The organism is Streptomyces sp. NPDC002776 (assembly GCF_053592195.1).
Genome location: NZ_JBSFVG010000014.1, coordinates 1 through 206,292, shown reverse-complemented (window position 1 = coordinate 206,292; position 206,292 = coordinate 1). Strand labels below are relative to the sequence as shown.

The following is a 206,292-nucleotide window of genomic DNA, read 5'->3' as shown; positions in this document are numbered from 1 at the left end:
CCCCGCCCGGGCCACCGCCCTTCACCGCCCCGACGCCGGACACCCCCCCCAACCCCCCCCCCGGCGGGCGCCGGGCGCTTTTTTTCACGTGAAACAGCCCGACCTCGGCCGAGGGACCGAGGCCCTTCCGGGGCCGCCGGATCAGTCGGCACACTGATCCCATGACAGCACTGAGCAAGGGCGCCAACCTTCCCGTAGACGCAACGGCCGTGCGCGTGGAGCTGACCTGGTCCGACGGGCCGGGCACCCCCGACGTGGACGCTTCGGCGCTGCTGCTCACCGCGGCGGGACGCGTGCGCGACGACGCCGACTTCATCTTCTACAACCAGCCCCACCACGCCTCGAAGGCCGTGAGCCACCTGGGCAAGCAGCAGCGGGCGGGCACCACCACCGACACCGTCGCGGTGGAGTTCGGTGCGCTGGAGCCCGCCATCGAGAAGATCGTGCTGTGCGCCTCGGCGGACGGCGGCACGTTCGGTCAGGTGCCGGGACTGACGATGCGACTGGTCGACGAGCGGAGCGGCGCCGAGATCGCGCACTTCGTGATGGAGGCCGGGACGGAGACGGCCTTCATCGGCGGTGAGTTGTACCTCCGCCAGGGGAAGTGGAAGTTCCGGGCCGTGGGGCAGGGGTACGCCTCCGGGCTGGCCGGGCTGGCGACGGACTTCGGCATCACGGTCGACGAGGAGGAGACCGCCGTACCGACGACCCCGCCGGCCGTATCCACACCGCCGGCCGTACCGGCACCGCCCATGACGACCGCCCCCGCCGCACCCCCTGCCGCCCCCGCCGCACCCGTAGCCCCTCCGGCCTCCCCCAACCTCACCAAGGGCGAAGAGCGCCTGCCCGTGGACATGCGCAAGCGGCTGGACCTGCGTAAGCAGCAGGTCGCGGTCAGTCTCAGCAAGCACGGCGCGACCGGCATCACCGCTCGCGTGATCCTGGTGCTGGACGCCTCCGGGTCCATGTCGTTCCTGTACTCCCGGGGAGTCGTCGCGGACGTCGTGGAGCGGATGGCGGCCGTGGCCGCGCAGCTGGACGACGACGGCGAGATGCAGGCGTGGACCTTCGCCTCGAACCCGGCACGGCTGCCCGACTTCCGGCTCGGGGAGCTGCCCGAGTGGACGCGGCTGCACGTCAGGTGCGGGGAGATGAGCCTCTTCGGCTCCAAGAAGCGGAAGAAGGGCCTGGAGGACAGCCAGGTCGACATGCGGACGGTCGGCATCCAGAACGAGGAACAGAAGGTGATCGCGGAAGTCCGCGCCTATGTCCGCCAGAACCCGGCCCAGGCCCCCACCCTGGTGCTGTTCTTCTCCGACGGAGGCGTCTACCGCAACGCCCAGATCGAGAAGGAGCTGCGGGAAGCGGTCGAGGAGCCGATCTTCTGGCAGTTCGTGGGCCTCGGCAAGTCCGACTACGGGGTCCTGGAGCGCTTCGACACCCTGCCCGGCCGGCGCGTCGACAACGTCGGCTTCTTCTCCGTGGACGACATCAGCACCGTCCCCGACCAGGATCTGTACGACCGGCTGCTGTCCGAGTTCCCGCAGTGGACGGTGGCTGCCCGCGGCGCGGGCATCCTCTGATTACGGCCCGCCCCGGCCCCCGGACATCCGGCTTGCGCTCCCCGCGACGGGGGCGCAAGCCGAGGGGCCGGAGTCACTCCGGCTGATGCTCCGGACCCCCGAAATCCGGGCTTGTGTAGTCCGGGCTGCTGAAGCTCGGGCGGGGGCCTGACGCAGTGCCCTCGCCGGGGCTGGAGAAGCCCGGACGGTCGTAGCCGAGGTTCGGCATGCGGCTGATCGGTGCCGTGGGCGCCGTGCGGTGCAGGGCGGCGGCGGTGCCGGGGTCGGCCAGCGCGTCCCGCAGGAACGGCAGGATGCCGCGCTCCAGCAGGGCTTCACGCCAGGCTTCCCTGGCCCGGGCCACCTCGCTGCCCAGCTCTCCGTGCGGGCCGGTGTCGAGTGCCGGCCTGTTGCGCAGAGCGGTGAGCAGCAGCCCGACGGCGGCGACGAGGATCGCGGCCGCCGTCACGGCGCCGAACACCCATCCGGTGGTGAGCATCGTCTGGGCGAACGCCGGCTCGGGTTCGAGCATCCGCAGGATGTACCCGACGAGCAGGAAGAGCGCCGCGGCTATTCCGGCGAGGACGGGGGTGAGGACGGCCGCGACGGCGACGATGCCCGCGCCGGCGGTCTCGGCGGCGGCCTCTCCCATGGTGGTGGCGAGCCCCATCGCGCTCGGACCCGACTCGGTGGAGCCGGATTCGCGAACGGACGGCGGGGTGGACGGCGCCGGCTGGCGCAGTTCCTCGCGCACCTTCACGTAATGCTGGTACTCGGTCGCCGCGGCCGCCGTGATGATCGCGGAGGCGTTGAGCGCCATGGTGCGCAGCTGTTCGGAGTTGAGCCGCTGTCCGACAGCGGCCAGTTCCGGGCGGGTGGTGGCGGAGCGCAGCGCCTCGTCGAGGATCCGCTCGTACTCCTGGCGGTCCTCACTGTGCAGGTGCTGCGGAACGCTGTTCATGTGCATCCCCCGATGCTCCGTAGGGCTTGGGGCTCGCATGGCGACGAGCCGTCGGGCAGAAACGGAGGGGAGCCTGCTACGGATAAGCCGATGGTAGAGCCGTGACGGCACACGGTGACAGGGGGTTTCCAGAAATTGGCCCCTGGCCTGCGTGGTTCCGGGTCCTTCCGGCCCGGGGTGACACCTGCCCCCGGAACCGTCAGATATCCAGGGGAAGTTGCTGGACCAGCAGCTTTCCGGCCATGGTCACTCCGCCGTCCATCGCGATGGCCAGACCGTCGGCGTAGAGGTGCGGCCCCTCGACCAGCGGGCCGCCGCCGTCCTCGCTGTCCTCGGAGCCGACTTCGCCCAGCAGATAGGGAATCGGGCTGTGGCCGTGAACGATGCGGGTGCCGCCGTACGTATCGAGCAGGGAGCGTACGGCGGCAGAGCCGCCCTCGTCGCGGAAGGAGAAGCGCTTGGTGAACTTGCGGAACAGGTCCCAGCACTCGTCCGCGTCGTTGCGGGTCAGCGTCTCGCGGACGGTGTCGTTGACCTCTTCGATGGAGTGGCCGTAGTCCAGGTAGGCGGTGGTGTCGGAGTGGACGAGCAGATGGCCGTCGACCTCCTCCATGGCGTCCAGCCGGGCCATCCACTGCAGATGGTGGTCCTGGAGGCGGTCCATGTCGGTCTTCTGGCCGCCGTTGAGCAGCCAGGCCGCCTGGAAGGTGGCGGTGCCCGCGCCGGAGTTGACGGGGGTGTCGGAGAACCGCTTGGCGCCGATCAGCAGCAGTTCGTGGTTGCCCATCAGGGCCTTGCAGTAGCCGCCGGCCGCGGCGGCCTCGGCGGACAGCCGCATGACGAGGTCGATGACGCCGATGCCGTCCGGGCCGCGGTCGGTGAAGTCACCGAGGAACCACAGCCGGGCGGTGCCCGCGCACCAGTTGCCCGCGGCGTCGATCAGCCCCTTCTCCTGGAGCGCGGCCACCAGTTCGTCGAGGTAACCGTGCACGTCGCCCACGACGAACAGCGGACCGGGGCCGCCCGACTGCTGCGGAACCATCGCGGCCACCGGTTCGACGGTCACCTGAAGCGTGTCACCGCGGTTGATGACGGGCAGGTCGCGCTGGGTCGGGGTGTACCCCTCGGGGTACGTCTCCGCCGCGGCGGGAGCGACATCGCCCGGATGCGTCTGCTGCACGTACGGACCGGTCTCGTGGATGTACGCGGGCACTCGGAAGTCGCGCAACGTCGCCGTCCGCTCCACCTCGGGTCCCTGACCGGCCCCCTGAGTCATCAGACCCCTCCACCATCGCGCCGCATCTGCACCGCATCGGACTGCCTGGTCGCAGCGGCCCGCGGTGTCGTGGGCCCATCATAGGAATGCCGATCGCGCCATGTGATGACCCAGGGGTGGTGAATCAGAGCAGGGCTCCGGTTCACCGCGGCTTTCGCCCCGATTGGGCAGGGCTTCTGCCGTCTGCCCTCCGCTCGGTTGCTACTGCTCCTCGGGCGACCGGGGCGGGCTGACGGTCGTGCGCGGCGGACGTCGCTGGGAAGAGGTACGGACGATCAGCTCGGTCGGTATCACCTGCTCGACCGGTTGGTCCGATTCGACCCCCTCGATCGCGTCGATGAGCAACTGCACCACGGCCGTGCCGATCCGGCGCGGCTTCAGCGAGAGCGTGGTGATGGGGGGCTCGGTGTTGGCGTACACCGTGGACTCGCTGCAGCAGACCAGAAGCAGGTCGTCCGGTACGCGCAGTCCGTAGCGGCGGGCGGCGGCGAGCAGATCGGTGCCGTTCGGGTCGAACAGGCCGTAGACGGCGTCGGGGCGGTCGGGGCGGGCCAGCAGCCGGTCGGCGGCCACGGCGCCCGCGCACGGGTCGTGGGCGGGGTAAGCCTCGTACACCGGGTCCTGGCCGACCCGTTCGCACCAGCGGAGGTAGGCGGTGGTGGACAGATGGGTGTACGTGTCCGTCGTCGTCCCGGTCAGCAGGCCGATGCGGCGGGCGCCGGCGTCGGCCAGATGGTCCAGGATGCCGAGGACGGCGGCCTCGTGGTCGTTGTCGACCCACGCGGTGACCGGCAGCGAGCCGACCGGGCGGCCGTCGGAGACGACCGGTAAACCCTGCCGGACCAGCTCACTGACCACCGGGTCCTGGTCGGAGGGGTCGATGACGACCGTGCCGTCCAGGGCCACGTTGGACCACACGTCGTGGCGTGAGGTGGCGGGGAGGATGACCAGGGCGTAGCCGCGGGCGAGCGCGGCGGAGGTGGCGGCCCGCGCCATCTCGGCGAAGTAGGCGAACTCGGTGAAGGTGAAAGGTTCATCCCCGTACGTCGTCACGGTCAGGCCGATGAGCCCCGACTTACCGGTACGGAGGGTTCGGGCCGCGGCCGACGGGCGGTAGCCCAGCCGGTCGGCGACCTCACGGACGTGGCGTCGGGTGGCGTCGGGGAGCCGGCCCTTGCCGTTGAGGGCGTCGGAGACGGTCGTGATGGAGACTCCGGCGGCGGCGGCGACGTCTCTGATGCCTGCCCGGCCCGGCCGGTTGCCCCGGCGGGCGGTGTCCGCGCGGCTCACCTGGTGCTTCCCTGCTGCTGTCATGGCGAGCCGATAGTAGGGCTCATGCGGTGGGGTAGTGCGGACGCATATGCAGCGGTTGACAGGCACGTTTCTGCATGGTCATTCGGCGTCAAGACCATTGGATTAAAAGGGAGTTGAGCGCTCCCATGGCAATACGTGACTTGTCGGCGTGCGCACACCTGCCAACTTCCCGATGTTTCGAAGAGGTCTCAACTCACCTTCACGAGGGATGCGCGCTACGGCGCGAGCCACCGGCGCATAGATATATGTGTGACGCGCCCCCCAATTCGTACGGCTTCGCGTGGGATGCCCCTGATGCCGGTGTGACGGAGGAGGTCTGTTCTCACCTGTACGCAGCCGAGCCGAATCCTCATAAGGTGAGAAGCATTGGAAGCCGGTGGTGACGATGGGCCGCCGGTGGTCGCGAGGAGGACTGCGGTGAGCGAGACGAGCCCCAAGCTGCGTGCGGAGCTGGAGGGTATCCCCACCTACAAGCCGGGCAGGCCCGCGGCGTCCGGTGGTCCGGTGGCCTACAAGCTGTCCTCCAACGAGAACCCCTATCCGCCGCTGCCCGGGGTGATGGAGAGCGTGACGGCCGCGGCGGCCGCCTTCAACCGCTACCCGGACATGGCGTGCACGGGCCTGATGAACGAGCTCTCCGAGCGCTTCGGCGTCCCGCTCTCCCACCTGTCCACCGGCACGGGCTCGGTCGGGGTCGCCCAGCAGCTGATCCAGGCCACATCAGGCCCCGGCGACGAGGTCATCTACGCCTGGCGGTCCTTCGAGGCGTACCCGATCATCACGCAGGTCAGCGGGGCGACCTCGGTACGGGTGCCGCTGACGCCCGGCGATGTGCACGACCTGGACGCGATGGCCGAGGCCATCACCGAGCGGACCCGGCTGATCTTCGTCTGCAACCCCAACAACCCCACCGGCACGGTCGTGAAGCGGCCCGAGCTGGAGCGGTTCCTGGACCGGGTGCCCGGTGATGTGCTGGTGGTGCTGGACGAGGCCTACCGGGAGTTCATCCGCGACCCCGAGGTGCCGGACGGCGTGGAGATCTACCGGGACCGGCCGAACGTCTGTGTCCTGCGCACGTTCTCCAAGGCGTACGGCCTCGCGGGGCTGCGGGTCGGCTTCGCCATCGCCCATGAGCCGGTGGCGGCGGCGCTGCGCAAGACCGCGGTGCCCTTCGGGGTGAGCCAGCTCGCGCAGGACGCCGCGGTGGCCTCGCTGCGGGCCGAGGACGAACTGCTCGGCCGGGTCGGCTCGCTGGTCTGTGAGCGGACCCGGGTGGTCGACGCGCTGCGCTCCCAGGGCTGGACGGTGCCCGAGACCCAGGCCAACTTCGTGTGGCTGCGGCTGGGGGAGCGCACGGTCGACTTCGCGGCGGCGTGCGAGCAGCACGGCGTGGTGATCCGGCCGTTCCCCGGCGAGGGTGTGCGGGTGACGATCGGGGAGACCGAGGCGAACGACATCTTCCTGAAGGCGGCGGAGGGGTTCCGTAAGGAGCTCTAGGCGTCCGCCGGTTCAGCCGGCTCCACGCGCACGGGGTCTCCGTTGCGCACCGTCGAGAGCAGGCGGGGGTCGCCGTCGAGGCGGCCGAGGACATTGCACGGACTCGCGAGGCGGCACTCGTCGCCTCGCGAGATCGGTGTGGGGCCGTAGGGGAGGGCGAGTGCGTCCCCGTCGGTCCAGAAGGCCACCGTGCCGGGCTCGACGACCTGCCGGGCGCCGGTTTCACGTGAAACCGAGACGCCGGTGTCGAAGTAGACCTCCTCGCCCCAGGTGTGGGCGGTGGAGACGAGCGGCAGGGCCTTGGCGAGCGCCTGGGTGGTAGGGGTGTCGTCGAGGGTCGCGGTGAGGTGTCCCGCGGGCCAGGAGATCCGTATCTGCATGGGGAGCAATTCAACAAGATGTTGAATTCGCTGCCAAGACCCTGACGCGGAGGCGCTAAGGGGACCCCCCTTCCCGTGGCGAAAATCAGTGCGTCATAATTGCTTGTGAATGTGAACGCGTTCACAAGCGTGTCCGGGTTGATCCCGTGATGAGCGGGACAAGAGGGGCAAACCTGCCGCTGGGCCTCGGCGACGTAAGGAGACTGACGACGTGGACCTCGCTTTGGCGCCGGAGACTCTGGCGCGATGGCAGTTCGGCATCACCACCGTCTACCACTTCCTGTTCGTCCCTCTGACGATCTCGCTGGCCGCCCTGACGGCCGGGCTGCAGACCGCCTGGGTGCGTACGGAGAAGGAGAAGTACCTCAGGGCCACCAAGTTCTGGGGGAAGCTCTTCCTGATCAACATCGCCATGGGCGTGGTCACCGGCATCGTGCAGGAGTTCCAGTTCGGCATGAACTGGTCCGACTACTCGCGCTTCGTCGGCGATGTCTTCGGCGCCCCGCTCGCCTTCGAGGCGCTGATCGCGTTCTTCTTCGAGTCCACCTTCATCGGCCTGTGGATCTTCGGCTGGGACAAGCTGCCGAAGAGGATCCACCTGGCCTGCATATGGATGGTCTCCCTCGGCACGCTGCTGTCGGCGTACTTCATCCTCGCGGCGAACTCGTGGATGCAGCATCCGGTCGGCTACCGGATCAACGAGGAGAAGGGCCGCGCCGAGCTGACCGACTTCTGGCTGGTCCTCACCCAGAACACCACGCTCAACCAGGTCTTCCACAGCTTCTCGGCTGCCTTCCTCACGGGCGGCGCCTTCATGGTGGGCATCGCCGCCTTCCACCTGCTGCGCAAGAAGCACATCCCGGTGATGCGGACCTCGCTCCGCCTCGGCCTCGTCACCCTGGCGGTCGGCGGCCTGTTCACCGCGATCAGCGGCGACACCCTCGGCAAGGTCATGTACGAGCAGCAGCCGATGAAGATGGCCGCCGCCGAGGCCCTGTGGGACGGCGAGGAGCCGGCACCCTTCTCCGTCTTCGCCTACGGAGACGTCGACGAGGGGCACAACAAGGTGGCCCTGGAGATCCCCGGGCTGCTGTCCTTCCTCGCTCACAGCGACTTCGAGTCGTACGTCCCCGGCATCAACGACACCAACAAGGCCCTCCAGGAGAAGTTCGGGCCCGGCGACTACAAGCCCATCGTGCCCGTCGCCTACTGGGGCTTCCGCTGGATGATCGGCTTCGGCATGGCGTCCTTCTCGCTCGGCCTGCTGGGCCTGTGGCTGACCCGGAAGAGGTTCATGCTGCCGGCCGCCTGGCGGACCGGGGAGGACGAGGTACCGCATCTGGTACTGCTGAAGAAGCCGCTCGGCTCCAAGCTCACCCGGCTGTACTGGCTGCTGGCCCTGTGGACCATGGGCTTCCCGCTGATCGCCAACTCCTGGGGCTGGATCTTCACCGAGATGGGCCGCCAGCCGTGGGTCGTCTACGGCGTGATGCAGACCCGGGACGCGGTCTCCCCCGGTGTCTCGCAGGCCGAGGTCATCACCTCGATGATCGTCTTTACGACGCTCTACGCCGTCCTCGCCGTGATCGAGGTCAGGCTGCTCGCCAAGTACGTCAAGGCCGGGCCGCCCGAGCTCACCGAGGCCGACCTCAACCCGCCCACGAAGATCGGCGGCGACATCCGTGACGCCGACAAGCCGATGGCCTTCTCCTACTAGGCCGAGGGAGCTGCACAGTCATGGAACTGCACGACGTCTGGTTCGTCCTGATCGCCGTCCTGTGGACCGGCTACTTCTTCCTGGAGGGATTCGACTTCGGGGTCGGCATCCTCACCAAGCTGCTGGCCCGCGGCCGGCCCGAGAAGCGGGTCCTGATCAACACCATCGGCCCCGTCTGGGACGGCAACGAGGTGTGGCTGCTCACCGCCGGCGGCGCGACCTTCGCCGCCTTCCCCGAGTGGTACGCCACCCTGTTCTCCGGGTTCTACCTGCCCCTCCTGCTCATCCTGGTCTGCCTGATCATCCGGGGCGTCGCCTTCGAGTACCGCGTCAAGCGGCCCGAGGAGAACTGGCAGCGCAACTGGGAGACCGCGATCTTCTGGACCTCGCTGCTCCCGGCGTTCCTGTGGGGCGTGGCCTTCGGCAACATCGTGCGGGGCGTGAAGATCGACCGGGACTTCGAGTACGTCGGCACCCTCGGGGACCTGTTCAACGCGTACTCCCTCCTCGGCGGTGCGGTGACGCTGACGCTGTTCACCTTCCACGGCACGGTGTTCGTGGCGCTCAAGACGGTCGGGGACATCCGGGAGCGGGCGCGGAAGCTGGCCCTTCAAGTCGGTCTCGCGACAGCCGTACTCGCGCTGATCTTCCTGCTGTGGACGCAGGTCGAGAGCGGCGACGGCAAGAGCCTGGTCGCTATGGCCGTGGCGGTGGCCGCGCTGCTGGTGGCGCTGGCGGCCAATCAGGCCGGGCGTGAGGGCTGGGCGTTCGCGCTGTCCGGGGTCACCATCGTGGCCGCCGTGGCGATGCTCTTCCTGTCGCTCTTCCCGAACGTCATGCCGTCCTCGCTGAACGAGGAGTGGAGCCTGACGGTCACCAACGCCTCGTCCAGCCCGTACACCTTGAAGATCATGACCTGGTGCGCGGCGATCGCCACGCCGATCGTGCTGCTCTACCAGAGCTGGACCTACTGGGTGTTCCGCAAGCGGATCGGTACGCAGCACATCGCCGCCGACGTCACTCACTGAGGTGTGTTTCACGTGAAACCAATCGATCCGCGTCTGCTGCGCTACGCCCGGGCCACCCGGCTGTTCCTGGTGGCCGTGGTCGGCCTGGGCGTGGTCGGGGCGCTGCTGGTCATCGCGCAGGCGATGCTCATCGCCGAAGTGGTGGTCGGGGCCTTCCAGCACGGCCTGCCGGTGAGCGGACTCACCACTCCCCTGCTGCTGCTCGGGGCCGTCGCCCTCGGCCGCGCGCTCGTGGCCTGGCTCACCGAACTCGCCGCGCACCGGGCCAGCGCCGCGGTGAAGTCGGAGCTGCGGGGGCGGCTGCTGGAGCGTGCCGCCGCGCTGGGCCCGGGGTGGCTCGGCGGGCAGCGGACCGGATCGCTGGTCGCCCTCGCGACCCGGGGCGTCGACGCGCTCGACGACTACTTCTCGCGCTATCTGCCGCAGCTGGGGCTCGCGGTGGTGGTGCCGGTGGCGGTGCTCGCGCGGATCGTCACCGAGGACTGGGTCTCGGCGGCCATCATCATCGGCACCCTTCCGCTGATCCCGGTCTTCATGATGCTGATCGGCTGGGCCACCCAGTCCCGGATGGACCGCCAGTGGCGGCTGCTGTCCCGGCTGTCGGGGCACTTCCTGGACGTCGTCGCGGGGCTGCCGACGCTGAAGGTGTTCGGCCGGGCCAAGGCGCAGGCCGAGTCGATCCGGCGGATCACCGGCGAGTACCGGCAGGCGACCATGCGGACGCTGCGGATCGCCTTCCTGTCCTCCTTCGCGCTGGAACTGCTGGCGACGATCTCCGTGGCGCTGGTCGCCGTGACGATCGGCATGCGGCTCGTCCACGGGGAGATGGACCTGTACGTCGGCCTGGTCATCCTCGTGCTCGCGCCCGAGGCGTATCTGCCGCTGCGCCAGGTGGGCGCGCAGTACCACGCGGCGGCCGAGGGGCTCGCGGCGGCCGAGGAGATCTTCGCCGTACTGGAGACGCCGGTGCCGGCCTCGGGGAGCGCCGAGGTGCCCTCGGGCGCCGTCGCCTTCGAGGGCGTGACCGTCCGCTACCCCGGCCGGTCCGGGGACGCCGTGTCGGACGTGTCCTTCGTCGTCGAGCCCGGGGAGACCGTGGCCCTCGTCGGGCCGAGCGGTGCGGGCAAGTCGACGCTGCTGAACGTGCTGCTGGGGTTCGTGCGGCCCGCCGAGGGGCGGGTCCGGATCGGCGGCGCCGACCTCGCCGGACTGGACCTGGAGCGGTGGCGGTCGAGGATCACGTGGGTGCCGCAGCGGCCGCACCTGTTCGCGGGGACCATCGCCGAGAACGTCCGCCTGGCCCGCCCCGACGCCGACGACACCGCCGTGGCGCGGGCGCTGGAGGAGGCGGGGGCGCGGGAGTTCGTGGCCGCGCTGCCCCAGGGCGCCGACACCGTGCTCGGGGAGGACGGCGCCGGGCTGTCCGCCGGGCAGCGGCAACGGCTGGCGCTGGCCCGGGCGTTCCTCGCGGACCGGCCGGTGCTGCTGCTCGACGAGCCGACGGCCGCGCTGGACGGCGAGACCGAGGCGGAGATCGTGACCGCGGTACGCCGGCTGGCCGTGGGGCGGACGGTCCTGCTGGTCGTGCACCGTCCCGCGCTGCTGGGGACGGCGGACCGGGTGATCCGTCTGCCGGAGCCGACGGCACCTGCGTCGGCGTCGGTGTCGGCGTCCGGCTCCCTGGCCCCCGGCCGGGCGGTCGCGGCTGTCCCCGAGGCAACCGGTCAGGGGACCGTAGCTGTCTCCGAGGCTCCCGTGGCATCCGCGTCGGCGGCGGTGGCCGACTCCCCGGCTCCGGGCGGGGCGGTCGCGGACGTCTCCCCGGCGTCCGGCTCCCACGCTCGCGGAGAAGTGGCGGCCGAGGCTTCCGTGGGCGGCGGCGAGGAAGCCGTGGCGGTAGGCGGTGGTGTGCTCGCTCGTGTCCGGGCGATGTCCGGGGCCCGTCGGGGGCGGCTCGGTCTTGCCTTGTTGTTCGCGAGTCTGGCCCTCGGCAGTGCCGTCGGGTTGATGGCCACCTCCGGCTGGCTGATCTCCCGGGCCTCCCAACAGCCGCCCGTGCTCTACCTGATGGTGGCCGTGACGGCGACCCGCGCCTTCGGTATCGGGCGGGCCGTCTTCCGGTACGCCGAGCGGCTGGTGTCGCACGACGCCGTCCTGCGCATGCTCGCCGACACCCGGGTCGCCGTGTACCGGCGCCTGGAGCGGCTCGCGCCCGCGGGGCTGCGCACGGCCCGGCGCGGCGACCTGCTGTCGCGGCTGGTCGCCGACGTGGACGCGCTCCAGGACTACTGGCTGCGCTGGCTGCTGCCCGCCGGTGCCGCGACCGCCGTCTCGGCGCTGTCCGTCGGCTTCACGGCCTGGCTGCTCCCGGAGGCCGGCGCGGTACTCGCCGTCGGCCTGCTGGCGGCCGGCGCCGGCGTCCCCCTGCTGACCGGCGCCGTCGCCCGGCGCGCCGAGCACCGGCTGGCCCCCGCCCGAGGCGTACTGGCGACCCGGGTGACCGATCTGCTCACCGGAACCGCCGAGCTGACCGTCGCCGGCGCCCTGCCCGCCCGTACCGCCGAGGCACGCCGGGCCGACCGGACGCTCACCCGGATCGCCTCGCGCGCCGCCACCGCCACCGCCCTCGGCGACGGACTCACCGCGCTGCTCTCCGGCCTGACGGTCGCCGCCACCGCCCTCGTAGGCGCCCAGGGTGTCGCCGACGGACGGCTGAGCGGGATCGCGATGGCCGCAGTGGTGCTCACCCCGCTGGCCGCCTTCGAGGCCGTCCTCGGACTCCCGCTCGCCGTGCAGTACCGGCAGCGGGTGCGCAGGAGCGCCGAGCGGGTCTTCGAGGTGCTGGACGCCCCCGAGCCCGTACGGGAGCCTGAGCGGCCCCGGCAGGCGCCCGCCTCGCCGTTCCCGGTCGTGCTCACGGACCTGACCGCCCGGCACGCGGGGCAGGACCGGGACGCGCTCGCCGGTCTCGACCTGACCCTGGAGAAGGGCCGCCGGATCGCCGTGGTGGGGGCGTCCGGCTCCGGCAAGACGACGCTGGCCCAGGTGCTGCTGCGCTTCCTGGACGCACGGGCGGGCGGGTACACGCTGGGCGGCGTCGACGCCCACGCCCTCGACGGCGACGACGTACGGCGGCTCGTGGGGCTGTGCGCGCAGGACGCGCACCTCTTCGACAGCTCGGTGCGCGAGAACCTGCTCCTCGCCCGAAAGGACGCCGACGAGGAGGCGCTGCGCGACGCCCTGCGGCGGGCCCGGCTGCTGGAGTGGGCCGACCAACTGCCCGACGGGCTGGACACCTTGGTCGGCGAGCACGGGGCCCGGCTCTCCGGCGGGCAGCGGCAGCGGCTGGCGCTGGCGCGCGCCCTGCTCGCCGACTTCCCCGTGCTCGTGCTCGACGAGCCCGCCGAACATCTCGACCTGCCCACCGCCGACGCGCTCACCGCCGATCTGCTGGCGGCCACCGAGGGCCGTACGACCCTGCTCATCACCCACCGGCTGGCCGGGCTCGAAGCCGTGGACGAGGTCGTCGTGCTCGATCGGGGACGGGTGGTCCAGCGCGGCCCCTACGCGCGGCTCGCCGCGATCGAGGGGCCGTTGCGGGCGATGGTGGAACGGGAGGAGGAGGCGGACCTGTTGGTGTCGGTGGGGTAGCGGCGCTGCTCTCAGCCCCTTGCCTGGCCGTCCCATTGGTCCGTCCGGGCCAACCGTTCCCCCAGCCGTACGACGTGAACAGGACCGCGCGCACCCGTCGGGGCCAGGATCGCTGACATGCGCTCATCTCGCCGTCATCCCTTGCTCGTTCCGGCGCTGCTGTGCGCGTTGGCCGTGCTCGCGGCCCGTCCCACCGACGCCGCCGGCCCGGAGGCCGACTCCGATTCCGGGCTCAGTGCCCAGGTGGCGCGGCTGTACGAGGACGCGGCCCTTGCGACGCAGCAGTACGAGGCGGGGCGCCGGGAGGCGGAGGAGCAGCGGGCGAGGGCGCGGAAGCTGGAGGTGCTGCTCGACCGGCAGCGGCAGGAGATCGGCGGCCTGCACGAGGACCTGGGCCGGATCGCGCGCGCCCAGTACCGCGACGGCGGCGGCATGCCCGCCACCGCGCAGATCATCCTGGCCGACAGCCCCGATGAGCTGATGCGCGGTCAGCATGTCCTCTCGCGGTCGAACCTGGCCGTCAACAACGCCATCGACAAGAGCCGCAGGGCCGAGGCACGGCTCGCCGCGGACGAGGAGAAGGCCCGGGCGGCCTGGCGGGAACTGGACGAGCGCAACGCCGAACTCGCGGCGATGAAGACGGACATCGAGCGGAAGCTGGAGGAGGCCCGCCGGCAGCTGCAGGGCCGTGCGGACGCCTCGGTGGCGGCCGGGGCGTGCCGGGGCGCAGTCCGGCTGGACCAGCCGGAGACGCACTTCACCCAGTCCTGGGTGGCGCCCCTGGAGACGTACGCGCTGTCCGCGTCCTACGGCAGCGGCGGGAAGCGCTGGGCGCGGCGGCACACCGGTCAGGACTTCGCGGTGCCGATCGGCACTCCGGTGCGGGCGGTGGGTGCGGGGCGGGTGGTGCGGGTGTCGTGCGGAGGGCCGTACGGCGTCGAGGTCGTGCTGGAGCATGCCGGGGGTTACTACACGCAGTACGCCCATCTCGCGGCCGTGGCCGTGGACCAGGGGGAGCGGGTGGGCGTCGGGCAGTGGATCGGGCAGTCCGGCACCAGTGGCAACTCCACGGGGCCGCATCTGCACTTCGAGGTGCGGGTCACCCCGGAGACGGGGTCGGCGGTCGACCCGGTGGCCTGGCTGGCCGCGCGGGACGTGGGCATCGGATAGCCGTCGGAGCCGTCGGAGCCGTCAGAGCCCGTGCTCGGAGAGCAGCCGCTCGATCACGACCGCCACCCCGTCGTCGTTGTTGGCGACGGTACGGCCGGAGGCGGCGGCGACCACGTCCGGGTGGGCGTTGCCCATCGCGTAGGAGCGGCCGGCCCAGGTGAGCATCTCGACGTCGTTCGGCATGTCGCCGAAGGCGACGACCTCCTCGTGCGAGATCCCGCGCTCGGCGCAGCACAGGGCGAGGGTGCTGGCCTTGGAGACGTCGGGGCCGCTGATCTCCAGCAGGGCGCTCGGGCTGGAACGGGTGACATTGGCGCGGTCGCCGATGGCCAGGCGGGCCAGGGTGAGGAAGGCGTCCGGGTCGATGTCCGCGTGGTAGGCGAGGATCTTGAGCACCGGCTCGTCGGCGCTCGGGGCGTCCTCGGAGAGCAGCCGCTCGGCGGGCGCCAGGGTGTCCGGGATCTCCATGTGCAGCTTCGGATACTCCGGCTCCTGGTGGAAGCCGTACGTCTGCTCGACCGCGTAGACGGTGCCGGGCGCCGCGTCCCGCAGGTGCCGTACGGCGTCCAGGGCGTTCTCGCGGGCCAGCCCGCGCACCTTCACGAACCGGTGGGCGCCGGGGCCGCCGTGCAGGTCGACCACCGCGGCGCCGTTGCCGCAGATCGCCAGGCCGTGGCCGTGGACGTGGTCGCTGACGACGTCCATCCAACGGGCCGGCCGGCCGGTCACGAAGAAGACCTCGATACCCGCCTCCTCGGCGGCGGCGAGGGCCGCGACCGTACGCGGGGAGACCGACTTGTCGTCCCGCAGCAGAGTGCCGTCGAGATCGGTGGCGATCAGCCGGGGCGGGAGGGCGGCGGCCGGGGTCTCGTGCTGTCGAGTCGCTGAGGTCACCGGCCCATTGTCCCGCATATGCCCGCACGCCCGTGCGGCAGTGTGCGCATCTGAGTAGGAACGGTGCGCCGGGGCTGCCGCCCAGCCGAGCCGGACCACCCCGCCGAGCCATCCACCCGAGCGGGACCGTCCCCCGACCTGGGCCGTCCCCCCGGCGCCGGACCGTCCATCCGAGCCGGGCTCCCCAGCCGTACCGGACTGCCTCGCCGGGCCATCCCGCCGGGCCGGGCCATTCCGGTCCTGTGCGGGAGTGTGCGCATCTGCATGGAACGGTGCGAGCCGGCTCCCTGGCCGGACCGGGCCGTCCCCACCGAGCTGGGCCGTCTCGCCGAGCTGGGCCGCCCCTTGCGCCGCGCCCTCAGACCGCCCCCACCCTCACCCTCTCACCCCGCCCCCCCTCACCCCACCTGGGCCGGTGCCTCCATCGCGATCTGTTCGAAGGTCTTCTCGTCCGCGGCGAAGTCCGAGTCCGGGATCGGCCAGTGGATCACCAGCTCGGTGAAGCCCAGCGCGCGGTGGCGGCCCGCGAAGTCGACGAACGCGTCGAGGGAGTCGAGCGGACGGGCGCGGTCCGGGGTGAACCCGGTGAGCAGGACCTTGTCCATGGCGTTCACGTCCCGCCCGATCGCCGCGCAGGCGTCGGCAAGCCGGTCCAGCTGTCCACGCAGGGCCTGGACCGACTGCTCGGGCGTGCCGTTCTCGTACAGCTTCGGGTCCCCCGTGGTGACCCAGGCCTGCCCGTGGCGGGCGGCGAGCCGCAGTCCGCGCGGGCCGGTCGCGGCGACCGCGAAGGGCAGCCGGGGCCGCTGGACACACCCGGGGATGTTGCGGGCCTCGTGCGCGGAGTAGTAGTCGCCCTCGTAGGAGACGGCGTCCTCGGTCAGCAGCCGGTCCAGGAGCGGCACGAACTCGGCGAACCGGTCGGCCCGCTCGCGCGGTGTCCACGGCTCCTGTCCCAGGGCAGTGGCGTCGAACCCGGTGCCGCCCGCGCCGACGCCGAGAGTGACACGGCCGCCGGAGATGTCGTCGAGCGAGATCAGCTCCTTGGCGAGGGTCACCGGATGCCGGAAATTGGGGGAGGTGACCAGGGTGCCGAGGCGAAGCCGGTCGGTCACGGCCGCGGCGGCGGTCAGCGTCGGTACGGCACCGAACCACGGGCCGTCCCGGAAGCTGCGCCAGGACAGGTGGTCGTAGGTGTAGGCGGTGTGGAAACCGAGCTGTTCCGCCCGCTGCCAAGCCGCCCGGCTCCCCTCGTGCCACCGGCGGTACGGGAGGATCACGGTGCTCAGACGCAGACTCATGAATCGAGCGTATGCGGCGTCACCGTTTCACGTGAAACGGTCACTTTGTGCCGCGGTGCGACTCCGGAAAGCGCAGGTAGCGAGGCGGGACCTCCTTGGTCAGCCAGACGCCGTTCGCGCTGACGTGGAAGACGTGGCCGTCCCGGTGCATGGCGCCCGCGTCGACGGAGAGCACGACCGGGCGGCCCCGGCGGGCGCCCACCCGGGTCGCCGTCTCGCGGTCGGTGGAGAGATGGACATCGTGGCGGTTCATGGGGCGGAGCCCTTCCGCGCGGATCGTCTCCAGGGCGCCCGCCACGGTGCCGTGGTACAGGTACGGCGGTGGGGTCGCCGGGGGGAGGCCCAGCTCGACCTCGACGCTGTGCCCCTGGCTGGCCCGGATGCGGGTGCCGTCGATGGCGAAGCGGCGTTTGTCGTTCGTGGCGACCACGTGGTCCAGCTCTTCCCGGGTGAACCGGAAGCCGTGTGCCGCCGCCGCGGCGATGAGGGTGTCGATCTCCACCCAGCCCCCCTCGTCCAGGGTGAGGCCGATGCGCTCGGGCTGATGGCGGAGGTGCCGGGAGAGGTACTTGGACACCCTCACCGTGCGGCGGTCGTCGATGGGTCTTTCTTCCATCTCCTCAGGGTGACGGGAGAGACCTGGATCACGCGAATGATTTCGCCCCCGATGTTTGATCCACAGGCAAGTGTGGTTATCCACAGGGGAATTGACGGTTCTGTGGACAACGGGCCGTCATATCAAGGGGTTTCGTCAAGGTCGGGCATCCGAGGGGCACTTGTTCAACCTCCTTGTCACACAGGCGGATTGATCCGGGCGATCCGCCGCAGCACCCCCGGCGCGAACCGCGACAGCAGATGTGCCCCACGCGCCTCCGGAGTCACCGCCACGAGCGGCGAGTTGGTGACCACTCCGCGCAGAATCGCCTCGGCGACCTTCTCCGGTGGGTAGTTGCGCATGCCGTACAGGCGGGCCGACCTCTTCTGGCGGCGCGACTCCTCCTCCGCGTCAACTCCCGCGAAACGGGCGGTCGCTGTGATGTTGGTGTTCACGAAGCCGGGGCAGATCGCCGTCACGCCGATGCCGACGTCGGCCAGTTCGGCTCGCAGGCATTCGCTCAGCATCAGCACGGCCGCTTTGGTGGTGCTGTAGGCGGGCAGGGCCCGGGACGGCTGAAACGCCGCCGCCGAGGCGGTGTTGACGATGTGGCCGCCCTGGCCGCGCTCCGCCATCTGCTTGCCGAACAGACGGCACCCGTGGATCACGCCCCACAAGTTGACGTCCAGCACCTTGCGCCAGTCCTCCGACGTGGTGTCGAGGAAGGAGCCCGACAGTCCGATCCCGGCGTTGTTCACCAGGACGTCCACCACTCCGTACTCGGTGGCGACCTTCTCCGCCAGTTTCTCCATGGCCTGTTCGTCCGAGACGTCCACCGTCTCCGCCCAGGCGTCCGGGGCGCCGACCAGGCGGGACATCTCCGCCGTACGGGCCGCCGCGTCCCCGTCCCGGTCCACGGCGACCACGCGCGCGCCCGCCTCGGCGAAGGCGTACGCCGTCGCCCGGCCGATGCCGCTGCCCGCACCGGTGATCAGGACCAACTGGCCCCCAAAGCGGTCGGCGTGGCGTCCGGTCGCCCTGGTTTCCGGCCGGCCGCCCTCCACGGACCGCGCGAACTCGGTGATCCAGGAAGCCAGTTGATCGGGGCGTGTGCGCGGGACCCAGTGCTTCGCCGGCAACGACCTGCGCGTCAACCGCGGCGCCCACAGCTCCAGTTCGTCGTAGAGCTTCTCCGACAGGAACGCGTCCTCCAGCGGCGTGATCAGCTGCACCGGCACATGCGCGTAGGCGTCCGCGCGCGGGCGGCGCAGCCGCGGCCGTACGTTGTCCCGGTACAGCCAGGCCCCGAGCGCCGCGTCCGAAGGGAGCGACGACGTGGGGTAGTTGCCGGTCGGCACCTTCTCCAGCCGCCGCAGGATCCGCGGCCAGGTCCTGCCCAGCGGACCGCGCCAGGCCAGTTCCGGCAGGACCGGGGTGTGCAGCAGGTAGACGTACCAGGACTTGGCGCCCTGGCCGAGGAGTTGGCCGACCCGGCGCGGGGTCGGGCGCTTCATCCGCTTCTGGATCCAGTGCCCGAAGTGGTCCAGGGACGGGCCGGACATCGAGGTGAAGGAGGCGATCCTGCCCTCCGTGCGCTGGACCGTCACGAATTCCCAGGACTGCACCGAGCCCCAGTCGTGGCCCACCAGATGCACCGGACGGTCCGGGCTGACGGCGTCCACGACCGCCAGGAAGTCGTCCGTCAGCTTCTCCAGCGTGAACCCGCCCCGCAGCGGCTGCGGAGCCGTGGAACGCCCATGGCCCCGGACGTCGTACAGCACCACATGGAAGTCGTCGGCGAGCCGTGCGGCCACCTCCGACCAGACCTCCTTGCTGTCCGGATAGCCGTGCAGCAGCAGCACGGTCGGCTGGGCGGGGTCACCCAGCTCCGCCACGCACAGCTCCACCCCGCCGGTCCGCACCCAGCGCTCACGCGCGCCCTGAAGACTCACTTCTCCTCCGCCCAGCGCCGCACATGCGGCAGATCGTCGTCCAGCCAGAAGGCGCTCTCCTCGGGATCCCGGGAGTCCGTGACGACCAGGATCTCCTCGAACTTCGCGCCCGTGCCCCGGAATCCGAGGTGGGGTTCGACCGCCCACAGGCCCGGCCGCGGCGGATGGTCCGAGAACCGGTACGGCGACCACAGCGGGGACCAGCCCTCGCGGTGGCCGTGCACCGCGTCGGCGGCCAGGCCCTTGAGGGACTGGGTGCCGAACCCGAAGAGCCGCGGCGACCAGCGCCGCTCGCGCACCCGGTCCACCTTGTGCGCGATCACGCCGAAGGGGTAGGCGCGATGTCGGTTGGCATGGCCCTGGCGGACCATGAGCCGGTCCACGTCCTCGTAGATCTCCCGCAGCGACCGGCGCTCGCGCACCTCGCGCAGGATCAGCTCGCGGTGCGCCCGCAGGTCGTCCATCAGCTTGTCCTGGACGCGGTTCATCCCGAGCGAGCCCGAGTAGCCGATGTCGGCGGTGAACCCCCGTACACCGGCGCCATGTCCAGGATGAACGGCATCCCCGGCTCCAGCCGGCGGCCGGTCGGGAAGAACTGCAGCGGGACGCGGAAGCCGACGAACGCCGTGCGGTCACCGAACCAGGCGAAGGGGAGGTGGAACCAGTCGCGCACCCCCCGCTCGCGCAGCCACTCGCGCTGCATCCGCGCCGCGTCACGCTCGGTCACACCGGGCTGCAGCCGGGCCGCCACCGCCTCGGCGCATTCGTAGGCGAGGCGCTGCACTCTGCGGAAACCTTGCAGCTCCGCCGAGCGTTCACTGGTCACTACCGTAGCCATGGCACCCCGTCCCACCGGTTGCGGTACGCGCTCGTAACTTGTCACCGGAAATCTGACACCTGTTAGACCCACCGTCAATAGGGCGGCCTTCTCGACCCTCAGGGTGACCCTTAAGGACCCGTACGACTCCAGAGGGACCCCAAGACGGCTCTACGGTCTGACGACCGACGTGTTCCGGCTCACTACCGTCATTGTCGTGACTGTGATCGCGACCGAAAGCCTGAGCAAGCGGTTCCCCCGGGTGACCGCGCTTGACCGGCTCTCCGTGGACGTCGGGCCCGGTGTGACCGGACTCGTCGGAGCCAATGGAGCCGGCAAGTCCACACTGATCAAGATCCTGCTGGGTCTGTCCCCCGCCACGGAGGGCCGCGCCGAGGTGCTGGGCCTCGACGTCGCCACCAAGGGCGCCGCCATCCGTGAGCGGGTCGGATACATGCCCGAGCACGACTGTCTGCCGCCCGACGTCTCGGCCACCGAGTTCGTCGTCCACATGGCGCGCATGTCGGGGCTGCCGCCGACCGCCGCGCGTGAGCGCACCGCGGACACGCTGCGCCATGTCGGCCTGTACGAGGAGCGCTACCGCCCCATCGGCGGCTACTCCACCGGCATGAAGCAGCGCGTGAAGCTGGCGCAGGCCCTGGTCCACGACCCGGACCTGGTCTTCCTCGACGAGCCGACCAACGGCCTCGACCCGGTCGGCCGCGACGAGATGCTCGGCCTGATCCGCCGTATCCACACCGACTTCGGCATCTCGGTGCTGGTCACCTCCCATCTGCTGGGCGAGCTGGAGCGGACCTGCGACCACGTCGTCGTGGTCGACGGCGGCAAGCTGCTGCGCTCCAGCTCCACCACTGACTTCACGCAGACCACGACCACCCTGGCGATCGAGGTCACCGACACCGACGAACACCCCGACGGCACCCGCGCGGTGCGCGAGGCGCTCCACGCGCGCGGGGTGAGCACCGACGACGGCAGCGGCCTGCCGGGCGCCGGGCACATCCTGCTGCTGACCGCGCAGGGCGACGAGACGTACGACCTGGTCCGGGACGTGATCGCGGACCTCGGCCTCGGACTGGTGCGCATGGAGCAGCGCCGGCACCACATCGCGGAGGTCTTCACCGACAGCGACGAGCAGCGGAAGGAGGCGGCCGTCCATGGCTCTTGACCAGCCCGTTGCGGGTGACCAGACCCGCATCCACGACATCGGCTACCGCAACTACGACGGCCCCCGCCTCGGCCGCGCCTACGCCACCCGTTCCCTCTACTCGCAGTCTCTGCGCGGCGCCTACGGCCTCGGCCGCTCGGTGAAGTCCAAGGTGCTGCCGATGCTGCTGTTCGTGGTGATGTGCGTGCCCGCGGCCATCATGGTCGCCGTCGCCGTCGCCACCAAGGCCAACGACCTGCCGGTCGACTACACCCGCTACGCGATCGTCATGCAGGCGGTCATCAGCCTCTACGTCGCCTCGCAGGCACCCCAGTCCGTCTCCCGCGACCTGCGCTTCAAGACCGTGCCGCTGTACTTCTCGCGGCCGATCGAGACCGCGGACTACGTGCGCGCGAAGTACGCGGCGCTGGCCTCGGCGCTGTTCGTCCTCACCGCCGCCCCGCTGCTCGTGCTCTATGTGGGCGCGCTGCTGGCCAAGCTCGACTTCGCCGACCAGACCAAGGGATTCGCACAGGGACTCGTTTCCGTGGCACTGCTCTCGCTGCTCTTCGCCGGCCTCGGCCTGGTCATCGCCGCGGTCACCCCGCGCCGCGGCTTCGGCATCGCCGCCGTGATCGCCGTACTGACCATCTCCTACGGCGCGGTCTCCACCCTGCAGGCCATCGCCGAGGAGCAGAACAGCGGCGACTCCATCGCCTGGATCGGCCTCTTCTCGCCGACCACGCTCATCGACGGAGTGCAGACCGCCTTCCTCGGCGCGACCTCGGCGTTCCCCGGAGGTGTCGGCCCGACGAACGGCGAGGGCGTGGTCTACGTCCTCGTCACCCTCGGCCTGATCGCCGCCTGCTACGGCCTCCTGCTGCGCCGCTACCGAAAGGTCGGACTGTGACCACGCTCTCCATCGACCATGTCTCCCGCTGGTTCGGCAACGTGGTCGCCGTCAACGACGTCACCATGACCATCGGCCCCGGCGTCACCGGCCTGCTCGGCCCCAACGGCGCCGGAAAGTCCACCCTCATCAACATGATGGGCGGCTTCCTGGCCCCCTCCACCGGCACGGTCACCCTCGACGGCCAACAGGTCTGGCGCAACGAGGCCATCTACAAGCACATCGGCATCGTCCCCGAGCGCGAGGCGATGTACGACTTCCTCACCGGCCGCGAATTCGTCGTCGCCAACGCCGAGTTGCACGGCCTGGGCGCCAAGGCGGCCCAACGGGCCCTGGCCACGGTCGAGATGGAGTACGCCCAGGACCGCAAGATCCAGACGTACTCCAAGGGCATGCGCCAGCGCGTGAAGATGGCGAGCGCGCTGGTCCACGACCCCTCGCTGCTGCTGCTGGACGAACCCTTCAACGGCATGGACCCGCGCCAGCGCATGCAGTTGATGGACCTGCTGCGGAAGATGGGCGACGAGGGCCGCACGGTGCTCTTCTCGTCCCACATCCTCGAAGAGGTCGAGCAGCTCGCCTGGCACATCGAGGTCGTCGTCGCGGGCCGGCACGCGGCCAGCGGTGACTTCCGCAAGATCCGCCGCCTGATGACCGACCGGCCGCACCGCTATCTGGTGCGCTCCAGCGACGACCGCGCCCTCGCGGCCGCGCTGATCGCCGACCCGTCGACGTCCGGCATCGAAGTCGACCTGGCGGAAGGCGCCTTGCGGATCCAGGCCGTCGACTTCGGCCGCTTCACGGCCCTGCTGCCGAGGGTCGCCCGCGACCACGGCATCCGGCTGCACACGGTCTCGCCGTCGGACGAGTCCCTCGAGTCCGTCTTCTCGTATCTCGTCGCGGCGTAGGAGGCCCACCATGTACGACCCCACAGTCGCCCGGCTCACCTACCGGGCCCTGCTCGGCCGTCGCCGGGCCCTCATCCTCGGCGCCCTGCCGCTGCTGCTGATCGTGATCTCGGTGATCGTCCGCGCCCTCGCCGGTGCCGACGACCAGACCGCCTCCGACCTGCTCGGCGGGCTCGCGCTCGCCACCATGGTGCCGATCATCGGCGTCATCGCGGGCACCGGAGCGATCGGTCCGGAGATCGACGACGGCTCGGTGGTGTACCTGCTCTCCAAGCCGATCAAGCGCCCGACGATCATCTTCACCAAGCTGATCGTGGCCGTCGCCGTGACCATGGTGTTCTCCGCGGTCCCGACGCTGATCTCCGGCTTCATCCTCAACGGCAACGGCCAGCAGATCGCCGTCGCCTACACGGTGGCCGCCCTGGTCGCCTCCATCGCGTACGCCGCGCTCTTCCTGCTGCTCGGCACGGTCTCCCGGCACGCGGTGGTCTTCGGGCTGGTCTACGCCCTGGTCTGGGAGGCCCTGTTCGGCTCCTTGGTGGCGGGCGCGCGCACCCTGAGCGTCCAGCAGTGGTCGCTCGCGGTGGCCCACGAGGTGACCGGCGGGGACCTCGTCACCTCGGACGTGGGCATCACGACGGCGACGGTCCTGCTGGTCGCGGTGACCGTCCTCGCCACCTGGTACGCGGGCCAGAAGCTCAGGTCGCTGACGCTGGCGGGCGAGGAGTAGCCGGGCCGCGCTTTATTCGGTGGCGGCCGACCGGGGGCGGCGGGCAGGATGGTCGATGTCCGGGACGCCGCTTCGGTCGGCGCCACCAGCTGGGGAGGAGCGCGGCGATGTCGATGCACGACAGTCCGTCGAGTTCCCCACAGGGCAGCCCGCGGCGGGCTCCGGAGTAGTTACCCCTCCGTCGAGCGCGCACCGCACCGGGGAGCTGCCCGGGCGGCCGCTTCGAGCACGCGAGCACTCCGCTCGCGTGAGGCCGCCCTCCCGGAGGATTGGCCGAGTGGCAAGGCACCGGCTCGCTGAGCCGTGGTCGGGGGAAACCCCGCGCACGTTCGATCCGTGCATCCTCCGCGAGACGTTGTCACTGGGACTGAGCCGCATGGGGAAGCGGGGCGCGAGGTCGTCAGCAACTGCCGACCGTCTGTGGCTGGTCGCGCAGTTCCCCGCGCCCCTTGGGCAGGCACACTCAGCCGAGCAGACGCTCCAGGACGACCGCGATGCCGTCCTCGTCGTTCGACGACGTCACCTCGTCGGCCACCGCCTTCAGCTCCGCGTGGGCGTTGGCCATGGCCACACCGTGGGCCGCCCAGCCGAACATCGGCACGTCGTTGGGCATGTCACCGAAGGCGATCGTGTCGGCGGCCTTCAGGCCCAGCCGGCGCGCCGCCAGCGACAGTCCCGTCGCCTTGGACAGCCCCAGCGGCAGCAGCTCCACGATGCCCGCGCCCGCCATCGCCACCGTCACGAAGCCGCCCGCGGAGCGCCTCGCGGCGTCCGCCAGCTCGTCGTCCGACAGCTCCGGATGCTGTATGTAGATCTTGTTCAGCGGCGCGGACCACAGGTCCGACGCGTCGGTGAACGGCGTCGACGGCAGCGCGCCCGTGACCGCGTACCCCGGCCCGACCAGCACCTCCCCGTCGAGACCGTCCCGGCTCGCGGCCAGGAACAGCGGGCCGACCTCCGCCTCGATCTTCGCCAGCGCCACCCCGGCCAGCTGCCGGTCGAGCGTCACCGACGTCAGCAGCCGGTGCTCACCGGCGTGGTACACCTGCGCGCCCTGCCCGCACACCGCGAGCCCCTGGTATCCCAGGTCGTCGAGGATGTGCCGGGTCCAGGGCACCGCCCGTCCGGTGACGACGATGTGCGCGGCGCCCGCCGCGGTGGCCGCGGCGAGCGCGTCACGGGTGCGCCCCGAGACCGAGTCGTCGGAGCGCAGCAGCGTGCCGTCGAGGTCGGTCGCGACGAGCCTGTACGGGAAGCTCACTTGGCGACCGGCTCCAGCAGCTCCCGGCCGCCCAGGTACGGACGCAGCACCTCGGGCACCCGCACCGAACCGTCGGCCAGCTGGTGGTTCTCCAGGATCGCCACGATCGTCCGCGGCACCGCGCACAGCGTGCCATTGAGCGTCGCCAGCGGCTGCACCTTCTTGCCGTCACGCATCCGGACGGACAGCCGGCGGGCCTGGAAGCCGTCGCAGTTGGAGGCCGAGGTCAGCTCGCGGTACTTGCCCTGGGTCGGGATCCACGCCTCGCAGTCGTACTTGCGGGACGCCGACGAGCCCAGGTCGCCCGAGGCGACGTCGATGACCTGGAAGGGCAGCTCCAGGGCGGTGAGCCACTGCTTCTCCCAGTCGAGGAGCCGCTTGTGCTCGTTCTCCGCCTCCTCGGGGGCGACATAGGAGAACATCTCGACCTTGTCGAACTGGTGCACGCGGAAGATGCCGCGGGTGTCCTTGCCGTAGGTGCCGGCCTCGCGGCGGAAGCACGGCGAGAAGCCCGCGTACCGCAGCGGCAGCTGGTCGGCGTCGATGATCTCGTCCATGTGGTACGCGGCGAGCGGGACCTCGGAGGTGCCGACCAGGTAGTAGTCGTCCTTCTCCAGGTGGTACACGTTCTCCGCGGCCTGGCCGAGGAAGCCGGTGCCCTCCATGGCGCGCGGGCGGACCAGCGCGGGGGTGAGCATCGGGATGAAGCCGGCCTCGGTGGCCTGGGCGATGGCGGCGTTGACCAGCGCCAGCTCCAGCAGGGCGCCGACGCCGGTGAGGTAGTAGAAGCGCGAGCCGGAGACCTTGGCGCCGCGCTCGACGTCGATGGCGCCCAGCGCCTCGCCGAGCTCCAGGTGGTCCTTGGGCTCGAAGCCCTCGGCGCCGAAGTCGCGGATGGTGCCGTGCGTCTCCAGGACGACGAAGTCCTCCTCGCCGCCGACCGGGACGTCGGGGTGGACGAGGTTGCCGAGCCGGAGCGCGAGGCGCTTGGTCTCGTCGTCGGCCTCGTTCTGCGCGGCCTCGGCCGCCTTGACGTCCGCCTTGAGCTGCTCCGCCTTCCGCAGGAGCTCGGCGCGCTCCTCGGGAGTGGCCTTGGGGATCAGCTTGCCGAGCGACTTCTGCTCGGAGCGCAGCTCGTCGAAGCGGACGCCGGACGACCTGCGCCGCTCGTCGGCAGACAGGAGAGCGTCGACGAGCGCGACGTCCTCTCCACGGGCGCGCTGGGACGCGCGCACACGGTCGGGGTCCTCACGGAGCAGGCGAAGGTCAATCACGCGGTCAAGGCTACCGGGGCCGAGTCCCCCCTCACGACTCGCTTTTCCGGGGCGCCCCGAACTAAGGCCTACATTCCGTTATGGGCGAATTGCTCCGCGTGTCAATAAACGGTGTCCCCCTCCCCGGGAGGGGGCATGCGGCGGGCGCACGGTTGACCGGATTTCCTTGTGGGGAACGGGACTTGGGTCCGCGTCATCCACAGGCGTCCACACCCTCCGAAAAGTTATCCACAGGCTGTGTGGAAGATCTGTGGATTGCGGAACTGATCACTCCGAATACCGCGGTCACCCGGGGTGATTCCCGGGGTAAACCTCCTTTACGCCCACGTTCGAGTGGGAATGCGTCGCCCCGAAGGATGGCGCGCAGGAAACAAGTGGACGAAGGGTGAACCGCCCACCGGTGGACGGAACGAGGTGCTGTAGGGCGATTTGTCGACCAACTCACGCCGTGGTGTCGACTTGTCCCCAGGTCGAGAGGCCGACCTGTGGATAACTTCTGTGGATAACCACAATCAGCAGGTATGACCGGGGGGCTGCTCAGAACCGCCCGTCCTGGCACCGCGCCACCCACTCCGACGCCGCCACGAACTCCTCGTCCGACGTCCCCTGCCGCGGCGCGCTCACGTCCGCCACGTCCACGCCCGCGCGCGGGTACGACCCGAGGTACCGCACCTCCAGGCAGATCCGCTTCAGCCCCATCAGGGCCTCCGCCACCCGCCGGTCGGCGATATGGCCCTCGGCGTCGATGCAGAAGCAGTAGTTGCCGATACCCGCGCCGGTGGGCCGGGACTGCAGCAGCATCAGGTTGATGCCCCGGGTCGCGAACTCGCCCAACAGATCGCGCAGCCCGCCGGGGTGGTCGTCGCGCTGCCACAGCACGACGGAGGTCTTGTCCGCGCCGGTCGGGGCCGCGGGCCGGGCCGGGCGGCCCACCAGCACGAACCGGGTCTGGGCGTTCTCCGCGTCGTGGATCCCGCTCTCCAGGGCCTCCAGGCCGTACAGGGCGGCGGCGAACTCGCCCGCGAAGGCCGCGTCGTACTGACCCTCCTGGACCAGCCGGGCGGCGTCCGCGTTGGAGGCGGCCGACTCCCAGTGCGCGTCCGGGAGGTTCTTCCGCAGCCAGTTGCGCACCTGCGGCTGGGCGGCCGGGTGCGCGGAGACCGTCTTGATGTCGGACAGCGTCGTGCCCGGCCGGACCAGCAGCGCGAAGGTGATCGACAGCAGCACCTCGCGGTAGATCATCAGCGGAGCGCCCGCGACCAGTTCGTCGAGCGTGGTGGTGATCCCGCCCTCGACGGAGTTCTCGATCGGCACGAAGGCGGCCTCGGCCTCACCGGCACGCACCGCGTCCAGCGCGGACTGCACGGACACGTACGGGACGAGCTCCCGGGTGGCCGTCTCGGGAAGCGTGCGCAGGGCGGCTTCGGTGAAGGTGCCCTCGGGACCCAGATACGCATAGCTCGCTGGCATGACCTCACCCTAATGGCCCCGGCGAAGCCCCGGGGCACACGTCTCACGACCGGGTGAACCCGCCGGGGATCACCCTTCCAGCAGCGCCTGACCGACGTACTCTCCCTCGGCCGCCCCGCCCGGCACCGCGTACAGACCGCTCGCCTCGTGGCGGATGAAGGGCGACAGGGCGTCGCCCCGGTCGAGCTTGCGCTGCACGGTGACGAAGCCGCGCAGCGGGTCGGCCTGCCAGCAGATGAACAGCAGTCCCGCGTCCGCGGTGCCGTCCGCGTCGATGCCGTCGTGGTAGGAGAACGGCCGCCGCAGCATCGCCGCCCCGCCGTTCTGGTCGGGTCGGCTGATCCGGGCGTGGGCGTTGACCGGGACGGCCAAATTGCCCTGCGCGTCCGTCTTCTCCAGGTCCATCTCGGTGGTCTCGGCGCTTCCCGGCGGCGCGGACAGCGGTGACCCGTCCGCCTTGCGGCGCCCGATGACGTCCTCCTGCTCCCGGCCGGACAGTCGCTCCCAGTCGTCCAGCAGCATGCGGATCCGGCGTACGACGGCGTAGGAGCCGTTCGCCATCCAGGCGGGTTCGCCCGAGGCCGGCACGAAGATCCGCTTCTCGAAGTCGGCCTCCGCGGGCTTGGGATTGCGCGTGCCGTCGACCTGGCCCATCAGATTGCGGGCCGTCATGGGGTGGGCGGTGGCGCCCGGGGAGCGGTTGAAGCCGTTCATCTGCCAGCGCACCCGGGCCGCGCTCCCGGCGTCCTGCTGGATCGCGCGCAGGGCGTGGAAGGCGACCAGCGCGTCATGGGCGCCGATCTGCACCCACAGGTCGCCGTTGCTGCGGGCCTTGTCCAGCTGGTCGGAGGAGAAGTCGGGCAGCGGGTCCAGCGCGACCGGGCGCTGCTTCTCCAGGCCGGTACGGGCGAAGAAGCTGTGCCCGAAGCCGAAGGTGACCGTCAGCGCGCAGGGCCCCGCGTCCCGGGCCACATCGGTGTCGCCGGATCCCGTGGCCTCGCCCGCCATCAGCCGCCGTGCCGTCTGCGACCAGCGGCGCAGCAGCGCGGCGGCCTCCTTGCGGCCCGCGCCCGCCGCCAGGTCGAAGGCGAGCAGATGGCCCCGGGCCTGGAGGCCCTGGAGGATGCCGGGCTGATGTTTCCCGTGAAACATCACCTCGTCCGTGCCCAGCGAGGTGAGCGGAGTCGCCTGCGTGGGCGCGGCGGCGTAGCCCACGGCTCCGCCCGCCGCGCCGAGCACGAGACCGGTGGCGCCGGCGGTGCCCAGCAGCTGCCGGCGCGAGAGCCCCGGGGCCGTCTGCGCGGCGGGCGCCGGCCGGTCGGCGGCAGGCGCGAGGGTCTCCGGGATGGACTGGTCAGCCATGGTGTTCAGCCGATCTGCGCGTTCTTGGAGACGGTCGTCTGGTCGATGTCGGAGGTCCGCACGGTCACGGCGATCTTCCAGTCGCCGGCCATGGGGAGCTGCACTCCGCTCGCCGACCAGTGTCCGGTGGTGATGTGGTCGGGGACGACAGGCAGCGGCCCGATGTCCTGGGACGCGAGGGTGAAGGCGACCTTCACCTCGGGCACGTCGAAGGCCCGCCCGTTGGGCCGGGTGGCGTAGACGTGCATCTCGTTGGCGCCCACGCGCGCGGGGTCCAGTTCGATGCGGACGACACCCTTGCCGTCCGCGCCCCCGGTGTCGAAGGCCATGTCCAGGGTCAGCGCCCCGGAGGCGTCGGCGGCGGACGAGGAGGCGGCGGTGGCCCGGGCGGCGTCCTGTTCCGTACGGCCCGGTTCGGTCGACGTCAGCGCGGTGGTGACCGCCAGCAGCACGAGGGCGATCCCGGCTTCGGCGAGCACCGAGCGGCGCAACCCGAAGCGGTTCGGGTCGGCGTCCCGCAGCCGCTTCTGCCGGGCCGTGTCCATGGCGGCCCGCTGCCGGGCGAGCTGAGCGGCCCGCTGCGGATCGGCACCGGCGGCCGCCGCCTTGACGGCCGCCTTCTCCTTGCGCGGGGCGGCCTCGGCGCTCACCGTCTCCGCCAGCCGCGCCGTCCAGCGCCGCGAGATCCAGGCGACCCCGACAAGCAGCGCCACCAGCCCGAGCTTGACGAGCAGCAGCTGTCCGTAGCGGGTCTCGGTGAACGCCGACCAGGAGCCGAGCTGACGCCAGGACTGGTAGACGCCGGTGAGCACGAGCGCGATCACACTGCCGAACGCGAGCGCCGAGAACCGTCGTACGGCCGTGCCGTCCACCGGGGTCTCCGGCGACCGGTACAGGGCGACGAGCAGGGCGGTGAGGCCGCCGAGCCAGGCGGCGGCGGCGAGCAGGTGGACCACGTCGACCGGCATCGCGATGCCCGGCTGGAGGCCGGTGGAGGCGTGCTCGGACATCGCCCAGCTCGCCGCGAGCCCAGCCGCCACGACGGTCCCGCCGATCGCGAGCCCGAAGGTGAGGTCCCGCTTCTCCTGGTCCTCCCGCTTGTCATAAGCCCCGAAGAGCACCGCGATGAACAGGGCCGCCGCCGCGAGCAGCAGCAGCCGGGAGACCAGGGCCGCGCCCGTCTTGGTCTGCAGGACGTCGCCGAGGAGCTCCAGATCGACGATGTCGCCGACCTTGCCGGAGCCGGTGTAGGAGCCGCGCATGAGCAGCAGCGCCAGGGTGGCCGCGGTGAGCGTGACCCAGCCGGAGACGACGAGCCGCTGCACGGCCCGCACCCCCGACCCGCGCTGCCAGCAGGCGAGCACGAAGGCGCCGCCGCCGACCATGACGACGAAGCCCGCGTAGGACAGGTAGCGCCCGAGGCCGTACAGCACACCGACGGCCCCGCCGCCCGCGGTCTCGCCGGAGACGGACACGGAGGTCGCCGAGGGCGCCCCGACGGAGAAGGTGAAGGCGCCCGCGACCGGGTGGCTGTCGGCCGAGACGACCTGGTAGGAGACGGTGTAGGTGCCGTCCGCCAGGTCACCCGCGAGGCCCATGGCGTACGTCGTGCCGCTGGCGCTTGCCGGTTTGCCGGTGTCGACGCGCTCGCCGTCGGGGGCGAGGACGCGCACCGAGTCGTCGGAGAGCGCGACCTCCTCGGAGAAGGTCAGCGAGATCCGGTCCGGGGCCTGTTCGACCACCGCCCCCTGCTGGGGATCGCTGCCGGTCAGCGCGGCGTGCGCGGAAACCGGTCCGGCACCGGCGAGGAGCAGTCCGGCGGCGGCCAGGAGCAGCAGCACCAGGGTCCGGACGCGTGGGGCGATGGTCGGGGTCAAGGGGTCCCTCCCTCAGTGTCCGGTCGCGGGGGTGTAGGTGGCCGGCTTCACCGGCATCTCGACCGTGACGGGGTCGGTCTCGGCGAAGTGCAGCACCACGGACACCGTGTCGCCCTGGCGCGGCTTGCGCTTCAGCTTCTCGAACATCAGGTGGTTCGCGCCGCTCTTGAACACGACCTCGCCGTCGGCGGGCACGGCGAGGTTCCTGACCTCCCGCATCGCGGAGTCGACGGTCTCGTGGACGGTGACGGTTCCCGCGATGTCGCTGGTGACGGAGGTCAGTTCGTCCTGGGTGCCGCCGTCGTTGCGGATCGTCAGGAAGCCCGCCGCCATGGAGTCGGAGACCGGCTGCGGCATGTAGGCGCCGCTGATCGAGAGTTCGGGCCCGGATTCCCCGCCGGAGGAACCGCAGCCTGCCAGCACCAGGCCCAGGCTCACGGCGAGGACGGCGGCCGGGGCCACGGGACGCCTCACGGCTTCTCCCCCTTGATGAGCTCGGGGAGGTCCGCGGTGTAGTCGTCGACGGTGGCGTCCTCGCCGTAGAGCACATAGCCGCCGTCGGTCTTCGGGGAGAAGGCGATGACCTGGGTGCCGTGCGAGGAGACCGTCTTGCCCTTCTCCTTGTGCGGCGGCTCGATGCTGATGCCGAGGGTGCGGGCGCCGGCCTGGATGGTGGCGAAGTCGCCGGTCAGGCCGACCACCTGCGGGTCGATGCCCTTGAGCCACTCGCCGAGCGCGGACGCGGTGTCGCGCTCCGGGTCGGTGGTGACGAACACGACGCGCAGCTCGTCCTGCTGGGCCTTGGGCAGCTGCTTCTTGGCGACGGCGATGTTGTTCATCGTCAGCGGGCAGACGTCGGGGCAGTTGGTGTAGCCGAAGTAGATCAGCGTCGGCTTGCCCGCGGTCTCCTCGCGGAAGTCGTACGTCTTGCCGTGGGTGTCGGTGAGGACCAGATCCGGCTTCTCGAACGGCTTGTCGAGGACGGTGGCGGCCTTGGCGGAGCCGGCCTCCTCGGAGACCACGGTGACGGGGGCGGCGTCGTCGTCACCGCCGCCGCAGGCGGAGAGGGTCAGGGTGGCGGCGGCGAGCAGTGCGGCCGCCGCGAACTTCTTGGTGCGCATGGCGAAATGTCCCGGAGATGAAGGGCTCGGGCGCGCGCCGGCCCACGAGGGCACCGGCGCGCTCCGAGAGGACTGACTCAGGCGTTGGTACGCCGACGGCCGGCGAGGACGCCGTAGGCCACGCCGATGGCGCCGACGACGATGCCCACGACGCCGAGGACCCGGGCGGTGGTGTCGCTGCTGTCGGAGCCGGCCTCGTCGGCGGTGGTGGTCGCGGCGGCCTGCGAGGCGTCGTCGGACGGCTCCTCGCTCGCCTCCTCGTCCGCCTCCGAGCCGTGCCCGTGGCCGTCCTCGGCCTCGGACAGGGTGAGCACGGGAGCGGGCTTCTCCGGCTCCTCCTGGCCCTCCTGCTGGACCTCGATCCAGCGCGCGACCTCGTCGTCGGAGTACGTCTGGACGGCCTTGAAGACCAGCTCGTCGGCGTCCTCGGGCAGTACGCCCATGGAGACCGGGAACTTCTGGAAGAAGCCGGGCTGGACGCCCTTGCCGGTCGCGGTCCAGGTGATCTTGCTGATGGCCTGGTCGATCTTCCGGCCGTGCAGTTCGAGCGGCTTGTCCAGCTCGGCCTTGGTGACCTTCGCGGTCCAGCCGGGGACCGGCTCCGGCATCGCGGAGGCGAGCGGGGTGTCCATCGGGAAGCTGACCTCCAGCTTCACGGTGGACGCGGTGTCGCTCTCGTTCGGGACCCGGAAGTCGACGACGGCGTAACCGCCCTTGGCGGCCTCGCCCTCGGGCTGCACGGTCACATGCGCGAAGGCGGGGGCGGACAGGGCGAGCACGGCGGTGCCGGCGAGGACGCCGACGGCGGCGAGGCGGGAAGAGGCCTGCATTCGGGAGCACTCCACAGTGAGTGAGATTCGGTTGTTTCCGGTGGTGAAGAGGGGCGCACGCGTCACGAGGCGGCATGCGCGGGCCGCACGACGGCGGCCCCGACCGGAATCCGAGGCGGATCTCCCAGCGGAGGGCGCGTCGCGTCAGGCGGCGAGCACGAGAGCGCGGGCGGCGGCGGGCGGCCCGCGCCGGATCACGGTGTGCTGGAGCGCGGTGGTGCGCGGCGGGGGCGGCGCGAACTCCATGGCGCGCGGCGGGCGCGCGTCCGCGCCGGGCGGGACCGGCAGCCCGGCACGCAGGGCGCGGACCAGGGCGAGGGCCACGCGCAGAGCCCGTACGGCCGCCCCCTCGGCGAAGGAGTGGGCGGAGAGGTCGACCAGGCGCCGCAGGGCCAGGTCGCCGTGGCGCAGCAGCCAGCCGGCCGCGACGGCCGCCAGCAGATGGGCCAGCAGCATCGGCAGGGACGGCAGCAGCGACGCGGAGTCGGTGACGGTCCCCGTGCCGTGGTCCGGGTGGGCGGAGGCCGGCCGGAGCCGGGCCTCGGTGAGGAGCCGGTGGGCCTGGGCGGGGGTGATGGCCGCGGCCGGGGTCCCGCAGACCAGCCGCGCGGCCTGGGCGACGAGCGAGGCGTCCGAGGCGGTGGCGGTCGTGGTGGCGGTGGTCCCGTGCTGGGCGAGTCCGAACAGCGAGTGCAGCGCGGTCTGCCCGAGCGCCAGCAGCGCCGCGATGCCCGGCAGCGAGCGCTCGCGTCCGGCGAGCGGCACGGCGACCGCGAGGACCGACAGGAGGCCCACGCCCATGGCCCACAGGGGGATCGAGGCGTGGGAGCCGAGTGCGTGTCCGCCCGCGGCCAGCACGACACAGACCGCGGCGAACACCGCGGCCCGCAGGATCCGGACGTCACGTCCGGGGCGCGCCGTGCGCTGGTGGGGGGCACTCATGGCGGCCCAATCATCGCACTGGTCCTACTGCCTCCATACGGCAGGTCCGCAAGATGACGTTCGGGCCGGAAGGTCCCCGTCCGGCCCGAACCGCCCCCACATACACCGTCGGCGGCTTCAGACGCATCGCCCATATGGGCGGTATCACGTCAACGATGTGCTTACGGGCCGTCGTGCGCGGCAATAGGTAACGGTATGTCGAGCCGCGGCCGGGAGGCTGGGAGCATGAGCATCTGGTGGTCACTCCATTTGCGGCGGGAAGCTGCGAGCGTGCCGCTCGCCCGGCGGCTGCTGCTCGGCACCATGGAGAGCGCGGGCGTGGACCCGGACGTGTCGTACGACCTCTCCATCGCGCTCAGCGAGGCCTGCGCGAACGCCGTGGAGCACGGCGGGGACACCGCCCTCGACGGCGGCTCGGAGGCCTACCGCGTCACCGCCTATCTCGACGGCGAGACCTGCCGCATCGAGGTCGCCGACTCCGGCCCCGGCTTCGGCGCTACGGGCCGGGGCGCGCGTCCGGCCGTTCTGTCGGCCCTGGAGTCCACGGAGGCCCTCGAGTCCGCGGAGGCCATGGAGTCCGAGAACGGCCGGGGGCTGTATCTGATCCAGGAGCTCGCGGACCATGTCCACATCGGCAACAAGCCGGGGCAGAGCGGTGCCGTGGTGAGCTTCGACAAGATCCTCAAGTGGCGGAAGGGCGTCGCGCCCCTGCTGGCGGTGTAGCCACGGCTCCTTCAGCACTCCCGGCCCCTCGGGCACCTCCGGCGGCCGGTACCGCTGCCTTCGTACGGGAGGCCGCCGCCCGCCGCGCGGCCGGCCCCATCGCCCAGGACGCCGCCAGCGTCACCCCGCCCAGCAGCAGCCACCCGGGCGGACCCCACCGCACCAGCAGGGCGGTCAGCACCAGGGGGCCGGCGGTACGCGCCACCGCGACCCCCGTACCGAAGAACCCCTGGTACTCCCCGACCCGGTCCGCCGGCGCGAGATCGAAGGACAGCTGCCACGACCCCGCGGACTGCCCCATCTCCGCGACGACTTGCAGGGCCGCCCCCACCACCAGCGCCCCCACCGCCACCCACACCGGCGCCCCCGCCGACAGCGCGAACACCGCGCACGCCGCGAGCATCACCCACCCCGACCGCCGTACCGCCCGTACGGCCGACCCGATCCCGCTCACCCCGCGCGCCATCCGCACCTGGAAGGCCATGACCGCCCCGGTGTTGAGCACGAACAGCGCGGACACCAGCCAGGCCGGTGCCTCGGTGCGCTCCGCGATCCACAGCGGCAGCCCGAGGCTGAACAGCGGCATCCGCAGCAGCAGCACGGTGTTGAGTGCCGTGACCACCACATACGGCCGGTCCCGCAGCACCGCGAGCCCCGGCCCCCGCGCCGGGGCGACCGGCGCCACCGAGGGCAGCCGCAGCAACACCGCGGCGCACACCGCGAAGGCCACCGCGTCCAGCGCGAACACCCCGAGATAGGCCTCCCGCGTCCCCAGGTGCAGCGCCAGCCCGCCCAGCCCCGCGCCCGCGGCCAGCCCCGCGTTGAGCGTCGACTGGAGATGCGCCAGCAGCCCCGTCCGCTCCCCGGCGGACACCAGCCCCGCCAGCAGCGCCTGCCGCGCCGCCGCCAGCCCGGACTGGGCGGTGGCGTAGCCGACGGCGGCGGCCACAAAGGGCCAGAACCCCCGTACGGCCAGGAAGGACGCCACCGCCACCCCGGTCGCCGACGCCAGCAGCACCGCCGTCCCGCGCGCCCCCCGCCGGTCCGCGAGCCGCCCGAGCGGCACCCCCGCCAGCGACCCGACCGCCCAGGCGAGGGTCAGCCCGAGCCCCACGCGCGCGGGGTCGAGCCCCACGACGTGGGTGAAGTGGAGCGCGGAGGTGACGTAGAAGGCGCCGTCCCCGACCGAGTTGGCCAACTGGGCCAGAGCCAGGACGCGTTGCGGACCCGCGGGCGGGACGAGCGAGTGCGGCATGCCTGCGACACTAGGCCCGGACCGGACCCCTCGGCAGCACCATTAAAGGTCTGCAATCCCGGCCCAATTCACTCCGCGACCCCGGCCCCCTTCACTCCGCGTCGAGCACCTTCCCCAGCGCCTCCAAGGCGTCCGGATAGGCCCGCTCCCGAGGCGTCCCGTACCCCACGACCAGCCCCTGCGGCCGCCCCTCGCGCCCCGCGTCCTCCCGCGCGTGCGCGTGCCAGTGCTCCCCGAGCGAGCCCACCGCGAGCCCCTGAGCCTCGGCCCGGGCCAGCGCCTCGGCCTCGTCGGCGACCTGGACCAGCGCATGCAGTCCGGCGGCGATCCCGCGCACCCCGCGCCGGGACCCGAGCCGGTCCACCAACTGGTCCCGCCGTCTGCGGTACCGCAGCCGGCACGCGCGCACATGACGGTCGTAGGCATGACTGCCGATCAGCTCGGCGAGCGCCAACTGGCCGAGCGTCTCGGTGTGATGGTCGCTGTGCAGCTTGGCGTCGGCGACGTCGTCGACGAGATGGGGCGGCAGCACCATCCAGCCGAGCCGCAGCGCCGGCCCGAGGGTCTTGGAGGCGGTCCCCAGATACACGACGTGCCCCGGCGCCATCCCCTGCAACGCCCCGACGGGCTGCCGGTCGTAACGGAACTCCCCGTCGTAGTCGTCCTCGACGATCAGGCCGTCCCGCGCGCGTGCCCAGTCGGTGAGCGCCCGCCGCCGCTCGGGATGGAGGGTGACCCCGGTCGGATACTGATGCGCCGGCGTCACGACGACCGCCGCGGGCTCCCCGAGACCGTCCACCCGGGCGCCCCGTTCATCGACCCGCACCGGCACCACGGCGCCGCCGTTGCGCCGTACGACATCCCGGTGGAAGGGCAGCCCCGGGTCCTCCATGGCGATCTCGCCGCCGTCCAGCACGCGGGTGAGGAGGGCGAGGCCCTGGACGTACCCCGAGGTGATGACGATCCGCTCCGGCGGGGCGATCACCCCCCGGGCCCGCCCGAGGTACCCGGAGAGCGCGTTGCGCAGCTCGATCCGGCCCCGGGGATCGCCGTAGTCGTAGGCCAGGGAGGGCGCGGTGGCGATGGCCCGCCGCAGCGCCCGCAGCCAGGCCGCGGCCGGGAACGCCCCTACATCGGGGCTCCCGGGCCGCAGGTCGAACGACGGCTCACGCGCGCGTGCGGCGGCCACGGCGGGCTCGGCGGCCTCCGCGGGCAGGGAGGCGACCTGCGTCCCCGACCCCTGCCGTGCGGTGAAGTACCCCTCGGCGACGAGCTGGTCGTAGGCCCCCTTGACGGTGTTCCGGGAAACCCCCAGCTCCTCGGCGAGCTTCCGGGTGGCGGGCAACCGCGTACCCGGAGCGAGCCGCCCCTCCCGCACGGCATCCCGAAGAGCACGCTCAAGCCCGGCCCGCCGTCCGTCAGCGGCGGCGAGATCCAGATGCAGGTCCACACAAACCCCCCTAGGGGCGCGGGGAACCGCGCGAACAACCCCCACACGCCCGCAGCCCACGACGATGGCCGGACACCCCACGGGTATCCGGCCATCAACCCGATGTCAGTTCCCTACTTCACCAGCTCGGCCATCCACGCCTCGACCTCGTCCGAGCGCCGAGGAAGCGCGGCCGACATGTTCCGGTTCCCGTCCTCGGTCACCAGGATGTCGTCCTCGATCCGCACCCCGATGCCGCGGTACTCCTCCGGCACGGTCAGGTCGTCGGCCTGGAAGTACAGCCCCGGCTCGACCGTCAGACACATCCCCGGCTCGAGCACACCGTCCACATACGTCTCCTGCCGCGCGGCAGCGCAGTCGTGGACGTCGAGACCGAGCATGTGCCCCGTGCCGTGCAGCGTCCACCGCCGCTGCAGCCCCAGCTCCAGCACCCGCTCCACGGGCCCCTCGACCAGGCCCCACTCCACCAGCTTCGCGGCGAGCACCCGCTGCGCGGCGTCATGGAAGTCCCGGTACTTCGCACCGGGCCGCACGGCGGCGATCCCGGCCTCCTGGGCCTCGTACACGGCGTCGTAGATCTTCTTCTGGATCTCGGTGTACCGGCCGTTGACCGGCAGCGTCCGGGTGACGTCGGCGGTGTAGTACGTGTGCGTCTCCACGCCCGCGTCGAGCAGCAGCAGGTCCCCGGAGCGCACGGGCCCGTCGTTGCGCACCCAGTGCAGCGTGCAGGCGTGCGGGCCGGCCGCGCAGATGGAGCCGTAGCCGACGTCATTGCCCTCGACCCGGGCCCGCAGGAAGAAGGTGCCCTCGATGTAGCGCTCGGAGGTGGCCTCGGCCTTGTCGAGGACCTTCACCACGTCCTCGAAGCCGCGCACCGTGGAGTCGACGGCCTTCTGCAGCTCGCCGATCTCGAACGCGTCCTTGACCAGCCGCGCCTCGGAGAGGAAGACCCGCAGCTCCTCGTCCCGCTCGGCGGTGACCTTGTCGGTCAGCGCGGCCTCGATCCCGGCGTCGTGACCGCGCACGACCCGCACCGGACCGGTGGCCTCGCGCAGCGCCCCGGTCAGCTCGCGCACGTCGGAGGCGGGGATGCCGTACAGCTTTTCGGCCTCGGTGAGGGAGTGCCGGCGGCCGACCCACAGCTCGCCCTGGCCGGAGAGCCAGAACTCGCCGTTCTCCCGGTCGGAGCGGGGCAGCAGGTAGATGGTGGCCCGGTGACCGTCGGCGACGGGCTCCATGACCAGGACGCCGTCCTCGGTCTGGTTGCCGGTGAGATAGGCGTACTCGACCGACGCCCGGAAGGGGTACTCGGTGTCGTTCGAGCGGGTCTTCAGATTGCCCGCGGGGATCACCAGACGCTCGCCCGGGAAGCGCGCCGACAGCGCGGCGCGGCGGGCGGCGGTCTCGGCGGCCTGGGGGATCGGCTCCAGGTCGCGCAGCTCCGTGTCGGCCCAGCCGGACTTCATGTTCTCGGCCAGCTCGTCGGACACGCCCGGGTACAGGCCGTTCTTGCGCTGCTTGATCGGCTCTTCAGACTCTTCCGGGCCCGCTGCGGTAGCAGCAATGGGCTCGGTCGGGGTGAGCTCCTCCGACACGGTCATCCTCCTTGATACGGCACTGGACCCCCTCCATCGTACGGTCGTACGGAAGGGGGCCCAGGGCCGAAGGACCTGTTACCGCCGTCATGCGAAGCGCGCGGCGAGCAGGACGATGTCCTCCGCGCTGTCCGCCGCGTCGAGACCATCGGGCAGCACGGTCCGCAGGACGTGGTCGACGATCGCGTCCGGGTCGTTCCGCAGCGCCCGGGGGACGCTCGCCGCCGCCGTGTGCAGCCGCGCGAAGGCCCGGTCCGTGGCGTCGCCGGTACGGTGCAGCAGCCCGTCGGTGTACAGCAGAACCGTCTCCCCGGCCTCCGCCAGGAACTCCACGCTGGGCGCCTCCCAGCAGGCCAGCATGCCGAGCGGGGCGGAGACGGTGGTCTCCACGAACTCGGTGCGGCGCTCGCCGATCAGCAGCGGCGGGCAGTGCCCGGCCCCGGCGAGAGTGATCTTGCGCAGGGCGGGCTCGCAGTAGGCGAACAGGGCGGTCGCCGAGCGGGCGGGCTCGGTCAGCCGCAGCAGCAGCTCCAGATCGGACAGGACCGCCACCGGGTCCTCGCCCTCCATCACGGCGTACGCCCGCAGGGACGCCCGCAGCCGGCCCATCGCGGCCACCGCGCTCGGCCCCGACCCGGTGACCGAGCCGACCGCCAGGCCGAGGGCCGCGTCCGGCAGGGGCAGCGCGTCGTACCAGTCGCCGCCGCCGAGCGGCCCGGTGCGGTGCCGGACGGCGAGCTGCACGCCGGGCACCCGGGGCAGCCGCGAGGGCAGCAGCTCCTCGGACATGGTCGCCATGCACGCGCGCGTGCGCTCGACCTCCAGCAGCCGGGCGAGATGCTCGGCGGCGTACCGCGTGTACAGCCCGATCAGGTGCCGTTGGCGCTCGGACGGCTCGGCGGGCTCGTCGTACAGCCACACCGCGGCGCCGAGCGGGCCGGCGGCGTCGGTGCGCAGGGGGAGTGCGTAGCTCGCGGCGTAGCCGAGGCGCGCGGCCACCTCGCGGTGGCGCGGATCGAGCCCGTCCTCGGCGAACAGATCGGGCTGCGCGATCTCACCGTCCCCGCCGGGCAGCCCGTTGAGGATCTTCCCGTACGGCATCGAGCCGCGCGGCACGGTCTCGATGTGGCCGAGGTCCGCGCGGGCCAGCCCCAGGCCGACGGTGCTGTCCGGGCCCCGCCCGTCGGCCGGTTCCAGCACGACGAGTCCGCGCCGGGCGCCGACGAGGGCGGACCCGGCGCGCAGCAGCTCCTGGAGGGCGTCGGACAAGGACCCCGTACGGGTCAGGCGTTCGGTGAGTTCGTGCAGCGTGGTGAGGTCGGAGACCCAGCCGGCGAGCCGGTCCTGGAGCAGCAGTCCGGGGGCGCCCGGTGGAGTGGGCGGTGGGACGGAGGTGGCTGCCGGGGTCTCAGAGGCCGCGGGCGCGGGCGCGACAGTGTGTGCGGGCGAGGGAACCGTGGAATCGATTCCGGCCACTTTCGGAGGGTGCGGGGCGTTCATGGCGTCCGGCTTTCCGACCGGTGCGTATTGCTCAAAAGCATCGCAAACCCCCATGTCATTCTGCGCCGCTAGCAGTGTCTCCACATGTACACGCACTCGTGAGGGGATGTCCAGCATTGTCCTGCCGGGATTCGTGGTGTCCGCGGGTAACCGGTCCACTTTTCCCCGACCCCTTGCAGAAAGGCAAAGTTGGCTTAAAACTGCCTCAGGGAACGCCTTATTGCGGTCGACTGGGCGTGTTCCACGGAGCGTCACAGCGGTCGTGATGGGTACGTACTCGGAGAAGGCCAGGGGTGGTTGACAGTCACCCGGAACCTGGCGGCGGACCCGGGCGTCTTAGCCACCGACGACCGTGCCCCATCCTCCCGTGGCGGAGGCGAAGAGAAATACGCGCAACGGCAAAACGCCAGACTTCGCCACCCCACGCCAGGCCCGTGCTTTTGATCCACGCAGTATGGGTGAGGCTGCCGCGGACGCAGCCGCCGCTCGGCCCATAGGGGTTCCCTCTGCTCGAAGCAGGGGTGTGATGCGCCAACAGGTACGCACAGTGAAGTGATCGACACATGGTGTGATGTGGACCACGGTGTTGCCAGCGGTGCAACGGAAAGGAACGAGCGCTCATGCGAGAGTTCCTCGGAAGGCGACGCAGGCTCCTGTCCCAGCGCAACGGCGGGAGGCCTGAGTTGCTCAGTGCGGCCCTGACCTTCGCGACTCAATGGCAGTGGCCCGTACTCCCGGGTGTGACGGCGGATCCGCAGGGGCGGTCCCGGTGCGGGTGCCCCGACGCGGACTGCACGGTGCCCGGTGCGCATCCCTTCGACCCCGGCCTCCTCGCGGCCACCACCGACGAGCGCATGGTGCGCTGGTGGTGGAGCAACCGACCGGCGGCACCGATCGTGCTGGCCAGCGGCGGCAAGGCGCCCTGCGCCGTCAGCCTGCCGGCCCTGCCGGCCGCCCAGGCCCTCACGGCGCTCGACCGCACGGGGATGCGGCTCGGCCCCGTGATCGCCTCGCCCACCCGCTGGGCGCTGCTCGTCAAGCCGTACTCCCTGGAGCGGTTGGGCGAACTGCTGTACGCCAAGGACTACGTTCCGGGCTCCCTGCGGTTCCACGGCACGGGCGGCTATCTCGCCCTGCCCCCCTCCGAGACCGGCGAGGGCGCCGTCCGCTGGGAGCGCGCGCCGGGGCCCGGCCCGGCGGCCCCGTGGCTGCCGGACGTGGAGGCCGTGGTGGACGCCGTGGTGGAGGCCCTCACTCGTACGGGTGTGAGCGCACCCGAGTTGTAGGGGTGTCGGGCGCGCACCGGACGGGGCGCCCGCCTTCCCTCGTTATCTTCCGTCCATGAACCTTCGTCTGCTCGCCCTGGCCGGCGTCGCGGTGTGCGCGGTGGCGCTGCCGCTCGCCGTGGCGTCCGCGGGGCAGGTGGGCGAAGAGGCCGCTTCCCCACGGCCGTCCGCTTCGCCACGGCCGTCCGTTTCCGCACGGCCGTCCGCTTCCCCCGACGCGAAAGCGCCCTCCCCGTCGCCCCCGGGCCTCGGCCTGGCCACCGCCGCGCGCTGCGGACCCGAACTCACCTCGCCCGACGGCATCGAGGCGCAGACCTGTGTGCTCACCCAGGGCGAGCGGACATGGGCGCGCACCTACTACCGCAACACCACCGGCGGAGCGCTGGATGCGGTGCTGAGCCTGATGGGGCCGGGCGGGCGCACGGTGCAGATCCGGTGCGCGGTGGGCGCCGAGGACGAGCCCGGCAGCTGCGAGACACCCCGTGCGGCCACCCGGGGCGCGCCGGCCGACCACACGGCGGTCGCGGAGTTCGCGGCCCGGGCCGGCGAGGGCCCGCTGCTGCTGCGGTCCGGGAGCAACTCGGCCGCGCCTACGGGCAGTTGACGCGCGGCGGCACTCTGTAGAGGACCGCGCGCATGGAAAGACCCGGTTGCTGGCGACGGGGGATGCACCAGCAACCGGGCTACTGGAACGGTAACAAGAGATCGGCGGTTCGCAAATTCGATCCGGGCTTTCCGGTCACCGATTTCCCTGCGGGGAGCGGGAGTTGTGATCGGAGTCACCTGTCCGGGCGCCCCCCGCGGCTGACCGGTCGGTCAGCCGCCGAGGATCTTCGCGCGGTGCGTCAGCTGAGCGTGACCTGGCGGTTGGTCAGGCCGCCCCGGGCGCGGCGCTCGTCCGCGGTGAGCGGGGCGTCGGTGGCCAGTGCGGCGGTGAGACGTTCGGCGAACTCGGCGGCCGGCTTCTCCGCGTCCTCGGCGCCGAACCCGCTCGGCAGGTCCCAGACCGGCACGGTGAGGCCGTGAGCGCGGAAGGAACCCACGAGACGGGTGCCCTCGCCCAGGTTCGACCGGCCCGCCGCGTGCAGTCGCGCCAGCGCGTCCAGAAGCTGCTCCTCGGGGTACGGCATGACCCAGCGCAGGTGGTTCTTCTCCGGCGTCTCGCACCAGTACGCGGCGTCCACGCCGGTCAGCCGCACGGTCGGGATGGCGGCGGCGTTGGCCCGCTCCAGGGAGGCGGTCACCTCCGGGGTGGAGTTCTCCGCGTCCGGGACCCAGAACTCGAAGCCCGTGTGCACAACTGGCTCGAACGCGCCTTCCGGGTCGAGCAGGTCCTGCAGCCGCGGACCGTCGGCCGGGGCGCGCCGTGCCTGCACCGGGGTGCCGGGCTTGGCCTCCAGGGCGCGCCGGAGGGTGTCGGCGAGATCGCGGCTGAGGTCGCCGGACGCCGTGTCGTTCTGCAGGCCCAGCAGCACCGAGCCGTCGTCGCGGCGCAGCGCGGGCCAGGCCATCGGCAGCACGGTCGCCAGCGTGACGGCCGGGACGCCCTCGGGCAGCCCGTCCTTGAGGGGCAGCGGGACCGTGGCGGCGGGCACCAGCTCGCGCAGGGCCACCCAGTCGCACTCGCCGGGCAGCCCCTCGAAGGGGCGGTGCACCAGCTCGGTCACGGCTTCGGCGGCGGCCTTGCCGTGACAGGCCTTGTAGCGGCGGCCACTGCCGCAGGGGCAGGGCTCGCGGGCTCCGACGACCGGGATCTCCCCGTCCTTGAGCTGCGGGCGCGCGGCCTTCGTCTGGGGTCGCTTCTTGGCCATGAGGGTGTCTCCCGGAAACGGCTCGTCTGGTACGGCGGGAGCCTAGCTGTTCACGCCATGGCCGAGGCGACCCTGTGGACAACGCGTCCCTGCGCGCTTCCCGGGCCGCTCGGTGACCGGAGGGTCAGTCCAGGTCCTCGAGCGCGTCCGCGAAGTCGAGTTCGGGCATCGCGGCGACCGACGGGGCAGCCACGCGCGTAGCGAAGTCGTGGCGACGGTGTCCGGCGTTCCGGTCATGCACGTCGTCATGGACGACCACCCAGACGGTGACCTCGCCCCGCGCGTCGTCCCGTACGCCCCAGTCGTCGGCCAGCGCGGTGATGATGTTCAGCCCGCGGCCGCCGTGCGCGGTGACCGAGGGCGTGGCCGGAGCCGGGCGGGTGGGCCCACCGCCGTCCGTGACCTCCACCGTGAGCCGCCCGGCCGGGTCCACCCGCCATGCGGCCCGGACGTCGCCGTCCCCGGCCAGGGCGTCGCCCAGTGGTCGGCCGTGTTTGCACGCGTTGCTCAAGAGTTCGGAAAGAATCAGTACGGCATCGTCGATGACCGCTTCCGCCACACCGCCCATGCGCAGCTGATCGCGCATCCGGTGTCGCGTTTTCCCCACGCCCGCAGGGCCATGGGGTACGGCCATGCTCGACGACGTGGGCACCTCCTGTGCCACCACCAACGCCACCCCCGAGACCTCCTTCGCCCCACGCCACGGTGTGGATGCCCCATTGGCCTGTACCGGAAACCGGCCAACGCAGGTCCGGTGACGCATTCGAAACGATCGAATACGGACCGAACGCGCCGGAGCACTCCCTGTAACTGCCTGGCTGGAAATCGACGGTGTGGCCGAGAGTGGAGGATGGGGCCGGTGGGACCACCGGGTCAAGAGGTCGTACCGGGGCGGATGGTTCGGCGCAGCTCAGCGGCCCAGCTGATGCCGCACCGCGCGCGGGCGGTTGGTGATGATGGCGTCGACGCCGAGCTCCGCGCAGAGGGCGACGTCCTCGGGCTCGTTCACGGTCCAGACGTGCACCTGGTGGCCGGCGCGCTTCAGACGCTCGATGTACGCGGGGTGATGGCGCACGATCCGGATCGACGGGCCCGCGATCCGGACCCCCGCCGGCAGCCGTCCGTCGCGCAGCCGGGGCGAGACGAACTGCATCAGATAGACCGTCGGCAGGGTCGGCGAGGAGGCACGCACGCGGTGCAGCGAGCGCGCGGAGAAGCTCATCACCCGGACCGTGGAGGCGTCAGCGACGGCCGGGGAGTCCAGGCCGAACCGCTTCAGCAGGTGCAGCAGCCGCTCCTCGACCTGGCCCGCCCAGCGGGTGGGGTGCTTGGTCTCGATGGCCAGCTCCACCGGGCGCCCGGCGTCGGCGACCAGCTCCAGCAGGCGTTCCAGGGTGAGGACCGAGGTGTCCTGCGGGTCCTCCGGGCGGACCTCCCAGTCCGGGTCCTCGTCCCGGTTCCGCCAGGGGTCGCCCCTCTTCCAGGAACCGAAGTCCAGCGCGGCGAGGTCGGCGAGCTCCAGTGCGGAGACCGCGCCGCGGCCGTTGGAGGTGCGGTTGACGCGGCGGTCGTGGACGCAGACGAGGTGGCCGTCCGCGGTGAGGCGGACATCGCACTCCAGGGCGTCGGCCCCGTCCTCGATCGCCTTGCGGTACGCGGCCAGGGTGTGTTCGGGCGCGTCCTCGGAGGCTCCGCGGTGGGCGACGACTTGGGGCGTGGGCCGGCGTGCGTGGGTCACCGCGTCATGGTGCCACCGAGAGGGGGTAGACGTGTCGACGGAGGGACTGGAATGTGTCCTTTTCGTCGTACATGACCTATATAAAGAATGGCCGCGGACCCACAGGCACCGCTTATGGTGCTCTGACGCCCCGTGGGAAAAGCTGACGGCATACAAAAAGACCAGCACAGCTGAAGCGCACCGGGCCGTCGACACACGTGAACGGGCGTGACCGAGTGCGACCGACAACGACAGCCGTGGATCGAGGAGAAAAGCTGTGAGCACCGAGAACGAGGGCGCCGCGGTACCCCCGGCCCCGTCCGCACCCCCCGTGCCGGTGGACGCTCCCGCTGCTCCGGAGCCGCAGGGCCACCCGGCTCCCGGTACCGGCGCCCCGACCACCCCGCTCCCGCCGGTGCCGCACGGCGCGCCGCCCGCGGGCGCCGCGGGACCGGCACCGGGCACCCCGGCGGCGCCGCAGGGCCCGTCGGCACCGGACGCGTCCTGGCCGCCCCCCGCCCCGGCGGCCCCCGCGTATGCCCACGCCCACCCCGACGCCACCTCCGGCGGTGCCGGGGGATCGGGCACGGTCTGGGGCGCGGCGTACCAGCAGCCGGCGCCCGCGCCGAAGTCCGGCCGACGCGGCGGCCTGCTCGCCGCGGTCCTGATCGCGTCGCTGGTCGCCGGCGGCCTCGGCGGCGGACTCGGCTACACCCTGGCCAAGGACGACGCGACCTCCTCGACCACCGTCGCCGCCTCCGACACCGGCGGCGACGTCAAGCGCGACGCGGGCACCATCGCGGGCGTGGCCCAGAAGGCGCTGCCCAGCACCGTCACCATCGAGGCGGCGAGCAGCAGCGGCGAGGGCGGCACCGGCACCGGGTTCGTCTTCGACACCGAGGGCCACATCGTCACCAACAACCATGTGGTGGCCGACGCCGTCGACGGCGGCAAGCTGACGGCGACCTTCCCGAACGGCAAGAAGTACGACGCGGAGGTCGTGGGCAACGCCCAGGGCTACGACGTGGCGGTCATCAAGCTCAAGAACGCCCCCTCGGGTCTCAAGCCGCTCACCCTCGGCAACTCCGACAAGGTGGCGGTGGGCGACTCGACGATCGCGATCGGCGCGCCCTTCGGCCTGTCGAACACGGTGACCACGGGCATCATCAGCGCCAAGAACCGCCCGGTGGCCTCCAGCGACGGCACCGGCAGCAACGCCTCGTACATGAGCGCGCTGCAGACCGACGCGTCGATCAACCCGGGCAACTCGGGCGGCCCGCTGCTGGACGCCCAGGGCAATGTGATCGGCATCAACTCGGCGATCCAGTCCGCGGGCAACGGCCTGGGCGGCAGCAGCCAGTCCGGCTCCATCGGCCTGGGCTTCGCCATCCCGATCAACCAGGCGAAGGTCGTAGCCCAGCAGCTGATCAAGACCGGCAAGCCGGTGTACGCCAAGATCGGCGCCTCCGTCTCGCTGGAGGAGGGCACGGGCGGCGCGAAGATCACCGAGCAGGGTGCGAGCGGCTCGGAGGCGGTGGAGCCGGGCGGTCCCGCGGCCGACGCGGGTCTCAAGCCGGGGGACGTCATCACCAAGCTCGACGACCGCGTGATCGACTCCGGCCCCACCCTGATCGGCGAGATCTGGACCCACCAGCCCGGCGACAAGGTCCAGCTCACCTACGAACGGGACGGCAAGACCCGCACGGTCGAACTGACCCTGGGCTCCCGGGTCGGCGACAGCTGACACCCCCGCCGCCGGGCCCACCCGTTACTCTTGTCCCGCGCCGGATCAACACCGGCGCGGGGAGGCGTGCCCGAGCGGCCTAAGGGAACGGTCTTGAAAACCGTCGTGGCAGCGATGTCACCGTGGGTTCAAATCCCACCGCCTCCGCAGCAGGTCAGAGGCTTGCAGGTCAGAAGGGGTGCCACTCTCCAGAGCGGCACCCCTTCTGCATGACCTTGTCTCACCCTGACCCGCCGGTATCCCACCTCTGACCAGCGCGTGCGGCCAACCTGCGGCCAGGAATCAGGACCCCTCGGCCCCGTCCTCGTGCTCCGCCAACCCCCGATCGATCAGGGCGTTCATTTTGGCTTCCTCCCCGTCCAGCACCTTGGCGTAGTAGCGCTGGAGTACGGCGACGCTCTGTCCTGCACGTCGGGCGGTCTCAGCCAGGCTCACCCCGGAGCGCAGCCAGAACGACACACACGCGTGTCGCAGGTCGTACGGGATGGCAGCCAGCGGAGAGGCCACCTGCGCGGCCGTGAGCGCCTTTCTGCGAGCTTCCTTCCATACCGCGCCGTACTCCTGCGACCGGACCGGTCCGCCGCGTACGGCGCTGAACAGTCGCCCCTCGGGCGTGGTGCCGAACGCGTCCAGGTGCGCACGCAGGATGGCGACCAACACTGGCGGGATGGGCACCGGCCGGACCGCCCGGCGGGCCCGGTGCTTCAACTGGCGTTCCTCGTAGGGCTTGCCGTCGTCCGTCCATGCGGAACCCACCTGCGGGCGGGCGCCGGCGAGCAGGAGTCGCCCCCATCCCTCGGTGGGGAGGTCGCACTGGTCGGCGCTGAGCATTGACACTTCCTCGGGCCGCATGGCGGCGTAGTAGATGCATGCGAAGAACGCGACCAGGTGGGCACCGCGGGGACCCTGAGCGCGGACCGCATCGAGCAGGGCCCGTGCCTGAGCCGGCGTGGCGACGCTGCGCACGTCCAGTTCCTCGACCGCCTTGGGCGTCTCCCAGTGCACGCGGTGCAGGGGGTTGCCGGGCAGCAGCTCGTGTTCCACGGCCAGGCGTAGGCAGTTACTCAGCACCGCGCGGCGGCGCCGAAACGTGTTCGCAGCGGCTGGCTTGCCGTCCTGTCGCTTGGCCAGATGGTCCAACACCCCACGCATGCGCTTGGCGTTGTCCAGGTCGACCACTGCCGGCGTGTTGCGTTCGACCCACGTCAGTGCCTTCGCTTCGGCTTCCGGGGGTTCCTGGCCGTGCCGTCCGGCGTTGAAAGCCCACTGGTAGAGCGCGCGGCGCAACACGTCATCCGCCGGGCGTCCCTTGCCCGCCGGGCACAGAGCCATCGTGGCGATGGTCAGGCTCTCGGCGATGCTTGCCCGGTGCTTCGCCGCTGCCGTCGGCCACTTTCGTGCGGCGTGCGCACGAGCGTGGATGTACCAGCTCGTACGGTTCCGCTCCCGTACCTCCGAGACGGGGAGACCCGTCTCCGTGTCGAACGGCTCGCCCTTGCGGGTAGCGGTCAGCAACTCGGCGCGGCGGGCGTCGGCGAGAGTCTTGGTGGGGAACTTCTCCTGATGTTCGTCACCAGCCACTTGCCAGCGGAGCTGGAACGGAGCGACCTTGCTTGGGCGCTTGCGGATACTCCAAATACGCACGTCGTAGCTGTGCATTTGGCTCCCTCATGGGGACGGGACCCCGCCATGGCGAGGTCCCGTCGGTGTGGTCAAGGATCAGGCTGCAACTTCGTGTTTGGCCCACCACGCGTCCAAGTCGCTGCGGCGGCAGCGGAGCTGGCCGTTGGGGAGCTTGATGAGCTTGGGTGCCTTACCGCGGGCGCGTAGGCGGTAGAAGGCGGCGCGGCTCATCTCGATCTCTTCGAGGACTTCGGGGAGCTTGAGCTTTTCGTCGCGGGCCAACGTGCGACTCCTTGTCTCTTCTCTCTTCTGGGGGATCCGCCACGTCCGCCACGCCGCCACATCGCAGGTCAGAGCCTTGATCGTGTGGCGGATAGCGGTTTTGTGGCGGATAGGTGCCGCCACACCCCACGGGGGCTGGGGCGGCACCTGGGCGCTTGCTCGGTCAGTGGGTGAGGGTGGGCTGTGTGGCGGCTTCCGCAGACATGTGGCGGATCGGTGTGGCGGTATCCGCCACGGATTCACCCCTGTTGACCTGCGGTGTGGCGGACGTGGCGGACGTGGCGGATTCCTCGGGGGTGGGAGGGCAGTACCGCGTCCAGGCGTCCGTGAGGTCTTCCGCGTAGTAGCCCTTGGGGAAGCCCGAGGGGGTGCGGATGCCGCGCGGTTTGATCGGCTTGTTGGCCGGGGTGACGTACTGGCCGAGCAGCCGGGCGAGGGTGCGGGAGTTGATCGGCTTGTCGTCCAGGTCGCCCCAGGGGGCGTCGTCCATGCGCAGCAGGCATTCGATGATGGCGGCTGTTGGCATCCGGTCGGCGCCGCAGAACACCTTGTCGCGCAGGTCGGTCAGCAGCCGCACTCCGAGGGACGCTTCGTCGTTGTCGTGGGCGGCGTGGACCAGTTCCAGGCAGGCGGCACGGGCGCGTGCGGGCCAGTCGCCGCCGGCCGCGTCCGCGACGGCGAGCAGGGGTTCCCATACGTCCGCGGGCCGGTCGGTGACCCCTTCGGGCATCTCGGGCCAGGCTCCCGCAACCTGTTCGCGAACGCTGTCGGCCCATTTGGCGAGCCGGTCCCGCACGGCGTGGCCCTGCTTTTCGTGGATGCGCTGCCGGTAGGGCTCGGCCTTCTCGTTGGGGGCCCGCTTGCGCATGCGGATGATGACGGAGCGGGTCAGGACGGTGTCCGGTAGCGAGCCGAGTCCGGCCATGGCCACGGCGCAGTAGGAGTTGAAGAGCTGTGCGTTCTGGTTGGAGCCCTCTCCGACGCACCGCAGGGCGCCTGTGGTCCGCCGGTAGCCGGCGTTCAGGAAGCCGCGCAGTGCCTCGTCGGCGCCTGCCTTGGGTCCGAAGATGGTGTCTACCTCATCGAACAGCACCGTGGGTAGGCCGGCCGCGGAGTCGACCAGCCGGTACAGGGCGTTGGCGGACGCCGACACGGTGGCGACCGGGCGGGGCGTGAGCAGTTCCACGATCTCCAGCGCGCGGGACTTCCCCGATCCCGGCTCCGGGGACAGGAACGCGATCCGCGGGGTGGTCTCGAAGCAGTCGATGAGGTGGGCGTGCGCGTCCCACAGGGCGACGGCGGTGTAGGCGTGTTCGGTGGGGAAGACGTTGAAGCGGCGGTGGAAGGCTTCCACCTCGTTGAGCAGTGCGGCGCCGTCGATTTGGGCGGTCATGCGGCGGCCCTCCCTTCGGTGGGTGCGGCGGGCGCCCCGGTGCAGGCGGATCGGTGGGCGTCGTACTCGGAGACCAGCACGGCCACGTTCTCGGGGCCGGTGGCGGTGCCGGTTTGCCCGCAGACGCAGGCGTAGGCGGCGGTGGGTAGGGCGCCGGATCGGGTGGACCAACGGGCGCCGTCGTAGTGGTGCCGGTAGGTGGGCGGAGCGAAGATCCGGATTCCGGGGGCGTCCGGTGTGGGGTCGGCGCCCGGCCGGACCTGGGGGCGGTTCGAGCGAAGGACAGTGACGACGCCCTGACGGGCGGCGCCTTTCGGCTCGCCCACGCCCGTCGTGTCCACAGGCTGTGGAGCGGCGTGCGGCCGGCCGGCAGTGCGGCTGGGGCAATCCAGGTGGGGGGAGCTGGGGCCGTTCATGAGGCTGCCTGCCGTGGTGTGGCGTGGGTGATGACCCAGTCCATGGCGCTGCGGATGGTCGTGCGGCACTCGGCCGGCGGCAGTCCCGTGGACTCCCCCGCCCCCTGGATTGCCTGCTCTGCCACGTCCCGGGGGAGGTCGCCCCATGCGACGAACCGGGCGATCTTGCAGGCGCTCTTGTGCAGGGTGTTGTTGCGCCCGCCGTCGGTAGTGGCGGCAATGACCGCGCACTCCCGTTCCAGCGCCGTGCGGGCGGCCCGGGTGCCGTCCCACAGCGGCGCCAGATCCACAACGGCGGGCCGATGCGGCTCGGTGAGCTGTTCGGCCAGCCACCCGGGAAGCGGTGCCACGGGGGCGTCATCGGTCACTTCGTAGGCGCCGTCGGGGGTGGTGCTGCCGGGGGCGACGACGTAGCCGCCCCATGCGCGGGTGTCGATGTGCGGCCCGAGACGGTTCGCGCTGCACTTCAGTCGCATCCCGGTGGGTGCGGTGAAGTACAGGTGCTCCCCGCCGCGGGCGGTCCGTACCCGGTAGGTCGTGGGGATGGCCTGGGCGGCGCGCTCGCAGAGCGCTTGCAACGAAGTGGCGCCGTCAGGCGCTCCTTCTGGTTCTTCGGGCTTGCACACGTCCAGATCGACCACCAGCAGCCCGGCTGGACCGGTCGCGATCCCCACGTTGTACGGGCGCGTAGCCCAGGTGGCGTGGATCAAGTCAGGGTTGGTGGTGGCGCGCTGTTCGGGCTTGCGGTGGCCGACCGCGCACCGCCCCGTGCCCGGGCAGTCGCGTTCAGGGTGCCCGGCGGGCCGCTTCCCGCGCGGGTGCAGCGGGATGACCGGCCAGCCTCGTTCTGCCGAGGACAGCGCGGAGGCGAGCAGGGGCAGACAGGCCAGATCGGCGGTCAGAATGCCACTCACGCCGCCACCCCCAGCGCCGGGGTGAGCATGGCCAGGGCGGCCCGGCCGATGAACTCGGCGTAGGCCGGGGGGATGCACTCACGGATGCCGTCCCGGTTCATCCACGGCACCCCCAGCACCTCACGAGCGAGAGGGACTCCGGAGAAGTTGCCGACGAACTGCCCGTAGTGGCCCGGCGGGACCGGGCGGCCCATCTTGGCCTGCGGGATCAGGTGCGGCGGGTGGTCGGGTTGAGCGAGGGTGAAGCCGCCGCCGGTCTCGAAGTACCGGTGCCGGTAGTTGGCCAGCCGGAACATCTGCCCGCACAGCATCACCGGAGCACGCAGCTTGGGCACCGCACCCCGCACGTTCTCCATCACCCACGGTCGCCCTGTCGCTTCAAGAGCCGTGCGGGTGGGGGCGATCAAGTCGGGGTGGTCGTTGGACTGGATGCGCTGGCACTCGCTGTCGTGCTGGCACGGCGGGGAGGCGTGGATGAAGTCGAACGCGGCGCCGTGTTCGAGGACGAACGCGATCGCGTCCGCCTGCACGAACCGGAATGGGTAGCGCGGTTGCGGGCTGAGGTCGACGCCGGTCACGTCGAACTCGGCGTCGGCGTAGCCCTTGGCGGCGCCGCCCTGGCAGCAGAACAGGTCCAGTAAGCGCGGGCGTCGGCCGCGCACTCGCCGGTAGGCGGTGGGTTGCGTCATGCTGGGAGACCTCCAACGGGTCTGTAGTGGGCTGGTTGGCCGGGGCGACCGCGCATCTTTGGCGAGAGGGGCGGTCGCCCCGGGCGTATCTAGGTGGTCTTGCCGCGGGCGAGCTTGAGAGTGATACCGCCGATGCCGATGGGTCCGGCGGCGCCCGCGATGACGGTGGCGGTGTGGGCCGCGGCGTCGAGCAGGAGGCAGAGGCAGGCGACCAGTCCCCAGCCGCCGGCCACGACCGCCCCGGTGATCGCGAACGGGATCAGGATGCGGCGCCAGGGGATGCCGGCCGGGCAAGGGTCGTTGAGGACGATGACGACGGGCTGTCCGGTGGCCTGTGCGCGCTGCCAGTCGGCGGCGGGTATGTGCGGGGCGATGTTCCCCGGCGGGGTGCGGTGGTCCATTTCGGGGCTCCTCGGGTGAGCCGCGGGCCCGCACCACGGAGGTGGTGCGGGCCCGCTCGGATGGGTGGCTGTGCTTGTCGCGTGGCTTGTCGTCTTCCTTGTCGTGCGGCTTGTCGCTTGTCTTGTCTTGTCGCTTGTCGCCTTGCAGGTCATAAGCCGTTTCCGCGCCCCCAGGGGGACTGAGCGGCGTGTGTTCTGGCGGGGGCGACAAGCGACAAGTGATCAACCTTCGGGGGGCTGTTCGGGGGCGTGCTGGCGGTGGACGTAGCGGGCCTTGGTGCCCTCTCCGACGCGGACGGCGGTGCCGTCCTTGACCCAGTCCCGCAGCCAGCCCACGACCGTCTGCCGGGACGTGCCGTGCTCGTTGGCGAGCGCGCGGGCGATCGCGGACGCCCCGGTGCCCTCCTGGCCGGCGGCGAGCAGCAGCGCCAGCGCGGCCTGCTGTGCGGGGCTGTCCTGCTCGCCCCGCAGCACCGACAGGTTCAGCCCACCCGCGGCCGGCGGCCCCTCGTTCCCCGCGGGGGTCTGCGGTTCGGGGGCAGTGCCGAACTGAGCGTCGATCTGCTCCCGAAACGCCCGCAGCATCGCCTCTTCGGGCGTCACCTGCTCCGCCTCACTCTCACGTAGCGCGGTCAGGTTCAGCCCGCCCGCCCCGGCGTCGGAGTCGTCGCTCAGTTCGGCGTCGGTGAGGGTGAGGTCGCGCATCCATGCGGTGCGTTCGGCATCCCAGCGGCGGGCATAGGCCGGGCCGGCGGCTTTGGCGGACACGTCGTCCAGGCGGGGGTGCCGGTCGGAGGTGGCGACGGTGATGTCGCGGATCTGGTTGGGCAGGATCCGCCAGGACTTGAACAGCGCGGCCGGCGACTCGGGGGTGCCCATGAACCCGGCGCCCTTGTAGGGGGCCTGGTCGACGCGCAGTCCGCGCCGGCCGGGGAACATCTTGCCCAGGTCCATGCCCTCGGTCTCACCGCCGGTCAGGGCAACGCGGACCTTGCCTTCCCGGCGGATCATCAGATTGCCCAGCACGCTGCCGGTGGCACCGAGCGCGGTGAGCACAGTGCGGATGCCCATGGCGCGCAGCATCCGGATGACTTCCAGGATCTTCTTTGCGAGCTGCTTCATCTGCCGGTCGGTGCTGACCAGGATTTCCGCGCCCTCGTCGATGACCAGCAGGATCTGCGGGATCTTGGAGCTGATGGGGAGCAGGTCCGTGTTCGCCTTGGCCAGCAGGTCCTGATACGCCTTCTTGCGGTGCAGGCCGATGGCCAGCGCGGCATCGAGCATCAGCGTCGCCTCCTCGTAGGAGGAGGCGAGCCAGTCCACACCGGGCCGCACCGGTTTGCCGTTCTCGGTGGTCAGCTCGCCGTTGAGGGCGGGCAGGACCCAGGGCAGGCCCGCGCTGCCGGCGTTGAGGTCGATCACCCAGGTGAGCACGTCCTGCGCGCGGGCGAACCCGGCGAGGATCGTGTGCACCATGTTCGTCTTGCCCGACCCCGTGGGGCCGACGACCAGGGCGCACTGCTCGCGCAGGTAGGCGGAGACGATCTCGCCGTTGGTGCGCACGCCCCACGGCAGGCCGGACAGGACCGACAAGGGCCCGTAGTCCTCGGGGTAGGGGCAGTCCTCTTTGAGGACGTTGACCGTGGTCACGTCCATGATCGTGCGGCCTTGGTGGATCCCGGGCCCAGCGCTGGCGGTGCAGCCGTGCGGCAGCCGCGCGTCCGCCGACAGAGCTACCGAGTACTGCGCGATCCGGTCGTAGGTGATACCGCCCTGCGGTTCCAGGTCCAAGGAGTAGCCCGCGCCCGTCGGCCACATCTCCACACCGACCACGCGCACGCTGATCGAGCAAATCCGCTGGATCCGCTCCACCCACTCCGCGGCGATCGCCCGCCGCTCCGCGGACAGCTCCCGCGCGATCTCGCGCTGTTCAGCGGCGATGGCTTCCTCTTCGCGGGCTTCCTCGAACAGGGCGGCGGAGCGGGCGGCGGCGCCGATACCGACGCCCATCGTGGCCAGGGAGCCGAGGGCGGCCCAGGTGAGGGGGCCATTCGTCATGGCCCAGGTGGTCCAGCCGGCGCCGACCAGCCAGGAGGCTGCGCGGGTGGCGAGGGTGCGGCCGGCGTTCCGTACGCGCAGGCCGACGACGGTGTGACCAAGGGCGCCCGCGGCGCCGACCGCGAGGGCCCATCCGGGCGGCATGGATGTGGCGGCTCCGGTGGTGGCGACGGCGAAGGCTCCGGTGGTGGCGGACAGGGCGCCGGTCACAGGTCCGTGACCGGCGCTCCAGTCCAGCACCGGGCCACTGCTCGCCTGCTTTTTGGTGGCGGTGGCGGTGCTGCTCATGTCAGACGTTCCAGCCCTTCTCAGCCTCGGTGCCGTTGCGGGGGTCCTCGTGCCGGGCGATGTCCTGCTCGTGCGCCTGCCGGAACAGCGGGCCCATGTCCTCCGCGACCGCGACCGCACTCATCAGGGCGCCGAAGATGTCGTTGAAGCCGTCCGCCACCTCCTTCTCCAGCGGAAACTCCGAGTCGGAGCGCTCCGCGAGGATCTTCATCACGTTCGCCACGGATGTGAGGGCGGCGGGCAGACCCTCGACCATGGCCAGGATCTCCATGGCGTTCTCAGGCTCGTAGGAGTTGGCGGCCTGCTCCATCTCCTCAGCGGCCTCTTCAAATCGGAAACCGGACACGTGCTCTCCCTCGGTCGACGGGGTGTTCGTGCTGGTGGGGACGGTGGACTCGGGGCGCTCGACGCCATCCGCGATGCCGTCGGCGCCGTCCTCGGTGGCTTCCGCGTCGGCGGCGGCTTCCTGCTCGGCCTGCTCCTGGCGGATCGCCGCGTCGCGGTGGGCCCGCTGCTCGGTGGCGGTGCGGACGATGCGCCAGAACAGGCGCCGACCGGGGTACATCAGCCACGGGATATCGAACTTCCGCCCGATCGGCGTGGTGACCATGCCGAGCAACCCGAGGGGCAGGGCGAGCAGGGCGGCGAGCAGGCGCCGGCCGTGGAATCGGGCCGCGGACCTGCGCAACGCCTGCCGAGCAGCCCGACGGGCCGGAGCCTTCCGGACCGCGGCGCGCTTGGCGGCGACGGTGCCGGCGGTTGCGGCGTCGCGCCGGGCACGGTGCTTGGCGACTGCCGCATCCCGCGCGGCGCGTGCCTTACGGGCGACACCACCGAGCATCCGGCCACCCAGGCCGCCGCGGTGGGTGGACCCGGCGCCGCCGTTGGTGCGGGCCTTGGTGTTGCGGCGGGCGTCCGCGACCGCGCGGCGTGCGGCGGTGGTCTGTGCCCGCTGTCCGGCCCGTGAGCCGGCCGCGGCCTGCTGCGCGGTCCGGCGCAGGGCTTTGACCTGCCCCACCTTGCCCGCAGCCTTCCCGGCGGCGCCGGCCGCGTGCCTGGTTGTGCCCTTGCCGGTGTTGCTGCGGGCCTTGCTGGCCTTGCTCGCCCCGGTGCTGCCGTGGCCGGCGGTCGTACCGGACGGGCGGCGGTGCTGGCCGGGCCCGCTGACCGGCTTGCCGCCGGAGCGGCCGGCGCGGGAGCCGGCCGAACGGCTGCTCCCGGCTCGGCTGCTGCCGACCGTTCCTGCTCCGGTGCGGCGCAGGCCAGCGCTGCGGGCGGCGGACCGACCGGCCGCGCGGGCGGCGGTACGGCGGGCTTCCTTGCGGGGGTTGGTCTTGCGGCTGCGGGTGCCGGCCACGGTGCCGAGGACGACAGCGCCGGTCGCGGCAACCATGGCGGCGACCGGACCGCCGGCCAGGGCGGCGGTGGCGACCATGCCCACGGTGCTGTTCGCCCCGGCGAGAGCGAGCGGGACGACCGGCCAACCGCCGGGCGTGTGCTCGGGCCCCGCGTCCGCGGCGGCCTGCTCGGTCGGCGTGGGTGCAGGTGTGGGCGGGGGCGGTGCGGGAGCCGGGATGGCTACCGGCTCAGTGCTGAGTTCCGTCATGCTGTGAGCACTCCTTCAGGGGAGTAGGGCCCGGCCGGTGCTGTAGGAGGCGTATGGCCGGGCCTGCCAACAGGGCTTATGCGGCGCGCCGTTCCTCGGGGAAGGCACACGGGGTGCACATGCCGAGCGAGGACGGGATCACGTATCCGGCATCCCGCCGGCACTGCGGGCAGATCCGCCGGGCGGCGTTGGCCTTGGCCAGGGCCGCCCGCTTCGCAGGAGTCATCGGCCGAACGGGCTTGGCCTGCTCGATGAGGTAGAGGTAGGCGACCAGCGGTTCACGACGGCGGCGCGGGCGCTCGACCTGTGCAGCAACGTCCTGCCCGCCGGGCCGCAGCCCGAGCGCGCGCAGCTGGCGGCGCGTGGCCAAACCGTCAGGGGCGAGCCGCCACCGATAGGTGGGGATCGTGGCCATCAGTTGCTCGCAATGGCCAGCTCGGCGCCGCCGGCGCCGGGGTCGCGGTGTTCGGCGTAGCGGGCGGACACCCACCCCACCGACCAGCCGCACAGCTCCGCGGCAGAGCGCACGGAGAGTTCCGCGTCGAACGCGGCGGCCACGATCTGCCGGGCGTCGTCCTCGGGGAGCTTGCCGTTGGCCGGCCCGCGCGCCAGCAGGGCGGCGCGTTCACGCTCGGCCCGCTCCTCGTGCTCTTGGCGTTCACGGCGTTCACGCGCTTGCTGCTCGGCGCGCTCGCGGGCACGGCGCTCAGCGGCTTCCCGCTCGGCCCGTTCACGCTCCTGTTCACGCTGTTCACGCTCGCGTTCACGGCGTTCACGCTCGGCCCGCGCAGCAGCCTCCGCACGCTCCCGGGTCTCCCGCTCCTCGCGGTGCTGCCGCTCTTCCCGCTCGGCCTGCTCGCGGGCGAGCGCGGCCTCATGTTCACGCTGTTCACGGGCAAGCATGGCGGCGTGCTCGCGCTCCTCACGGGCCTCTTCGCGGGCCTGTGCGGCACGCTCACGGGCCGCCTGCTCCTGCCGCTCCCGCTCTGCCTGCTGCCCGGCTTCCAGCGCGGCCACCGCACGGGCGATGGCCCGCCGGTAGGCGAGGCTGGTCTCTGCGGTGACGATGAGCAGCAGCGGCGCGACCGCATGGACAGCCACGCCGACCAGGTCTTTGTTCAGTGCGGAATCGGCGGTGTTGAGGGCGAGTGTCATCAGTCCGGTCATCCACCGCAGCACCACAGGCCAGCGTCCGCCGTACCCACCGAGGCGGGCGAGCACGTCATCGAGCTTGACCACGATGACGACGGCGGCGTCCACCACAAGCGGCAGGATCGGCGCCGTCCAGTCCCACGCCTCGGCCGTGTGCGCGGCCATGAGTGGCGTCACGGTGAGGATGGAGTAGAGCATCGCCCCGCACACGATCAGCCATGTTCCGGCCGATAGGGCGCGCTCGGCTGAACGGATCTGAACGGCGTTCATCCGCCCACCCCCGCCCGTGAACGGACCCGGATCGCGGCGATCAGCACGACCGGAGAGGCGGGATCGTCGGGGGTCACGCTGTCCTCGATCCACGTCCACTCAGCGCCCGCTGCCGGCTCGAACCCGAGCACGCTCAGCGCGTCCCCGCGGTCCGTGAACGTCGGTACCGTGTCGCCGCTGAACGCGCACTCGGGCCACGGCTCGGTGGTGTTCAGCAGAGCGACGTACAGCCGCCAGCGGCCATCACGGACGGACATCTGCGCGGTGAACTCCCGCGCGCCTTCCTGCCCGCTCACGCCGCACCGCCCCGGCGTACCTCCACCGCCTGGTGCGCCAGCGCGGCGAGCAGCCGACGACGGGCCCGGCGGATACGCCGGGAGTCCAGCTCCGTCGGGGTCCGGTCCATGGTGGCAATCTGCGCGTCCAGCAACTCGACGCCGGCCAGGATGGCCGGCATCTCCTGCTCGATGGCCTCCAACTCCGCGTCCGTCGGCTCCATAAAGTCGGCAAACGCGGTAACAGCGTCCTGAACAGTCACGATGTGGTTCATGGGTCGTGGTCTCCCTAGCAGGTGAAACGGCCCGAACAGCACCCCCGGAGTTGCCTCTCCGGGGGTGCGCGCCGTTGAAGTCGGGATTCCGGCTCCCCTCAGCGCTGCTCGTACGAGACGAGCAGCGGAGGCAACCGGCCGCAGCAGTGCTGCGGAAAGGTCGAATCGCGCTGTACCTCACGCAGAGATCCCGTGTGGCCGCCTACTTGGCCGAGGAGAGGCGGCGTGATCCTCATTCAGTTGTCAATGAACGACCAGTTCAGAGCCTTACGGCGCCTTTCAGCACGCCGCAGCTACCCTGCCCGGCATAAAGACTGACTCAACGGTGTTGGTGGTGTTGTACCAACAACCAATGCCCTGAGCTTGCCCCGAGACCTTGGGATCGTCAAGGCAAAGGGCGTATGTTGTTGGCACAAGTCAGCCAACTAGCGGGGAGGCACCGTGCGGGAGCAGCGCCCGAGGTACCACCGAATTGCGGATGACCTGCGAGGACAGATCGAGCGGGGGGAACTTGAGCCCGGCGCGCAGCTCCCGACGGAGTTTGAGCTGGTGGAGCGGTACGAGGCGAGCCGGAACACTGTCCGGCTGGCCCTTCGTCGCCTGACCGAAGAAGGGCTCATCATCGCTGGTCAGGGGCGCGGTAGCTTCGTTCGTCGCAGCTTGACGCCGGCGGTGTGGGACTGGTCGGTGTTGGAGTCGCGGGCCCGACACAAGTCGGACGAACGAGGTGACCAGTGGGCCAGCATTGTGGCCGAAAGTGGTCGACAGCCCCGCCAGGCGGTGCGTGTCTCGATCCGGCGCCCGCCGCCCGAGGTCGCGGAACGTCTCCAGCTCGATGCGGAGACCGCGTTGACAGTCGTGCGGGAACGAGTGCGCATAGTCGACCAGGACCCTTACGCCTTGGCCGACTCCTACTTTCCCGAGGAACTGGTGAGGGATACCCCGCTCATGCTGCCGGAAGACGTGTCAGCGCCCGGCGGCATCTTGGCCAGCGTTGGCCTCGTGCAGGCGCGCTACCGCGACGAGATCACCGTGCGGATGCCTACGCGTGCGGAGATCGAGAAGCTGTCTCTTCCCTCTGCGACTCCCGTGGCCGTTCACATGCGTACGGGCTACGACGAAAACGACCGGCCCCTACGAGTAATGATCACGATCCTTCCGGGAGACCGTCATGTCATCAGGTACGACGTTTCAGCGGAGTGAGCACGTCCCTCAGGAGCAAGCCACAGTGAAGGCCCTGCGAAGTATCGACTCGACCCTTCCGCGCAACCGGCGCCCTGCGCAGGTCTGGTACACGTCCTACGGCTCCAACATGCATCTGGACCGGCTAGCCGCCTATATCAAAGGTGGCCGGCCGCCAGGAGCGGCCCGGGAGTACCCGGGGTGCCGCAACCGGGCCATGCCGGCTCGGTCCATCCCTGTGGAACTGACCGGCGCTATGTACTTCGCGACCGAATCGCCCGTGTGGGGAGGGGGGAGGGCCTTCTACGATCCGCACGCGACCGGGCGGGTGCTGGCTAGGGCACACCTGGTTACGGCGCAACAGTTCGCGGACATCGCGGCTCAGGAGATGTATCGGACGCCGGGCGCAGACCTTGACCTGGTCGACACTCTGACTCATGGGCGGGACGTGCTGGGCGAGGGCCGATACGAAACGCTCGTGTGCGCCGGGCAGGTTGATGACATGCCGGTACTGACCTTCACGGCTCCGTGGGGCATGGATGACGTGCAGTGGGTGCCCCCGTCACCCGCCTACGTGCGCTTCCTGGCGTCAGGTCTGCTGTCCGCCGGGGCGTGGGATATGGAAGCGATTGCCTCGTACGTGGCGGCGTGCCCCGGCGCGCACGGCCACTGGTCAGAGCAGGGGATCGCTGATCTTCTAAGCGAGAGTCTGTGAGGGGTCCTGGTGATGAGCGCTTGGCCATCCTCCGGCCAAGATGGGCTGGGTCGCACCGCTCGGGACCCCGTAGACGCAGGTCAACGCCCAAGTCACCGCGCGAATCCGACTGGTCTTGAAAACCGTCGTGGCAGCGATGTCACCGTGGGTTCAAATCCCACCGCCTCCGCGCAGGTCAGAAGCATTGCAGGTCAGAAGGGGTGCCACTCTCCGGAGCGGCACCCCTTCCGCGTTCACCCTGTCTCACTCTTTCTCGCCGGTATCCCAGCTTTGACCAGTGCGTATGGGCCATCTGTGGGCCAGGATCAGGGCTGGTCTCCTTCGTCGAGTGCGCGGGCGATCAGGCTGTTGGAGTGCTGCTGGCCGCCCTTGAGGATCTTCGCGTAGAAGCGGTACAGCACAGCGATGCTGTGCCCGGCGCGGGCGGCGACCTCTGCGGGATCCACACCCGATTTGATCCAGAGCGATACGCCCGCGTGCCTCAGGGAGTACGGCACGCCCGCAAGACCGGACTTCACCTCGCTGGGCGTGAGCACCGCTTTCCGGGCTCTCTCCCAGAGATCGCAGTATTCGGTGGACGCCACGCGTCCCCCACGTGCCGCTCGGAACAGCCGGCCGTCATCGGCCGTGCCGTACCGAGTGATGTGCTCTCGGAGCAGGTGCACGAGAACCGGCGGGATAGGAACGGTGCGTGTTGCCCCGCTCCTGCGCCGCTTGAGACCGCGTTTCTCGTAAGACGTGCCCTCGTCGGTCCAACCACCGCCCACCTCGGGACGGCTCTCCCCGAGAAGCAGTTCCCCCCACTCCTTCACGGACTCCGGAGAATTGGGTGGCAAGGTGCAGTCCGATTCCTTGAGCGCGACGATCTCACCAGGGCGCATGGCCGCGTAGTAGAGGCATCCGAAGAACGCGTGCAGGTGTTGGCCGCGGGGTCCGGAATCGCGGACTGCCCCGAGCAACGCGCGGGCCACGTCCGGGCCTGGAACGTACCGGAAGTCAATCTCGTCGTCGCTCTCGGCCGGCGACCAGTCCACACGGGGCAGCGGGTTCGCGGTGAGGAGTCCTTTCTCCTCGACCGTGTAGCGCAGCACGTTGCTCAGCACCATGCGCTTGCGCCGGGCGGTGTTCTCGGCAGCCTTGCTTCCGTCCATCCGGAGCGACAGGGCCTCCAAGGCTGGACGCAGAAGCGCAGGATCCTCCAGGTCCCTGACCTTGATGGAATGGGCAGCGATCCACTCCAGAGCGGTTCGGATGTCGGCGGGCGGCTCCTCGACGACGTGACGCGACACCCAGGTCCCTTCGGCATCACGAACGGCTCGGAACGCCCATTGGTACAGAGCGGTGCGCAGTACTGCGGCATGAGGCGCGCCACGTTTGCTGGTGACGAGCACAGGAGTCACCACAGCGAGCGATTCAGCGATGCTCGCCCGGTGCTTGGCTGCGGCTCGCGGCCACTTCATCAGTACGTATCCAGTGACGTGCTCGTACCAGGACGGAGAGGTACGAGCCCGCAGCTCACTCGCGGGCAACCCCGTTTCTTCGTCGAACTGCTGGTGGTCCCGCAGAGCGGTCATCAACTCGGACCGACGCCCCTCAGCCTGCGGCTTGAGCTTGAAACTGCGGGAATGAGGGCGCTCACCGACCCGCCAACGCAGCTCCCAGGGTTTCGGCCGGCCGGTGCGCTTGCGGATGGACCAGATATCGACGTCGTACGTGAGCATCTCTCTCCAGACAGAACGAGGGGCCCGCGCTCAGCGCGGGCCCCGGTGAAGGGAACGGATTTACGCGGCGCGTTCCTCGCAGGACGCCCACCAGGCGTCAAGGTCGGCGCGGCTGACACGGAGCTGACCGTTGGGGAGTTTCTGGAGGCGCGGTGCTTGACCACGGGCGCGCATGCGGTAGAAGGCGGCGCGGCTCATTTCGATCTCTTCGAGGACTTCGGGGAGCTTGAGCATTTTGGGGCGAGCCATCGTTGCGACTCCTCGTCTCGGGCCTTCTGGGGGATCCGCAACATCCGCCACGCCGCAACATTGCTGGTCAGCGGCTTGAATCTGTGGCGGATGCCGTTTCTGTTGCGGATAGGTCCCGCCACGCGGCGGCGCGGCGGGACCGTGGGATGTGGGCTGTTCAGCCGGCGATGCGGAGTTGGCGTGTGTCGGTTTCCGCGAGCATGTGGCGGTTCTCAGAAGGGGTATCCGCCACAGATTCACCCCCGTTGACCTGCGGTGTTGCGGACGTTGCGGATGTTGCGGAATCTCCGGGGAGAGGGGGGCAGTAGCGGTTCCACGCGTCGCTGAGATCCTCCGCGTAGTAGCCCTTCGGGGTGCCGCTGCCCACCCGGATACCGCGGGGCTTGATGGGGGTGTCGTCCGGGCGCACGTACTGGCTCAGGAGCTTGGACAGGCCGCGCGCGGTGAGCGGCTTGAGGCTCTGGCCGTCGTTGCTCAGGTCGCCCCACGGCGCGTCATCGAGCCCCAAAAGGACTTCGAGGATCGCGGCGGTGGGCATGCGGTCGGCACCGCAGAACACCTTGTCGCGCAGGTCGGTCAGCAGGCGCACTCCCAGGGATGCCTCATCGCCCTGCGACGCGGCCTTGATGAGTGCGACACAGGCGGCACGGGCCCTCTCGGGCCAGTGCCCGCCGGCCGCGTCCGCAACCGCCAGCAGCGGCTCCCACACGTCGGCCGGCCGGTCCGTGACGCCCTCGGGCATCTCCGGCCACGCGTCTGCGATCTGGTCATGGATGGTGGCGGTCCACTCCGCGAGCCGGTCCCGCAGGACGTGCCCTTGCTTCTCGTGGACGCGGCGCCGATACGGCTCGCACTTCTCGTTGGGTGCCTTTTTCCGCATGCGGATGATGACTGACCTGGTCAGGATCGTGTCGGGCAGCGAGCCGAGTCCTGCCATAGCGACGGCACAGAAGGAGGGGAAGAAGGCTGCCTTCTGGTCGGATCCGTCGCCGGTACAGCGCAGGGACTTGGCGCCGCGCCGGTAGCCGGAGTTGAGGAACCCGCGAACCTCTTCGTTCCCGCCTGCCTTGGGGCCGAACACGGTGTCGATCTCGTCGAACAGGAGCGTCGGTGTCCCCGCGTCGGCCGCGACCAGCCGGAACAAGGCGTTGGCGGAGGCGTTGACGGTGGTCGCAGCGCGCGGTGTGAGGGTTTCGATGATCTCCAGTGCCCGCGACTTTCCCGATCCCGGTTCGGGGCTGAGGAAAGCGATGCGGGCGGTGCCGTCGAGCGCTTCGATCAGGTGCGCGTGTGCATCCCACAGCGCTACGGCGACGTAGGCATGTTCGGTGGGGAAGACGTTGAAGCGGCGATGGAAGGCTTCCACCTCGTCCAGCAGCGCGGCCCCGTCGATGATCTTCGTCATGCGGCAGCCCTCCTTTCAGGCAGAGATGCGGGTGTCCCGGTGCAGGCGGATGTGTGGTCGGCGTACTCGGCCACGAGCGCGGTCACCTTCGGTGCACCGGTGGCGGTGCTGGTCTGTCCGCAGGTGCAGGCGTAGGCGGCGTTGGGGGTGTCGCCGGGGCGCTTGGACCAGCGGGCTCCGTCCCAGTGGTCCCGGTAGACCGGTGGGGCGTAGATGCGGATTCCGGGCTGATCGGGGGTGGGGTCGGGGGTGCTGTGATGGGCTTGGTCGCTGCGGAACTTCTGAGAGCGAAGGGAAGAAGGGACGCCCTTGCGGGCGGCGACCTTCGGTTCGCCCACGACCGCCTGGAGTCCGGCCAGTCGGGCGGGGCGCGGGCCGGTGGCGGATTGGGGTTGGCCTTCCAGGTGGGGGGAGTTGGGGGCGCTCATGCGGCTTCCCGCGGGCGGGCGGTGCGGATGGAGCCGTCCAGGGCGCTGCGGATCGTGGCGCGGCACTCGGCAGCGGCGAGACCGGTCGACTCCCCCGCCACCTGGAAGGCCTCCTCGACCACGTGCCGCGGAAGGTCGCCCCACGCGACGAACCGCCCCACCTTGAAGGCGCTGCGGTTGAGCACCGTGTTCCGCGTGCCATCCGCAGCAGCAGCCACCGCGGCGCACTCGGCTTCCAGCGCCGCCTGCGCCGCGAGACTGCCCGCCACGACAGGAAGCCTCAGCGGCCCCGGCGCAGCGGCGGGAGCGGTTGCCAGAGCGTCGCGCAGCCAGTCCGGCAGTGGGGCAGGCTCGCGGTGCTCCAGGACCGTGTACGTGCCGTCTGCCGTGGTGCTGCCGGGGGCGACGACGTATCCGCCCCACCCTCGGGTGTCGATCTTCTTCGCGAGCCGTCCGGCGGTGGAGTTCAGCCTAATTCCGCGGGGTTGGGTGAAGTACAGGTGCTCTCCACCGCGTGCGGTCCGCACCCGGTAGGTGTCGGGTACGGGCTGCCCGGCGCGCTCGCAGAGCGCTTGCAAGGAAGTGGCGCCGTCAGGCGTTCCTTTCGGGTCTTTGGGCTTGAGGGTGTCCAGGTCGATGACCAGCAGCCCGGACGGGCCGGTGGCAATCCCGACGTTGTACGGCGCCTTTGCCCATGCGGCGGTGAGCAGTTCCGTGTCGGTGGTGGCTCGCTGCTCGGGTGTCTTGTGGCCGTCCGTGCACCGCCCGGTGGCGGGGCAGTGCTGCTCTGCGTGGCCGGCCGGGCGCTTGCCGCCGGGGCGGAGCGGGATGACGTGCCAGCCGCGCTGTGCGCTCTGTGTGGCCGAGGCGAGCAGAGCGAGGCGCGTGAGGTCCGTGCTGTGGGTGCTGGTCATGCTGCCACCCCCAGGACCGGGGCGAGGGAGATCAGGGCGGCCCGCCCGATGTGTTCGGCGTAGGCGGGTGGGATGCACTCGCGGATGCCGTCGCGGTTCATCCACGGCACCCCGAGCACGCGGCGGGCGAGAGGAACGCCCGAGAAGTTGCCGACGAACTGCCCGTAGTGACCCGGCGGGACGGGGCGGCCCAGCTTCGCCTGAGGCACGGTGTGCGGGGCGTGTTCGGGCTGTTCGAGGGTGAAGCCTCCCCCGGTCTCGAAGAACCGGTGCCGGTAGTTGTCCAGCCCGAACATCGTGGCGCACAGCATCACCGGGGCGTTCAGCTTGCGCACGGCTCCCCGGACGTTCTCCATCACCCACGGGCGTCCGGTTGCTTCCAGCGCGGCGCGAGTCGGGGCGATCAGGTCGGGATGAGGGTTGCCCTGGATGCGCTGGCACTCACTGTCGTGCTGGCACGGCGGCGAGGCGTGGATGAAGTCGAACTCCGGCCCGTGAGCCAGGACGAACGCGATTGCGTCGGCCTGGATGAACCGGAGCGGGTAGCGGGGCTGGGGGTCCTTATCGACGCCGGTCACGTCGAACCCGGCGTCGGCGTAGCCCTTGCCGGCGCCGCCCTGGCAGCAGTACAGATCCAGCAGGCGAGGCCGTAAGCCGTGGGGTCGCCGGATGTGGGTGGGTTCGGTCATGCTGGAGGTCTCCAGTTCCTTGACGGGTTCTGGCTGGACAAGGGCGGCCCCGCGGCTTTGGCGAGACGATGGGGGCCGCCCTTGGCGCAGCTAGGTGTTCTTGCCGCGGGCGAGTTTGAGGGTGAGGCCGCCGACTCCGATGGGTCCGGCGGCGCCCGCGATGACGGTGGCGGTGTGTGCGGCAACGTCCATCAGCCAGCACAGAGCGGCGACCACGCCCCACGCTCCGAGTGCGGCGGCCCCGGCGATCGCGAACGGGATCAGCACGCGCTGCCAGGGGAAGGCGGGCGGGGTGTCGTTGACGACGAACACGACCGGCTGGCCGGTCGCCTGAGCGCGGTTCCAGGTGTCGGCGGGGATGTGCGGGGCTATCTGCCCGGGCGGGGTGTGCTGGCGCATTTTCAGACTCCCTTTAGGGTGCGCCGCGGGCCCGTGCCAACAGGTGGCGCGGGCCCGGGCGGTGGGTGGTGTGCTTGTCGTGTGGCTTGTCGTCTCACTTGTCGTGCCGCTTGTCGTCTGCCTTGTCTTGTCGCTTGTCTTGTCGCTTGTCGCCTCCCAGCTCACAAGCCGTTTCCGAGCCCCACGGGCCCCTCAGACGACATGTGATGGAGCAGGGACGACAGGCGACAAGCGATCAGCCCTCGGGCGCGTGGGAGCGGTGGACGTAGCGGGCTTTGGTGCCCTCACCGACGCGCACGGCGGTGCCGTCCTGCACCCACGTTTTCAGCCAGCCGACGACTGTCTGACGGGTCGTGCCGAACGCGTCCGCGAGCGCGCGGGCGATCGCGGACGCTCCGGTGCCCTCGGGCCCGGCGGCGATCAGTGCCGCGAGCGCGGCCTGTTGCGCGGGACTGTCCTGCTCATCCCGCAGCGCGGACAGGTTCAGCCCCGTCGGCCGCTCGAACGCGTCACCCTGATCGGTGGTGTGAGGTTCGGGTGCGGTGCCGAACTGCGCGTCGATCTCCTCCCGGAAGCGCCGCGCGAGCGCGTCCTCCGGGGACTCCTGCTGCTCGCTCAGCGCGGACAGACGCAGACCCCCTGGCGCCCCGGCCGAGGCGTCGGCGGCGTTGTCCGTCGCGCCGTGCTCGCGCATCCATGCGGTGCGCTCAGCATCCCAGCGCCGCGCGTAGGCGGGCCCGGCAGCCTTGGCGGACACCGCATCGAGCGTGGGGTGCCGGTCGGAAGTTGCGGCGGTGATCTCCCGGATCTGGTTCGGGAGGATCCGCCACGCCTTGAACAGCGCCGCCGGCGACTCAGGGGTGCCCATGAATCCCGCACCCTTGTGGGGGGCTTGGTCGACGCGCAGGCCGCGGCTGCCGGGGAACATCTTGGAGAGGTCCATGCCCTCGGTCTCACCGCCGGTGAGGGCGACGCGCACCTTGGCCTCGCGGCGGATCATCAGGTTGTTCAGCACGGCGCCGGTGGCCCCGAGGGCGGTGATGACGGTGCGCACGCCCATGGCACGGGCGATCCGGATCACTTCGAGGATCTTGTCCCCGAGCTTGCGGATCTGCCGGTCGGTGCTGGCCAGGATCTCCGCGCCCTCATCAATGACGAGCATGATCTGAGGAATCTTCACGCTGACCGGCAGCAGATCGGTGTTGGCCTTGGACAGCAGGTCCTGGTAGCCCATCTTGCGCTGCTTGGCCACGCGCACCGCAGCGTCGAGCATGGTCAGGGCTTCCTCGTACGTCCCGGCGAGCCAGTCAACGCCGGGCCGGACAGGCTTCCCGTCCTCCCGCGTGATGTCCCCGTTGAGTGCGGGCAGCACCCACGGGAGGCCGGCGGATCCGGCGTTCAGGTCGATCACCCACGTGAGCATGTCCTCAGCGCGGGCGAACCCAGCGAGGATCAGGTGGATCAGGTTCGTCTTGCCCGAACCGGTCGGGCCAACGATCAGGGCACACTGTTCGCGCAGGTATGCGAGAACCTCTTCCGCGTTGGTGCGGTAGCCCCAGGGGATGCCGGTGTGCACCGAGAGCGGCCCGTAGTCGCCGGGGTAGGTGCGCTCCTGTTCCAGTACGTTCACCGTGGTGACGTCGATGATGACGCGGCCCTGGTGGATGCCAGGTCCGGCGGTTGCGGTGCAGCCGTGCGGCAGCCGGGCATCGGCGGACAGGCGCGGGGAGTCGGCTGCGATTTTGTTCCAGGTGGCGCCGCCGGGCGGGAGTTCAGCGTCGATGGAGAACCCGGCACCGGTTTCCCACATCTCGACGCCGACGACGCGCACGGTGATCGAGCAGACCCGCTGGATGCGGTCGACCCATTCCGCGGCGATCGCACGCCGTTCCGCGGACAACTCCGCTGCGATGGCGCGCTGTTCAGCGGCGTTGGCTTCGTCCTCGCGGGCCTCTTCATACAGCGCGGTGGAGCGTGCGGCGGCGCCGATGCCGACGCCGATGGTGGCGAGGGAGCCGAGGGCAGTCCAGGTGAGCGGGCCGTGGGTCATGGCCCACGTGGTCCACCCGGCGCCGACCAGCCAGGATGCGGCTTTGGTGGCGAGGGTGCGGCCGGCGTTGCGGACGCGGATCCCGGCGACGGTGTGGCCGAGTGCGCCGGCGGCGCCGACTGCGAGGGCCCATCCGGGCGGCATGGAGGTGGCGGCGCCGGTGGTGGCGAGGGCGAAGGCTCCGGTGGTGGCGGACAGGGCGCCGGTCACGGGTCCGTGACCGGCGCTCCAGTCCAGCACCGGGCCACTGCTCGCCTGCTGCTTCTTGGTGGCGGTGGCGGTGCTGCTCATGTCAGACGTTCCAGCCCTTCTCAGCCTCGGTGCCGTTGCGGGGGTCCTCGTGGCGGGCGATGTCCTGCTCGTGTGCCTGGCGGAACAGCGGGCCCATGTCCTCCGCGACAGCGACCGCGCTCATCAGGGCGCCGAAGATGTCGTTGAAGCCGTCGGCCACTTCCTTCTCCAGCGGGAACTCCGAGTCGGAGCGCTCCGCGAGGATCTTCATGACGTTGGCGACCGCGGTGAGCGCGGCGGGGAGCCCTTCGACCATGGCGAGGATCTCCATGGCGTTCTCGGGCTCGTACTGGTTGGCGGCCTGCTCCATCTCCGCAGCGGCCTCTTCGAACCGGAAACCGGACACGTGCTCTCCTTCACTCACAGGGGTATTGGTGCTGGTGGGAACCGTGGCCGCGGGGCGTTCAACGCCGTCCGCGATACCGTCCGTGCCGTCCTTGGCAGCCGCCGCATCCGCGGCGGCCTCCTGCTCGCGCTGCTCCTGCCGCGTGGCCTCATCGCGGGCCGCGCGCTGCTCGCCGGCGCTCTGCACCATGCGGCGGTACAGGCGCCGGCCGGGGTGGATCAGGGAGGGGATGCCGAGCTTGCGGCCGAGCCACGTCGACAGGCAGCCGAGCAGGCCGACCGGCAGGGCGAGCAGCGCGGCGAGCAGTCGCCGGCCGTGAAAACGGGCCGCGGAACGGCGCAGCGCGCTACGGGCCGCCTTGCGGGCGGGGGCCTTGCGGACCTGCGCCCGCTGCTTGGCCACCGTGCCGCCGGTCTTCGCGTCGCGCTTGTTGCGCTGCTTGGCGATCGCCGCATCCCGGGCGGCCCGCGCCTTACGGACGGCACCGCCCAGCAGGCGGCCCCCGCCGGTACCACGCTTTCCTGGCCCGGTCTTGCCTGCGGTCGCCTTGGCGTTGCGGCGGGCATCAGCAACCGCGCGCCGGGCGTTCGTCAGCTGCGCCCGCTGCCCGCTACGCGAGCCGGCCGCATCCTTCCGCGCGGCCCGCAGAGCCTTGACCTGCCCGACCTTGCTTGCCGCGCTCTTGGCCGCGCCATGCTTGGACAAGCCGCTGCCGGTCTTGCTCACGGACTTTCCGCCGGTCCCTGTACTGCCGTGGCGGGCCGCGGTAGTGCGGCGGTGCTGGCCAGGCACCTTGCCCGACCCGCTGCTACCGGATCGGCCGCCACGTGATCCGCCGGAACGGCTCCCCGAGCCGGCGCGGGTGGCACCGCCCGAACTGCGGAGCCTGGAGGACTGGGCGGCCGTGCGGCCGGCGGTGCGGGCCGCGGCCCGGCGAGCCTCACGGCGCGGGTTGGGCTTACGGGAGCGGGTGGCAGCCATGGTGCCGAGGACGACCATGCCGGTCGCGGCCACAGCCGCGGCGATCGGCCCGCCGGCCAGGGACGCGGCGGCGAGGGCGCCGACCGTTCCGTTCGCACCTGACAGGGCGAGCGGAACAACCGGCCAACCGCCGGGTGTGTGGTCCACCTCCGCCGTGTCCTTGGCCGTTGTGGGCGGGGTGTCAGGGGGCGGGGGCGGTGTGGCCGGGGGAGCCGGTGCTACTACCGGCTCAGTGCTGAGGTCCGTCATGCTGTGAGCACTCCTTTGGGGAGTAGGGCCCGGCCGGGGCCGTAGGAAGTTGCCGGCCGGGCCTGTCAACGGTGGTCAAGCAGCGCGCTGTTCGTCGTCGGGGTAGGCGCAGGGCACGCACATGCCGAGCGAGGAAGGGATGACGTATCCGGCATCCCTGCTGCACTGCGGGCAGGTGCGGCGCGCGGTGTTGGCTTTGGCCAGAGCCGCCCATTTCGCCGGCGTCATGGGCCGGACGGGCTTGGCCTTGTCGATCTCGTACAGGTAGGCGACCAGTGGTCCGCGCCGGTATCGCGGGCGTTCGATCTGCGCGACGACGTCCTGTCCGCCGGGCCGTAAGCCGCGCGCCCGAAGCTGCCGCACCGTCGCCAGACCCTCCGGGGCCAGTCGCCACGGGTAGGTAGGAAGGCTTGCCACGGCGTCAGGCGGTGGTCATGACGCGCGGCTGCGCGGCGATCTGCGCGGCGCGCGCGGCACGGAAGTCGCGCAGCCAGTTCCGCGCGTTTCCCGGGTCCACACCGAACCGCTCCGCCAGATCCCCCGCAGTCGGCTCCACCGGCTCAGGGCCGCTCAGGGCGCGCAGGTAGTACGTCCAACCGTCCTGCTTGGCCGGCGACTTCCACACCGTCTCCCCGCCATTCGTGCCACCGTCCGGGGCCTGCGGGTGCAGGGTGCCAAGATCGGCGCGCAGCCGCTCATACAGCGTGCGGGCCTCTGTGATCTGCCCGTTGAGCTGCTGCAGCTCGCGGGCGTGGGACTGGTAGGCGGCCTGTGCCTGCTCCGCCTTGGCCGTGAGGGCATCGAGCGTCTGCCGCTTGCCTTCCGCCTGCTGCTGCGCTGCCTGGATGACCTCTTGTGCGCGCTGGCGGGCGTGCTGTTCGTCTTGCCGCGCGGTCTCCGCGCGCTGCCGCGCATCGGCTTCCTGCTGCCGCGCGGCTTCCACGCGCCCTACCGCATCACTGCCCTGCGCGAGCAGGCCAGCCTGCTCGTGCCGGACCCTTTCCAGCTCGCTGCGCGCGGCGGCCAGTTCGTCTGCCGCGCGCTGCCGCGCGGCCTCTGTCTCCTGCCGCGCGGCTTCCGCGCGCCGCAACGACTCCTGCGCCTGCTCCGTCAGGCTGGAGACTTCCTGACGTTCAACAGCAGGGGTGATCGCGAGATCCTCGATCAGAGCCAGGACCGCTTCGGGCCTGCGGAAGTCGAGAGCAGCGAACGCATCCGCGCCCGTGAGCGTGGCCAGCCTGCGGGCCAGCGCAAGCGCCTGACCGGCGTCGACAGCAACGTCGGCACGGTCCAACGCCTTCTGTGCCTTGCGCCGCCGGCGAGCAACCTTGCGGGTCTTCCCTGCCTCAAGGGCCAGGCGCAGCCGGTAGACACGCAGCGCAGCCCGCTGCACCAGTGCCGCCCGGGCGATCGCGGACGATGACGTGCGGGCGTCCAGACCGAGCAGGGCGAAGAGTTCAGCCCAGGCGTGCTGCCACAGCAGCGCTACCAAACGGGCCGGACCCGGACGTGCGTCGTCGTCCTGGCCGGGCTTGACGTGGTGCAGCTTGCTGCGGAGTTGCAGTTCGATCAGCCACGCGGCCAGTGCCGGCACTGCGGCCAGCACGGGGCGGGCCCACCAGTTCGGGGCGTGCACCGCGTTCATCGCTGCGGAGAAGGCCACCAGCAGCCATGCGGTGCGGTGCATCAGCCGCAGCTCCCGCGTCCACCCCTGCTCGGGGTCCGCGGCGCGGTACATCATGACCAGCAGCGTCATCTCCGCGGCATCGAATACCGAGATGAACGCCACCGCCAGCGCTGTGGGCAGCGCGCTGGTCTGTGTGGCAAAGCCCCACAGGCCATGCACACTGACCGCCACACCACCGAGCGCGACCACGGCTTGCGGGCCGATCCCGGACAGCCACGAAGAGTTCCGCAGCTGGCCCACGCCCCACACGACCAGGGCGAGCACGGCGACTGAGCCGGCCAGCCACGGCCACGGTCCGGACGGAATCTCAGGGAGCCAGGACAGCATCGGCTGCCACCTCCCCGGCCGGCGTCGTGGTGTCGTAGACGGCATAGACGCGGAACTGAACCCCGTAGGCGGTGACCTCGAATCGCAGCGTCACCCGCTCATCTCGGATCCGGATGGTGACCTGATCAGCAGGCACATTGAGAGCCTCGCGCCATGCCTCGACCTTGTTCGGGCTGTCGAGCTGAACGCCCACCTCGTCGGGCAGCACGTCAGAGAACGAGAAGTAGGCGCCCGGCAGGTTCGGGTGGCTGACCGCCAGTCCGGCCAGCGCGACCAGCACGGTTGCCTGCTCAGCCAAGGACGTTGCGGTAGGTGTTCCGTAGTCGGTTCGCATCAGGCGACCTCACCCGCGGTGACGCGGTTGGCCAGCGTCGCCCGCTCCGCGAGCACCTTGTTCGTCGCCCGGCGCAGCCGCCGCTCCCCGAGCGCGGACGCCGGCCGGTCCAGCAGCATGAGCTGCACGTCCAGCAACTCCAGCTCCGCGTCGATCAGCGGCGCCTCACGCTCGATCGCGTCCAGCTCCGCGTCCGTCGGCTCCATCCACGAGGCGAACGCGGTAACAGCGTCCTGAACAGTAACGATGTGTTCCATTGGGTCGTGACTCCCTAATCGTAGGAACGGCCCGTAACGCAGCCCCGGGTCTAGCCACCCGGGGCTGCTCGCCGTTGAAGTCGGTGCATCCGGCTCCCCTCAGCGCTGCTCGTACGAGACGAGCAGCGGAGGCAACCGGCCGCCGCGGGGCGCGCGGCGGAAGGGCTGGCTTGTGGCACATGCCACGGAAGGTTCTGCGGATGTCAGATCACGCAGTGCCGGTATCTGCACTGAAAGCAGATCCGGGCAGGTCACCCGGCCCGGCATGGGCGGTCGGGATGGTGACCCGCCCCCATTGACCGCACGTGTTCATGCGGCTGGGGCGGCACTCTGTTGAGTTCTCCACAGCGCGTCCTCCGGGCCGTGCATCCGGACGCTGTTCATGCAGGCCAAGCGACCTCCGATCAAATGACCTAGGTCGATTGGCGTTGGTGGAAAAGCTACCTAGGTCGATTAGGGTCGTCAAGGGCATCGAGCACCCAAGTTCAAAACGACCTAGGTCAAGTACGCTTTCGGGGTGGATTCACAGCCGAAGAGAAAGCCCAACGCTCGCGAGATCGCAGCCAGAATCAGAGACGAGATCGCCAACGGGACGTTCGGTCCCGGAGATCGACTTCCCGGCGCTCGGGCCTACGCCAAGAAGCTCGGTGTAGCCCTGATGACCGTGCAGAACGCCTACACACAACTCCAAGAAGAGGGGTTGGTCGAAGGTCGTACGGGGAGCGGCACCTACGTCCGTGACCCGGCGCCTGGTGAGCAAGGACCCCGCCAGGCTGCCCAGCGGTTGACCGAGCTGCAAGCTGAGGTCGCACGTGTGTCGACCGAACTCGCCGGCCTCGCCGAGCGCGTCAAGCAGCTTGAAGCGGCCGTGGGCCCCGCCAAGGGGGAGCCCGGCGCCTAGCGTCTCTCGCGGTGCGTTCGCCATCATGCTCTTAGCGTGTCCCGGTGAGCGCTCCGTGAGTACGTACTCCCGCCGCCCCCGCACCGAACTAATCCGAACTTTGGCCGCTTAACGGGGTGTTGGCGGCTAGTCAGGGGCTGCAAGACTGGCCGCATGGCTGAACTGAACGGACATCCCGTCACCCTCGACGAACTCCAGAGCCTCGCCCTCACGAACTACGGTCACTTCACGTCCATGCGCATGGAGGACGGGACCATCCGCGGCCTCTCGCTGCACTTGGACCGGTTGGAGCGGGACTGCCGATTCGTCTTCGGTGTCGAGTTGGACCGCGAGAAGACGCTGAGCTACATCCGCAAAGCGGCTGAAGGGCTCACCGGCGTGGCGGGTCTCCGCGTCACCATCTTCGATCCTGCGATCGACATGGGGCGCCCGAGCGATGCGAAGGACCCCCACGTCCTGGTGAATCTGCGGCCGGCCGGTGCCATGCCCCCGCCCCCGCTTACCGCCAAGTCCTTCAACTTCACTCGGGACAGCGCGGCAGTGAAGCACATCGGCCTGTACTCGCAGCTCCGTGTTCGACGTGACGCCCAGCTCGCAGGCTTCGACGACGCGGTGTTCGTCGAGCCGGACGGTCGCATCTCCGAAGGCGGCACGTGGAACCTCGGGTTTGTTGACCAGAGCGGAACGGTCGTTTGGCCGGATGCCCCCGTGCTCCCCGGTACGACGATGCTCCTGCTCCAGAGCCTGCACGCCCCCAAGCAGGTCACGGCCCCGGTCACTCTTGCCGACGTCCCGAACATGGCTGCCGCGTTCGCCACGAACACCACGGTCGGCGTGCGCTCCGTAAGCGCGCTCGACGACGTGAAGTTCCCGCAGAACCACCCTGTGCTGGATGCACTGCGCGACGGGTACGCCGGGATTCCCGGCGACCGACTGTAGGCGTACCACCGCCCCTGCCAGGGGCGGTGCTTCACGACAGAGGTAGCCCATGCCACTCGTAACGAAATGGACCGGCCGCGAAGTCAAGGCACTACGTGAAGCCGTACGCATGAGCCTGATGGAGTTCTCTGAGAAGCTCGGGGTGTCCGATCGCATCGTCTCCCGCTGGGAGGCAGACGGTGAACGGGCCACAATTCGCATGGTGAACCAGGCAGCCTTAGACACGTTGCTTGCCAAGGCGGATAAGGATGCCCAAGGTCGCTTCGTCGGCATCTTGTCGGTGGACGACATCCCTGCCCACGCCATCATCGAGCCTGACGCCGACCACACGAGCAGCGGCGACTACGTGAAGCATCCTGGAGACGGGAAGCTTATGGCCTACGTCCCAGAGGGAATCTTCCTGTCCGGGGCGGTTGACGACCCGGTGTGGGTGGACGCATTCCACATAGACACGTTCCCGACCACCAATGCTGACTACGCGCGATTTTGTGCGGCGACTCGGCACCGTGCGCCTGAGCACTGGGAGAACGGTCGATGTCCCCGGGATCTGTACGATCATCCTGTCGTACACGTGACTTGGCGCGACGCGCACGCGTATGCGAAGTGGGCGGGGAAGTCACTGCCGACGGCCGAACAGTGGGAGAAGGCGGCGCGCGGCACCGCTGGGCGCACTTTCCCGTGGGGGGATCAGAAGACCGCCGCCAAGTGCAACGTCAGGGAGACGGGTGTGGAGCGCACGACTTCGGTTTCTCGCTACCACAGCGGTGTCTCGCCTTACGGCGTCTACGACATGGTGGGCAACGTGTGGGAGTGGCTCGCAACGCCGACCACGCCAGGCCGCTACGAACTTCGTGGCAGCGCCTTTACGAGCCCCTTGTTCCGGGGAGTGCCTGCCGTTCCCAATGACGCCAACGACACGATGCACGACGACGACACCGGGTTCCGGTGTGTGGCGACACCCGAACAGATGGTCTCCCACAAAAGTGATCGCTAGAACGTCTCGCGCGCTGTCTTTCTTGATGCGCGCATGCCGGGCACGGCGGTAGCGACACTGCCGCCGCCGTGCCCACGGCAACTACACGCCCGCAGTTGTCGCTACTTAACAACTTTCAGGTGTCCTGTTACTGCCGGGCTCTTTTGTCCTCCACCAGGGACGGCTGCCATGGCCAGTCCGAAGACCAGCGCATCGAGGTCTTGTTCACTTTCCCTTAGATGATCAGCAATCACCCGGGACGTCCAACCATCTTCCCTAGCTAGCTTGAACAAGTCGGTCAAGAACCTTGAGGGCTCGGCTTGAATTCCATCTGGTTCATCGGTTCGGTAACCGCGTTCGGACAGCTCGATCAGCCACTGCCTTCTGTTCCACTCCGAAATAAACTCAAGCCTGTACAAACGTTCAACCATGGCAAGGGCTGAAACTTTCCAGTATTTCTTTAGCTGGAATACGTCATCTAGGCGGAGCTTTCCTACTACTTGAGCGTATAGGCCGTCGGCTGGCACTAGAAAACTTGCGGCGAAATCATGAGCCTCCTGTTCAATTTGTTTTGAGAGGTTCATGCTCGTGGCTTCATGCAGCACCAAGTGACCTAGTTCGTGCGCTAGGTCAAATCTCGTCCGCTCGGCCGTCTTGCTTGTGTTCAGGAATACGAAAGGTCGACCCTCATATCTGAAGGAGAAGGCGTCAATTTCGCGATCGGCAGCCGGGAGTGAGAAGACGCGAACCCCCCTTCGTTCAAGGAGGGCCAACATGCTCTTGATGGGCTTTTGGTGCAACCCCCAGGTCGACCGGAGTTGTTCAGCAACTACCGCTGGGGGAACGTCTGACGGATCGGCGACATCGGGTAGGTCGGCGATTGGCGTGCCGTAGTGCTTGTCGATCCATCCGCTCAGCTCAATTGCCATGGAGCTGACCGCAAGCACTCTTCTCAACTGTCGAGCTGTCATCGACGAGAGGGCGCGAAAGGTGACCCACTCCTCATTTACCTGGGGTGGGTCATCGGAAGTGAAGAAGGATTGCGGAAGGGACAGGGCTTCTGCGATTTGTTCCACTGGAGGTGAATCCACCTGCCCGGATTCCCAGGCCGTGACAGTACGCCGTGAGACATTACACAGCTCGGCGAGCCCTTGTTTTGTGAGTCCCCTCCGCTCTCTCGCTGATGTCAGCCTTGCAGGATTAAATGACGGTCCTTCATCATGAAGTAGCCCGGAATACCATTGATTCTCCGTCATCGTCGTCATCCTCGTCTGACTCTATGGGTGCTACCGCTCCCGATGAAGGGATCGGTGGGATGAGGATGCGCTCCACCCACTCACCAACCAGACCGTCGCCGAGGTCCCGTGCGAGCGAGATCTCCAAACGAATCTCGTCTTCGTCGGCGTGGACGACGAGGAACCACGTTGAGCAGTCTTCGTCAGGAGTTAGGTCGGAGCTTTGTGGCTGTGCAGAGCGGGTGCCCTCGATCTCTCCCCAGAGAGTCGGTTGAACGAATTCTGCGTTCCTTTCTACCCGCTCCCTGGTCTTGGGTCCTCGCTTCCGGGTCAGCTTTGGGTGGCGCTTACCTCGCGTACCAGTGTATTTGTCGCCCGCTACGACGGCAAAGGCCAGGCGCTTCTCCTCGGAGTAGACGGTTTCGTAGTTTCCCGTCCGGCCTATGTTCCACCCCTGCTGCAACTTCTTCAGTTGACGACGGAGCCCTGCGAGTGTTTCCGCCCACATGACCACGCCTGCGTATGTCCGCGGATACCAGGGCTGATCTACCCGCTTCCGGGCATCGTCGCCATACGTGACACTTTTCCGAAAATGTTCGGCGGAGAGTCCCCACTCCCGAAGGCGAGCGTCTGCCTCGGTCGGAGGAGTGATCTTGGTGGACCTGTCAGGCGGTTGCGCAGGGTTTTTCAGCATCGAGCCTCCGTGATCGACTTCCTCAAATCCTACCTCAGATGAGGTCTGAAAAGAGGAAGTTGCAGCCCCGTGGCGTCGATCACGGCAGGGCTGGACATCCGGCGGGGGTAGGGGTCGTTGTGGGCCATGTATGGGCCAGGGGAGCGGAGTGGGATGCAAGTTTGGCTATCGGCGCAGGTCAACGCCCGCATAGTTGCGCTACGGGAGCGCTCTTGAAAACCGTCGTGGCAGCGATGTCACCGTGGGTTCAAATCCCACCGCCTCCGCAGGTGATACCGCTGAGAGGGGCCGTCGAGACATCGGCGGCCCCTCTCGCGTGCGCACCGGCTCACGGCCGGTGTTCCGTCAGCCGGGCCGCCGAGGCGATCGTCGCGCGGGCCTCTCGTTCCGTCAGGCCCGTGTCCAGGGCCGCCTCGATCAGGGGGGCGACCAGGGCGGGGCCGATGCCGTCCTCGTAGGCGCGGCAGGCTGCCCAGAAGAGGCGGGTGTTGCGCTGCCCCTCGTGTGCGGCCAGGACGAACTGGACCAGGCCCCGGCCGTGGTCGCCCGCCGACACCGGCACCGGGCTCTGCGGTGCGCGGGGCGGTGGGAGCAGCAGGCGCAGCAGAGAGGGCGGGCAGGCCGCGGGGGCCAGGTGGGCGGTGCCCGGCGCCGTGCCGTAGACGCCGTGTTCCGTGCGGGAGCCGGGGCCGACGAGGTAGCCGCCGGCGCCGCGGATGTCGATGCCGGGGGCCAGGCGGCCGGCGGAGTTGGGGACGACGACGTCCGCGGGGCCGCTGAGCCAGAGGTGGCGCCCGCCGCTCGGGGTCAGGACGACCACGGTGTCGGGGATGGTGAACAGGTGGCGCAGGGCCAGTTCGCGCAGGGCGGCGGAGGAGTCCGTGCCCGACTTGGTGTCGAGGTCGATGCCGATCAGGTGGTGCGGCGGCAGGCCGCACGCGATGCCGTAGCCGGTCGCCCAGGGCGCGGCGGCGAACAGGTCGCGGATCCGTGCGGCGTCCGTCGAGGCGTCGTAGACACCGTGGCCGTAGCGGCCGCATTCGCCGTGGCACGGCGCGGCCAGGGGGTCGTCGCGGTGGGGGGAGCGCAGGGCCGGGAGTTTCGTCCGGGACAGGGGGATGACGGCCAGTCCGCGCTCCGCGGCTGACAGGGCGTGTGCGAGGGCCAGCGTCGTGGCCTGCCGGTCGGTGGTGGCCATGGATCCATGTTCGTACGCACGTTCGAAAAAGGGAAGAGGGTCCCGGCTCGACGCGCCCGGGAGACCGGATGTCGTCGGCAATGTGCCGGAACGCTTCCCCTCTTGCGGCACTTGGTTCGAGCTGCCCCCACTGCCCTGATCCGGGCCTTACGGGTAGGCAAGGGGGTTTATCGACTTGTCATCACGCTTGAGGGCGAATCGCGCCGTAAGGGGTGGTTCGCCGGGGATTCGGTGGGCAACTCTGGATTCGCGACGTCGATCACCACGCCAAGCCGGTCGGCCAACTGCCTTGGCGGCAGCCGTACTTCACGTTCTGGAGGAACAACATGGCAAGCATCCGTACCGCCCGCGTCATCGCCGCCGTCTCCGCCCTGCCGCTCGCCGCCGCCCTCTTCGCCGGTGCCGCGTCGGCGGACAACGGCGCCATCGCGGACGACGGATCGAGCGCGGCCGTCACGAACGCCTGGCAGGGCATCCTCGGCAGTGGTGTGGGCGGCGAGAACAACGGCAACTCCTCCACGACCCAGCAGCAGGCGATCGGCTCCGGCGCCTCGAACCAGAGCAACACCGCCCAGGTCGACGGTTCCGCGTTCACGGCCGTCAACCAGGGAAACAGCAACGTGGCCGTCAACTTCACCCCGCTGTGGTGGTGAGCTGAGGATCCGCGCTCACGGCGCCGGTCCAAGTCTCCCGAGTGGTGTGCTCCATGGGGTGTGACACGTCTGCGCGGCGGTGCTACGGCATCGCCGCGCAGGCGTTTGTGCCTGTCCCCTGTGGTCTTGACTGACTGTCAGATCCGACGGACAGTCAGAAATCGCGAGAGGGGAGGGAGTCGTGCGTATCGAAGAAGACCTGACCGAGCGGCTCAAGGCCTTCGAGGGGCGGCCCGCCGCCACCCGGGCCACCGGCAAGGACCCCGTCAACCTGCCCATGATCCGCCACTGGTGCGAGGCCCTGGGCGACACGAACCCGGCGTACACCGGCCCCGCCGCCATCGCCCCGCCCACCATGCTCCAGGCCTGGACGATGGGCGGCCTCCCCGGCCATACGGGCCGTTCGGCGGCGTACGACGACCTGCTCGGTCTGCTCGACGCGGCGGGCTGCACCTCGGTCGTCGCCACCGACTGCCAGCAGGAGTACCTGCGCCCCCTGCGCCCCGGCGACGAGATCACCTTCGACACCGTCATCGAGGCCGTCTCGGACCGCAAGACCACCAAGCTCGGCACCGGCCACTTCGTCACCACCCGCACCGACGTCCGGGTCGGCCCCGACCTGGTCGGCACCCACCGCTTCCGCATCCTCAAGTACGCCCCCGCGGCACGGCAGGCCGCCAGACCCCCGCGCCCCCGCCCGGTCGTCAACCGCGACAACGCAGGCTTCTGGGAGGGCGTACGGCAGCACCGCCTCCTCCTCCAGCGCTGCACCGCCTGCGGCACCCCGCGCCACCCCTGGCTGCCCGGCTGCAACGCCTGCGGCGGCCTCGGCTGGGACATCGTGGAGGCGAGCGGCGAGGGGACGGTGTACTCGTACGTCGTCATGCACCACCCGCCCTTCCCGGCCTTCGACCCGCCGTACGCCGTCGCCCTGATCGAGCTGCCGGAGGGCGTGCGGATGCTCGGGAACGTGGCCGGGGTGCCGTACGACAAGGTGCGGATCGGGCTGCCGGTGCGGGTCGAGTTCCAGGCGTACGACGATGAACTGACCCTCCCGGTGTGGCGGGTGGCCGCATGAGGACCGGTGAGGAGCTGCCGCCGCTGACCGTCCCCGTCACCCGCACCCTGATCGTCGCCGGAGCCATCGCCTCGCGCGACTACCAGGACGTCCACCACGACCCGGAACTCGCCCGGCAGAAGGGCTCCCCGGACATCTTCATGAACATCCTCACCACCAACGGCCTGGTCGGCCGCTACCTCACCGACCACTTCGGTCCCGCGGCCGTCCTGCGCAAGCTCTCCATCCGGCTCGGCGTCCCCAACCACCCTGGTGACACCATGGTGTTGACCGGCAGTATCGAGGAGGTCGACGGCGACACGGCGACCGTGCGCGTCGTCGGGACGAACAGCCTCGGCGCCCATGTGACCGGCACGGCCACCGTCACGCTCACGGGTGCGCCGTGAGCGCGGCGATCGCCGGGATCGGGGCGACGGAGTTCTCCAAGGACTCCGGGCGCAGTGAGCTGCGGCTGACCGTGGAGGCGGTGCGGGCGGCGCTGGACGACGCGGGGCTGACCCCCGGCGACGTGGACGGGCTGGTCACCTTCACCATGGACACCAGCCCGGAGATCACCGTGGCCCAGGCGGCGGGCATGGGCGAGCTGTCCTTCTTCTCCCGCGTCCACTACGGCGGCGGCGCGGCCTGCGCGACCGTCCAGCAGGCCGCGCTCGCGGTGACGGCCGGGGTGGCCGAGGTGGTCGTCTGCTACCGCGCCTTCAACGAGCGCTCGGGCCGCCGCTTCGGCTCCGGGGTGCAGCGGCGCGAGCCGTCGGCGGAGGGCGCCGCGCTGGGCTGGGCGCTGCCGTTCGGCCTGCTCACCCCGGCGTCCTGGGTGGCGATGGCGGCCCAGCGCTATCTGCACACCTACGGCCTGACCCCCGAGGCCGCCTTCGGCCCCGTCGCCGTCCTGGCCCGCCGGTACGCGGCGACCAACCCGGCCGCCTGGTTCCACGGCCGCCCCATCACCCTCGCCGACCACGCGTCCTCCCGCTGGATCGCCGAACCGCTGCGCCTGCTGGACTGCTGCCAGGAGACGGACGGCGGTCAGGCGATCGTCGTCACCTCGCGGGAACGCGCCCGCGACCTCCCCCACCCGCCGGCGGTGGTCGCCGCGGCCGCGCAGGGCGCCGCCCGGGGCCAGGAGCAGATGACCGGCTTCCACACCGGCGACCTCACCGGCCTGGCCGAGTCGGGGGTCGTGGCCCGGCAGCTGTGGCGCAGGACGGGACTGGCCCCCGCCGACATCGACGTGGGGATCCTCTACGACCACTTCACCCCGTTCGTGCTCATGCAGCTGGAGGAGTACGGCTTCTGCGGCCGCGGCGAGGCGGCGCACTTCGTGGCGGAGGAAAGGCTGCCGCTCAACACCCACGGCGGTCAGCTCGGCGAGGGGTACCTCCATGGGATGAACGGCATCGCGGAGGGCGTACGCCAGATCCGGGGTACTTCGGTGAACCAGGTCCCCGGGGCGGCCCGGGTGCTGGTGACGGCGGGGACGGGGGTGCCGACGTCGGGCCTGGTGCTGACGGCGGACGGATGACGGACGGCGGCGGGAGGACGGTCCCACGAAAGGTCCCCTGGGGGTCATCCCGTAGTAGCCCTCGCCTTCTCGTCCACCCTCAGGAGGTGGAGCTGACCCCACCCCTACAACCTGAGGCGGACTCTGCTTCGGGACCTCCGGCCGATGAGCGGACCTGGTGCCCGCTCCTAGCGTGGAGCCATGACCACTCCCGTCTGCACACGCGCTTCGGACGCCGCCGCACCCAGAGCGCAGAGCCTTCCGTACCCGTCGTTCTCGTCGTACGTGCGGGCCCGCCAGCCGGTGCTGCTGCGGACCGCCAGGTCGCTGACCGCGAACCCGTGCGACGCGGAGGATCTGCTGCAGACCGCGCTCACCAAGACGTACGTCGCCTGGGAGCGCATCGAGGACCATCGCGCGCTCGACGGCTATGTGCGCCGCGCGCTGGTGAACACCCGCACCTCGCAGTGGCGCAAGAGAAAGGTGGACGAGTTCGCGACCGACGAGCTGCCCGAGCCCGAGCCCTGCCCGAGCGGCTCCGACCCGGCCGAGCAGCAGGCGCTGCACGACGCGATGTGGCGGGCGATCATGAAGCTGCCGGCCCGGCAGCGGGCGATGGTCGTCCTCCGGTACTACGAGGACCTCAGCGAGGCGCAGACGGCCGAGGTGCTCGGGGTGTCGGTCGGCACGGTGAAGTCGGCGGTGTCCCGGGCGCTCGGCAAGCTGCGCGAGGACCCCGAACTGGCTCCGTCGCGTTAGCGTCATCCTTTGGTGAGCGCAACGTGACGTGATCGATCACCCTCCCCTAGTGACATACCACGCGGTATGCGCGCAGAATCTCCGCAACCCTTGCCACCGCGTAGGCAATGCCGCCCCGGGAGGACCACCGTGCTGAGCACCATGCAGGACGTACCGCTGCTGATCTCCAGGATCCTGGCCCACGGGTCGACGATCCACGGCACATCACAGGTGATCACCTGGACCGGCGAGGCCGAACCGCACCGCCGCTCCTTCGCCGAGATCGGCACCCGCGCGGCCCAGCTGGCGCACGCGCTCCGGGACGACCTGGGCGTGGCGGCCGACGAGCGGGTCGCGACCCTGATGTGGAACAACGCCGAGCACGTCGAGGCGTACTTCGCGATTCCCTCCATGGGCGCGGTGCTGCACACCCTCAACCTCCGCCTCCCCCCGGAGCAGCTGGTCTGGATCGTCGACCACGCCGCCGACCGGGTGGTGATCGCCAACGGCTCCCTGCTGCCGCTGCTCGCCCCGCTGCTGCCGCACCTGAAGACGGTCGAGCACGTGGTGATCTCGGGTCCCGGCGACCGCGGGCTGCTCGCGGACGCGTCGGTGCGGGTGCACGAGTACGAGGACCTGATCGCCGGCAAGCCGACCGCGTACGACTGGCCCGAGCTGGACGAGCGTGCGGCGGCGGCCATGTGCTACACCTCCGGCACCACCGGGGACCCCAAGGGCGTGGTGTACAGCCACCGTTCGGTCTACCTGCACTCGATGCAGGTCAACATGACCCAGTCGATGGGCCTGACCGACCAGGACACCTCCCTGGTGGTGGTCCCGCAGTTCCACGTCAACGCCTGGGGCCTGCCGCACGCCACCTTCATGACCGGCGTCAACCTGCTGATGCCGGACCGCTTCCTTCAGCCGGCCCCGCTGGCGGAGATGATCGAGCGCGAGAAGCCCACGCACGCGGCGGCGGTGCCCACCATCTGGCAGGGCCTGCTCGGCGAGCTGACGGCGAAGCCGCGTGATGTGTCCTCCCTCGGTCAGGTCACCATCGGCGGCTCGGCCTGTCCGCCCTCGCTCATGAAGGCCTTCGACGAGCTCGGCATGCGGGTCTGCCACGCCTGGGGCATGACGGAGACCTCCCCGCTCGGCACGATCGCCCGTCCCCCGGCCCACGCGGTGGGCACGGACGACGAGTTCGGCTACCGCCTCACCCAGGGCCGCTTCCCCGCCTCGGTGGAGGCCCGCCTCACCGGCCCGGGCGGCGAGCGCCTGCCCTGGGACGGCGAGTCGGCGGGCGAGCTGGAGGTGCGCGGCCCGTGGATCGCCGGCGCGTACTACAACGGCCCCGCCGCCGAACCCCTGCGCCCCGCCGACAAGTTCAGCGAGGACGGCTGGCTGAAGACGGGTGACGTCGGCACGATCAGCCCGGACGGCTTCCTGACCCTGACCGACCGGGCGAAGGACGTCATCAAGTCCGGCGGCGAGTGGATCTCGTCGGTGGAGCTGGAGAACGCCCTGATGTCCCACCCCGACGTCGCCGAGGCGGCCGTGGTGGCGGTCCCCGACGACAAGTGGGGCGAGCGCCCGCTGGCCACGGTGGTCCTGAAGGAGGGCTCGACGGCCGACTTCGCCGCCCTGCGCACCTTCCTCGCCGACCAGGCCGGGATCGCCAAGTGGCAGCTCCCGGAGCGCTGGACGGTCATCGAGACGGTGCCGAAGACGAGCGTCGGCAAGTTCGACAAGAAGGTGCTGCGCAGGCAGTACGCCGAGGGCACGCTGGACGTGACCCGGATCTGACCCGCGATCGAAGAGAGCCCCCGGCAACGGCCGGGGGCTCTTTCGTGCGTACGTCGGCTAGTTGGTGCCGATCCGCGCCAGCAGGTCCACGATCCGGCTCTGCACCTCGGGGCTCGTCGACCGCTCCGCGAGGAACAGCACCGTCTCGCCCGACGCGAGCCGCGGCAGGTCGGCGGGGTCGACGGCGGCCGTGTAGACGACCAGCGGGGTGCGGTTGAGCTGGCCGTTCGCCCGCAGCCAGTCGATGATCCCGGTGGAACCGGCCTGGCGGCGGTGCACCTGCATCAGGTCCATCACGACCAGGTTCGGCCGGAACTGCCCCGCCAGCGTCACCGCGTCCAGATCGCTCGCGGCCCGCGCCACCTGCATCCCGCGCCGCTCCAGCGTCGCGGTCAGCGCCAGCGCGATCTCGGCGTGCTCCTCGATCAGCAGCACCCGCGGCGGATGCTGCTCGCTGTCCCGGGGCGCCAGCGCCTTCAGCAGGACGGCGGGGTCGGCGCCGTACGCCGCCTCCCGCGAGGCCTGCCCGAGACCCGCCGTCACCATCACCGGCACCTCGGCGGCCACCGCCGCCTGCCGCAGGGACTGCAGGGCGGTACGGGTGATCGGACCGGTCAGCGGATCCACGAACAGCGCGGCCGGGAACGCCGCGATCTGCGCGTCCACCTCTTCGCGCGAGTGCACGATGACGGGCCGGTAGCCGCGGTCGCTCAGCGCCTGCTGCGTGGTGACGTCCGGCGCCGGCCACACCAGCAGCCGCCGCGGATTGTCCAGCGGCTCCGGGGGCAGCTCGTCGTCCATCGGCTGCGGGCGCGGGGTGTCCGCGACCTCCACCGCCCCGCCCGGACCGTCCAGCGGCTCGGGCCCCTCGGCGGCGTTCTCGTCCGGCGCCCCTATGGCGTACGACCGTCCCGTGCCCTCGGTGCCCTGCGCGAGCCGGGACTGCCCGGCCTGCGGATGCGGCCGGGCCGGCTGCTCCGGCTGGGCCGCGCCCGCCGATTCGGGCCGCGTGCCCAGCTTGCGCCGACGGCCGCCACCGTTGGTCTGGTGCGGGTTCGTCTGATGCGGGTTCGCTTGATGCGGGTTCGCTTGATGTGGGGGAGGCGTCACCGACGGCTGCTGCACCTGCGCCGCCTGCCGCGTGAACGGCACGCCCTGCCCCAGGGTCCGCACACTGATCGCCCGCCCCTGCGTGGAGTTCGGGTCCACGGGGGCGGCGGCCTCGGCGGGCAGCGGCTGCGCCGCGCGCCGCGTCTCGGCCTCCGGGGGCAACGGGGTGTTTTGGGACGGCGTCCCCTGCGCTCGGGCCGGGTTCGGGGGTACGGCCGTACCGGCGCCGGAGGTGTCGTCCGCGCCGGGCCACGGCTGGGCGGAGGCGGGGCTGCCCTGGGCCGGGGTGGCGGCCTCGGCGGGGAGCGGGACCGCGGCGGGCGCCTGCGCCTCGGGGTGGTGCGGGGCGGGCGCCGACTGGGGCGCGACGGGAGCTCCGGCCTCCGGGACCGGCTGCCCCACGGCCCGCCGCCGGCGCCCGGTCGGGGCGCTCGTGGGATGCGGCTGCGGCGGCGTGTGATCGTCGGCCTGGTCGTGCGGTACGGCATCGTGACGGCCGTCGTCGGTGGCGGTGGCGGGGGCCGATGCGGGGGTGGGGTGGGGGGCCGGGGGCTGGGGCGGTACGGGGACCTGGCCGTGGGCCGGTACCGGGGTCTGGCCGTGGCCCGGTACCTGGCCTTGGCCGTGGGCGGGTACCGGGGTCTGGCCGTGGGCGGGTACCGGGCCTTGGCCGTGGGCGGGTACCGGGGTCTGGCCGTGGGCCGGAACCGGGCCTTGGCCGTGGGCCGGAACCGGGCCCTGACCCTGCGCCGGGCCCTGACCCTGCGCCGGGACCGGCGCCTGCTGCTCCGCCCGGTCCGCGTCGGCCGGCGGCAGGGCGAACACCGTACGGGGGCCCGCCTCCTGCGTGGCCGCACGCTCGTTCGCGGCCGCCAGCGCCCGCCGCCGGCGCCCGGTCGGCTGCCCGTCCTCAGCTGAGCCCGAGTCCATACCCGGGCCGGAGCCAGGACCAGGGAGGGAGCTGGGGCCAGGGCCGGGGAGGGAGCCGGTGCCGGTGCCGCCCTGCGCCGGGATCACCCCGGAGGACACCGCAGGCAACGCCGGAGGCAGCGCGTGCTGTTCACCCGCGTCCCGCCGGGCCTGCCGCCCGCCCGGCGCGGGCACGCCCTGCGGCGGCACCGTGCCGCCCAGACCGGTCCCCGCGGCAGCGGTGCCCGCGGCATGCTCGGCAGCCGTCATCACGGCACCCTCGGACACCCCCGCACCGGCGCCGTCCCCACCCTCGGTGACTCCCGCACCCTCGGTGACTCCCGCACCGGCGCCGTCCGCACCGGCGATCTCGGCCGGACGCCCGCGCCGTCGCCCCGTACCTCCGGACACCTCGGCCGGTGCCTGCGCCTGGGCCGGAACGGGCGCCGACTCGGCCGCCCGCCGCCTGCGCCGTCCGGTCGGCGCGGACTCGCCCTCCGCGCCGCCCGGCCGCCCGGCCACCTCACTGTCCAGGAAGGCGTCCACGGATGACCGCCGGGCCCGCCGCCGCCCGCCACCGGAGGTCTGCTCGACGGCCTCCGCCTCGGCCGGAGGGGCGACCAGGGCGACCTGGGAGCCCGGCACCGCCCCGGCGCCGCCGCCGATCGGCACCTCCAGCACGAACGCGCTGCCGCTCATCCCGGGCACCTCGACCGTCTGGAGCACTCCGCCGTGCGCGCGCACGATCCCGCGCACGATCGGCTCGTGCACCGGGTCTCCCCCGGGATACGGCCCGCGCACCTCGATCCGTACGACCTCACCGCGCTGCGCCGCCGCCACGACGACCGTGTTGTCCATGTAGCCGCCCGCCGACACGGGCGCGTTGCCGGTCGCGTCGACGCCCGCGACGTCGGCGACCAGATGCGCCAGCGCGGTCGCGAGCATCCGGGAGTCGACCTCCGCCTCGATGGGCGGCGCGTGCACGGCGAACTGCACCCGGCCGGGCCCGATGAGTTCGACGGCCCCGTCGACACCGGCGGCGACGACGGCGTCGAGCATCACCTTCGTCCGGGTGATCCCCTCGCTGCCGGTGTCGAGCCGCTGATAGCCGAGGACGTTGTCGATGAGGGTGGTGATCCGGGAGTACCCGGCCGACAGATGGTGCAGCACCTGATTGGCCTCGGGCCACAGCTGCCCCGCGTCGTCCGCGGCCAGCGCCGCCAGCTCACGGCGCAGTTCGTCCAGCGGCCCGCGCAGCGACTGGGCGAGCAGCGTCAGCAGCTGCTCGTGCCGCCCGGCGAGGGCCTCGTAACGGTCCTTCTCGCGCTCCCCCAGCGCCGCGTACCGCTCCTCGTTGGCGCCGAGTTCCTCCTCGTGCCGCTCCTGGAGCTCCTCCAGCTCGGTCACGTGCTTCTGGCGCAGTGCGGTCAGCTCGGAGGCGTGCTCCTCGGAGAGCCGCTCCAGCTCCTCTTCGTGCTGCTTCTCGGCGGCGGCCTTCTCCGCGGCGAGGGCGTCGTAGGGCCGCCGGTCGGTGAAGGTCATCACGGCGCCGACCAGCTGGTCGCCGTCGCGCACGGGAGCGGTGGTCAGGTCGACCGGCACCTCCTCGCCGCTCTTGGCGAACAGCACCTGCCCGCGCACCCGGTGCTTGCGCCCGGAGCGCAGGGTGTCGGCGAGCGGGGACTCGTCGTACGGGAACGGCGTCCCGTCGGGCCGGGAGTGCAGGACGAGGTCGTGCAGCTCGCGCCCGCCGAGGTCGCTGGCCCGGTACCCCAGTATCTGGGCGGCGGCCGGGTTGACCAGGACGATCCGTCCGTCGGTGTCGGTGCCCACGACGCCCTCGGCGGCGGCCCGCAGGATCATCTCGGTCTGCCGCTGCGAGCGGGCCAGCTCGGCCTCGGTGTCGATGGTCCCGGACAGGTCGCGGACGACGAGCATCAGCAGCTCGTCGCTGGTGTAGCCGTAACCGTCGTAGGCCTGCTGGCCGTTCTCCAGGTTCGCGGAGGTGACCTCGACGGGGAACTCGCTGCCGTCGGTGCGCCGGGCCATCATCCGGGTCGGCTTGGTCCGCCCACGCGGGTCCATGTGGTCGGGCCGGCGCATGGAGCCCGGGATCAGCTTGGAGTCGAACTGCGGCAGCAGATCGAGCAGCCCGCGCCCCACCAGCGCGGTGCCCGGGGCCTCGAAGGCCTCCAGGGCGATGGTGTTGGCGTTGACGACGGTCCCGTTGGCGTTGACCAGCACCAACGCATCGGGCAGCGCGTCGAGTATGGCTGCGAGGCGAGCAGCGCCTCGGGATGGCCTGCTGCTCACGAGACGCTTCCCTCCTGTTACCGCACCTTGCCGACCGCTCGGGCCATCTTGCCAACCTGCCCGCGACGTGTCACGCGAGGGAGTCTAAGGGCTGGGGTGGTGACGGCGGCCCCGGATGAGAGGGAGGTCGCACGACGAAGTGACCCAGAACGTATGAGCGCCTCCGTGAGCCGTCACCGCACGGCCCGCTCGCTTCGCGAGACCTTCGCGGGACTTTTACCCGGCCGCCGCCTCACACCCGGCCGGCCCGCCGCAGGTCGGGCAGCACGGGGACCATCCGGTCCCAGCGGGCGATCTCGCACCCGTCACCCCGGTCGAACCGCGCGTCCACGGGCCGCCCGCGCCAGGTCCCGGTGACATGAGCGGTGGCCGCCCCGCCGTACTGCATGGTGCACACGCTTCCGTCCGGTACGGGGGAGAAGGCGTCCTTGCCCCAGCGGGTCCCGCGGTCGAGGGCCGCGCAGGCGCCGGAGACGTCGGGATGGTCGCCGCCGCCGGGGTGGCAGTACAGCTCGTACCGCCCGTCCACCCCGTCCCCGGCGTTCCGCACGGTGACGGTGAGGTGGTCCCCGGAGCGGGCGGCGGCCGGTACGGCGGACATGAGGGGAGTGGCGACGGCGGGGACGGCGACGGCCGATCCAGTGGCCGCGACGGATCCGGTAGCTACCACCGAGCCGGTGGCGACCACCGAGCCGGTGGCGACGACCAGGAACCGGCCGAGCCGGCGGGTACGGGAGGGGCGGGGGGCGCGATGGCCGCCGGAGGGGCGGGAGACCTGCAACATGACCTGACTAACGCCCCGCGCCCCGGGACGTTGCGCCCCCGGCCGACCAGCGACAAGGGCTTTGCCCCGCAGGCCGCCTGCCTAGTACCGTGGGGGGCGATTGGTGACACCGCGCTCGTCTGTGTCATCATCGGCACGCACCACTCGCGCTCGCGCGGGCGGCTGTGCTGGAGGCGTCGCCTAGTCCGGTCTATGGCGCCGCACTGCTAATGCGGTTTGGGCCTCAAAGCCCATCGAGGGTTCAAATCCCTCCGCCTCCGCCAGAGATCACGAAGCCCCGGTCACCCGACCGGGGCTTCGCTGTTTTCCAGCCCCTCAGGACGCCTTTTCGCAGCTCACAAGGGGTGCGGCCAATGGATTTCACATGGCGGCGGCAGTCATGTAATGTTCTTCCTGTCGCCGCGAGCGGCCCGGAAGGGCAAGGAACGGCGGAAAAACAGAACAAGCACTCGTAGCTTAACGGATAGAGCATCTGACTACGGATCAGAAGGTTGCAGGTTCGAATCCTGCCGAGTGCACAGCACGTCAGAGGCCCTGTGGATCACTCCACAGGGCCTCTGTCTTTGGTCTTGACGGCAGTGTCTGACGGCAACCGTTATCGCGGGCCGATCAGAGGGCTATGGGGACACCGGCGGGGCCGTCGTCATCGTCCGGTTCGTTGCCGTCACCCCTCAGTGCGTCCCCGACGCGGTCGAAGGCGGACCGCTGGGAGTCGAGCCGTACGAAGGTGTAGATGTCCATGGTCACGCGGATGGAGCTGTGGCCGAGGACTTCCATGATCATGCGAGCGTCGGCTCCCTTCTCATGGAGCAGCGAGGCGCAGGTGTGGCGCAGGTCGTGGAAGCGGACCCTGCGGACGCCGGCGCGGACACACAGGGCCTCGAAGGAGCGGTTGAGGTTGCGCGGCTCGATGGGGGTCCCGTTCTTCGTGGTGAAGACGAGGCCGTGGCCCGTCCCCTTCCAGGTGGCGCCTGCCGCCTTCCGGTCGGCGATCTGCTGGGCACGCTGAGCGCGGAGCGCTGTCACGCACTCGGATGGCAGCGCCACGCGACGGGCCGAACGCTGCGTCTTTGGCGCGACGATCAGCAGCTCGCCGCCGACCCGCTGTAGGGCCTGCCGGACCGTGAGGACGCCTTCGTGAAGGTCGACGTCCGACCAGCGCAGCCCCAGCAGCTCACCCCGACGCAGGCCGATGCGGACCGCCAGCTCGTACGCGGCCCAGAGCCGGTTGTCACGTGCCGCCGCCAGGAGCTGACGCCCCTCCTTGGCTGTGAGGGGTTCTATCTCCCGCTTCGTTCCCATGCTCAGCTCCACGTTCCGAGCCACGTTGCGCGGCAACTCGTCCTCACGTACTGCGTGCTGGAGGGCGGCTCGCAGGATCACCAGCAGGAAGCGCACTGTCCGATCAGAGGGGAGCTTCTTGCAGCACCTCCGGAGGGCGCAGCAGCGCCGCTTGTGCTCCGGCCGCTTCTTGTCCTTGCCCTGTGCGCAGCACTGGCAGGTGACCGCCGTCTTCGCGAGGAAGGCGCGGATGTCGCGAGCTGTGAGCCGGACCAGCTTCTTCTTGCCGAACTCCGGGGTGACGTAGTTGCGCACCAGCGACTCGTAGTTGACGTACGTGGTCTTGCGAACCTTGTTCTTGGCGATGTTCGTCAGCCAGTACGTCAGGTACTCGACGATCGTCACCTTGCTGGTGGCGACCGGGAGACCGTTGAGGGAGTCGGCCTTGAGCCTGGTCAGCTTCTCGTGCGCCTCATCCCAGGTCTTGCCGTAGACGCTGCGCCGCTTGTACGTGCCGTCAGTCGTCAGCACGTAGGCGCTGTCCTCCCAACGGCCGTCCTTCCGCTCGTAGATGGTGCCTTCGTTGTTGGCGTTCTTCATCGGCTTGGCCATCAGGCAGCTTCCTGTTCGGTCTGGAGGGATATGTAGGCGTGCATGGCGGACTCGCTGATGCGGCGGCAGCGGCCGATCTTGAAGGAGGCGAGTTCACGTGAGCGGATCAGGTCGTGGACCTTCCAGCGGCTGATGCCGAGACGCTCGGCGACCTGGTCCACGGTGAGTACGGCCGTCGTCATGCGGGCAGCAGTCCTTCCTGCTTGAGGCGTTGGGTGTGGGCTATGTCTTGGCGGACCTGGGCGGCGAGGAGTTCCTCGCCGGGGCGGTAGCCGCTGCTGAGGTAGGTCCACGACGAGGCGGTGACGAGGGTGGTCTCGTCGGTGGTGGGGAGGCCGGCGCGGGCACGTGCGGCTTCGGCCTGGGCGAGGCGCCAGGCGCGGCGTACGTCGCGGAGGGCGCCGAGGGTGGTGGAGTAGGCGCGGGACTTGCTGGAGAAGTGGCCTCGGAAGCCGAGCATGTGAGCCCACTTCCAAAGCTTGAGGTCGGCGAATTCCGGCAGGTTCCCGAGGTCCCAGGCGGTGCGGATCATCTGGCGGACGTGCCGTTGCACGGGCAGAGCCCTTATGGGTTCGGCCTGCCCGGTGCCTTCGCAGTCGTCGCACAGGTCGCGGAAGCCGTCGGGACCTCGTACGTAGCCGCGTCCCTGGCAGGGGCGGCACATGAGGGTGCGGTCTACGGTGCCCGCGCCTTCGGCGTTCTTGGTGGCGTACTTGGCGACGTATCCGGCGACCTTGGCGTCTGTGAGTTCGCCGTCGCCCAGGGCGGAGATCTGGTCGACCTTGAACCGGTCGCCCCACTTGATCACGCGTTCGCCGATGGCGTCTGACTCGACGGTGAGTCGGGCCCGCTCGACCGCCAGGCCCACCGCGACCTGGAGGACGTCGAAGGTTGCCCAGGTCGGGGGCGGTGTGGTGTGACCGTCGGGTCCGACGAAGCGGATCACGGCGTGGAAGTGGACCAGGCCGCGCTTCTGGTATTCGGCGACTTTGGCGAAGGAGACGCGGAGAGCGGAGTTCAGTGCCTTCTGCGTCATGCCGAGGTGTTCGGCCAGGGCGCGGCGCAGGTAGGTGGTGAAGCGCCCCCACAACTGCCCGGCGTGGGCGTTCCAGAGCACGGCGCCGGTGTAGTCGTAGGTGGCCGGATGCAGCGGGGTACCCAAGGCGGGGTCATCTTCGGTGTGGTGGCTGCCGCAGCCGCAGGGGCGGGTCTTGCCCGTGCTGTCGGTCTTGCGGTTGTGGACGGGACCGAAAGAGGGGGCAGTGAGGGTGACGAAGGCGCGGGGGTGGTCGCGGACGGTTTCGGCGACGTTCTTGCCGCCGGACAGTCCGGCCTTGATCAGGTGGTAGGTGTCGGCGGCGTAGACGCGGGAGCAGGCGGGGCAGCGGGAGGCACGGCGGTTGCCGCAGGTGGTGAGGAGGCGTCCGGAGGGCTCGTCTTCGGAACGGTAGGAGCGGACTACTTCCCTGGTCGCCGAGTCGGTGGTGATCGTCCAGCCGTGGAGGTTGACGGGGCTTGTGCAGCCGCGCAGGTCGCGGACCTGTTCGGTAACGCGGTTGAAGTCGTGGGTGTTGGCCAGCTCGATCAGGTCCCGCAGGCCGGGGCTGACGACGTGCCGCAGGTCGAGAGGGCGGCGCATGAGTGGCGGGGTCTCCTTTCTGGGGTCAAGGTGGGGCCCGCGGGCAGCAGCGATTCAGTGCGCTCGGGCTGCTGCCCGCAGGCATGACGGGGTGAGCCCAGGGCGGGTGGGGTGGGGGAGCCGGAGAGGCCGGCGAAGGGTGCAGCCCTACAGGGCAGCGTGGAGGGCAGTGGCCATGGGCAGGCCGATGCCGAGTCGCGTCTTCAGCTGGGCCGGAGTGATGGCTTCTCCGTGCTCGGCGTGGTGGGACGCGGCGATGGAGCGCGCTTCGGTCAGCAGCGGCTCAGGCACCTTGGGCGCTGGCGGGGCGGGAGCTGGGGCGGTGCGCGGAGTCATGAGGGTCGGGACTGGGCCCGGCGCGACGGGCGGTGCCAGATCTGCGAGCGGTGCGGCGGTGGGGGTGAGGGCCGTTGCGGACTCTGGTTCGGTCTCTTCCGCTTCGGGAGCCGGGGCAGCGGGGCGGGTGACGGTGTGAAAGGCGCGCAGGAGTTGCGGGCCGACCGCGCCCCAGCCGAGCAGCAGCAGGGGAGCCACAGCGTCCACGGCTGCCCGGCCGTAGTGTCCGGCGGCGATGGGTTCGGCGACGTTGAGGGCCAGCGTCAGCAGCCCGGAAAAGTGCATCAGCCGGGTGGCGGCCGTCATCTGTTCGGCGGGCAGACCGCGCAAGGACAGGTAGCGCAAGGCGACCAGCAGGCCGACCACGGAAAGGTCCACCATTGGAGCGATGAGCGGCGCGATCGGTGCGGGGACGCCCAAGCGAAGGGCGAGAGACCAGACGTTCCCGAAGGAGAAGACGAACGCCAGCACGGCAATGACGATCATCACGGCGGTGATGGTGCGCTGAGTGATGCGGTCCTCTGTCAAGGAATTCACCTCCCTTCGGTGCTGTGTGACGGGTGCGTGGGTCGAGGCTCAGGCGGCGTCGGCGTCGGGCTTCTCCAGGTCGACTTCCGTGTCCCAGATGCGCGGGCCCAGGATGGCTTCCAGGAGCACGGAGGGGTCGGCGGTCAGGTGGGCGGTGCTGTCGGCGATGCGGGCTGCGTCGGCGTCGGAGACGTACGGGGTGCGGATGCGGGTGAAGCCGGGCTGCGACTGGTGGTTCATCGAGGCGACGCCGACATAGGTCGGGTCCTGGAGGTTGATCGGGTTGGCGTCGGGCCACTCCCGGATCTCCTCCCCCAGAGCGGCGACAGCGGCCTCAGCGGTCTTCTGCGCGAAGCTCAAGCCCACGGGGCATACGTCACGGATGAAGGTCGGGATCGCATCGCCGGTGGACTTCTGGGTGGCGAGGATGACGAGCATCCCCACCGAGCGGCCCTTCTTGACCAGGTCCTCGACGAGTCGGGCGTTCTCGGCAGCGAGAGCGGCGAGCTTCTTGGTCTTCGGGTCGCTGCCCTTGTGGTCGCGGAAGTACGTGTGTGCTTCGTCGATGACCAGCACGACCAGCGGCCAGTTCTCCGACGGACCCACATCCCACATGGACTTCACGCCGAGCGCCTTGCGTACCCAGGCCGACCGGAGGCGCCGCAGTTCCACCAGGCCCCTGAAGAGCTTGTTTGCCTCTTCCAAGTCATCCCCGACGAAGGCGAACATGCGCTGTACCCAATCGGCATAGTCACCTTCGTGTGCGGCGGACACCTTGCCGTCCGCACAGGCGAACTGCACGCGGGGAGAAGGCGCCCAGTCTGAGAGAAGCCGGTTGATCAGGCTCGTCTTGCCGAAGCCGGGAAGGCCGGCCACGGTCACTCCGGGCACCTGCGTGAGGTCTACCGAGACCGGCTGTGCGTACTCGTCCAAGCCCAAGTCCCACCGGGCCGTTTCGTCCGGCACGTCCCCCGTGGGTCGGTGCTCAGTGGCGAGCTTGAGCGGATCGAGCCGCACGCCCCGAATGACGACCTGTCCGGGCTTGTCCTGCGTGATCGCGACGCGCGTGCACTTCCAGGCGTCGGCCAGATGCGGGGCCGCCTTCTGGAACTGCTGCAGGCCCACGCCGGGCAGGCAACTCGCCCGCGCGATCACGCCGTATGGGTCATGCGTGACCTTGAGGGCCGGGATGAGGACGCGAGGCTTGACCGGCTTGCCGTCGGTGTTCGCCAGCGATGCGAGCGCAGTCGGAGTCTTGTCCGTGGCCGCCAGCTTGAGCATCGGCGCGAGCCGCTTCCAGCCCCACCGCACGCGGACGGCTTGCCGGATGGACTGGCGGGTCATGGCGTCGGCGCGCAGGTAGCGGATTACCCACCACACCGCCCACCCGACGAGCACCACCAGCGCCAGGTCGACCACCAGGGAGCCGGTGAGGAAGGCCCCTTCTGCCGGGTCGTTCGGACCGTTCATATGTCCCGCTCCAGAGGGTTGTAGAGGAAGGCCGCTAGGGCCGATTCGAGGGCCGTCCGGTCGGCCGAGGCGTCGAGACGGGGATAGCCGTAGCCGACGAGCACGCCCGCTACCGAGGCCACGAGGGATTCGGTGAACCGGGCATCCGGCCCGGCGTGAGGCAACGGGTAGTTGCGCTCAGCGCCGGACCGGGGAGCCGCGCCGCTCACGCCGCTTCAGCAGCCGGGGCCATCAGGTCCAGCCGGTCCGCGCGGTAGGCGATGCCATCCGAGAGCGAGCCGTTGAAGATTCGCGCCCACGGGGTGGCGAACAACTCCACCGGCATGACCGGGACACCGGGCTTGAGGCCGTCAGGGAGACCGGTCTCCGGGACGGTGATCTTCAGAGCCTCGGCGCGGCCCTCCTCCATGAAGAAGAGGGTGATCGTGTAGAGCTTCGCGCCGGTCTCACGATCGGTGGCGAACTGTGTCTTCTCCTGGTCCGCGTACTTCGGCACCGGCAGGGTTCCGACCATGAACGACGAGGTGGGGAGCAGGCCAACACGGATGCGTGCCATGGGAGTTGCTTCCTTTCGGTTGCGCTCCGCCAGACGGCGGGGTCTGATCACCATTGAACATAGCTGACCTAGCACTGTCAAGTGTGTGTGGTCAGCTAGGTGTCAGCTGACGTAGGCCACCTATGTCAGTGGGGTGTGCTAGGGGTGCTAAGGGTCGCTACTCTTGGGCCATGAGCCCCGCGCCAGAGAGCAAGCAGGACCGTCGGCCGCCGTATCAGCACGCTGCCGACGAGCTCCGGCGCGACATCTTGCAGGGCCGGATCAAGCCGGGCGAGCAGATGCCGTCCATTCGCGAACTACAGGAACGCTTCGGCGTGGCCAACATGACCGCGAGGGGCGCACTCAACGTGCTGCGCGACGAAGGCTTGATCTACACGATCCACGGGCGAGGCAGCTTCGTAGCCGACCATGACGCCGCCGGCGAGTTCTCCGTGGGCTACACCCCGCCAGCCTGGTACCTCGGCAACAGGGACAAGACGTCCCCTCAGGCAGAGCAAACGGAGGGAAGCCCCGACGGCTCCGAAGCCACCGGGGACACCCTCACTGAGATGCTCACTGCTCTACGTGACGAGCTTCGTGCCCTCAGCGCTGAGCATCAGGAACTGCGGCGTGAGGTCGAGGAGCTGAAGTCTCAGCAATCGAAGTCGCAGTCTTGAGCTGAGCCACTTCCTCACGCAGTGCTCTGGTCTCCTTGCTGAGGCGACCGACCATTGACCGCATCTCCTGGATCAGCGCTGCCACTTGATTCGCGTCTTCGACGTGAATGCTGGTCGACCCCATCTCGTCGTCCGTTATGTGCTCGGCCATGTCTCCCGCTTGCCACCCGTGCCGTCGATGCGTTCCGCGCTTCCGCGCTTCCTCCCAGCCGCTGAGCGTCCCCGCGGCGTTGAGCGGCTGTTTCGCTGACCTACCATCGCCCTGCCCTGCTGAGCTGTTCAGAGTTTCTTTACTGGATCAAGGCGGCCCGCCTACGGCGGGCCGCGCGCGCTGGCGGCCCGTGGCCGCCGCCGCTCCTTGTCTCCGCCACCGCTCCGGCGGCCCCCGGCCGCTCAGCGCGCACAACCGCCAGGGCGGACAACCAGACCAGGAAGCAACCCCGCCCACTCCGAGCACCAGGACCAGGCCGTGACGCGTCAAGCTCGACCGCGCCACCAGACCGCCCCCAGCTCACATCCGCGCGGCCGGTGGAGTCGCAGGGCATGTCGGCAACGCTCATGCAAGATCGAGGGCCAAGCCGTGACGTTTGGAAGAAGCGTGGTTGAGGCCGGCGAGTGGTTGCTGGAAACACACGTGGCGGGTGCTCGTTCGGCTCGCCCGCCGTCATGGCTGACTTTCGGTGGCTCAGGTCAAGGCCCTTCCTCGTTGGACAACATGAAGCCGAGGGCCCGCACCCGCATCCGAGCACGCCAACTGCCCCGGCTACCATCGGCACCGGGGTCCTGATCAGGGATTCCGTGACCGGACCACCCGGAATGCTGTCCAGGCTGAGGGGTGGTCCGGTCTCTTGTTGTTTGTCTGGCTATGCGAGCGCCGCCCGGCGAACCAAGCTCTAGAGGCAGCTCAGGGCCTTACCCACCTCGTAGATGGTCGGCCGGTCTTCGGGAGCATGGCTGAGCATGGCCTCGATCAACTCGCCCAGCTCACCGGGCGCCTTAACGGGGCGGCGTCTGCCGTTGGCCACGGCCTCTCTCTGGACGGGACGCGGAGCGTCGTCCGGGTACTCGACGGCACGCCAACCGGTGGCCGAGATGAGCAGGGAGGCGCCGAGGGCGTAGATGTCGGCTTCCGGCGTGGGCTCGGCTTCACCCGTGGCGAGCACGCTGCGCGCGATCTCTGGTGCTTCGTAGTGGACGAGGCAGCCGCGGAAAGGGAAGTCGTACCTCTCGGGGACGTGTCCGCCCCGGGCTAGTGCCAGGTCGATCAGATGCGTTCGCTCCGGCCCGATGATGAAGTGGGCGGGCTGTACGTCGCCGTGGGACCAGCCCTTGGCGTGCACTTCGGCCAGGGCCTCGACACAACCCAGCGCCACGCTGGTGTGCGGTGCGACGAACGAGCCTTTGCTACGGCAGGGCTCCCACACTCGGTACAAGTCCGGCCCTTCATGCCACGGCTGGAAGTTCCACGTTCCGCCCTCCCACTCTCCGTACGCGAAGTCGTCGAAGCCGAGGCGATGCAGTACGGCACCCTCGCGTGCGGGCGCGAGGGCGGTCCAGGGCTGGGCGGGCCAGTCGGCCGTAGCCTCGATCGGATAGCCCACTTTGACGGCGTAGTGACCTCGATGGCTCTGCACCTCCCAGACCATGGAGCCCCGGCGGTTCAGGACCAGGCGCTGAGACGTGGGCATGAGGGCGTCGAGCACCACGATCGGCAGTTCAGAGGGTGAGCCGGACAACGTCTGTTCTCCTTCCGGGCGAATGCGGCCGACCGCGAGTCGAGGCCGGCCGCGCCGCTGCTGTCTTGTGCTACGCCTGGCCGTACGGGCGGCCGCAGTCGGAGTCGCACTGGGCCAGGTTCGTGCCGTCCACGGTCCACAGGTCGTCGAAGACCATGAACCCGGCAGTCTTCATGGCGCGTGCCGAAGCGGCGACCTGCTTTGGGTCACGGGCACCACCACCGGGCTTCGGGTTGTGGTGCAGGAAGCGGCCCGCGTACCGCTCGCACAACTCGGCGTACTCCTTCGTGTGCAGGATGAGCGCGTGAAGGCCCAGGTCCACGTCGTCCGACGGGACCATGGGGACGATCGCGGTGGCGGCGGTGACCATGAAGGCGACCGCCTGGTCCGCGATCCGCTCGGCACGCTCGGGTGATTGCCCGTTGTTGACGACCACGAAGTGGGCGAGGCTCTGGAACAGTTCCTCGCCCGCCACCGCGCGGCCGGTCCTCTGGTCGTTCGCCGTTGCCGTCATGCGAGTACTCCCTTTTGGGTAGTGGAGCGTGGCACTTGCAGGGTTGGGGGGCCGCCCCGAACGGGCGTGGGGGAACCGGGGAATGAACACCCGCCCGGGGCGGCCGGTCTACTGGCCGACAGCGAGAGCCATGCCGATCGCCAGGCCGCATGACCCGCTGATCATGATGATGAAGAGGACTCCCGCGTATCGGCCGATGACGCGCATCACAGGCCGTCCTTGCTGTTGCCGTTCATGATGGCCAGGCGGGCGCTCAATTCCTCCCGAGCACCCGGCTGCACCACCTTGTCGGGCATGGCATCCCACTCCCGGCCGCCGCCGATGGGCCGTATCTGCACTCGGCCGCCGAGTTCACCCATGACGATGCCGATACGTCCCTTGGCGGTGTCCTTCGCCAGTTCACCGATGCCTGGTCTGGTCTGCTGGTTGCTCGCCATGCAAGAGAGCATCGCGATTAGAGGGCCACCGCTAAAAGGTCAGGCTGAATACCCAACTTGGGTAATATCGCGGGAAGTAGAGAACCAGCGACGTTGCGTAGCCCTCGCAGTGTGGGAGCTTGCCGATGCCCGACCCGGACCGGCCGCAGGAACTGCCGGCCAGGCTGCTCACCGATCCCGAGATGATCGATGCGTGTCGGGTCCGGGACTTCGCCAGAGTCTTCCGGCTGGTGAAGGTCAGGGCGGGGATCTACCCGTCGATGATCGCCCGGCGTTGTGACCTGACGCCCAGCCGGGTGGGCGAAGTCATCGCAGGCCGCAGGCACTTGCTACACATGGATGTCATCGAGCGAATCTCAGATGGTTTGCGCATCCCAGGGGACATGCTCGGGTTGGCCCGCCGAGCATGGGAGACGCCCCAGGCCCTGGTGGTTGATGAGCGTGAGGCGCCCCAAATACCGGAAGCCGAGCAGCGTGCCCCCGCGTCCCTGCCAGGTCCCGATGTGGACAGCATCTTGGCACTGGCCACTCGAACGAGCCTGAACGCGGCGACGCTTGAAGCCTTCCGCTCCTCCATCGAGGACTACTGGCGACGAGACGACCAGCACGGTGGCGAAGCACTGCGGCCCGCCATCGTCGGCCAGCTCCGCTATGTCGTCGGACTCTTGAAGGAGAGCCGACCGCCGTCGATTCAAAACGGCCTGTACGGCATCGCGGCCGAGCTGGCACGCCTGACAGGTTGGACCTACTTCGACGCCCGCCAGTACAACCAGGCCCGCGCGTACTTCACCGAGGCCCTGCAACTGGCGAAGGAGATCGACGACCGGCAGTTCATGGCCAACGTCCTCGCCTGTATGAGCTTGCAGGCGACCTACCAGGACAAGCCCGCGGACTCATTGGCACTCGTGACCGCCGCCCAGGACCAGGCTCGGTCAGCACTCGGCAGCACGCCGCGCGTTATGTCGATGCTGGCCATGCGGGAAGCATTCGCCCATGCCACCCTCGGCAACCGTGATGACACGCACCGGGCGATCGGAGAAGCACACAGCCAATTCGAGCAGATCGGGGCGAGCGATCCGGACCCCTCGTGGGTGACCTACTTCGATGAGCCGAAGCTCATTGTGGACACGGGTATCGCCCATGGCCGACTGGGCGAAGCGGCGACTGCCGAACCCTTGATCGCCGATGCCCTGCGGCGTGAGCACCACACGAACCAGCGAGGCCGCGCGTTTCACTCGTTCTGGCTGGCTCGTACGCAGCTTGACCAGGGCAAGCTTGACCAGGCGTGCCACACTGCCACGCAAGCCCTTGAGCCAGCGTCGGCGGTGGCCTCGGAGCGCGTGTCAGGGCATCTCAGGGAGTTCTACGACCAGTTGGCCCCACACAGGCAGGAGCCCGTAGCCCTTGCCTTCGAGGCACGGCTACGGGAACTCCTCCCACCGGTCAGCGGATCGCTTCATCCATGAGCAGGTAGAGCAGGCCGACGAGAGATCCACTACTCACGACCTCGCGGCGGTCTATCATCCCGCGCACCTCTGATAGAGGGATCCACTCGATGCGGTCGGACTCGTTCTTCTCCGTGGGCGGACCGGCGTACGTGGCGCCGTCGATGCGGAAGACGTGGTGCTGCGAGTCGGTGATCCCGTTGGCCGGCTCGGCGTAGATCAGGGGTTTGATGGGGCCAGGGCTCCAGCCGGTCTCTTCCAGGACTTCGCGGGCCGCCGCCTCTTCCGGGGTCTCGCCGTCCTCAACCAGGCCCATCGGCAGTTCCCAGGCCCATGAGTCCGTGATGAAGCGGTGCCGCCACATCATCAGAACCTCCTGGCGGTCATTGACTACGGCGGCAACGGCCAAGTGCCGAAGGCGGACGACGTGGTACTCCCACCGACGTCCGTCAGGCTGTTGGACGTCGACCAGACACAGATTCACCCAAGGGTTGGTGTAGACCTGACGCTCACCGTGGGTCTTCCACTCCATACCTGCGGCCCCTCTCGATCGGTCTCCAGGATCTCAGACCAACCCGGCCTGTTGCGCAGGATCGGCAACATTTGCGTCAGAGTGACGAAATGGGTGACCGATCGGTATGGTCGGTTCACTTGTCGGAGGCTACGGCTGTTTTGGCCCGCTCCGACTGAACGCTCCCCGTCTCCGCACGAGGGAGCGGCTGAATAGGCAGTATCCCCACCCCCACACGCGTCACTGCATAAGCTGGGATCCACTAATTAGTAGGGCGCGATGGCGGGGGATTGGGCAGCATGGACGACCGGCTTCGCGACTTTGCGAAGGGCTCACCCAACTTCGGGATGTTGTATCAGCACCAGCCGCTGCTCTCCCTGTACGGGGCTTCCGCCGAAGCGACCGTGTTCACGAACCCCAATTCCTCCCTGGTCCAGGCGGGCCAGTTCGGCGAGGTCCTCGCCGAGGAACTGGTCGCCCGTATCGGGATGCGGATCGAGGGCGACCGGCAAATCGACCGGCTGACCGCTCTGACCAGGGCCGGAGTCCTCGTTCCGGAGATCCGTGACGACTTCGACCGGCTGCGCCGCGACCGGAACAAGGCTGCTCACAGTCACCTCTTCGACACGGCGCGGGCCCTGGCCGCCGTACGGATCTGCTACCGGCTCGGCCTCTGGTTCCACGATGCCATCGACGGTCGGCGGACCGTCGCTGAGTTCGTGCCGCCCACGGATCCTGGTGACAGTGCTCAAATCACGGACCCGGCCGAGCTGGCCGAGCTGCGCGAGGCCCTTGACGGCCATCGACAGGCGCTCACGCAGGCCCGCATGCGGCTCGCCGAAGCCGGCGACGCGCTGGAAGCCGAGCGCAGGGCGCGGGCCGAGGCCGAGAACCTGATCTCCAGCGCCGACGCCAATAAGGTTGAACTGCTCGCCCGCGTGGAGCAGTTGGGCGCCCAAATCGAAGAGCTGCGCGCCGCCCAGCAGGTGAAGTACGAGGCCGCTCGTAGGCAGCCGCGCACGGTCGACGCCAAGCGACGCGAAGCGATCATCCACCGTGCCCAGCGGCCCGCCGCACTCAACGAGGTGCAGGCCCGCGAGGCCATCGACCAGATGCTGCACGCGGCGGGATGGGTCGTCCAGGACCGCGACCAGGTCAACCCGGGAGAGAACCAGGGCGTGGCTGTACGTGAGTTCACGCTGGCCACCGGCCGCGCGGACTACGTCCTATATGTCGACGGCAGGATCGTCGGCGTGATCGAGGCCAAGCGGGAGGGCGACCACCTCTCCAGCGCCGTGGAGCAGAACGACCGGTACGCGGCCGGTGTTCTCAAGGAGCACCGGCTCGCCGTCTGGCGGGAGACGGAGCCGTTCGGGTTCCGCTATGCCACGACCGGCACCGAGACCTATTTCATCAACCGCCTCGACCCCGACGCCCGCTCCCGCGAGGTGTTCTCCTTCCATCGCCCCGAGACGGTGGCCGCCTGGATGCGTCGCGCCGACGAGACGCCGGCCGCCCCGACGTTTCGGGCTGCTCTGCGCCGACTGCCCGTGCTGGAGCCGAACGGGCTTCGTCTCGCCCAGATCGACGCCATCAGCGGCCTGGAAAAGTCCCTGGGCGAGGACCGGTCGCGGGCACTGATCCAGATGGCGACGGGCGCGGGCAAGACCTTCACCGCCGTTGCGCAGACCTACCGGCTGCTCAAGCACGCCAAGGCACGCCGGGTCCTGTTCCTAGTTGACCGCAACAACCTGGGCAGGCAGGCGTACGACGAGTTCCGCAAGTTCACGACGCCGGACGACGGCCGCAAGTTGTCTGACATCTACAACGTCGACAGGCTCGGGGCGGCAGGTCTCCAAGACGCCTCGTCGGTGGTTATCTGCACGATCCAGAAGATGTACTCGCTGCTGCGCGGGGAGACCCTCGTCGAAGACGAGCAGGCGGACGAGGCATCGGACAGCACGGCGTACGAGGACACGTACGCGACGGACCTGCCTATCGAGGTCTCCTACAACCCGAAGGTACCGATCGAGTCCTTCGATCTGATCATCGTGGACGAGTGTCACCGCTCGATCTACGGCCTGTGGCGGGGCGTGCTGGAGTACTTCGACGCGCACCTGGTCGGTCTGACCGCCACCCCCACACTCCAGACCCTCGGCTTTTTCGGCCGCAACCTGGTCTCTGAGTACACCTATCCGCAGGCCGTCGCGGACGGCGTGAATGTCGACTTCGACGTCGTACGGATGCGGACCGACCTGCGCGAGAAGGGCGCCGCGACCATCGAGTCGGGCACGACGGTGCGGGTCAAGGACCGCAAGACGCGACGACAGCGCTACCAGGAGCTGGACGACGACTTCACCTACACGACCGGGCAGATCGGCCGCTCGGTGGTCACGGTGGACGAGATCCGGGCGGTGCTTACCGCGTACCGGGACAACTGGCGGCGCTGGTTCCCCGGCCGGACCGAGCTTCCGAAGACCCTGATCTTCGCGGTCGGCGAGGACCATGCGGAAGATGTCCTCGCCCAGGTCAAGGAGGTCTTTGGGCGCGGCGACGACTTCGCGAAGAAGATTACCTACAAGAGCCGCCAGGCGGGCGAGGACCCGGATGAGCTGATTCGCGCGCTGCGGACCTCGCCCAGGATGCGGGTCGCCGTCACCGTCGACATGATCGCGACCGGTACGGACGTGAAGGCTCTTGAATGTGTGATCTTCCTGCGCGAGGTGCGCAGCGCCGTCCTCTTCGAGCAGATGAAGGGCCGCGGCGCCCGCACCATCGACGCGACCGAGCTCCAGGAAGTCACTCCGGACGCGGACACCTCGGTCCGCAAGGACCGGTTCGTACTCGTTGATGCGGTCGGCGTAACGGACTCCCCACTGGTCGACGCCAAGCCGCTGGTACCCGCGGGCGAGCGGCAGGTCTCGCTGGCGAAGCTGCTGGACAAGGCCGGTACGAAGTCGATCAGCGTGAGTGAGGCCGAGATCCTGGCGGGGCGGCTGGCGCGGCTCAACCAGCAGTTGACGGAGGAAGAGCGCGACCAGCTGACGCGTGCCTCGGGCGGCCGCACCTTGTCGGAGATCGCGGGCGCCATCGTGAAGGCGGTTGACCCGGACCGGCAAGAGCGGGCGCTGGAGCAGGGCGGCCAGACGGAGGCTAGGCGGCTAGTGGAGGACGCGATCGCTCCGTTGACGGAGTATCCCGATCTTCGGCGGCACATCATCGAGATCCGGCGGGACAAGGACTACCTCTTCGACGAGTTCACGGCCGTCGAGGTGACGGACCTCGACGAGATCCCGCGCGAGGAGCGGGCCCGGGAGCAGGTCGGCCGCTGGAGCCAGCTACTGAAGGACGAGCGCGACCGCATCGCGGCGGTCAGCATCGCCTTGACAAGCCCCCGGTCCGTTTCCCCTGCGGATGCGTACGCCGCGCTGAAGGAACTGGCACTGGAGATCCGCCGCCCGCAATATGCGTGGACGCCGCAGGCCCTGTGGACTTACTACGAGGACCTGGGCGCGGCGGTCCACTCCGACGGCAGCCGGGAGGCGGGCGTCCCTGATCTGATCTCGCTCATACGGTACGAGCTTGGGGTGGACGAGGAACTGCGGCCTTACCGTGAGACGGTGGAGGAGCGCTTCGAGGGGTGGCTGCTCAAGCAACGGCAGGCGGGGGCGGAGTTCTCGGAGGAGCAGCTGTGGTGGCTGCGGTCCGTAAGGGACGTGGTGGCGAGCGACGTCGGGATCAGCCCGGCGGAGTTCAATGCCGAGCCTTTTAAGGGGAAAGGCGGAGGGCGGGGGTTTGCGCACGCGTTTCCGGGGCGGGATGTTCGGTCGTTGTTGAGTGAGCTGAATCGAGAGTTGGCTTGAGCGGGTTGAGTGACGTGGAGCTTCCGGCGGGGTGGGCCATTGCTCTGCTGGGAGAATTGGCTGATACGACCCTGGGGAAGATGCTCGACAAGGCGAAATCGACCGGGCAACACCTGGTTCCATACCTGCGGAACATCAATGTTCAGTGGGGTCGAATCGAGATCGATGACGTGCTTACAATGGAAATCCCGCCACAGGAACAGGATTTCTTCGCCCTCCAGCCCGACGACTTGCTTGTCTGCGAAGGAGGGGAGATCGGTCGTTGCGCCATCTGGCATGGCGGCTCGGGATACATGGCCTTCCAGAAGGCCCTTCATCGCATTCGCCCCAGTGCCGCCCTAACAGTCCGATACCTGCGACACTATTTGGAGTACCTGGCTAGGACTGGGGGACTCGCCGAGCTCGCGACAGGCAGCACCATCAAACACCTGCCGCAGCAGCGTCTTCGCGAAGTGCCCGTCCTACTGCCGCCGCTGGCGGAGCAGCACCGCATCGTCGAAGCGCTCGAAGCCCACCTCTCCCACCTCGACGCAGGCGTCGCCAGCATGACCTTGGCCCAAGCGAAGGCTCAGCGCTTTATTTCAGGCCTGTATGGCCGTGCAGTGTCTGGCGGCTTTAGTCGCCCCGTGCACCCTGATGAAGTTATAGACGAGGCTTTCATTCAAGAAGCCAGCAGCTCGCTGGCCACTCGACGCTGGAAACCTGTACGCTGCGTCAACATGCCCGGATATATCCTTCCGGATAATTGGACGACCGTCAGCTTGGGAACATTGTCCCACGCATCCGGGTACGGCACGTCCACGAAGTGTGACTACCACGCTACAGGCTACCCAGTTCTGCGCATTCCGAATGTGCAGGGCGGATCGATTGATCTGTCCGACATTAAGAACGCAGTTGATCCCAATCTCGACCTGACTAGGTTCTCCCTTGATCCTGGAGATCTTTTGTTCGTGCGCACCAATGGGAGTCCGAGCCTAATTGGCAGAGTGGGAGTTGTAGAGAAATCGTTGCCCTACGCTTTTGCGTCATACCTAATCAGATTCCGACTCACGCCAGGTGTTGTAGAACCGCGCTGGGTTCAGTTGGTAACGCAAAGCCCGATTTGGCGTCGAGCAATCGAAAAGTATGCGGCCTCGTCAGCCGGCCAGTACAACCTCAGCGCAGAGACCCTCGGCCAGCTTCCTGTGCCGATCCCACCTTTGGATGTACAGCGCGAGACGCTTGAGGCAGTAGATGCCGCCGCGACAGGAGCCATGCGTCTTGCCGCTGCCAGCGACATCACGCTGAGACGATCAGGCCGCCTGCGGAGCGCAGTGTTGCAGCGGGCATTCACGGGCCGCCTCGTCCCCCAGGACCCCGCCGACGAGCCCGCCTCCGTCCTTCTCGACCGCATCCGCGCCGAGCGCGAGGCCCAGGGCGACAAGCCAAAGCGGGCCTTTCGCCGACCCCGCAAGACGGTCACCTCAGACGCACCGCCCCCGCCCCCCGCGTCCACAACGCCCTCCCCCGCCAACGCCGTTCAGCAGGAGCTTCCGCTGTGACCCCCGCACCCCCCGCCCTGGCGCATGCGCAGACCAACAGGCTGGTCGCCAAGCTCTGGAACTACTGCAACGTTCTGCGGGACAACGGCCTGTCGACCATCGAGTACGTTGAGCAGCTCTCGTACCTGCTCTTCCTCAAGATGGCTGACGAGATCGCCTCCGACCCCTTCACGGAGCAGGAGGCCAAGACCGTCGTACCTCCCGCGTACGACTGGCAGTCCCTCGCCCGTCTCAAGGGCATCGATCTTGAAGTCCATTACCGCAAGACCCTCGAAGAGCTCGCCAAGAACCCCGGCACCACCCTCGGCACGATCTTCGCCAAGTCCCAGAACCGCATCACCGAGCCCGCCCTCCTCGAAAAGCTGGTCGTCGACCTGATCGGCAAGGAGGACTGGACGATCCAGGGGACGGACCTAAAGGGCGATGCCTATGAGGGTCTGCTTGCCAAGGGCGCCGAGGACACCAAGACGGGTGCTGGCCAGTACTTCACGCCCCGCGCGCTCATCGACGCCATGGTCGACGTAATGCAGCCGAGGCCCGATGATACGATCACCGATCCTGCCTGTGGTACCGGCGGCTTCCTGATCGCGGCGCACAGCTACATTCGCAGGCACCACATGCAGCACTTGTCACGGGAACAGCGTCTTGAACTCGGGTCTGGCAAGATTTGGGGCAATGAGCTGGTCACCGGCACAGCCCGCCTGGCCGCTATGAACATGCTGTTGCACGGCATCGGTGACGCCGACGGAAAGTCCCTCATCAACGTGGGCGACGCTCTCGCCGACAAGCCAGACCGCCATGCGTCACTCGTACTTGCCAACCCGCCTTTCGGTAAGAAGTCCGCGATCACGATCGTCGGTACGGACGGCAAGGCCGAAAGGGAAGACATCACGTATGAGCGGGACGACTTCCGCGCCACCACGACCAACAAGCAGCTCAACTTCCTCCAGCACATCATGTCGCAACTGGAGATGAACGGTCGTGCGGCTGTCGTCCTGCCGGACAACGTGCTTTTCGAAGGTGGTGCGGGCGAGAAGGTCCGCCGCCGCTTGCTCGACGATTTCGACCTGCACACGATCCTGCGCCTGCCCACGGGCATCTTCTACGCGGGCGGTGTCAAGGCCAATGTTCTGTTCTTCGAGAAGAAGCCGCCCCGCAGTGGGGGTGCCCATAACACCTCGAAGCTCTGGGTCTACGACTTCCGTACTGCCAAACACTTCACGCTGAAGCAGCACCCACTGACTCGTGCGGCCCTGGACGAGTTTGTTGAGGCGTACCTGCCAGGTAGGCCGCGCAGTGAGCGGGTGGAGTCCGAGCGTTTCAAGTCCTTCGACTACGACGAGCTCATCGCCCGGGACAAGGTGAATCTCGACATCACCTGGATGAAGGACCCGGCGCTCGACGACGCCGACAGCCTTCTGCCGCCCGAGGTGATCGCCCAGGAGATCGTCGAGGATTTGCAGGCCGCGCTGAGCGAGTTCGCGGCCATCGCGGAAGCCCTTGGTGGTGAGGTCTCGGCCGACACCGACGTGATTGAGCCAACTGAGAGTGGTTGATCCACAACTGGGTTGCCCATCCCCCGTCCCGCCGGAATCCTGAATTCTCAGACCAGCGAGACGGGGGAGTTCCATGCCGGCCGCACAGCCGCAGACACGCGAGTTCCGGGCGTTCCTGACGAACCTTGAGTACGCCCGGAAGATGATCGTGGCGGGTCAGAGCCTGGCTGCATTCCAGTCCCCTGTCATCGACATTGGCGACTTCTACCGGGCTGCCTGGGTACAGGCCGTCAGCGCCATCGACCACTGGTTCCACGAGGAGCTGTATCGGCGCGTGGCCGAGCTGGCCGCGGAGGACAGCCCTCAAATGCCCTATCAACTGACGAAGTTTGAGCTGCCCCTGGTCAAGGTGGAGGAAGTCCGGCGCGGTACCACCACGCTCGCCGACGCCGTCTCCGAGCATGTCAAGGCGAAGTGGGGCAACGCGGCACTGCAAAACCCTCGCAAGATCAGCGAGGCGCTGAAGCTGGTGACGGAAGAGGACATCTGGGCCAAGGCCGCCGTCCAGCTCAATGAGTGGAACCACGGCCGCACGTCCATGAACGCGCAGACACTGAAGCAGAAGTACAACTCGATCACTGACCGCCGCAACAGGATCGCCCATGACGCGGACCTGCTAGACGGCGACCTCAAGCGTCGCCGCCCCATCTCCGGCGCCGACGTGACCGACGCGATCGACTGGATCGAGCGAATCGCCCTCGCCATCGCCACTGTGCTGGGATGAGTCAGCTACCGTCATTGCGGCGACGCCACCGTTCGGAGTTGACGGCAACTCTGACGGCAACGACGGCGCACAGACGCACATGATCGCTGCCCTCGGCGATCGGATCAGTAGGCCACCGGCACTCCTCATCACCTGCTGCCCGATCCTACGGATCAGAAGGTTGCAGGTTCGAATCCTGCCGAGTGCACACAGACGAGAAGCCCCGGAGAGATCCGGGGCTTCTTGCGTTACGGGTTGCCTTACGGGACGGCTTGGAAGCTGATCGGCGCCGGGCACGGGGCGGTGAGGGCGTCGAGGTGGACTACTCGCTCGCCGGGGCCGCACGGCAGGTCCGGCGGACGGGGCGTGGTGCTCGCGAAGACGAACAGCCGCAGGACCAGGAAGCGGCCGATCCCGGCGAGTGCGGCGGCGGTGAGGTAGACCGTCTGCTCCCACAGCAGCGTGGGAGAGGACTCCACCAGGTGCAGGACCAGGATCGCCGCGGACGTCACCGCGTACGCCACCGCCGCCGACCCCGCCGACTGCACGTGCCGGCGCAGGCCGGGCCGGCTGCCCGTGCCGAAGGTGAACAGGGCGTGCAGCTCGGTGCAGAGCAGCGTGGAGGCCACGGTGATCAGCGCGTTGGCCAGCGCCCAGGGCATCGAGTGCGCCAGCAGCGGCACCGTGGCCCCGGAGACCAGGCCGACGCCGCCCCCGCACACCACGAACCGGGCGAAGGACGCGAGCGGTGACGGCGACGTCATGGAACGTCCTTCCGGGAAAGGGTCGTTGAGCCGGAGCGGCTGTCGTACGGCTGACTTGTTCTGCCGTGTCCAACGATCCCGTGATCCCGGTTCCCGGACGAGGAGGTGAGCTCCCCAGTTGGGGGTGTGGCCAGCCCTACCAAGGCAGTTGGGCCCGCTCCAGGTCCGACGTCCTGCGCGGCTTTCAGCCGTCACCCTGCCGGAGTTCGTCGATGTACTGCTGGGCCAGTCCCGTGGTCCGGGTGAACCAGTCGGTCAGTACGGCGATCTCGTCGGGTGAGTAGTCGGCGAACAGGGCGTTGAGGCGGCCGTAGTAGGGCCCGTACAGCGACTCCACGCGCGTGACGGCGTCCGGTACCGCGGCCACCCGGACCCGGCGCCGGTCGGCCGGGTCGGGGACGCGGGTGATGTAGCCGGCGCGCTCGAGTCGGTTGAGGATGCCGGTCATGGCGCCGGTGGTGACATGGGCGTGCTCGGCGAGGTCGCCCGCGGTGAGCAGGTTCTCGCCCGCCTTCAGGACGCAGCCGAAACAGAGCAGGTCGGTGATGTTCAGGCCCAGCCGCTGGGCCATCTCCTGCTGGCCGAGCAGGTGGGCCGCGATGAGGGAGTCCATCGCCTCCAGCGCCTGGGCGGGGGTGGCGGTGGGGCGCGGCGTGGCGGACATCAGTTCCTGATTACCTTATCTAGTGAGAGGTTTCTGCGCTAAATTGCTTACGAGGTAAGAGGTTCTGCTGGCTCGGTGGGAGGGCGGGTACGTGAGCGCACATCAGTATGACCACGGACATACGGTCGCGGGGTGGACCGGGTTCGGCACAGCCTGCGTCGGAGCGGCGGTACTGGGCGTCGGCGTCTGCACGGTGTCCGGCGCCTGGCTGGCCCTCGGCCTCGGGATCGTGGCCGTGGCCCTGCTGGTCACCTGGGCCCTGCATCTCGCGGGGTGGGGGAAGCCGTCGGGTCGGCGACCGCGGGAGGAGTGGCCGATGCGGGCGCGCGACTCGCAGGCGCGTCAGGGGCATGCCGGGTGCCTGGGGTGCCGACTGGCCGGGCGAGGGCGCCGGGAGGTGGTGCCCGAGGTGGTGACGGTGGCCAGGAGTGAGCCGGCGCTCTTGGCGCCCGCCGAGTGAACCGGCCTGCCCGGTACCGCCCTCCCTGGGTCGTTGTCAGTCCTCCCGCCTAGTCTCGATGGCGATGGAACAGGCGTCGTGGAGGTGCTCGGGGCTGCGTTGGTCGTCCGCGCAGGGGCCCGTGCTGGAGTGGGACGGTGGGCGGCGCAGTGCGCTGGTCCGGGGGAAGCGCGTCGCCTTCGGGGTGGCGGGGGTAGCGGACGGGGGTGTGCGGACGTGTATCGGTGCCAGGGGGCATGCGTGTCCCCTGCGGGCCGCCGTGCCGGGGCGCAGTACCGGCGCGCGGTGCGAGGAGTGTGCCCGGCTGGACCGTGCGCACTCCGTGGCCGCGGACACGCTCGCCGACGATCCGCGGCCGTACCGGGTGTATCTGGCCTGGTTCGGGACCGGCATGGTCAAGGTCGGGATCACCGCCGAAGAGCGGGGCTCCGCGCGCCTTCTTGAGCAGGGTGCCGTCTGTTTCAGCTGGCTCGGCACCGGCCCGCTGATGGCCGCCCGGCGGACCGAGGAACTGCTGCGGGCCGCGCTGGGAGTGCCGGACCGGATTCCCTACGGCGACAAGCGGGCCGTACGCTCCGCCCTCCCCGGCACCGAGGGTGAGCGGGCCGCGGAGCTGGAGCGACTGCATGCGCAGGCCCTCGCCCTCCCCGCCTGGCCAGACTCCCTCATCCCCGCGCCCTGCCACCCCGTCGATCACGTGGACGCATTCGGCCTCACGGGCCTCCCTCCCGCCGTCGGGGAAGTCACCGAACTGGTCGCCGGCGCGGCCCTCCACGGCCGACTCCTCGCCGCGGCGGGCCCCGACCTCCACCTGGACACGCCCGCCGGAGTCGTCGTCCTCGACACCCGCCTGCTCCGAGGCTGGCCCCTGATCCCCGCGACGAACAATGCCCCACCGCTCCCACTCCGAGAAGCAAAGCCCACCAACCCGCCCCAGGAGGGCCTGTTCTGACCCAGCATCGGAAAGGGACCGGTCTCTTCGAACCGGCCACCTCCGAAGGAGGCCTCTCGCCCGAAGGGGGCCTCTCGCCCGAAGGCGGCCTCTCACCCCCTCCCCAAGAACCCCCTGTGCATTTCTCAGGAAAATCACAGGTCGACGAAAGCCCGTTCTCAGAGGGGACCGACAGTGTGGCGAGCATGACCACGACCTCGCCCCAGGGGCGCACCGAACTGCTGAGGCCGGACGGGAGCCCCGTTCGCGTGCTGGTGGTGGACGACGAGTTGTCGATCACCGAGCTGCTGTCCATGGCGCTGCGCTACGAAGGCTGGCAGATCCGCACCGCGGGAGACGGCACCGGTGCCGTCCGGACCGCGCGCGAGTTCCGGCCCGACGCCGTCGTCCTCGACATGATGCTGCCCGACATGGACGGCCTCACGGTCCTGGGGCGCCTGCGGCGCGAGTCGCCCGACGTGCCCGTCCTCTTCCTCACCGCGAAGGATGCCGTGGAGGACCGGATCGCCGGGCTCACCGCCGGCGGCGACGACTACGTCACCAAGCCGTTCAGCCTCGAAGAGGTCGTCGCCCGGCTGCGCGGACTGATCCGCCGCTCCGGCGCCGCCGACCGCCGCTCCGAATCCGTGCTGGTCGTCGGCGACCTCACCCTCGACGAGGACAGCCACGAGGTCAGCCGGGGCGGGGACTCCATCCACCTCACCGCCACCGAGTTCGAACTGCTCCGCTTCCTGATGCGCAACCCCCGGCGCGTGCTCAGCAAGGCGCAGATACTCGACCGGGTCTGGTCCTACGACTTCGGCGGCCAGGCCAACGTCGTCGAGCTCTACATCTCCTACCTGCGACGGAAGATCGACGCGGGCCGCGAGCCGATGATCCACACCCGGCGCGGCGCCGGATACCTGATCAAGCCCGCCGCCTCATGAGCGGGCGACGACGGACGCGTCCGCAGAAGACGCGAGCGGGACAGCCGCGCACCCTGCGGACGCGGCTCGTCGTCGCCTCCGTGGTGCTGATCGCCGTGGTCTGCGCGGTGATCGGCACGGTGACCACGCTGGCGCTGCGCTCCCACCTGTACGACCAGCTCGACGGACGGCTGACCGAGGTCACCGGCCGCGTCGCCGGTTTCGGCGGACCCCACGGCGACGGAAACCCCGAGACCGGCAACGCCGGCGACAACGCGGTCGAGCCCGCACAATCCCTCAGCCTCGACGAGATCGTCACCCACGGCCCCCAGCCCCAGGGCACGGTCGTCGCCGAAGTCACGAACGGCTCCATCACCGCCGCCAAGGTCAGCGTGAAGGACGAGAACAGCACCGACTTCAGCGGGCTGGAGTCCAAGGACCTCACCGAGAGCCAGATCCGGGCGCTCGACTCCGTGCCCCGGGACGGCCGCAAGCACACCGTGGACCTCGGCGACCTCGGTGACTACCGGGTCGAGTACGCGACCGGCGACAACGGCAGCTACTACGTCGCCGTCCCCACCGAGGAAGCCGACAACACCCTCAACACCCTGATCCTCATCGAGATCAGCGTCACCGCCGCGGGCCTGATCGCCGCCTCCCTCGCCGGAACGGTCATCGTCGGCGTCGCCACCCGCCCCCTGCGCAAGGTCGCCGCCACCGCCACCCGCGTCTCCGAACTCCCCCTGCACACCGGCGAGGTGAACCTCGAAGAACGGGTCCCGGAGTCCGAGTGCGACCCGCACACCGAGGTCGGCCGGGTCGGCGCCGCCCTGAACCGCATGCTGGACCACGTCCACGGCGCCCTGCACTCCCGCCAGCAGAGCGAGACCCGGGTACGGCAGTTCGTCGCGGACGCCAGCCATGAGCTCAGAACCCCGCTCGCCTCCATCCGCGGGTACGCCGAGCTGACCCGGCGCGGCAGAGAGGACGTCGGCCCCGACACCCGCCATGCCCTCGGCCGTATCGAGTCCGAGGCGAGCCGGATGACCTTGCTGGTGGAGGATCTGCTGCTGCTGGCCCGGCTGGACGCCGGCCGGCCGCTCCAGTTCGAGCAGACCGACCTCGTCCCCCTCGTCGTCGACACCATCAGCGACGCCCGGGCGGCCGGCCGCGACCACAACTGGCGCCTCGACCTGCCCGATGAACCCGCGCTGATCAGCGCCGACGCGGCCCGGCTGCAACAGGTCCTGGTCAACCTGCTGGCCAACGCCCGCACCCACACCCCACCCGGCACGACGGTCACCGCGCGCGTGCAGCGGCGCGGTCCCTGGATGTGCGTGGACGTCGAGGACGACGGCCAGGGCATCCCGCCCGAGCTGCTGCCGCACGTCTTCGAACGGTTCGCGCGCGGCGACACCTCGCGCTCCCGCGCCTCCGGCTCGACGGGACTCGGCCTGGCCATCGTGCAGGCCGTCGCCACCGCGCACGGCGGTGCCGTCACCGTCGACAGCGTGCCCGGCCGGACCGTCTTCACGGTCCACCTGCCCCCGCTCACCGTGCGGCCGCCGACCCAGACGTGGGGGCAACCGCACTCACAGGCACAGCACAGCGCCACCACACGGGCGCGACAGGGCGGTTGAGAAAAGTCGGTTCCATGCGAACCGACTCTTCTCCCGGCACCCTGCCGGCGCGGGAGCACCTCCCGGCCGGAGACGCCGGTACGCCTGTCCTGGACGTAGTGATCCCCGTCTACAACGAGGAGAAGGACCTCCAGCCGTGTGTGCTGAGACTGCACGAGCACCTGCGGCGCACCTTCCCGTACGCGTTCCGCGTCACGATCGCGGACAACGCGTCGACGGACACCACCGCCCAGGTGTCCCGGCGGCTGGCGGCTCAGATCCCGGAGGTCCGGGCCGTCCGCCTGGAGCAGAAGGGCCGAGGCCGCGCCCTGCGCACCGTGTGGTCCGCCTCGGACGCCCCGGTCCTCGCCTACATGGACGTGGATCTGTCCACCGACCTCAACGCCCTGCTGCCGCTGGTGGCCCCGCTGATCTCGGGCCACTCGGACCTGGCGATCGGCTCCCGGCTGACCCGCTCCTCCCGCGTCGTGCGCGGCCCGAAGCGGGAGTTCATCAGCCGCTCGTACAACCTCATCCTGCGCGGCTCGCTCCAGGCCCGCTTCTCGGACGCGCAGTGCGGGTTCAAGGCGATCCGGCGTGAGGTCGCCCAGGTGCTGCTGCCGCTGGTGGAGGACACCGGCTGGTTCTTCGACACCGAGATGCTGGTGCTCGCCGAGCGCGCGGGCCTGCGTATCCACGAGGTGCCCGTCGACTGGGTCGACGACCCGGACTCGACCGTCCACCTCGTCCGGACGGCCACCGACGACCTGAAGGGCGTGTGGCGGGTCGGTAAGGCCCTGGCCACCGGATCGCTGCCGCTGGACCGCCTCGCCCGTCCCTTCGGCGACGATCCGCGCGACCGGGAGATCCAGGACGTACCGAAGGGGCTGGCCCGCCAGCTCGTCGGATTCTGCGTGGTCGGCGCGCTGTCCACGCTGTTCTATCTGCTGCTCTACAGCGGCTTCCGTCAGTTCACCGGCGCACAGGTGGCCAACGCACTGGCCCTGCTGGTCTCGGCGATCGCCAACACGGCCGCAAACCGGCGCCTCACCTTCGGGGTGCGCGGCCCCGGCGGGGCGGTGCGGCACCAGGCGCAGGGCCTGGTGGTCTTCGTCATCGGCCTCACCCTGACCAGCGGCTCGCTGGCCGCCCTGAACGCGGCGACCGGGGACCCCGCGCACTCCACCGAACTGGCGGTCCTGATCGCCGCCAACCTCGCGGCGACCGTGCTGCGGTTCCTGCTCTTCCGGGTGTGGGTCTTCCCGGACCGCCGCGAGGAGCCGCCGACCGCGCGCGAGGACGCGGAGGGCGGCCTGGTGGCCGCCCAGCACATCCCGACCTATGCCCTGCCGCAGCCGCCGCTCCCGCAGCGCCCGCTGCCTTCCGTCCGCGCCGGTGCCGCCGCGGACCCCAGCTGGAGGGACGCCACCATGCGGCTGCAGCCCGTGCGCCCCTCCGACCACGACCCGGGGGAGCCCCGATGACCAGCACTTACCGTACGGCCGTGCAGGAGGCGCCGGCTCCCGCGGCCCCCGCGCCCGAGCGGCCGTTCCTGCGCGGACTGTGGCGCGGCCGGCCCGAGGATCCGCGCTGGGCGCGCCCGGCCTTCCTCGGCCTGCTGCTCGCCACCGCGGTCCTCCACCTCTGCAACCTCAGCGCCTCCGGCTACGCCAACTCCTTCTACTCCGCGGCCGTCCAGGCCGGCAGCCAGTCCTGGAAGGCGTTCTTCTTCGGCTCGCTGGACGCGGCCAACGCGATCACCGTCGACAAGCCGCCGGCCGCGCTGTGGCCGATGGCCCTGTCGGTACGGATCTTCGGCCTGAGCTCATGGGCGATCCTCGTCCCCGAGGTGCTGATGGGCGTCGGCACGGTCGCCGTGGTGTACGCGGCCGTCCGCCGCCGGTTCCGCCCGGCCGCCGGTCTGATCGCGGGCGCGGTGCTCGCGCTCACCCCGGTCGCGGCGCTGATGTTCCGGTTCAACAACCCGGACGCGATGCTGGCCCTGCTGATGGCGCTGGCCTGCTACTTCGTCGTCCGCGGCCTGGAGGACGGCCGTACGAAGTGGCTGCTGTGGGCCGGGGCCGCGATCGGCTTCGCGTTCCTCGCCAAGACCCTCCAGGCCTTCCTGATCCTGCCCGCACTCGCCCTCGTCCACGGCGTCTGCGCCCCGGTGACGGTGCGGAAGCGGATCGGACAGCTGGCGGCGGGCCTGGCCGCGATCGTCGTCTCGGGCGGCTGGTGGGTGGCGGTCGTCGAGCTGTGGCCGGCGTCCTCCCGCCCCTACATCGGCGGCTCCCAGAACAACTCCTTCCTGGAGCTGACCTTCGGCTACAACGGTCTCGGCCGGCTGAACGGCGAGGAGACCGGCAGCGTCGGCGGCGGTGGCGGCGGGGGCGGCACCGGGCAGTGGGGCGAGACCGGCTGGGACCGGCTGTTCGGCGCCGGTATCGGCGGCCAGATCTCCTGGCTGATCCCGGCCGCGCTGATCCTGCTGATCGCGGGCCTGGTGGCCACGCGCAAGGCCGAGCGCACCTCGGTGACCCGGGGTTCGTTCCTCGTCTGGGGCGGCGCGCTGCTGATCACCATGGTGGTCTTCAGCTATATGCAGGGCATCTTCCACGAGTACTACACGGTGGCGCTCGCGCCCTACCTCGCTCCCCTGGTCGGCATGGGCTCGGCGCTGCTGTGGGAGAAGCGGGACCGGGTGTGGGCGTCGGGGACCCTGGCGGCGGCCATGGCGGCCACCGCGGCCTGGGGGTACGTCCTGCTCAACCGGTCCGCCGACTATCTGCCCTGGCTGAAGTGGCTGGTGCTGGTGGGCGGCCTGGTGGCCGCGCTCGGGCTGATCTTCCTGAGCAGGCTGGGCCGCCGGGCGGCCCTGGCGGTGGCCGGACTCGGGCTGGTGGCGGCGCTGGCCGGGCCCACGGCGTACACCCTCACCACGGTGCGCGAGGGGCACACCGGTTCGATCGTGACCGCGGGTCCGTCGGTGCAGGGAAGCCGGGGCGGCGGCCCTGGCGGCGGGGCCGGTGGCTTCCCGGGCGGCGGGGGCATGCCGGGGCAGCAGAACCAGCAGGGCGGCGGCATGGGCCAACCCCCCACCGGGGGAACCGGCGGCATGCCCGGTCAGCAGAACCAGCAGAATGGCGACGGCGGTATGCCCGGTGGCGGCGGCGTGGGCGGTCTGCTCAACGGCGCCACGGTCGACGACGAGGCCCAGGAACTCCTGACCGAGAACGCCGGGGACTACACCTGGGCCGCCGCGGCCATCGGCGCCCAGAACGCCGCGAGCTACCAGCTCACCACCGGCGAACCCGTGATGGCGATCGGCGGCTTCAACGGCACCGACCCGTCCCCGACACTGGCCCAGTTCAAGGAGTACGTGGCGGACGGCAGGATCCACTACTTCATCTCCAGCGGCTCCGGCGGCGGCATGGGCGGCTCCGACAGCGGTACGTCCGCGCAGATCACGGAGTGGGTGGAAGCCAACTTCAAGCAGATCACGGCCGGTTCGGCCACCTTCTACGACCTGACGCGGAAGGCGAGCGGCTGAGCACCGCGGCAGCCGGAAGAACGTGCTGTACACCGTATGAGAGCTGTTCTACGGTGTACAGCATGTCCGTTCCCGCACCCGCCACCGTCTCCCAGGGCCACCCCCAGCGCTGGCTCATCCTCGGCGTCATCTGCCTGGCCCAGCTCACCGTCGTCCTCGACAACACCGTCCTGAACGTCGCCATCCCCTCGCTGACCAGCGAGCTGGGCGCGGCCACCTCGGACATCCAGTGGATGATCAACGCGTACTCGCTGGTGCAGTCCGGACTGCTGCTCACCGCGGGCAGCGCCGCCGACCGCTACGGCCGCAAGAAGATGCTGATCACCGGACTGGCCCTGTTCGGCGCGGGCTCGCTGACGGCCGGACTCGCCGACACCACCGGCCAGTTGATCGCCGCGCGGGCCGGGATGGGCGTGGGCGGGGCACTGCTGCTGACCACCACGCTCGCCGTCGTGATGCAGATCTTCGCCCCCGAGGAGCACGCGAAGGCGATCGGCATCTGGGCCGCGGTCAACGCGCTCGGCTTCGCCTGCGGCCCGCTGCTCGGCGGCTTCATGCTGGACCACTTCTGGTGGGGCGCGATCTTCCTGATCAACCTGCCGGTCGTGGTGCTGGGCCTGGTCGCGGCCGTCACCCTGGTCCCCGAGTCGAAGAACCCCCGAGGCGACCGGCCCGACCTGCTCGGCGCCCTGCTGTCGACGATCGGCATGGCCTCCCTGGTCTTCGCGATCATCTCCGGGCCCGAGCACGGCTGGACGTCGGCCCGGGTGCTGGGGTCGGCGGCCGTCGCCGTCGCCGTGCTGGCGGCCTTCGCCTACTGGGAGAGCCGGATCCCGTACCCCATGCTCGACCTGCACTTCTTCAAGAACCAGCGGTTCACCGGCGCCATCGCGGGCGCGGTGCTGATCACCTTCGGGATGGGCGGCTCGCTCTTCCTGCTCACCCAGCACATGCAGTTCGTCCTCGGCTACGGCCCGCTGGAGGCGGGGCTGCGCACGGCACCGCTCGCGCTCGTGATCGTGGCGCTGAACTTCACCGGTGTTGCGGCGAAGTGGGCGGCCCGGCTCGGCAACCCGGCCGCCATAGGGGTCGGCATGGCCCTGATGGCCTGCGGCCTGGCGTCCATCGCCCTGCTCGCCTCCAGTGGGTACGCCGGCACCCTGCTCGGCCTGCTCCTCATAGGGGCCGGTGCGGCGGTCGCCAACCCGGCGATGGCGCACGCGATCATGAGCTCGATCCCGCCGGAGAAGGCGGGCATCGGGGCGGGGATCAACGGGACCGTGGCGGAGTTCGGGCAGGGCCTGGGCGTGGCCGTGCTGGGGGCGGTGCTCACCTCCCGGTTCGCGGCACTGGTCCCGGTGGCCGCGTCCTCCTTCCCCGCGGCGATGGCGGCGGCGGACGGCGAGGCCCGCAGGGGTGAGATCAGGGACGCGTTCGCCTCCGGCCTGGAGAGCAGCCAATTGGTGGGAGCGGTGGCCGTGCTGCTCGGCGGGTTGGTCGCGGCGGCGTTGCTGCGCAGGGCGGAGCGGGCAGACTCGGGGAACACGACCCCCGTGCAGCACGTCCAGGAAGGTGCGCCATGGTGAAGGCAGCCGAGCGGGCCAGCGTCTGGCTGGAGGGCAAGGGGCGCCGCGGCGGCCGCGGCGGGGGGCAGCCCTCCGGGCTCGACCGGGACCGGATCACCGAGGTTTCCGTGCGGCTGCTCGACGCGGAGGGGCTCACCAAGTTCTCCATGCGCCGGCTGGCCGCCGAGCTGAACGTCACGGCCATGTCCGTCTACTGGTACGTCGACACCAAGGACGACCTCCTCGAACTCGCCCTCGACACGGTCTACGGCGAACTCCGGCTCCCCGACCCGGAGGCCGACGAGGACTGGCGCGACCAACTGCGCACGCTGGCCCGCGAGTACCGGGCCCTGCTGGTACGCCACCCCTGGATCTCGCCGCTGGCCGGGACCTACCTCAACATCGGGCCCAACTCCCTGGCCTTCTCCCGGGTCGTCCAGCGCGTCATCCGCCGGACGGGGCTGCCGGCCGAGGGCGTGACGGGCGCGATCTCGGCCGTCTTCCAGTTCGTGTACGGCTACGGCACGATCGAGGGCCACTTCTTCGCCCGGGTCCAGGACGCGGGCATGACCCCCGACGCCTATTTCCAGCACGCCATGACGACGGTGAGCGAGACCCCGTCCACCGCGGAGGTCGTCGAGGAGGCCAAGGACATCATGGCGGCCCGGGGCGGCGACACGGTCGAGGAGATGCTGGAACGGGACTTCGTCTTCGCCCTTGACCTGCTGGTGGCGGGCATCGAGGCGATGGTGGCGAGAGCAGGCTAGGAATTGTCTGTGAGGCGCGCCGGAAAGCCCCCCGTCGCCACCGGCCCCCACCTCTGCGGCGTCACCCGGATGATCGACTTGCCCTGCTTCACCATCGCCGCCCGGTACTCGTCCCAGTCCGGATGCTCCCCGGCGATGTTCCGGTAGTACTCCACCAGCGGCTCGACGGAGTCGGGGCAGTCGATGACCTCCGCCGTGCCGTCGATCTGCACCCACGGCCCGTTCCAGTCGTCGCTCAGCACGATCAGGCTGACCCGCGAATCCCGCCGGGCGTTGCGGGTCTTGGCCCGCTCCGGGTAGGTGGAGACGACGATCCGCCCGGAGTCGTCCACCCCGCAGGTCAGCGGCGACCCCTGCGGGCTCCCGTCGGCCCGCCGCGTCAGCAGGATCGCGCGATGACGCGGCCGTACGAAGTCCAGCAACTCGGTCAGCGAGACAGCGGTGTTGGTCGCGATGTTCGGTGCCATGCGCCCAGCCTAGGCCTGCGGCAGCGTGCCCCCCTGGACCGCCTGCACGTCGAGTTCCACCCGCAGTGTCGTGCCGATGGCGGCGATCCCCGCCTGGACGACCTGGTTGTAGTGCATGGCGAAGTCCTCGCGCCGCAGCTCGGCGGTGGCCCGGAACGCGGCCCTGGTCCCGCCCCACGGATCCGACCCGGTCCCCAGATACGCCAGGTCCAGGTCCACCGGCCGTACGACACCGTGCAGTTCCAGCACCCCGTGGACCGTCCAGCGATCCGTACCGGCCGCGGTCAGGCCCGTCGAGCGGTAGGTGATCTCCGGGAACCGCTCCACATCCAGGAAATCCGGCGACCGCAGGTGCCCGTCCCGCAGGGCGTTCCCCGTGTCGATCGACGACGCCCGGATCACCGCCTCCACCCGCGACCCGGTGACGTCGCCCGGAGCGATCTCGACGGTCGCGGAGAAGTCGGTGAACCGTCCGTGCACGCTGGAGATCCCCAGGTGCTGGGCGACCGCGCCCACCGACGAGTGCGCCGGGTCCACCGTCCACACCCCCGGCGGCGGCAGTTCCGCCCCGCCCTGCCGGGCCAGCGTCACCGTGCCCACCTCGGCCCGGCCGCTCGCCGTGACGAGCGCGCTCGCCGCGGCGGGCGCGTACCCGACGGCGGTGACGATGACCGTGTACGCCCCGGGGGCCAGGGGATTCGGATCCCGTACCGCGCCCTCCGCGTCCGCCTCGGCGCGCAGCACCTGGCTGCCGTTGCCGTCCGTCACCGTGACGACCGCGTGCGACACGGCCCAACCGTCCCGGGTACGGATCCTCGCGGTCAGTCCCATCTCAACTCCTCGCATGAAACCGGCCCGTGGAACGCACCTCCGCTCAGAGCGCGCTCCACGGGCCGGGGCCTGTCCTACTCGCCGGGGTGGGCGAGTTCGATGTCGTGGTCGTCGACGCCGGGACCGTGCACGGTCCGGGCGGACGCCACCGGCGGGTATCCCGTCGCGATGACCGTGTAGTCGCCGCCGTCCAGGTCGGTGAAGGCGTACGCCCCGTCCGCCCCGGTCGTCGCCGTGCCGACGACGTTGCCCGCCGCGTCCACGAGGGTGACCCGCGCGTCGGCCAGCGGACCGTGCGGCGCCCGTACGACGCCCTGGACCTGGGCGCCGGAGTCGAGGTCGACCTCGATCCGGGTGACGCCGGTGCCGCCGATCTCGACGGGCAGGGCACGTGGCCGGAACCCGGCGGCGTTCACCGCGAGGGTCACCGTGCCCGGCACCAGCTCGCCGAGGGCGAACTCGCCCTGCTCCCCGGTGGCTGCGGTGGCCAGCAGGTCCCCGCGCACATCGGTGACGATCACCATCGCGTCCTGGACCGGCAGCGCCCCGTCGGCCGCCCGCACCACACCGCTCAGCCCACTGGTGCCGCTGAGCAGGATGTCGTACGCCAACGGCTCCTCACCGACGACGACGGTGGACGCCTGCGGCTGGTAACCGTCGGCGGAGGCGATCAGGACGTACGAGCCGGCGCCCGGCGCGTCGACACCGTAGGCACCGTCCGCCTGCGCCACCGAGCGGCTGAGCTGCCGTCCCGAGAGCGAGATCAGCGTGACCGCGGCCCGCGGCACGGGCGCGCTCTCGGCGCCGCGGACGAATCCGCGCACGGCGACGGATCCACCGGTGACCTGCACTGTCTCCTCCTGCACCGTGTCCTCCTCGACGGCAGGGGCCGCGGGAGCCGCTTCCGGCTTCGTGGTCTCCGCCGCCTGCGCCAGCGCCCCGGACGTCCGCAGCGGGACCTCCTTGATGAACAGCGTCACCAGGAAGGCGAGGAAGGCGATCGGGGCGATGTACAGGAAGATGTCGGCGATGCCGTGTCCGTAGGCGCTCTCCAGCCAGGTGCGGATGTGCGCGGGGAGGGCGTCCATGTCGGGCAGTTCGCCGGAGCCCACGGCGCCGGCCGCGGCGGACTGCTCCTGCGGGCTGAGCGAGCCGATGGTGTCGGTGGCGTAGTGGCTGATCCGGGACGACATCACCGAGCCGAGCGCCGAGACGCCCATCGCGCCGCCGAGGGACCGGAAGAAGGTGACCACCGAGCTGGCGGCGCCCAGCTCGTGCGCGGCGACCTGGTTCTGCGTGGACAGCACCAGGTTCTGCATCATCATGCCGATGCCGAGGCCCATGACCGCCATGTAGACGGCGATGTGCCAATACGGGGTGTCGTAGCGCATGGTGCCCAGCAGCCCCAGGCCCGCCGCCAGCAGCACACCCCCGGTGACCAGCCAGGACTTCCACTTGCCGGTCCTGGTGATGACCGCGCCGGAGACGGTGGAGGAGACGAACAGGCCGGCGATCATCGGGATGGTCATGACGCCCGACATGGTCGGGGACTTGTCCCGCGCCAGCTGGAAGTACTGGCTGAAGAAGACCGTGCCCGCGAACATCGCGACACCGACCAGCAGGGAGGCGAGCGAGGCCAGCGTGATCGTGCGGTTCCTGAACAGGTACAGCGGGATGATCGGCTCGGCGGCCTTCGTCTCCACGAACAGGAAGACCAGCGTGAGCGCGAGCGCGCCGCCGACCATCGCGTAGGTCTGCCAGGACAGCCAGGCGTACTTGTCGTCCGCGAAGGTGACCCAGACCAGCAGCAGACAGACGGCCGCGGTGATGAAGAAGGCACCGGCCCAGTCGACCTTGACCTTGCGCCGGGTCACCGGCAGGTGCAGCGTCTTCTGCAGCACGAACAGGGCGATCAGCGCGAACGGGATCCCCACGTACAGGCACCAGCGCCAGCCCAGCCAGTCGGTGTCGGTGATGACACCGCCGATCAGCGGACCGCCCACGGTCGCGACGGCGAAGGTCGCGCCGAGGTAGCCGGAGTAACGGCCGCGCTCCCGGGGGGAGATCATCGCGGCCATGATGATCTGGGCGAGCGCGGTCAGACCACCGGCGCCGAGCCCCTGGATCACCCGGGCGCCGATCAGCATCCCGGCGTTCTGGGACAGACCGGCGACGACCGATCCGATGATGTAGACGACCAGGGCTATCTGGACCAGGGCCTTCTTGCTGACCAGGTCGGCGAGCTTGCCCCACAGGGGTGTGGACGCCGTCATCGACAGCAGCGCGGCGGTCACGACCCAGGTGTACGCGCTCTGCCCGCCGCCGAGGTCCTGGATGATCTCGGGCAGCGCGTTGGAGACGATGGTGGAGGACAGGATCGCGGCGAACATGCCGAGCAGCAGCCCGGAGAGCGCCTCCATGATCTGCCGATGCGTCATGGGGGCCTCGCCGGAGCCTCCTGAGTGCTTGGCATGAGCCCGCACACCGGCTGGTGTGGTCGTTGCCATGGACTTCCTTCTCTTACGTGGTGATCGCGGGTGTACGGGGGGACTGTTCGTCGAAGCAGCGCCTCAGCCGGGCCATGAGCAGCGTGAGCTGGGTGACCTCGTCGTCGGTCCAGTCGCTCAGGCGTTCGGCGAGCAGCCGGGTGGTGCACCGGGCGAGCTCCTCGACCCGGGCCCGGCCCGCGGGCGTGAGGCGCAGGATGCGGCCGCGCTTGTCGGCCGGGTCGGGGGAGCGGTCGATCCAGCCGCGCTCGGCGACATGGGCCACGTGACGGCTGGTGACCGACATGTCCACGGCGAGCAGGTCCGCGAGCTTGCTCATGCGCATGTCGCCGTGGCGCTCCAGCAGCGTCAGCACGGCGGCGGAACCGCCCGGGCAGTCGGACGGCAGCGCCCGCCCCAGCTCCCGCTTCACGGCACCGAAGGCACTGAACTGACGGACGAGCTCCTCGTACGCCGCCTGCTCGGCCATCGCACTCCTCCCGGGAGTATTTGTTGCTTAGGGCAACCATAGAAGCTGTTGGTTGCTACAGGCAAACGAAATGACGGGGGGTGCGGCTCAAAAGTTGGCAAAGGCAAGTATTGCAATCGTAAACGCGCCGGAGGCTGCCGGTCGGCGGTCTTCGTGTCCGGCCGCCGGAACCCAGGGGCCCCTGCGGGCCCCGCACTTGGGCCGGACCCCCGTATTCGCTAGGGTTTCGGCCCATGGCTAACACCGAGGGCCCCCAGGGCAATTACGACCCCGCCGGCAGCACCCAGATGTTCCGCGCGTTCGTCGACGAGGCCCCCCAGGGGCGTCAGCCGGCGGCCGCCTCCTCCGGCCCCCGCATCGGCCTGATCGTCGGTGTCGTCGTCGCCGTCGCGGTCATCGCGGCGGTGGCCTGGCTCGCGCTGATGTAGCCCGGGCGGCTCACCTCATCCGCACTCCTGCCCCGGACGCACGACGGCCGCCGAGGCGCCGGTCAGGGCGCCTCCGCGGCCATGTGTCCATGTCGTCGCCCGACGCATCGGGCCGGGCGTCAGTCCGAGATCAGCCCGTCCCGCAGCTGTGCCAGCGTGCGGGTCAGCAGGCGGGAGACGTGCATCTGGGAGATGCCGACCTCCTCGCCGATCTGGGACTGGGTCATGTTGGCGAAGAAGCGGAGCATGATGATGCGGCGCTCCCGGGGCGGCAGCTTGGCCAGCAGCGGCTTCAGCGACTCGCGGTACTCGACGCCCTCCAGCGCGGTGTCCTCGTAGCCGAGGCGGTCCGCGAGGGAGCCCTCGCCGCCGTCGTCCTCGGGGGCCGGTGAGTCCAGCGAGGACGCCGTGTAGGCGTTGCCGACCGCCAGGCCGTCGACCACGTCCTCCTCGGACACGCCCAGCACCGCGGCGAGTTCGGTGACCGTGGGGGAGCGGTCCAGCTTCTGGGAGAGCTCGTCACTGGCCTTCGTCAGGGCCAGTCTCAGCTCCTGCAGCCGGCGCGGCACCCGGACCGACCACGAGGTGTCCCGGAAGAACCGCTTGATCTCCCCGACCACCGTCGGCATCGCGAACGTCGGGAATTCCACCCCCCGTTCGCAGTCGAACCGGTCGATCGCCTTGATCAGGCCGATGGTGCCGACCTGGACGATGTCCTCCATCGGCTCGTTGCGGGAGCGGAAGCGTGCCGCCGCGTACCGGACGAGCGGGAGGTTCAGCTCGATCAGTGTGTCGCGGACGTACGCACGCTCGGGGCTGTTCTCGTCCAGCGCGGCGAGCCGCAGGAACAGGGAGCGGGACAGGGTGCGGGTGTCGATGGCTCCCGACGTCGGGAGGGCCGGGGCCGGCGCGGCCTCGACAAGGGCCGTTACGTCGTCGAGCGCGGGCGCACCCTCGCTCTTCGTGAGCGTGAGCACCTTCGAGCTGCCCTGATCTGCGGACATGCCACCCCCTTTGGGTCGCGGGACGGTCGGGGCGGACGCTCCCACTGAGGAACGCAGCCTTCACCTGAATACCGGAGCCGAAGCCGCGGCAAACGCGCTTCCCGCAGAATGTCACATGTCGGCAACACGCTGTAGTGACATGTCGACATGTCAGACGTGAATCCGCCCTGGAAACAAGGGGTCTGACGGTCTATCGGCGCGAAACCGCCGGGAAGGGCCCTGGTGAGCGATTCGCTCGTCCCGGTGACGGTTCGCTCGCGCTTTCGGTCAGGCGTCGATCCGGTTCGCCGACCGCAGCCGCTGGAAGCTACGCGCGAGCAGCCGCGACACATGCATCTGGGAGACACCGAGTTCCGCGCTGATCTGCGACTGGGTGAGGTTGCTGTAGTAGCGCAGCAGCAGAATGCGCTGTTCCCGCTCGGGGAGCTGGACCAGCAGGTGCCGGACCAGGTCGCGGTGTTCCACGCCGTCCAGCGCGGGGTCCTCGTAGCCGAGCCGGTCCAGCAGTCCGGGCATCCCGTCGCCCTCCTGGGCGGCCTCCAGCGAGGTGGCGTGGTACGAGCGTCCCGCCTCGATGCAGGACAGCACCTCCTCCTCGCTGATGCGCAGCCGCTCGGCGATCTCGGCGGTGGTCGGGGAGCGTCCGAAGGCGGTCGTCAGATCCTCGGTGGCGCTGTTGACCTGCACCCACAGCTCGTGCAGCCGGCGCGGAACGTGGACCGTGCGGACGTTGTCGCGGAAGTACCGCTTGATCTCGCCGACCACCGTCGGCATCGCGAAGGTCGGGAACTGCACGCCCCGGTCCGGGTCGAAGCGGTCGATGGCGTTGATCAGACCGATGGTGCCGACCTGGATCACGTCCTCCATCGGCTCGTTGCGGGAGCGGAAGCGGGCGGCCGCGTAGCGCACGAGCGGGAGGTTGGCCTCGATCAGCGCCCCGCGCACCCGGTTGTGCTCCGGCGTGCCCGGCTGGAGCTCCTTGAGCTCGGCGAAGAGCACCTGGGTGAGCGCGCGGGTGTCGGCACCGCGGCTGCGCGGGGCGGCTGCCGCCGGTTCTTCGGGGGCCGCTTCTCGGGGAGGCGCAGTACTGGCCGGCACGGTCAACTCCACCTCGTGATCCATCAACTCATCCGTCAAAAGCGGTCATAGCATCACAAGACATGTGCACTGTGTGCAAGCACCGCATAACACCGTGTTGAGGAATAAAGAGCCCATAAGACGCAGAAATGCCCCTCACCGGTACGGCGAGGGGCTGTGCGGCGCGCGGGGTCTAGTACTCGTAGTCCGCGATCACCCAGGTGGCGAACTCCTTCCAGAGGGCCACGCCCGCCTGGTGCTCGGGGTGCTCCGCGTACCGGCGCAGGGCGTCGGCGTCGTCGAAGGCGGAGTTGATCGCGAAGTCGTAGGCGATGGGGCGGTCGCTGAGGTTCCAGCCGAGCTCCCAGAAGCGGATCTCGGGGATCGTGCCCTCCAGCGACCGGAAGGCCTTCTCGCCCTCCAGGACTCGCGGGTCGTCGCGCCGGACACCCTCGTTGAGCTTGAAGAGGACCAGGTGGCGGATCATTCTTCTCCTCCGTTGGCGACCCACGTCATGAAGTCGCCGATGGCCTTGGCGGCGTCCGATATGCCCTCGAACCCTATCTGCACGTAGTCGGCGGCCTTGGCAGGGTCCGTGATGATCAGGTAGAGCACGAAGACCACGAGCACATAGACGGCGATCTTCTTCGAATTCACCGCCACTGCGGCCTCCCCTGCGCCTGTCGCCCCCGTCGGGCCCGCTGTTGCCGGCGGTGAGTGTAACCGAACAGATGAAGGGCCCCGTCTTGCGACGAGGCCCTTCCCGGAGCGGTAGCGGAGGGATTTGAACCCTCGGTGACTTGCGCCACACTCGCTTTCGAGGCGAGCTCCTTCGGCCGCTCGGACACGCTACCGAGGGAGACCTTACAGCACGGTGGGCACTGCTCAAAAATCGATAATCGGGGCCCGTCACCGGTGCCGGAAGAAGTCCGTGAGCAGCCGGGCGCACTCCTCGGCGAGCACGCCCTCGACGACCTCGGGGCGGTGGTTGAGCCGCCGGTCGCGCACGACGTCCCACAGGGAACCCGCCGCTCCGGCCTTCTCGTCCCGGGCGCCGTAGACGACCCGGTCCACCCGTGACTGCACCAGCGCGCCGGCGCACATGGTGCACGGCTCCAGCGTGACGACGAGCGTGCAGCCGGTCAGCCGCCACTCGCCGGTCCGTGCGGCGGCCCTGCGGATCGCCAGCACCTCCGCGTGCGCGGTGGGGTCGCCGACGGCCTCGCGTTCGTTGTGCCCCGCGCCGAGCACGGTCGTGCCGTCCGCGGACAGCACGACGGCGCCGACGGGAACGTCCCCGCCCCGGACGGCCAGTTCGGCCTGGCCCAGGGCGAGTCGCATCGCACCCCGCCAGCGGTCGCGTACCGGGTCCGGGGGACCCGTGGGGAGGGTGGGGGTCAGCGGACGGTCTCCAGAACCTCCGCGGCGCCCAGAGCCTCGGCGATGGCGCTCAGCGCGTCGACGGCCAGGTTCTTCAGCTCCTTCTCGCTGACACCCAGGTCGTCGAGGATCTCGCTGTCGCCCACCGGGCTGTGCGGGACCGCGTCGGCGGAGGGGGCGGCCGGCTCGTCGTCGGAGTCGCCGTCCGGCTCCTCCGTGCCGTCGAGGTCGAGGGTGTCCAGATCGGGGTCGCCCTCGCCGGGCTCCTTTCCGAGCAGTTCGTCGGTGAGCAGGATCTCGCCGTAGCTGCTGCGGGCAGCGGCGGCGGCGTCCGAGACGTAGATACGAGGGTCGTCCTCGCCGTCGATCCGGACGACGCCGAACCAGGCGTCCTCCTGCTCGATGAGCACGAGCACCGTGTCGTCCTCCGGCGAGGATTCACGGGCCAGGTCGGCCAGGTCCGACAAGGTCTCCACATCGTCCAGCTCTGTGTCGCTCGCTTCCCACCCGTCTTCGGTGCGCGCGAGCAGTGCGGCGAAGTACACCGTGACTCTCCCACTGGTCATAGGCGTGCCGGTTGGGGGTCCCCCCGGCGGAGTCTGTGGGCGGGAGTGCGGTGCGCCGAGCCCCGCCCACTCGGAATCGTGGCAGAAACGGAGCGTTCAGGGGACGTCTTCGGCTCCCTGTGTCCGCCCGTTTTGATCGTCCACGAGCGGGATCGTACGCGGCGCCCGGCGTGGCGCACGCATCGGACGGGCCGTCAGCGGGCCGCGGTCACCAGCGGAAGGTGCGCATGCGCATGTGGTGGCGCAGCCGGGCGGCCTTGGCGCGCCGCGGCTGGACCCGGTCGCGCAGCTCGCGGGCCTCCGCCAGGTCGCGCAGGAACTGGGCCCGGCGCCGGCGGCGCTGCGCGTCGGTCTCCTGCTGGTCGCAGTCCTCCCGGGACTTCCTGTCAGACATGTGCACACCCCTCCGTACGTCCCTTCCGCGTTCCCTTCGGCGGGCGGTTTGATGCCAGCGCGAGGGGCGCGGTGGCCCGGTTACTGTTAGGGACATGCGTCTCCACGTCGTCGACCACCCCCTGGTCGCCCACAAGCTCACCACGCTGCGCGACCAGCGCACCGACTCCGCGACCTTCCGCCGCCTCGCCGACGAGCTGGTCACCCTGCTCGCCTACGAGGCCACCCGGGACGTGCGCACCGAACAGGTCGACATCCGGACGCCGGTCGAGCGGACCACGGGTGTCAAGCTGTCCCACCCCCGCCCCCTGGTGGTGCCGATCCTGCGGGCCGGCCTCGGCATGCTGGAAGGCATGGTGCGGCTGCTGCCGACCGCCGAGGTGGGCTTCATGGGCATGATCCGCAACGAGGAGACGCTCCAGGCGTCCACGTACGCCACCCGGATGCCGGAGGACCTCTCCGGGCGCCAGGTGTACGTCCTCGACCCGATGCTGGCCACCGGCGGCACCCTGGTCGCGGCGATCCAGGAGCTGATCAAGCGCGGCGCCGACGATGTGACCGCGGTGGTGCTGCTCGCCGCGCCCGAGGGCGTCGAGGTCATGGAACGCGAGCTGGCGGGGGCGCCGGTGACGGTGGTGACGGCCTCCGTCGACGAGCGGCTCAACGAGCACGGGTACATCGTGCCGGGGCTCGGCGACGCGGGTGACCGGATGTACGGCGCGGCGGAGTAGTGACGCGGGGCGCCTTTTCGTCGTAGGGGTGCGGGTCGCGGGGCGGCTGCGGCACCGTCGTGGCTCGTCGCGCAGTTCCCCGCGCCCCTGGGCGGGTTTCCCGCGCCCCAGGGAGTTGCCGCTGACCGTGCCTGTCAGCAGGACTTGTTCGCCGTGGCCGGCTTCGGCTTGGGGTTGGTCAGGGTGGTCAGGGCTTTGTCTGCGTCCGCCTTTGGCGTCAGCTTCTTGAAGCCCGTGCCCAGGATCAGGTCCACCGCCGTGCCCTTGCGGGCCGCGTCCGTGCGGCGCTCCGCGCCGGGGAGCTGGGTGGCGAGCACCGGCAATGACGTGTCCAGGGCGGCGGAGGGGCCGAGCAGCAGCCCGGTGCCCTTGATCTTCTTGTCGTACTCCTTCGTCGCGTTGCCCACCTCGCCGATCCGGAAGCCGCGCTTCTTCAGCTCGTCCGCGGTCTTCTTGGCGAGGCCGCTGACCGGCGTGGCGTTGAGCACGTTGACGGTGATCCGGCCCGGCTCGGGCAGGGCGGCGGCCTTCGTCGAGGAGGCCGCCCGGGTGCCGCACTCCGACCGGGTCCCGGCCGCGGAGGCTTCCTTGCCGCCGCCGGTGAAGACGTCGATGAGCTGGAACGTGCCCCAGCCGAGCACGCCGAGGGCGGTGACGGACGCGACGGCCAGGAGAACGAGCCTGCCGCGTCGCCGCGGTCGGCGCATCCGCGGGTACTTGTCCCCCGTGATCCGGTACTGGCCGCCCATGCCAGGGGGAGTCAGCATGCTCATGGGCGCAGCGTAGTGCGCCGGAGCGGTGATTCCTACTAGATGATCATTGGACGCCGGGCAGAGAACCCAAAAGGGTCAACCCTTCACCGGACCGTCACCCGATCCGGCGTCGGTCCGGCTCCGTCAGTCCAGCTCCAGGACGCGCGCGTGCAGCACCTGGCGCTGCTGCAGCGCGGCACGCACGGCCCGGTGCAGACCGTCCTCCAGGTACAGATCGCCCTGCCACTTCACCACGTGCGCGAACAGGTCGCCGTAGAAGGTGGAGTCCTCGGCGAGCAGAGTCTCCAGGTCGAGCTGGCCCTTGGTCGTCACGAGCTGATCGAGGCGGACCGGGCGCGGTGCGACGTCCGCCCACTGCCGGGTGCTCTCCCGGCCGTGGTCGGGGTACGGCCGGCCGTTTCCGATGCGCTTGAAGATCACACGGAAAGCCTACCGGTCCAGACGTTCCGGGCGCAGCCATGGCGACCGAGTGCGACGCTGGAAAAGCCGCTGTAAATCGGGGTGAACCTCAATTTTCGGATAGGTGCCTGAGATGAGTGACCGCGAAGCCACGCCGTCGGCCACCGCCCCCGAGAAGTCCGGGAGCGCCCCCGCCCTGTCGAAGGAGGCCCTGGAGATCGCCGCCGGGTACGCCTTCACCGGCCCCGCCCTCGACCTGGGCGCCCTGCTGTGGGAGGGGCGGTGCCTGGCCGACGCGCAGATCCGGATCCCGCTGCCGATGCTCAACCGGCACGGCCTGGTCGCCGGCGCGACCGGCACCGGCAAGACCAAGACGCTCCAGCTGATCGCCGAACAGCTCTCGGCGCAGGGCGTGCCGGTGTTCCTCGCCGACATCAAGGGCGACCTGTCGGGCATCTCGGCACCGGGGCGGCCCGGCGACCAGATCACCGCGCGGGCCGCGGACGTCCACCAGACGTGGACGGCGACCGGCTTCCCCGCGCAGTTCTACGCGCTCGGCGGTCTGGGCCACGGCGTCCCGGTGCGGGCCACGATCACCAGCTTCGGCCCCCTCCTGCTCTCGAAGGTCCTGCGGTTGAACCGGACCCAGGAGCAGTCCCTCGGCCTGATCTTCCACTACGCCGACACCAAGGGCCTGGAACTGGTCGACCTCAAGGACCTCAGGGCCGTCGTCGCCTTCCTGACCTCGGACGAGGGCAGGCCGGAGCTGAGGGACATCGGCGGTCTGTCCAGCGCCACGGCGGGCGTGATCCTCCGGGCGCTGACCGCCTTCGAGGCGCAGGGCATGGCCGGTTTCTTCGGGGAGCCGGAGTTCGACACGGCCGAGTTCCTCCGCACGGCCGAGAACGGGCGCGGCACGGTCTCCGTCCTCGAGCTGCCCGCCGTACAGGACAAGCCGGAGCTGTTCTCCACGTTCCTGATGTGGCTGCTCGCCGATCTCTTCCACGATCTGCCCGAGGTCGGTGACACCGACAAGCCGAAGCTGGTCTTCTTCTTCGACGAGGCGCATCTGCTCTTCGACGACGCCTCCCCGGCCTTCCTGGACTCCCTCACGCGGACCGTGCGGCTCATTCGCTCGAAAGGGGTCGGCGTCTTCTTCGTCACGCAGACCCCGAAGGACGTACCCGCGGACGTCCTCGGCCAGCTCGGCAACCGGATCCAGCACGCCCTGCGCGCCTTCACCCCGGACGACGAGAAGGCGTTGAGGGCCACGGTGAAGACCTTCCCGAACTCGGCGTACGACCTGGAGGAGCTGCTCACCGGGCTCGGTACCGGCGAGGCGGTGGTCACCGTGCTCAGCGAGAAGGGCGCCCCGACGCCGGTCGCCGCGACCCGGCTGCGGGCGCCGGAGTCCCTGATGGGGCCGGTAGAGTCCGCGGCCCTGAACGAGGCGGTGACGTCGTCGCCGCTGTACGGGCGGTATGCGCAGGCCGTCGACCGGGAGTCGGCGTACGAGCGCCTGCAGCGGCCGCCCGCGGGCAAGGGGCCGGACGAGATGCGGGCCCGTGCCCCCCAGGCCGCCCCGCGGACCGAGGCGCAGCCGTCGGTGGTCGAGCAGGTCGTCGGCAGCGGGATGTTCAAGTCGCTGGCGCGGTCCATCGGCACCCAGATCGGGCGCGAGATCACCCGTTCGGTCTTCGGTACGGCCCGGCGGAGGCGGTAGCCGCCACGGCCCCGCCTCCGCCGACTGCTCAGCGGTTCTTGTCCTTCGGGGACCGTTCGTCCCGCTTCACCTGCGGCTTCGGCGCGCTGCGCGCGGCTTCCGCCCGCAGCAGGGCGCGCATGACGGCGTACGGGTCCATGGGCATGGGGTGCTCCTTGCGTCGTACTGACGGATGAACCGGGGGCGCCGGTTCTGTCAGCAGCGCAGGACCACCGAGCGGCGGGCGGGCGGGGTGTACGGGGGCGGCGGGGACAGGAGGGCCGCCGGGCGGGGGCGCGGGGCGGGACGCGGGGGGAGGGCGGCGGCGCGATGCGCGCGGCGGGCGGTTCCCGGCCGGGGGGCGGGGGCCACGAGGTCGTACTCGATGATCTCGGTGGCCGCCGCGACGGGGGCCAGGGGCAGTCCGGCGGGTGCCGCGGGGACGCACAGGGCGAGCAGCAACACGAAGGTCCGCAGCCAGGTCCGGCCCGGTCGGAGGCTTCGTACGGTGCTCACGGAAGGTCATCTCCCCGGCGCGGCCGCGCCGTTCTGCGCGGCGCGCCCGAGAACCGCCCGCTCGGCGTACCCGTTCACAGCTCGTGGGGGACCTGGCGGGCGCGGTGGCGGATGCCCAGCGCCGTGACGATCTCGACGATGCCGACGACGACCAGCCAGATCCCGCCGACCACGACGAGGACGGCGACCGACTCGAAGGGCGAGACGATCAGCACGACCCCCGCGGCGAAGCTGACGACGCCGAGGAGGATCTGCCGGCCGCGAGCGGGCATGCCCGGGTCGGAGACGGCGGCCACGGTCTGGGTGATGCCGCGGATCAGCCAGCCGATGCCGATCCACAGGGCGAGCAGCAGCAGTGACTGCATGGGTCCGCGGAAGCAGAACAGGCCCAGCAGGATCGACAGGGCGCCGCTGATGAAGCCCAGCACGCGCAGCGAGGTCGTCTTGTGCGTGCCGAAGGCGGCGACCAGCTGGAAGACGCCGCTGATCAGGAGGTAAAGGCCGAACAGGACGCCGGTGGCGCGCAGCGTGGAGCCCGGCCAGATCAGCACCAGCACGCCCAGGATCAGCGAGGCGACGCCGGTGAGCAGGACGACCTGCCAGGCGGCCTGGGACAGGGCGTGCAGGGGCCCTTCGAGGGGCGGCTCGGGTTCGTGCCCGCCTCTGGGGGCGCGCTGCGCGTGGACTTTGCGGTCGTCGTACTCCGGGCCCCACGCGGGGCCGGACGGTGCCTCGGTCATGGTTCAAGCTGAGAACGGCCCGGCGCGGACCGCCACCAAGGGTGAGCCGAACGGCTTACTTCTCGGCTGCCTTGGACGTCTTGTCCGCCTTCGCGGCCTTGGCCGCCGCTTTCATCTCCTGCTTGTGCGCGCGCACCTTCGCCAGTGACTCCGGCCCGGTGATGTCCGCGACGGACCGGAACGACCCGGCCTCGCCGTACGACCCGGCCGCCTCCCGCCAGCCGTTGGGGGCCACGCCGAGCTGCTTGCCCAGCAGCGCGAGGAAGATCTGCGCCTTCTGCTTGCCGAAGCCGGGCAGTTCCTCCAGGCGCCGCAGTAGTTCCGTGCCGTCCGTGACGCCCTTCCAGACCAGCTCGGCGTTGCCGTCGTAGTGCTCGACGAGGTACTGGCACAGCTGCTGGACGCGCTTGGCCATGGACCCCGGGTAGCGGTGCACGGCCGGCTTCTCCGACAGCAGCGCCGCGAAGGACTCCGGGTCCTGCGCGGCGATGTCGTGCGCCTCCAGATCGTCCGCGCCGAGCCGGTCCGCGATCGTCCGGGGCCCCTTGAACGCCCACTCCATCGGGACCTGCTGATCGAGCAGCATCCCGACCAGCGCGGCGAGCGGACTGCGGCCGAGCAGCTCGTCGGCGTCGGGGTCCTGGGCGAGGTGAAGGGTGACGTCCATGGCTCGATGATCCCGCGGCCGGGCTCAGGCCGCGCGCCAGTACCCCAGCGCGTGCATCCGGTCCTTGGCGACGCCCAGCTCCTTGCGGACGTACGCGGACAGGTTCCGGGTGGTCGCCGTGTCGCAGGCGATCCAGACGTACGGCTGGTCGGTGCCCTTCAACAGGTCGGGCAGGTCGGCCCGTACGGCGTCCACCAGCTGGTGGCGGGCGACCGTGCGCAGCTCGTGCCGGGAGGTGTCGGCCCGGCAGGGCAGTCCGGCCGGGCTGCCCTCGAACCAGATGGTGGCCGGGGCCGAACCCAGCGCGTCCAGCAGGGAGTTGAGCGCGGGCAGCGAGGCGGGGTCGGCCATCGCGAAGACGTGGGAGGGCTCGGGCCGGGGATGCTGGAAGCCCGTGCCCTGGACCGTCGCCTCGATGGTGTCCCCGGCCCGCGCCGCCCGCGCCCAGTCACTGGCCACACCCTCGTGCAGCGCGAACTCCAGGCTGAAGGTGCCGGCCTCCGGGTCGGGGTCGACCAGCGTGTACGCCCGCTGGTGCGGCTTGCCCCCGTCGGTGAACCAGAGCCGGACCCACATCGTCGGGTGGACGCCGGTCGCCGCGAGCATGCCGCCGTCGCTGAGGTGCAGCCGCCGGTAGTCGGGGGAGACGTCCTCGGCGCCGGTGACGGTGAACGCGAAGTCCTTGGCGCCCATCAGTTTCAGGACAGTGCCCTGCCAACCGTGCCCCTGCCCCATCGCGTCTTCACCCTTCGCGTACTATTCCGCCACGAACAACTTAGGCAAGGCTAACCTAAAGCATGTCATGAGCACAGGAGGGTGACAGGTGACCGCCGAGATCTACCGCGACGCCTGGGGCATCCCGCATTTGCGGGCCGACGGCGCGCGCGAACTCGCCCGCGCCCAGGGCCATGTCACCGCCCTCGACCGGGCCTGGCAGCTGGAGGTGGAGCGCCGGCGCGCCGACGGTACCTCCGCCGCCCTGCTCGGCCCGGACTCCCTGGCCTGGGACCGCTTCGTGCGGCGGGCCAGGCTGGACGACACCGCCCGCCGCTGCTGGGCCGCACTGGCCGACGGCGACCCGGAGACCGCCGACTGGATCCAGGCGTACGTCGACGGCGTCAACGAAGGTCTCGCCGGGGCCGCCCTGCCGGTCGGCGCCCCCGGCCGCTGGGAGCCCTGGACCCCGCTCGGCGTCTGGCTCGGCATCCACATCCTCTTCGCGGGCTTCCCCGCCAAGCTCTGGCGCGAGGAGGCCGTCCGGCACCTCGGCGAGGAGGCTGTCGGCCTGTTCGCCATCGACGGGCCCGGCACCTCCGGCAGCAACGGCTGGCTGGTCAGCGGCGAGCGCACGGTCTCCGGGCAGCCGATCATCGCGGGCGACCCGCACCGGTTCATCGAGGACGCCGGCGTCTACCAGCAGATCCACCTGTCCTGCCCCGAGTTCGACGTCGTCGGCCTCGCCGTCCCCGGCGTCCCCGGCATCGCCCACTTCGGGCACACCGGCACGGTCGCCTGGGCCATCACCAACGCCATGGCCGACTACCAGGACCTGTACCGGGAACGGCTGCGGCGGACGGGCGCGGGCATCGAGGCCCTCGGCCCGGACGGCACTTGGGCCCGCGCCGCGCGGCACACCGAGACCGTCGAGGTGGCGGGCGAGGACCCGGTCGAGGTCGAGGTCATCGAGACCGACCGCGGCCCGGTCGTCATCGGCGGTCCCGAGGGCCTCGACGACGGCACCGACCGTGCCGTCAGCCTCCGCTACCCGCCCCGCGTCACCGGCGACCTCGGCTTCGGCGCCCTCCTCCCCTTGCTGCGGGCCCGCCGGGTCGCCGACGTCGACCGGGCCTTCGACCGGTGGACCGAGCCGGTCAACGTCGTCCAGGCCGCCGACACCGAGGGCGGCCTGCTCCACCGCGTCGCCGGAAAGGTCCCGCTGCGCGCCCCCGCCAACCGCACCCGGCTGGTCCCCGCCTGGGAGCCCGGCCACGCCTGGCAGGGCTGGCACGAGACGCCGTACGGCGAACTCGCCGACGGAGTCGCGGTGATGGCCAACCAGCGCGGCCCGGCCACGCCCCTCGGCGTGGAGTTCGCCCCGCCGCACCGCGCCGACCGCATCACCGCCCTGCTGAGCGAGAAGAAGCGGTGGGCGCCCGGCGACATGCCCGCCATCCACACCGACACCCATCTCGCCTCCGCCGCCGCCCTGCTGGACCGCCTGGCCACCCTCGACGGCCTCTCCCCCGAGGCGGCCCGCCTCCGCGAGACGCTCCTGACCTGGGACCGCCGGATGGACGCGGACAGCCGGCCCGCGGCCCTCTACGCGGCGCTGCGCAGCGCGGTCGTACGCCGGATCGCCGCGCACCCCGCCTTCGCCGCCCTGACCACCCCGCCCGCCTACCCCGAGGTCCTGCTCCCCTGGCTCGCCCTCGTCCCGCGCATCGGCTTCGCCCTCGAACACCTGCTGCGCGCCGAGGAGTTGTACGGCATCGACCGGCCGGAAGCCGTGCGCGCGGCCGTGGAGGAGGTGGCCGCCCGGCCGCCCGAGGGAGTCTGGGGCGACACCCACCGCCTCGCCCCCTGGCGGGCGCTGCCCGCCGAGTACGACGAGCCCGCCCTCTCCGGCGACCACGACTGCGTGCTGTGCACCTCCGCCGTGCCCGGCATCACCGACCTCGCGGCCCGCGGCCCCGCCGCCCGGTACGTCTGGGACCTGGACCGCCGCGAACACAGCCTGTGGGTCGTGCCGTTCGGTGCCTCCGGGGTGCCCGGCACTCCCCACCACCGCGACCAATTGCCGCTGTGGACACGGGGAGAGCTCGTCCCCGTCGTCACGGACTTCGACCGACTGGAGAAGGAAACCGATGTCTGACACCCGCGAGACGGTGTACGAGGAGCGGGTCGACGGCTTCGGCACCGTGCACGTCCAGCGCCTCGACCCGCAGGCCGACGCCGAGGTCGTGCACTCCTGGGTGAGCGAGGAACGCGCCTCCTTCTGGGGCATGAACGGCCTCACCCGCGACCAGGTCGCCGAGGTCTACGCCCACCTGGACGCCCTCGACACCCACCACGCCTACCTCGTCCGGCGCGACGGCGTCCCGGCCGCGCTGCTGCAGACCTACGAGCCCGAGGCCGACCGGGTCAGCGAGTGCTACGACGTCGAACCCGGCGACATCGGCGTCCACCTGCTGCTCGCGCCCGCCGCGGCGGAGGGCGGCCGCCGCGGCTGGACGGCCGCGCTGCTCGGCGCCATCACCTCATACGCCCTCATCGGCCTGGACCGGCGGCGGGTCGTCGTCGACCCCGATGTGGCGAACGAGAAGGCCGTCGCCCGCTTCCTGCGGCAGGGCTTCGAGGCGGGACCGCTCGTCACCCTCCCCGAGATCGACCTCCCGGACGTGTACCTGCCGGAGAAGAAGGCCCAACTCGCCTTCCTGCGCCGGGAGATAGCCTTCCCCGGGTGACCCCGGAAGACCTCGTCGCCCACTACGGCCTGGAGCCGATCCCCCGCGAGGGCGGACTGTTCCGCCGTACCTGGGAAGGGCCCGCGCTCCCGGACGGCAGACCCGCGGGCACCGCCATAGTCGCCCTGCTCACCGCCGAGCCGGGCGACTATTCCGCACTGCACCGGCTGACCGGCGACGAGGTCTGGCACTTCTACCTCGGCGACCCCCTGGAGATGCTGCTGCTCGACCCCGACGGCAGCTCCCGCACGGCCGTCCTGGGCCCGGACATCCTGCACGGCCAGCAACCGCAGCTGACCGTCCCCGCGGGCACCTGGATGGGCGCCCGGGTCGTGGCGGGCGGCACCTGGACCTTCTTCGGCTGCACCATGGCCCCCGGCTTCACCTACGAGGACTACGAGCACGGCGACGCGCAGCACCTCCTCGCCCGCTATCCCCACGAGGCCGCCCGGATCATGGAACTGTGCCGCCCATGAAGCTGCTCCAGGGCCAGGTCGCCCTCATCACGGGAGCCGGCGGCGGCATCGGCCGCGGCATCGCCCTGCGCTTCGCCGAGCAGGGCGCGGCGGTGGCCCTGCACTGCCGTACGGCGGTGGACGCGGCGCGCGAACTGGCCGCCGAGCTGGGGGACTCCGTCGTGCTGCGCGGGGACCTGACCGTCGAGGAGGAGTGCCACCGCGTGGTCCGCGAGGCCGCCGAGTGGGGTGGCGGCCGGCTGACGGCGCTGGTCAACAACGCGGGCGTACAGCCGGTCCGGGACCTGCCCGGGATGACCGCGGCCGAGTGGCGGGCGGTACTGGACACCAACCTGACCAGCGTGTTCGCCTGTACGCAGGCCGCCGCCAAGGTCATGCGGGGGCGGGGCGGCGGCTCGGTGACCCACATCGCCTCGGTGGAGGCCCGGATGCCGGCACAGGGGCACGCGCACTACGCGGCCGCGAAGGCGGCGGTGGTGATGCACGCCCGCTCCGCGGCGCTGGAGTACGGCCGCGACGGCATCCGCGTGAACACGGTCTCCCCGGGCCTGATCGAACGGGACGGACTGGCCCGGTCCTGGCCGGAGGGCGTACGACGCTGGAACGAGGCCACGGCCGTGGGCCGCCTCGGCCGCCCGGAGGACGTGGGCGACGCCTGCGTGTTCCTCTCCTCCCCGCTCGCCTCCTGGATCACCGGCCACGACCTCGTCGTCGACGGAGGAGCGTCGGCCCGGCCGACGTGGTGAGGCGGGGGCCGGGGGAGAGGGATGCCCACAGGAATCGGACGGGGTGAGTACGGGGGCCTGTCGTTCGTGGGGCGGGACGGGGGCGTCGGTGTGGCCGAGTGGTAGGGGTCGGTCGCGGGCGGTGCGGATGCCGCCGGCCGGACGGGGTGAGGGCGGGGGCCCGTCGTTCGTACTCGGGTCGGCCCGGCTGACGGGGAGGCTCTCTTCGCGGTGGACTTGTTCCGTCCGTCGGGGCGAGCGCGGAGCGCCTGCCGTACGTGGACGGGACGGAGGGGCGTCGGTGCGGCCGACGTGGGGGGTCGGTCGCGGGCGGTGCGGATGCCGCTGGTCCGGCGGGGTGAGCGCGGGGGCCTGCCGTTCGTGGGCCGGGACGTACGGCCAACGTGGCGCGTCTCTTCGGGCGGGCGGAGCCCGTCCGACCTGGTGAGCGCGGAGCGCCTGCGGTGCGTACTTATCCTCGTGGCGGAGACCGGGGAAGACGGAGAGACGACGTGGTCCGACGGCGCGGAGTTCAAGGGCTGGTGCTGCTGGGAGCCGTGCTGGTCCTGCTCCTCCTCGGCGGCACGGCCCCGGCCTCGGCGCACGCGGCCCTCAGCGGCACCGACCCCGAGGACGGAACCGTCCTCGCCACGGCCCCCCGTCAGCTCACCCTGACCTTCACCGAGTCCGTAGGGCTCCTCGACGACTCGGTACGCGTCCTGGGCCCGGACGGCAGGCGCCTGCGCGTGGGGGAGGCCGAGCACGCCAAGGGCGACGGCACGGCCCGCGTCACGCTGCCCCGGGGCCTGGACCAGGGCACCTACACCGTGGCCTGGCGCGTGGTGTCGGCGGACAGCCACCCCGTGTCGGGCGCGTTCACGTTCTCGGTCGGCAAGCCGTCGGCCGTGCCGGTGGCCGTGGACACGGGTCCGACCGAGCATCCGGCCACCGCCGCCCTCCACAAGATCGCCCGGTATCTCGCCTACCTGGCGGCGGCCCTGCTCATCGGCACCGCCACCTTCGTCGCCGTATGCCGGCCGACGGACCCCCAGGCCCTCCGCACGCCGCTCCTGCTCGGCTGGTGGGCCCTGGTGGCCACGACCGTCGCCCTGCTGCTGCTCCGGGCCCCGTACGAAACCGGCGAGTCCCCGGCAGCGGCCCTGAATCCCGACGCCCTCACCGACACCCTCACCGGCCGCCCGGGCCTGACCCTGCTGACCAGGCTGGCCCTGCTCCTCCTGGCGGCGGCGTATCTCGTACGGAGGTCAAGGCGGGGCGAGCCCAGCGGTGTCCCCGGGGCCGTCCTCGCCGTAGGACTCGCCCTGACCTGGGCGGCGTCGGACCACGCCTCGGCCGGGATCCAGGTACCGGTGGCGATGACCTCCGCCGTACTGCACCTCCTGGCCACCGCGGTCTGGCTCGGCGGCCTCACGGCCCTGCTCCTCACCCTGCGCCGCGACCGCCTCACCCCCGACACGGTCACCCGCTTCTCCCGCCTCGCCCTCGCCTCGGTGACCGTCCTGGTCGTCACCGGCGTCTACCAGTCCTGGCGCGGCCTGGGCTCCTGGGACGCGCTCACCGGCACGACGTACGGCAGGCTCCTGACCCTCAAGCTCATCGCGGTCGCCCTGCTCCTCGCGGCGGCGGCCGTGTCCCGCCGATGGACGGCCCGCCTGGCGACGGCGGAGACGGAGACGGCCGTACGGGAAAGAGTCCCGGAGCCCGTAGGCGGCCCTAGCCTCCCCGACCCACCGTCCCCGCCCCCACCATCCCCGTCCCCGCCCTCCGACGCCCGGCGCCGCGCCCTGCGCCGCTCGGTGCTGGCCGAGGCCACCGTCGGAGTGGTCGTGCTGGTGATCACGACCGTGCTCACCTCGACCCTGCCGGGCCGGGCCGTGGCCGAGGCGGCCGAGGCCGCGCCGCGCACCGGAGGCACCGTCGCCGTCACGGTCCCCTTCGACGTCGGCGTCCCGGGCGGCGCCGGCAAGGTCCAGCTCACCCTCGACCCCGGCCGGGTCGGCGACAACGCCCTCCAGGCCGTGGTGCTCGGCCCGGACGGCGGCCTGTCGGCGGTGCCCGAACTGCGGGTCTCCTTCACCCTCCCCGCCCAGGACATCGGCCCCCTCGACGCCGGCCTGACCGACCAGGGCGGCTACTGGGCCAACAGCTTCGTCAACCTGCCCCTCGCCGGGACCTGGACCATGAAGGTCACCGTGCGGGTCTCGGAGTTCGACCAGGTGAGCGTGGAGCGGCGGATCGACGTCCGCTGAGGCGGACGGCGTCAGTGGTAGAAGCCACTTCCTACGCTCTGCGCCAGGCGCTGAGCAGTCCCTCGGGGCCGTACGCCGCCTGGAGTCCTGAGCAACTGACTCCGTTGCGAGAGACCGCCACGAGCGGCACGGGCTCGTCGGTGATCGCCGCCCGGTGCTTCTGCAAGGCGGCCAGGTCGTGGCTGTCGAACGCCGAGTTCTCGAGCCACTTGACCGAGCCGAGGAAGAGCAACTGCTTGGCCACCGGCTGCCGGTCGGCACCCACCAGGTCGATTTCGACGTCGTTGCTGCGGGTCCAGTACCCGCCGATCGCCGGGGCGGCGGGCAGGAGCGCGTCCGGCAGGAGGCGGGCGAGGGATTCCCGGACGAGGGGCTCGATGGCACGCCCCCGCCAGCTCGTCCACCGCTCCTTGATCCGGCTCAGCGTGAGATCTCCCCGCATCCGCTCGATCTCCGCCATGTGCGGATCCAGGAACGCGAGCCAGAAACGCAGGTAAGGGTCGGCCACTCGGTAGCGGCGTTCCTTCGACGGCCGCAGTGAGAGTGGCAGCTCGGCGGCCACCACCCGCTTCTCCGTCAGGACATCCGTGGCACGGGTGAGGGTGGTGTGGGCGATCCCACCGGCCGCGCGCGCGATGTTGGTGAAGGTTCGCTCCCCGGATCCGATGGCCCGCAGAACCTCCCTGCTCATCGCCTGCGATGGGAACTCCGCGGCCAGCGACCGCTCGGCGGAGACCAGAAGCGCCGAAATCGGGTTGTCCAGCGAGTCGCGGAGAAACTCCCAGAGATCCGCTCCAGGCCGCCACTCCGCACAGATCAGCGGAAGACCGCCCGTGACCAGGGCGGCGTCGAAAGCGGCTGCCGGCTCAAGCCCGAGCATCTCGCCGATGTCGGCAGGGTTCAGCGGCCCGACCACCATTTCCCGGCCCCGCTGATGGAAGGGGCGGTCGTAGCTGTTCAGCGTCTCCATCATCGACAGGTCGGATCCGACCAGCAGGAGCAGTACGGGTTTACGGCTGAGCAGGCGATCCCACGCCCGCTGGAGCATGCCCTCGAAGGCGTCGATGCGGTCCATGAGATACGGAACCTCATCCATGACGACCACGGCCGGGCTGTCGTCAGGCAGGACCTCGGCAAGCAGCCTGAACGCCGCGTTCCACTGCTCGGGGCTCTCCTCCGCGAACAGTTCGCGCTCCGGCAGAGTGGATCTGACGACGGAGTCGAGCAGTTCCGTCAGTTCGTCCTCCGCGGTGCCGCCCGCCGCGGTGAAGAAGAGGTGCGGGGCCTCGGTGCGCCGGAGGAACTCCTCGACAAGGCTGGACTTGCCGACCCGTCGCCTCCCCCGCATGAGGATGCACTGACCTGGTTTCGGCGATCCGACGGCATCTCGAACCTCCTGAAAGGCGTTCCGAAGCACGCCCAGCTCCCGGTCCCGCCCGATGAATCGACGCATGAGAATGCCCCTCAGGAGATAGTATCGGTAGAGATACTATCGCCGCCGCTACCATCCTGTTCGGGACGTGGTGGCCGGAAACGACGAAGGGCCCCACCGCGAACGGTGGGGCCCTTCGACATCGTGCCCGGTGAGGCACTGGCGGAGGATACGAGATTCGAACTCGTGAGGGGTTGCCCCCAACACGCTTTCCAAGCGTGCGCCCTAGGCCTCTAGGCGAATCCTCCGCCAGGAACATTACATGACCGAGAAGGGTGCTCGCGAACTCGATCCGAGCTGCTGACGTCGGGTACTCTGTGCGGAGCCCCTCACGCGGCGCTATCTGACTGAACTCCCCCAGGGCCGGAAGGCAGCAAGGGTAGGTTGGCTCTGGCGGGTGCGTGGGGGGCGCTTGCGTTCCCGTGGGCCGGGTTGTCAGTGGGCGCCTATAACCTCGTATGCGTGTCGTCTCTCGCGCTGTACCGCCGCTATCGCCCGGAGTCGTTCGCCGAGGTCATCGGGCAGGAGCATGTCACCGACCCGTTGCAGCAGGCGCTGCGGAACAACCGGGTCAATCACGCGTACCTGTTCAGCGGCCCGCGCGGATGCGGAAAGACGACCAGCGCCCGGATCCTCGCCCGCTGCCTGAACTGCGCGCAGGGTCCCACCCCCACCCCGTGCGGGGAGTGCCAGTCCTGCCAGGACCTGGCGAGGAACGGCCCGGGCTCCATCGACGTCATCGAGATCGACGCCGCCTCGCACGGCGGTGTGGACGACGCCCGTGAGCTGCGGGAAAAGGCCTTCTTCGGCCCCGCCTCCAGCCGGTACAAGATCTACATCATCGACGAGGCCCACATGGTCACGTCGGCCGGCTTCAACGCCCTGCTCAAGGTCGTCGAGGAGCCCCCGGAGCATCTGAAGTTCATCTTCGCCACCACCGAGCCCGAGAAGGTCATCGGGACGATCCGGTCGCGGACCCACCACTACCCCTTCCGGCTCGTGCCGCCGGGCACCCTCAGGGAGTACCTGGCCGAGGTCTGCGGGAGCGAGAACATCCCCGTAGAGGAAGGCGTCCTCCCGCTCGTCGTGCGCGCCGGCGGCGGATCCGTGCGTGACTCCATGTCCGTCATGGACCAGTTGCTCGCCGGGGCGCGGGAGGAGGGTGTGACGTATGCCATGGCCACCTCCCTCCTCGGCTACACCGACGGCTCGCTCCTCGACTCCGTCGTCGAGGCCTTCGCCACCGGCGACGGCGCCGCCGCCTTCGAGGTCGTCGACCGTGTCATCGAGGGCGGCAACGACCCCCGGCGCTTCGTCGCCGACCTGCTGGAGCGGCTGCGGGACCTCGTGATCCTCGCCGCCGTCCCGGACGCCGTGGACAAGGGGCTCATCGACGCCCCCGCGGATGTGCTGGAGCGCATGCAGGCCCAGGCCGGCACCTTCGGCGCCGCCGAGCTCAGCCGCGCCGCCGACCTCGTCAACGACGGCCTCACCGAGATGCGGGGCGCCACCTCGCCGCGACTCCAGCTCGAACTGATCTGCGCCCGCGTGATGCTCCCCGCCGCGTACGGGGACGAGCGCTCGGTCATGGCCCGGCTGGACCGGCTCGAGCGCGGCGTGAACTTCTCCGGGAGCGCCGTCGCTCCCGCGATGGGGTACGTCCCCGGACCCGAGGCCCACGCCCAGCAGCCCCCCGCGCAGGTGCAGGCCCAGGCCCCCGCGCAGGTCCAGGGGCCCGGTCACTCGGCCGCGGTTCCGCCCGTCGGCGGCCCGGCAGCGGCCCGCGCGGCGGTACGGGGAGGGGGAGCCCCGGCCCCACAGGCTCCGTCCGCCCCGCAGACCCCACCCGAGCCGTCCACCGAGCCCGCTCCGGCCCACCAGCCTCCGGCGGCCGCCGAGCCCACCCCGACCCCCGCTGCCCCGGCACCCGCCCCCGGCGCCTGGCCCACCGCCACCACCCTCGGCAGCGGCCGCCGCCCCGGCGGCTGGCCCACCACCACGCCCACCGCGACCCCGGCCACCACGCCCACCGCGGCCCCAAGCCCCCCTCCCGCACCCTCCGCTCCGAGCAACCCCGCACAGGCCCCTGCTCCCCAGCCCACCCCCGCCGCTCCCAGCACCGGCGGTGGCGGCGGCCTCGACCCCCGCACGCTCTGGCCGAACATCCTGGAGGCCGTCAAGAACCGCCGCCGCTTCACCTGGATCCTGCTCAGCCAGAACGCCCAGGTGACCGGCTTCGACGGCACCACCCTCCAGCTCGGTTTCGTCAACGCCGGTGCCCGCGACAACTTCACGACCAGCGGCAGCGAGGACGTCCTGCGCCAGGCGCTCGTGGAGCAGTTCGGCGTCCAGTGGAAGGTCGAGGCGATCGTCGACCCGTCCGGAGGCGGCGGCTCCGCCCCTCCGCAGGGCAGTTCCTCGGGCTACGGCGGAGGCGGCTACGGCGGCGGTGGTGCCGCGGCGACCCCCAGCCGCCCGGCACCTCCCCAGCCCACCCCCGCGCCCGCCTCCTCGGCCTCGGCACAGTCGGCCCCGTCGAGACCGACGCCCGCCGCCGCTCCCGTACCGCAGCCCTCCGCCCCGGAGCCCCCGCCCCGGCCCCCCGTGTCCATCGAGGACGACATCCCCGAGGACGACGACCCGGACCTCAACGAATCGGCCCTCTCCGGCTACGACCTGCTCGTCCGCGAGCTGGGCGCGACGGTGGTCGAGGAGTTCACGAACGAGTAGGTCGAGCACCCGCGAGCCGATCCTCTCCGTAGGACTTGGCGGGACTTGGCGGGACTTCGTAGGAACCCACAACCCCCGCTCCCGCCCTCCTTCAGCAGCCCGCACAAACCGGCCACCCCGGCTGCGGTTAGGCTGACCCCGTGAAGGTCCTCGTCATCGGCAGCGGCGCCCGCGAACACGCCCTGTGCCGCTCCCTGTCCCTCGACCCCGACGTCACCGCGCTGCACTGCGCCCCCGGCAACGCCGGCATCGCCGAGGTCGCCGAGCTGCACCAGGTCGACGCCCTGGACGGCGCCGCCGTCACGGCGCTGGCCATCCGGCTCGGTGCCGACCTGGTCGTGGTCGGCCCGGAGGCACCCCTGGTCGCCGGTGTCGCCGACGCCGTGCGCGAGGCGGGCATCCCGGTCTTCGGCCCCTCCGGGGAGGCCGCCCAGATCGAGGGTTCCAAGGCCTTCGCGAAGGACGTGATGGCGGCGGCCGGCGTCCCGACGGCCCGCTCCTACGTCTGCACGACGCCGGAGGAGGTCGACGAGGCCCTCGACGCCTTCGGCGCCCCTTATGTCGTCAAGGACGACGGTCTCGCCGCCGGCAAGGGCGTCGTCGTGACCGCCGACCTGGAGGCCGCGCGGGCGCACGCCAACTCCTGCGAGCGCGTGGTCATCGAGGAGTTCCTCGACGGCCCCGAGGTCTCCCTCTTCGCCATCACCGACGGCGAGACGGTCCTCCCGCTCCAGCCCGCCCAGGACTTCAAGCGGGCCCTCGACGGTGACGAGGGGCCGAACACCGGCGGCATGGGGGCGTACTCCCCGCTGCCGTGGGCCGACCCGAAGCTGGTCGAGGAGGTCCTGGAGAACGTTCTCCAGCCCACCGTCGACGAGATGCAGCGCCGCGGCACGCCGTTCTCCGGGCTGCTGTACGCCGGTCTCGCCATCACCTCGCGCGGAGTGCGGGTGATCGAGTTCAACGCCCGCTTCGGCGACCCGGAGACCCAGGTCGTACTGGCGCGTCTCAAGACGCCGCTCGCCGGGGTCCTGCTGGCCGCCGCCAAGGGCGAACTCGCCGTTCTGCCGCCGCTGCGCTGGAGCGCCGATGCCGCGGTCACCGTGGTCATCGCCTCGCACAACTACCCCGGCACCCCGCGCACCGGCGACCCGATCACCGGCCTCGACGAGGTCGCGGCGCAGGACGCCCCGCACGCCTACGTCCTGCACGCCGGTACCCGTACCGACGGCGACGCCGTGGTCAGCGCGGGCGGTCGCGTCCTGTCGGTCACGGCGACCGGCGAGGACCTGGCCGCGGCCCGGGAGCGCGCGTACCGGGCGGTGGCCCGCATCGGCCTGGACGGCTCCCAGCACCGCACGGACATCGCGGCGAAGGCGGCCGCCGAGTGAGCAAGGCCGAGTGAGCAAGGTCGAGTAAGCAAAGTCGAGTGAACAAAGGGGCCCGCAGGCCCTCCCGATGAACCCCGCAGGCCCCGGATCCGTCTCAGGAACTGGGGCCTGATCCTTGCTGTCCGTCATCCAGCTTTCCCCAGAGCCATTCCATCGAGTGACCGATGCCCCATCCGGCTGACGGAGGCCGGGCCCCCAACTATGGTGCGGCGCAAGCGTTCCGGCACTTGGCCCACCGGCATTGCGATGTCAGTGACGGGTGCCACAGTGGGGGAGTGACCAAAGCCAGGACAGGTGGGACAGGCAGCGCAGCCTTGACGGCCCGCGCATGGGGGAGGGGGTGAGGTCCGGTCGTGACCGGTATGGGTGTGGAGGCAGGCGCACAGGCCGCGCGTTCCCGGGCGCTGGCCGTGCTGCGGATCCGTAGCCGGGCAGTGGCGGTCGCGCTGCTGCCCGCGGCGGCCGCCGTGGTGCTGCTGGCCGGTGGCTCCACCGGCCACCTCGTGGGCTCCGGCTGGGATACGGCCCGCTGGGCCGTGAGCTGGGTCGCCGTGCTCGTACTGCTGGCGGCGGGCGGGATCGCACTGGTCGTGGCCCGCTCCCGGCCGGCCGTCAGTCCGACGGTCGCGATCGCGGAGGAGTCGGCCCCCGATCTGTACCGGATGGTGCGCGACCTGGCCGACCGCCTGGACGTGCCCGCGCCCTCCGCGATAGCGCTGACCCCGGACTGCGACAGCTGGCTGGAGGATCGCACCCACCCGGCCCACGGCCCGCCCCCGCGCGAGCACGGGGACGAGCTCACGAGCGGCCTGCGTGGCCCGCACCGCCGAGCCTCGGCGGCCCCGGTGCTGGTCATCGGATCGCCGTTCCTGTGGTGGATGCGGGTGGGCGAGCTGCGAGCCGTCCTCGCCCCGGTGGTGGCCGGTACGGGCCCCTCGGCGCACCCCGACATAGCCGCGGCCCGCCGTTTCGTACGGGGCCTGGACGCGGCGGTGGCAGTGGCGTCGGCCCCGAACCGCGGTCCTCTCTCGCGCGCGGTGCTGGCGGGCGTCGGCAAGGTGGCCCGCCTGCTGCTGAGCAGTTGCCGGGAGCACGCGGCGGAGATGGAGCGAGGGGTGGCCGCGGCGGCGGCGGAGCGTGCACAGGCTGTGGATTACGGACTGCGCATCGTCGCCCAGGAACAGGTGGGCCTGGCCTACGCGGGCTGGGACCGACTGCTGACCCGGGTGGCCCTCCCCGCCTGGCGGATGGGCCGCTGGCCGTCCCGCCTGGACGCGGGAGTGGTGGCCGCCCTCACGGAACTCTCCCGCCGGGACCGGCTGGCCGAGGGCTTCGCCTCCCGCCTGGGCGAACGCCCAGCGTGCGACCTCCTGGAGGAACCGGGCGCGGTGGACGAGGCGGCATCCTTGCTGGCCGCGCGGCTGTTCCACGGCGGCCCGGCGGAATCGGGCCCGGACTGGTCCCCGGTCGGCTGGCAGGAGTACCCGGAGGAGGTGGTCGACCGCAAATGGCGTACGGACGCGGCCCGCCTCCACCGAGTCCTCGACGCCCTCGGCGTCCGCCGCCCCAACCCCCGGACGGACGGCCCGACGCTGTCCCGCGTACTCGACCACTTGTCGACGCCGGAGGACCCTGCTCCGGCGCCGGATGAGCGAACCGCGCCGATGAACCCTGCGGCGGCGGAGGAACGAACCGCGCCGGAAGACCCGACACCTGCGTCGGCCCCCGCGTCGACCCCCCAGTCGCCCCCCACGCCGGAGGACCCGACCCCCGCGTCGGCCCCGCAGACGTCCCCCACACCCGAGGACGAGCCCGAGGCTGACGCGGAAGACCCCACCGACGCGGAAAACCCCACCGACACGGAAGACCCCACCGACACGGAAGACCCCACCGACACGGAAGACCCCACCGACACGGAAGACCCCACCGACACCGAGCGCTCCGCCGCCCTCGCCGCAGGCCTCACCGCCGAACTCGCCCGCGAGGAATCCGCGGTCCCGCCGAGCCCCGCCGCCCCCGCCCCCGACACCGCACTCTGGGACGACGGCACCCTGCCCCTCTTCCCGCTCCAGCCTCCGCGCTCCCCGCGGGAGCTGCTCGCGGACCACGTCACCGCGATGGTCTGCTGCGCCGCCATGGACACCGCGGGCGCCACCCCCGGCCTGGACTGGCTCGACGGCCCCACCCTCCTGGTCAACGGAGAACGCGCCGCCGACCTCACCCCCCGCGTCCTCAGCCTCATCGAGGAGGGCGACCCGGCCCCCTTGAAGGAATGGCTGATCGAATCCGGCATACGCCCGGAAAAGCCGGTACGCCTCGTCTGACGGCCCCCGAGCCCGCCAGCCCCGAGCCACAGCGCGCCCCTCAAGCGGAACTCCGCATTCCACTTTCGGCCAATTCGCAACGACTAGTGACAGCATGCGTGCGCAATGTGATGTGCTGGGACCGATCGCGCCCACGGCAAGGGCTTGCGACATACGACCGTCACGAAGACGCCACAGACCACACACACAGACGCACAGACCACACACACAGACCACGGGGGCAAGAGGGAGGGGAGCGACCATGGGGTCGGAGCAGATCCGCCGCTGGGAGTCGGGAGCACTTGCGCACGCCGTCACGGACCCCTTCGGCCAGGGCCCCGTCCCCTGGCTCCGTGGCACGGAGACGTACTTCGACGACACGGGCCAGGTGGTCCCCTGGTACGTGGACACGCCCCAGGACGCACCGGCCGCACCGGCCGCACCGGCCGCTCCGGCCCCCCCGGGCGCCTCGGGCGCCCCCCGCGTCCCCGCCCCCCGCACCACCTCCGGCACCCGCTCGCCCCGCCCCACCGAGGGCCCCCGCTCGGCGGACGACGTCCACCGCCAGATCAAGGGCTTCACCTCCACCGGCGCGGTCGCCCCGGGCGAGGCCGTCGACTTCCACATCACGGTCGACCCGCCCCAGCAGTTCAGCGTCGACGTCTACCGCATCGGCCACTACGGCGGAGACGGCGCCGCCAAGATCACCACCAGCCCTCGGCTGTCCGGCATCGTCCAGCCCCCGCCGCTGGCCGCCGACCGCACGGTCTCCTGCCACCACTGGTGGCTGTCCTGGCGGCTGCAGATCCCCTCGTACTGGAGCATCGGCGCCTATGTCGCGGTGCTCACCACCGCCGACGGCTACCGCTCCCACATCCCGTTCACCATCCGGGACAACCACCCGGCCGATCTGCTCCTGCTGCTGCCCGACGTCACCTGGCAGGCGTACAACCTCTACCCGGAGGACGGCCGCACCGGCGCCAGCCTGTACCACGCCTGGGACGAGCACGGCCGGCTGCTCGGCGAGTCGGACGCCGCGACGACCGTCTCCTTCGATCGCCCCTACGCCGGCGCCGGCCTCCCCCTGCACGTGGGCCACGCCTACGATTTCATCCGCTTCGCCGAGCGCTACGGCTACGACCTCGCCTACGCCGACGCCCGCGATCTGCACGCCGGACACATCGACTCCACCCGCTACCGTGGCCTGGTCTTCCCCGGCCACGACGAGTACTGGTCGACGCCCATGCGCCGCACGGTCGAGCGAGCCCGCGACCACGGCACCTCGCTGGTGTTCCTCTCCGCCAACACCATGTACTGGCAGGTGGAGCTGGGCCCGTCCCCGTCCGGCGTCCCCGACCGCCTGCTGACCTGCCGCAAACGCAAGGGCCCCGGCAAGCCGGTCCTGTGGCGCGAGATCGACCGCCCCGAGCAGCAGCTGATCGGCATCCAGTACGCGGGCCGGGTCCCCGAGCCCCACCCGCTGATCGTCCGGAACGCCGACCACTGGCTGTGGGACGCCACCGGCGCCCACGAGGGTGACGCGCTCGCCGGACTCGTCGCGGGCGAGGCCGACCGCTACTTCCCGCGCACCGCGCTGCCCGAGCACGAGGAGCGCATCCTGCTGGCGCACTCCCCGTACACCGACGGCGAGGGAGCCCTCCGCCACCAGGAGACGTCCCTGTACCGCGCCCCCTCCGGCGCCCTGGTGTTCGCCTCCGGCACCTTCGCCTGGTCGCCCGCCCTGGACCGCCCGGGCCATGTGGACCCCCGCGTCCAGCGCGCCACGGCCAACCTCCTGGACCGCATCTGCAAGCACGACTGACCCGGCCCGCAGGCCCCCACCGACCCCCGGTCCAAGGTCAGACCCCTCATACGGGACAATCGAGCCCTTGGCCCGCCCGTCTCCCACCCCACCCTGTTCGAGCCCTGCGGGCATCCCTTTGTTTTCAACCACGGGGAGGAACCGTGTCCGGATTTGTAGAAAAGCCCGAACCGATCGAGGTTCCGGGTTTGGTGCATCTGCACACCGGCAAGGTGCGCGACCTGTACCGGAACGAGGCGGGCGACCTCGTGATGGTCGCCAGCGACCGCTTGTCCGCGTACGACTGGGTGCTCCCGACCGAGATCCCCGACAAGGGCCGCGTCCTCACCCAGCTCTCCCTGTGGTGGTTCGACCAGCTCGCCGACCTGGTCCCCAACCACGTGCTGAGCACCGAACTCCCGCCGGGCGCTCCCGCCGACTGGGCGGGCCGCACCCTGGTCTGCAAGTCGCTGACGATGGTCCCCGTGGAGTGCGTGGCCCGCGGCTACCTCACCGGCTCCGGCCTGGCCGAGTACAACGACACCCGCACGGTCTGCGGCCTCGCCCTCCCCGAGGGCCTGGTCGACGGCAGTGAGCTGCCCGCCCCGATCTTCACCCCGGCCACCAAGGCCGAGGTCGGCGAGCACGACGAGAACGTCTCGTACGAGGAGGTCGCCCGCCAGGTCGGCGCCGACACCGCCGCCCGGCTGCGCCAGGCGACCCTCGCCGTCTACTCCCGCGGCCGGGACATCGCCCGCGAGCGCGGCATCATCCTCGCGGACACCAAGTTCGAGTTCGGCTTCGACGGGGACACCCTGGTCATCGCCGACGAGGTCCTCACCCCGGACTCCTCCCGCTTCTGGCCGGCGGACCGGTGGGAGCCGGGCCGCGCGCAGCCGTCGTACGACAAGCAGTACGTCCGTGACTGGCTGACCTCCGCGGAGTCCGGCTGGGACCGCAGGAGCGAGCAGCCGCCGCCGGCGCTGCCGCAGCAGGTGGTGGACGCCACCCGCGCCAAGTACGTGGAGGCGTACGAGCGTCTGACCGGCACGAGCTGGGCGTAGACGAGGCAAAAGAAGAGGCCCCCCGGCGAAAACCGGGGGGCCTCTCACAGAGAGCGGACGACGAGGCTCGAACTCGCGACCTCAACCTTGGCAAGGTTGCGCTCTACCAACTGAGCTACGTCCGCAGTGCGCCGTGGCGCGAGAGCAACTATACCCAACCCCGCTCGCGGGCGAGACGCACCGCCGTATGACGGTTCTCCGCCCCGAGCTTGGAGACGGCCGAGGAGAGATAGTTCCGCACGGTCCCCTGGGACAGCGCGGCCCGCTCCGCGATCTCCGCCACGGGCGCGCCGTCGGCGGCCAGTTCCAGCACCTCGGCCTCCCGCGCGGTCAGCGGCGAGTCCCCGGCGGAGATCGCGTCGGCGGCCAACTCGGGGTCCACATAGCGGTTTCCGGCACGGACCGTGCGGATGATCTCGGCGAGCCGCTGGGCGCTGACGGTCTTGGGGACGAACCCGCGCACACCCGCCGCAAGTGCCCGCTTGAGGTGCCCGGGGCGGCCATGGCTGGTCACGATCATGACCTGGCAGGACGGCAGTTCCGTCCGCAGGGATGTGGCGACCTTCACACCGTCGGCGCCGGGCATCTGCAGGTCGAGTACGGCCACGTCGGGCGCGTGGGCGCGGGCCATCGCGAGCGCCTCGGGACCGGACGCCGCCTCGGCGACGACCACCAGGTCGTCCTCCAGCGAGAGCAGCGCGGCCAGCGCGCCCCGGATCAGATGCTCGTCGTCGGCGAGCAGCACCCGCACCTTCTCGCTCACGCCGCCACCTCCTTCAACGGCACCTCGGCGACCACCCGGAACACGCCTCCCTCGGCCCCCGCCTCCAAGGTCCCCGCCACGGCGGCGAGCCGCTCGCGCAGCCCGGCCAGCCCCGAGCCGCCACCTTGCGGGACGGGACCGGCGACCCCGTCGTTCTCCACCGTCAGCACCACACACCCCTCGCGCACCCGCACGGACACCCCGCAGCGCTCCGCGTTCCCGTGCCGCAGCACATTCGTGGTGGCCTCCCGGACCACCCACCCGAGCGCCGACTGCACCTCGGCCGGCAGCCCCGCCACCGGCCCGCTCACCTCGCATGAGATCCCGGCCGCCGTCAACACCCCATGCGCACCGGCGAGTTCGGCCCCGAGGTCGGCCTCGCGATAGCCCCGTACGACATCGCGCACCTCGCGCTGCGACTCCCGCGCGATGCGCTGCACCTCGATCATCTGGTCCACGGCCTCCGGGCGTTCGCGCCGGGCGAGCTGGACGGCCAGCTCGCTCTTGAGGGCGATGACGGCCAGATTGCGGCCCATGACGTCGTGCAGGTCACGTCCGAACCGCAGCCGTTCCTCGGCGACGGCCAGCCGGGCGCGGGTCTCGCGGGCCTCGTCGAGTTCGTAGACGGCATCCAGCAGCCAGACGGAGAAGGCGGAGGTGAAGGCGATGAACCCGCCGCCGAGCAGCACCACCAGCGCGGTGACCAGGCCCTCCGCGGTGGGCAGTCCGAGCGGCCAGGTGACGGCCCAGGCGCCCGCGGCGAAGCCGCCGACGACGGCGAGCACCCGGCGGCGCTCCCGGACGCCGAGCGCGATGGTGCCCGCCCCGAAGGCGGTGACACCGGCGAAGACGGCACCCGCCGCGGTCTCGACGTCCTTGCCCTCGGGCCCGTGCTGGACGAGCGCGAGCGCGGCCACGGCGATCACCGCGGTGGCGGCGGCGAGCGTGCACATCAGCCGCACCGGCTGGTCCCGCCGCCCGCGCGTCCAGTCCAGGGCCCGGGATGCGGTCAGCATGGTGAGCGCCGCGTGTGAGCACACCACGAGCAGCAGCCAGCCGCCGACCGCGGTACCGGCCTGGCCGAAGGCGGCGAGACCGACGGAGAAGATCTCCGCCAGCCCGAAGAAGTGGAACGACCAGCGCGTGTACGTCTCGACCTTCGCGGGCGTGCTCTTGCCCCGCCACCATCCCCCCGCCACGCGCCACTCCCCGCTCTTCCCGTACGTCAGCGCCGCGGCTCCCAGCGGAACCACCGCCCTACAGCAAACACCGCGAGAGCGGTCCAGGCCAGCGCGGTGAGCAGGGCGCCCAGCGTCTCGTACGCCGACAGGGAGCCGGTCCAGCCGCCGCGCACCAGGGTGATCACGGGGCTGAGCGGCAGCAGGGCGCACACCGAGGCCATCGAGTCGGGCAGCAGCTCCAGCGGGACGGCGATCCCGGAGGCCACCATGGAGACCATCACCAGGGGCAGCGAGGTGACCTGCGCGCTCTCCACGGTCCGGGTGAAGGCGGCCGTCAGGGCAGCCAGCGCCGCACACATCACCAGGCCGAGCAGCAAGCCGGCGACAGCGAGGTGGAGCGCCTCGGGGGCGGCCACGTCCAGCAGGGCCGTGCAGCCGGCCACCAGGACCACGGCCTGCACCAGGCCGACGGCCAGCAGCGGCAGCGCGGCCCCGGTGAGGATCTCGTGGTCGCGCAGCTCGCCGGTGCGCAGCCGCTTCAGGACGAGTTCCTCGCGCCGGCCGACGAAGACGCCGATGAGCGCCGAGTACACCGCGAACAGCAGCGAGAAGCCGATCGCCCCCGGCAGCAGCACCTTCCCCACGTCGAGCCCGTGCTCGGCGAGATCCATGTCCTCCACCGCCGCCCGCACGGTGAACGGCAGCACCAGCGGCACGAACACGGCCGCCACGATCATGCCCTTGCTGCGCCCGAACAGGGTCAGCTCCGCCCGCGCCAGCGCCGCCACCCGCCGTGCCGGGGTCGACATCACCATCGGCTCGCTCATGCCGCGTACTCCTTCGACTCGGACGCCTCCCGGGCGATGCCCAGGAACGCCTCCTCCAGTGACGCCGACCGCACATCCAGCCGCCGCAGCTCCACCCCGGCCCGGTCGGCCCAGCCCAGCAGCCCGGTGGCGGCCCGCTGCAGCTGGTGGGTGCGCAGCCGTAGGACCCGGCCGTCCACCTCGTGCCCGGTCACGCCCAGCTCGTCCAGGGGCGGGAGGTCGCCCAGGAACCAGTTGTCCGGCAGCTCGAAGGAGATCCGGGCGGGCCGGCTCGCGGTCACCTCGGCCGGGGTGCCGGCCGCCGCGATGCGCCCCTCGTGCAGGATCGCCAGCCGGTCGGCGAGGCCTTCCGCCTCCTCCAGGTAGTGCGTGGTGAGCAGCACGGTCGTGCCCCGCTCGCGCAGGGTGCGCACCAGTTCCCAGGTGTCCCGGCGGCCCTCGGCGTCGAGTCCGGTGGTCGGCTCGTCGAGGAACAGCACCTCGGGGTCCCCGATCAGCGCGAGCGCCAGGTCCAGGCGCCGCCGCTCGCCCCCGGAGAGCTGCTTGACCCGCACCCCGGCCCGCCGACCGAGCCCGACCAGCGCCAGCACCTCGCCCTCCGGCCGCGCGCCGCTGACACACCCGGCCCACATCCGGGCGGTCTCGGCGACGGTCAGCTCGGACGGAAACCCGCCCTCCTGGAGCATGACCCCGATGCGCGGCCGGACGACGGCCCGCTCGGCGTAGGGATCGTGCCCGAGCACCCGGACGCGCCCCTCGGCGGGCTTGGCGAGCCCTTCCAGCAGTTCGACGGTGGAGGTCTTGCCCGCGCCATTGGTGCCGAGCAGCGCGAAGATCTCGCCGCGGGCCACCGAGAAGGTGATGCCGCGCACCGCCTCGAACCCGCCCCCGTACACACGCCGCAGGTCGGTGACCTCAATCACGTGTTCGCGTTCGTTCCTGTCCATGACTTCAGCGTCCCGGCGCCCGCGGCGGCCCGGCAGTGCGGGCTGTCATCACCCGGCATGACAAATGTCAGAAGCGGGGGAAACACGAAAAGACCCCGGTCCGATGGACCGGGGCCTGATTCCTGAGCGGACGACGAGGCTCGAACTCGCGACCTCAACCTTGGCAAGGTTGCGCTCTACCAACTGAGCTACGTCCGCATTGCCTCCGACCGGCTCTCACCGATCGGCGCGGGCACCAGCCTACCTGATCCCGAAGGATGCCCGGTACGGCGATGCAGAGCGGGTGACAGGAATTGCACACTGCGCCTTCCCCCTGGAAGGGGGATGTTCTACTACTGAACTACACCCGCATGTACTCCGTGAGCTGGGCTTTTCGGCCCCGCCCGGCGGCGTGCTCCAGACTCTAGCTGATCGGGAGGGGTGTCGCGCAAGTCGGTTGTCCTCAGGGCCCGCTGACGCACCCTGAGGACGGTGCCCGGGAGGTCACTGCGCGGCGGCGAACGCCTCGTAGACCTTCTTGGGGATCCGGCCGCGCGCCGGTACGTCCATCTTGTTGGCCTGCGCCCAGGCCCGGACGGCCGCCGGGTCCGGGGCGACCTCGGTCTGCCGGTAGGCCTTGCCGGAGCGCGACCGCTTGCGGCCGGCCTCCACGTACGGCTCGAGCGCCTTACGCAGTTTCTCGGCATTCGCTTCGTTCAGGTCGATCTCGTACGACTTGCCGTCGAGTCCGAAGGCGATCGTTTCCGCCGCTTCCGAGCCGTCGATGTCGTCAAAGAGGGTGACCACGACCTTCTGCGCCACGAAATTGGTCCCTTCGTACGGCACGGCTGACAATTCATTTGTACAGTGCCCGACAATGCATTGGGAAGCCCGACTAAATCCTCCCGCGTGTCCGAGCGCAATAGGTATCGGGTGACGATCTCGGATCTTTCGCTGAACTTTTCCCGGTACCGCGCTCTTCCGCCTGTTCGTGATGGCCATCACGTAGATTCCTACAAGTCGACGCGCGTAGAAATTTTGTGCGGGTAGTCTGAAACCACTGCAGGAACCTGCTCAGCACCACACCACCGGGAGTGCACGTGGCACGCGTCGTAGTCGACGTCATGCTCAAGCCGGAGATCCTCGACCCCCAGGGCCAGGCGGTGCAGCGCGCACTGCCGCGGCTGGGATTCGAAGGCATCTCGGACGTCCGTCAGGGAAAGCGATTCGAACTCGAAGTTGACGGGCCGGTCGACGAGGCCGCGCTCGCCCGCATCCACGACCTTGCGGAATCCTTCCTCGCCAACACGGTGATCGAGGACTTCACCGTCAAGGTGGAGGAAGTCGCGGAGGCGGCGAAGTGACCGCTCGTATTGGCGTCGTCACTTTCCCGGGAAGTCTCGACGATCGGGACACCCAGCGCGCGATCCGCCTCGCGGGTGCCGAACCGGTCGCCCTGTGGCACAAGGACAAGGACCTCAAGCAGGTCGACGCCGTGGTGCTGCCCGGCGGTTTCTCCTACGGCGACTATCTGCGGGCCGGCGCCATCTCCCGCTTCTCGCCCGTGATGGAGACGGTCATCGAGCAGGCGAAGGCCGGCCTTCCGGTCCTCGGCATCTGCAACGGCTTCCAGATCCTCACCGAGGCCCACCTGCTCCCCGGCGGGATGCTCGGCAACGACCACCTGCACTTCATCTGCCGCGACCAGAAGCTGCGGGTGGAGAACGCGGACACCGCCTGGACCGCCGACTACACGGCCGGCCAGGAGATCCACATCCCGCTGAAGAACATGGACGGGCGCTACGTCGCCGACGAGTACACGCTCGACAAGCTGGAGGCCGAGGGCCGGGTCGTCTTCCGCTACCTGGACGTCAACCCCAACGGCTCGCTCCGTGACATCGCCGGCATCACCAACGAGGCCGGCAACATCGTCGGCCTGATGCCGCACCCGGAGCACGCCACGGAGCCGCTCATCGGCACCGGCCGCACCGACGGCCTCCCCTTCTTCACCTCGATCCTCAAGAAGCTGGTCAACGCATGAGCCGGACGCCTCTGGACACGGTCGAGCACGCGGCCGCGACCCCCGACGTCGAGCTGCCCTGGGCCGAACTGGGCCTGAAGAAGGACGAGTACGAGCGCGTGGTCGAAATCCTCGGCCGCCGGCCCACCGGTGCCGAACTCGCCATGTACTCGGTCATGTGGTCCGAGCACTGCTCGTACAAGTCCTCCAAGGTCCATCTCCGCCAGTTCGGCGAGAAGGCCCCCGAGTCCGACGCGATGCTCGTCGGCATCGGCGAGAACGCCGGTGTCGTCGACGTCGGCCAGGGCTACGCGGTCACCTTCAAGGTCGAGTCGCACAACCACCCCTCCTACGTGGAGCCCTACCAGGGCGCGGCCACCGGCGTCGGCGGCATCGTGCGCGACATCATCGCGATGGGCGCGCGGCCGGTGGCGGTCGTGGACCCGCTGCGCTTCGGCGCGGCCGACCACCCCGACACCAAGCGCGTCCTGCCGGGCGTCGTCGCCGGCATCGGCGGCTACGGCAACTGCCTGGGCCTGCCCAACATCGGCGGCGAGGTCGTCTTCGACTCCTGCTACCAGGGCAACCCGCTGGTCAACGCCGGTGCCATCGGTGTGATGCGGCACGAGGACATCCACCTCGCGAAGGCGTCCGGCGCGGGCAACAAGGTCATCCTGTACGGCGCCCGCACCGGCGGCGACGGCATCGGCGGCGCGTCGATCCTGGCGAGCGAGACCTTCGACGACGCCAAGCCGAGCAAGCGCCCCGCGGTCCAGGTCGGCGACCCCTTCCAGGAGAAGCTCCTCATCGAGTGCACCCTGGAGGCGTTCCAGGAGAAGCTGGTCGTCGGCATCCAGGACCTCGGCGCCGCGGGCCTGTCCTGCGCCACGTCGGAGCTGGCGTCGAACGGCTCCGGCGGCATGCGCGTGACCCTGGACGACGTACCGCTGCGCGACTCCACGCTCTCGCCCGAGGAGATCCTCATGAGCGAGTCGCAGGAGCGCATGTGCGCGGTCGTGGAGCCGGAGAAGGTCGACCGGTTCCTGGAGATCTGCGACAAGTGGGACGTCATCGCCACGGTGATCGGTGAGGTCACCGACGGCGACCGGCTGGAGATCTTCTGGCACGGCGGCAAGATCGTCGACGTCGACCCGCGCACGGTCGCGCACGACGGCCCGGTCTACGAGCGTCCCTACGCCCGCCCGTCCTGGCAGGACGCGCTCCAGGCCGACGACGCCAACAAGCTGCCGCGGCCCGGGACTTCGGATGAGCTGCGGGCGCAGGTCCTGCAGCTGGTCGGCTCCCCGAACCAGGCGTCGAAGAAGTGGATCACCTCGCAGTACGACCACTTCGTGCAGGGCAACACCGTCCTCGCCCAGCCCGAGGACTCCGGCATGATCCGCATCGACGAGGAGACCGGCCTCGGCGTCGCCATCGCCACCGACGGCAACGGCCGCTACGCCAAGCTGGACCCGTACGCGGGCGCCCAGCTGGCGCTGTCGGAGGCCTACCGCAACGTGGCGACCACGGGCGCCAAGCCGCTCGCGGTGTCGGACTGCCTGAACTTCGGCTCGCCCGAGGACCCGGCGGTGATGTGGCAGTTCGCGGAGGCCATCCGAGGTCTGGCGGACGCCTGTCAGCAGCTCGGCACCCCGGTCACCGGCGGCAACGTCTCCCTCTACAACCAGACCGGCGAGGTGGCCATCCACCCCACCCCGGTCGTGGCGGTGCTCGGCGTCATCGACGACGTGGCCCGCCGTACGCCGGTCGCCTTCCAGGAGGAGGGGCAGCTGCTCTACCTCCTCGGCGACACGCGGGAGGAGTTCGGCGGCTCGGCCTGGTCCCAGGTGATCCACGACCACCTCGGCGGCCTGCCCCCGAAGGTCGACCTGGAGCGCGAGCGGCTGCTCGCCGACATCCTCATCTCCGCCTCCCGCGACGGCATGATCGACTCCGCGCACGACCTGTCCGACGGCGGTCTGATCCAGGCGGTCGTCGAGTCGGCGCTGCTCGGCGGCAAGGGCGCCCGGCTGATCGTCCCGCACGGTCTGGACGCCTTCACCTTCCTCTTCTCGGAGTCGGCGGGCCGCGCGGTCGTCGCCGTGCCCCGCTCGGAGGAGCTCCGCTTCACCGACATGTGCGGCGCCCGGGGCCTGCCGGCCACCCGGATCGGTGTCGTCGACGGCGACGCGGTCGACGTCCAGGGCGAGTTCACCCTCCCCCTGACGGAACTCCGCGAGATCCACGAGGCGACGATCCCGGCCCTGCTGGCGTAGTCGGCCGTACCACCCGAAGGTCCCGTCCGCTCGCCGGACGGGACCTTCACGGCTCACCGCGGCCCTGCCTACGCTTGATCGCATGCCCCCGGCCAAGAAGCGCGCCCGCAGTTACGACCCCGCCAAGATCCGCACCGCGGTCTTCGCCCAGCTCGCCCACGTCCAGGACGCCGTGCGCGACCTCACGCCCGAACAGCTCGCGCTGCCGACCCGGCTCGGCGCGTGGACCGTCCGGGAACTCATCGCGCACATCGGGATGGCGCTCACCGGCATCGGGCGCGCCCTCGCGCTGCCGGAGCCGCCGAAACAGGACGCCGTACTGCTGGACTGGGTGTTCGCGACCTCCGCCGGCTCCTCGGACATCGACGCCTTCACGCGGCGGCTGGTCCAGGAGCACCCGGACCTCGGCGCCTATCTCGCCGACAGCGCGCGCGCCCTCCCCGAGCAGCTCGACACCCACCCCGGCACCCGGCTGCTCGACACCAACGCCGGTGCCCTCCCGCTCGCCGACTACCTCGTCACCCGCGCCGTCGAACTCGTCGTCCACACCGACGACCTGAACGCCGCGGTGCCCGGACTCGACGTGCCGTACGACCGCCAGGCGCTCGCCGCCTGCACCCGGCTGCTGGCCGACACGCTCGCCGCCAAGGCGCCCGGCGGCTCCACGGAGGTGCGGATCCCGCCGTACGCCGTCGTGCAGTGCGTCGAGGGCCTCCGGCACACCCGGGGCACCCCGCCGAACGTCGTGGAGACCGACCCGCTGACCTGGATCCGGCTCGCGACCGGGCGGCTGCGGTGGCCGGACGCCCTGCGCGAGGCGAAGGTCAGCGCCAGTGGTGAGCGCGCCGATCTCGCCGCTCTGCTGCCCCTGATGAGCTGACGACACAACGGACCGGTAACGACAGCGAACCCAACAGGCGCCTCGTACGTCGAAGAGACATGAAGCGGACGACACGTATGAAGTACGCCGCCGCAGGCCTCGCCGGCACCGCCGTGCTGGCCGCCTGCGGCACGGAGTCCGGCTCCGGCAGCGGCGCGGTCGGAGACGGCGAGAAGAGCACCACGACCGCCGACGTCCTCGCGGGCACCCGCTGGGTCCCGCGGACGGCGACCGTCGACGGCAAGGAGTACAAGCTGCCGACGGGGGAGAAGGACTTCCGGGTCGACGAGGCGCACATCCTGTTCCGGCCCGGCGCCGCCGAGCCGGACGCGGGCGGCGGAGAGTCGGGCGGCACGGTGGGCTGCAACGACTTCGGTGCCGATGTCACGGTCGACGGCGACACCGTGCGGATCACCGACCTCACCACCACCCAGATCGGCTGCCCCGGGCCCGTACAAGTGTTCGAGGAGAAGTTCCAGAGCGTCTTCACCGGCACCCTCAAGGCCGAGATCGAGGAGCGGGACGGGGCCAAGGTCCTCACCCTGACCCGCGCCGACGGCGACAGCCTCACCCTGCGCGAGGGAGCCGCGAAGGAGACGCCGGCGCCGCCCCTGAAGGGCACGAAGTGGACCGTCGACACCCTGGTCTCCGGCACGGGCGACGACGCCACGGCCCAGTCCCTGCCCAAGGGCACCAAGGCCCACCTCACCCTGGGCAAGGACGGCAGCGCCAGCGGCAGCCTCGGCTGCAACACCTTCCGCGGCAAGGCGACCGTCAAGGACGGCACCATCGCCTTCGGACCGCTGTCGACCACGCGCAAACTGTGTGAGGGCCCCGTGATGAAGGCGGAGCGGGAGCTGATCGACATCCTCGCCGGCAAGGTGTCCTACCAGCAGAAAGACGGAGAACTGACCCTGACGGCGAGCTCCGGGGACGGACTCGTCGCCCGTGCGAAGTAAGAAAGCCCACTCCCAGCGAATTCGGACCAGTGGTCGATCTCGCCTACACTCGGAGACGTGCCACGTGGTGACGGTCGACTCAGTCATGATCTGCTCCCCGGTGAGAAAGGCCCCCAGGACGCTTGCGGCGTCTTCGGCGTCTGGGCTCCGGGCGAAGAGGTCGCCAAGCTCACTTACTTCGGGCTCTACGCCCTCCAGCATCGAGGCCAGGAATCCGCGGGGATCGCGGTCAGCAACGGCTCGCAGATCCTCGTCTTCAAGGACATGGGCCTGGTCTCCCAGGTCTTCGACGAGACCTCCCTCGGATCGCTCCAGGGTCATATCGCGGTCGGTCACGCCCGCTACTCGACCACCGGCGCCTCCGTGTGGGAGAACGCCCAGCCGACGTTCCGCGCCACCGCGCACGGCTCCATCGCGCTCGGCCACAACGGCAACCTGGTCAACACGGCGCAGCTCGCCGAGATGGTCGCCGACCTGCCCAAGCAGGAGGGCCGCACCCCGCGGGTGGCGGCGACCAACGACACCGACCTGCTGACCGCGCTGCTCGCGGCCCAGGTGGACGAGGACGGCAAGCCGCTCACCATCGAGGCGGCCGCCCACCAGATCCTCCCGCAGGTCCAGGGCGCCTTCTCGCTGGTCTTCATGGACGAGCACACCCTCTACGCCGCCCGGGACCCGCAGGGCATCCGCCCGCTGGTCCTCGGCCGGCTGGAGCGCGGCTGGGTCGTCGCCTCCGAGTCCGCTGCCCTCGACATCTGCGGCGCCGCCTACGTCCGCGAGATCGAGCCCGGCGAGTTCGTCGCCATCGACGAGAACGGCCTGCGCACCTCGCGATTCGCGGAAGCGAAGCCCAAGGGCTGTGTCTTCGAGTACGTGTACCTGGCCCGCCCGGACACCGACATCGCCGGCCGGAACGTCTACCTCTCCCGCGTGGAGATGGGCCGCAAGCTGGCGAAGGAAGCCCCGGTCGACGCCGACCTGGTCATAGCGACGCCGGAATCCGGCACCCCGGCCGCCATCGGCTACGCGGAGGCCTCCGGCATCCCCTTCGGCGCGGGCCTGGTCAAGAACGCCTACGTCGGCCGGACCTTCATCCAGCCCTCGCAGACCATCCGCCAGCTCGGCATCCGCCTGAAGCTGAACCCGCTGAAGGAAGTCATCAAGGGCAAGCGGCTGGTCGTCGTCGACGACTCCATCGTGCGCGGCAACACCCAGCGCGCCCTGGTCCGCATGCTCCGCGAGGCCGGCGCCGCCGAGGTCCACATCCGGATCTCCTCGCCGCCCGTGAAGTGGCCCTGCTTCTTCGGCATCGACTTCGCCACCCGCGCCGAGCTCATCGCCAACGGCATGACCATCGAGGAGATCGGCACCTCCCTCGGCGCCGACTCCCTGGCGTACATCTCCCTCGACGGCATGATCGAGGCGACCACCATCGCCAAGCCGAACCTGTGCCGCGCCTGCTTCGACGGCGAGTACCCGATGGATCTCCCGGACCCCGAGCTGCTCGGCAAGCAGCTGCTGGAGACCGAGCTGGCCGCAGGGCCCGCCGCCACGGCCGCCGCGGACGCGATCCGCCGCCCCTAAGTTCTGCCGTACGACACGAAAGTTCTCACCACATGTCTGCTGTGTCTCATTTGGGAACTCCGTCCCCCGGCACGGGTGCCAGTTACGCGGCCGCGGGCGTCGACATCGAAGCGGGCGACCGCGCCGTCGAGCTCATGAAGGAGTGGGTGAAGAAGACGCAGCGCCCCGAGGTCCTCGGCGGCCTCGGCGGTTTCGCCGGCCTCTTCGACGCCTCCGCCCTCAAGCGCTACGAGCGTCCCCTCCTCGCCTCCGCCACGGACGGCGTCGGCACCAAGGTCGACATCGCACGGCAGATGGGCGTCTACGACACCATCGGCCACGACCTGGTCGCCATGGTCATGGACGACATCGTGGTGTGCGGCGCCGAGCCGCTGTTCATGACCGACTACATCTGCGTCGGCAAGGTCCACCCCGAGCGGGTCGCCGCCATCGTGAAGGGCATCGCCGAGGGCTGTGTCCTCGCCGGCTGCGCCCTGGTCGGCGGCGAGACCGCCGAGCACCCCGGTCTGCTCGGCCCGGACGACTTCGACGTCGCCGGCGCCGGTACGGGCGTCGTGGAGGCCGACCGGCTGCTCGGCCCCGATCGCATCCGTAAGGGTGACGCCGTGATCGCCATGGCGGCCTCCGGTCTTCACTCCAACGGGTACTCGCTGGTCCGGCACGTCCTGCTGAACCAGGCCGGGCTCGCCCTGGACGCGCGGATCGAGGAGTTCGGCCGCACCCTCGGCGAGGAACTGCTGGAGCCCACCAAGATCTACTCGCTGGACTGTCTGGCGCTGACCCGGACCACCGATGTGCACGCCTTCTCGCACATCACCGGCGGCGGCCTCGCCGCCAACCTGGCCCGGGTGATCCCGGACGGGCTGCACGCGATCGTGGACCGCGCCACCTGGACCCCCGCCCCGGTGTTCGACCTGGTCGGCAGGACCGGCGAGGTGGAGCGTCTGGAGCTGGAGAAGACCCTGAACATGGGCGTCGGCATGATCGCGATCGTGCCGGAGGAGTCGACGGACGCCGCTCTGACGACGCTCGCCGACCGCGGGGTCGAGGCCTGGGTCGCGGGTGAGATCACCGACCGCGGCGAGCACACCACCGGCGCCGAGCTGGTGGGGGACTACGCCTGATCGGCAGCACGAAACCCGGTCCGGCGCCAAGGCCCCGGACCGGGTGAAGTGCAGCTGTGACTAAGACTGCGAAGCGTGCTGCGTCAAGCGCCGCGACGCTGGGACGTGGGACCGGACTCGCCGTCCTCGTCCTCGTCGTCGTCGTTGTAGAGATCCGCGTACTGGGCGTACGGGTCGTCTTCGTCCTCGTCGTCCTCGAACGGCTCGCCGTTCGGCGGCTGGCTCGAAGTCGAAGCGCCCAGCTCGCTGGCCAGACGCGACAGGTCAGTCCCGCCGCTGTTGTACTTCAGCTGGCGGGCGACCTTCGTCTGCTTGGCCTTGGCCCGGCCGCGCCCCATGGCTCGACCCCCTCGGTGACGGGGCTCGACGGCCCCAGAGTCTCGACACGCGTTCATGATCTGGAACGGCCTCTCCGCAGAGAGACCGGTCCGTAGGGCTTCCACGGTACCTGAGCCCGCGCCCATACGGTACGTCGCCCACAGGACGCGCGTGTGCGCAGGACCTTCGAGGAGCCCCGTCCTCGCTGGTCAACCGCGATTTTAACCACTTATCGCCGGTCGACCCGCCGGTAGAAGTGAGAGTTCTCTCTAAGTGCCCACCGGCGGGTACCGGTCGAACGGGTGCGCCTCCGGCGGATCAGCGCGCCCGGCGCGCCGCGGCGGCCTCGTGCATCCGCTGCTCGGCGATCCGGTCGGCCGCCGCGGCCGGCGGGATCCCGTCCGCCTTCGCACGTGCGAATATGGCCAGCGTGGTGTCGTAGATCCCGGCCGCCTTGGCCTTGCACCGCTCGAAGTCGAAGCCGTGCAGCTCGTCGGCGACCTGGATGACGCCGCCCGCGTTCACCACGTAGTCCGGCGCGTAGAGGATCCCGCGGTCGGCGAGGTCCTTCTCCACGCCCGGGTGGGCGAGCTGGTTGTTGGCGGCGCCGCAGACGACCTTGGCGGTGAGCACCGGCACGGAGTCGTCGTCGAGCGCCCCGCCGAGCGCGCAGGGCGCGTACACGTCGAGGCCCTCGACGCGGATCAGCGCCTCGGTGTCGGCCACGGCCGTCACGGTCGCGTGCCGCTCGGTGATCCGGCGCACCGCGTCCGCGCGGACGTCGGTCACGAAGATCTCGGCGCCCTCCGCGACCAGGTGCTCCACCAGGTGGTGGCCGACCTTCCCGACGCCCGCGATGCCGATCCGCCGGCCGCGCAGCGAGGGGTCGCCCCACAGATGCTGGGCCGAGGCCCGCATGCCCTGGTAGACGCCGAACGCGGTGAGCACGGAGGAGTCGCCGGCGCCGCCGTTCTCGGGCGAGCGGCCGGTGGTCCACCGGCACTCGCGGGCGACGACGTCCATGTCGGCGACGTAGGTGCCGACGTCGCAGGCGGTGACGTAACGCCCGCCGAGGGAGGCCACGAACCGGCCGTAGGCCAGCAGCAGCTCCTCGGTCTTGTCCCGGTCGGGGTCCCCGATGATCACGGCCTTGCCGCCGCCGTGGTCCAGACCGGCCATGGCGTTCTTGTACGACATCCCGCGCGCGAGGTTCAGGGCGTCGGCGACGGCCTCCGCCTCGGTCGCGTACGGGTAGAAGCGGGTACCGCCGAGGGCGGGGCCCAGCGCGGTGTTGTGGAGGGCGATCACGGCCTTCAGACCGCTGGCACGGTCCTGGCAGAGCACGACTTGCTCATGACCCCCCTGCTCCGAGTGGAACAGGGTGTGCAGTACATCAGCAGGTGCGCCGGTTACGTCGGTCACTGTGGTGACTCCTGGGTAAGTAGCGGCGGTTCGGAGCAGCTCCCGTGCGGGTGGCGGGAGCTGTGAGCACGAGATTAGAGCCTGGGGAGCCCCGCCACCTCGACGTGCTCAGGATCACCTACTCCCGGAGTACCCCCGTGCGACGATTTGCATAGTTTTCTCGCCACTTTGTGAGCGGGTTTCGCAGGTTTTCCTGGCAGACGGAAGGGGAGGGAGCAGGCGTGCCCAAGGTGTCCTCGGTGACCGTCCCGTACGCGACCTATCTGCGCGTGTACGAGCCGCTGGCCGCCTTCCCCGAACCCGAGCGCGAGCACTGGGCGCACTACGCCCGCCGCGCCGACCGTCCGTCGTACCAGGACGAACTGCGCCGCGCCCTGGCGGACTTGTTGCCCACCCCGCCGGTGCCGGTGCCGGTGCACGAGAGCACGGACGCCTTCGTCCTGGAGGTGGACGGGGTGGTGTGCGTGTGTCCCTGGCGGACCCGGCTGCGCGGCTGGCAGACGCTCGGCGAGCTGGGCGAGGAACTGCCCGAGCCGGTGCTCGAGGCGGTGCTCCCGGAGGTCGTACGGCGCCAGGCGGCCCAGGACTACGAGCGCTGGCTGGCCCGCAACCCCGATGCCCGGCCGTGGATTCGCACCTCGACCTGGCAGGTGCCATTGCACTGGTTCGTGCTGGTCTCGGACGAGGAGCGGCGCTACGACAAGGGCACCGGCGAGATCCCGCCGATGCTGCGCTACCGCACCCCGATGGTGCAGGCGCGGCGCCGGGTGGCGCGGGCCCTGCGGACGCTGAAGGACACCATCGACGAAGGGCCGCTCATGGAGGGCCTGGTGGACGTGGGGCGCTGGCTGGAGGAGTTCCATCCGCGGTCCCTGGTCGAACTCGACTACGGCGGCCTGGTGCATGTGCTGCCGGCCGGTGAGCTGGAGGACGACCACTCCGCCGCGGACGTGGCCGAGGGCATCGCGGCGCTCCGGGAAGGCGACGGGGCGGCGGCGGGGGTGGCCTACGGGCGGTTGGTGGAGCGGTGGCGGTCGGTACGGGACCGGCGGTCCGCCAACTGACGTGTGGGCCAGGTCACGAACTGGCGTTTGACCTGACGCCCGTTTTGGGGTTTCCTCCTGCCTCTGATGCGCCTGGCACTCCTGAAGTTTCGTCAACATCGGACGTAGGTCCCGATCCGGGCGTTCCCCTCAAGATGTGTCAAGCGTGATGGACCGCACTTACGCGGCCCTTGCGTCTCTTGCCCTCCCTCATGCCAAAATAGGACAAGGAGTCCGGGGAGGACTCCGCTCGCATTGCATGCTTTATGGGGGGTCTGATGACTCCTGATCGCCCTGTGACTGATCGTCACAGTGGCGTGACTGTCCGCTATGGCATGGTCCATCGGCTTCCGTCGCTGATGAACACCTGGAGGGGCAATTCCATCGGTTTGGCCGACGCGGCTGGACAGATGGTGTAGTTGTAGTGCCGAGGACAAGCCGTTCGTCCTATAACCGACTCGACTCGCGTCCGCCATTTCGGGCAACGCGGGTCAAGGTGCAGAATTTAGAGGAAAGAACCGAGAAGGTTCGGTTCTCCCGAGGAGGCCGCTCATGACCGCTCGCACCCCTGATGCCGAGCCGCTGCTGACCCCGGCTGAGGTCGCCACGATGTTCCGCGTCGACCCCAAGACGGTCACGCGGTGGGCGAAGGCCGGCAAGCTCACGTCGATCCGTACGCTCGGCGGGCACCGCCGTTACCGCGAGGCTGAGGTCCGCGCTCTGCTCGCGGGCATCCCGCAGCAGCGCAGCGAGGCCTGAACAACTTCATAACCGGACAAATCGGCAAGTCCCCCAACATGCCGAGGCGTCCGGAACCCACAGCTCCAAGCGACGCGGGTACTGCCCCAACAGGGCCCACGCCCAAGGCTTCAGGCAACTGACAGGGTGCGTCGTAGATCGCGCTGGACTCCGCCGGGTCCAGCGCGATCTTTTTTGTGCGCCGAACCGGGGGGTGCGGGTGCCCCTGTGTGTGGCCTTGTCGGAGCCTGGGGAGGGGTGTCGGATCTCCTGTGGACACACCCTCCCGGGGAGTGCAATTGCACATATTAAATTGACCAGTTGTAGGTGGGGGGTAAGTACCGCGGTTTCGGAAACCCATGCGGTGACACCCGTCACATGCCAGGGACCTTGTTGCCCCTGGCGTATGTGCGCTAGAGGAGTCAGACGCTCCAGCGCCCCACGAACGCAGGGGCGTTGAGGCCGGCGAGGGTCACTCGACGGGCTCGGGCTCGGACGCGGACTCATCGGGCGTCCGGTCGGACTCCGTCGGCGGGGAAGCCATCGCCAGCCGCAGCAGCTGATGGCAGATCGGACAGTGCCGGGTCAGATGCCGGTAGGAGGAAGCGGCCGCCAGATGCGCACGGAGCAACGCCCGCGTCTCATGCCTCGCCGAAGCCGCCATACGCCACCTCCAGGGCCGTACGGGAAGGAGCCCTGGTTTCCTGGGTACCGAGCGAATGTGACGCCGTCAAGGAGGCGTGGAGCGTCCCAGGGCCGGATGGGGCCGGAAGAGGCCGGATGGGTCGGCACATACAGAAGAGCCCGGGTCGTGGCGACCCGGGCTCTTCATTCAATGCGGTCCTGACGGGATTTGAACCCGCGGCCTCCACCTTGACAGGGTGGCGAGCACTCCAAACTGCTCCACAGGACCAGGTTTCGCGGCGCTTTTTCCTGCGTTGCGCTGCGAGAAGAGACTGTACAGGAGGGTGGGTGTCCTGGTCGAACTCACCCTGTGTGCGGGAGCCGTTACGGCGCCAGCGCGTCGATCGCCCGCACGATCCGCTTGTCCGACACCGGGTACGCCGTACCGAGCGCATGGGCGAAATAACTGACCCGCAGCTCCTCGATCATCCACCGGACATCGAGCACCTGCTCCGGCACCGGACGCCCCCGCGGCATCTGCTCCAGCAGCCAGGCGTACTCGTCCTGCATCTCATGGACCTTCTCCATACGGGTCGTGTCCCGCTGCGCGTTCGCCGGCATCTGCTGCAGACGCCGGTCCACCGCCACCAGATACCGCATCAGGTCCGGCAACCGCCGGATCCCCGCAGCCGTGACGAACCCCGGCTTCACCAGCCCGTCGAGCTGCTTGCGGACATCGGTGAGGTTCGCCAGCAGCGCCGGGCTCCGCACCGCCTTCAGACGCCGCTCACAGGCCTGCCAGGCCGCCAGCACCTGCTCCACCTGCCCCACCGCACGCACCGTCGTGTCCACGATCTCGGCACGCACCTTCTCGTACAGCTTCCGGTACGACTCCTCGTCCCACGCCGGCCCCCCGAAATCCCCGATCAGCTTGTCCGCCGCGGCCATCGCACAGTCGTCGAACAGAGCCTGCACCGAACCGTGCGGATTCGCCGACAACGCCAGCTTCTGCGCGTTCGACAACCGGTCGCTCGCGAACTTCGCCGCATTCACCGGGATGTTGCGCAGGATCAGCCGCCGCGTGCCCCGCCACATCGCCTGCGCCTGCTCCGCCTCCGTGTCGAAGAGACGCACGGAAACCGTGTCGCCGTCGTCCACCAGCGCCGGATACGCCTTGACCGGCTGGCCCGCGCGCCGCGTCTCGAAGACCCGGGACAGCGTGCCGATCGTCCAGTCCGTGAGGCCCGTGCGCTCCAGCGACTCGCCGCCCTCCCGGGACGCCGTCGCCGCGGCCGCCTGGGACAGCGCCTGGCGCGCCTTCGGCTTCAGCCGCAGCTTCAGCGCCTCCAGATCCTTGTCCTCCGCCACCTTGCGACGCCGCTCGTCGACGATCCGGAACGTGATGCGCAGATGGTCCGGCACCTTCGCCCAGTCGAAGTCCTCGGCCTCGAAAGGCACCCCGACCATCCGCTTCAGCTCACGGGCCATCGTGACCGTCAACGGCTCCTGCAAGGGCACCGCCGAGTCCAGGAACCGCCGCGCGAAGTTCGGCGCCGGCACGTAGTTGCGGCGGATCGGCTTGGGCAGCGAGCGGATCAGCTCCGTGACGACCTCCTCCCGCAGCCCCGGGATCTGCCAGTCGAAACCCTCGTCCGTGACCTGGTTGAGCACCTGCAGCGGAACGTGGACCGTCACACCGTCCGCGTCCGCACCCGGCTCGAACTGATACGTCACCCGGAACTTCAACTGCCCCTGCCGCCAGGAGTCCGGATAGTCGGCCTTCGTGACCGCCTCGGCCGACTCCCGGATCAGCATCTCCCGCTCGAAGTCCAGGAACTCCGGCTGCTCCTGCCGCTTGCGCTTCCACCACGAGTCGAAGTGCGCCCCCGACACCACGTGTTCGGGCACCCGCTGGTCGTAGAAGTCGAAAAGCGTGTCGTCGTCGACGACGATGTCCCGCCGCCGGGCCCGGTGTTCGAGCTCCTCGACCTCGCTCAACAGCTTGCGATTGTCGGCGAAGAACTTGTGATGCGTACGCCAGTCACCCTCGACGAGCGCGTTGCGGATGAACAGCTCACGGCTCGTCTCCGGATCGATCCGGCCGTAGTTCACCTTGCGCTGAGCCACGATCGGCACGCCGTACAGCGTGACCTTCTCGTACGCCATCACCGCCGCCTGGTCCTTCTCCCAGTGCGGTTCGCTGTACGTCCGCTTCAACAGATGCCCGGCAAGCGGCTCGACCCACTCCGGCTCGATCTTCGCGTTGACCCGGGCCCACAGCCGCGACGTCTCGACGAGCTCGGCGGACATCACGAAACGCGGCTGCTTCTTGAACAGGGCCGAACCCGGGAAGATCGCGAACTTGGCGTTGCGCGCGCCCAGGTACTCGTTCTTGTTGCCGTCCTTCACGTCTTTCATGCCGACGTGCGAGAGCAGACCGGCGAGGAGGGAGACATGCACGCTCTGGTCGGCCGCGTCCTCCTCGTTCAGATGGATCCCCATCTGCTTGGCGACCGTACGGAGCTGGCTGTAGATGTCCTGCCACTCACGGATCCGCAGGAAATTCAGGTACTCCTGCTTGCACATCCGCCGGAAGGAACTCGAACCGCGCTCCTTCTGCTGCTCACGGACATACCGCCACAGGTTCAGATACGCGAGGAAGTCACTGGTCTCGTCCTTGAAACGAGCGTGCTGCTGGTCGGCCTGGGCCTGCTTGTCCGCGGGACGCTCACGCGGGTCCTGGATGGACAGCGCGGCGGCTATCACCATGACCTCACGGACACAGCCGTTGCGGTCCGCCTCCAGCACCATCCGGGCCAGCCGGGGGTCGACCGGCAGCTGAGCCAGCTTGCGGCCCGTCTCGGTGAGCCGCTGCCGTACGTCCTTCTGCGTCGGGTCCAGCGCGCCCAGCTCCTGCAGGAGCTGGACACCGTCCCGGATGTTGCGGTGGTCCGGCGGATCGATGAACGGGAACTTCTCGATGTCCCCCAGACCGGCCGCCGTCATCTGCAGGATCACGGAAGCCAAATTCGTACGGAGGATCTCGGCGTCCGTGAACTCCGGGCGGGCCTCGAAATCCTCCTCGGCGTACAGCCGGATGCAGATGCCGTCGCTGGTCCGCCCGCAGCGGCCCTTGCGCTGATTGGCGCTGGCCTGCGAGATCGGCTCGATCGGCAGCCGCTGCACCTTGGTGCGGTGGCTGTAGCGGGAGATCCGGGCGAAACCCGGGTCGATGACGTACTTGATCCCCGGAACCGTCAGCGACGTCTCGGCGACATTGGTCGCCAGAACGATCCTGCGGCCGGTGTGCGGCTGGAAGACCCGATGCTGCTCGGCGTGCGAGAGCCGGGCATACAGCGGCAGCACCTCGGTGAACCGGTACTTCTTCTTCTCCAGCGCATCGGCGGTGTCCCGGATCTCCCGTTCACCCGAGAGAAAGACGAGGATGTCGCCCTTCCCCTCACCCATGAGCTCCTCGACGGCATCGGTGATGGCCGTGATCTGGTCCCGGTCCGCGTCGTCGGAGTCCTCCTCCAGAAGCGGCCGGTAACGCACCTCCACGGGATACGTCCGCCCGCTGACCTCGACGATCGGCGCGTCCCCGAAGTGCCGGGAGAACCGCTCGGGATCGATGGTCGCGGAGGTGATCACGACCTTGAGGTCAGGCCGCTTGGGCAGCAACTGCGCGAGATAGCCGAGCAGGAAGTCGATGTTCAGCGACCGCTCATGCGCCTCGTCGATGATGATCGTGTCGTAGGCGCGCAGCTCACGGTCGGTCTGGATCTCGGCGAGCAGGATGCCGTCGGTCATCAGCTTGATGAAGGTGGCGTCCGGATTCACCTGGTCGGTGAACCGCACCTTCCACCCCACGGCCTCGCCGAGGGGAGTCCTCATCTCCTCGGCCACACGCTCGGCGACCGTACGGGCGGCGATACGACGAGGCTGGGTGTGCCCGATCATGCCGCGGACGCCGCGCCCGAGCTCCAGACAGATCTTGGGGATCTGGGTGGTCTTCCCGGACCCGGTCTCACCGGCCACGATGACCACCTGATGATCACGGATGGCGACCGCGATCTCGTCCTTCTTCTGGCTGACCGGCAGCTGCTCTGGATACGAGACGGCCGGCACCCGGGCCCGCCGCGCACTCATCCGCTCCTCGGCCTTCCCGACCTCCGCCTCGATCTCAGCGATCACGGCGGCCCGGGCCTCCGGCTTACGGATCTTGCGCGCACCTTCGAGCCGCCGACCGATCCGGTGCGCATCACGCAGCGACAACTCGGTCAGACGGGAGGCGAGGGCGCCGAGGGCGGGAGCAGGGTGCGTAGACATAGGCGATCCAGGATCTCATCCCGGCCAATTCCCTGGCGAACGCTTTTGGCCCCGGCGGTGAGGCAGGTCATCACAGGGAGTCCAGAAAATGCCAAGGGCCCCGACCGTTTGGTCGGGGCCCTTGGGGGTTGTGGCTGGGGCCGGGGTCGAACCGGCGACCTATCGCTTTTCAGGCGATCGCTCGTACCAACTGAGCTACCCAGCCACGAGGCTTCCGGGGAAACCTCGGCGGTCCTGACGGGATTTGAACCCGCGGCCTCCACCTTGACAGGGTGGCGAGCACTCCAAACTGCTCCACAGGACCAAGCTGTTGCGTACGACAGTGTCGCACACGGTACTGCGTGCCCCCAACGGGATTCGAACCCGTGCTACCGCCTTGAAAGGGCGGCGTCCTAGGCCGCTAGACGATGAGGGCTATCGGCCCGCCTGGGCGCTTCGCAGCGCGTCGGGGACGTGAGAAGCATATGGGATGGCGGGAGGGATCGCCAAAACGGTTTACGAGGGGGGTGGGGAGGAGGGGGTGCCGCCCGGGTGGTTCTCCTCGGGGAGGTGGCGGCTGACCTCCGCCGTTGTGAGGCCCAGACCGCCCAGTTCGATCTCGTCCCACGCCTGCAGACGCTTGGTGTCGCGGTCGAAGTAGAGGATCGAGGTCTCGATCGGGTCGGGGTACTTGCCCTCGATCGCGCGCAGGCCGCTGCCGCCCGTCGAGCCCTCGATGCGCAGCCGCGTGCCCCGGTCCAGGACCTCCATCTCGTCGTGGTGGAGGTGGCCCGCCAGGACCAGCGGTACCTCGCCGTCCACCTCGCGGGCCGCCGATGGTTCATGGGCGATCGCCACGTCCACGGGGGTGCCCGCCGCTTCCTGGTCGCGCAGGGCGGAGGCGAGGCGGGCGCCGGCCAGTTCCTGGGAGGCCTCGGCGCCCGTCTTGTTCGTGCGGTCGGGCGTGAACTGGGGGTCCCCGATCCCGGCGAAGCGCAGGCCCGCGACGGTTTTGGCGCGTCCCTCGTCCAGCACGTGCGCGTTCTTCAGGCCCTGGAGGTACTGCTGGGTGAGCATCGAGTCGTGGTTGCCCCGGACCCAGACGTAGGGCGCGCCGAGGTCTTCGATGGGGTCGAGGAAGCCGTTCTCGGCCGCTGAGCCGTGGTCCATGGTGTCGCCGGAGTCGACGATCACGTTGATCTGGTACTGCTCGACGAGGGAGGCGATGATCTTCCAGCTGGCCGGGTTGAGGTGGATGTCGGAGACGTGCAGGACGCGGATGGTGGTGGGGTCGGGCTGGTAGGTGGGGAGGGTGGAGGTGGCGTCGTAGAGCTTGGTCACGTTGGTGACCAGGCGGGCCAGCTCCTGTTGGTAGATGTCGAATTCGGTGACGATGCTGCGGGCGTCGCCGACCAGGGAGGGGGCGGAGGACAGCAGTCCGGAGAATCTCGGTTCGAGGACGGAGTTGGGGTTCCAGGTGGCGGCTGCGGTGCCGCCGGAGGCGGCGAGGAGGGTGAGGGCGAGGCCGCCGGCGGCGAGGGCGCGGCGGGGGCGCCGGTAGACGGCGAGGCCGAGTGCGGTGGCGCCGGCGACTACGGCGACGCAGGAGCGTATGGCCAGGTCGCGGGTGCCGTGGGCGACGTCGCGGGCGACTTCGTCCTGGAGTCCGGAGAGCCGTTCGGGGTGGTTGACCAGGGCTTGGGCGCGTTCGGGGTCGAGTTGGTCGACGTTGACGTCGAGCCGGACGGGGGCGATGTGGCTGTCGAGCTGGAGGGCGCCGAGCGGGGAGATGTTGATTTTCGTGCCGCCGCTGACGGAGGGGCGCAGGGTCATGGTGGTGTTCATGGGGCCGACGGGGACGCGGACGTTGCCCACGATCAGCAGGCCGAGCCAGGCGCCGAGCAGGACGACGGTCACGAGGCCGAGGGCGCGGCCCCAGGGGTGTGGCTGGGGGACGAGCTGGATCGTGCTGGGTGCTTGGCGGGCGCGGTAGTGGCGGGCCAGGGCGCGCGGTGCCCTTCGTATCCGGTGGGTGGTGGTGAGGATTGCGGAGGGGACGCGAGCCATTGGTCCCGTATGCCCAAGTGCGCGGGCGGATATGCGGGGTGCCTGCGGCTCTCGTACGGGCGTCCTGTGCCCGACAATGGGGCTGTGCTGGAGATGACGCGCGAGGAGTTCGAGGAACTGGTCGCCGAGGCGTTGGACCGGATTCCGCCGGAGCTGACGCGGCTGATGGACAACGTCGCGGTGTTCGTCGAGGACGAACCGCCGGCGGACGATCCGGAGCTGCTCGGGTTGTACGAGGGGACGCCGCTGACGGACCGGGGTGAGTGGTACGCGGGGGTGTTGCCGGACCGGATCACGATCTACCGGGGGCCGACGCTGAGGATGTGTGAGACGCGGGAGGACGTGGTCGCGGAGACCGAGGTGACGGTGGTGCATGAGATCGCGCATCACTTCGGGATCGACGACGCCCGGTTGCATGCACTCGGGTACGGGTGAGCGCCCGCTGATACGGGTCGCGTGTCCTCTTGTGGGCGGGGGGAGTTGGGGAGGTTGACTCCTTCATCCTCCACCGGAGGTGGCTGCCCGTGCGCCCCTTGTACGTTCCCGTCCGTCTGGCCGCCACGGTGATGGCGGTCGCCGCTGCCGCTGGTTGTATGAGTGTGAGTGACGACGGTGCCGGTGGGGATGCGAAGCCGTCGCGGTCCGCGGGGCAGCGTGGTGGTGAGGCGCCGGACGGGGGTTCGGCGGTCTCGGGTGGCGGTGCGGGGTTCGGGGCCGCGGCGGCGGACGGCGGGCGGGGCAGGGGCAAGAAGGCGAAGAAGGGCGGCGCCGAGGAGTCGGCGTCTCCGTCGGCGTCCGCGTCGGCCGAGGCCAGCGGGAAGGCGGCGGTGCCGGGCAAGCCGGGGAAGACGGAGAAGCCGGGCGGGCCGGGGCAGCAGCCGGAGCCGACGGATGCGCCGCCGACGCCGACGCGGCCCGCGGAGCCGACGCCGGATCCCACGCCGCCGGAGCCGACGGTCACGCCGGAGCCGACGGTCGCGGAACCGTCGTCGTCGGCGCACGGGGAGGCGGGGCCGCAGATGGTGCAGCGGGAGCCGGCGCCGGAGGCGGGGGCGCCGGTGTGACCTACGTCCCGCGGACCCGGTTTGCCTTCGGGGGGACAGGGTGCGTATGGTGGTAGATCGTTTGATCCCATTTGCCCGGCGCCAACGCAGAGCGCGCCGTGTGGCGCGTACTCTCCCTTGCCGTGGCTGATCGCATAGAGGCGGTCGTATTGCGAAAACACGGAGTTGACGGGCGCGTGCCGACGAGACTCCGGAAGGTTTCGCATACGCATGTCCATTTCCAGTTCTGATCACATCGTCATGCCCGAGAACGACGAGAACGAGATCGTCGACAACGAGATTGTCGCGAACGAGATCGTCGAGATCGAGGCCCTCGAGAGCGAGATCGCCGAGACCGCCGAAGAGACTCCCGAGGTCACCTTCGCCACGCTCGGTCTCCCCGAGGCTGTCGTGCGCAAGCTCGCGCAGAACGGCGTGACCACCCCCTTCCCGATCCAGGCCGCGACCATCCCGGACGCCCTGGCCGGCAAGGACATCCTCGGCCGCGGCCGTACCGGCTCCGGCAAGACGCTCTCCTTCGGTCTGCCGACCCTGGCCCGCCTGTCCGGCGGCCGCACCGAGAAGCACCGCCCGCGTGCGGTGATCCTCACCCCGACCCGTGAGCTCGCGATGCAGGTCGCGGACGCGCTCCAGCCGTACGGCGACCAGCTCGGCCTGAAGATGAAGGTCGTCTGCGGCGGTACGTCGATGGGCAACCAGATCTACGCCCTGGAGCGCGGTGTCGACGTGCTGGTGGCCACCCCGGGCCGGCTGCGCGACATCATCAGCCGCGGTGCCTGCTCGCTGCAGGACGTCCAGGTCGCCGTGCTCGACGAGGCCGACCAGATGTCCGACCTGGGCTTCCTGCCCGAGGTCACCGAGCTGCTGGACCAGATTCCGGTGGGCGGTCAGCGGATGCTGTTCTCCGCCACGATGGAGAACGAGATCTCCACGCTGGTCAAGCGCTACCTGAACAACCCGGTCACGCACGAGGTCGACAGCGCCCAGGGCAACGTCACGACCATGTCGCACCACATCCTCATCGTGAAGCCCAAGGACAAGGCGCCGGTCACCGCCGCGATCGCCTCCCGCAAGGGCCGCACGATCATCTTCGTCCGCACCCAGCTGGGCGCCGACCGCATCGCCGAGCAGCTGTGCGACGCCGGGGTGAAGGCCGACGCGCTGCACGGCGGGATGACGCAGGGTGCGCGTACCCGCGTCCTGGAGGACTTCAAGAAGGGCTACGTCAACACGCTCGTCGCCACCGATGTCGCCGCCCGCGGTATCCACGTCGACGGCATCGACCTCGTCCTGAACGTCGACCCGGCCGGTGACCACAAGGACTACCTGCACCGTGCGGGCCGTACGGCGCGTGCGGGGCGGACCGGCACGGTGGTGTCGCTGTCGCTGCCGCATCAGCGTCGGCAGATCTTCCGGCTGATGGAGGACGCGGGTGTGGACGCCGGCCGCCACATCATCCAGGGCGGTGCCGCCTTCGACCCGGAGGTCGCCGAGATCACCGGTGCCCGGTCGATGACCGAGGTGCAGGCCGAGTCCGCGGGCAATGCCGCGCAGCAGGCCGAGCGCGAGGTTGCCCACCTCGCCAAGCAGCTGGAGCGTGCGCAGCGCCGTGCGACGGAGCTGCGCGAGGAGGCCGACCGGCTGGTGGCCCGGGTCGCCCGCGAGCGCGGTGAGGACCCGGAGGCCGCGGTGGCCGAGGCGCAGGCGGCGGTGGCCGCGGCGGAGATCGCCGTGCCGGAGCAGCCGGTGGCCAAGGACGTGGAGCGGGTCGAGCGTACGGAGTCCTCGTCGTCGTACGAGCGTCGTGACCGTCGTGACGACCGGGGTGGCGACCGTGGTGGTCGTTCGTTCGAGCGTCGGGACAGCGACCGTGGTGGGTTCCGTCGTGACGAGCGTCGGGACGACCGGGGTGGCGACCGTGGTGGCCGTTCCTTCGAGCGTCGTGACGACCGTGGCGGGTTCCGCCGGGACGACCGCCGGGACAACGACCGCGGTGGCTTCCGTCGGGACGACCGGGGTGGCGAGCGTTCCTTCGAGCGTCGTGACGACCGGGGTGGCGACCGTGGTGGCCGTTCGTTCGAGCGTCGGGACAACGACCGTGGTGGGTTCCGTCGGGACGACCGGGGTGGCGAGCGTTCGTTCGAGCGTCGTGACGACCGGGGTGGCGACCGTGGTGGCCGTTCCTTCGAGCGCCGTGACGAGCGTGGCGGCGGCCGTTCCTTCGAGCGTCGTGACGACCGTGGTGGCCGACCCTTCGAGCGTCGTGACGAGCGCGGCGGTCACCGTGGCAGCGACCGTCCGTTCAACCGCGACCGCCAGGGCGACCGTCCGGGCTTCCGCGCCGGCGGTCACGACCGTCCGAGCCACGACCGCCCGTCCGGCCGTCGTGACGACCACCGCGGTGGCGGTTCCTTCCAGCGCCGCGAGGACAAGCCGCGCTGGAAGCGCAACGGCTGATCCCGAGCGCCGATAGAAAAGGCCCGTACGACTTCGGTCGTGCGGGCCTTTTTGGCCATCTGTGACGCATGTCACGCCCTCCGTGGGGGAATCGCTGGGGACATGACAGATGACGCCAAAGCGAGCGGGCCGTCGGACGGCACGCTCTCCGACGAAGAGCGGCTGGCCCAGCTCGGCTACACGCAGGTGCTCGCCCGCCGCATGTCGGCGTTCTCCAACTACGCGGTCTCATTCACGATCATCTCGGTGCTGTCGGGCTGTCTGACGCTGTATCTGTTCGGCATGAACACCGGCGGCCCCGCCGTGATCACCTGGGGCTGGGTGGCCGTAGGTCTGATGACGCTGTTCGTCGGGCTGGCGATGGCCGAGATCTGCTCGGCGTACCCGACCTCCGCGGGCCTGTACTTCTGGGCCCATCGCCTGGCCCCGCCCCGGAACGCGGCCGCCTGGGCGTGGTTCACGGGCTGGTTCAACGTGCTGGGCCAGGTCGCGGTGACCGCCGGCATCGACTTCGGCGCCGCGTCCTTCCTCGGCGCCTATCTCAATCTCCAGTTCGACTTCGAGGTGACCCCCGGCCGCACGATCCTGCTGTTCGCCGGGATCCTGATCCTGCACGGCCTGCTGAACACCTTCGGCGTGCGGATCGTCGCCCTGCTGAACAGCGTGAGCGTGTGGTGGCACGTCATCGGCGTCGCGGTCATCGTCGGCGCCCTGACCTTCGCGCCGGACGAGCACCAGTCGGCGTCCTTCGTCTTCGGCGAGTTCGTCAACAACACGGGCTGGGGCAGCAGCTTCTACGTGGTCCTGCTGGGCCTGCTGATGGCCCAGTACACCTTCACCGGCTACGACGCCTCCGCCCATATGACCGAGGAGACCCACAACGCGTCCACGGCCGGCCCGAAGGGCATCGTGCAGTCCATCTGGACGTCGTGGATCGCGGGCTTCGTCCTCCTCCTCGGCTTCACCTTCGCGATCCAGTCCTACGAGGGGGCCCGCACGTCCCCGACCGGCGCGCCGCCCGCCCAGATCCTCCTCGACGCGGTGGGCGCGACCGCGGGCAAGCTGCTGCTCCTGGTCGTGATCGGGGCGCAGCTGTTCTGCGGGATGGCGTCGGTGACCGCCAACAGCCGCATGATCTACGCCTTTTCGCGCGACGGCGCGCTGCCCTTCTCGCACCTGTGGCACTCGGTGAACCCGCGCACCCGCACCCCGGTCGCGGCGGTGTGGCTGGCGGCGCTCGGTGCGCTGGTGCTGGGACTGCCGTACCTGATCAATGTGACGGCGTACGCGGCGGTGACGTCCATCGCCGTGATCGGCCTGTACATCGCCTACGTCATCCCGACCCTGCTGCGGCTGCGCAAGGGCGAGGCGTTCGAGCGGGGGCCCTGGCACCTGGGGCGCTGGTCGCGGGCGATCGGAGTGGTGGCGGTGGGGTGGGTCGGCGTGATCACGGTGCTGTTCATGCTGCCGCAGGTCTCCCCGGTGACCGCGGAGACCTTCAACTACGCCCCGGTCGCCGTCCTGGTCGTCCTCGGCTTCGCCGCCGCCTGGTGGCTGGCCTCGGCCCGGCACTGGTTCCTCAACCCGGATCACGAGCGCACGATCGCCCGCGAGGCGGCCCGCACGGGCGCACCCGAACCGGTCGATCCGTAACCCTTCGCCCGCCGGACGCGGCCGTGTCACCGATACCCGATCGGAGACTCGGCCCCGTCCGGCTATGCTCGGGGAGGCAACATCGCCGGGGCCCTTAGCTCAATTGGCAGAGCAGTGGACTTTTAATCCATTGGTTGTGGGTTCGAGTCCCACAGGGCCTACCGACAGTGCGGCGCCCGGATCGGCTTCGGCCGGTTCGGGCGCCGTCGTGCTGTCCGGGACCGGCGGCGCGCTCAGAGGGACGGGAGTGCCTGGGCCAGGGCCGCCACCGCCGCCGCCAGGGGGGCCACCGGCTCGGCGAAGGCCGTCAGGCGGTCCAGGGCCCGGCGTACCACGCCCGGCTCGGGGGTGGGCTCGTCCAGTTCCTCGCGGAGCCTGCGCAGCTCCGCGCGGGGGGAGTCCTGGTCGGGGAGGCCGGTCCGGTGTTCGTCCAGGAGGCGTTCGATCAGTGCCATCCGGTCGTGGATCTGGGTGCGCTGGTCGGCCGTGAGGGACTGGAAGGAGACCTGGCCGGCGACGGCCCGGGCGCCGGGGCCGACGGCCTGGTTGGCGACCTGGCTCTGGCCGCCGTACTGCTGGACGCCGAAGTTGGTGTTGTCGGCGGGCTGCTGGGGCATCTGGTTCTCCTTACTTCGGGGCCGCGGCCGGGGCGGTGGCCGTGGCCGTTCCGGCGTCGGCCCGGGCGCCCTGTCCGACGGCCTGGTTGCCCACGACGCTGACCCCGCCGGTCTGCAGGACGCCGTGGTTGAGGATCGTCTGCGTCTGGGTGCGGAAGTCGGTGGTGTCCACCCCGTGCTCGTCCAGGAAGTCCCGTACGGCGGCCAGGGCGTGCCGGTCGAGGGCAGCGAACGCCCGCTCGGCGTCGACGCGTTGGAAGTGGTCGAGGTACTCGGCGCTCATCGCGTGCTCGCGGATGCTCAGCCGGGCGCCCCGGTCGAAGGCGGGGTCGGTCTTGGCGGCCGAGCGCTCGCGGCGCTGCCGGCGGGGTGCGCCCCACTCGCGGAAGGCGTCGCCCAGCACCGCCCGGGGCGCCCCGAACAGGGCGCCGCCGCTGCGCCGCAGGGCCGACAGCAGCAGGCCCGCCCGGTGCGCGGAGGTGAGGGCGTCCGGCAGCAGGTCCACCCCGCGCAGGTCCGGCCGCAGCGGAGTCAGGACGTGGCGGTCGCAGTGCAGGTGCAGGGTCTTGCCGACCACCGCGATGTGCAGCAGCTGACTGGGCACCACCGCCCCGCCCCACAGCGGCAGATGCGCGGCCAGGCAGTGCCGCGGTCCGCCCTGCGGGTCCCGCGCGATGTCCCGTACGGCCGCCTCCGGGAGCCGGGCGGCGGGCGCCTTGATCAGGGCGGGCAGGAAGCGGGGGTCGCCGGTGATCCGGGTGCCGCTGACGAACACCCGGTCCTCCACCTCCAGTGCCGCGAGGCTCGGGCCGCCGTCGACGGGCGGGGCGGCGGTGGCGTGCCGTACGGCGGTCTCGTGCAGCCGGGCGCGCAGCCGCTCCACCACGTCCCAGGTGTCGAAGCCGGTGAGCGGGGTGCCGGGACGCTCGGGCAGCAGCGGAAGTGACAGGGACCACTGCGACTGCCGTACGCCCTGGCCGATGAAGGGGGAGAAGCCGCTGTAGACGGTGACATTGCCCGCCTGGGCCTTGGCCACCGCCCCGACCGCGGTGATCGCCCACGACTCCGTGGGCTCGGGGCCGGACCCCGCCACGAAGTTCTCGCGCCGCAGGGAGCCGCGCAGCCGCCGGTCGACGTCCAGCTCCTCCCGGGCCATCACCCAGTACGCCCACACCCCGCCCCCGATCACCGCCAGCAGCGGCGGGATGCCCCGCGCGTAGGACCCGGCCAGCCAGCTCCACGGGCCCGACAGCGGCAGCGCGGAGAGGAACCGGCCCCACAGGATCCCGGCGAGCAGCAGCCCGGCGATCGTGGATAGGAGCCACCGCAGGGCCGCTCCCGTGTCCACCGGTTCCCGGCCGCGGACGACGCGGCGCGGCGCCCGGGAGGCCTTGGCCAGCGCCTTGAAGGCGAGGTGGCCGAAGACCAGCCAGAGCGGGCCGAAGGCGGCGATCAGCAGGTAGATCGCGGCCAGCCGCCGGTCGCGGGCCCGGTGCAGTCGGCGGGCGGCCAGGCTGTGCCGGGCGACGGGCACCAGGTCGACCCCGGGGGAGGGCGCGACCGCGCCGAGCTCGTCGCGCAGGACGTCGTCGACGACCCGGCGGGTGAACTCGGGGTCGGTGTAGGCGGCCGCGCACAGGTGGCGGGTGGTGTCGCCGGGCGCGGTGGCGCCCAGGCCACCGCCGGGGACGTCGGGCGCGGAGGGCGCGGAGGGTGCCATGGTGCTGCTCCGTTCGCGGATACGGGACAGGGCTGCGCGGGCACCGGTCCCGCCGAGCACGACTGCCAGGGCCACGCCCAGCAGCACCCCGAAGACCAGGCCGTCCACCAGGAAGTGGACGATCACCGCCTCCGAGGGGCCGCCGAAGAACATCAGGGACTCCGCGCCGTCGGCCTTCACGACCGCCCAGGACGCCACCGCCGCGGCGAGCGAGAGGAGCATGCCCGCGCCGAAGGCGGCGAGCCACCGCAGGCCCGGGGAGGCGGGGCTCCGGCCCAGCAGCCGCGGTGCCAGGACGGCACCGGTGAGCAGCAGGACGAGGGCGGTGTTGCCGGCCAGGTAGAGAGGCTCGCTCGCCCCCTCCGAGCTCGGGGACAGATCCCAGGTCGGGACGTACAGCGCGCGGTGGACCACGCCGCCCAGCGGGCTCTCCGGCCGGGCATCGAGCAGCGGCTCCCGCAGCCAGGGGCTGCCCAGCAGCACAAGTCCCCCGCACAGCAGGGCGGTTCTCCGGCCCGAACGTACAGTTCGCCCCACGGCAACCCCCTGTCACACCCCCGGGCGCAGCACTGTACGTAGTCGAACGGCTGCGCACCAGCGGTCAGGGAGACATTCCGGGGGCAGGCCCGGTCCGCCGTCCGGTCGGCCAACTCCCTGCGTGTCACTGTGCGTTGGCGCTCGGCGAGGTCCGTCACCCGCGGTCGTCGCTCCGGGGACCCGCGGAGGTGGGCGAGGATGGAGCAGTACATGTGCGGCACCCCCACGAAACCGACCCGGCCCCGCTGGAGCGTCGATGCCTCTCCCTTACGTCCTGCTGTCGGCCGCGGTCTCCCTCGACGGCTACCTGGACGACACCGGCCCCGAGCGGCTGCTGCTCTCCGGCCCGGCCGACTTCGACCGGGTCGACGAGGTGCGGGCGTCGGTCGACGCGATCCTCGTCGGCGCCGGGACGATCCGCGCCGACAACCCGCGCCTGCTGGTCAACTGCCCGGCCAGGCGCGCGGCACGGGTCTCCGCGGGGCGGCCGGAGTACCCGCTGAAGGTCACCGTCAGCGGCAGCGGGGAGCTGGATCCGGGGGCGAACTTCTGGCACACCGGTGGCGAGAAGGTCGTCTATACGACGGAGAAGGGCGCTCAGCGGGCCCGCGCGGCCGGTCTGGCGGCCGACGTGGTCTCCCTGGGCGCCGGTCTGGACTGGCGGCGGCTGCTGGCGGACCTGCACGGCCGGGGGGTCGGGCGTCTGATGGTCGAGGGCGGCGGCCGGGTCCACACCCAGCTCCTCCAGGAAGGGCTGGCGGACGAACTCCAGCTCGTGGTGGCCCCCCTCTTCGTCGGCGACCCGTCCGCGCCGCGCCTGTTCGGGCCCGGCGGGTACCAGCGGGGCCGGCTGCGGCTGGTGGAGACCCGCCGGATCGAGGACGTGGTCCTGATGCGCTACCTCCCCACGGCCCCCGGGGCGGGCCCGCTGGTCACGGCCGCCGACCGCCACTGGCTGAGGCTGGCCTGCGAACTGGCGCAGCTGTGCCCGCCGTCGCGGACGGCGTTCAGCGTCGGCGCGGTGGTCGTGGCGGCCGACGGCACGGAACTCGCCCGGGGGCACTCCCGGGAGGGCGAGGACCCCGTGGTCCACGCCGAGGAGGCGGCCCTGGCGAAGACCGACCCGAGCGACCCCCGGCTGGCCTCCGCGACGGTGTACAGCAGCCTGGAACCCTGCGCCCGCCGCGCCTCCCGCCCGTCGCCCTGCGCGCGGCTGATCCTCCGGGCGGGGGTGCGCCGGGTCGTCACGGCCTGGCGCGAGCCGGACACCTTCGTGGCGGACGCGGACGGCAGCGGGCTGCTGGCGTCGGCGGGCGCGGACGTGGTGGTGCTCCCCGAGTTCGAGGCCCGCGCGAAGGCCCCGAACACCCACCTGCTGCCGTAACCGCCCGCTTGCTGCCGTAACCGCCCGCTTGCTGCCGTGAACCCCTACCCGCTGCCGTAACCCCCCACCTGCCGCCGTATCGGCCCGCCCCGGGTCCGATCGGCCCAATCCGAACTGCGCCCCGCCCCGCACCGCGCCAGGCTGCCAGCATGAGGTCTGTCCGAAGTGCCGCCCTGCTGCTGCTCGTCGCCCTCCTCGGCACCGCCTGCGGAGCGACCGGTGCCGACTCCCGCACCATGGCGCGCGCCCTGCCGCCCGACGCCGAGTTCACCCACCCCGGCGTCCTCGTCAGCGCGTCGCAGCTGGCCGCCGTGCGCAAGAACGTCACCGCCGGGAAGCAGCCGTGGCTGAAGGCATACCTCGCGATGCGGGACAGCAGGTACGGCGCCTACAAGTACCGGGCCGAGCCGTACGCGGACGTCCACTGTCCCGCCGGGAGCAAGGCCGGGCGCGGGTGCGTGCAGGAGCGCGAGGACGCCATCGCCGCCTACACGCAGGCCCTGCTGTTCACGGTGACCGGCAAGCGGCAGCACGCCGTGAAGGCCAGGGAGATCATGGACGCCTGGTCGGCGCGGCTGAAGCGGCACAGCGGGCAGAACGCCGGGCTGCAGGCCGGCTGGTCGGGGTCCACCTGGGCGCGGGCCGCCGAGATCGTCCGGCACAGCGAGGGCGCGGGCTGGCCCGAGGACCGGGTACGCCGGTTCGAGAGGATGCTCCGCACCGCGCACCTGCCGCACGTCACCCGCAAGGCCCCGGACACCAACGGCAACTGGGACCTCATCACCACCGACGCCGCCATCGGCATCGCCGTCTTCCTCGAGGACCACCAAACCTTCGACCACGCCCTCGCCCGCTTCCGGGACCGCGTGCCCGCCTACTTCTACCTGGAGAAGGACGGCCCCCTCCCGCTCACCCCGGCGGGGTCGAGCATGAACACCCCGCAGCGGCTGGCGGCGTACTGGTTCCGGCAGACGGAGTACAAGGACGGCGTCACCCAGGAGAGCTGCCGCAACTTCCAGCACGTCGGCTACTCCGTCGCCGCCACCGCGCACATCGCCGAGACCGCCCGGCACCAGGGCGTCGACCTGTACGGCGAGGCCGAGGACCGGCTCACGGCCGCGCTCGAACTGCACGCCCGCCACCAGCTGGGCGAGCCCGCGCCGGCCTGGCTGTGCGGCGGCCGGGTCGAGCGGAACATGGGGCCCGACCTGGAGGTCGCGGTCAACCGCGGCCTCGGCGGCTCCGCGGCCCGCGCGCTCGCCGAGAAGACCCGTCCGGCCGGTACCGACGATCTCTTCGTGGCCTGGGAGACGCTCACCCACGCGGGCAATGCCGGGGCGTGAAGAAACGCGTGCGCAGGGGGGTGCCGCGGATGGCGTACACTGGTGTCAACGACGCGGGGTGGAGCAGCTCGGTAGCTCGCTGGGCTCATAACCCAGAGGTCGCAGGTTCAAATCCTGTCCCCGCTACTGAAGGCCCAGGGCCGGAACCATTGGTTCCGGCCCTGGGTGTTTTTCCACTGGTGCGTTTCCCCGCCTCATCCACTCGGCCCACACCGTTCGCCGCCCGCCGCCGCTCCGGGAAACCTGGAGGGACGGCGGACGTGGCGGGAGGCGGGCAGTGCGGGCTTCAGGCGTGGACGGGACCCGGCACCCGTCGTCCGCAGGCACCTTCGTCCGCCTGCTCCCGCTGCTGCTGATCGCGGGCGGTGTCCTCTACGACTTCATCACCCCCCAGGGCTTCACCGCGATCCCCTTCTTCACCGCCGCCCCGCTGGTGGCCGCCCCGTTCTACGCGCTCAGCGGCACAATCGCCGTCGGGGCCGTGTCCCTGATCGCCGCCTACGCCGTCCACATCCGGCTGGGCTTCGGCATGGACCCGGACACGGTCACCGAGGTGGTCACCGTGGTCACCGTCGCCGTCCTGGCCGTCGTCCTCAACCGCGTCGTGCGCCGCGGCGATCTGCGGCTCGCCACCCAGCGCGAGATCGCCGTGGCCACCCAGCGCGCCGTCCTGCCCGAACCCCTGGAGCGGATCGGCGGCTACGACATCGCCGCCTGCTACGAGGCGGCGCAGGCCGACGCCTACATCGGCGGCGATCTGTACGCGGTGCAGGACAGCGCGTACGGCGTCCGGGTCGTCGTCGGCGATGTGCGCGGCAAGGGGATGGGGGCCGTCGCCGCCGTCGCCGTCGTCATCGGGGCGTTCCGGGAAGCGGCCGAGCAGGAGCCGAGCCTGGAGGCGGTCGCGCGGCGGCTGGAGCGGGCGCTGGCCCGGGAGGGCGCGCGGCGCGACGGGATCGACGCCGTCGAGGGGTTCACGACCGCCGTGCTCGCCGAACTCCCGCACGGGGAGGGGCCCGTGCGCGTCGTCAACCGCGGCCACCCGCCCCCGCTGCTGCTCCACCCCGACGGCACCGTGCGCCCGCTGCGTGCCCGTGAGCCCGCCCTCCCGCTGGGCATGAGCGACCTCGGTGACTGGCCCGACCGCGCCGACGAGGCCCCCTTCCCTCCCGGCACCACCCTGCTCCTGCACACCGACGGCCTCTCGGAGGCCCGCGACGCGCAGGGCGTCTTCTTCGACCCCGAACGTCGTTTGTCCGGGCGCGTCTTCCGCGACCCCGGTGCCCTGATCCGCGCCCTCGCCGAGGAGGTGCGCGAGCACTGCGGAGGGGGGATGGCGGACGACATGGCGCTGCTCGCGGTGCGCCGACCCTGATCGTCACGGGCGGTGATCGGATGGGAGCCCTCCGCATAACAACTGACGCACCGTCAATACGTGTGTGACGCATGAGGCTTGGTCAAGTCGCCCGTTTTGGCGCCCTAGTGACCTGAAAGTCCAGGCCGGAGTCGTTAACGATCAAGAGGAACAGCTTGGAATCCGCGGCCCGTGTCTATTAACGTTCGATAACGCAGCGCGGTCGTCCCAGCCGTCACAAGAGGCGGCTCCGTGCGCACGCGCCGAATCCCGCAAGGGAACCGGGGAACCACTCATTGGGGTGAATCGGGCGTAATCAGCCGCGCAGAAACGGCAGATATACGCGCGTAGGAGACCTTCCTGCTCCGAACCCGTCAGCTAACCCGGTAGGCGAGAAGGAAGGAAAGGAGCACGCCCACGTGGCGTCAAACCGGCCTGCCCCCGAGGCCCCGTTCGTGCCGAGCCAGCGCAGTGACGAGGCCTTCTCCTACGGCAGCCACCGCACCGACGAGGGCCCCTGGGAGGAATGGAACCCCACCGCGGAATCCATTCGCCCGGTACGCGGACGGCACCGCGTCGCCAAGCAGCGCGGCGGCGGACTCGCCCGTAGCTCCACGGTGCTCGGCGTCGGTGTCATAGCCGCCGTCGGCGCGGGCGGCATGGCCAGCGCCCAGTCCGGCAAGCCGCCGGTCGCGATCACCATGCCCGACCTGCCGCTGATCTCCGACGACTCGGCGGAGCAGATCCCCGAGACCTCGGCCACCCCGCTCAGCACCGTCGGCATGACCACCACGGACACCGGGCAGGGTGCCGCGGACGCCGGTGAGGCGCTGCGCGCCCGGATCATGGCCCAGGCCGAGCAGCAGCAGGAGCAGGTCGACACCAAGGCCGCCGAGGCCGCCGCCGCTGCCGCCGAGAAGGCCGCCGCGGAAGCCCTGGCCGAGGCCGAGAAGGAGGCGAAGGCCAAGGCCGCCGCCGCCAAGGCCAAGGCCGAGGAGGAAGCCCGCGAGAAGGCCGAGGCCGAGCGCCTTGCCGCCCTCGCCAAGCAGTTCGCGCTGCCGACCTCCTCGTACACCATCACCTCGACCTACGGTCAGGCCGGCGCGCTGTGGTCCTCCGGCTACCACACCGGCGCCGACTTCGCCGCTCCCACGGGCACGCTGCTCAAGGCGGTGCACACCGGCACGATCACCTACGCCGGGTACGACGGCTCCTACGGCTACAAGACCGTGCTCACCCTGGAGGACGGCACCGAGATCTGGTACGCCCACCAGTCCTCGATCAGCGTCAGCGTCGGGCAGAAGGTCGCCACGGGCGACGTCATCGGCCGCGTGGGCGCGACCGGCAACGTCACCGGTGCCCACCTCCACATGGAGGTCCACCCCGAGGGCTCCTCCTCCGGCATCGACCCGCTCGCCTGGCTGCGCAGCAAGGGCCTCAACCCCTGACCCAGCCCTCGCCAGAACCCCGGCGGTCCTGACGACGTCCCCCCGACGTCAGGGCTGCCGGTTTTTGGTGTCCGCGGTACTTGCGACGGCGGCCCTCACGACCGGTACGGGTTGTACGCGGGGTACGGGCCCGCCGGGTACGCCGGAAAGGGCTGGTACGTCGGCTGCGCCGGGTAGCCGTAGACGCCGTACATCGGCCAGGGTGCCGCCACCACCGGCACCGGCGGGGCGATGGCGCGGGCCGCGTGGTCCAGGGCCGGGCGGGCGACCTCCCGGCGGCGCCACAGCTCCCGCAGCAGCTCCTGCTCCCGTACGACGAAGTCGGCGCCCGCGCGGCCCCGGCGCCCCCGGTGGCGCAGGAACGCCAGCGAGGTCGCGTACGCCTCGTACCGCGCCACCTCCCGTGCCGCCTGCCTCCCGGCGCGGCGGCGGGCGTACTGCCGGGCCAGGCGCCGGGCCCGCATGGAGGCGAGCGCGAAGGGCTCGCCCGGGGTGAGCCAGCCGGCGACGGCGTAGGCGGGCAGTTCCTCCCGCACGGTGCGCAGCTCGCGCTGCCGGGTCCAGATGACCAGCCAGGTCAGCAGCCCGAACGCGGGGACCATGATCGCCCCGTACACGGCGAAGAAGCCGTACGGGCCGAAGACCGAGGAACCGTTCCACATCGCGTGCAGGCCCATCGCGAGCAGCAGCCCGGCCAGCGGCAGCAGGGCCCGCAGTCGGCGCCGGCGGTCGCCGGAGAGCGCGGCGACACCGAAGCCGATGCCGGTGAGGACCGTGAAGAGAGGGTGCGCGAAGGGCGACATGACGATGCGCACGAAGAAGGTCGCCGCCGTCACGGAGGCGATGCCGCTGCCGCCGGTGATCTGGTCGGTGCCGAAGGCGGTGCCGAGATAGAGGATGTTCTCGGTGAACGCGAAGCCGGTGGCGGTGACCCCCGCTATCACCACCCCGTCGACCAGCCCGGTGAAGTCCCGGCGCCGGAAGAGGAAGACGAGCAGGACGGCGGCCGCTTTCGCCGACTCCTCCACGACCGGCGCTATCACGGTCGCCCCGAGGGTGTCGGCGCTGGAGGGGTCCGCGGTGGCCGTCGCTATCCATCTCGTCGCGAAGCTGTTGGCGACGATGGCTATCAGCGCCGCCGCGCAGGCGCCCCAGGCGAAGGCGAACAGCAGGTTCCGCCAGGGGCCCGGCTCGACCCGGTCCAGCCACCGGAAGGCGGCTATCAGCAGCGGCACGGGCAGCACGGCCAGGCCCAGTCCGACCAGGAAGCCCTCGGTGCCGGTCTGTTCGCGGACCAGGGCGAGGATCACCAGGCCGGAGAGGGTGAGAAGGGTGATCAGCGCGCCGTAGCGCACCCCCGTCCGCTGCCACCAGTGCGCGTGCCGCAGAGTGCCGCCGGGAGGACCGGGGGGTTGCGTCGGGTACGGGGGACTGGTGGCCACGGCATTGACCCTAACGAGGGAAGGGCGCTGCCCGCACAGGAGCGCGGTGGGCTCAGGCGCCGGCGGGGGATTCGTCTCGGTGCGGTACGCGCCGGAACAGCAGGTCGTTCACCACATGACCCTTGTCCAGTCCCTGGCCCTCGAAACGGGTCAGCGGTCGGAACCCGGGACGCGGCGCAAAACCGCCGTCGGCCTGCGTGTTCTCGAAGCCCGGGTGGGCCGTCAGCACCTCGAGCATCTGTGCGGCGTACGGCTCCCAGTCGGTCGCGCAGTGCAGGACCGCACCGGGCCTGAGCCGGGTCGCGGCGAGGCTGAGGAACTCCGGCTGGATCAGCCGCCGCTTGTGGTGCCGCTTCTTCGGCCAGGGGTCCGGGAAGAAGACCCGGAGCCCGTCGAGCGAGTCCGGGGCGAGCATCTCGCGGAGCAGGATGATGGCGTCGCCGTTGCCGACCCGGATGTTGGTCAGTCCCTGGTGCTCGGCGAGGTTGAGCAGATTGCCCTGGCCCGGGGTGTGCACGTCGACGGCGAGCACATTGGTCGCCGGGTCCGCGGCGGCCATCTGGGCGGTGGCCTCGCCCATCCCGAACCCGATCTCCAGGACGACCGGGTGGTCGTTCCCGAAGAGCCGGCCGAGGTCGAGGACCTGCCGGCCGTCGATGTCCAGGCCCCACGCGGGCCACAGCCGCCGCAGCGCGTCCGCCTGTCCCGTGGTCACCCGGCTGCGGCGGGGCTGGAAACTGCGGATCCGCCGCTCGAAGTGCGACCCGGCGGGATCGGGCTGGGGCCCGTGGGGGAACCGCGGCTCCCCCTTGGCCCGCGCTTGCCGAAGGGGCGCACCGGGCTCATGACCGGGGGCGGAGTGGGGGGCTTCGGGGGTGTGGAGGGAGTCAGACACAGTGGGGTCGATTTTACGTGTTGACGGAGTGCGGGGCAGCGGCGGAGCCCGTCACACCGACCCCAGCACCGCCAACGCCCGCCGGGCCACTTCCCGCCCGATCGGCAGGGACGCCGTGGCCGCCGGTGAAGGCGCGTTCAGCACATGCACCGCCCGCGCCCCCTCCTTGATCAGGAAGTCGTCCACCAGCGTCCCGTCCCGGAGCACCGCCTGCGCCCGCACCCCCGCCGCCGCGGGCAGCAGGTCCTCCTCGGTCACCGCCGGCAGCATCCGCCGCACCGCCTGCGTGAACGCCGCCTTCGACACCGACCGCCGCAGCTCGCCCGCGCCGTACCGCCAATGCCGCCGGGCTATCGACCACGACCCCGGCCACCCCAGCGTCGAGGCGAGCTCCCGGGGCCGTACGACCCCCCAGCCGTACCCCTCCCGGGCCAGCGCCGGCACCGCGTTGGGCCCGACGTGGACCCCTCCGTCGATCCCCCGCGTCAGATGCACCCCGAGAAACGGGAACGCCGGATCCGGCACCGGATACACCAGCCCCCGCACCAGCTCGGGCCGCGCCAGCGTGTAGTACTCCCCCCGGAACGGCACGATCCGCATCCCCGGCTCGTCCCCGGTGAGCCGGGCGACCTCGTCGCAGTACAGCCCGGCACAGTTCACGAGCACCCGCCCGCGCACCACGTCCCCGTCCGCCGTGCGCACGGCGACCCCGAGCTCCGGCCGCCGGTCCACCCGGACCACCTCGGCGCCGTACCGGATCTCCGCCCCCGACGCCTCGGCCAGCCGCCGGGCGACCCCCACGAAGTCGCAGATCCCGGTGGTGGCGACCTGTATGGCCGCCAGTCCGCGCACCTCCGGCTCGTAGTCGGCGATCTGCGCGGCGCCCAGCTCCCGCACCGCAATGCCGTTCTCCCGGCCGCGCTGGACCAGCGCGTGCAGCCGGGGCAGCTCCGAGCGCTCGGTGGCGACGATCAGCTTCCCGGTGACGGCATGGGCGATGTCGTACTCGGCGCAGAACTTGACCATCTCGGCGGCACCGCGCACGGCGTACCGCGCCTTCAGCGATCCGGGCCGGTAGTAGATCCCGCTGTGGATCACCCCGCTGTTCCGCCCGGTCTGGTGCCGGGCGGGCCCGGTCTCCTTCTCCAGCACGGTGACGCGGGTACCGGGCGCGGCCCGCGTGATCGCGTACGCCGTGGACAGCCCGACGATCCCCCCGCCGACCACGAGCACATCACCGTCGTATGCGACCGACCGCACCAGCACCACCTCCCGCCTCCGATAGTGCACTGCGCCACTGACAATGCCTTCAAACCCGGGGGGAGAGGCGAAGGAACCTACGCCGGAGTCATCAGCAGCGGACGGGCCCGCTCCCGCAGCTCCACCACCCGCGGCTCGTCCCCGTAGGGCTCGAGACGGTGCAGCAGATCCTTCACGTACTCGGTGGTGCGCGCCGACGAGATCCGCCCCGCGACCTCCACCGCCCGCACGCCCTGCTCGCATGCCGCGTCGAGGTTGCCGGACTCCAGTTCGGCGACCGCCGAGACGACCAGCCGCAGCCCGTGCGAGCGCACGAACTCCTCCGTCGGTTTCGACAGGGCCTGCTCCGTGAACCGGCGCACTTGACGCGGCGCCTTCAGATCGCGGTAGCACTCGGCGGCGTCCGCGCAGAAGCGGTCGTAGGAGTAGAAGCCGAGCCAGGAGGGGTCCTGGTCGCCGTCCCGGGAGCGCTCCAGCCAGCCCTCGGCCGCCTTGAGCGCGGTGCCGGCCGCCTGCGCGTCCCCCGCGCGTGCGTGCGCGCGTGCCTCGACGAGCCGGAAGAAGCTCATGGTGCGCGCGGTGGCCAGACCGCGGTTGCGCTCCAGCGCGGCCTGGGCCAGGTCGACGCCCTCGTCACCGAAGCCGCGGTACGTCGCCTGCAAGGACATGGAGGCCAGCACATACCCGCCGAGCGGCACGTCCGCCGCCGCCCGGGCCAGCCGCAGCGCCTGGATGTAGTACCGCTGCGCGGCCTCCTGCTGTCCGGTGTCGAAGGCCATCCACCCCGCGAGCCGGGTCAGTTCGGCGCTAGCCCCGAACAGTGCCCGGCCCACCTCGTCGGAGTAGGAGCCGAGCAGCAGCGGCGCCGCCTCCACCCGTAAGCACTCGGGCACCATGGACGAACGCCAGTCGCCGCCTCCGTACTTGGAGTCCCAGCGCCTGGCGTCCTCGGCGGCCTCCCGCAGTTTCTGCACATCGCTGTGGCCGACTTTCACCGGTGCGCCGGACCCCTCGGCGGGGTTCACCTCGCGCGCCACCGAACTGTCGGCCGGGGTTATCAGCCACCGCGAGGCGGGTGTCGCGTAGGCACTGACCGCGAACGAGCCGGCCAGCGACTGCCAGATGCCGCCGGAGCCGGCGCGCCGTCCGGCGAGGTCGAGACGGTAGAGCTCCGTCGCCGACCGGACCGCCTGGCCGACGTCCCGGGGGAAGGCGAGGCCCACTTCGGGGGCGGGATCCGCGTCCGCCAGGCCGATCTCGTGGAGCGGCACCGGGCGGCCGAGCTTCTGGCCGATGGCGGCGGCGATGAGGTGCGGCGCCGCACCTTGCGGCACCATTCCCTTCGACACCCAGCGCGCCACCGAGGTCTTGTCGTAGCGAAGTGTCAACCCGCGTTGTGCGCCAAGGTCGTTGACGCGGCGCGCGAGGCCGGCGTTGCTGATTCCCGCGAGGGCGAGAACGGCGCCGAGTTTTTCGTTCGGCCCGCGTTGCTCCCTGGACATGCGCCACCCCTCGACACAGACGGCTGCCGCGCTGGCATAACCATGCGGCATTCGTAAACCCAGCGTAGTTCGCCGCATCCCAAGCGTTAAGGGGCATTGTTCCGGATGGCGGGATTGTGGTCCGTACTGAAGTGCGGTTCAGGTACGGACGGTTGCGGCGTGCTCCCGCTGTGTGGCCGTGCGCCCGGGTGTGCGCTCTTCTCCGGCCATCCGGGGAGCGCTTCCATGGATCGTGCGTGGGTCGGCCCGCTGTACTGGATCCAGTGGGCTGGGGGACACCGCCGCCTTCATCCCCGCGGGCGGCGGACCGGTCCGGGGGGCGAGTCCCGCCTCCCGGGCTGCGCGCACGCCAAGTAGTGCGCAGGGCCTGTACGGAGAGTGGCCAAACCTGTTGTCGTCACGCCGATTTGGCCGAAAACCGACCCTGCCTCTTGCGGGTGATTACCGCTCCCACCATGGAAATTGAGGGCGCGAAGGGCGTTCTCGGGGAGTGAATCGGGGGCGCATTCGCGTCGCCCCGGCCGGGTGGTCTCCTTGCTCTGCGCGGGTATGGATGCCCTGTGGGGGCGCCCGCGGGGGCGCACTTCACGGATCCCAAGCGGTGTCACCGCGACTCGGGCACGCGTCCTTCATGGCAGCATGGTGAACCGGTTCGTGCGGTGCACTGGTGGTCCACAGCCTGTGGAGGCGTCGATGCGGTGGTTGGTGGGATGGAGCAGCACCGCCGCGGGAGCCGCCGTGATCGGTTCCGCGGGGGCTACCGGGCCCGACGGCGAGAGCGTGCACCCGGTCGGCTCCCAACTCCTGTGGGGCGACCCCGATCCGCTGTGGGCGGTCGGCGACTGGCGCCCCGACGAGGTGCGCGTGGTGCAGGCCGACCCCCAGAACCGGATCGCCGTCCTCGGCATCTGCGGGGCGAGCGACGAGCAGCTGCGGGTGGGCCTATTCGCCGCGCGCGGCGGGGCACTTCGGCATCTGACGGCCTGGCCCGGCAGCTACACGGCTGTCGTCCAGGTCGGCCGCAGGGTCATGGTGTGCGGCGATCTGGCGGGCGCCCGGCCGGTGTTCTACACCCCCTGGTCCGGCGGCACCGCCTACGCGACTGCCGCGCTGCCGCTGGCCGACCTCATCGAGGCGAACCTCGACTTCGGTCACCTGGCCGCCCTGCTCGCCGCCCCGGACGTTCCCGCGGCCCTGGACGACTCCACCCCCTACGACGGCGTACGGCGCATTCCGCCGGGGCACGCGCTGATCCTGCGGGCCGGGGCCCGCGAGATCGCCGGGTACGAGCCGGTCGCCTCCCTCGCGGTGGCGGCACCCCCGGCCGACCCGGACAGCGCCGTGGACGCCGTACGCGACGCGCTGGTGGACGCCGTACGGGCCCGGCTGTCCGCACCCCGGCACGTGCCCGGCGCCGACATCGACCCCGGCCCCGTCCCGGGCATGGGCCCCGCCGAACGCCGCGCCGCGCGCGGGATGCCCGTTCCCGGAATCGGGGCGGACCTCTCCGGCGGCCCGGCCTCCGGCACCCTCGCCCTGCTCGCCGCGGGGCTGCCCGGCATGCCGGGCACCGTGCTCGGCCACGGCACGGGCGCGGGGGAGCGGCTGCTGGCGGTCACCTTCAACGACCTCGCCGTGGGCGGCCGGGAGGCCGAGCTGGAACGGGCGGGCACCCTCGCGGCCAACCCGCGCCTGCACCACGTGGTGGTGGCGGGCGGCGAGGAGACCCTGCCGTACGCCGATCTGGACGGGCCCCTCACCGACGAACCGGGGCCGTCCCTGGTGACGGCGGCCCGGCACCGGGCGCGGCTGGCCGCGGGCAGCGCGGACCACTTCACCGGCTACGGCGCCCGCCAGGTGCTGGACGCCCATCCGGCCCGGCTGACGGACCTGCTGATGGACCGCCGGCGCAGGCACCTGGTCCGTCCGGTCGCCGCGCTCGCGAGGGCGGACGGCTCGGTGATGGTCCCCGCGCGCGTGTACGGCGCGGCGCGCAAGCTGGCGCGCACGCCGTACCGCACGGGTCTGGAGGCGCTGGCCGAGCGGCTCCTGCACCGCCGGTTCGACGACCCCGGGGGTGCCGTGGGGGCGTCGCTCGCGGCCCTCACCTGGGCCAGACCCGGCCCGGCGGCGCGCTGGCTGACGGGCGAGGCGCTGGCTGAAGTATCGGTTCGCCTGCAAGGGGCGACGCACCGCTCCGGGGTCGGCCCGGGACAGCGCCCCGGCGACTATCGCGCGCGGGCCGCGCTCGCCCGGCACGCGGTGGACCTGCGCGTCCTGGAGCAGGCCGCCGAGATCCGCTTCCAGCGCCTGCACGCGCCGTTCCTCGACAACCAGGTCGTCCGCGCCTGCCGCGCACTCCCCGAGGCCCTGCGCGTACGGCCCGGCGCCCGCGCCGCGATCCTCCGTACGGTCCTGGAGGGCGCGGGCGTGGCCGACCTCCCGCCGGGCTGGGGCGCGACGTCCCCCACCCCGGCGGCGCTGGCGGCCCGTGCGGGTCTGAGGGTGGCGGCGAACGACCTGATGGCCCTCTTCGGCACCCCGCTGCTGGCCCAGGCCGGCCTGGTGGAGGCCCGCGTGGTCCGCAAGGCGCTGCGCTCGGCGGCCGAGGGCGAGCCCCTCCCCCTGGACGGCCTGGCCGACCTGGTCTCCCTGGAACTCTGGCTCAACCGCCTGCTGGCCCGCCGAGGCACCTGCTGGACGGGAACCCCGGCACGCGCGCGTGCGGTCCCCGCGGGAATCACGCCGCAGCGGGGGGCGCTGGGCGCGGGCGCGGGGGCGCGGCGGGCCTAGGGCCACATCCGGCCTACCGGCAGCGGAACTTCGACTCGGCCCAGTCCGCGAGGAGCACGCTGTCGAGGTGGCCGTGCGGCTCCACCACCAGCCGTACCGTCTCGCGTCCCGCGATGCCGACCGAGACGGGGACCGCCGGGTCACCGGCCCTGATCACTCCGGACCGCCACAGCCGTACCCCGTCGGCGTACACGGAGAAGGCGAACTCGCCCAGCGTCAGATTCATGTCGTCGACCCCGACCATGGCCCGGTACGTGGTGCACTCCCGGTTGAGATCGATGGTGACGGAGGACGCGCCGTGCACCGTCACCCCGTGCGTGTACCGCTTCCCGGCGATCGACACCCCGGAGCGCTGCCACACCCAGCTGCTCTCGCCGATGCGCATCTCGGGCCCGGTGCCGTCGCCGTTGACGTCGTACGACAGCTCGCTCCACTGGTACTCGGCCGGCGCGGGTGGAGGCGTCGGTGTCGGGGTGGGCGTCGGCTCGGGCGTGGGGGTCGGCGTCGGAGTGAGGGTCGGCGTGGGCTTCGGCTTCGGGGTGGGGGCGGGCGTCGGGGTCGGTGTGGGGGTGGGGGTCGGCTCGGGCGTGGGGGTGGGGGCGGGCTCGGCGGCGAAGACGGGCGGAGGCGGCTGCTCGACCGGCGGCTTGGGGGGCGCGGCCTCCTCGACGACGGGCGCCGGGGAGGTGACCGGCGGCTTGGCGTCCGGCTTCGGCACCGGATCGTCGCCGGCGACCAGCGCGAGGGCCACCGCGGCGGCGGCCACGGCGACCACACCGGCGGCGATGCCGGCCTTCACCGGCGCGCCGAGCCCTTCGGAGGCCGCGGCACCGCCACCGGCGCCCGCCGCACCGGAGGAGGACCCGCCCGCCGCGGCGGCCGCGCCCGCGGCACCCGCGGCGCCCGCTCCGCTGCCGCCCGCGATGAACGCGGCGGCCTTGGCGTACCCGGCGGCGCCGAACCACCCGATGACCGCGACCGGCACGACCGCCGGGATACCCCCGGCGACCTCCTTGATCTGGCCCGCGGCCAGCCGGCACTTGGCGCACTCCTCCAGGTGCTTGCGCAGCCCGCGCTCGGCCCGGGTGCGCAGGCCCCCGCGGGCGTAGGCGCCGAGCCGGTCGGCGTAGCGGGCGCACTCCTCGTCGCCGGCGAGGCTGGCGCTGACATGGGCCTGGAGATAGGCCTGCTTCAGGCCCTCGCGGGCCCGGCTGGCGAGCACGCGCGTGCCGTTGGCGTCGAGCCCGAAGAGCGGGGCGACCTCGCTCGGCGACTCGTCCTCGACCTCGGTGTGCCACAGCACGGCCTGCCAGCGCTCCGGCAGCGACCGGAAGGCCTGCATGGCCATCGACCGCTCGGCCTCGTGCATCGCGCGCACCTCCGCGCCCAGCTCCAGGGTGTCGTCGTCGGACACCTCGGAGGAGCGCGCCGCCTGGGAGGCGAACACCGCGAAGTCGTCGACCAGTTGCTCCCGCTTCGCGGTCTTCGTCCAGGTGGCCGCGACGCGCCGGACCGAGGTCAGCAGATACGCGCGTACGGCGTGCTCGGGGCCGGTACCGCCCCGGACCGCCTGGAGCATCCGGGCGAAGACCTCGGCGGTGAGGTCGTCCGCGGTGTGGTCGTCGCGGCAGCAGGTACGGGCGTACCGGCGGACCGCGTCGGCGTGCCGGCGGTAGAGCTCCTCGTAGGCCGAGTCGTCGCCCGAGCGCATCCGCCCGATGAGATCGGCGTCCGACAGCGGCAGGTCCCTGGGCGGGGGCAGGACGCTGTCCTCGCGTCGATCCCGCTGTGCCGGGACGCTGCCCTCCACGGGCTCGCCCCCCTGGGCGGGGATCGGGGCCACCAACGGCTCGCCGCCCAGCGGCAGATCCGCCCGCCCGCCCTGACTCGGCACATGAGGCGAGGCCGGGCCGTCGTCCTCCGCGTCACCGTCACCGAGTGACCCGTCCCGCCCGTCAACGCCCATCGCGGAAAGCCCCCGCCGCAGCCCAACCAGTCCCGAACACCGGGTCAGAGTGCCATACCGGATTTTGGTCGGCGGCCGACAGCGGGGGCCATCCACTCGTCCGTGGGGACTTCACGCGAACCAGTACTAGCGGTCACCCGAACAGGGAAGGTGCAAATGACGTCCCCTGGGCGGGAGTTGGGCCGCTTCCCGGACTTCCCGACGGGCTTTTCCAGGGTGTCCGAGGCGGGAGCGCGCACGGCGTCCCCGCCTCCTCGTCACCTGTTCGGGTCACCCCGTCGGCCGCCGGGTCAGGACGGCCGCGAGCGCAGCCCCTCCAGCAGGATGTCCAGCAGCCGGGCCGAGGCCGCCGCCTGCTGCGCCGGGTCCGGCAGCGAGGGCGCCGCCGTCGCGATCACCAGCAGGACGTCCGCCACCGACACATCGGCCCGCAGCTCACCGGCCGCACGCGCCCGGTCGACGAGCTGCCCCACGACCTCCAGCAGCGCCGAAGCCCCGGCGTCGTCATCGGCCGGCCCGGCCGGACCCGGAGTCTCCCCCGGCACCAGCCGCAGCTCGCCCGCGCCCGGCTGCGTCCGCTGCTGCGGCACCCGCGCCTCGTCGAACCCCGGGTCGTCCTCCGCGACCCCGACGCGCAGCACCTGCGGCGGCAGCAGCCGCCCGGCACCGGACGCCACCGACGTCCGCAGGAAGCGCGAGAGCGCCGACCACGGCTCGTCCTCCTGCCCGAGCGCCGTCCGGGCCTGATCGGTCAGCCGGGAGGTCTCCTCCTCGGCTATCCGGCGCACCAGTACGTCCTTGCTCGGGAAGCGGCGGTACACCGTCCCGACGCCGACCCGTGCGCGCCGGGCCACGTCCTCCATGGGCGCGCCGTATCCCAGCTCGCCGAAGACCTCCCGCGCCGCGCGGAGCACGTGCTCCAGATTGCGCTGTGCGTCCACCCGCAGCGGTGCCGTCCGCGCACTCTCGCGTCCGTTCCCCGCCGCACTCATGGCTCCACCCATCGTCGCGCCGATCGCTCCGCCGCCGGAAGCGATGGCGGACGTGGACGACCAATGAGAGTCCTGAACATGCATAAGCGTTCCCCCGGTAATGACGTCTCCCCCCGGAGACACCCCCGTCATTCGACAGCCGGAGCGTTGTGGAACATGCCCGGACCCGAGCCCGCCCGTCGCGAAGCCGTTGAGCCCGACGAGCGCATCCCCCTACACCCCGTCGACACACGAACATAGTTGAGAGGGAGTCAATTCAGAAGGGGCACGTTCCGCACAGAGCGCCCCCCGATCGGCGTACGGATCACAAACGTCCCGGTTGCGCCCCCTGCGGCCCCCCGGCGCACACCGGTTGACCTGCGGATCTTCCTCGTACTCCGGTAATTCGGCCAACCCGGCCTCGCGATGGCTCGCGGTCACACAAATTGCTGAGGCTGTGGACAAACTCAGGCGCTGGGTGCGTCATGGGATGGTGAAGGAACGTGCGCGCATTCTCGTTGTCGGTGGTGGCTACGTCGGGATGTACACGGCCCTGCGACTCCAGCGAAAGTTGAAACCGGAACTCAATCGCGGAGAAGTCGAGGTCACAGTCGTCTCACCCGACCCGTACATGACCTATCAGCCCTTCCTTCCCGAGGCGGCGGCCGGTTCGATCTCCCCCCGCCATGTCGTCGTACCGCTGCGCCGCGTCCTCGGCCGGTGCCGGGTCGTCGTCGGCGAGGTCCGCTCCATCGACCACGCCGCGCGCACCGCGACCCTCACCACCCTCGCCACCGAGGAGGAGGGCGCCGGCACCGAACAGATCGCCTACGACGAACTCGTCCTCGCCCCCGGCTCGGTCTCCCGCACCCTTCCCGTCCCCGGACTCGCCGACCACGGCATCGGGTTCAAGACGGTCGAAGAGGCCATCGGACTGCGCAACCACGTCATCGAGCAGATGGACATCGCCTCCTCCACGCGCGACCCCGCGATCCGCGACGCGGCCCTCACCTTCGTCTTCGTCGGCGGCGGCTACGCGGGCGTGGAGGCGCTCGCCGAGCTGGAGAACATGGCCCGCTACGCCGCGCGGTACTACCACAACGTGCGCCCCGAGGACATGAAGTGGATCCTCGTCGAGGCCTCGGACCGCATCCTCCCCGAGGTCGGCGAGAAGATGGGCCGCTACACGGTCACCGAACTGCGCCGCCGCAACATCGACGTACGCCTGAAGACCCGGCTGGAGTCCTGCGTCGACCGGACCGCGGTGCTCAGTGACGGCGCCCGCTTCCCGACCCGTACGGTCGTGTGGACGGCCGGCGTCAAACCGCACCCCCTGGTCGCCGCCACCGGCCTCCCGCGCACCGAACGCGGACGGCTCAAGTGCACCGCCGAGCTGACGATCGAGGGCGCCCCGCACGCGTGGGCCGCGGGAGACGCCGCCGCCGTCCCCGACGTCACCGCCGAGCGGCCCGGCACGGAGACCGCCCCCAACGCCCAGCACGCGCTGCGCCAGGCCAAGGTCCTCGGCGACAACATCGCGCACGCCCTGCGCGGCGAGCCGCTGGAGACGTACTCCCACAAGTACGTCGGCTCGGTGGCCTCCCTCGGACTGCACAAAGGCGTCGCACACGTCTACGGGCGCAAGGTGAAGGGCTACCCTGCCTGGTTCATGCACCGCGTGTACCACCTGAGCAGGGTGCCCACCTTCAACCGAAAGGCCCGGGTCCTGGCCGAATGGACGCTGTCCGGGCTCTTCAAGAGGGAAATCGTCTCCCTCGGTTCACTCGAACACCCCCGAGCGGAGTTCGAACTCGCGGCCGGTGGAAAGCATTCTGTCGACACCGACAACGACCCGAAGGGGTCGTCCTGACCGGACCCAGGAACTCCACCGGCCGGGCAGGCGTCTGACGGTTGTCGGCCCGATCCGCCACACTGCCAGACTGACCCCCGACGCCGGACGGGCAGCCGCCCGCCCCCGACTCCCACGACACCGTCCCCGCAGCGCTGCATCCCCGGGGAGCCACCACCCAGACCCCCGCCCGGGTCCGGAGCTGGCCGAAGACGACGACACGAGGCAAGGATTCGTGAACTTCACGCGCTGGAGCGCCCGGCTCCCCGGAACGCAGCGCCGCGCCGCTGCGCGGACCGAACACGCGGTCCCCGCGGAGCGGCGCGGCGAGAGCGCGGGCTCCGTCCCCGCGGCCAGAGCCGAGCAGCTCACCGACGACGCCCCGCCCGTCCCCGCCCTCGACGAACTCCCGGCACGCGAAGTGCTCGACCGTGTCCCGGCCCTCGTCGCCCTGGTCCACGGCACCGACCACCGCCTGGCCTACGTCAACGGCGCCTACACCGCCGCCTTCGGCGTCCGCCCGCTCGGCGCACCGGCCCGCGAGGCCCTGCCGGAACTGGACGGACTGGGCCTGCTCCCGCTCCTGGACCAGGTCCTGCGCAGCGCCAAGCCCCGCACGGTCAAGTCCCGCAGGGCCCCCGACGGCCGCTCCTACACCTTCACCTGCACCCCGGTCGCCGAGGGCGACGGAGGAGTGCTGGTCTTCGCCACCGACGTCACCGACCACGCCGAGGCCGCCGAGCGCCTGCGCGCCAGCGAACGCCGCCAGCGCGAGACCGCGGTGACGCTCCAGCGCTCCCTGCTCCCCCAGGAACTCGAACAGCCGGACGACCTGCGCATCGCGGCGACCTACCAGCCCGGCGGCACGGAAGCCGCGGTCGGCGGCGACTGGTACGACGTCATCACCCTCGGCGGCGGCCGTACGGCGCTGGTGATCGGCGACGTCATGGGCAGAGGCGTGCGCGCGGCGGCCGTCATGGGCCAACTCCGCACGGCGGTCCGCGCCTACGCCCGCCTGGACCTGCCCCCGCACGAGGTACTGCAGCTGCTGGACGGCCTCGCCACCGAGATCGACGCCAACCAGATCGCCACCTGCGTCTACGCCATCCACGACCCGAACGAGGGCCGGCTGGTGTACGCCTCCGCCGGCCATCTGCCGATCCTGGTCCGCGACGAGAGCGGCACCGTGCTGCGCGCCGACGAGCCGACCGGCCCGCCGCTCGGCACCGGCGGCTGGATGCACGCCTCGGGCTCGATCCCGCTGAGCCCCGGCTCCACCGGGGTCCTCTACACGGACGGCCTGGTGGAGCGCCGGAACGAAGACCTGGACGAGGGCATCGCGTCCCTGGAGCGCGCCCTGGCCGGCGCCACCGGCACGCCCCAGGTCGTCTGCGACCGCCTGGTCCGCTCCGCGGGCGTCACCGCGGACCACGACGACGACGTGGCGGTCCTGGTGTTCCAGCACCCGGCCCGCACGGGCCCGGACGGCGACCTGTTCCGCAACGCCGCCCTGGAACTGCTCGGCGGCGTGGAAGCGGCCCCCCGCGCGCGTGCGTTCGCCTCCGGCGTCCTGACCAGCTGGCGGTTCCCGACGGACCTGCACGACCTGGGCGTCCTGGCGGCCAGCGAACTGGTCGCCAACAGCCTCCAGCACGGCACCCCGCCCATGCGCCTGCGGCTGCGCCGCACCGACCGCCGCCTGATCGTCGAGGTCACCGACGGAGACGACCACCTCCCGCGGCGCCGCCGCGCGGACCCGGCCGACGAGTCGGGCCGGGGCATCGCGATCGTCGCGACGATCGCCTCCGCGTGGGGATCCAGACGGACCCCCGGCGGCGGCAAGGCGGTGTGGTGCGAGTTCGCCCTGCCCAAGGGCGGCGCCTGACTCAGACGTGCGCCGGAGCCTGGCCCTCGGCCGGAGCCCCCCGCTGCGCCACCACCCGGCTCCGCGCCGACGCCGGCTGATCCTGTACGGCGGTCAGCTGCCGCCCCAGCCGCAGCGCGAGCCAGGTGATGCCGAGGGAGAACAGCAGGAACGTCACGATGTACGGCGCGTGCAGCGCGGCCCCCATCGGACCGCCCACCGCCGGACCCACCGCCAGCGCGAGCTGCTTCACCAGGGCGAACGCCGAGTTGTACTGGCCCGCCATCCCCTCCGGCGCGAGATCCGCCACCAGCGGCGCGACCGTCGGCGACAGCATCGCCTCACCCAGCCCGAACAGCGCGTACGTCGCCACGAACGCCGCCGTCGCCATCTCCTGGCTGCCGTGCCCGAGCCCGGCGTACCCCGCCGCGACCCACGCCACCGCCCAGATCAGCCCCACCGCGGCGATCACCCGGGACCGCCGCCGCCGCTCGACGAACCTCAGCACCGCGAACTGCGCCACGACGATCACCGCCGTGTTGGCGGCCAGAGCCGTCCCGAGCGCCGAGGTGGAGATCCCGGCGGCCTCCACGCCGTAGGCGCTCAGCCCCGACTCGAACTGGCCGTAGCAGGCGAAGAACAGCACGAAGCCCAGCACACACAGCTGCACCATCGCCCGGTTCCCGAGCAACTGCTTCCAGCTGCCCTTCGCCGACCGCGCCGGAGCGGCCCCGATCCGCGGCGCGCGCGGCATCCGCACGGTCGCCATCACCACGACCAGCAGCAGGAACATCGCCGCCTCGATCGCGAAGAGCAGGGTGAAGGAGGAGACCCGGGTCGTGTCCACCAGGTGACCGCCGATGAGACCACCGACACCGAGACCCAGGTTCTGCAGGAAGAACTGCGTCGCGAAGGCCCGCGACCGGGTCTCCGCCGTCGACACGTCCACGATCATCGTCGCCAGCGCCGGCTGCATCACGGCCTGACCGGCCCCCAGCGCCGCCGCCGACAGCAGTACGGCCGTGGCGTTCCCCGCCAGGCCGAGGCTGAGCGCGCCGATCGCGGCGGTGACGAGGGCGGCGAGCAACACCGGAAGCGGGCCGCGCCGCACGATCGCCCGCCCGGCGAACGGCAGCACGACCAACGCGGCCACGGCGAACACGGCGAGCACAAGACCCGCCGTGACGGCACCAAGACCCCGCACCTGCGCCACATAGACGTACAGATACGGGACCGTGAAGCCGAGCCCGAACGCGCTGAGTGCGTTGCCCACGTGGATCCGGCGCATCGCGGCGCCCATCGCCCTGGTCACGTTCACCCTCTCAAGTAGTTAGGCCTGAAGTGATTAGACCTCAAGACTTCAAAGCTAAAGTTCGAACCTAAAGAGTACACATCCAAGGACTTCAATGCCAACTAAAGGCCATGCGATACTGCGACGCATGGGCGACACCTCCGGCCTCAGCAACGAGCCGACACTCGAAGAGCAGATCGCCGCCTACCAGCGCGAGTTCCAGGACCTCGACCCACAGGTCGAGAAGATCGTCTCGGCGCTGTCCCGGCTGAACCGCCGCATGAACGTCGCCTACGGCCGCCAGACCGCCACGCTCGGCATCAGCAACACCGAGTGGGAGGTCCTCAAGGCCCTCGTCCTGTCCGGCGCTCCGTACCGCCTGGGCCCGAGCGAGCTCGCCAAGCGCCTCGGCCTCACGCCGGCCGCGATGACCCACCGGATCGACCGCATGGTCGCCGAGGGCCTGGTCACCCGGGCGCGGGACGAGTCCAACCGGGTCCGCGTCATCGTGGAGCTCACGACAGAGGGCCGGGAGAAGTGGACAGAGGCCATGCGCCTCGCCTCGGGCTTCGAGGAGGACCTGCTCCAGGACCTCTCCGCGGAGGAGCGCACGGCCCTCGGTGAGGTGCTCACCCGGCTGCTGCGCAGGGTGGAGCACGCCCAGCCGGACGCCGGCGGGCGACTGACCGACCTCGATTAAAGATCTTGACAGGGGTCGCTTGACACCCCCCTGCCCGATCCGTAGAGTTCTTCGGGTTGCCGCCGAGCTGTAACGGTTCTCCGGTAGCACCTCAGCCGCATGAGCGGCATCTCAATCACCAGCACGAACTCCCAGCCGGGATGAATTCGGCGTGCCCGAATTCAATTCGAATGGGGCTCGGCGGTCCGATTAGGAACTGCCGGGGGAATCCGCTAAGGTTTGAGACGTCGGAACGGCCCGCAACGGCCGCGAGGACAAGCCCGGTTGACAGGGCGTCAGACACCGAGAGGGTCTGATAAAGTCGACATCGCCGGAAGGCCGAGAGGCCGGAAAGCGAATCCCGCCGACAGGGAATCGGAGCCGAAAGGGTCTGATAGAGTCGGAAACGCAAGACCGAAGGGAAGCCCGGAGGAAAGCCCGAGAGGGTGAGTACAAAGGA

General features: G+C 70.8%; 178 protein-coding genes, 16 tRNA genes, 1 other RNA gene, 1 pseudogene and 1 riboswitch. Of the genes and pseudogenes, 81 read left to right on the top strand and 115 right to left on the bottom strand.

Annotation, left to right across the window (positions count from 1 at the left end; all coding sequences use genetic code 11):
* Nucleotides 1-161: 161 nt before the first annotated feature.
* Nucleotides 162-1,583: a VWA domain-containing protein gene (locus ACWD11_RS26725; RefSeq protein WP_451286006.1), complete on the top strand. Its 1,422-nt coding sequence runs from the start codon at nucleotides 162-164 to the stop codon at nucleotides 1,581-1,583.
* Nucleotides 1,584-1,656: 73 nt separating this feature from the next.
* Here ACWD11_RS26725 and ACWD11_RS26720 read toward each other — a convergent pair whose 3' ends face one another.
* The 3 genes from ACWD11_RS26720 to ACWD11_RS26710 form a co-directional block, all read right to left on the bottom strand.
* On the bottom strand, nucleotides 1,657-2,529 hold the full coding sequence (locus ACWD11_RS26720) for a hypothetical protein (protein ID WP_389416572.1): 873 nt from the start codon (nucleotides 2,527-2,529) through the stop codon (nucleotides 1,657-1,659).
* A gap of 193 nt (nucleotides 2,530-2,722) precedes the next feature.
* On the bottom strand, nucleotides 2,723-3,799 hold the full coding sequence (locus tag ACWD11_RS26715; protein ID WP_451286004.1) for a metallophosphoesterase: 1,077 nt from the start codon (nucleotides 3,797-3,799) through the stop codon (nucleotides 2,723-2,725).
* A gap of 201 nt (nucleotides 3,800-4,000) precedes the next feature.
* Nucleotides 4,001-5,113 (bottom strand): LacI family DNA-binding transcriptional regulator, encoded by a 1,113-nt coding sequence (locus ACWD11_RS26710; protein WP_389416570.1) that lies wholly within the window; start codon nucleotides 5,111-5,113, stop codon nucleotides 4,001-4,003.
* Nucleotides 5,114-5,530: 417 nt separating this feature from the next.
* Here ACWD11_RS26710 and hisC point away from each other — a divergent pair, with 417 nt between their 5' ends.
* Nucleotides 5,531-6,610, top strand: a complete 1,080-nt coding sequence (hisC, locus tag ACWD11_RS26705; RefSeq protein WP_451286002.1) for a histidinol-phosphate transaminase — start codon at nucleotides 5,531-5,533, stop codon at nucleotides 6,608-6,610.
* Here hisC and ACWD11_RS26700 read toward each other — a convergent pair.
* On the bottom strand, nucleotides 6,607-6,990 hold the full coding sequence (locus ACWD11_RS26700) for a cyclophilin-like fold protein (RefSeq protein ID WP_389416568.1): 384 nt from the start codon (nucleotides 6,988-6,990) through the stop codon (nucleotides 6,607-6,609). The genes hisC and ACWD11_RS26700 overlap by 4 nt on opposite strands.
* A gap of 211 nt (nucleotides 6,991-7,201) precedes the next feature.
* On the opposite strand from ACWD11_RS26700, the gene ACWD11_RS26695 reads away from it, so the two are divergent.
* The 4 genes from ACWD11_RS26695 to ACWD11_RS26680 all read left to right on the top strand — a co-directional run bounded on the left by ACWD11_RS26695 (nucleotide 7,202) and on the right by ACWD11_RS26680 (nucleotide 14,556).
* On the top strand, nucleotides 7,202-8,707 hold the full coding sequence (locus ACWD11_RS26695) for a cytochrome ubiquinol oxidase subunit I (RefSeq protein WP_389416567.1): 1,506 nt from the start codon (nucleotides 7,202-7,204) through the stop codon (nucleotides 8,705-8,707).
* Nucleotides 8,708-8,727: 20 nt separating this feature from the next.
* A complete protein-coding gene (gene cydB / locus ACWD11_RS26690; RefSeq protein WP_451286000.1) occupies nucleotides 8,728-9,735 on the top strand; it encodes a cytochrome d ubiquinol oxidase subunit II in 1,008 nt (335 codons plus the stop codon).
* A 3-nt stretch (nucleotides 9,736-9,738) separates the two neighbouring features.
* Nucleotides 9,739-13,386 (top strand): thiol reductant ABC exporter subunit CydD, encoded by a 3,648-nt coding sequence (gene cydD / locus ACWD11_RS26685; RefSeq protein WP_451285998.1) that lies wholly within the window; start codon nucleotides 9,739-9,741, stop codon nucleotides 13,384-13,386.
* A 117-nt stretch (nucleotides 13,387-13,503) separates the two neighbouring features.
* Nucleotides 13,504-14,556 (top strand): M23 family metallopeptidase, encoded by a 1,053-nt coding sequence (locus tag ACWD11_RS26680; RefSeq protein WP_389416564.1) that lies wholly within the window; start codon nucleotides 13,504-13,506, stop codon nucleotides 14,554-14,556.
* Nucleotides 14,557-14,577: 21 nt separating this feature from the next.
* On the opposite strand, the gene ACWD11_RS26675 is transcribed toward ACWD11_RS26680, so the two are convergent.
* The 5 genes and pseudogenes from ACWD11_RS26675 to ACWD11_RS26655 form a co-directional block, all read right to left on the bottom strand.
* On the bottom strand, nucleotides 14,578-15,468 hold the full coding sequence (locus ACWD11_RS26675) for a Cof-type HAD-IIB family hydrolase (protein ID WP_389416563.1): 891 nt from the start codon (nucleotides 15,466-15,468) through the stop codon (nucleotides 14,578-14,580).
* 380 nt (nucleotides 15,469-15,848) lie between these two features.
* Entirely contained in the window at nucleotides 15,849-16,751 is a 903-nt protein-coding gene (locus ACWD11_RS26670) for an LLM class flavin-dependent oxidoreductase (protein ID WP_389416562.1), read from the bottom strand.
* A 40-nt stretch (nucleotides 16,752-16,791) separates the two neighbouring features.
* Nucleotides 16,792-17,367, bottom strand: a complete 576-nt coding sequence (locus ACWD11_RS26665; RefSeq protein WP_451285995.1) for an RNA 2'-phosphotransferase — start codon at nucleotides 17,365-17,367, stop codon at nucleotides 16,792-16,794.
* 176 nt (nucleotides 17,368-17,543) lie between these two features.
* Nucleotides 17,544-19,298: an SDR family oxidoreductase gene (locus ACWD11_RS26660; RefSeq protein ID WP_451285993.1), complete on the bottom strand. Its 1,755-nt coding sequence runs from the start codon at nucleotides 19,296-19,298 to the stop codon at nucleotides 17,544-17,546.
* Nucleotides 19,295-20,136, bottom strand: a pseudogene (locus ACWD11_RS26655) (M24 family metallopeptidase). The gene ACWD11_RS26660 and the pseudogene ACWD11_RS26655 overlap by 4 nt, the downstream one beginning before the upstream one ends.
* Nucleotides 20,137-20,338: 202 nt before the next feature.
* Here ACWD11_RS26655 and ACWD11_RS26650 point away from each other — a divergent pair.
* The 5 genes from ACWD11_RS26650 (at nucleotide 20,339) to ACWD11_RS26630 (ending at nucleotide 24,176) form a co-directional block, all read left to right on the top strand.
* Nucleotides 20,339-21,301 (top strand): ABC transporter ATP-binding protein, encoded by a 963-nt coding sequence (locus tag ACWD11_RS26650; RefSeq protein ID WP_389416999.1) that lies wholly within the window; start codon nucleotides 20,339-20,341, stop codon nucleotides 21,299-21,301.
* Nucleotides 21,291-22,190 (top strand): ABC transporter permease, encoded by a 900-nt coding sequence (locus ACWD11_RS26645; protein ID WP_389416558.1) that lies wholly within the window; start codon nucleotides 21,291-21,293, stop codon nucleotides 22,188-22,190. Before ACWD11_RS26650 ends, ACWD11_RS26645 begins: the two co-directional genes overlap by 11 nt.
* On the top strand, nucleotides 22,187-23,098 hold the full coding sequence (locus ACWD11_RS26640; RefSeq protein WP_389416557.1) for an ABC transporter ATP-binding protein: 912 nt from the start codon (nucleotides 22,187-22,189) through the stop codon (nucleotides 23,096-23,098). Before ACWD11_RS26645 ends, ACWD11_RS26640 begins: the two co-directional genes overlap by 4 nt.
* 10 nt (nucleotides 23,099-23,108) lie before the next feature.
* The gene (locus ACWD11_RS26635; protein ID WP_389416556.1) at nucleotides 23,109-23,828 is read left to right on the top strand and encodes an ABC transporter permease subunit; all 720 of its coding nucleotides are present in this window, start codon (nucleotides 23,109-23,111) and stop codon (nucleotides 23,826-23,828) included.
* A gap of 263 nt (nucleotides 23,829-24,091) precedes the next feature.
* Nucleotides 24,092-24,176: transfer RNA gene (locus ACWD11_RS26630), tRNA-Ser, on the top strand.
* A 115-nt stretch (nucleotides 24,177-24,291) separates the two neighbouring features.
* Here the strand turns inward: ACWD11_RS26630 and ACWD11_RS26625 are convergent.
* The 9 genes from ACWD11_RS26625 to ACWD11_RS26585 form a co-directional block, all read right to left on the bottom strand.
* Nucleotides 24,292-25,089, bottom strand: coding sequence for an HAD family hydrolase (locus tag ACWD11_RS26625; RefSeq protein ID WP_451285990.1), 798 nt, complete (start codon nucleotides 25,087-25,089; stop codon nucleotides 24,292-24,294).
* Nucleotides 25,086-26,363 carry a serine--tRNA ligase gene (gene serS / locus ACWD11_RS26620; RefSeq protein ID WP_451285988.1) on the bottom strand — a complete coding sequence of 426 codons (1,278 nt, stop codon included), beginning with the start codon at nucleotides 26,361-26,363 and terminating at the stop codon, nucleotides 25,086-25,088. Before serS ends, ACWD11_RS26625 begins: the two co-directional genes overlap by 4 nt.
* 537 nt (nucleotides 26,364-26,900) lie before the next feature.
* Nucleotides 26,901-27,833: a prephenate dehydratase gene (gene pheA, locus ACWD11_RS26615; RefSeq protein ID WP_389416553.1), complete on the bottom strand. Its 933-nt coding sequence runs from the start codon at nucleotides 27,831-27,833 to the stop codon at nucleotides 26,901-26,903.
* Nucleotides 27,834-27,902: 69 nt separating this feature from the next.
* Nucleotides 27,903-29,195: an iron uptake transporter deferrochelatase/peroxidase subunit gene (efeB, locus tag ACWD11_RS26610; RefSeq protein WP_451285986.1), complete on the bottom strand. Its 1,293-nt coding sequence runs from the start codon at nucleotides 29,193-29,195 to the stop codon at nucleotides 27,903-27,905.
* Between the two features lie 5 nt (nucleotides 29,196-29,200).
* A complete protein-coding gene (locus ACWD11_RS26605; RefSeq protein WP_451285984.1) occupies nucleotides 29,201-31,072 on the bottom strand; it encodes a copper resistance CopC/CopD family protein in 1,872 nt (623 codons plus the stop codon).
* A 12-nt stretch (nucleotides 31,073-31,084) separates the two neighbouring features.
* Nucleotides 31,085-31,546 (bottom strand): copper chaperone PCu(A)C, encoded by a 462-nt coding sequence (locus ACWD11_RS26600; RefSeq protein ID WP_451285982.1) that lies wholly within the window; start codon nucleotides 31,544-31,546, stop codon nucleotides 31,085-31,087.
* Nucleotides 31,543-32,193 (bottom strand): SCO family protein, encoded by a 651-nt coding sequence (locus ACWD11_RS26595; RefSeq protein WP_389416549.1) that lies wholly within the window; start codon nucleotides 32,191-32,193, stop codon nucleotides 31,543-31,545. Before ACWD11_RS26595 ends, ACWD11_RS26600 begins: the two co-directional genes overlap by 4 nt.
* 77 nt (nucleotides 32,194-32,270) lie before the next feature.
* Nucleotides 32,271-33,023, bottom strand: coding sequence for a YcnI family copper-binding membrane protein (locus ACWD11_RS26590; RefSeq protein ID WP_389416548.1), 753 nt, complete (start codon nucleotides 33,021-33,023; stop codon nucleotides 32,271-32,273).
* 144 nt (nucleotides 33,024-33,167) lie between these two features.
* On the bottom strand, nucleotides 33,168-33,965 hold the full coding sequence (locus ACWD11_RS26585) for a hypothetical protein (RefSeq protein ID WP_389416547.1): 798 nt from the start codon (nucleotides 33,963-33,965) through the stop codon (nucleotides 33,168-33,170).
* Between the two features lie 225 nt (nucleotides 33,966-34,190).
* On the opposite strand from ACWD11_RS26585, the gene ACWD11_RS26580 reads away from it, so the two are divergent.
* Nucleotides 34,191-34,688 carry an ATP-binding protein gene (locus ACWD11_RS26580; RefSeq protein WP_389416546.1) on the top strand — a complete coding sequence of 166 codons (498 nt, stop codon included), beginning with the start codon at nucleotides 34,191-34,193 and terminating at the stop codon, nucleotides 34,686-34,688.
* Here ACWD11_RS26580 and ACWD11_RS26575 read toward each other — a convergent pair.
* The 4 genes from ACWD11_RS26575 to ACWD11_RS26560 form a co-directional block, all read right to left on the bottom strand.
* Nucleotides 34,648-35,943, bottom strand: a complete 1,296-nt coding sequence (locus ACWD11_RS26575) for an MFS transporter (RefSeq protein WP_451285979.1) — start codon at nucleotides 35,941-35,943, stop codon at nucleotides 34,648-34,650. The two genes, ACWD11_RS26580 and ACWD11_RS26575, sit on opposite strands and share 41 nt — an antisense overlap.
* Nucleotides 35,944-36,034: 91 nt before the next feature.
* Nucleotides 36,035-37,393 carry a MocR-like pyridoxine biosynthesis transcription factor PdxR gene (gene pdxR / locus ACWD11_RS26570; RefSeq protein WP_389416544.1) on the bottom strand — a complete coding sequence of 453 codons (1,359 nt, stop codon included), beginning with the start codon at nucleotides 37,391-37,393 and terminating at the stop codon, nucleotides 36,035-36,037.
* A gap of 113 nt (nucleotides 37,394-37,506) precedes the next feature.
* Nucleotides 37,507-38,988: an aminopeptidase P family protein gene (locus ACWD11_RS26565; protein WP_389416543.1), complete on the bottom strand. Its 1,482-nt coding sequence runs from the start codon at nucleotides 38,986-38,988 to the stop codon at nucleotides 37,507-37,509.
* A gap of 87 nt (nucleotides 38,989-39,075) precedes the next feature.
* Entirely contained in the window at nucleotides 39,076-40,605 is a 1,530-nt protein-coding gene (locus tag ACWD11_RS26560; protein WP_451286012.1) for a PP2C family protein-serine/threonine phosphatase, read from the bottom strand.
* 503 nt (nucleotides 40,606-41,108) lie between these two features.
* On the opposite strand from ACWD11_RS26560, the gene ACWD11_RS26555 reads away from it, so the two are divergent.
* Nucleotides 41,109-41,774 carry a bifunctional DNA primase/polymerase gene (locus ACWD11_RS26555; protein WP_451285976.1) on the top strand — a complete coding sequence of 222 codons (666 nt, stop codon included), beginning with the start codon at nucleotides 41,109-41,111 and terminating at the stop codon, nucleotides 41,772-41,774.
* Between the two features lie 55 nt (nucleotides 41,775-41,829).
* Nucleotides 41,830-42,378 carry a hypothetical protein gene (locus ACWD11_RS26550; RefSeq protein WP_451285974.1) on the top strand — a complete coding sequence of 183 codons (549 nt, stop codon included), beginning with the start codon at nucleotides 41,830-41,832 and terminating at the stop codon, nucleotides 42,376-42,378.
* Nucleotides 42,379-42,619: 241 nt separating this feature from the next.
* On the opposite strand, the gene ACWD11_RS26545 is transcribed toward ACWD11_RS26550, so the two are convergent.
* The 3 genes from ACWD11_RS26545 to ACWD11_RS26535 all read right to left on the bottom strand — a co-directional run bounded on the left by ACWD11_RS26545 (nucleotide 42,620) and on the right by ACWD11_RS26535 (nucleotide 45,323).
* Nucleotides 42,620-43,585, bottom strand: a complete 966-nt coding sequence (locus ACWD11_RS26545) for a DUF5926 family protein (RefSeq protein WP_389416540.1) — start codon at nucleotides 43,583-43,585, stop codon at nucleotides 42,620-42,622.
* A gap of 124 nt (nucleotides 43,586-43,709) precedes the next feature.
* Complete coding sequence (locus ACWD11_RS26540; protein ID WP_451285972.1) at nucleotides 43,710-44,348, bottom strand: ATP-binding protein; 639 nt, start codon at nucleotides 44,346-44,348, stop codon at nucleotides 43,710-43,712.
* A gap of 147 nt (nucleotides 44,349-44,495) precedes the next feature.
* Nucleotides 44,496-45,323: a glycerophosphodiester phosphodiesterase gene (locus ACWD11_RS26535; protein ID WP_389416538.1), complete on the bottom strand. Its 828-nt coding sequence runs from the start codon at nucleotides 45,321-45,323 to the stop codon at nucleotides 44,496-44,498.
* Nucleotides 45,324-45,579: 256 nt separating this feature from the next.
* Between ACWD11_RS26535 and ACWD11_RS26530 the strand changes: the two genes are divergently transcribed.
* Nucleotides 45,580-47,046: a S1C family serine protease gene (locus ACWD11_RS26530; protein ID WP_389416537.1), complete on the top strand. Its 1,467-nt coding sequence runs from the start codon at nucleotides 45,580-45,582 to the stop codon at nucleotides 47,044-47,046.
* Between the two features lie 60 nt (nucleotides 47,047-47,106).
* Nucleotides 47,107-47,193: transfer RNA gene (locus ACWD11_RS26525), tRNA-Ser, on the top strand.
* Between the two features lie 135 nt (nucleotides 47,194-47,328).
* On the opposite strand, the gene ACWD11_RS26520 is transcribed toward ACWD11_RS26525, so the two are convergent.
* The 13 genes from ACWD11_RS26520 to ACWD11_RS26460 form a co-directional block, all read right to left on the bottom strand.
* Nucleotides 47,329-48,705, bottom strand: coding sequence for a tyrosine-type recombinase/integrase (locus tag ACWD11_RS26520; RefSeq protein ID WP_451285969.1), 1,377 nt, complete (start codon nucleotides 48,703-48,705; stop codon nucleotides 47,329-47,331).
* 60 nt (nucleotides 48,706-48,765) lie between these two features.
* Entirely contained in the window at nucleotides 48,766-48,951 is a 186-nt protein-coding gene (locus ACWD11_RS26515) for a helix-turn-helix transcriptional regulator (RefSeq protein ID WP_451285967.1), read from the bottom strand.
* A gap of 163 nt (nucleotides 48,952-49,114) precedes the next feature.
* A complete protein-coding gene (locus tag ACWD11_RS26510) occupies nucleotides 49,115-50,344 on the bottom strand; it encodes a DUF3631 domain-containing protein (protein ID WP_451285966.1) in 1,230 nt (409 codons plus the stop codon).
* Nucleotides 50,341-50,670, bottom strand: a complete 330-nt coding sequence (locus ACWD11_RS26505) for a hypothetical protein (protein WP_451285964.1) — start codon at nucleotides 50,668-50,670, stop codon at nucleotides 50,341-50,343. Before ACWD11_RS26505 ends, ACWD11_RS26510 begins: the two co-directional genes overlap by 4 nt.
* 86 nt (nucleotides 50,671-50,756) lie before the next feature.
* On the bottom strand, nucleotides 50,757-51,674 hold the full coding sequence (locus ACWD11_RS26500; protein ID WP_451285962.1) for a bifunctional DNA primase/polymerase: 918 nt from the start codon (nucleotides 51,672-51,674) through the stop codon (nucleotides 50,757-50,759).
* Complete coding sequence (locus tag ACWD11_RS26495) at nucleotides 51,671-52,363, bottom strand: SAM-dependent methyltransferase (RefSeq protein WP_451285960.1); 693 nt, start codon at nucleotides 52,361-52,363, stop codon at nucleotides 51,671-51,673. The genes ACWD11_RS26500 and ACWD11_RS26495 overlap by 4 nt, the downstream gene beginning before the upstream one ends.
* An 89-nt stretch (nucleotides 52,364-52,452) precedes the next feature.
* Nucleotides 52,453-52,764, bottom strand: a complete 312-nt coding sequence (locus ACWD11_RS26490) for a hypothetical protein (protein ID WP_451285958.1) — start codon at nucleotides 52,762-52,764, stop codon at nucleotides 52,453-52,455.
* A 222-nt stretch (nucleotides 52,765-52,986) separates the two neighbouring features.
* Nucleotides 52,987-55,110: an FtsK/SpoIIIE domain-containing protein gene (locus ACWD11_RS26485; RefSeq protein WP_451285956.1), complete on the bottom strand. Its 2,124-nt coding sequence runs from the start codon at nucleotides 55,108-55,110 to the stop codon at nucleotides 52,987-52,989.
* 1 nt (nucleotide 55,111) lies between these two features.
* The gene (locus ACWD11_RS26480; RefSeq protein ID WP_451285954.1) at nucleotides 55,112-56,716 is read right to left on the bottom strand and encodes a hypothetical protein; all 1,605 of its coding nucleotides are present in this window, start codon (nucleotides 56,714-56,716) and stop codon (nucleotides 55,112-55,114) included.
* Between the two features lie 76 nt (nucleotides 56,717-56,792).
* Nucleotides 56,793-57,131: an RRQRL motif-containing zinc-binding protein gene (locus tag ACWD11_RS26475; RefSeq protein ID WP_451285952.1), complete on the bottom strand. Its 339-nt coding sequence runs from the start codon at nucleotides 57,129-57,131 to the stop codon at nucleotides 56,793-56,795.
* Nucleotides 57,131-58,138: a DUF2637 domain-containing protein gene (locus tag ACWD11_RS26470; protein WP_451285950.1), complete on the bottom strand. Its 1,008-nt coding sequence runs from the start codon at nucleotides 58,136-58,138 to the stop codon at nucleotides 57,131-57,133. The genes ACWD11_RS26475 and ACWD11_RS26470 overlap by 1 nt, the downstream gene beginning before the upstream one ends.
* Nucleotides 58,135-58,434, bottom strand: a complete 300-nt coding sequence (locus ACWD11_RS26465) for a DUF6303 family protein (protein WP_451285948.1) — start codon at nucleotides 58,432-58,434, stop codon at nucleotides 58,135-58,137. Before ACWD11_RS26465 ends, ACWD11_RS26470 begins: the two co-directional genes overlap by 4 nt.
* Entirely contained in the window at nucleotides 58,431-58,688 is a 258-nt protein-coding gene (locus ACWD11_RS26460) for a DUF6284 family protein (protein WP_451285946.1), read from the bottom strand. Before ACWD11_RS26460 ends, ACWD11_RS26465 begins: the two co-directional genes overlap by 4 nt.
* Before the next feature lie 441 nt (nucleotides 58,689-59,129).
* Here ACWD11_RS26460 and ACWD11_RS26455 point away from each other — a divergent pair, with 441 nt between their 5' ends.
* The 3 genes from ACWD11_RS26455 to ACWD11_RS26445 all read left to right on the top strand — a co-directional run bounded on the left by ACWD11_RS26455 (nucleotide 59,130) and on the right by ACWD11_RS26445 (nucleotide 60,754).
* Nucleotides 59,130-59,891 carry a GntR family transcriptional regulator gene (locus ACWD11_RS26455; protein WP_451285944.1) on the top strand — a complete coding sequence of 254 codons (762 nt, stop codon included), beginning with the start codon at nucleotides 59,130-59,132 and terminating at the stop codon, nucleotides 59,889-59,891.
* 235 nt (nucleotides 59,892-60,126) lie between these two features.
* Nucleotides 60,127-60,585 carry a histone deacetylase gene (locus ACWD11_RS26450; RefSeq protein WP_451285942.1) on the top strand — a complete coding sequence of 153 codons (459 nt, stop codon included), beginning with the start codon at nucleotides 60,127-60,129 and terminating at the stop codon, nucleotides 60,583-60,585.
* Between the two features lie 69 nt (nucleotides 60,586-60,654).
* Nucleotides 60,655-60,754: transfer RNA gene (locus ACWD11_RS26445), tRNA-Ser, on the top strand.
* 136 nt (nucleotides 60,755-60,890) lie between these two features.
* On the opposite strand, the gene ACWD11_RS26440 is transcribed toward ACWD11_RS26445, so the two are convergent.
* The 13 genes from ACWD11_RS26440 to ACWD11_RS26380 all read right to left on the bottom strand — a co-directional run bounded on the left by ACWD11_RS26440 (nucleotide 60,891) and on the right by ACWD11_RS26380 (nucleotide 72,912).
* On the bottom strand, nucleotides 60,891-62,306 hold the full coding sequence (locus tag ACWD11_RS26440; RefSeq protein ID WP_451285940.1) for a tyrosine-type recombinase/integrase: 1,416 nt from the start codon (nucleotides 62,304-62,306) through the stop codon (nucleotides 60,891-60,893).
* A gap of 60 nt (nucleotides 62,307-62,366) precedes the next feature.
* Nucleotides 62,367-62,555, bottom strand: a complete 189-nt coding sequence (locus ACWD11_RS26435; RefSeq protein ID WP_451285938.1) for a helix-turn-helix transcriptional regulator — start codon at nucleotides 62,553-62,555, stop codon at nucleotides 62,367-62,369.
* 157 nt (nucleotides 62,556-62,712) lie between these two features.
* A complete protein-coding gene (locus tag ACWD11_RS26430) occupies nucleotides 62,713-63,960 on the bottom strand; it encodes a DUF3631 domain-containing protein (RefSeq protein WP_451285936.1) in 1,248 nt (415 codons plus the stop codon).
* Entirely contained in the window at nucleotides 63,957-64,388 is a 432-nt protein-coding gene (locus ACWD11_RS26425) for a hypothetical protein (protein WP_451285934.1), read from the bottom strand. The genes ACWD11_RS26430 and ACWD11_RS26425 overlap by 4 nt, the downstream gene beginning before the upstream one ends.
* Nucleotides 64,385-65,302, bottom strand: a complete 918-nt coding sequence (locus tag ACWD11_RS26420) for a bifunctional DNA primase/polymerase (protein WP_451285932.1) — start codon at nucleotides 65,300-65,302, stop codon at nucleotides 64,385-64,387. The genes ACWD11_RS26425 and ACWD11_RS26420 overlap by 4 nt, the downstream gene beginning before the upstream one ends.
* Nucleotides 65,299-65,991 (bottom strand): SAM-dependent methyltransferase, encoded by a 693-nt coding sequence (locus ACWD11_RS26415; RefSeq protein WP_451285930.1) that lies wholly within the window; start codon nucleotides 65,989-65,991, stop codon nucleotides 65,299-65,301. The genes ACWD11_RS26420 and ACWD11_RS26415 overlap by 4 nt, the downstream gene beginning before the upstream one ends.
* A 90-nt stretch (nucleotides 65,992-66,081) precedes the next feature.
* The gene (locus ACWD11_RS26410; protein ID WP_451285928.1) at nucleotides 66,082-66,390 is read right to left on the bottom strand and encodes a hypothetical protein; all 309 of its coding nucleotides are present in this window, start codon (nucleotides 66,388-66,390) and stop codon (nucleotides 66,082-66,084) included.
* A gap of 235 nt (nucleotides 66,391-66,625) precedes the next feature.
* Nucleotides 66,626-68,731: a hypothetical protein gene (locus ACWD11_RS26405; RefSeq protein ID WP_451285926.1), complete on the bottom strand. Its 2,106-nt coding sequence runs from the start codon at nucleotides 68,729-68,731 to the stop codon at nucleotides 66,626-66,628.
* Nucleotide 68,732: 1 nt separating this feature from the next.
* Complete coding sequence (locus ACWD11_RS26400) at nucleotides 68,733-70,307, bottom strand: hypothetical protein (protein ID WP_451285924.1); 1,575 nt, start codon at nucleotides 70,305-70,307, stop codon at nucleotides 68,733-68,735.
* A 75-nt stretch (nucleotides 70,308-70,382) separates the two neighbouring features.
* The gene (locus ACWD11_RS26395) at nucleotides 70,383-70,724 is read right to left on the bottom strand and encodes an RRQRL motif-containing zinc-binding protein (RefSeq protein ID WP_451285922.1); all 342 of its coding nucleotides are present in this window, start codon (nucleotides 70,722-70,724) and stop codon (nucleotides 70,383-70,385) included.
* Nucleotides 70,725-70,728: 4 nt separating this feature from the next.
* Complete coding sequence (locus tag ACWD11_RS26390) at nucleotides 70,729-72,321, bottom strand: DUF2637 domain-containing protein (protein ID WP_451285920.1); 1,593 nt, start codon at nucleotides 72,319-72,321, stop codon at nucleotides 70,729-70,731.
* Nucleotides 72,302-72,619 (bottom strand): hypothetical protein, encoded by a 318-nt coding sequence (locus tag ACWD11_RS26385; RefSeq protein WP_451285918.1) that lies wholly within the window; start codon nucleotides 72,617-72,619, stop codon nucleotides 72,302-72,304. The genes ACWD11_RS26390 and ACWD11_RS26385 overlap by 20 nt, the downstream gene beginning before the upstream one ends.
* Nucleotides 72,620-72,654: 35 nt before the next feature.
* Nucleotides 72,655-72,912, bottom strand: coding sequence for a DUF6284 family protein (locus ACWD11_RS26380; protein WP_451285916.1), 258 nt, complete (start codon nucleotides 72,910-72,912; stop codon nucleotides 72,655-72,657).
* 517 nt (nucleotides 72,913-73,429) lie between these two features.
* On the opposite strand from ACWD11_RS26380, the gene ACWD11_RS26375 reads away from it, so the two are divergent.
* The 3 genes from ACWD11_RS26375 to ACWD11_RS26365 all read left to right on the top strand — a co-directional run bounded on the left by ACWD11_RS26375 (nucleotide 73,430) and on the right by ACWD11_RS26365 (nucleotide 75,746).
* Entirely contained in the window at nucleotides 73,430-73,813 is a 384-nt protein-coding gene (locus tag ACWD11_RS26375; protein ID WP_451285914.1) for a GntR family transcriptional regulator, read from the top strand.
* 153 nt (nucleotides 73,814-73,966) lie between these two features.
* The gene (locus tag ACWD11_RS26370; RefSeq protein ID WP_451285912.1) at nucleotides 73,967-74,752 is read left to right on the top strand and encodes an aminotransferase class IV family protein; all 786 of its coding nucleotides are present in this window, start codon (nucleotides 73,967-73,969) and stop codon (nucleotides 74,750-74,752) included.
* A gap of 109 nt (nucleotides 74,753-74,861) precedes the next feature.
* Nucleotides 74,862-75,746 (top strand): SUMF1/EgtB/PvdO family nonheme iron enzyme, encoded by an 885-nt coding sequence (locus tag ACWD11_RS26365; RefSeq protein WP_451285910.1) that lies wholly within the window; start codon nucleotides 74,862-74,864, stop codon nucleotides 75,744-75,746.
* Between the two features lie 101 nt (nucleotides 75,747-75,847).
* On the opposite strand, the gene ACWD11_RS26360 is transcribed toward ACWD11_RS26365, so the two are convergent.
* From ACWD11_RS26360 to ACWD11_RS26350, 3 genes are all read right to left on the bottom strand, one after another.
* Entirely contained in the window at nucleotides 75,848-76,990 is a 1,143-nt protein-coding gene (locus ACWD11_RS26360) for a helix-turn-helix domain-containing protein (RefSeq protein WP_451285908.1), read from the bottom strand.
* Nucleotides 76,944-77,654, bottom strand: a complete 711-nt coding sequence (locus ACWD11_RS26355) for a hypothetical protein (RefSeq protein WP_451285906.1) — start codon at nucleotides 77,652-77,654, stop codon at nucleotides 76,944-76,946. The genes ACWD11_RS26360 and ACWD11_RS26355 overlap by 47 nt, the downstream gene beginning before the upstream one ends.
* Nucleotides 77,655-77,982: 328 nt before the next feature.
* Complete coding sequence (locus ACWD11_RS26350) at nucleotides 77,983-78,852, bottom strand: bifunctional DNA primase/polymerase (RefSeq protein WP_389416536.1); 870 nt, start codon at nucleotides 78,850-78,852, stop codon at nucleotides 77,983-77,985.
* A gap of 326 nt (nucleotides 78,853-79,178) precedes the next feature.
* Between ACWD11_RS26350 and ACWD11_RS26345 the strand changes: the two genes are divergently transcribed.
* The 6 genes from ACWD11_RS26345 to ACWD11_RS26320 all read left to right on the top strand — a co-directional run bounded on the left by ACWD11_RS26345 (nucleotide 79,179) and on the right by ACWD11_RS26320 (nucleotide 84,628).
* The gene (locus tag ACWD11_RS26345) at nucleotides 79,179-79,505 is read left to right on the top strand and encodes a hypothetical protein (RefSeq protein ID WP_389416535.1); all 327 of its coding nucleotides are present in this window, start codon (nucleotides 79,179-79,181) and stop codon (nucleotides 79,503-79,505) included.
* A gap of 181 nt (nucleotides 79,506-79,686) precedes the next feature.
* Complete coding sequence (locus ACWD11_RS26340; protein ID WP_451285904.1) at nucleotides 79,687-80,583, top strand: bifunctional MaoC family dehydratase N-terminal/OB-fold nucleic acid binding domain-containing protein; 897 nt, start codon at nucleotides 79,687-79,689, stop codon at nucleotides 80,581-80,583.
* Complete coding sequence (locus ACWD11_RS26335; protein ID WP_451285902.1) at nucleotides 80,580-80,969, top strand: MaoC family dehydratase; 390 nt, start codon at nucleotides 80,580-80,582, stop codon at nucleotides 80,967-80,969. Before ACWD11_RS26340 ends, ACWD11_RS26335 begins: the two co-directional genes overlap by 4 nt.
* Nucleotides 80,966-82,105: a lipid-transfer protein gene (locus ACWD11_RS26330; RefSeq protein WP_451285900.1), complete on the top strand. Its 1,140-nt coding sequence runs from the start codon at nucleotides 80,966-80,968 to the stop codon at nucleotides 82,103-82,105. Before ACWD11_RS26335 ends, ACWD11_RS26330 begins: the two co-directional genes overlap by 4 nt.
* Nucleotides 82,106-82,285: 180 nt before the next feature.
* Nucleotides 82,286-82,843, top strand: a complete 558-nt coding sequence (locus ACWD11_RS26325) for a SigE family RNA polymerase sigma factor (protein WP_389416531.1) — start codon at nucleotides 82,286-82,288, stop codon at nucleotides 82,841-82,843.
* Nucleotides 82,844-82,972: 129 nt separating this feature from the next.
* A complete protein-coding gene (locus tag ACWD11_RS26320; RefSeq protein WP_451285898.1) occupies nucleotides 82,973-84,628 on the top strand; it encodes a long-chain fatty acid--CoA ligase in 1,656 nt (551 codons plus the stop codon).
* A 57-nt stretch (nucleotides 84,629-84,685) separates the two neighbouring features.
* Here ACWD11_RS26320 and ACWD11_RS26315 read toward each other — a convergent pair whose 3' ends face one another.
* Nucleotides 84,686-88,960, bottom strand: coding sequence for a PAS domain-containing protein (locus tag ACWD11_RS26315; protein ID WP_451285896.1), 4,275 nt, complete (start codon nucleotides 88,958-88,960; stop codon nucleotides 84,686-84,688).
* A gap of 232 nt (nucleotides 88,961-89,192) precedes the next feature.
* Nucleotides 89,193-89,744 (bottom strand): SSI family serine proteinase inhibitor, encoded by a 552-nt coding sequence (locus tag ACWD11_RS26310; protein WP_451285894.1) that lies wholly within the window; start codon nucleotides 89,742-89,744, stop codon nucleotides 89,193-89,195.
* A 169-nt stretch (nucleotides 89,745-89,913) separates the two neighbouring features.
* Here ACWD11_RS26310 and ACWD11_RS26305 point away from each other — a divergent pair.
* Nucleotides 89,914-90,007 (top strand) — tRNA-Ser (locus ACWD11_RS26305).
* A gap of 182 nt (nucleotides 90,008-90,189) precedes the next feature.
* Nucleotides 90,190-90,262 (top strand) — tRNA-Arg (locus ACWD11_RS26300).
* A gap of 91 nt (nucleotides 90,263-90,353) precedes the next feature.
* Here ACWD11_RS26300 and ACWD11_RS26295 read toward each other — a convergent pair.
* From ACWD11_RS26295 to ACWD11_RS26265, 7 genes are all read right to left on the bottom strand, one after another.
* On the bottom strand, nucleotides 90,354-91,637 hold the full coding sequence (locus tag ACWD11_RS26295; protein WP_451285892.1) for a site-specific integrase: 1,284 nt from the start codon (nucleotides 91,635-91,637) through the stop codon (nucleotides 90,354-90,356).
* Nucleotides 91,637-91,819, bottom strand: a complete 183-nt coding sequence (locus ACWD11_RS26290) for a helix-turn-helix domain-containing protein (protein ID WP_451285890.1) — start codon at nucleotides 91,817-91,819, stop codon at nucleotides 91,637-91,639. Before ACWD11_RS26290 ends, ACWD11_RS26295 begins: the two co-directional genes overlap by 1 nt.
* Nucleotides 91,816-93,276: a replication initiator gene (locus tag ACWD11_RS26285; RefSeq protein WP_451285889.1), complete on the bottom strand. Its 1,461-nt coding sequence runs from the start codon at nucleotides 93,274-93,276 to the stop codon at nucleotides 91,816-91,818. The genes ACWD11_RS26290 and ACWD11_RS26285 overlap by 4 nt, the downstream gene beginning before the upstream one ends.
* Before the next feature lie 147 nt (nucleotides 93,277-93,423).
* Nucleotides 93,424-94,140 (bottom strand): DUF2637 domain-containing protein, encoded by a 717-nt coding sequence (locus ACWD11_RS26280; RefSeq protein WP_451285887.1) that lies wholly within the window; start codon nucleotides 94,138-94,140, stop codon nucleotides 93,424-93,426.
* Between the two features lie 48 nt (nucleotides 94,141-94,188).
* A complete protein-coding gene (locus ACWD11_RS26275; protein ID WP_451285885.1) occupies nucleotides 94,189-95,610 on the bottom strand; it encodes an FtsK/SpoIIIE domain-containing protein in 1,422 nt (473 codons plus the stop codon).
* Nucleotides 95,607-95,732, bottom strand: a complete 126-nt coding sequence (locus ACWD11_RS26270; protein ID WP_451285883.1) for a hypothetical protein — start codon at nucleotides 95,730-95,732, stop codon at nucleotides 95,607-95,609. The genes ACWD11_RS26275 and ACWD11_RS26270 overlap by 4 nt, the downstream gene beginning before the upstream one ends.
* Nucleotides 95,733-95,815: 83 nt before the next feature.
* The gene (locus ACWD11_RS26265; protein WP_031104037.1) at nucleotides 95,816-96,166 is read right to left on the bottom strand and encodes an SCO3933 family regulatory protein; all 351 of its coding nucleotides are present in this window, start codon (nucleotides 96,164-96,166) and stop codon (nucleotides 95,816-95,818) included.
* A gap of 170 nt (nucleotides 96,167-96,336) precedes the next feature.
* Here ACWD11_RS26265 and ACWD11_RS26260 point away from each other — a divergent pair, with 170 nt between their 5' ends.
* Nucleotides 96,337-96,822 carry a GntR family transcriptional regulator gene (locus ACWD11_RS26260; RefSeq protein ID WP_451285881.1) on the top strand — a complete coding sequence of 162 codons (486 nt, stop codon included), beginning with the start codon at nucleotides 96,337-96,339 and terminating at the stop codon, nucleotides 96,820-96,822.
* Between the two features lie 893 nt (nucleotides 96,823-97,715).
* On the opposite strand, the gene ACWD11_RS26255 is transcribed toward ACWD11_RS26260, so the two are convergent.
* From ACWD11_RS26255 to ACWD11_RS26245, 3 genes are all read right to left on the bottom strand, one after another.
* Nucleotides 97,716-98,558: a protein kinase gene (locus tag ACWD11_RS26255; RefSeq protein WP_451285879.1), complete on the bottom strand. Its 843-nt coding sequence runs from the start codon at nucleotides 98,556-98,558 to the stop codon at nucleotides 97,716-97,718.
* A 70-nt stretch (nucleotides 98,559-98,628) separates the two neighbouring features.
* Nucleotides 98,629-99,072, bottom strand: coding sequence for a glycine-rich domain-containing protein (locus tag ACWD11_RS26250; protein ID WP_451285877.1), 444 nt, complete (start codon nucleotides 99,070-99,072; stop codon nucleotides 98,629-98,631).
* A gap of 206 nt (nucleotides 99,073-99,278) precedes the next feature.
* Nucleotides 99,279-99,521, bottom strand: a complete 243-nt coding sequence (locus tag ACWD11_RS26245) for a hypothetical protein (protein ID WP_451285875.1) — start codon at nucleotides 99,519-99,521, stop codon at nucleotides 99,279-99,281.
* Nucleotides 99,522-99,634: 113 nt separating this feature from the next.
* Here ACWD11_RS26245 and ACWD11_RS26240 point away from each other — a divergent pair, with 113 nt between their 5' ends.
* On the top strand, nucleotides 99,635-100,975 hold the full coding sequence (locus tag ACWD11_RS26240; protein WP_451285873.1) for a hypothetical protein: 1,341 nt from the start codon (nucleotides 99,635-99,637) through the stop codon (nucleotides 100,973-100,975).
* Here ACWD11_RS26240 and ACWD11_RS26235 read toward each other — a convergent pair.
* Complete coding sequence (locus ACWD11_RS26235; RefSeq protein ID WP_451122757.1) at nucleotides 100,953-101,486, bottom strand: NUDIX hydrolase; 534 nt, start codon at nucleotides 101,484-101,486, stop codon at nucleotides 100,953-100,955. The two genes, ACWD11_RS26240 and ACWD11_RS26235, sit on opposite strands and share 23 nt — an antisense overlap.
* Before the next feature lie 278 nt (nucleotides 101,487-101,764).
* On the opposite strand from ACWD11_RS26235, the gene ACWD11_RS26230 reads away from it, so the two are divergent.
* From ACWD11_RS26230 to ACWD11_RS26215, 4 genes are all read left to right on the top strand, one after another.
* Nucleotides 101,765-105,328, top strand: coding sequence for a type I restriction endonuclease subunit R (locus ACWD11_RS26230; RefSeq protein WP_451285871.1), 3,564 nt, complete (start codon nucleotides 101,765-101,767; stop codon nucleotides 105,326-105,328).
* A 14-nt stretch (nucleotides 105,329-105,342) separates the two neighbouring features.
* A complete protein-coding gene (locus ACWD11_RS26225; protein ID WP_451285869.1) occupies nucleotides 105,343-106,869 on the top strand; it encodes a restriction endonuclease subunit S in 1,527 nt (508 codons plus the stop codon).
* Nucleotides 106,866-108,425 carry a type I restriction-modification system subunit M gene (locus tag ACWD11_RS26220; protein ID WP_451285867.1) on the top strand — a complete coding sequence of 520 codons (1,560 nt, stop codon included), beginning with the start codon at nucleotides 106,866-106,868 and terminating at the stop codon, nucleotides 108,423-108,425. Before ACWD11_RS26225 ends, ACWD11_RS26220 begins: the two co-directional genes overlap by 4 nt.
* Before the next feature lie 73 nt (nucleotides 108,426-108,498).
* Nucleotides 108,499-109,149: a hypothetical protein gene (locus tag ACWD11_RS26215; protein ID WP_451285865.1), complete on the top strand. Its 651-nt coding sequence runs from the start codon at nucleotides 108,499-108,501 to the stop codon at nucleotides 109,147-109,149.
* A 239-nt stretch (nucleotides 109,150-109,388) separates the two neighbouring features.
* Here ACWD11_RS26215 and ACWD11_RS26210 read toward each other — a convergent pair whose 3' ends face one another.
* Together ACWD11_RS26210 and ACWD11_RS26205 are read right to left on the bottom strand one after the other, a co-directional pair.
* Nucleotides 109,389-109,892 (bottom strand): GtrA domain-containing protein, encoded by a 504-nt coding sequence (locus ACWD11_RS26210; RefSeq protein WP_389416527.1) that lies wholly within the window; start codon nucleotides 109,890-109,892, stop codon nucleotides 109,389-109,391.
* 184 nt (nucleotides 109,893-110,076) lie between these two features.
* Complete coding sequence (locus ACWD11_RS26205; protein ID WP_389416526.1) at nucleotides 110,077-110,556, bottom strand: MarR family winged helix-turn-helix transcriptional regulator; 480 nt, start codon at nucleotides 110,554-110,556, stop codon at nucleotides 110,077-110,079.
* Between the two features lie 91 nt (nucleotides 110,557-110,647).
* Here ACWD11_RS26205 and ACWD11_RS26200 point away from each other — a divergent pair, with 91 nt between their 5' ends.
* The 8 genes from ACWD11_RS26200 to ACWD11_RS26165 all read left to right on the top strand — a co-directional run bounded on the left by ACWD11_RS26200 (nucleotide 110,648) and on the right by ACWD11_RS26165 (nucleotide 120,377).
* Nucleotides 110,648-111,016: an HGxxPAAW family protein gene (locus ACWD11_RS26200; RefSeq protein WP_451285863.1), complete on the top strand. Its 369-nt coding sequence runs from the start codon at nucleotides 110,648-110,650 to the stop codon at nucleotides 111,014-111,016.
* A 64-nt stretch (nucleotides 111,017-111,080) separates the two neighbouring features.
* Complete coding sequence (locus tag ACWD11_RS26195; RefSeq protein WP_451285861.1) at nucleotides 111,081-111,968, top strand: DUF2797 domain-containing protein; 888 nt, start codon at nucleotides 111,081-111,083, stop codon at nucleotides 111,966-111,968.
* Nucleotides 111,969-112,153: 185 nt separating this feature from the next.
* Complete coding sequence (locus tag ACWD11_RS26190; RefSeq protein WP_389416523.1) at nucleotides 112,154-112,894, top strand: response regulator transcription factor; 741 nt, start codon at nucleotides 112,154-112,156, stop codon at nucleotides 112,892-112,894.
* A complete protein-coding gene (locus ACWD11_RS26185) occupies nucleotides 112,891-114,513 on the top strand; it encodes a sensor histidine kinase (RefSeq protein WP_451285858.1) in 1,623 nt (540 codons plus the stop codon). Before ACWD11_RS26190 ends, ACWD11_RS26185 begins: the two co-directional genes overlap by 4 nt.
* 14 nt (nucleotides 114,514-114,527) lie before the next feature.
* Nucleotides 114,528-115,976, top strand: a complete 1,449-nt coding sequence (locus ACWD11_RS26180; protein ID WP_389416521.1) for a glycosyltransferase — start codon at nucleotides 114,528-114,530, stop codon at nucleotides 115,974-115,976.
* A complete protein-coding gene (locus ACWD11_RS26175) occupies nucleotides 115,973-118,045 on the top strand; it encodes an ArnT family glycosyltransferase (RefSeq protein WP_451285856.1) in 2,073 nt (690 codons plus the stop codon). The genes ACWD11_RS26180 and ACWD11_RS26175 overlap by 4 nt, the downstream gene beginning before the upstream one ends.
* A gap of 62 nt (nucleotides 118,046-118,107) precedes the next feature.
* Nucleotides 118,108-119,631, top strand: a complete 1,524-nt coding sequence (locus tag ACWD11_RS26170) for an MFS transporter (protein ID WP_451285854.1) — start codon at nucleotides 118,108-118,110, stop codon at nucleotides 119,629-119,631.
* The gene (locus ACWD11_RS26165) at nucleotides 119,625-120,377 is read left to right on the top strand and encodes a TetR/AcrR family transcriptional regulator (protein WP_389416518.1); all 753 of its coding nucleotides are present in this window, start codon (nucleotides 119,625-119,627) and stop codon (nucleotides 120,375-120,377) included. Before ACWD11_RS26170 ends, ACWD11_RS26165 begins: the two co-directional genes overlap by 7 nt.
* Here the strand turns inward: ACWD11_RS26165 and ACWD11_RS26160 are convergent.
* From ACWD11_RS26160 to ACWD11_RS26145, 4 genes are all read right to left on the bottom strand, one after another.
* Nucleotides 120,374-120,844 carry a PPOX class F420-dependent oxidoreductase gene (locus ACWD11_RS26160; RefSeq protein WP_451285852.1) on the bottom strand — a complete coding sequence of 157 codons (471 nt, stop codon included), beginning with the start codon at nucleotides 120,842-120,844 and terminating at the stop codon, nucleotides 120,374-120,376. The two genes, ACWD11_RS26165 and ACWD11_RS26160, sit on opposite strands and share 4 nt — an antisense overlap.
* A 9-nt stretch (nucleotides 120,845-120,853) precedes the next feature.
* Nucleotides 120,854-121,675 (bottom strand): YceI family protein, encoded by an 822-nt coding sequence (locus tag ACWD11_RS26155; RefSeq protein WP_451285851.1) that lies wholly within the window; start codon nucleotides 121,673-121,675, stop codon nucleotides 120,854-120,856.
* 74 nt (nucleotides 121,676-121,749) lie between these two features.
* Entirely contained in the window at nucleotides 121,750-124,182 is a 2,433-nt protein-coding gene (locus tag ACWD11_RS26150; protein ID WP_451285849.1) for an MFS transporter, read from the bottom strand.
* A 13-nt stretch (nucleotides 124,183-124,195) separates the two neighbouring features.
* Nucleotides 124,196-124,651 carry a MarR family winged helix-turn-helix transcriptional regulator gene (locus tag ACWD11_RS26145; RefSeq protein ID WP_451285848.1) on the bottom strand — a complete coding sequence of 152 codons (456 nt, stop codon included), beginning with the start codon at nucleotides 124,649-124,651 and terminating at the stop codon, nucleotides 124,196-124,198.
* Nucleotides 124,652-124,884: 233 nt separating this feature from the next.
* Here ACWD11_RS26145 and ACWD11_RS26140 point away from each other — a divergent pair, with 233 nt between their 5' ends.
* Nucleotides 124,885-125,079, top strand: a complete 195-nt coding sequence (locus tag ACWD11_RS26140; protein ID WP_389416513.1) for a hypothetical protein — start codon at nucleotides 124,885-124,887, stop codon at nucleotides 125,077-125,079.
* Between the two features lie 119 nt (nucleotides 125,080-125,198).
* Here ACWD11_RS26140 and ACWD11_RS26135 read toward each other — a convergent pair whose 3' ends face one another.
* The 8 genes from ACWD11_RS26135 to ACWD11_RS26100 all read right to left on the bottom strand — a co-directional run bounded on the left by ACWD11_RS26135 (nucleotide 125,199) and on the right by ACWD11_RS26100 (nucleotide 129,500).
* Nucleotides 125,199-126,083, bottom strand: coding sequence for an RNA polymerase sigma factor SigF (locus ACWD11_RS26135; RefSeq protein WP_389416512.1), 885 nt, complete (start codon nucleotides 126,081-126,083; stop codon nucleotides 125,199-125,201).
* Nucleotides 126,084-126,350: 267 nt separating this feature from the next.
* Complete coding sequence (locus ACWD11_RS26130; RefSeq protein WP_389416511.1) at nucleotides 126,351-127,205, bottom strand: RNA polymerase sigma factor SigF; 855 nt, start codon at nucleotides 127,203-127,205, stop codon at nucleotides 126,351-126,353.
* Nucleotides 127,206-127,353: 148 nt separating this feature from the next.
* Entirely contained in the window at nucleotides 127,354-127,647 is a 294-nt protein-coding gene (locus ACWD11_RS26125; RefSeq protein ID WP_389416510.1) for a Dabb family protein, read from the bottom strand.
* A complete protein-coding gene (locus ACWD11_RS26120) occupies nucleotides 127,644-127,823 on the bottom strand; it encodes a hypothetical protein (protein WP_389416509.1) in 180 nt (59 codons plus the stop codon). Before ACWD11_RS26120 ends, ACWD11_RS26125 begins: the two co-directional genes overlap by 4 nt.
* A 106-nt stretch (nucleotides 127,824-127,929) precedes the next feature.
* Nucleotides 127,930-128,014, bottom strand: a tRNA-Ser gene (locus tag ACWD11_RS26115).
* A 55-nt stretch (nucleotides 128,015-128,069) separates the two neighbouring features.
* Nucleotides 128,070-128,501 carry a tRNA adenosine(34) deaminase TadA gene (gene tadA / locus ACWD11_RS26110; protein ID WP_389416493.1) on the bottom strand — a complete coding sequence of 144 codons (432 nt, stop codon included), beginning with the start codon at nucleotides 128,499-128,501 and terminating at the stop codon, nucleotides 128,070-128,072.
* Between the two features lie 56 nt (nucleotides 128,502-128,557).
* Nucleotides 128,558-129,085, bottom strand: coding sequence for a tRNA adenosine deaminase-associated protein (locus ACWD11_RS26105; protein ID WP_389416996.1), 528 nt, complete (start codon nucleotides 129,083-129,085; stop codon nucleotides 128,558-128,560).
* Nucleotides 129,086-129,314: 229 nt separating this feature from the next.
* Nucleotides 129,315-129,500: a hypothetical protein gene (locus ACWD11_RS26100; protein ID WP_451122795.1), complete on the bottom strand. Its 186-nt coding sequence runs from the start codon at nucleotides 129,498-129,500 to the stop codon at nucleotides 129,315-129,317.
* Between the two features lie 94 nt (nucleotides 129,501-129,594).
* Here ACWD11_RS26100 and upp point away from each other — a divergent pair, with 94 nt between their 5' ends.
* Nucleotides 129,595-130,230 carry a uracil phosphoribosyltransferase gene (upp, locus tag ACWD11_RS26095; protein ID WP_451285844.1) on the top strand — a complete coding sequence of 212 codons (636 nt, stop codon included), beginning with the start codon at nucleotides 129,595-129,597 and terminating at the stop codon, nucleotides 130,228-130,230.
* Between the two features lie 134 nt (nucleotides 130,231-130,364).
* Here the strand turns inward: upp and ACWD11_RS26090 are convergent, their stop codons facing one another.
* Nucleotides 130,365-131,003: a LytR C-terminal domain-containing protein gene (locus tag ACWD11_RS26090; protein ID WP_451285842.1), complete on the bottom strand. Its 639-nt coding sequence runs from the start codon at nucleotides 131,001-131,003 to the stop codon at nucleotides 130,365-130,367.
* 123 nt (nucleotides 131,004-131,126) lie between these two features.
* Nucleotides 131,127-131,423 carry a type II toxin-antitoxin system VapB family antitoxin gene (locus ACWD11_RS26085; protein WP_003999914.1) on the bottom strand — a complete coding sequence of 99 codons (297 nt, stop codon included), beginning with the start codon at nucleotides 131,421-131,423 and terminating at the stop codon, nucleotides 131,127-131,129.
* Between the two features lie 112 nt (nucleotides 131,424-131,535).
* Here ACWD11_RS26085 and ACWD11_RS26080 point away from each other — a divergent pair, with 112 nt between their 5' ends.
* Nucleotides 131,536-133,125, top strand: a complete 1,590-nt coding sequence (locus tag ACWD11_RS26080) for a helicase HerA-like domain-containing protein (protein WP_451285840.1) — start codon at nucleotides 131,536-131,538, stop codon at nucleotides 133,123-133,125.
* 195 nt (nucleotides 133,126-133,320) lie between these two features.
* Here ACWD11_RS26080 and ACWD11_RS26075 read toward each other — a convergent pair whose 3' ends face one another.
* The 4 genes from ACWD11_RS26075 to ACWD11_RS26060 all read right to left on the bottom strand — a co-directional run bounded on the left by ACWD11_RS26075 (nucleotide 133,321) and on the right by ACWD11_RS26060 (nucleotide 135,762).
* Entirely contained in the window at nucleotides 133,321-133,620 is a 300-nt protein-coding gene (locus ACWD11_RS26075) for a hypothetical protein (RefSeq protein WP_451285838.1), read from the bottom strand.
* Nucleotides 133,621-133,694: 74 nt separating this feature from the next.
* Nucleotides 133,695-134,360, bottom strand: coding sequence for an HdeD family acid-resistance protein (locus ACWD11_RS26070; protein ID WP_389416488.1), 666 nt, complete (start codon nucleotides 134,358-134,360; stop codon nucleotides 133,695-133,697).
* 55 nt (nucleotides 134,361-134,415) lie between these two features.
* Nucleotides 134,416-135,027, bottom strand: a complete 612-nt coding sequence (locus ACWD11_RS26065; protein ID WP_451285836.1) for an HhH-GPD-type base excision DNA repair protein — start codon at nucleotides 135,025-135,027, stop codon at nucleotides 134,416-134,418.
* A 24-nt stretch (nucleotides 135,028-135,051) separates the two neighbouring features.
* Nucleotides 135,052-135,762, bottom strand: coding sequence for a siderophore-interacting protein (locus ACWD11_RS26060; protein WP_451285834.1), 711 nt, complete (start codon nucleotides 135,760-135,762; stop codon nucleotides 135,052-135,054).
* A gap of 88 nt (nucleotides 135,763-135,850) precedes the next feature.
* Here ACWD11_RS26060 and ACWD11_RS26055 point away from each other — a divergent pair, with 88 nt between their 5' ends.
* The 5 genes from ACWD11_RS26055 to ACWD11_RS26035 all read left to right on the top strand — a co-directional run bounded on the left by ACWD11_RS26055 (nucleotide 135,851) and on the right by ACWD11_RS26035 (nucleotide 141,962).
* Nucleotides 135,851-137,899, top strand: a complete 2,049-nt coding sequence (locus ACWD11_RS26055) for a penicillin acylase family protein (RefSeq protein WP_451285832.1) — start codon at nucleotides 135,851-135,853, stop codon at nucleotides 137,897-137,899.
* Complete coding sequence (locus tag ACWD11_RS26050) at nucleotides 137,892-138,491, top strand: GNAT family N-acetyltransferase (RefSeq protein ID WP_451285830.1); 600 nt, start codon at nucleotides 137,892-137,894, stop codon at nucleotides 138,489-138,491. Before ACWD11_RS26055 ends, ACWD11_RS26050 begins: the two co-directional genes overlap by 8 nt.
* Nucleotides 138,488-138,967, top strand: a complete 480-nt coding sequence (locus tag ACWD11_RS26045) for a cupin domain-containing protein (protein ID WP_389416483.1) — start codon at nucleotides 138,488-138,490, stop codon at nucleotides 138,965-138,967. Before ACWD11_RS26050 ends, ACWD11_RS26045 begins: the two co-directional genes overlap by 4 nt.
* Entirely contained in the window at nucleotides 138,964-139,713 is a 750-nt protein-coding gene (locus ACWD11_RS26040; RefSeq protein WP_451285828.1) for an SDR family NAD(P)-dependent oxidoreductase, read from the top strand. Before ACWD11_RS26045 ends, ACWD11_RS26040 begins: the two co-directional genes overlap by 4 nt.
* A 521-nt stretch (nucleotides 139,714-140,234) precedes the next feature.
* The gene (locus ACWD11_RS26035) at nucleotides 140,235-141,962 is read left to right on the top strand and encodes a copper resistance CopC/CopD family protein (RefSeq protein ID WP_451286010.1); all 1,728 of its coding nucleotides are present in this window, start codon (nucleotides 140,235-140,237) and stop codon (nucleotides 141,960-141,962) included.
* A gap of 31 nt (nucleotides 141,963-141,993) precedes the next feature.
* Here the strand turns inward: ACWD11_RS26035 and ACWD11_RS26030 are convergent, their stop codons facing one another.
* The gene (locus ACWD11_RS26030) at nucleotides 141,994-143,415 is read right to left on the bottom strand and encodes an ATP-binding protein (RefSeq protein WP_451285826.1); all 1,422 of its coding nucleotides are present in this window, start codon (nucleotides 143,413-143,415) and stop codon (nucleotides 141,994-141,996) included.
* A gap of 139 nt (nucleotides 143,416-143,554) precedes the next feature.
* Nucleotides 143,555-143,642, bottom strand: a tRNA-Ser gene (locus tag ACWD11_RS26025).
* A 72-nt stretch (nucleotides 143,643-143,714) separates the two neighbouring features.
* On the opposite strand from ACWD11_RS26025, the gene ffs reads away from it, so the two are divergent.
* From ffs to ACWD11_RS25995, 6 genes are all read left to right on the top strand, one after another.
* An RNA gene (ffs, locus tag ACWD11_RS26020) (signal recognition particle sRNA small type) lies at nucleotides 143,715-143,813 on the top strand.
* 43 nt (nucleotides 143,814-143,856) lie between these two features.
* Nucleotides 143,857-146,124, top strand: a complete 2,268-nt coding sequence (locus tag ACWD11_RS26015) for a DNA polymerase III subunit gamma and tau (protein ID WP_451285825.1) — start codon at nucleotides 143,857-143,859, stop codon at nucleotides 146,122-146,124.
* Between the two features lie 140 nt (nucleotides 146,125-146,264).
* Complete coding sequence (purD, locus tag ACWD11_RS26010; RefSeq protein ID WP_451285823.1) at nucleotides 146,265-147,515, top strand: phosphoribosylamine--glycine ligase; 1,251 nt, start codon at nucleotides 146,265-146,267, stop codon at nucleotides 147,513-147,515.
* 353 nt (nucleotides 147,516-147,868) lie between these two features.
* On the top strand, nucleotides 147,869-149,839 hold the full coding sequence (locus ACWD11_RS26005) for a hypothetical protein (protein ID WP_451285821.1): 1,971 nt from the start codon (nucleotides 147,869-147,871) through the stop codon (nucleotides 149,837-149,839).
* A gap of 241 nt (nucleotides 149,840-150,080) precedes the next feature.
* On the top strand, nucleotides 150,081-151,640 hold the full coding sequence (locus ACWD11_RS26000; protein WP_451285819.1) for a N,N-dimethylformamidase beta subunit family domain-containing protein: 1,560 nt from the start codon (nucleotides 150,081-150,083) through the stop codon (nucleotides 151,638-151,640).
* Between the two features lie 143 nt (nucleotides 151,641-151,783).
* The gene (locus tag ACWD11_RS25995; RefSeq protein WP_389416476.1) at nucleotides 151,784-152,683 is read left to right on the top strand and encodes a phosphoribosylaminoimidazolesuccinocarboxamide synthase; all 900 of its coding nucleotides are present in this window, start codon (nucleotides 151,784-151,786) and stop codon (nucleotides 152,681-152,683) included.
* 52 nt (nucleotides 152,684-152,735) lie between these two features.
* Here the strand turns inward: ACWD11_RS25995 and ACWD11_RS25990 are convergent.
* The 8 genes from ACWD11_RS25990 to ACWD11_RS25955 all read right to left on the bottom strand — a co-directional run bounded on the left by ACWD11_RS25990 (nucleotide 152,736) and on the right by ACWD11_RS25955 (nucleotide 157,202).
* Nucleotides 152,736-152,808, bottom strand: a tRNA-Gly gene (locus tag ACWD11_RS25990).
* 23 nt (nucleotides 152,809-152,831) lie between these two features.
* Nucleotides 152,832-153,446 (bottom strand): response regulator, encoded by a 615-nt coding sequence (locus ACWD11_RS25985; protein ID WP_389416475.1) that lies wholly within the window; start codon nucleotides 153,444-153,446, stop codon nucleotides 152,832-152,834.
* Entirely contained in the window at nucleotides 153,443-154,690 is a 1,248-nt protein-coding gene (locus tag ACWD11_RS25980) for a sensor histidine kinase (protein ID WP_451286008.1), read from the bottom strand. The genes ACWD11_RS25985 and ACWD11_RS25980 overlap by 4 nt, the downstream gene beginning before the upstream one ends.
* Complete coding sequence (locus tag ACWD11_RS25975; RefSeq protein WP_389416474.1) at nucleotides 154,672-155,454, bottom strand: ABC transporter permease; 783 nt, start codon at nucleotides 155,452-155,454, stop codon at nucleotides 154,672-154,674. Before ACWD11_RS25975 ends, ACWD11_RS25980 begins: the two co-directional genes overlap by 19 nt.
* The gene (locus ACWD11_RS25970) at nucleotides 155,451-156,401 is read right to left on the bottom strand and encodes an ABC transporter ATP-binding protein (protein WP_451285816.1); all 951 of its coding nucleotides are present in this window, start codon (nucleotides 156,399-156,401) and stop codon (nucleotides 155,451-155,453) included. The genes ACWD11_RS25975 and ACWD11_RS25970 overlap by 4 nt, the downstream gene beginning before the upstream one ends.
* Before the next feature lie 125 nt (nucleotides 156,402-156,526).
* Nucleotides 156,527-156,599: transfer RNA gene (locus ACWD11_RS25965), tRNA-Gly, on the bottom strand.
* A gap of 80 nt (nucleotides 156,600-156,679) precedes the next feature.
* Nucleotides 156,680-156,751, bottom strand: a tRNA-Gly gene (locus ACWD11_RS25960).
* A gap of 133 nt (nucleotides 156,752-156,884) precedes the next feature.
* On the bottom strand, nucleotides 156,885-157,202 hold the full coding sequence (locus ACWD11_RS25955) for a histone-like nucleoid-structuring protein Lsr2 (protein WP_389416992.1): 318 nt from the start codon (nucleotides 157,200-157,202) through the stop codon (nucleotides 156,885-156,887).
* 278 nt (nucleotides 157,203-157,480) lie between these two features.
* Here ACWD11_RS25955 and purS point away from each other — a divergent pair, with 278 nt between their 5' ends.
* From purS to purM, 7 genes are all read left to right on the top strand, one after another.
* The gene (gene purS / locus ACWD11_RS25950) at nucleotides 157,481-157,744 is read left to right on the top strand and encodes a phosphoribosylformylglycinamidine synthase subunit PurS (RefSeq protein WP_015659417.1); all 264 of its coding nucleotides are present in this window, start codon (nucleotides 157,481-157,483) and stop codon (nucleotides 157,742-157,744) included.
* A complete protein-coding gene (purQ, locus tag ACWD11_RS25945; protein WP_389416472.1) occupies nucleotides 157,741-158,421 on the top strand; it encodes a phosphoribosylformylglycinamidine synthase subunit PurQ in 681 nt (226 codons plus the stop codon). The genes purS and purQ overlap by 4 nt, the downstream gene beginning before the upstream one ends.
* Nucleotides 158,418-160,676: a phosphoribosylformylglycinamidine synthase subunit PurL gene (gene purL, locus ACWD11_RS25940; RefSeq protein ID WP_451285814.1), complete on the top strand. Its 2,259-nt coding sequence runs from the start codon at nucleotides 158,418-158,420 to the stop codon at nucleotides 160,674-160,676. Before purQ ends, purL begins: the two co-directional genes overlap by 4 nt.
* Before the next feature lie 82 nt (nucleotides 160,677-160,758).
* A complete protein-coding gene (locus tag ACWD11_RS25935) occupies nucleotides 160,759-161,556 on the top strand; it encodes a sterol carrier family protein (RefSeq protein ID WP_451285812.1) in 798 nt (265 codons plus the stop codon).
* A gap of 59 nt (nucleotides 161,557-161,615) precedes the next feature.
* A complete protein-coding gene (locus ACWD11_RS25930) occupies nucleotides 161,616-162,515 on the top strand; it encodes an META domain-containing protein (protein ID WP_451285811.1) in 900 nt (299 codons plus the stop codon).
* A gap of 57 nt (nucleotides 162,516-162,572) precedes the next feature.
* The gene (gene purF / locus ACWD11_RS25925) at nucleotides 162,573-164,099 is read left to right on the top strand and encodes an amidophosphoribosyltransferase (RefSeq protein ID WP_451285809.1); all 1,527 of its coding nucleotides are present in this window, start codon (nucleotides 162,573-162,575) and stop codon (nucleotides 164,097-164,099) included.
* A gap of 32 nt (nucleotides 164,100-164,131) precedes the next feature.
* Complete coding sequence (purM, locus tag ACWD11_RS25920) at nucleotides 164,132-165,223, top strand: phosphoribosylformylglycinamidine cyclo-ligase (protein WP_389416467.1); 1,092 nt, start codon at nucleotides 164,132-164,134, stop codon at nucleotides 165,221-165,223.
* 83 nt (nucleotides 165,224-165,306) lie between these two features.
* On the opposite strand, the gene ACWD11_RS25915 is transcribed toward purM, so the two are convergent.
* Nucleotides 165,307-165,561, bottom strand: coding sequence for a DUF3073 domain-containing protein (locus ACWD11_RS25915; RefSeq protein ID WP_186286507.1), 255 nt, complete (start codon nucleotides 165,559-165,561; stop codon nucleotides 165,307-165,309).
* 298 nt (nucleotides 165,562-165,859) lie between these two features.
* Nucleotides 165,860-166,963, bottom strand: a complete 1,104-nt coding sequence (locus tag ACWD11_RS25910; protein ID WP_451285807.1) for a Leu/Phe/Val dehydrogenase — start codon at nucleotides 166,961-166,963, stop codon at nucleotides 165,860-165,862.
* A gap of 221 nt (nucleotides 166,964-167,184) precedes the next feature.
* Here ACWD11_RS25910 and ACWD11_RS25905 point away from each other — a divergent pair, with 221 nt between their 5' ends.
* Together ACWD11_RS25905 and bldC are read left to right on the top strand one after the other, a co-directional pair.
* Nucleotides 167,185-168,027 carry a hypothetical protein gene (locus ACWD11_RS25905; RefSeq protein ID WP_389416465.1) on the top strand — a complete coding sequence of 281 codons (843 nt, stop codon included), beginning with the start codon at nucleotides 167,185-167,187 and terminating at the stop codon, nucleotides 168,025-168,027.
* 531 nt (nucleotides 168,028-168,558) lie between these two features.
* Nucleotides 168,559-168,765 carry a developmental transcriptional regulator BldC gene (gene bldC / locus ACWD11_RS25900; protein WP_003949541.1) on the top strand — a complete coding sequence of 69 codons (207 nt, stop codon included), beginning with the start codon at nucleotides 168,559-168,561 and terminating at the stop codon, nucleotides 168,763-168,765.
* 451 nt (nucleotides 168,766-169,216) lie between these two features.
* Here the strand turns inward: bldC and ACWD11_RS25895 are convergent, their stop codons facing one another.
* From ACWD11_RS25895 to ACWD11_RS25865, 7 genes are all read right to left on the bottom strand, one after another.
* Nucleotides 169,217-169,408, bottom strand: a complete 192-nt coding sequence (locus ACWD11_RS25895) for a DUF6274 family protein (protein WP_389416464.1) — start codon at nucleotides 169,406-169,408, stop codon at nucleotides 169,217-169,219.
* A gap of 174 nt (nucleotides 169,409-169,582) precedes the next feature.
* A tRNA-Asp gene (locus ACWD11_RS25890) sits at nucleotides 169,583-169,657 on the bottom strand.
* Nucleotides 169,658-169,752: 95 nt separating this feature from the next.
* A complete protein-coding gene (gene hrpA / locus ACWD11_RS25885; protein ID WP_451285804.1) occupies nucleotides 169,753-173,697 on the bottom strand; it encodes an ATP-dependent RNA helicase HrpA in 3,945 nt (1,314 codons plus the stop codon).
* A gap of 131 nt (nucleotides 173,698-173,828) precedes the next feature.
* A tRNA-Phe gene (locus ACWD11_RS25880) sits at nucleotides 173,829-173,902 on the bottom strand.
* A gap of 24 nt (nucleotides 173,903-173,926) precedes the next feature.
* Nucleotides 173,927-174,001, bottom strand: a tRNA-Asp gene (locus tag ACWD11_RS25875).
* 38 nt (nucleotides 174,002-174,039) lie between these two features.
* Nucleotides 174,040-174,112: transfer RNA gene (locus ACWD11_RS25870), tRNA-Glu, on the bottom strand.
* A gap of 80 nt (nucleotides 174,113-174,192) precedes the next feature.
* Complete coding sequence (locus ACWD11_RS25865) at nucleotides 174,193-175,743, bottom strand: metallophosphoesterase family protein (RefSeq protein ID WP_451285802.1); 1,551 nt, start codon at nucleotides 175,741-175,743, stop codon at nucleotides 174,193-174,195.
* Nucleotides 175,744-175,827: 84 nt separating this feature from the next.
* Between ACWD11_RS25865 and ACWD11_RS25860 the strand changes: the two genes are divergently transcribed.
* The 5 genes from ACWD11_RS25860 (at nucleotide 175,828) to ACWD11_RS25840 (ending at nucleotide 181,078) form a co-directional block, all read left to right on the top strand.
* Nucleotides 175,828-176,178: a metallopeptidase family protein gene (locus ACWD11_RS25860; RefSeq protein WP_059249887.1), complete on the top strand. Its 351-nt coding sequence runs from the start codon at nucleotides 175,828-175,830 to the stop codon at nucleotides 176,176-176,178.
* A gap of 89 nt (nucleotides 176,179-176,267) precedes the next feature.
* Nucleotides 176,268-176,807, top strand: a complete 540-nt coding sequence (locus ACWD11_RS25855; RefSeq protein ID WP_451285800.1) for a hypothetical protein — start codon at nucleotides 176,268-176,270, stop codon at nucleotides 176,805-176,807.
* Nucleotides 176,808-177,017: 210 nt separating this feature from the next.
* Entirely contained in the window at nucleotides 177,018-179,264 is a 2,247-nt protein-coding gene (locus tag ACWD11_RS25850; RefSeq protein WP_451285798.1) for a DEAD/DEAH box helicase, read from the top strand.
* A 102-nt stretch (nucleotides 179,265-179,366) separates the two neighbouring features.
* A complete protein-coding gene (locus tag ACWD11_RS25845; RefSeq protein ID WP_389416459.1) occupies nucleotides 179,367-180,917 on the top strand; it encodes an amino acid permease in 1,551 nt (516 codons plus the stop codon).
* An 88-nt stretch (nucleotides 180,918-181,005) separates the two neighbouring features.
* Nucleotides 181,006-181,078, top strand: a tRNA-Lys gene (locus ACWD11_RS25840).
* A gap of 72 nt (nucleotides 181,079-181,150) precedes the next feature.
* On the opposite strand, the gene ACWD11_RS25835 is transcribed toward ACWD11_RS25840, so the two are convergent.
* Together ACWD11_RS25835 and ACWD11_RS25830 are read right to left on the bottom strand one after the other, a co-directional pair.
* Nucleotides 181,151-181,534: a DUF5955 family protein gene (locus ACWD11_RS25835; RefSeq protein ID WP_451285796.1), complete on the bottom strand. Its 384-nt coding sequence runs from the start codon at nucleotides 181,532-181,534 to the stop codon at nucleotides 181,151-181,153.
* Between the two features lie 10 nt (nucleotides 181,535-181,544).
* Nucleotides 181,545-183,791 carry a hypothetical protein gene (locus ACWD11_RS25830; protein WP_451285794.1) on the bottom strand — a complete coding sequence of 749 codons (2,247 nt, stop codon included), beginning with the start codon at nucleotides 183,789-183,791 and terminating at the stop codon, nucleotides 181,545-181,547.
* Nucleotides 183,792-184,047: 256 nt separating this feature from the next.
* Here ACWD11_RS25830 and ACWD11_RS25825 point away from each other — a divergent pair, with 256 nt between their 5' ends.
* From ACWD11_RS25825 to ACWD11_RS25805, 5 genes are all read left to right on the top strand, one after another.
* Complete coding sequence (locus ACWD11_RS25825) at nucleotides 184,048-185,175, top strand: dihydrofolate reductase family protein (protein WP_451285793.1); 1,128 nt, start codon at nucleotides 184,048-184,050, stop codon at nucleotides 185,173-185,175.
* 149 nt (nucleotides 185,176-185,324) lie between these two features.
* A complete protein-coding gene (locus tag ACWD11_RS25820; protein WP_451285791.1) occupies nucleotides 185,325-186,518 on the top strand; it encodes an alginate lyase family protein in 1,194 nt (397 codons plus the stop codon).
* 52 nt (nucleotides 186,519-186,570) lie between these two features.
* A tRNA-Met gene (locus tag ACWD11_RS25815) sits at nucleotides 186,571-186,644 on the top strand.
* 151 nt (nucleotides 186,645-186,795) lie between these two features.
* Nucleotides 186,796-187,893 carry a PP2C family protein-serine/threonine phosphatase gene (locus ACWD11_RS25810; RefSeq protein WP_451285789.1) on the top strand — a complete coding sequence of 366 codons (1,098 nt, stop codon included), beginning with the start codon at nucleotides 186,796-186,798 and terminating at the stop codon, nucleotides 187,891-187,893.
* A 230-nt stretch (nucleotides 187,894-188,123) separates the two neighbouring features.
* Nucleotides 188,124-188,280, top strand: a riboswitch (cyclic di-AMP (ydaO/yuaA leader).
* 11 nt (nucleotides 188,281-188,291) lie between these two features.
* Nucleotides 188,292-189,320, top strand: coding sequence for a M23 family metallopeptidase (locus tag ACWD11_RS25805; RefSeq protein WP_389416453.1), 1,029 nt, complete (start codon nucleotides 188,292-188,294; stop codon nucleotides 189,318-189,320).
* A 95-nt stretch (nucleotides 189,321-189,415) separates the two neighbouring features.
* On the opposite strand, the gene ACWD11_RS25800 is transcribed toward ACWD11_RS25805, so the two are convergent.
* The 4 genes from ACWD11_RS25800 to ACWD11_RS25785 form a co-directional block, all read right to left on the bottom strand.
* Nucleotides 189,416-190,762 (bottom strand): PrsW family glutamic-type intramembrane protease, encoded by a 1,347-nt coding sequence (locus ACWD11_RS25800; RefSeq protein WP_451285787.1) that lies wholly within the window; start codon nucleotides 190,760-190,762, stop codon nucleotides 189,416-189,418.
* A gap of 52 nt (nucleotides 190,763-190,814) precedes the next feature.
* On the bottom strand, nucleotides 190,815-191,657 hold the full coding sequence (gene trmB / locus ACWD11_RS25795) for a tRNA (guanosine(46)-N7)-methyltransferase TrmB (protein WP_389416451.1): 843 nt from the start codon (nucleotides 191,655-191,657) through the stop codon (nucleotides 190,815-190,817).
* A gap of 51 nt (nucleotides 191,658-191,708) precedes the next feature.
* Nucleotides 191,709-192,917 carry an L-2-hydroxyglutarate oxidase gene (gene lhgO / locus ACWD11_RS25790; protein WP_389416450.1) on the bottom strand — a complete coding sequence of 403 codons (1,209 nt, stop codon included), beginning with the start codon at nucleotides 192,915-192,917 and terminating at the stop codon, nucleotides 191,709-191,711.
* A gap of 77 nt (nucleotides 192,918-192,994) precedes the next feature.
* Nucleotides 192,995-194,419 (bottom strand): MFS transporter, encoded by a 1,425-nt coding sequence (locus ACWD11_RS25785; RefSeq protein WP_389416449.1) that lies wholly within the window; start codon nucleotides 194,417-194,419, stop codon nucleotides 192,995-192,997.
* A 693-nt stretch (nucleotides 194,420-195,112) separates the two neighbouring features.
* Here ACWD11_RS25785 and ACWD11_RS25780 point away from each other — a divergent pair.
* Nucleotides 195,113-197,212 carry an asparagine synthase-related protein gene (locus ACWD11_RS25780; protein ID WP_451285784.1) on the top strand — a complete coding sequence of 700 codons (2,100 nt, stop codon included), beginning with the start codon at nucleotides 195,113-195,115 and terminating at the stop codon, nucleotides 197,210-197,212.
* A 13-nt stretch (nucleotides 197,213-197,225) separates the two neighbouring features.
* Here the strand turns inward: ACWD11_RS25780 and ACWD11_RS25775 are convergent, their stop codons facing one another.
* Nucleotides 197,226-199,178 carry a sigma-70 family RNA polymerase sigma factor gene (locus ACWD11_RS25775; protein WP_451285782.1) on the bottom strand — a complete coding sequence of 651 codons (1,953 nt, stop codon included), beginning with the start codon at nucleotides 199,176-199,178 and terminating at the stop codon, nucleotides 197,226-197,228.
* A 290-nt stretch (nucleotides 199,179-199,468) separates the two neighbouring features.
* Nucleotides 199,469-200,254, bottom strand: coding sequence for a TetR/AcrR family transcriptional regulator (locus ACWD11_RS25770; protein WP_451285780.1), 786 nt, complete (start codon nucleotides 200,252-200,254; stop codon nucleotides 199,469-199,471).
* A 385-nt stretch (nucleotides 200,255-200,639) separates the two neighbouring features.
* Here ACWD11_RS25770 and ACWD11_RS25765 point away from each other — a divergent pair, with 385 nt between their 5' ends.
* Nucleotides 200,640-202,019 carry an NAD(P)/FAD-dependent oxidoreductase gene (locus ACWD11_RS25765; RefSeq protein WP_389416445.1) on the top strand — a complete coding sequence of 460 codons (1,380 nt, stop codon included), beginning with the start codon at nucleotides 200,640-200,642 and terminating at the stop codon, nucleotides 202,017-202,019.
* Nucleotides 202,020-202,233: 214 nt separating this feature from the next.
* Complete coding sequence (locus ACWD11_RS25760; protein ID WP_389416444.1) at nucleotides 202,234-203,883, top strand: ATP-binding SpoIIE family protein phosphatase; 1,650 nt, start codon at nucleotides 202,234-202,236, stop codon at nucleotides 203,881-203,883.
* 1 nt (nucleotide 203,884) lies between these two features.
* Here ACWD11_RS25760 and ACWD11_RS25755 read toward each other — a convergent pair whose 3' ends face one another.
* Entirely contained in the window at nucleotides 203,885-205,162 is a 1,278-nt protein-coding gene (locus ACWD11_RS25755) for an MFS transporter (RefSeq protein ID WP_389416991.1), read from the bottom strand.
* Between the two features lie 139 nt (nucleotides 205,163-205,301).
* Between ACWD11_RS25755 and ACWD11_RS25750 the strand changes: the two genes are divergently transcribed.
* Entirely contained in the window at nucleotides 205,302-205,853 is a 552-nt protein-coding gene (locus ACWD11_RS25750) for a MarR family winged helix-turn-helix transcriptional regulator (RefSeq protein WP_389416443.1), read from the top strand.
* Nucleotides 205,854-206,292: the final 439 nt, after the last annotated feature.

Bases quoted from the DNA above. Each gene is read 5' to 3' on its own strand.
- ACWD11_RS26725 (WP_451286006.1), top strand. From the start codon at position 162: ATGACAGCACTGAGCAAGGGCGCCAACCTTCCCGTAGACGCAACGGCC.
- ACWD11_RS26720 (WP_389416572.1), bottom strand. From the start codon at position 2,529: ATGCACATGAACAGCGTTCCGCAGCACCTGCACAGTGAGGACCGCCAG.
- ACWD11_RS26715 (WP_451286004.1), bottom strand. From the start codon at position 3,799: ATGACTCAGGGGGCCGGTCAGGGACCCGAGGTGGAGCGGACGGCGACG.
- ACWD11_RS26710 (WP_389416570.1), bottom strand. From the start codon at position 5,113: ATGACAGCAGCAGGGAAGCACCAGGTGAGCCGCGCGGACACCGCCCGC.
- ACWD11_RS26700 (WP_389416568.1), bottom strand. From the start codon at position 6,990: ATGCAGATACGGATCTCCTGGCCCGCGGGACACCTCACCGCGACCCTC.
- cydB (WP_451286000.1), top strand. From the start codon at position 8,728: ATGGAACTGCACGACGTCTGGTTCGTCCTGATCGCCGTCCTGTGGACC.
- ACWD11_RS26680 (WP_389416564.1), top strand. From the start codon at position 13,504: ATGCGCTCATCTCGCCGTCATCCCTTGCTCGTTCCGGCGCTGCTGTGC.
- ACWD11_RS26675 (WP_389416563.1), bottom strand. From the start codon at position 15,468: ATGCGGGACAATGGGCCGGTGACCTCAGCGACTCGACAGCACGAGACC.
- ACWD11_RS26670 (WP_389416562.1), bottom strand. From the start codon at position 16,751: ATGAGTCTGCGTCTGAGCACCGTGATCCTCCCGTACCGCCGGTGGCAC.
- ACWD11_RS26665 (WP_451285995.1), bottom strand. From the start codon at position 17,367: ATGGAAGAAAGACCCATCGACGACCGCCGCACGGTGAGGGTGTCCAAG.
- ACWD11_RS26645 (WP_389416558.1), top strand. From the start codon at position 21,291: ATGGCTCTTGACCAGCCCGTTGCGGGTGACCAGACCCGCATCCACGAC.
- ACWD11_RS26635 (WP_389416556.1), top strand. From the start codon at position 23,109: ATGTACGACCCCACAGTCGCCCGGCTCACCTACCGGGCCCTGCTCGGC.
- pheA (WP_389416553.1), bottom strand. From the start codon at position 27,833: ATGCCAGCGAGCTATGCGTATCTGGGTCCCGAGGGCACCTTCACCGAA.
- efeB (WP_451285986.1), bottom strand. From the start codon at position 29,195: ATGGCTGACCAGTCCATCCCGGAGACCCTCGCGCCTGCCGCCGACCGG.
- ACWD11_RS26595 (WP_389416549.1), bottom strand. From the start codon at position 32,193: ATGCGCACCAAGAAGTTCGCGGCGGCCGCACTGCTCGCCGCCGCCACC.
- ACWD11_RS26590 (WP_389416548.1), bottom strand. From the start codon at position 33,023: ATGCAGGCCTCTTCCCGCCTCGCCGCCGTCGGCGTCCTCGCCGGCACC.
- ACWD11_RS26585 (WP_389416547.1), bottom strand. From the start codon at position 33,965: ATGAGTGCCCCCCACCAGCGCACGGCGCGCCCCGGACGTGACGTCCGG.
- ACWD11_RS26580 (WP_389416546.1), top strand. From the start codon at position 34,191: ATGAGCATCTGGTGGTCACTCCATTTGCGGCGGGAAGCTGCGAGCGTG.
- ACWD11_RS26575 (WP_451285979.1), bottom strand. From the start codon at position 35,943: ATGCCGCACTCGCTCGTCCCGCCCGCGGGTCCGCAACGCGTCCTGGCT.
- ACWD11_RS26560 (WP_451286012.1), bottom strand. From the start codon at position 40,605: ATGCTGGACATCCCCTCACGAGTGCGTGTACATGTGGAGACACTGCTA.
- ACWD11_RS26555 (WP_451285976.1), top strand. From the start codon at position 41,109: ATGCGAGAGTTCCTCGGAAGGCGACGCAGGCTCCTGTCCCAGCGCAAC.
- ACWD11_RS26550 (WP_451285974.1), top strand. From the start codon at position 41,830: ATGAACCTTCGTCTGCTCGCCCTGGCCGGCGTCGCGGTGTGCGCGGTG.
- ACWD11_RS26545 (WP_389416540.1), bottom strand. From the start codon at position 43,585: ATGGCCAAGAAGCGACCCCAGACGAAGGCCGCGCGCCCGCAGCTCAAG.
- ACWD11_RS26540 (WP_451285972.1), bottom strand. From the start codon at position 44,348: ATGCGTCACCGGACCTGCGTTGGCCGGTTTCCGGTACAGGCCAATGGG.
- ACWD11_RS26520 (WP_451285969.1), bottom strand. From the start codon at position 48,705: ATGCACAGCTACGACGTGCGTATTTGGAGTATCCGCAAGCGCCCAAGC.
- ACWD11_RS26510 (WP_451285966.1), bottom strand. From the start codon at position 50,344: ATGACCGCCCAAATCGACGGCGCCGCACTGCTCAACGAGGTGGAAGCC.
- ACWD11_RS26495 (WP_451285960.1), bottom strand. From the start codon at position 52,363: ATGACGCAACCCACCGCCTACCGGCGAGTGCGCGGCCGACGCCCGCGC.
- ACWD11_RS26490 (WP_451285958.1), bottom strand. From the start codon at position 52,764: ATGGACCACCGCACCCCGCCGGGGAACATCGCCCCGCACATACCCGCC.
- ACWD11_RS26485 (WP_451285956.1), bottom strand. From the start codon at position 55,110: ATGAGCAGCACCGCCACCGCCACCAAAAAGCAGGCGAGCAGTGGCCCG.
- ACWD11_RS26480 (WP_451285954.1), bottom strand. From the start codon at position 56,716: ATGACGGAACTCAGCACTGAGCCGGTAGCCATCCCGGCTCCCGCACCG.
- ACWD11_RS26475 (WP_451285952.1), bottom strand. From the start codon at position 57,131: ATGGCCACGATCCCCACCTATCGGTGGCGGCTCGCCCCTGACGGTTTG.
- ACWD11_RS26470 (WP_451285950.1), bottom strand. From the start codon at position 58,138: ATGAACGCCGTTCAGATCCGTTCAGCCGAGCGCGCCCTATCGGCCGGA.
- ACWD11_RS26460 (WP_451285946.1), bottom strand. From the start codon at position 58,688: ATGAACCACATCGTGACTGTTCAGGACGCTGTTACCGCGTTTGCCGAC.
- ACWD11_RS26450 (WP_451285942.1), top strand. From the start codon at position 60,127: ATGTACTTCGCGACCGAATCGCCCGTGTGGGGAGGGGGGAGGGCCTTC.
- ACWD11_RS26440 (WP_451285940.1), bottom strand. From the start codon at position 62,306: ATGCTCACGTACGACGTCGATATCTGGTCCATCCGCAAGCGCACCGGC.
- ACWD11_RS26435 (WP_451285938.1), bottom strand. From the start codon at position 62,555: ATGGCTCGCCCCAAAATGCTCAAGCTCCCCGAAGTCCTCGAAGAGATC.
- ACWD11_RS26430 (WP_451285936.1), bottom strand. From the start codon at position 63,960: ATGACGAAGATCATCGACGGGGCCGCGCTGCTGGACGAGGTGGAAGCC.
- ACWD11_RS26425 (WP_451285934.1), bottom strand. From the start codon at position 64,388: ATGAGCGCCCCCAACTCCCCCCACCTGGAAGGCCAACCCCAATCCGCC.
- ACWD11_RS26420 (WP_451285932.1), bottom strand. From the start codon at position 65,302: ATGACCAGCACCCACAGCACGGACCTCACGCGCCTCGCTCTGCTCGCC.
- ACWD11_RS26415 (WP_451285930.1), bottom strand. From the start codon at position 65,991: ATGACCGAACCCACCCACATCCGGCGACCCCACGGCTTACGGCCTCGC.
- ACWD11_RS26410 (WP_451285928.1), bottom strand. From the start codon at position 66,390: ATGCGCCAGCACACCCCGCCCGGGCAGATAGCCCCGCACATCCCCGCC.
- ACWD11_RS26405 (WP_451285926.1), bottom strand. From the start codon at position 68,731: ATGAGCAGCACCGCCACCGCCACCAAGAAGCAGCAGGCGAGCAGTGGC.
- ACWD11_RS26400 (WP_451285924.1), bottom strand. From the start codon at position 70,307: ATGACGGACCTCAGCACTGAGCCGGTAGTAGCACCGGCTCCCCCGGCC.
- ACWD11_RS26390 (WP_451285920.1), bottom strand. From the start codon at position 72,321: ATGCTGTCCTGGCTCCCTGAGATTCCGTCCGGACCGTGGCCGTGGCTG.
- ACWD11_RS26380 (WP_451285916.1), bottom strand. From the start codon at position 72,912: ATGGAACACATCGTTACTGTTCAGGACGCTGTTACCGCGTTCGCCTCG.
- ACWD11_RS26370 (WP_451285912.1), top strand. From the start codon at position 73,967: ATGGCTGAACTGAACGGACATCCCGTCACCCTCGACGAACTCCAGAGC.
- ACWD11_RS26365 (WP_451285910.1), top strand. From the start codon at position 74,862: ATGAGCCTGATGGAGTTCTCTGAGAAGCTCGGGGTGTCCGATCGCATC.
- ACWD11_RS26360 (WP_451285908.1), bottom strand. From the start codon at position 76,990: ATGACGACGATGACGGAGAATCAATGGTATTCCGGGCTACTTCATGAT.
- ACWD11_RS26355 (WP_451285906.1), bottom strand. From the start codon at position 77,654: ATGCTGAAAAACCCTGCGCAACCGCCTGACAGGTCCACCAAGATCACT.
- ACWD11_RS26350 (WP_389416536.1), bottom strand. From the start codon at position 78,852: ATGGCCACCACCGACCGGCAGGCCACGACGCTGGCCCTCGCACACGCC.
- ACWD11_RS26345 (WP_389416535.1), top strand. From the start codon at position 79,179: ATGGCAAGCATCCGTACCGCCCGCGTCATCGCCGCCGTCTCCGCCCTG.
- ACWD11_RS26335 (WP_451285902.1), top strand. From the start codon at position 80,580: ATGAGGACCGGTGAGGAGCTGCCGCCGCTGACCGTCCCCGTCACCCGC.
- ACWD11_RS26325 (WP_389416531.1), top strand. From the start codon at position 82,286: ATGACCACTCCCGTCTGCACACGCGCTTCGGACGCCGCCGCACCCAGA.
- ACWD11_RS26310 (WP_451285894.1), bottom strand. From the start codon at position 89,744: ATGTTGCAGGTCTCCCGCCCCTCCGGCGGCCATCGCGCCCCCCGCCCC.
- ACWD11_RS26295 (WP_451285892.1), bottom strand. From the start codon at position 91,637: ATGGCCAAGCCGATGAAGAACGCCAACAACGAAGGCACCATCTACGAG.
- ACWD11_RS26290 (WP_451285890.1), bottom strand. From the start codon at position 91,819: ATGACGACGGCCGTACTCACCGTGGACCAGGTCGCCGAGCGTCTCGGC.
- ACWD11_RS26285 (WP_451285889.1), bottom strand. From the start codon at position 93,276: ATGCGCCGCCCTCTCGACCTGCGGCACGTCGTCAGCCCCGGCCTGCGG.
- ACWD11_RS26275 (WP_451285885.1), bottom strand. From the start codon at position 95,610: ATGAACGGTCCGAACGACCCGGCAGAAGGGGCCTTCCTCACCGGCTCC.
- ACWD11_RS26265 (WP_031104037.1), bottom strand. From the start codon at position 96,166: ATGGCACGCATCCGTGTTGGCCTGCTCCCCACCTCGTCGTTCATGGTC.
- ACWD11_RS26260 (WP_451285881.1), top strand. From the start codon at position 96,337: ATGAGCCCCGCGCCAGAGAGCAAGCAGGACCGTCGGCCGCCGTATCAG.
- ACWD11_RS26250 (WP_451285877.1), bottom strand. From the start codon at position 99,072: ATGACGGCAACGGCGAACGACCAGAGGACCGGCCGCGCGGTGGCGGGC.
- ACWD11_RS26245 (WP_451285875.1), bottom strand. From the start codon at position 99,521: ATGCTCTCTTGCATGGCGAGCAACCAGCAGACCAGACCAGGCATCGGT.
- ACWD11_RS26240 (WP_451285873.1), top strand. From the start codon at position 99,635: ATGCCCGACCCGGACCGGCCGCAGGAACTGCCGGCCAGGCTGCTCACC.
- ACWD11_RS26235 (WP_451122757.1), bottom strand. From the start codon at position 101,486: ATGGAGTGGAAGACCCACGGTGAGCGTCAGGTCTACACCAACCCTTGG.
- ACWD11_RS26230 (WP_451285871.1), top strand. From the start codon at position 101,765: ATGGACGACCGGCTTCGCGACTTTGCGAAGGGCTCACCCAACTTCGGG.
- ACWD11_RS26215 (WP_451285865.1), top strand. From the start codon at position 108,499: ATGCCGGCCGCACAGCCGCAGACACGCGAGTTCCGGGCGTTCCTGACG.
- ACWD11_RS26210 (WP_389416527.1), bottom strand. From the start codon at position 109,892: ATGACGTCGCCGTCACCGCTCGCGTCCTTCGCCCGGTTCGTGGTGTGC.
- ACWD11_RS26205 (WP_389416526.1), bottom strand. From the start codon at position 110,556: ATGTCCGCCACGCCGCGCCCCACCGCCACCCCCGCCCAGGCGCTGGAG.
- ACWD11_RS26195 (WP_451285861.1), top strand. From the start codon at position 111,081: ATGGAACAGGCGTCGTGGAGGTGCTCGGGGCTGCGTTGGTCGTCCGCG.
- ACWD11_RS26190 (WP_389416523.1), top strand. From the start codon at position 112,154: ATGACCACGACCTCGCCCCAGGGGCGCACCGAACTGCTGAGGCCGGAC.
- ACWD11_RS26185 (WP_451285858.1), top strand. From the start codon at position 112,891: ATGAGCGGGCGACGACGGACGCGTCCGCAGAAGACGCGAGCGGGACAG.
- ACWD11_RS26180 (WP_389416521.1), top strand. From the start codon at position 114,528: ATGCGAACCGACTCTTCTCCCGGCACCCTGCCGGCGCGGGAGCACCTC.
- ACWD11_RS26175 (WP_451285856.1), top strand. From the start codon at position 115,973: ATGACCAGCACTTACCGTACGGCCGTGCAGGAGGCGCCGGCTCCCGCG.
- ACWD11_RS26170 (WP_451285854.1), top strand. From the start codon at position 118,108: ATGTCCGTTCCCGCACCCGCCACCGTCTCCCAGGGCCACCCCCAGCGC.
- ACWD11_RS26165 (WP_389416518.1), top strand. From the start codon at position 119,625: ATGGTGAAGGCAGCCGAGCGGGCCAGCGTCTGGCTGGAGGGCAAGGGG.
- ACWD11_RS26160 (WP_451285852.1), bottom strand. From the start codon at position 120,844: ATGGCACCGAACATCGCGACCAACACCGCTGTCTCGCTGACCGAGTTG.
- ACWD11_RS26155 (WP_451285851.1), bottom strand. From the start codon at position 121,675: ATGGGACTGACCGCGAGGATCCGTACCCGGGACGGTTGGGCCGTGTCG.
- ACWD11_RS26150 (WP_451285849.1), bottom strand. From the start codon at position 124,182: ATGGCAACGACCACACCAGCCGGTGTGCGGGCTCATGCCAAGCACTCA.
- ACWD11_RS26145 (WP_451285848.1), bottom strand. From the start codon at position 124,651: ATGGCCGAGCAGGCGGCGTACGAGGAGCTCGTCCGTCAGTTCAGTGCC.
- ACWD11_RS26140 (WP_389416513.1), top strand. From the start codon at position 124,885: ATGGCTAACACCGAGGGCCCCCAGGGCAATTACGACCCCGCCGGCAGC.
- ACWD11_RS26135 (WP_389416512.1), bottom strand. From the start codon at position 126,083: ATGTCCGCAGATCAGGGCAGCTCGAAGGTGCTCACGCTCACGAAGAGC.
- ACWD11_RS26130 (WP_389416511.1), bottom strand. From the start codon at position 127,205: ATGGATCACGAGGTGGAGTTGACCGTGCCGGCCAGTACTGCGCCTCCC.
- ACWD11_RS26125 (WP_389416510.1), bottom strand. From the start codon at position 127,647: ATGATCCGCCACCTGGTCCTCTTCAAGCTCAACGAGGGTGTCCGGCGC.
- tadA (WP_389416493.1), bottom strand. From the start codon at position 128,501: ATGCGACTCGCCCTGGGCCAGGCCGAACTGGCCGTCCGGGGCGGGGAC.
- ACWD11_RS26100 (WP_451122795.1), bottom strand. From the start codon at position 129,500: ATGTCTGACAGGAAGTCCCGGGAGGACTGCGACCAGCAGGAGACCGAC.
- upp (WP_451285844.1), top strand. From the start codon at position 129,595: ATGCGTCTCCACGTCGTCGACCACCCCCTGGTCGCCCACAAGCTCACC.
- ACWD11_RS26090 (WP_451285842.1), bottom strand. From the start codon at position 131,003: ATGAGCATGCTGACTCCCCCTGGCATGGGCGGCCAGTACCGGATCACG.
- ACWD11_RS26080 (WP_451285840.1), top strand. From the start codon at position 131,536: ATGAGTGACCGCGAAGCCACGCCGTCGGCCACCGCCCCCGAGAAGTCC.
- ACWD11_RS26070 (WP_389416488.1), bottom strand. From the start codon at position 134,360: ATGACCGAGGCACCGTCCGGCCCCGCGTGGGGCCCGGAGTACGACGAC.
- ACWD11_RS26065 (WP_451285836.1), bottom strand. From the start codon at position 135,027: ATGGACGTCACCCTTCACCTCGCCCAGGACCCCGACGCCGACGAGCTG.
- ACWD11_RS26060 (WP_451285834.1), bottom strand. From the start codon at position 135,762: ATGGGGCAGGGGCACGGTTGGCAGGGCACTGTCCTGAAACTGATGGGC.
- ACWD11_RS26050 (WP_451285830.1), top strand. From the start codon at position 137,892: ATGTCTGACACCCGCGAGACGGTGTACGAGGAGCGGGTCGACGGCTTC.
- ACWD11_RS26040 (WP_451285828.1), top strand. From the start codon at position 138,964: ATGAAGCTGCTCCAGGGCCAGGTCGCCCTCATCACGGGAGCCGGCGGC.
- ACWD11_RS26030 (WP_451285826.1), bottom strand. From the start codon at position 143,415: ATGCGTCGATTCATCGGGCGGGACCGGGAGCTGGGCGTGCTTCGGAAC.
- ACWD11_RS26000 (WP_451285819.1), top strand. From the start codon at position 150,081: ATGGGGTCGGAGCAGATCCGCCGCTGGGAGTCGGGAGCACTTGCGCAC.
- ACWD11_RS25975 (WP_389416474.1), bottom strand. From the start codon at position 155,454: ATGAGCGAGCCGATGGTGATGTCGACCCCGGCACGGCGGGTGGCGGCG.
- ACWD11_RS25970 (WP_451285816.1), bottom strand. From the start codon at position 156,401: ATGGACAGGAACGAACGCGAACACGTGATTGAGGTCACCGACCTGCGG.
- purL (WP_451285814.1), top strand. From the start codon at position 158,418: ATGAGCCGGACGCCTCTGGACACGGTCGAGCACGCGGCCGCGACCCCC.
- ACWD11_RS25935 (WP_451285812.1), top strand. From the start codon at position 160,759: ATGCCCCCGGCCAAGAAGCGCGCCCGCAGTTACGACCCCGCCAAGATC.
- ACWD11_RS25930 (WP_451285811.1), top strand. From the start codon at position 161,616: ATGAAGCGGACGACACGTATGAAGTACGCCGCCGCAGGCCTCGCCGGC.
- purM (WP_389416467.1), top strand. From the start codon at position 164,132: ATGTCTGCTGTGTCTCATTTGGGAACTCCGTCCCCCGGCACGGGTGCC.
- ACWD11_RS25915 (WP_186286507.1), bottom strand. From the start codon at position 165,561: ATGGGGCGCGGCCGGGCCAAGGCCAAGCAGACGAAGGTCGCCCGCCAG.
- bldC (WP_003949541.1), top strand. From the start codon at position 168,559: ATGACCGCTCGCACCCCTGATGCCGAGCCGCTGCTGACCCCGGCTGAG.
- ACWD11_RS25895 (WP_389416464.1), bottom strand. From the start codon at position 169,408: ATGGCGGCTTCGGCGAGGCATGAGACGCGGGCGTTGCTCCGTGCGCAT.
- hrpA (WP_451285804.1), bottom strand. From the start codon at position 173,697: ATGTCTACGCACCCTGCTCCCGCCCTCGGCGCCCTCGCCTCCCGTCTG.
- ACWD11_RS25865 (WP_451285802.1), bottom strand. From the start codon at position 175,743: ATGGCTCGCGTCCCCTCCGCAATCCTCACCACCACCCACCGGATACGA.
- ACWD11_RS25850 (WP_451285798.1), top strand. From the start codon at position 177,018: ATGTCCATTTCCAGTTCTGATCACATCGTCATGCCCGAGAACGACGAG.
- ACWD11_RS25845 (WP_389416459.1), top strand. From the start codon at position 179,367: ATGACAGATGACGCCAAAGCGAGCGGGCCGTCGGACGGCACGCTCTCC.
- ACWD11_RS25835 (WP_451285796.1), bottom strand. From the start codon at position 181,534: ATGCCCCAGCAGCCCGCCGACAACACCAACTTCGGCGTCCAGCAGTAC.
- ACWD11_RS25825 (WP_451285793.1), top strand. From the start codon at position 184,048: ATGCCTCTCCCTTACGTCCTGCTGTCGGCCGCGGTCTCCCTCGACGGC.
- ACWD11_RS25820 (WP_451285791.1), top strand. From the start codon at position 185,325: ATGAGGTCTGTCCGAAGTGCCGCCCTGCTGCTGCTCGTCGCCCTCCTC.
- ACWD11_RS25785 (WP_389416449.1), bottom strand. From the start codon at position 194,419: ATGTCCAGGGAGCAACGCGGGCCGAACGAAAAACTCGGCGCCGTTCTC.
- ACWD11_RS25780 (WP_451285784.1), top strand. From the start codon at position 195,113: ATGCGGTGGTTGGTGGGATGGAGCAGCACCGCCGCGGGAGCCGCCGTG.
- ACWD11_RS25775 (WP_451285782.1), bottom strand. From the start codon at position 199,178: ATGGGCGTTGACGGGCGGGACGGGTCACTCGGTGACGGTGACGCGGAG.
- ACWD11_RS25770 (WP_451285780.1), bottom strand. From the start codon at position 200,254: ATGCATGTTCAGGACTCTCATTGGTCGTCCACGTCCGCCATCGCTTCC.
- ACWD11_RS25765 (WP_389416445.1), top strand. From the start codon at position 200,640: ATGGTGAAGGAACGTGCGCGCATTCTCGTTGTCGGTGGTGGCTACGTC.
- ACWD11_RS25755 (WP_389416991.1), bottom strand. From the start codon at position 205,162: ATGGGCGCCGCGATGCGCCGGATCCACGTGGGCAACGCACTCAGCGCG.
- ACWD11_RS25750 (WP_389416443.1), top strand. From the start codon at position 205,302: ATGGGCGACACCTCCGGCCTCAGCAACGAGCCGACACTCGAAGAGCAG.